This is a genomic window from Novosphingobium sp. YAF33, assembly GCF_052113265.1.
In the GTDB taxonomy this organism is placed as follows: Bacteria; Pseudomonadota; Alphaproteobacteria; order Sphingomonadales; family Sphingomonadaceae; genus Novosphingobium.
Map to the genome: position 1 here is coordinate 1 of NZ_JBFRCW010000002.1, position 230,686 is coordinate 230,686.

The window sequence follows — 230,686 nt, forward strand, 5'->3', positions numbered from 1 at the left end:
ACGACACGCTCGGCGCTCGGGGATGCGCTCATGGTCGAAGTGGAAGATCTTCTCGCGGAAATGGAAGTCTTCCAGAAGCGTCGGCCCGCGCGCGCCCTGCTTCAGGCTGTTCTGGTCGTCCGAAACCGGCACGCCCTGCTGGGTCGTCAGCGCCGCMACGCCCTCCCCCGCGCTCTGRCGGGTTTCTCCGCCGGAWCCTTGCGTCTCGGCATAGCTATGGGAGATCGCGGCRTCKGCCGGAACCGGGTCGGCCTTGGCGCGCGTTTCGCCGCCGATGTCGGCGGCGGTGATGTCAGATGGAGCCTTTTTCGACGGCGTCTTTTTCGACGGCGTCTTTTGGGCGGGTGCACGCTTCGCGGAAGCTTTCGTGGGGGTCTTGGCCATGGGCTATCCTCGCTGGGATGAGATGGCACCGATGCTCTCGCAGGCCGCCGCTTCGGCACACCTGCATGCTCGGTGTCTGTGCCCGATAACCCCGCCCGCGAAGGGGAGTTGCCGCCGATCCGCCGAAATTAATCTAGGTCATCGCGATTATGCCCGGGCCGGGCGCAAGGCGGTCTTGCCGCGCGACGGAAGCCTTTCCTCGGGCCGCAGGGTGAGGACGCGCACGCCATTCCGGGTGACCGCCACCGTGTGCTCGAACTGGGCGGACAGCTTGCCGTCCACCGTCACCACCGTCCAACCGTCATCCTCTGTGCGGACCATGCGCCGCCCCTGGTTCAGCATCGGCTCGATCGTGAAGACCATGCCTTCTTCCAGCCTCACGCCGGTACCTGGCCGGCCGAAATGGAGCACTTCGGGCTTCTCGTGCATTTCCCGGCCGATGCCGTGTCCGCAATATTCCCGCACGATCGAATAGCCGGCTTTCTTGGCGTGATGTTCGATGGCGTGGCCGACATCGCCCAGCCGCGCGCCGGGCCGAACCGCCTGGATGCCTTTCCACATGGCCTCATATGTCGTCTTCACCAGACGCGCGGCCGCAGGCGCGATCTCGCCGACGGCATAAGTCTTGCTGGAATCGGCAATGAAGCCGTTCTTTTCGAGGGTGATGTCGAAATTGACGATATCTCCCGCCCGCAACGGGTTGGTCTCGGAAGGGACCCCGTGGCACACGACATCGTTGCGGGAGCAGTTCAGCACATAGCCATAGCCGTACTGCCCCTTGCTGGCGGGCCGCGCCGCCAGTTGGTGGACGATCATGTCCTCCACCAGGTCGTTGATCTCCATCGTCGTCCGCCCGGCGAGCGGCTGTCCATCTAGGAACGTGAACACCGATGCCAGAAGACGGCCGGATTCGGCCATGAGTTCGATTTCGTCGGGCGTCTTGATCATGGCACGCGCGCCCCGCAGGCCAGATCGTCAGGGTCGACCCCCGCCTCCCTGAGTTCGCGAATGACGATCTGCTGGAACGTGAGCTGTGGGTTCAACTCACAGAGCATGCCGATCCTGATCCAGAAAGCCGCCTGCGCGTTGATCGAACGATAGGACGCCTTGCTGGCCTTGCGGAGCTGGTCGTGCAGCTCATCCTCGATATTGACGATACCCATGCAACCGGCCTTTACCTTATGGACCATATACGAATCATATATGGTCCATATGCATGCCGACGAGATCGGGCAAGGGGTAGCTTCTTCCGGGCTAGGCGCCTGAACCGGACTTTCGCAGCAAGTAGACATCCATGATCCAGCCATGCTCCGCACGAAGCGCGGCACGGCGACGCACGATCTGCGGGCCGATTTGCGCCAGGTCGCCCGCGATCAGGCATTGTTGCGGCATGCCGAGGTACGCACCCCACCAGATCGACAGGCCCTCCGGCGGCAGCGCGGCGAAGGCGCAAGTGCCGTCAAGCATGACCACCAGCGTTTCCGCGTCGCCCGGCCATCCGCCGTCGCGCAGGCGCCGTCCCGTCGTGATCGTCACGGGCGCTCCCAGACCGTTCAGCGCAATGCCGTGAGCCGCCGTGAGGACCTGGATGCTGGTGATGCCCGGCACGACATGGACCCTCAGCGCCCGCCCCCCGCGCTGCAGCCGCTCCGCGATTCGCAGGGTGCTGTCGTATAGCGAGGGATCGCCCCAGACCAGCAGTGCCAGCGTGCCGCCTTCCGGCAGGTGCCGGTCGATCTGGCTCGCCCAGACCCCGGCAATCGCGGCGTGCCAGGCATCCACGGCTTCGAGATAAGGCGGGGTTTCCGAACGGACGGGGAGATCGAACTCCACGACCCGCGTTTCTTCCGTCAACACGCTGTCGCAGATCGACCGGCGCAGATCGAGCAGATCGGACTTCGCCTCGCCCTTGCGGGGCAGCAGGATCAGGTCCGCCCCGTTCATCGCGCGGATGGCCGCAAGCGTCAGGTGGTCCGGGTTGCCGGTGCCGATGCCGATCAGGTGGAGATCCACCGAGCCGGTCATGGCTCCAGCTCCCCGGCAAGGCCCGAGGAAGCGAATGGCGATTGCGCCGATTGCGGCCGGAAGCGGCGATCGTAGTCGGGGGCATAGAGGCTGCTTTCCGCCGCCACGCCCTCTTCCACCTCCAGAGCCCGTCCCACCAGGATGAGGGCCGTGCGCTCCATCGTGCCCGCCACGGCCTGCTCCACACCGTCCAGCCGCGCCCGCACGACCTTCTCGTCCGGCCAGCTCGCCCGCCAGACCACCGCCACCGGGCAGTCCGCGCCGTAGTGTGGCACGAGATCCGCGACCAACGCGGCAAGGTTGTGGATCGAAAGGTGGATCGCCAGGGTGCTGCCGGTCGCGGCGAAGGCGGAAAGGCTTTCGCGCTCCGGCATCGCGCTGGCCCGGCCCGGTGTCCGCGTCAGCACCAGCGACTGCGCCAGACGCGGGACCGTCAACTCGGTCTCCAGCGCCGCCGCAGCGGCGGCGAAGGCCGGTACGCCCGGCGTCACGCTGATGGGGATACCCAACGCGCGAAGGCGGCGGATCTGCTCGCCCATCGCGGACCAGATCGAGAGGTCTCCGGAATGGAGGCGGGCCACGTCATGGCCCTCGGTATGGGCCTGCGCGATCTCCGCAAGGATCGCGTCGAGATCCAGGGACGCGGTGTTCACGATCCGCGCCCCGGGCGGGCAATGCTCCAGCACGGCGGCGGGCACCAGCGAGCCCGCATAGAGGCACACCGGGCTCGACGCGATCAGGTCGCGGCCGCGCAAGGTCAGCAGGTCGGGCGCGCCCGGACCGGCGCCGATGAAGTGTACGGTCATGAACTGGCTCCCTGGGCCATGGCGCAAGTGGCCATGCGATCGGACGAGATATGGCGGGCCGTCAGCAGCCGGGCGCCGGGACCGGCCGCCGCCAGGGCCGAGGCTTCGGCGACGCTGCCGGTACGGCGAGCGGCAAGGCTGGCGGCGGACAGAGTCGCCGTCGCCGCCGCTTCCAGCGCTTCGCCAGCGACGGGGACTGCCGGAACCTGTCGCTCCTGAGCAAGCAAGCGCAGCAGCGCGATCTTGTCGGCAGGCGCGGCCAGAACGTCCGGTTCGGCGCGGTCCGCGCAGGCCCGCGCCAGTGCGTCACGCAAGGAGGAGAGGGATGCGCCCGCGCGAAATCCGAAGCCGGCCACGATCACAAGGTCACGCTCCATTGCACGACGGGATAGTGGGCCTTCCAGCCGCGCCGCGTGCCCAGCGGCGCGGCCTGCGCCAGTTCGATGCGCAGCAGCGTGCCGCCCACCTCGCCATGGACCCTGGCCAGCAGAGCCTCGCTTTCCAGCGTGACGGCATGGGCCACCAGCCGGGTGCCAGCGGGGAGACCGCAGAGCCGCTCCAGCAGCGGCGCCCCCAGCCCGCCGCCCACGAAGACGGCATCCGGCAGGGGCTGGTTTTCCAGCACCTCGGGGGCGCGTCCTTCCACCACGCGCAGATGATCGACGCCCAGCGCCAGGGCATTGCCCCGCGCCCGCGCCGCGCGCTCGCGATCGACCTCGAAGCCCACGGCCCGCATGTCGCGGTGAGCGAGCAGCCATTCTATCGCGATCGAGCCCGATCCCGTGCCGATGTCCCAAAGCATCTCGCCGGGCCGGGGCGCGAGCGCCGAAAGCGCCAGGGCGCGCAGCGGGCGCTTGCTGATCTGGCCGTCGTTCGCGAACCAGTCATCGCCGCGTCCGGACGTCCGGGGCAGGACGCGCCCTTCCCCCGCACAGAGCACGCCCACGGCGACGGGATGAGCCACGTCGGTCAGATCGAAGCCCTCGGCTGCCACCTGCCGGATCCGTTCGCGCGGGCCGCCCAGCGCTTCGAGCACCGTGAGCTGCGATGCCCCGAACCCTTCCGCCGCGAGATAATCGGCCAGTTCCGCGGCAGCCGCCCCCTCGCGCAGCAGCACCAGGGCCCGCTGCCCCGGCGCAAGGTGCGGACGCAACCGCGACAGCGGCGCCGCGTGGAGCCCCAGACACGGTGTCGCCTCGACCGGCCAGCCCAGCCGCGAGGCCGCGAGGGCGAAAGTCGAGGGCACCGGGTGCGCGGTCCATTCCCAGCGGTCGAGCGCCCGTGTCACCACCGAACCCGCGCCGAACCAGAACGGATCGCCGGAAGCCAGCATGACCACCCGCCGCCCCCGCAGCGCCAGCAGCGGCGCCAGCCCGCTCTCGAACGGCACTGGCCATGTCCGACATTCCGCACTAAGCCCCGCCAGCAGGCCGAGGTGGCGGGCGGCGCCGGTCACCACTTCGGCCGCCGCAAGGGCGGCGCGGGCCGCCTCGCCGAGGCCGGACAGACCGTCCTCGCCGACACCGACGATCGTCAGCCATGGCTTTTGGGGAGCTTCAGACATGACCCGCGTCCTCATTCTGGGCGGCACCACCGAGGCGAGCGCCCTCGCCGCGGCATTGGCCGAGCGCGAGATCGACACCGTGCTGAGCTATGCCGGACGGGTGGCCAGCCCGCGAAGCCAGCCGGTTCCGGTCCGCGTGGGCGGCTTCGGCGGCATTGCCGGGCTGGAGCGCTATCTGCGCGAAACCGCCGTCACCCATCTGGTCGATGCAACGCATCCCTTCGCGGCCACGATGAGCGCTCATGCCATTGCCGCTGCCAAGGCCGCCGGCATTGCGCTGGCGGCGCTGACGCGGGCGCCCTGGGCACCGCGCGGCGGGGATCGCTGGCATCAGGTCCCAGACCTTGCCGCCGCCGTCGCCAGCCTGGAGGGTCCGCCGCGCCGGGTGATGCTGGCGCTCGGCCGGATGCACGTCGAGGCTTTCGCGGCCCAGCCCCAGCACCGCTATCTGCTGCGCTTCGTGGATGCCCCCACCGAAGCGCCGTCCCTGCCGCATCACGACCTCGTGATCGACCGCGGACCCTTCACGCCGGCGCGCGACACGGACTTGCTCCGTACGCACCGGATCGACCTGCTGGTCTGCAAGAACGCAGGCGGCTCCGGCGCGTCGGCCAAGCTCGAAGCCGCGCGCGAACTGGGGCTTGCCGTGACGATGATAGACCGCCCCGCGATCCCGCCCCGCCGCGCGCTGGAACGGGTGGAGCAAGTGCTGGACTGGCTCGCTCATTCCGCCCACCGCGGCGTGTAGAGCACCGGACCGCGGTCTCGCGCCACCAGCCGGGTGCGGCTCGATCCGACGATGACCATGGTGCGCATGTCCGCCATCTCCGCCCGCGCCTCGGCCAGCGGCACGATGGTCAGGACTTCCTCGGGCGTGGAGACGGCGCGGGCGAAAAGGATCGGGCGCTCCGGCCCGCAAGCCTCGCGCAGGATCTCAAGGACGCGCGCGAAACCTTCCGGCCGCGCCTTCGAACGCGGGTTGTAGAAGGCCATGGCGAAGTCCGCTTCCGCCGTCAGCCGCAATCGGCGCTCAATGAGTTCCCAGGGCTTGAGATTATCGGAAAGGTTGATGGCGCAGAAGTCATGGCCCAGCGGCGCGCCCGCCCGCGCGCTCGCCGCCAGCATGGCGGTGATGCCCGGCAGGACCCGGATATCGAGTTCGCGCCAGTCGGCGGGGCCCTGCTCCCAGGCCTCGAACACGGCCGCCGCCATGGCGAAGACGCCCGGATCGCCGGAGGAGACCACCACCACGCGCCGCCCCTCGGCCGCGAGCGAAAGCGCATGGGCCGCGCGCTCCAATTCGACGCGGTTGTCACTGGCATGGAAGCGCAGGCCCGCGCGCGGCGCCACCCGGGCGACATAAGGGCCGTAGCCGATCACGTCGGTGGCGGCATCCAGGGCCGCAGAGGCCTCGGGCGTGACGAGCGTCTCGTCGCCCGGCCCCAGCCCGGCGATGGCGAGCCAGCCGCTCATGGCCGGCGCCCCTGTCCGTGGATCAGCAGGATCGAGAAGTAGGGCGTCACGGCTTCCGCCTCGGCGAGCGGCGTCACCCGCTGCTCGGCCATCGCGGCATGCTCCACCAGCCAGGCCTCCCCCTCGCGCCCGGCAGCGATGACGGCGCGGCGCAGCTTGGCCAGGTTGCGGCCGATCTTCATGACCACGAGCGCGTCGGTATCGCGAATGCGCCGCGCCAGATCTGCCTCCGGTAGCGTGGCGGTGAGGACAGTGAGGACATCGTCGCCCCAGGTCATCGGCGCGCCGCATGCCGTCCAGGCGCCCGACATTCCGGTGATCCCCGGCACGACGGCGACCGGCACCGGTGCCGGCCCCGCATTGCCCCCTGCTTCGACCAGGCGGGTATAGAGGTGCATGAACGAGCCGTAGAAGAAGGGGTCGCCCTCGCAGAGCACCACGACATCCTCGCCCTCGCGGACAAGCTTCGCCAGTTGCTCGGTCCAGCTTGCGTAGAAGCGGGAAAGGCAGGCGTTGTAGCGCGGGTCTCCCAGCGGAATCTCCGTGGTCACCGGATATTCCATCGCATGCTCGACGACATCGGCGCGGAGCATGCCCTCGACGATCCGCCGCGCCTGACCGGGCCGGCCGGCCTTGCGGAAGTAAGCGACATGCCTGGCTCCGCGCACCAATCGGTCGGCGCGAACGCTCAGCAGGTCCTGCGCGCCGGGGCCCAGTCCGACGCCGTGTACGGTTCCCACGCTCATTCCGCGCTGCTCGCGATGGCGTTGACCGCGGCCACGGTGATCGCGCTGCCGCCCAGCCTTCCTTCGACGATGCAGCAGGGCACCGGGCAGGTATCCCATAGGGCGGCCTTGGACTCGGCCGCCCCCACGAAGCCGACCGGACAGCCAATGATCGCTGCCGGGCGCGGGCAATCGGGGTCCTCCAGCATGTCGAGCAAGTGGAACAGCGCGGTGGGCGCATTGCCGATGGCCACCACCGCCCCGCCAAGGTGCGGCCGCCAGAGTTCGAGCGCCGCCGCCGAGCGGGTATTCGCCATCGCCTGCGCCATTTGCGGGACTTGCGGATCCTGGAGCGTGCAGATCACCGCATTGTCCGCGGGAAGCCGGGCGCGGGTGATCCCTTCGCCCACCATGCGCGCATCGCACAGGATCGGCGCACCCGCCTCCAGCGCCGCCATCGCCGCGCGGGCGAATCCGGGCGAGAAGCGGATGTGCCGCGCCAGCTCCACCAGCCCCGAGGCGTGGATCATGCGGACCGCGATGCGCTCCTCGTCAGCGGGAAAAGCCGCGAGGTCCGCCTCGGCGCGGATCGTCGCAAACGACTGGCGATAGATGGCCGCGCCATCCTTTTCGTAGATATGCGCCATTCATGAGGCTCCGAAATGGGCAAGGACATGGTCGGGAGAAAGGCCGCCCCGCGTCGGCGGGTCGCCCGCGCGGCCACGGAGGGCGAGGTCGAAGGCGCCGTCGCGCCCGGTCAGGACCACGTCGCTCGGCCGTGCGCGCGCGCAGCCTTTGGCGCAGCCGGAAACGTGCAGGCGCCCGGACACATGCGGCGCCAACCGGCGCGCCAGTTCGCGCGTTTCGACCGTCGCCTGCGGGCATGTCGGCGCGCCCGGACAGGCATCGGCGCGCAGCAGCGGGTCGCCGGGATCGAGAATGAAGCCCTCCACCGGCTCTCGCACGTCGGATTCCGCCAGAAGCTGCCGCCAAGGTGTAACGCGAAGCGCCGCAGCGCCGGTCGCTGCCATCAGCCGCACCAGTGCCTCCCCCTCGATCCGCCCGAACGGCACCCCGTAGCCATGCGGCGCAGCGGCTCCGACGGCGGGACGGCTATCCCCCCGCGCCCATTGCGGAAGAGCGGCCGTGTGGCGCGAGGCCCGGCGGGCAGCGGCGCCGCCGGTCTCCACGAACCAGTGGGCCAGCGCGATCAGGCGGTCTGCGGCTTCTTCCAGCGGAATGGAAACCCCGCTCTCGCGCCCGTCGAGGCGGAGCAGCAGGCCGCCGGCTTCCGCGCGCTCGATGCGGAAATCCGCAGGGCTGTCCAGCAGCGTGGCGACGGGGCCGGCATCGACCGCGATGCCCATCTTTCCGGGCAATTCGGGCAACTCGGCCAGACGGCCCAGGAGTTCTTCCGCGATCCGCGCGGTATCGTCCCCGCGATCCCAGCCGGGTGCGACAAGCAGGTTGCGCCGCCCCTCCAGACCGGCGTCGGCATCGACCAGGCCCCGGTCGACCAGGGCGCGCAGCAAATCCTGCCAGCCCTGCTCGCGGACACCGCGGATCTGGAGATTGGCGCGATTGGTGATGTCTATCGCACCGCTGCCGAAACGGCGCGCCAGATCGGCAAGCACCGCGATCTCGGCCGCGGTCAGGCGCGCCAGCCGGGGCTTCACGCGCACGATCAGCCCGTCTCCGGCCATCATCGGACGCCAGGCATCCGGGCACCATCCGCGCAAGGCGAAGCCTGTCATCGGGACGCGCGTTTCATCCTGCCGCACGGCATCATCCTCTCGCGCGCAGCGACGATGACCGGGGCTTGCCGACGGGCGTCGGTCCGCACGCAACGACGGGCGGGCGCGATGAACGCCCGTCCTGCGCGCCGATGCAGCCCCAGCCGCACGGCTTCGTCGCTCACGCGGAGTACCGAGCCTTGGCCTATCCCTGGGCCAGGGCAAGAGCGACCGATGCGCCGGCAGGTCTCCTGGCTTGCGGGTCAAAGCGCGATGCTCGGCCTTCCCGGACCGTGGCGCCGGGCGCCCGCGATCCAGTGGCCGGCTTCCCGGGGGAAGCCACGGCATCTTGCTCACCGCTCACAGTTGCAGGGACAGCCGCGGATTCGAGGGACGAACCCTCTCACCGCGTTCCCTATTAAGCCTCGTTCGAGGCACCGGCGCGATCTTGCCCGCCGATCCTGACGGATCGAGCGGGCACCGGGGCGCTAACGCAGGAAATGCCGATCCGCAAGTCTCATGGAGCCACGTCCAAACAGGGACGCGCGCTGGGAGCGCGGTTAGAGCCCCCCGGTCAGCGGTAGCTCAGCTTCGGGAAGAAATCCCCGCGTCCCTCGGGCAGCAGGTCCAGCAAGCCCCAGACCGGGTCCAAAGCATCCAGCGAGCGATGGTGCTGGTCCGGCTCCTCCGGGGCGTAGAGCAGTTCGCCGCCCCAGAAATGCCGAACCTCGCCGCCATCCTTGCGGAAGACGTTGATCATCGGCTCGTCCCAGTCCTTGCCGTCCTCGTACCCGCGTTCCTGGCGCATGGCGGGGGTTACGCCGGCCGTGTTGCCGAAATAGTCCCGTGTGTAGCTGCTGCCTTCGGCCGATAGGAACCGGAGATGCGGCCAGCGGCGTTCACGCGCCCAGGCCACCAGACGGGCCAAAGGCGAACGGGCGACGACGTAGAACGCCGCAGCCTGCGGGACATGCCGTGCGGCCCCGTCCAGCCCGTCGAGCAGATGCGTGCAGCCGGTGCAGGGCTCGTCGCGCTCGGGACCGAACATGTAGCTGTAGAGGATCAGGCTGGGCTTCCCCGCGAACAGTTCCGACAGCCGCACCTGCTCCGGGCGCTGATGATCCCCGATGCGCTCGAAGACGTAGTCCTCCTTGATCGTCCCGCCGGGGGGCAGCGCCCGGCGCATCGCCGCAACCGTTTCCGTCTGGCGGCGCAGGGCCATTTCGGCATCGAGCAGTTCATTGCGCGCGCGGCGGTATTCGGCGCTTTCGTTAGGAAAACTGAGATGTTCCATGATCGGGCTCCTCCCTCCGGTTGCTCCCCTGACGCTCGCAGCCTGAACGCCCGAACGAGGGCAAGAGTTCACGCAAAGCTGCGGCAAATCGCCGCCCCCTTCCGGCAACGCGGCAAGCCCCTGACGCAAGGCGATATTCCGACCCCGTGCTGTCATGATCCGGGGCTAGTCGCGCAAATGACCCACCCTGCCGCCCCGCCAGGAGGCGGGATCATGGCCGCAGCGCCGCGCTTCTGCACGGGGTACGCTGCCCGCGATCCCTGCCTTGAGCCCGGAGATTACCGCGATGAACCACCACCCGACCGAAACCACCCTGTCCCGCCGCGGCATGCTCCTTGCCGGCGCTGGGGCAGGCGCCGCCACGCTTCTCGGCCAAGGCCCCGCACTGGCGGCGCCGCAGAATTCGGTCGCGCAAACTGGAGGCGCGCGCAAGAAGCCGCTGGTGATCGGCCACCGCGGCTGTTCGGCGCTGCGGCCCGAGCACACCTTGGCGTCCTATGCCAAGGCCATCGACCAGGGCGCGGACTTCGTGGAGCCGGATCTCGTCTCGACCAAGGACGGTGCCCTGATCGCCCGGCATGAGAACAACATTGCCGAAACCACCAATGTCGCGGACCATCCCGAATTCGCCCAGCGCCGCACGACCAAGGCGATCGACGGGGAAAAGGTCACCGGCTGGTTCACCGAGGATTTCACCCTCGCAGAGATCAAGACCCTGCGCGCAGTCGAACGGCTCGGCGCCATGCGCCCCGAAAGCAAGAGCTACGACGGCCAGTTCCAACTGCTCACGCTTGAGGAAATCGCGGACTTCGTGGCCGCGGAATCCGCCGCGCGCGGCCGCAAGATCGGCCTCATTCCCGAGATCAAACACTCCACCTATTTCGCCGGGATCGGCCTGCCGCAGGAACAGCGCTTCCTCGACCGCGTGGCCGCGAGCCATTATCTCTCGACGGCCCCGGTGATCGTCCAGAGCTTCGAGGTGGCCAATCTCAAGTGGCTGCGCCCGCGCATCGCCGCCTATCGCAGCCTGCAGCTCCTGCAACTGACCGTGCCTCTGGACATGCACCCCGCCGATGTCGCCGCCTCCGGGGGCAGCCTCACGTTCAAGCAGATGCTCACGCCCGCCGGTCTGGCCGAAGTCAGGACTTATGCCGAGTGGATCGCCCCCGTGCTCCAGGGGATCATTCCCTTCGGCGATGCCACGGGCAAGTCCGGCCCGCTGGGCAAGCCGAGCACGCTGGTGCGCGATGCCCATGCGGCCGGCCTGCTCGTCTCGACCTGGACGGTACGACCGGAAAACAGCTTCCTGCCCACGGACTTCCGCGGCCCGGGCGGCGATTCGGCGCGTCAGGACAAGGCCTGCATAGAATTCATGCGCCGCTTCATCGCGGCGGGTGTCGATTCCTTCTTCACCGACGATCCCGGCCTCGGACGTGCGGCCGTGGACGGCACGGCCTGACACAGCACTCTTCGGCAACCCGCCCGCCCACACGAACCCGGATCGCCTGTCGCTTCGCTGCATGGTAGGATCCCGCGTTGCCTGGAGCCTCGCCATGACGATCACCATCACCGCCTTCGAAAACTCGCCCGACCGGGGCCGGGGCCTGGCGCGGGACATGCGGGTACGCTGGGCGCTGGAGGAACTGGGCCTGCGCTACCAAGTGCGGTTGCTTTCGTTCGAAGCGCTCAAGAGGCCCGAACATCTCGCGCACCAGCCCTTCGGGCAGATCCCCAGCCTGGAAGACGGCGATCTCGTGCTGTTCGAATCCGGCGCCATCGTCCTCCACCTCGCCGGCACACACCCCGGTCTCCTGCCTGAGGATGCCGATGCCCGTGCGCGGGCCGTCGCCTGGCTCTTCGCGGCGCTCAACACGGTGGAGCCGCCCATCGTCGAATGCACCATGGCGATGATATTCGAGCGGGAGCAGCCCTGGTTCGCAGCGCGGCAGCCGATGCTGGAAAAGCGCGTGCAGGCCCGCCTCCAGCAACTGACCGCCTCGCTTGGGAGCGCCGAATGGCTGGACGGTGCCTTCAGCGCGGGAGACCTGATGATGGTGACCGTGCTGCGCCGACTGGTCAGTTCCAACCTCCTCGACGCCTGGCCCCCACTGCTGGCCTATGTCGCCCGCGCCGAAGCGCGCCCCGCCTATCAACGCGCCTTCGCGGACCAGCGCGCGGTATTCGAAGCCGCATCCGGTGCCCGGCCCGAAGCACCGGCCTGAACGCCTGCCCCTGACCGCGCCTTTCCGGCACCCCCGAAAGAATACATATCGCCGGGTTCGGCTTGCGGAAGGTTTCGCGCGCTAGACCCGCGTGCGGTGCAGTCACGATCGAAACCGAAGGCGCTTGCCATGGACGCCACCCTGTTTTCTCCCCCCAGTGTCCCGGCATCGCCCGCCGAGCCCTCGTCGTGGTACATTTCGGCCATGGAGCGCCTCGTCGCCGCGGTGCAGGACTTGTCCCACGCGCGCGATCTGGACGCCGTCACCGCCATCGTCCGGGACGCCGCGCGCAACCTGACCGGAGCCGACGGCGCCACGTTCGTCCTGCGGGACGGCGACATGTGCTACTACGCGGAGGAGAACGCCATAGCGCCCTTGTGGAAGGGCCGCCGCTTCCCGATGAGCACATGTGTCAGCGGCTGGGTGATGATCAATGCACAGAGCGCGGTAATCGAGGATATCTACGCCGATCCGCGCGTCCCGGTCGAAGCCTATCGCCCCACGTTCGTGAAGAGCATGGCGATGGTGCCGATCCGCCGCACCTCGCCCATCGGCGCCATCGGCAACTACTGGTCGTCCCGCCGCGCGCCGACGGCAGAGGAACTGGCCATTCTCCAGGCCCTGGCCGACACCACCTCGGTCGCGCTGGAAAACGCCGAACTCTACACCCGCCTCCAGGGCATGGTGCATCGCCTCCAGGAACAGCAGAGGCGCATCAGCGAGCAACATGCCAGTCTGGGCGTCTTCACCCGCGCGCTGGCACACGATCTGCGGGAACCCGTGCGCACGCTGATGTCGTTTTCCGACCTCCTGCGCGAAACGCCCGAAGACGAACCCGCAAGCGGCGACCGGCAGGCAACCTACTTGCGCTTCATCGGCGAATCCGCCGCGCGCATGGGCATGCTGATCGACTCGGTTTCCCAATATACGCGCCTCGACGTTCAGGACGAACCCGAGCGGCTGACCTGCAACCTGGCGGACATCGTCGAGGACGTGCGCCAGAACCTGGCCCGCATCATCGCCGAACGCGGTACCGTGCTGACCCATGCCGCCCTGCCCGATCTCGTTGCCGACCCGGTGCAGCTACGGCAATTGCTCCAGAACCTGATCGCCAATGCCATTCTTCACAACGAAGGTCCGGTAACGGTGACGATCGCGCACGATATCGTCGATGGACGCGACCGTTTCAGCGTCTCCGACAATGGCGTCGGCATTCGGCCGAGCGAGATCGACCAGGTGTTCCAGCCGTTCCGCCGGCTGGTTCACAGCAACGAAGCCTCCGGGCTCGGGCTCGCGATCTGCCGGCGCATCGTCGCTCTCTATGGCGGCGAAATCGGCTGCTCGGCCACGCGCGGGAATGGCGCGACCTTCCACTTCACCCTGCCCGATGCCCAGCTTGATACCCCCTGCGATCTGGAGGGCAGGCCGGAATCCATCGCCAATGTGCTGATCGTGGACGACCGGGAGGCAGACCTTGAACTGACCGAACTCGCGCTGTTCAAGCGGCCCCGGCTGCGCTGCAACTTGCGCAGCGCCCGCGACGGCCGAGAGGCCCATCGCCTGCTCGCGGCGCCGGGCACGGACATCGACCTGATCCTGCTGGACATCAACATGCCCGATGTCGACGGCTTCAGGTTGCTGGAGCAGATCCGGGAAGACGAGCGATTGAGGGACATGCTGGTCATCATGTGCAGCGGCTCCGACTATGGGCCGGACCAGCGGCGCTCGGTCGAACTCGGCGCGGCAGGATATTTGCTCAAGCCGCCCCGTTTCTCAAGCTTCCGGGACATCGTCGCCGGCCAGCCGGGGCTTCGCCTGATCGAAGATGAGAGCGGCCTGACCCTGCTCCGCGCCTGCGCCTGAACTTTTCGCCTATAATAGGAAAAAGGGCGCGCGGGGCGAGACAGCCGCTGTCCCAGGGTTGCGAAGATATTTCCGGCACCCGACTGTCTGGTTGCGATTTGTTGACGAAAGCAGGTTAATGCAATCGCTTCGAAGGACCCAGAAAGTCGGGGACCAAGTAGGGATCGCGAATGCTTAACGGCCAGAAATTAGCGGGTCACCGGGGGGTGGCAGCGATCGTTGGTCTTCTTGGGCTGACGCTTGGCGGTTCGGCGGCACTTTTCGTGACCTCGCAGTCCATGGACCGAATCGCGGCGAACCGACAGCAGCAGCAAGTCGAAAAGACCATCGCGCGCACGCTTTCCGGTGCTGCAGCCCAGGCCGCAGCCACCAGCGCCCGCATGGAGCCTGCGCAGCGAATCGCAGCGCTCGGCCCGGACGAAGCCGCCAACTGGCTGGACAATGAGCTGGGACGGCCGACCGTCAGCGCTGAAACCACCCGGACCGTGGCCATCCTCACCCGTTCCGGCGCGATTTACGGCTATACCCGCGGCGGCCGGGCCGACGAGGCCGATCTGGAGGAAATCCAGGACACGGCCAAGGATCTCGCCAGCTCGCTCCACCCATCGCCTGCCTCGGAAGGAAYAGCCGCCAAGGCAGCGCCGGATGCCAAGGCCGATCTCGCCTCGATTCGCGGCGTCCCCGTCGTCGTCGCTGCGTCCCGCATTCCCGCGGCGGGAGAGCCCTTGTCGCTGGTGACCATCACCTACCTCGACGATCCCCTGCTCAATCGCTGGTCCAGCACGCTGATGCTGGATGGGTTCACGGCCCTTGGCCCCCGCACCGCTGCGCCGTCCAACATGCGAAGCGTCCAGTTGTCAGCCTCGGACGGCACCTCGCTGGGCCGCCTTGCATGGCGGCCGGCCATGCCGGGGGAAGCGATCCGCGAATACGTCATCCCGGCCACCCTGGCGATCGGCGCAGCCGTGCTCGGCCTGTTCCTCATGGTGGCCTATCGTGCCAGCAACCTGAAGGACGAAGCCGAAACGAACTCGCAGCGCGCGCGCTATCTCGAACTTTTCGACCCCATCACCGGGCTGGTGAACCGCACGACGTTCATCAAGCAGCTTGAGCAGATCGCCGGTTCTCAGGCCTGTCAGCTCATCCTGCTGGACATCGACGATTTCAGCGCCATCAACGAAGAACTGGGCCATCGTGCCGGGGATCAAGTCATCCTCGACTTCGGCAAGCAGTTGCTCAAGGAATTCCAGGGTTCCCAGTGCCTCGTCTCGCGGCTCGACGGGGATGAATTCGCCGTGCTGATCGTCGGCAATTCGGACATCTTCACCCTCGGCCCCCGTGCCACCGGCATCGCCGTCACGCGCGAAACGCGGGACGGAACAACCGTCGCCGTCACGATCTCTGCCGGCATCGCCGCTGCTCCGGAACATGGCCATACCGCCAGCGACCTGATGCGCCATGCCGACATCGCCCTAGGCGCTGCCAAGACGGCGGGACCGGAACGCCACGTCGTCTACGATCCCGCACTCGGCGAGGCCTTCAAGAGCCGCAAGGGCCTTGAAGCGCGGATGAAGAAGGCCATCGAGGACGAAGGCTTCGAGCTGTTCTATCAGCCGATCATCAGCCTGCGCACCATGAAGCCAGCCGGGGTGGAGGCACTGTTGCGGCTGAAGCGCGGCGCCAAGGACACGCCCGCCGTGTTCGTCCCGGTGATCGAAAAGCTCGGCCTCATGCCGCAACTCGGCGCGTGGATCATCCAGCAAGCCTTCCGCGACAGCCGCCGCTGGCCGGACCTGCGCACCTCGATCAATCTCTCCCCGCTCCAGCTCGAGAATCCTGCGCTGCTCGACCAGATCGACTTCAACCGCGCCCGGTTCGACGTTTCCCCGAAATCGATCGGCTTCGAGATCACCGAAGGCGTCCTCCTGAACAAGTCGCCCACCGTTCACGACAACCTCCAGGGTCTGCGCGACCGCGGTTACGTGATCGCGCTCGACGACTTCGGCACAGGATACTCATCGCTTAGCTACCTCTCCGAATTCGAAATTCACCGACTGAAACTGGACCAGAGCTTCGTTCGCGGCGGCCGCCTGATCGAGATGCGCAGCGCCACGCTGATCCAGGGCGTGATCGACATCTGCCACAAGCTGAATATCGACGTTGTCGCAGAAGGCATCGAGGAAATCGCGGAAGCCGCTACCCTGCGCCAATGGGGATGCGATTTCGCCCAGGGCTACCAGTTCGGCAAGCCCGCCCCCGCCAGGATCGCCGCGCAAAACCTCATCACTCTCCAGAACAACGCCGCTGCCATCGTCGATTACCGCACGGGCGAGCCTATCCTGGGCGTGCTTTAACTGAGACCGGGCGCCAGATTGTTGGCCTCCTCGCTTCGCCTTCTCCTCGTTTGATCCTCCTTACGACAGAGCCACAGAGGCTGCTCGTAGCTGGCTCTCAATGCCAAAACGGCTGAGCAATCGCAGTACGCAAAAGTCACTATCACCGCTGGCCTCGCAGCTTTGGCAATACCCGCAATCGCGGATATCGCGCCCGAAGTGGATCAGAAGCGCAGATGCCATTTTTATCAGACCACAACCCGCGCCGGACTTAGCGTCAAGGAACTTGGGCGTAGCGGCAGCTAAGATTGACATGTACCGTCACTTCCGCACCCACAGCGCAGACACACAATGCTCACATAAGTCATAAGGCTCCAGTACCGAAAAGAAACTGATAACGAACCAGTCTTCCTCGGCCCGATCACGCACGAACACTGCCAAAATTGCCGCGAGCATGTTCGCTCGCTGTCACCTACGATGCGGTTGCAAATTCACGGCCAGCGCAAGCGTGTTTATTCTTTCAATAAGACCCCTTCGCCGCCAGAACCGCTGGCAAAGTCTTGGCCATCAACCACAAGTCGAACGCCACACTTTTCCTGCCCACGTAAGCCACATCCATGGTGACGCGTTGCTGATAGGACGTGTCACTTCTGCCGCTGGTTTGCCAAATGCCCGTAAGACCGGGCCTGACACGGCAATAATGCTCGAAATAGGACCCGTATTTCTGGACTTCCTGCTCGACGATCGGCCTGGGTCCCACCAGGCTCATTTCACCCGACAGAACATTGAGCAACTGCGGAAATTCATCGAGACTCAACTTCCGCATTACCGCCCCTAATGGCGTGACTCGCGGATCGGACCGCAGTTTGCGGGTAGCGTCCCATTCCGTCCTGGCCGCAGGCGAGACCTTGAGATGAGCGGCCAGAATGGCATCGCCATCGAGCTTCATCGTGCGGAACTTCAGACACTGAAAATAGCGCCCCCTGTGACCGATCCGGTTATGCCGATAGAATACCGGCCCCGGATCGCTGACAAAAACCATCACCGAGAGCACGGCTAGAAAAGGTAGCATAAAAGCAAGAATAAGAAGCGAAATCGTCAAATCAAAGACGCGCCAGGCCGCAGACTCTGCGACTGATATCGCTCTAGGCTGCTCATTCCGAATAGCGCTGGAAAAATTCGACCTTGCCTGCAAAGGAAGTCTTGCAAGCATGGCAATATCTGTCGCGTGGTAATTCCCCATGATGCTTCCCCGCCGGAGCACGTCAGTGCCCCTAGTTCTTCGTTAACGCGGAGCTATCATCTCCGCCTTCGCGGTTGCAACATAAGATGCCTCCATTTTGGAAATCCATCACAGTATTCTATCCATTATTATCAGTATAATACTTACGTATTTTTACCGAAAATAATTGAGTCTGCCTCGATCGATGACAGACACATCGACAATGGACGCAAATCGCCCCGACCCGATGGATATTGGAAATGGCAGCCCCATTAGCGGGTGTGGATCGGGTCTGGTGCGGTGTTTCACCAAGATCCGACCAATATTTTCATCCGCAGCGGCGGCATCTTTGAAACAAAAATCCGACGAACCCTGATAATCCTGCGCAAGCTTACATATGCGCGCGCCTGTCCGAGGCATCAACGCGACCAGCAACTGGAGTTCGCACAGCTTGTCTTCCATTCCGAAAGTCGATCTCCAGGCCATTACATTAGACTACCCAACCGCCACGGCGCGGGCGCCTTCTATCGCCCGCTCCAAAGGCAAGGGCGAGGCGGCCGGGCACACGATCGATTCTGCGGAACACCGCCTCTCAAACCACTCCAGTGCAGGCTGCGCGAGCCTATGACCACCGCTGTGCTAACCACGCAAACCTTGCGCGATGTTCGCAAGCGCGGCGGGATGGCGCTGTTCGCCTTCGTGGCCCGTGCGCTCGAACAGGTTTCGACGCTGGTGATGACACTCCTGGCAGCTCGTTTCCTGCTCCCGGCAGAGTTCGGCATTTTCAGTCTCGCGAACGTCTTCGTGATACTTGTGCAAACGCTGATATATACCGGGATATTCCAGTTTATCCTAACGGCCAAAGGTGATGAAGACCTTATAGTATCAACGAGTTTCTGGCTGATACTCATGCTGGTCGGCGGGGCATCCGCCCTTCTGGCGGCAGCCGCGTACCCGTTGCAATGGGTGTTCGCCACGCCCGAACTCGGGTTCGTGCTGCTTCTGCTGGCCCTGGCTCAGCCGGTCGCAGCGCTTGTCGCCTGGTCGTCCGCAACGATGCTCAGGCGCAAGCACCTGGCGCGCAACTTCCGCTTCGTGTTCCTGGAGAACCTTGTAGCGCTGGTCAGCGGTGCGGTCTTGTTGTGGTCCTGGCATTCCCTTTATGCACTGGTCGCTGCCCGCTATGCGCGTATCGCGTTCGGAGCGTCGCTCTTCATTCTGGGGGGGAAGACCTGGCCCCGGCTGACTTTCAGCAGGCCCTTGGCACGAAGGGCCGCGATTTTCTCCAGCAATCTCTATGGCTCACGCCTTCTGGCATTCCTGTCCCGCTATGCGGCCGACGTGCTTCTGGGGCTGTTTCATTCCCCCACGAATGTCGGCCTCTACCGCTTCGGCAACCGGATCGCGACCGGGGCAACGGATGTCCTGAGTCAACCAATGAGCAACTTCGCCTCGACCCAGTTCGGCAGTGCCGCCCGGCAGGACCTGGACCTCGCGCCGCCGCTCGCACGGCTGTCCGGTACGGTCGCATTGCTGACCGGCATGGTCGGGGCGGTCATCATCGTCTTCGCAAGCGACGCCGTTTCGGCGCTGTTTCAACCGTCCTACCTCGCGGCCATGGTCGTCACTTATGCCATGGGTCTGCGCGGGGTGGCGGGCGTCGGGCAGATCCTGGTCGAGCCCGCCTTCGCGGCCCTCGACCGGACATCCTGGGTCATTGCCTACAACCTCGTCACAGCCGTTGCCTCCATCGCTGCCGTCGTTGCCGCTGCGCCATTCGGGATCGAGGTGCTGGCCTGGACACAAGCTGCCATTGTCTTTCTGAGCACGCTCTGGGCGTTCCACCTGATCCGTTGGAAGGGCGGCATTCGCGTCAGCGAAGCCGTTTGGAATTTCGCAATGGCCTGTCTCCTGGCCCTCGCATTCGGGATCGTCCTTCATGCGATGAGGCAAAGCGGGTTCGTCACCGACACGCACGGCGCAGGCATCAGGCTCGCCCTTCATCTCGCGGTTTCGGGGCTGCTGGCCCTCGTCGTGCTCCTGATCGCAACTCGCCTCCGCGTCTTCAGCCTTGAGGCCTTTTCCGGTTGAGGGATACAATAGTGATGAAAGGGACTTTCGTTGCCCACGCCGTGCACGCGGCCGCTCTGCCTCGGCGCCAAGGCGGTTGATCTCGTGGCGGCGATCGACATCAACGGGAAGTTTCTCGGCGGCGGGCTCAACGGCGTACATCGCACGGCAGCGCACTATTCCTCTCAATTGATGAAGAGGATGGCGGACGAGCACGCGGTTCGTCTCCTGTCTCCCCATCATCCAGCTGACATGGCGCCGGAGTTTGCGGAACTAAGGCCAACCCAGGTTCGCGGCGCCTGGGGGCAGGGCCAGGGTTGGGAGATGGTGACCCTGCCCCGCCATGCGCGAGGCAATCTACTCGTCAACTTCTGCAACCTGGCGCCGCTGCTTCATGAGAACAGCCTTGTCATGATCCATGATGCGCAGACATTTCTTCATCCGGAGGACTATTCGGGGCGTCAAGCCGTGGCCTATCGGCGTCTCTTGCCGTGGATCGGCCGCCGGGCGCGGCGGATTCTCACCGTCTCGGAATTTGGCCGCGACACTTTGACCGCGTTTGGAATCGGGCCGCGGGAAAAGATCGATGTCGTGCATAACGGCACGGATCACTTGCTCTCCGTCACACCGGATCGCCGTGTTCTGGAACGTCACGCGCTGCGGCAAGGCGGCTATGTGCTCGTGATGGGCACGGCGAAGCGGTACAAAAATCTCTCCCGCATTTTCGAGGCGCTGCAACAGGGATTGCCCGGTGACACCAGGCTGGTCGTCGCCGGGGGGCCGGCAGCCGACGCATATCTTGCAAAGGGTTGGCGCCCGCCGCCAGGCACGACATTCACCGGCTTCGTGTCCGATCCGGAGCTGCGCGCGCTCTACGAAGGGGCGGCCGTTTTCGTTTTTCCATCCTTGACCGAGGGCTTCGGTCTTCCCCCGATCGAAGCCATGCATTGCGGCACGCCGGTTGTCTCGGCGCGGGCAGGCGCCATGCCGGAAGTTTGCGGCGATGCCGCCCTTCTCGTCGATGCCGAATCGGCCGGTTCATTCAGGGAGGCGATCCTGGCGGTTCTGGAAGGTCCCGCCTTAGGCCAGGCACTCTCCTCGCGCGGGCATATCCGCGCCGGCCAACTGACCTGGGACCATGCCGGCGAGCGGCTTCACGCGATCATTTCGAGGATACTTCGGGAAGACGCGCCATCCGAACGTCGCGGCCGGCCCGTTTCACGGTGACTCGCAAGTCGCCTGCCTGCCAGGCCAGCCAGTCAGCGCCCGGCGCCTCCCAATCCTGGAGGGACATCTCGGCGTCCTGTGCGTTCAGCCACCGCAGGTTCGGGGAGAGACGAGCGAACTGCCCCGGATGGGCGGCTCGAATGGCGGAAAGTCCGGCGACGTGATCTTCCAGCTCCCGGTCGCGGCTTTCCCAGTCAACCCAGCCGATGGCATTATCCTGGCAATAGGCATTGTTGTTGCCTTGCTGGGTTCGGCCGAATTCATCGCCGGCGGTCAACATGATGGTGCCCGTGGAGGCGAAAAGCGTGCCGAGCATCGCCTTCATGTCTGCGCGGCGGGCCGCCACTATGCCGRGCACGGATGTCGCACCCTCCGCACCGTTGTTCCAGCTGAAATTCTCACCGTGCCCGTCGCGGTTTTGCTCGCCATTGGCCCAGTTGTGGCGTTCCTGGTAAGATACCGTATCGGCCAATGTAAAGCCGTCATGAGCGGCCAGGAAATTGATCGAGCGGCAGGCACCTTCCATCGGTCCGAACAGATCGGACGAGCCTGCAAGCCGCGTCGCCAGTTTTCCAATACCCTCCTCTTGCTTCCAGAAACGGCGCACGTCGTCACGGAACCGATCGTTCCATTCCAGCCAGTTTGGCGGAAACCGACCGAGTTGGTAACCGGAAGGCCCGATGTCCCAAGGCTCTGCGATCATGACGCGGGTGGACAGGATCGGATCGGCCGCAATTTCCGCAAAGATCGGCGCTGCGGGATCGAATCCGGGGCCACGCGCGAGGATGGGGGCAAGGTCGAAGCGGAACCCGTCGACGCCGCAGGTTCCCGCGAAGTGCCGCATGGCATCGAGGGTCAGGCGGCGCACCGCCGGATTGGCGAAATCGAGAGTATTGCCGCAGCCGGTATCATTGATCAGCGATCCGTCCGGCGCATGGGCATAAGCTGCATTGTCGAGGCCGCGCAGGGAAAGGACGCCGCCCTCCACGTCGCTTTCGCCGCTATGGTTGAACACCAGGTCCAGCAGGACGCCGATGCCTTCGGCGTGGAGGGCCGCTACCGTCGATTGCAGCTCGGCAGTTCCGCCGGGGCAGAGGCCGGGATCGAGCGCCATCATCGCCACCGGATTATAGCCCCAGGCGTTGACGAGCCCGAGCGGCGGCAGGTGGCGCTCGTCGATCCAGGCGACGATCGGCATGAGTTCGACGGCCGTGACGTGCAGCTTCTTCAAGTGCGCGATCACGGCGGGATGAGCGAGCGCTGCTACGGTTCCACGCAAGGGTGCGGGCACTTCGGGATGGAGACGCGTGAAGGCCCGGACGTTGAGTTCGTAAACCAGGCCGCCGACGACGAAGCGCGGGGCCTCAACCAACGCGGGTTCGACGAGGGGAGGCACGAGCGCGCGCGGGACGATATCGGCGGTATCGTCGCCGAATGTAGCGAGCCTGGGGCTTTGGACGAAGCGGCGGTCTAGTTCCACGGCGTAGGGATCGACGAGCAGTTTTGCGGGATCGAACCAGAGCCCGCGCTCGGGTGCCCATTCGCCCTCCGCCCGATAGCCATAGCGCGCGCCGGTGAGGTCGCCCGGCAATTCAAGCACCCAGTTCGGGCCGTTTCGCACCATGGCGTAACGTCGTTCCCCCTCGCCGTCGAAGAGGCAGAGCCAGACTGTCGACGCAAGGGGACTGCGCAAGGCGAAGCGGGTCATGCCTTCGCAGACCGACACGCCGAGCGGGATCATGCTGTCAGGGCGCGGTAGAGGTCAGCATAGGCCTGGCCGCTGGCTTTCCATGAGAAGTCGCACTTCATCGCGTTCTTCTGGATCGTGCGCCACTGCTCAGCGCGGTTATAGAGGTCCACCGTACGGGTCAGTGCGGCTGCAAAAGCATCGTAATGGATGCCGTCGAATTGGACGCCGGTGGCTACGCCCGCGGCCAAAGCCGCCGGATTGGCATCGATCACGGTATCGGCCAGGCCGCCCGTGCGTGCCACCACCGGCACACAGCCATAAGCGAGACCATAGAGCTGCGTCAGGCCGCAAGGCTCGAACCGCGATGGCACCAGGATGGCGTCGCCGCCGCCCTGCATCCGGTGCGAGAGCGCTTCGTCGTAGCCGATCCGCACAGCGATGCGCCCTGGATGACGCGCAGCGGCCTGATGCAGGGCCTGTTCGATGGCGCTGTCGCCCGAACCCAGCAGGGCGAGGCGTCCGCCAAGGCCGACGAGGTGGTCGAGGACTTCCAGCAGGACATCCATGCCCTTCTGCCAGGTCAGCCGGGTAACGACGATGAACAGCGGCCCCTCGTCGATCTCCAGGCCGAATTCGGCTTCCAGCGCGCGTTTGTTGGCCGTGCGCCGCTCCAGCTTCTTCGCCTCGTAAGGGGCGGCCAAAGCCGGATCTCGCGACGGATCCCAGAGCGCGGTGTCGATGCCGTTGAGAATGCCGGACACTGCCCGCCCCCGCGCTACGATAAGGCCTTCCAGCCCCATGCCGAAGGCGGCGGAGCGGATTTCGCGGGCGTAAGTGGGGCTGACCGTCGTCACCGCATCGGCGCAGGCGAGACCGGCTTTCAGAATGCCGAGGCCGCCGTGATACTCGACCCCGTCGATCGACCAGGCCTCGCTCGGGAGGCCAAGGCGCGGGAAGACGTCAGCGCCGAACCAGCCCTGGAACGCCATGTTGTGGATGGTCACGATCGAGGGCACGCGGCCCGCCTCGCCGCCGAAAGGTGCGAAGTGGAGATAGGCCGGCGCCATGGCGGCCTGCCAGTCATGCGCATGGACGAGATCGAAGCGCCGGGGCTTGCCGCGGGCCACCATGGCCCCGCCGGCAATATCGGCAGCGGCGCGGCCGAGCGCCGAAAAACGCTGCCAGTTATCGCCCCAGTCCTGCCCCGCGACATCGGCATAGGGCGCACCGTCACGGGCATAGAGCGCGGGAGCATCGAGGACGAGCAAAGGATATCCGTCGATCTTGCCCGACAGCAGCCGCGCGGGAACGCCAAGCAGCGAATCCCAGGCATGTACGGAACGGGCGCGGCCGATCGCCTTCAGCACCGAGGGGTAGCCCGGCAAAAGCGTCGTCATTTCCACGCCATGGCCTGCCAGCGCGGCGGGAAGTGCGCCGACGACATCCGCGAGACCGCCGGTCTTGACCAGCGGCACCGCCTCGGAAGCTACGGACAGGACTTTCAAGCGCATTCCCCGCAGGCCGCGATCGCAGACATCACTCTCACAGGCATCACTTTCACAGATTCAGGCGATCGATCATGGGCTTGGTAATGAGGCAGACGCCATTATCCGTCCGGCGGAAGCGGCGGCCGTCGAGTTCAGGATCCTCGCCCACCACCAGCCCTTCCGGGATGCGCACTCCGGAATCGATCACCACGCGCGACAGGCGGGCATGGCGGCCGATGTTGCAATAGGGCAGGATCACCGCCTCGTTCACCGAGGAGAAGCTCCCCATCTTCACGCCCGTGAACAGCAGCGAGCGCCGCGCGAGCGAGCCGGAGACGATGCAGTCCTGGCTGATCAGTGAGGAAATCGCCTGGCCGCGCCGTCCTTCCTCGTCATGGACGAACTTGGCGGGGGCGGCCACGACGGTATCGGTCCAGATCGGCCAATCGCGGTCGTACATGTCGAGCTTGGGCACGGTGTCGGTCAGGTCGAGATTGGCCTCGAAATAGGCGTCGACGGTGCCGACGTCGCGCCAGTATTCCTCGATTTCCTCGGCAGCGCGGATGCAGGAATTGGTGAAGCGGTGCGCCTGCGCCTTTCCGTGCTTGACGATGTAGGGGATGATGTCCCCCCCGAAATCGCGCTTGGAATCCGGGTCGGCAGCGTCGCGTCGCAATTGCTCGAACAGGAACTCGGTGTCGAACACGTAGATGCCCATGGATGCCAAGGCATGGGCGGGATCGCCCGGAATCGAGGGGGGATCCTTGGGCTTTTCCAGGAACGAGGTGATCACGTCGTTCTCGTCGACATGCATCACGCCGAAAGCCCTCGCATCCTTGCGCGGCACCACCAGGCAGCCCACCGTCACGTCCGCGCCCGAATTGACGTGCTGCTGCAGCATCAATTCGTAATCCATCTTGTAGATGTGATCGCCGGCCAGGATGACCATGTACTTCGGGGTGTAGGAGGCGATGATGTCGATGTTCTGGAACACCGCGTCGGCCGTGCCTTCGTACCAGAGCAGCTCGGAAATGCGCTGGCTGGCGGGCAGGATGTCGAAGCTTTCGTTGCGTTCGGGCCGCATGAAGTTCCAGGCGCGGTTCATGTGCCGGATCAGGCTATGCGCCTTGTACTGCGTGGCCACGCCGATGCGGCGGATGCCGGAATTGATCGCGTTCGACAGGGCGAAGTCGATGATGCGGCTCATGCCCCCGAAATAGACCGCGGGCTTGGCGCGGTTGTCGGTCAGTTCCGCAAGTCGGCTGCCGCGCCCCCCTGCCAGCACATAAGCCATGGCATCGCGCGCGAGTGGCGATCCGGTCGGCGTCCTCATTGCACTCACTCTCCTTCGTGTCGCCGTTTTCAGCCGGCGTATTCGAGCATGATGGTTGCCAACGGCGGCAGTGTGACCATGGCATGACCGTCTGCGGCTTCGACCTGGCCCAGGTTGCCCTTGCCGGTTCCCCCGTAATGGGGAGAATCGCTGTTCAGGATCTCGTTCCATGTGCCGCCGCAAGGCAGCGGCAGTCTATAACCCGTGTGCATGGCCGGGGTCATATTCGAGATGATCGCGATCGGCGGCGCACCGGGCGCCTTGCGCAGCCAGGCGAAGACCGAATTCGCCGCATCGTCGACCACCAGCCATTCGAAACCGTCGCCATCGCAATCGCCGCAGTGAAGCGCGGGCTTGTCGCGGTAGAGGTGGTTGAGGTCCTTCACCAGGTTGCGGATGCCTTCATGTGCAGGGGCGTCGCGCAAGTCCCAGTCGAGCGCGCGTTCCTCGCTCCATTCGCGGCGCTGGGCGAATTCCTGGCCCATGAACAGCAGCTTCTTGCCCGGATAGCCCCACATCATGCCGTAATAGGCACGCAAGTTGGCGAATTTCTGCCAATCGTCGCCGCTCATCTTGTTCAGCAGCGAGCCCTTGCCATGGACCACCTCGTCATGGCTGAGCGGCAAGACGTAATTTTCGGAAAACGCGTAGACCAGGCCGAAAGTGATGTCGTTGTGGTGATAGCGCCGGTGCACCGGATCGCGTGCCATGTAGCGCAGCGTGTCGTGCATGAAGCCCATGTTCCACTTGAAGCCGAAGCCCAGCGCGGAGGCATGCTCGCCTTCCGGCACGTCATAGGCCGGCTGGGTGACGCCGGGCCATGCGGTCGATTCCTCGGCGATGGTGAAGACGCCGGGATACTGGCCGTAGAGCGCGCGGTTGGTGGCGCGCAGGAAATCCACCGCTTCCCAGTTCTCGCGCCCGCCCTGCTCGTTCGGGATCCACTCGCCGGCCTTGCGCGAATAATCGCGGTAGAGCATCGAGGCGACGGCATCCACGCGCAGGCCGTCGACGTGATAGCGATCGGCCCAGAACAGCGCGTTGTTGACGAGGAAGCTCTGCACCTCGCGCCGCCCGAAGTTGTAGATCAGGGTGTTCCAGTCCGGCTGGAAGCCCAGCCGCGGGTCCTGGTGCTCATAGAGCGCGGTGCCGTCGAAGCGGACCAACCCGTGATCGTCCTTGGGAAAATGCGCCGGCACCCAGTCCAGGATGACACCGATCCCCGCCCGATGCGCGCCGTCCACGAAACGCGCAAAGCCCGCGGGTTCGCCGAAGCGGGCGCTGGGGGCGTAGAGCCCGGTCGTCTGGTAGCCCCAGGACGGATCGTAGGGATGCTCGCTGATGGGCAGGAATTCGATATGGGTGAAGCCCATCTCAACGACATAGGGGATGAGCTTGTCCGCCATGTCGTCCCAATTGAGGAACCAGTTGAAGCGGTCGCGCTGCCAGGACCCGGCGTGGACCTCGTAGATCGAGACCGGCACCTTGCGCGGATCGACCGAGGCCCAGTGATCGCGATGGGCCTCGTCGCCCCATTCGAGCTTGGCGGGGTGAGCGGTCATCGACGCGGTGGCCGGGCGGATTTCCGACATGAAGGCGAATGGATCGGCCTTGAGCGGCTGCACGCTGCCGTCCGCGCCGACGATATGATACTTGTAGGCACGGTAATCGGCGATGTCGGGGATGAATATCTCCCAGACGCCGATGTCCTTGCGGCTGCGCATGATGTGGCGGCGGTGATCCCAGTCGTTGAAATCGCCCACCACGCTCACCAGGCGGGCGTTGGGTGCCCAGACGGCGAAATGGACCCCGTTGGCGCCCTCGTGCCGCATGATATGCGCGCCGAGCTTGTCGAACAGGCGAAAATGTGTGCCCTGCGCGATCAGCAGGTCGTCGACGGGGCCCAGCACCGGCCCGAACGTGTAGGGATCGGTAACCAGCCAGTCGCTGTCGCCGGCGGTGCAGCGATAGCGGACAGGCTGCGGATTGCCGAGCAGCTTGCCCTCGAACAGGAAGCGGTCGTCCACTTTGCCGAGCATGCCCAGCCGGCGGCCGTCCAGGCTGAAAGCCTCGACCGTCTCCGCGCCAGGCAGGATGGCGCGTGCGTAACACCCGTCAGGCCCGGGATGGAGGCCGAGAAGCGAGAAAGGATCGGCGTGAACGCCTTGCAGCAGGGACTCGATAGCGCTTTCGGGTGGCTTCACAGGACCTTCCAGATGTCTTTGGCATACTCGGAGATAGTCCGATCCGAGGAGAACCAACCGACATTGGCGATGTTCCTGATAGTTGCCGAACGCCAGCCCGCCATGTCTTCCCACCGCGCGTCGATCGAGCGCTGGGCGGCGGCATAGCTGTCGAAATCGGCAGCGCACATGAACCAGTCGTGGTCGTAGATGCCGCCGATGAGGTCCTTGTAGCGATCCGGGTCGTCGGGAGAGAAGACGCCCGAGGAAATCGCCGAGAGCGCCTGGCGCAGTTCGCGCGATCCGTCGATCACTTCGCGCGGGTTGTAGCCGCTCGCCCGCTTGGCTGCCACTTCTTCCGCCGTGAGGCCGAAGATAACGATATTGTCGTCTCCCACATGGTCCTTGATCTCGACATTGGCCCCGTCGAGCGTGCCGATGGTGAGAGCGCCGTTGAGCGCGAACTTCATGTTGCCGGTGCCGGAAGCTTCCATGCCCGCGGTCGAGATCTGTTCGGACAAGTCGGCCGCCGGGAAGATGCGCTCCCCCAGGCTGACGTTGTAATTGGGCACGAAGACCACTTTCAGCAGCCCGCCGACCGAGGGATCGGCATTGACGCGCCGGGCGATGTCATTGGCCAGTTTGATGACCAGCTTGGCGTTGTGGTAGCTCGGCGCGGCCTTGCCCGCGAAGATCTTCACGCGTGGCACCCAGTCCCGTTCGGGATGGCTGCGGATCTGGTCGTAGAGCGCCACCGTCTCGATCAGGTTGAGCAGCTGGCGCTTGTATTCGTGGATGCGCTTGATCTGCACGTCGAACAGGGCGTCGGGATCGAGCCGGATGCCCATCGTCTTCTTGATGTAGTCCGACAGCGCCACCTTGTTGGCACGCTTCACGTCGGCCACCCGCGCGCCGAACTGCGCATCGGCCGCGAAAGCGTTGAGCTCGGAGAGCTTTTCCGCATCGTCGAGGAAGCCGTCCCCGATCGCCTCGCGGATCACCGAGGTCAGCCCCGGATTGCACTGCTGCAGCCAGCGGCGCGGCGTGACGCCGTTGGTCTTGTTGTTGATCCGGTCGGGATAGAGCTTGTGAAGGTCCGCGAAGACCGTCTTCTTCATCAGGTCGGTATGAAGCGCGGCCACGCCGTTGACCGAATGGGCCCCCACGAAGGCCAGGTTGGCCATGCGTACGCGGCGCTCTCCGTTCTCGTCGATCAGCGAGATCGCCGAAATTTCGGCATCGCTGCAACCGGCCTTGCGTGCTTCGCGCAGGACGCGGCTGTTGATCGCGTAGATGATCTGCATGTGGCGCGGCAGCAGGCGCTCGAACAGCGGCAGCGGCCAGGATTCCAGCGCCTCCGGCAGGAGCGTGTGATTGGTATAGGACACCGTGCGGCGGCAGATGTCCCAGGCTTCGTTGAATTCAAGGCCGTTTTCATCGACCAGCAGGCGCATCAGCTCGGCGACGGCCACCGAGGGATGGGTATCGTTGAGCTGTATCGCCGCCTGCTCCGGCAGGGTGCGGATATCGCCCAGGTACTGGACGTGACGGCGCACGATGTCCTGGATCGAGGCGGCGGTGAAGAAATACTCCTGCCGCAGCCGCAGTTCCTGTCCGGCCGGGCTGGAATCCGCGGGATAGAGCACCCGCACGAGGCTGTCGGCGCGGACCTGCTCAGCTAGGGCGCCGAAGTGGTCGCCGGCGTTGAAGGCGTCGAGCTTGATCGGATCGAGCGGGCTGGCGGTCCAGAGGCGCAGGGTGTTCACGCGCTTGCCGCGCCAGCCGACCACCGGCGTGTCGATCGCGGTGGCCTCGACCTGTTCGGCCGGGTGCCAGAACACGCCGTCCCCTTCGGCCACGACCTCGCCGCCGAAACCGATGCGGTAAGTGCTCTCAAGCCGCTCGAATTCCCAGGGATTGCCGTGGGCCAGCCAGGTTTCCGGCAGCTCGACCTGCCAGCCGTCGTCCACGCGCTGGCGGAACATGCCGTTCACGTAGCGGATGCCATAGCCGTAAGCCGGGATATCCAGCGTGGCGAGGCTCTCCATGAAGCAGGCCGCCAGACGGCCGAGACCGCCGTTGCCGAGCGCCGCATCGGGTTCCAGTTCCTCCAGGGCCGCAAGGTCGAGCCCGTGGGCCTTCAACGCGGCTTCGAACTCGCGGGTCATGCCCATGTTCGAGAGCGCGTCGCGCAGCAGGCGACCGATCAGGAACTCCATCGAGAGATAATAGACCCGCTTGCCCTGGGAATCGTAAGTGCGGCGGGTGGAATCGATCCACTTCTCGATGATTTCGTCACGCAGGGCGAGGATCGAGGCGGTGTACCAGTCATGCTGCTTGGCCGCCCGTTCGTCCTTGCCGACGCGCTGGCGAAGCACCCTGACGATGTGCTTGTCCATTTCCGAGGGCGCTTCGGCCTTGCTGTTGGAAACAGGTTCGGTCGCCACGGGCACACTCCTGGTATTGGACGTGCAGGATGCTTTGAAAAACCCTGCAATCCGTATGGTTTAGCGTCAGGCAAGCAAAAGCGGACCGCTGCACTTTCCCGCGCTTCCCGATCATGGCTAGCACAGCGCCCGCTTGCGGCAAGGGGCATTGTGCAGTGCCGCAAAAAATTCGCGCCGGGCTGCCCCGCTGGTGATATGATCGCCCGCAAATACCCGCGAAAGGTGCTCATGAGCCTGATCGAATCCGACGTCGCCCCAACCCCTTCCATTCCTGGCGCCGCTTCCGGCCTTCCCTCCGCTTCTCCAGCCCTCGATTCGTCCCGTTCCCCCTGGTGGCAAGGCGCGGCGATCTACCAGATCTATCCGCGCAGCTTCCAGGATTCCAACGGCGACGGCGTGGGCGATCTTCCCGGCATCACCCGCCGCCTGCACCATGTCGCCCGGCTGGGCGTGGACGCGATCTGGATTTCGCCCTTCTTCACTTCTCCGATGCGCGACTTCGGCTACGACGTGGCGGACTATTGCGGGATCGACCCGGTCTTCGGCACCATGGCCGATTTCGACGCCCTGGTTGCCCACGCTCACGACCTGGGCCTCAGGGTCATCATCGACCAGGTCTATGCCCATACCTCGGACCTCCATCCCTGGTTCGCGGAAAGCCGCTCGGACCGCGGGAATCCCAGGGCGGACTGGTACGTCTGGCACGATCCCCGCGAAGACGGCACCCCGCCCTGCAACTGGCAATCGGTGTTCGGCGGCCCGGCCTGGACCTGGGATGGCCGCCGCCGCCAATATTACATGCATACTTTCCTGAAGGAGCAGCCGCAGCTCAACATGCACAATCCCGCGGTGCAGGACGCGGTGCTGCAGGCGGCCCGGTTCTGGCTGGAGCGCGGCGTGGACGGCTTCCGGCTGGACGCGCTCAACCACGCGATGCACGATCCGCTGCTGCGCGACAATCCTCCCGCCCCGGCCGACGGCCGCCTCCGCACCCGCCCCTTCGACTTCCAGCTCAAGACCTACAGCCAGTCCCACCCCGACATGATCGGCTTCGTCGAGCGGTTGCGGGCGGCCTGCGACGAATATGGCGCCATCCACACCGTGGCCGAGATCGGAGGAGACCATCCGCAGGCGGACCGGCGCGCCTATACCGCCGGGGAACACCGGCTGAACAGCGCCTATGGTTTCGATTTCCTCTACGCCCCCGCCCTCACCGCCCGCTTCGTGGCCGAGACCTTGCAGCGCTGGGAGCTTGCCCCGGACGAGAACGGCGGCTGGCCGAGCTGGGCCTTCGAAAATCACGACGCCCCCCGCGCCCTCTCCCGCTGGTGCGTGCCCGAACACCGGGGTATCTTCGCCCGGACGAAGATGGCCCTGCTCATGGCCCTGCGCGGCAATGTGATCCTCTACCAGGGCGAGGAGCTGGGGCTGCTTCAGGACGAGATCGCCTTCGAGCAGTTGCAGGACCCCGAGGCCATCGCCAACTGGCCGCTGACCCTCTCGCGCGACGGTGCCCGCACGCCGCTGCCCTGGGAGGACCTCCCCCTCGGCGGCTTCACGCCGGTGTCGCCCTGGCTGCCGCTTTCCGCCGAGAATCTCACCCGCGCAGTCGCCATCCAGGAGAGCGATCCCGCCTCGCTGCTCCATTTCACGCGCAAGCTGCTGGCCCTGCGCCAGGCGAGCCCGGTGCTGCGGCAAGGCGCGCTGGAGGATCTCGCCTGCGACGGCGAACTGCTGTCCTTCCTGCGCGTGGACGGGGAGGAGCGCCTGCTCTGCCTGTTCAATCTCTCGCCCGAGCCGCTGACTCCCAGCCCCGCACTCCAGGCCCTTGCGGTGCAGGGCGATATCGTTCTTGCCATCAACGGGGCGACGCCGGCAGCCCTCCCGCCTTACGGCGTGCTCTGGGTGAAGGCCCGATAAGGAAGGGGCGCGAAGAACTGCCACTGCCGCCCTTCCGGCACGCGCCGACCAACGATTTCGCTGGCTGGCACGGCTGCGCATTGTCTAGAGGGCCGGCATGATCAAAGCGCCTTCCCTTGCCCTGCTGCTCTCCGCGCTCGTGCTTTCCGTGGCTCCCGCTGCGGCCCTGGCGGAAACCGCCGTGGTGACTTCGCCCGAGCCGCTTCCGCCCCGGCACGATCGCCCGCGGGTGTTCCTGGGAGGCAGCATCGACATGGGCGCCGCGCCCGACTGGCAGAAGCAGGTGATCGAGGCGCTTCGCGGCGAGGACGTGGTCCTGCTCAATCCGCGCCGCCCGGACTGGAACCCAGCCTGGAAGCCCGAGGCCGGCGAGCCGGAGTTCCGCCGCCAGGTCGAATGGGAACTGGCCGCGCTCGACAGTGCCGACGTGATCGTGCTCTACCTCGCGCCCGGATCGCAAAGCCCGGTGAGCCTGCTGGAACTGGGGCTGCACGCCCGCTCCGGCAAAGTCGTGCTGCTCTGCCCGCCGGGTTTCTGGCGCAAGGGCAATGTCGACATCACCGGCGCGCGATACGGCGTGAAGCAGGTGGCCAGCCTCGACGAACTGATCGCCGAGACGCGCCTGCGCGTGGCGGCAGCAGCGCGGGGCCTCAAGCCCCGGAAATGACCCGCGCCGCCCGATACCGCGCTTCCGCTTCCTACTGCTGCGTCCATTCCACCCGGTAGAGGTCGAAGCGCCGGTCCTTCAGGTTCTGCACCGCGCCTGACTGACGGGCCGTGAGCAGCGCATCCAGGCTGAGGTCGGCGATGGCGATCGTCTCGGTATTGGCCGCGGTGTCCGCCGCCACGCCGTCGCGCGCGAAGGGGAAATCGGACGGCGTAAGGATCGCGCTTTCCGCGTAGTGGACGTCCATGTTCTCCACGTTGGGCAAGTTGCCGACCACGCCCGAGGTCACGACGTAGCACTGGTTCTCCACCGCCCGGGCCTGGCAGCAATACCGCACGCGCAGGAAACCGCGGCGCTCGTCGGTGCAGAACGGCACGAACAGCATCAGCGCACCCTGGTTCACGAGGTGGCGGGAAAGCTCGGGGAACTCGCTGTCATAGCAGATCATCACGCCGATCGGGCCGCAGTCGGTGGGGATCACGTTGGCGCCGTAGCCGCCCTTGATGTTCCACCAGCGTCGCTCGGACGGGGTGGGATGCAGCTTCTGCGTCTCGTGCACCGCACCGTCGCGCAGGAAGGTATAGGCGATATTGCGGATCTCGCTCTTGCCCTGGCCCAGCTTGACGCGGGTGGGATGCGAGCCGCCGATGATGTTGATGTTGTAGCTCACCGCCATGCGCTGCATGAATTCCACGAAGCGCTCGGTGTAGTCCGCGATCTTCTCGATCGCAGCGGCGGGTTCCAGCTTGGTCTCCTCGATCGACAACAGCTCCAGCGTGAACAGCTCGGGGAAGACCACGAAATCGCTCTCGTAATCGGCGGCCACGTCGATCCAGTATTCCACCTGCTCCTCGAACTGGTCGATCTGCTCGATCTTGCGCATCATGAACTGGACGGTGGCCACCCGCACGGTCGAAGGCACGCGCTCCTTGAAGCCGGGCACCGCCTTGCCCGTATCGCGCGGGGCGAGCGGGTTGGTCCAGTACATCAGGACGGCGTTGCCGCCACTTTCCTTGTCGTTCGGGATGTAGTCCGGCAGAATTTCGCGCGGCTCGTAACCCTCGTTCATCTGGAACTGGATCACCTGGTCGCGCACTTTCTTGTCGCGCACGGCCTGGAGATAGTCGGCCGGGTCGGGATATTGGCGCATGCGCCGCGAATAGCCCGGCATGCGCCCGGCGAAGGCGATGCCCTTCAGTTCGAAATACTGGCAGACTTCCTTGCGCTTGCGATAGAGCCGCTGGCCGATGCGCAGGCGGCGGTAATCGGGGTCCACGCAGACCTCGAAGCCGTAGAGCACGTCGCCATCGTCCGAAGGCGGGCGGCCGTAACCACCATTGCTGATCTCCTCCCAGGTATGCGGGCGGAAGGCCTGGGCGGCGGTGACGATCATCGTCGCGCAGTGGCCGACGACCTTGCCGTCATATTCGGCGACGAACTGTCCTTCCGGAAAATTGATGACCTGGCCCCGGATCTCGGCGCGGGTGAAGGCATCGGCCTTGCCGTAGACTTTCACCGAGAGCCGCGCGATCGCGGGTGCATCCGCTACAGTGGCGGGGCGGATGATGAGCTTGGCTTTTGTCTGGTCCATGAAGGCGTTTCCTACGCATGAGACCGGCAGAGGTTCCAGCCTCGAAAATGACTCTTTTCCCGTCGCTTGCGGGATATTTTCGGCCGGGCGCCCGTTATCCCCTTCGAAAGGAGAGACGAATGAGCGCTACACTCATTGCCCTCGCCCTGTTTGGCTGCAGCGATGACGGATCAGCTTGCGAGAGGCTATCGACGCCTGTGCAAACTTACGAATCGCGCGCCGAATGTACCGCACGCCTCGATGACGCCCTGGCTACGGAAGCCGCGTTGAAGGCGGAAGCGCCCACGGTTTACGCCCAGTGCCTGAGCAACCGCCAGATGGCCTCGCTTGGCAAGGGAACTGTCGATCTCAGGCGCGTGAATGGCGTACAGTTCGCCGCCAGATAGCGTTACGTAACCCGGCACGGACCTTGGGAAGCGAGAGGGCAACTTCTCGCGAAACCCTGAGGGAAAGCCCGGGGCATAGGGGCGTCGGCACAAGCCGGCGCCCCTGCTCATCATACCGGAACCGAAAAACGGGGCCCGGCATGGGCTGACCGGGCCGGTCAGCCGCGGCCGCGGTAACCCTGCACGCCCTGGTCGGGAACCCAGAGCCCTTCCGGCGCCGCGCCGGATTGCCAGAACACGTCGATGGGAATGCCGCCGCGCGGATACCAGTAGCCGCCGATGCGCAGCCAATGGGGCTTCATCTCGTCGAACAGGCGCTGGCCGATACCGACGGTGACGTCCTCGTGGAAGCCGTTGTGGTTGCGGAACGCGCCGAGGAACAGCTTGAGGCTCTTGGATTCGACGATGGTTTCGCCCGGTGCATAGTCGATCACCAGGTGCGCGAAATCGGGCTGGCCGGTAACCGGGCAGAGCGAGGTGAATTCCGGCGCGGCGAAGCGCACCAGATAGAGGCTGCCCTGGCGCGGGTTCGGCACGTAGTCCAGCACGGCGTCTTCGGGAGACGTCGGCAGCGCACTGTTCTGGCCCAGATGCAGCGGAGTCATGGTGGTGTCAGTCATGATGCCATTGATAGGTGCCCCGGCGCCGCGCTTCAAGCCATGCGACCGAGACGGCGACGGGGAGCGGGACCGGAACCGTGACGGGCATCCGGCCCTGCAATGCGAGCCGCCGCAAGTGCGGCGGGGAAATGCGCCAAGGGCGCGATTGCCCGCGCGCCCAGCATTGGGCTATGATCGCTCACGTCTCGCCGCGCTGGAGCGGAGCATTAACCGCGGGTTCAGCGCATGGTCTAATGTGGGGCTGGGAGTTTGATGCGGGGCCGATGTGACTAAATTCGCGACACCACTTTCACGCGCGGCACTTGCGCTCGGCCTCATGGCGGGACCGACGACGGCTTTCGCGCAATCGACCTGGAGCCTGCCGCCCGGCCAGCAGGAAGGCCAGGGCGCGCCGCGCCCGCAAGGTCCGGTGGACCCGCAGAACCCCACCGTCACCCCGCGCGACACCGCTCCCGATGCACCGGCCGCAGCCCCCGCCGCAGCGCCCACTTCGCGGCCCACACCGGTGCCGACCATCGCCGCCCCGCCGCCGCCCGCCGCGCGCGCCAGCGACCGCCCGCAGCCACGTGCGACCCAGCCAGCCGCCACGGCCACGCCCGCTCGCCCGGTGGAGCCATCGCGCACGGAACCCGCCGCCGCCGCGCCCTCACCCGCGGTCACCCCCTCGGCCCAGTTGCCGGCCCAGCCGCTGGCACCCGCTCCCACGCCGACAGCGAGCGAAAGCGCCGCTCTGCCGGCCCAACCTTCCGCCGCGCCGGAAGCGGACCTCGCAAGCCCGCCCGCAGCCACGCCGCATTGGCCGGAATGGTGGCTGGCCATCCCCGCTGCCCTGGTCGCGGCCGGGGTCGGCGTCTTCCTGCTCCTTCGCCGCCGCCGCGCACCTGCCACGGCCTGGGAAGAAGCCGGTCTCGAACCTGAAGCCGAGCCTGAGGACGAAGTCGTCCAGGAGACGGCCGATGCCCCTGTCGCAGCCGCCGCCATCGCCGCGCTCGATCCCGTAGCCCCCGTTTCGCCGGCCCCCCGCGTGCAGCCGCTGCGCAATCCCGAGCCGCAATCGCCGTCGCAGCCGGCACCAGCTGCGATACCGGCCCCTAACCCGGCGCCGGCAAGGGCCCCGGCGCCGTCCGGTCCGGGCGTGATCGCAGTCGATTTCGAACCCGTGACGCTGCGCCTGTCGCTCGTTTACGCCACGCTGCAATACCGCCTGACCTTGGCCGCGCCGGAAAGCGGCCTTGCCGAGCCCTGGCGCGTGCTGGGCGACATGATCTCCGCTCACGCCTCGCTATCGCAAGTGGAGCAGCTCGCGCCCGAACCTGCCGCCTTGCCGCTGCGCCACACCCTCGAAGCGCTCGCCCCCGGCGAAACGCGCACGTTCAAGGGCGAACTGCAATTGCCGCTCAACGCGATTCGCGTGATGCGCCAGGGACAGGCCAGCCTCTTCGTGCCGCTCGTGCGCCTGTGCCTCGTGGACGAGCATGGCCATGCCGAGCGCCGCGTGTTCTCGCTGGGCGTTCCGGGCGAAGGTCCGGATCCCGCGACTGTCCGGCTCGCCCCCATCCGCCTCGACACCGGCCCTCGCGACCATGCCGCGATCGCCGCCCGGGAAGTCGAAGCCGCGCGCGACATGGGCCAGGATCCCAATTCCCCGATGCGCCGCCTCGCCTGATTCTCAGGCATGCCAAAGCCTGAGCGGGCCAATTTCCGCTTCGGCCACCTTGCCCCGTCAGACAGCCGGCGCCATCGCGGCGTCCGCCGGCCGTCTTGCCTCTCGACCCCTGCCCCGCGGGGCGGTAGTGCTGGAAGCGCAAGAGCGGAGAGCACTTTGAGCGATTTGGACAATTTCGACGACCTCGCCCCATTCACCAAGCTGGTCGGCGGAGGCCGCCGCAAGGAGTGGACCGGCGCCGTCGTCAACCCGCCGGTCTGGCGCGCGAGCACGCATCTCTACGAAAACACCGCCGCACTCGCCGAAGGCCCGCGCCGCAACGAAGACGGCCGGTTCTTCTACGGCCGCCGCGGCGCTCCCACGCAATGGGCGCTTTGCGAGGCCCTGACCAAGATCGAGCCCGGCGCTCACGGTACGGTCATCTATCCCTCGGGCGTCGCCGCGATCGCCGGAGTCATGCTCGCGCTGCTTCGTCCGGGCGACGTCGTGCTCATCACCGACAATGCCTACGACCCCACCCGCTCGATGGGCACCGGCATGCTTGCCGACTTCGGGATCGAGACCCGCTTCTACGATCCGCTCGACATTCCCGCCTACGAAGACTTGTTCTGCGAACGGACCCGCGCCGTCCTGATCGAGGCGCCGGGCAGCCTGTCGATGGAAGTCTGCGACGTTCCCGAACTGGCCCGCATCGCGCGCGAGAAGGGCGCCGTCTCCGTTCTGGACAACACCTGGGCCAGCCCGCTCGGTTTTGCCGGACTGGAAAAGGGCGTGGACGTGACCGTCATGGCGCTCACCAAGCATGTCGGCGGCCATTCGGACCTGATGATGGGCAGCGCCAGCGCGGGCGAGGAACTCTATGAAAAGCTGCGCAAACGCGCGCAGGATCTCGGCATCGTCGTCTCGCCTGACGACGCGGCGCTGGCCCTTCGCGGGCTGCGCACCCTGGGCGTGCGTTTGCGCCAGGAAGCCGAATCCGCGCTGAAGATAGCGCGCTGGCTGGAAGCTCGCCCGGAAGTGGCGCAAGTGCTCTGTCCGATGCTGCCCGGCTCGCCCGGCCACGACATCTGGACGCGCGACTTCACTGGCGGCTGCGGCCTCTTCAGCTTCGTGTTCAACGGCGGCACCATGGCCGACCGCAACCGTTTCATCGACGCCCTGAACCTCTTCGCCATCGGCTATTCCTGGGGCGGATTCGAAAGCCTGGTCGTGCCGATCGAGCCGACCCGGCACCGCGAGATCATGCCCTGGCCTCCGGGCCAGCACGAGCCGTCCGACCACTACGGCGTGCGCCTCGCCGTCGGGCTGGAGGACACGGACGATCTCATTGCCGATCTCGAACAGGCGCTCGCGGCCATGAAGCGGACCGGCGCGGCGACATGACCAACCCGGTCGTCCGCATGGTGATGCCCAGCCCGACGCCGTCGCCCAGCGGCACGGCTGAGGCTGCGACCCATGCGGCAGGCCGTACGGGGGCAGACCAGCCGCTGGCGGGAGCGGACGGCCTCAAGAACGCAGTCACCTCGCACGGCGGCTTTCTCAGCGACCTGGTGGACACGCTGGACCGGCTGGCGGTGCAGGTCGGCTCCAGCAGGATTTCGGTCTGGGATCTCGTCGTCCTGCTTTTCGTGCTGGGGCTGGTCATCTCCATCGCCTGGGGCGCAAGCCGCCTTTCCAGCCGTGTGCTCCGCTCGGCAACGGGGCTCGACCAGACCCAGCGCCTGCTGGCGGAAAAGCTGGTCAGCCTGCTGATCTGGACGATCGCGATCCTCGTCGGCATCGACGTTCTGGGCATAGACCTCACCGCACTGACAGTATTCTCCGGCGCCTTCGGCCTTGCCATCGGCTTCGGCCTGCAGAAGACGTTCGGCAACCTGATCGCCGGAATCATCCTCCTGATGGACAAGTCGATCAAGCCCGGCGACGTCATCACCATCACGGACGCCGCCGGAATGTCCACTTTCGGCCAGATCCGCCGTATCGGCATCCGCGCCGTATCGCTGACCACGCGCGATCAGAAGGAGTACCTGATCCCGAACGAAAACCTGATGATCAATCAGGTCGAGAACTGGTCCTATTCGAGTAAGAACGTGCGTATCCAGGTTCCTGTGGTCATGCCCTACGCCTGCGATATCGAACGCGTGGAACATCTCATGCTGGACGCTGCCAAGTCGGTAAAACGCGTCCTGGCCGCCCCGCCGCCCACCGTCTGGCTCGACAGTTTCGCCGAGCGCGGCGTCAGCTTCGTGATCCACGTCTGGATCACCGACCCCGAGGAAGGCGTTGGAAATGTGCGGTCCGACGTCTTGAAGGCGCTCTGGCGCCTCATGCGCGAGCAAGGCATCGAAGTCCCCTACCCCCAGCGCGACCTCAACGTGCGCGACACCGAAACGATGCGCCATGTGATCGACGCGCTGCGTGGAACACACCAGACGCCCTCACCCACTGACCCCTCGGTTTCAACCTGATCTCCTCCCTCCTGCAGGGCACCTTCTGTATCCTAATTCGCCCCTAACTGTCGGCGTGAACCAATTAGGATACACTTTTTGAGATACAGCGCGCTGGAACGAGCAGGAGCCGCGCACGGCGAAGCCGAAAGCACCGTTGACCATCGGGCAGATCCGAGCCGCCGATTCCGCTCGAGCAGTTGCTCGGCTTGCGGACACCACTCGGGGGTTGACGTTCCTGGTCGGTCCCAAGGGCGGAGTATGGCAATGGCAGGGGCGGGTGAATGGAACGCGACGCAAAATCCATGGGGGCCGCTTCGAAAGAGGCATGGGCGTAACTTGGACAGAGCATCAACTACCCGGTCATGTCAGCCGAATATACGACTAATTATTAGGGATATGTTTCTCTTAAAGGTTCTCACGCCTCGGCATTGCTCAGACGGTGCAACGCCCGGAAAAAGGTAATAAACTCTGGAATCTCGCGGTCGGTGCGCAATTTATATGCGACGCGGTCAAGCCGAACTGACGGACCAAATTTTTCCTGCCAAGTACATACATCATAGCCGCCATTAATACTCGGCAATGCGATTCACATACAATAAATTTCAATTGCCTATGATTGAAGAACCTCGGGTTTACGTCTTAACGCCTTGATATCCACGCCTAGCTTCACCGACAGCCTGCCACATAGCTTGCATCATTATTTCAAAAATCGGCTGAAATTGCGACGCACTAGATTGACAACTAAATTGGTTGAGAATACCCGCAGCTGATGGGGCGGAACCCTTAAGGCGGAATGCCGGGGTTCCGATCCGAGGCGACAACGCCAGGCCCTCCATTTTCCCAGCTTCGCAGCTAATTCAGGGGGTCGTTTTGCAACGCGCTTTTCTGCGCTCTGCCGTTCTGGCGGCAGCCGCCTTTACTACGTACTCAGCCGCGGGATCGCCCAGCAATGATCCTGTTGCCATAATGGGCGCTACGGTTTTTGACGGAACGGGCGCGCCGCCCCTTAAGGCCGACGTGCTGATCGAGAACGGCCGCATTTCGCAAGTCGGCCCAAACCTACGCTTGCCGGCCGGAACCCGCAAGATCGCCGCGCGCGGTGCAGCCCTGCTGCCGGGACTCTTCGACCTCCATTCGCACTGGACGCCTTCGGGGGTTCCGGCGACGACACCCCAGATCGCAACCGCTTATCTTAAGAGCGGTGTGACCTCGGTGAGTGATTTTCACGAACAACCGGAATCCTATCTTCCACGCCGCGAGTGGCTGGCGCAAATCGCCTCGCCCCACGTCGCTTTCGCCGCCCGTATCAGCACGCCGGGCGGCCACGGTGCCGACTGGGGCGATCAGGCGACGACCATCTGGATCAATACGCCGGAGGCCGCTCGGGCCGCGGTGAAGAGCCTGCTTCCCTACAAGCCCGACTTCATCAAGGCTTTCGCCGACGGCTGGCGCTACGGCACCGCCGCCGACAACACCAGCATGGACGAGGCGACGCTTACGGCGCTCTCCTCGGCGGCCCATGCGGAGGGTCTCGAAGTGCTGACGCATACCGTCACCGTCGATCGCGGCCTCGCCGCCGCGCGAGGGGGCGTAGATTCACTCGCGCACTCGATGCAGGATCGCCGGCTCGATGCGGAGGACATCGCCTCGATCCGCAAGTCCGGCATGGCGGTGATCCCTACTTTGGCCGTCTACGAGCCACAAAAGCCCGGCAGCGCGCCGCGCGACCGTAGCGATCCCAAAGTCGCGCGGTCCTTCACCAAGTTCGACAATGCGCTCTACAATGCCAAGGCCCTGTTCGACGCAGGCGTGCCGATCGGCGTCGGCACCGATGCCGGGATGCCTGACACGCCCCACGGCGCCTCGACCATCCGCGAACTGGAACTGCTGGTGCGGGCAGGCCTCTCGCCCTCACAAGTGCTGACCGCCGCCACTTCGGTCAGCGCGCACATCCTGCATCTGGACCAGGATCGCGGCACAATCGCGCCAGGCAAGCGCGCCGACCTCATCCTGGTCAAAGGCAAGCCCTGGCAAGACATCGCCGACATTCACAAGATCGATCGGGTCTTCATCGACGGCAAGCTCGTGCTCGGTTCCGGTGCCCCCGCCCTGCCCCTCGCAAATCGCAGCGATCGCCTGCCTTCGGCACAAGTCGCTCCTCTCGTGGACGATTTCGAACGCGCGGACGGCCGCTCCAGCCTCGATACCCTGCGCCTTGAAACGGGCGACGGCGGGCTCGACCGTACAGTGGAGATTTCGCAAGTCGTTCCCCGCGACGGCGGCGGCCACGCCCTGCTGGTCTCGGCCCGCATGGCTCAAAAAGCGGAGGCCTACGCCGGCGTAGCCATTCCCCTGACGCGCGGTTCCGTCCGCCCGGTCGACCTCCATCGATACAAGGGAATCCGGATGGAAGTGAAGGGCGCCGGTTCCTACAGCCTCCAGTTCAACGGCCTTGACGGCCGATGGACCAAGGACATCCAGGCCGGTGACGACTGGACTTCCATCGACGTGCCCTTCAGCGAACTCAAGGCCGTTGCCACCCGCAAAGGCGCCGGCGCCGCCTGGACCAGCGACGGCATCGTCCAGGTCGAAATCGGCACCCAGCGCGGACCGGGCGAGCGCATCGCGTTCCAGGTCGACGAGCTCCGTTTCTACTGACCGCAGCCGCACCAAACTCGCGGACACCATAAACCGCGCGCCGGTCATGCGCGCGCAGATCAACAGGGACAGTTTCACATGCGTAATCGTCGCGCCTGTTTCAGGCAGGTTCTTCTTGCGTCTTCCGTACTCGGCCTGAGCCTGGCTCAGACCGCCCACGCCCAGGATGAGACCGAGGCATCGGACAGCGCCAAGGCCAGCGAGATCGTCGTCGTCGGCAGCCAGATCAAGGGGGCCAAGGTCAACGAAGCGCTCCCCGTGACGGTGGTGGACCGCGCGCAGATCGACGCGGTCGGCGCCGTCTCGGGGGATGAGCTGTTCCGCTCGATCCCGCAGATGGGCGACGTCTCCTTCAACAGCACCAATGGGGGCACCAGCAGCAACTTCGCGCGTGGCGATGTCGGCTCGGTCAACTTGCGCAATCTCGGCGTCGGCAATACGCTGGTCCTGCTGAACGGTCGCCGCGTCGTCCAGCATCCGGGCAGCCAGGCCGACGGCAATCTCGTGCCGGTCATCACGTACAACAGCAACGCCATTCCCGTCGCCGGGCTGGAGCGCCTCGAAGTGCTGCGCGACGGCGCGGCGGCGATCTACGGCACCGATGCCGTGGCGGGCGTTGTCAACACGGTGCTGAGGAGCGATATCGAGGGTGGCCACGTCGAAGTCCAGTACGGCGGCGCCGAGGGGACCGGGCTGCGCGAACTTCAGGTCAGCGGACTTGCCGGCCACAACTTCGCGGAAAATCGCGGAAACTTCACGCTCTCGTTCAGCTACACCGACCGCAGCGCGCTCGATTCCACCGATCAGGACTTCACCGCATCGGCAGACAAGCGTCCGCTGTTCGAGGGAACCCGGTTCGAAGGCGCCACCTCGCTGGACCGCCGCAGCACGCTGTCTCCCTGGGGTGATTTCCAGACTCCTGCCAGCTTCGGCACGGTCCGGGCGAACGGCACGGCACTGACGAACGCCTCGGGCCAGTTCCATATCCAGCCTACCACTAACGCCGGCTGCCAGATCGGCCTGGGCAACGGCATCTGCGTGGATGACGGCAACCGCGCGACAGGCGCGGCGGACCGCAATCTCCGCTCCGATGGCCAGGCGAACTATCCGCTCTCGGTCATTCCCTCGCTAAAGCGGATCAACCTGTTCACCACCGCGCACTACGATCTGACCGACGATCTGACGCTGTTCGGGGAAGCCGGCTACTACCTGGCGCAGACCGAAAGCGTACAGGACAGCGTGTTCTCGATCGGGTCGATCAAGATGACGATCCCGGCGTCGAACTACTGGAACCCGATCGGCGCCGCCACCCTGCCCGACGGTACGGCCAACCCCAACCGGATCGCCGGCCTGAACATCCCGGCGGCAGGCCTTCCGGTCACGATCAGCAACTATCGCTTCGGCGACCTCGGCCCGACGCGCGTGAAAGTCGAAAACCAGCAGACCCGCTTCCTGCTGGGCCTGCGCGGCACGTTCGGCAAGTTCAACTGGGAAACCGCCGGCCTCTACTCCGAAGCGACCGTCGTCGACCGCCAGACCGGTGTCAGCGCGACAGCGCTCCAGGCCAATCTCGCGCTTTCGACGCCCGATGCCTACAATCCCTTCAATGGCGGCAACCTCGCCAATCCCTCGGGCGTGGATACGACGCCGAGCAACCAGGCCGCTCTGGATGCCATCTCGGTCGTCGCCAAGCGGCGTGGCAAGACGACCCTCGCTCTCGGTGACTTCAAGATATCGACCCCGGACCTGGTGACGCTTCCGGGCGGCGACGTTGGCTTTGCCGCCGGCGTCGAACTGCGCCGCGACACCCAGCTCGATGATCGCGATTCCCGCGTGGACGGCACGATCACCTGGACCGACACGGTGACCGGCACCGTGCAGCCGAGCGACCTGTTCGGCGTAAGCCCCACGCCCGACACCTTCGGCGCGCGCACGGTCGGCTCGGCCTATGCGGAACTTGCCATCCCGCTGGTCTCGCCTGAAATGAACGTGCCGCTGGTGCGCAAGCTGGAAGTGCAGGTCGCCGGCCGCTACGAACATTACAGCGACTTCGGCAGCATCGCCAAGCCCAAGGTGGCCGCAGCCTGGGACGTGGTCGACGGCATCCGCCTTCGCGGCTCCTGGGCGCAGGGTTTCCGCGCCCCGAACCTGGAGCAGATGAACGCCTCCCTGGTGACCCGCGGCAATACCCGCACCGACTACGTGCGCTGCGAGGCCGACCTTCAGGCCGGACGCATCGCCTCGTTCTCCAATTGCTCGCAATCCTACGTCGCCACCGCGCAGCGCTCGGGTAATCCCGACCTGAAGCCGGAAACCTCGACAAACTGGTCTCTGGGCGCGGTACTGGAGCCCCGCTTCATTCCCTCGCGCTTCGGCGACTTCACGTTCACCGTCGATTACTGGCAGATCAAACAGAAGGGCATCGTCGGCCTGTTCGGTGAGGGCAATGCCCTGATCCTCGACTATCTGCTGCGTCAGCAGGGCTCGTCGAACCCCAACGTCGTCCGCCTCGCGCCGACGGCAGACGACGTGGCCCTGGTTGCGGGGACGGGCCTCGCCCCGGTCGGCGTCGTGCAGTACGTCAAGGACCAGTACGTCAATCTGCAACCACAGACAGTGCGCGGGCTGGACATGACCTTCGCCTGGCAGCTGCGCGACACGAGCGTTGGCAGCTTCGCCCTCAACGTCAATGCCGCGCGGCTGCTCAAGTACTACCGCGCGCCCTCGCCGGAAATCGCCGCACTGCTGGAAGCGCGGGACGCCGGCCAGATCAATGCCGGAACCGCGATCACCGGCGGAGGCGACCTGATACGCCAGGACGGACTGCCCAAATGGCGCGTCTCCGGCTCGCTGACCTGGAGCCTGGGCGGCCTGACGGTCGGCGCCTTCAGCCAATACATCAGCAGCGTGGAAGACACCGGGCTTACCGACGCCGATGGCAACAACTGGATCGTGAAGGGCCAGGTAACAGCCAACCTCTATCTCCAGTACGCTTTCCGCGACGGCACTCTGGAGGGCACGAGCTTCCGTATCGGCGCGCGCAACGTGACCAACGAGAAGCCGCCGCTGGATTCGGGCTCCTATGGCTACAACGGGGCCCTCTACCAGCCCTACGGTCGCTATTGGTACGCCAGCGTGCGCAAGTCGTTCTGATCGCCCTCGCCCGGTCTCTCAACCGCGACGCGAAAGAGACCGGTCACAATCACTCTTGTCGTCATAAGGAGAAGCGCACGTGCGCATCCGCAGCCACCTGACACCGACACAGCATCGTTCGAGGATCGCCCTTGCCAGCTCGGCGCTGGTCCTGACGTTGTCGCTTTCTGCCTGTGCCACCAACGGTAAGCAGACCCACCCCTCCACCGAAAGCGCGCCGATCGCCGGCACGGCGCCTGCCGCCGGTGCCACCGATCCCTATCCCAGCACCTACCGACCGCGCCCCTCGGTTACGACCGCGATCGTCAATGCCACGATCCTCACGGCGACCGGCCTCCAGATCGAGCACGGTACGGTGGTCATGGAGGGCGGCAGGATTCTCGCGGTCGGCGCCGACGTGGTGCCGCCTGCAGGCGCAGCGGTCATCGACGGCACCGGCAAGTGGGTGACGCCGGGCGTCATCGATGCCCACTCGCACCTCGGCGTGTTCCCCGCGCCCGGCGTCCAGGGCCATGCCGACGGCAACGAGAACATCGACCCCAACACCGCACAAGTCTGGGCCGAGCATTCGATCTGGCCGCAGGATCCCGTGTTCAACAAGGCCCGCGCCGGCGGCGTCACATCCCTGCTCATCCTGCCGGGCTCGGCCAATCTGTTCGGCGGGCGCGGCGTCACCGTCAAGAACGTGCCCGCCATAACCGAGCAGGCGATGAAGTTCCCCGGCGCGCCCTATGTGCTCAAGATAGCCTGCGGCGAGAACCCCAAGGGCCGCTACGGCAGCCGTGGCCGCGCGCCGGCGACCCGCATGGGCGAAGTCGCCGGATTCCGGAAGGCCTGGATCGATGCCGCCGAATATGCGCGCAAATGGGACGGCTATGAGCGCAAGCGCGAACGCGGCGAAGCCGCCGAAGCGCCCAAGCGCGATCTCGCGCTGGAGACCATGGCCGGCGTGCTCAAGGGCGAGATTCTCGTCCAGAACCACTGCTACCGTGCCGACGAGATGGCGGTGATGATCGATGTCTCGAAGGAATTCGGCTACAAGACCCGCGCCTTCCACCACGCGGTCGAGGCCTACAAGATTGCCGATCTTCTCAAGGAAAACGACATCTGCGTGGCCATCTGGGCGACACGCTGGGGCTTCAAGATGGAAGCCTATGACGGGATCGAGGAGAACGCGGCGATCCTGACCAAAAAAGGTGTCTGCGTAGCAATCCATTCGGACGAACAGCGTCTAACCCAGCGCCTCAACGTGGAGAGCGCCGTCGCGCTGGCGGCCGGTCGCCGCGCCGGGATCGACATTCCCGAAGCCGAGGCGGTGAAATGGTTCACAGCCAATCCGGCCCGGATCATGGGGATTGCGGACAGGACCGGCACTCTCGAACCCGGCAAGAACGCCGATGTCGTGCTGTGGACCCGTGACCCGTTCAGCGTCTACGCCATCGCCCAGAAAGTCTTCATCGACGGCGCGCTTGTCCACGATGCCGACGCGCCGCAGAACAACCATCGGTCCGACTTCGAACTTGGCCAACCGAACGGAGGGCTTTGACATGCTTCGCAGCTTCATCGGCAGCCTTGCCGTCACCGCCTCGCTTGCCGCGTTCCCGGTCCAGGCCGAAACCCTGGCCATCGTCAATGCCCATATCCTTACGCCCGGCCCGGTGGGAGAAGTGGACAGCGGCACGATCGTCGTCCGCGACGGCGTGATCGCCGCGGCCGGCAAGAGCGTCATCGCGCCATCGGGCGCGCGCATCATCGACGCCCAGGGCCATATCGTCACCCCCGGCCTGGTCGCGGTGAACACCGCGCTCGGCCTCGCCGAAGTAAGCTCGGTCAGCGGCACGCGGGACGATCGTAACCGCAACAAGCAGATCAGCGCTGCCTTCGATGTGCAATACGGACTCAACGGCAATTCCACCCTGATCCCGGTCGCCCGGCTTGGCGGCGTCACCAGCGCCATCGTCGTTCCGGGCTACGACGACCGCGATGAAGACCGCCAGCTTCCCTTTGGCGGACAGGCGGCAGCGATATCCCTCGGCCAAGGCGCGCGCCTGCTGCTCAAGGCGCGGGTCGGCATGGTGCTGGAGTTCGGCGAGGACGGCGCCACGCGCGCCGGCGGATCGCGCGCGGCGGAATTCGTGGAACTGCGCAGCCTGCTCGACAACGCAAAGTTCTACCGTGCACACAAGGCCGCCTACGACAGCGGCAACTTGCGCGACCTTGGCCTATCACGCCCGGACCTCGAAGCCCTGCTCCCGGTCCTCGACGGCACCGTACCGCTGATTGTCGACGTCCACCGGGCTTCCGACATTGCCGAGGTCTTGCGCCTGGCGAAGGAATATCGCCTCCGCGTGATCCTGAGCGGTGCCGAAGAAACTTGGATGGTAGCGTCGGAGATCGCGGCTGCGCGCGTCCCGGTCCTGCTCAACCCTACCGCCAACATCCCTCAGACTTTCGAACTGCTGGGCGCCACGCTGGAGAACGCCAGGCGATTGTCGGAAGCCGGCGTGGAGATCGCGGTTGAAGGCAATGACGGCGGCCCCCGCGTCCGGGACTTGCGCTACAACGCCGGTATCGCGGTCTCGCGCGGGCTTGCTTATGCGAAGGCGATCGAAGCAGTGACGCTCGCTCCGGCCCGGATCTTCGGACTGGACTCCCAGGTCGGCTCCATCGCCTCTGGAAAGCGTGCCGATCTCGTCATCTGGAGCGGCGATCCGCTGGAACCTCTCAGCGAAGCCCTGCGCATCTTCGTTGACGGTCAGGAACAGCCGCTGACCTCGCGAGCCGAGGAACTGCGCGATCGGTATCTGGACTGAAACTACCTGCCACGGGGGGAGAATCCTTCCCCTTGGCAGGTTCACCATGCGGAACAGAGAGATCAACTGGCGGGAGCGGCGTCTAATAACTCAGATGCCCGCTCTAATCCCCTTAGCGCGAATCCGTGATGGTCGATCTTGAACGGAGCAACCTCGAACACATCCCCTGACTATTGATCAGGCATCGGCCCTTCAGCCGGACTCGCTCAGAAATAATATCCAGCCATCACAAGTGCCGAAGCCTTCCAGCGATTGTCACCGCCTTGCGCACCGCCGGAAATGAACTGGCCCGCACCGACATAAGGATCGTTGCGGCCGACCAGAGCCTCGGTCCATACGCGGATGCGTCCCGTCGCCTTGTCGGTCCAGAAAGCACCAAGATTGAACCGCTGCGTATCGGCGAAGCCGGCCGCGTCCTTGAACACCCGCGCGTAACTGCCATAGAGGTTGACCTTCAGAGGAAAGCGGCCCGTCTCGATCGGATGGCTCAATTCCCCGAATACCATCGTGCTCTTGGCGGCGATATTGTACGACGAGTCATAATCGCCCACAGCAATCAGGTCGCTGCGCCCGGCATTGGCAGGATTGATGACCTGCCGTGCCACCAGCAGCTTCTTGCGCAGCGGCGTTGTTTCATCGGTCAGGCCAAGCGCATAGGCACGGCGCGAGCCTTCCCTGTTGGTATCGAAATTATGGACGTCCGAAAGCCAGGCAGAGCCTGTCAGGGTGAGCTTGCCGCGATCTGAGGAGGCGACTGCGTACTGAATTCGGCCAGCGACGATGTTGCGCTCCGCATTGCTCGAGGTGTCCGGCAGATAGGAATCACCGCGAACGATGTTGACGCTGTAGCGGGCACTGTCCCTGCTCTGCCCCATCACCGCCGGTCCGGTCGTCGGGAACAGACCTGCGGCGACGGAAACCTTGTCGCCTGTATGTGCGTAGCTGATCCCGACGTCGTATACCTCTTCAAGGCCGTAGACGAAGCCCATGCTGTTGTACCAGGACGATCCCCAGTAGCGGTCGTCGAACGGCACCGGCTGGAGCCCGACAGTCACTTTGTCCGAGGCGGAAAGTTTGGCACCGATATAAGCGTAGGCCGGGAAGTTGATCTCGCCGGGTATACCCTCGTAGCCGTTTTTGCGGCTGTAGATGAAGTTACCGCCATAGAAACGGTATTCAGCGGCGCCAAAGAAAGTCGACGAATCATAGTCCAGCTTCAGAATGACCGTATCGAAGGACAAGTGCGTCGAGGTCCGTCGCTGGCCGGAACTGCCCGCATCGTTAAAACGAACATCGACACGCCCGCGAATGCCTACACCCAGCTTCAGGTGACCATCCTTCTGCAGCGCTGGGTTGTCCGGCAACGATGGCGGAAGTGGAACCGCTGCTTCCCCCTTGCTGGAGGCATCCTGCGTAACAGGGCCTGCACCGGCCTGCGACTGCGAGGCAACCGGGTCGACCGGCGTGGCCGGTATGGCCGGCTCGACCGGCATAGCCGGCGGTGCTGCTGCTGGCTGGGCCTGCAAGGCTGAAGCAAATACCAGCGCGGGAACAACCATCAACATCCTGCGCACCCAGAGACGAGCGGCAGAAATGCGGCATTGGCTATCGGCCCGTTGCCGGGCAGGAGATCACAGGTCATCGAGGCTTCCTTCTCCCAGGTCGGCGATCTTGCGTCGCTCGTCCCGTATTTCCCGCGCGCCTCGGATCGACGCGCGGGCTGTTCCAATCTTCCTGTCGAAGCGTCAGAGCGTTTCCCGCTTGCCGTCGACGAGGCGTTCGACACCCAGCGGATTGTTCCACTTCAACGCGTCGGGCAGCAGCGTCTCGGGTAGATCCTGATAGCTGACGGGGCGGAGGAACCGGCGGATGGCCAAGCTTCCAACCGATGTCGTGCGACCGTCCGACGTCGCCGGGAACGGTCCGCCATGCACCATCGCATGACCGACTTCCACGCCGGTACCGAAGCCGTTGACCAGGATGCGCCCGACCCGTCGCTCCAGGATTGGCAGCAAGCGCCGCGCGAAATCGGTGTCGTCTTTGTCCAGGTGGATCGCGGCGGTCAATTGTCCTTCGAGGTGTTCGAGCACGCGGCGCAGCTCGGCTTCATCCGCGCACCGGACCACGAGCGCGGAGGCACCGAATATCTCGGCTTGCAGCGCGTCATGGACAAGGAAATCGGCGGCTTTCGCAACAAACAGCCCGGCCTGCCCCTGGTTGATTCCGCCTACAAGGCCGCGGGCAACCGTATCGACTGCCGGGTGGTCGGCGAGCAAGGCCGCACCGGCGCCATAGGCTTCGTGAATGCCGGAGGTCAGCATCGTTGCAGCGGGAGCGCCGCGCAGTTCGGACGCCGCCGCCTCGACGAATTGGTCCAGTCCCTGTCCCTCTACGGCCAGAACGAGTCCGGGGTTTGTGCAGAACTGCCCCGCACCCAGCGTGAGCGATGCCACGAAGGAGGTCGCGATTTCGGAACCGCGCGCCGCCAGAGCTTCAGGAAGCAGGATGACCGGATTGATACTGCTCATCTCGGCATAGACCGGGATGGGACGCGGGCGTTCGGCCGCAACTTTCATCAGCGCCGTCCCGCCCATCTGCGAACCGGTAAAGCCGACTGCGGCAATATGGGGATTGGCGACAAGCGCCTGAGCTTCCGCGATGCCGCTGGTGCCGATTAGCGAGAAAACGCCTTCCGGCAGGCCTGCGGATCGGACCGCCGCCTGGATCGCGCGGCCGATGAGTTCGGACGTTCCCGGATGGGCCGGATGCGCCTTGGCCACGACCGGGCAACCCGCCGCGAAAGCCGAAGCGGTGTCACCACCCGCTACCGAGAAGGCGAGCGGAAAATTGCTGGCGCCGAAGACTGCGACCGGGCCGATCGGGATGTTGCGCAGGCGCAGATCGACGCGAGGAAGCGGCGACCGTTCGGGCTGGGCAGGGTCGATGCGGACATCGAGGAAACCGCCATCGCGTACTACCGCCGCAAACATCCTGAGCTGGCCGACGGTACGACCGCGCTCGCCTTCCAGCCGGGGGCGGGGCAGGCCGCTTTCGGCCATGCAGCGCAGGATCAGATCGTCGCCGATCGCCAGGATATTCTCGGCAATCGCTTCCAGAAACGCCGCCCGGTGATCCAGCGACACTTCACGGAATTCATCGAAAGCTTCTGCGGCAAGCGTGCAGGCTGCGTCCACCTGGTCGATCGACGCGCCGCCGAAGGAGGGCGCCATGCTGTTTCCGGTAGTGGGATCGCTTGCTTCGAAGCTTCCACTCGTTCCGCGAATGGAACGCGCTCCCAGCAGCAGTTCGCCAGTAATACTCATGATTTTCCTTCCATCCTCTTGCCCTTGGGCGGACAGCATGAACCCGACTTTGCAGCGCGGGATCCTGCTTGTCGGACTCGTCATCCCACGGCTTGGCGCAGGACGGCGATGTACGCGTACGTACAACTTGAACCGGTCAATACGACGTTCATTTTTCGAACATGGCGTTCGTTATTAGAAAGCAATAGTCTGCGCCAAATTTGCCGTCAAGAGCGACGTGACGCAGGCGAGAAGCGCTTGACAGCCGACGCATTTGCTGATTGTTTTTCGAACGTAGCGTTTACTATGTGAACGGTCACCGCATTATCGGCAGCCTTGCGTGTCCCTCTGCAACGCTGCTCGGACAGCCATAACCGCAGCTGAAAGCGCGGAATTGATAACAATAAATGGGATAGGAGAAGTGGACTTGGCCAATGTACAATCGGTCGCTGCCATGCCAGCGACTCACCGCCCGGCACCCATGCCCCAGAAGCAACGCGCCTTCATCGCAAAGCTGACGCTCCTGATCTCGGGAGGCATGTTCATCGACGGCTTCATCCTCGGTGGGATCGGCATTGTGATGCCGGCCATGACGCGGGACATGAACCTCTCGCTGGTCTGGCAGGGCCTGATCGGCGCCTCGACCCTTATCGGCATTTTCATCGGCGGACCGCTCGGGGGATATCTCGCCGACAAAATCGGCCGCAAGCCGATGTTCACTATCGATATGGCTATTTTCCTTGTTGGGTCGGCCGCGCAATTCTTCGTCACTGACGCCTACCAGCTCTTCCTGGTGCGCACGCTCATGGGCGTTGCGATCGGTGCCGACTACGCGATCGGCTGGCCGATGCTCGCCGAATTCGCCCCGGCGCGCCTGCGCGGTCGCCTGCTTTCGATCCAGGAAGTCGGCTGGTATTTCGGTTTTCTCGTCGCCTATGCGCTGGGCTGGGCCCTGACCGTTTACGACCTCGCCGGGTGGAACGTCATTCTGGGGCTCAGCACGGTACCCACCCTGATCGTTCTCCTGTTGCGCCTCGGCACTCCGGAATCTCCTCGCTGGCTGATGAGCAAGGGCCGCCGCGAGGAAGCCATCGAGATCGCCCGTGAATACATGTGCGAGGAAGGCCAGCGCGACATTCACGGCCAGGAACCCACCGAGGCCCTTGGCTTCAAACATCTCTTCTCGCCCGACTATATCCGCGCGACGATCTTCATCTCGGTTTTCTGGGTCTGCAACGTAACCCCCTATTTCGCCATCGGCACGTTCGCGCCGATCGTGCTTGAACATATCGGCCTGAAGGACGGCTTGACCGGCGGCCTGGCTCTCAACGGCCTTGCCCTTATCGGCACCTTCTTCGCCGCTTTCTTCATCGAGCGCCTCGGCCGCCGCAAGCTGGCGATCCCGCCGTTCTACATCTCCACCCTGGCCTTGCTCGCCATCGCACTGGTGGCAAACCCCTCGCCAGCCCTGATCGTCTTCTGCTTCCTGACCTTCTCGTTCGTGAACGCGGTGTCGACCACCCTCACCGGCGTCTATCCCGGTGAAGTGTTCCCCACTGAGATCCGCGGCGTCGGCGTCGGCTTCGCAACGGCGGTCTCGCGCGTCGGCGCTGCGGCCGGCACATTCCTCCTGCCCTTGTCGATGGAATCGCTCGGCACGTCCGGCACGATGATCATCGCCGCCGCCATCTGCCTTGTCGGCGGGGTCGTTTCGCACATCCTGGCGCCGGAAACGAAGGGCAAACTGCTCAGCGAGACCTCGGCGTCGACGCGCAAGCGACCGCAGAACGCAGCGGCCGAGCCCGCTTAGGCCTGGCTATCCCGCCACCCACTTCGGCCTTCCCCTTTCACGCCCTGGGGGAGGTCGTTTTTTTTGGCCTATATCCGACCTCTGCCAACCCATTGGCCCAAGGCCAGCGCTCACTCCCCGACTTGATCGCCGTGGCGCTTTGCCCCATCTGGAAGAGGCAACCAACTGGAGGACAGGACCAACTGTGTCGGAACCGAGCGAAATCGATGTCGAAACCGCCGACATGACAAATGGCGGCGAGACGGCGTCCGACGCGGTCGAAACCACCGAGCTTACCAACAAGTCGGTCATCAAGGCCGCAACGATCCTCAACGAACTGGGTCGCTTTCCGGCCGGAATAACCGTGACCGAACTTGCGCAGCATGTGCGAATGTCGCGTCCCACCGCATTTCGCCTTCTCCTCAGCCTGGAACAGACCGGCTTCGTCGAACGGCTCGACAACAAGTACAAGCTGGGTTGGAAGATCGCTCGGCTAGGCCGCCTTGCAGATCCCCATCAGGGCATCATCGCCCGCGTTCAGCCTATCCTCAAGGCCTTGGCAGACGGCCTCAACGAGATGGTGGGCTATGCCGTCGTCAACGGAGAAGCGGATTTCGACCTGATCGCAGAGGCGCATTCCAACCGGCTCATAACGCTCTCGCAGGGTTATGTGGGGCGTGATTTTCCGATCCATGCCAGCGCCACCGGGAAGCAGGTTCTTGCCGACCTGAACGACGAGCGTATCGAGGCGATTATGCCCAGGACACTCGAGCGCTTCGCCAGCAAGACCATTACCGATCGCAAGAAACTGATCCGAGATCTCCACGAGGTGCGCGAGCGCGGCTATGCCATCGTCGATGACGAGTTGGAGGAAAGCCTCTTCGCCATGTCGGTCCCGGTCCATGATGAACTCGGGCATTTCATCGGCGTTCTGTCGGTTACAGGCCCTTCCGAACGCATGAGGAGCCGCCCACTGGACGATCTTGCCGCGCAGCTGCGACAAACGGCGAGCGAGATCGCGCGGGCTCTCGCTCCCGGCAAATAATAAGTTACAGCGAACCGGATGGCAGGCTAAGCTTCGCCATCCGGCCGCCGTCTACGGGATAGACCTGCCCGGTAACGAACCGCGCTTCATCCGAAGCCAGGAATGCCACGAGATTGGCGACATCCTGGGGAGAGCCGGTATGCCCGGCAGGGTGTATGCGTGCGATCTCACGGCGAAACGCCACCGGATCGGGCATGGCTTCGATGAAGGCCTCGTTCAGTTCCGTATCGATCCAGCCCGGCGCCACGGCATTGCAGCGAATGCCTTCGTGCCCGTGATCGATGGCGACGGCCCGGGTCAGCCCGTGCAGGCCGGCCTTCGACGCGCAATAGGCGGCATGGCCGGGATTGGCACCGAGACCCTCTATCGAACCAACGTTGACGATGCTGCCCTGGGTCTCGCGAAGATGCGGCAGGACCGCCTGGATCATCAGGAACGGCGCCGTGAGGTTGATGGCCAAAGTCTGGTTCCAGGCCTCCAGCGTCATTTCCTCGATCGCGCTTTCGACCATGACCCCGGCATTGTTGACCAGAACGTCCAGCCTTCCTGCGCGGGTCAGAACATGATCGATCACCCTGCGCGGACCTGTCGGATCCGAAAAATCGACTGATACGCCGGAAAACTCCGCATCCTCACCGCGCTGGGCGGTCACTACCAGCGCGCCTTCGCTCCGCAGTTTCTGCGCGATGCTGCGTCCAATTCCGGATCGCCCGCCGGTGACGAGCGCCACCTTTCCTTCAAATCGCTTCATCCGTTTTGCTCTCTCTCAAATGGCTGGGTTTCTGATGCAAGGCAGGGACCAGCTTAAGTCTGCGGCTTGACGGCTCGATTCGTCTCTCTCGTCGGATCTTTCTCGAGAACGAGTTCCGTTAATCCGAAAAATTACCCGATTTTCAGTCTGTTCGGCCTGACTGCGCGCCTGAGCCTAATTCTTGACGCGACTCTCTCCTAGGGATATTACGTTCATATCTCAAACATCACGTTCAATTATAGAACGCACTGGAGAGGCTGACATGACCAAGCAGATGAAGCTGTTCGCGTTCGACTTCAACGGCCCGAGCCACCTTTCGGCCGGGCTTTGGCGTCACCCCGAAGATCGCGGCCGCGAGTACAAGTCGGTCCACTACTGGGTCGAATTTGCACAGATGCTGGAGAAAGCCTGCTTTGACGGCGTCTTCTTCGCGGACAATGTCGGCTATCACGACATCTATCGCGGCAACGTGGACGCAGCGCTCAAGGACTGCGCGCAGATCCCCGCCAACGATCCGTCCTATGTCGTCACCGCCATGGCGGCCGCAACCAGGAACCTCGGCTTCGGCGTTACTTCGACGACGGCCTACGACCATCCCTACAGCCTTGCCCGCAAGTTCGCGACGCTCGACCACCTGACCGACGGCCGCATCGGCTGGAATGTGGTGACCTCCTACGCCCAGAGCGCGGCGCGCAACCTCGGAACCGGCACCCAGCGTTCGCACGACGACCGCTATGCGATGGCTGCCGAGTTCATCGACGTCGCGCTGAAGCTCTGGGAAGGTTCGTGGGAAGACAGCGCCGCCGTTGCCGATGCCGCGACCTCCACTTACGTCGATCCCTCCCGCGTCCATGAGATCGGCCATCAGGGCGAATATTTCTCGGTCCCCGGCATCTTCCTGTGTGAACCTTCGCCGCAGCGTACCCCGGTGATCTTCCAGGCCGGCGGTTCGAGCCAGGGCGTCGCCCTCGCCGCCGCGACCGCTGAAGCCGTGTTCACCAATGCCACGTCGAAGACCGGTCTCAAGAAGCAGGTCGACGCCGTGCGCGCGAAGGCCGCCGAAGCGGGCCGCGATCCAAGCCACGTCGCCGTCGTCCAGATGATGACCGTCGTCACCGGCGCCACCGATGCCGAAGCCCAGGAACGCTACGAACAGTACAAGAGCCTGGTCGACTACGAAGGCGCGATGGCGCGCTACAGCGGCTGGTCCGGCCTCGACATGTCCACCTTCGATCCCGACGTGCCGCTGCGCCATGTGAAGACCAATGCCGGTCAGACCATGGTCGACCTCTTCTCGAAGATGGACCCGACCAAGGAGTGGACCCCGCGCGACATCGCCGAATACATCGGCATCGGCGGTACCTCGCCGACGCTTGTGGGCGGCCCGGAAAGCATTGCCGACCAGCTCGCCTCCTGGGTCGAGGACACCGGCATCGACGGCTTCAACCTCGGCTACGGCGTGAAGTACCAGGACCTCAAGAACTTCGCCGACTATGTCGTACCCGTTCTCCAGAAGCGCGGCCAGATGCGCACGCAGTACGATGGCTCGACCCTGCGCGAGAACATTTTCGGTGCTGGACAGGCTCGCCTGGCCGCCGATCATCCGGGTGCGGCGATCGCTCGCGATCTGTCGCGCACTCCTGAAAACGCCTGAGCCGGAGTCCGCCATGGCGAGCATTCCTCCATCACCTGCGGCATTCTCGGCGGCGGAACAGCGCAAGCTCTTTGCACTGCTCCCCACCGGGGTCGTCGCGATCACCGGCCGCACCGAGGACGACAAGCCCACCGGCTTCGTCGTCGGCACCTTCCAGTCGCTTTCGCTCGATCCGGCCCTCGTCACCTTCTGCGTCGACAAGTCCTCCAGCACCTGGCCGGTGCTGCGGGCAAGCGCGAAGTTCACGGCAAACATCCTGTCCGTGGGCCAGGAAGGCATCTGCAAGGCGCTCGGCCGCAAGGGCGAGGACAAGTTCCAGGGCCTCACCTATGACGACAGCGCGATCGGCACGCCGCGACTGCCCGATGCGGCCGCCTGGCTCGACTGCCGGGTGCTATCCGAAGTCGTCGCCGGCGATCATTTCGTGATTATCGCCACGATCGCCGCCATGGACGTCGGCCGCGGCAATTCGTTGGTCTTCTGCGAGGGCAAGCTGGGCAGCTATCAGGCTCCGCAAGCTGCCGAGCCCGCCGCAGCGCCGTCGCAGCCGGAAATGGTCGCGCGCATCGAGAAGGCCTGGATCAGTGCCTGGGGCGACGGCAACACTGCCGCCTTCGAGGCGATCGTGGCCCCCGGCTACGTCCGCCACTCCAAGGACGGTCATAAGGTCAACCTGCCCGAACTGATCGGCCAGATCGAAACCTCTCATGCCGCCTTCGGCGAATTCAACGTCGAAGTGCTCCATGCCGTGGCGCAGGACGACATGATCGCGCTGCACTGGCGCACTACCGCCCGTCACACCGGCGCTTTCATGGACGTCCCGGCCACCGGCCGCGAAGTCGTGGTCCACGGCGCCTCGTTCCTGCGCCACCAGGGCGGCCGGATCGTCGAGGAATGGGTGGCCTGGGATCCGCGCGAAATGCTTTCCGCGATGAAGATCTGGCACCTCGGAGCCTGAACCCGGGCGCCGAACCGAACAACTGCACGAGCCCAGCCCCCATCGTCCCTGCGACAAGCCCGGGCTCAGAACCGAAGGATCATACCATGTCGATCAACGTCGAAGCCATTGCCGAGACTCTCATCGCCGCGCGTGACGCCGGCCAGCCGGTCAAGGAACTCGTCGCGCCGGGCACGCAGGGCAGCATTGCCGATGCCGTCCGCGTCCAGCAGGAAGTCGTCCGCCGCACCGTCGCGCGCGGCGACAAGATCGTCGGCTTCAAGCTCGGCAACATCGCCAAGGCCATGCAGACCAAATTCGGCGTCGATCAGCCCGATTTCGGTCCCCTGCAGCACAGCCTGTTCCTGCCCGAGAACCTGCGCGTACCGGCGTCGAGCTTCATCGCGCCCTTCGTGGAGCTGGAACCCGCCTTCGTGCTCAAGCGCGACCTCGGCGGCGCTCATGTCACCGTAGCCGACGTCATCTCGGCCACCGACTACGTCCTGCCTTCTCTCGAAATCATCGACTCCCGCGTCAAGGACTGGAAGATCACCATCTTCGAAACCCTGTGCGACGGCGGCTCGACCGGTGCGGTGATCCTCGGCGCCCAGCCGCGCAAGCTCAGCGAACTCAATCTCTCCGACATGAACGGCGAGATCCTCTACGACGGCGAGCAGGTCGCCCAAGGCAACACCGCCGCGATCTACGGCAACCCGGTCGCTGCAATCGCCTGGCTCTGCCGCCGCGTCGCGGAGTTCGGCGTCGATTTCAAGGCCGGCGACGTGATCCTGCCGGGCAGCTGCCTCGCCGCCGTCGCGCTTGAGCCGGGCCGCCGCGTCACCGGCCGCTTCGCCGGCTGGGGCGACGTTTCCTTCGATTACACTGCGGAGTAGGATCGCCATGACCGTCGCGACTTTGACGCATACCCGTCCCGCGGCCCTCGTCGGGATCGAAGAGATCATCGAAGAGGCCCGCCAGGGGCGCATGTTCATCCTAGTCGACGACGAGGACCGGGAGAACGAGGGAGACCTCGTGATCCCGGCCCAGATGGCGACCCCGGAAAAGATCAACTTCATGGCCACCCATGGCCGGGGCCTCATCTGTCTTGCCCTCTCGAAGGCGCGAGCCGAAATCCTCGGGCTGGAACTCCAGACCAAGAACAACGGCACCCGTCACGAGACGGCCTTCACTACCTCGATCGAGGCGCGCGTCGGCGTTACCACGGGCATTTCCGCCGCGGACCGCGCGCGGACGATCTCGGTGGCGATCAATGCTTTCAATGGACGTGACGATATCGTCACGCCGGGCCATGTCTTTCCGCTGGTCGCCCGCGTCGGCGGCGTGCTGGTGCGGCCCGGCCATACCGAGGCGGCGGTCGACGTCTCGCGGCTGGCCGGCCTCAACGCCTCGGGCGTGATCTGCGAGATCATGAACGACGACGGGACAATGGCCCGGTTCGACGATCTCATGATTTTTGCAGCCCGGCACGATCTCAAGGTCGGCACGATCCGGGACCTGATTGCCTATCGCCGCCGCCATGACAGTCTCGTGGAAAAACGGTCGCAAACCGCCTTCGACTCCCGCTGGGGCGGCACTTGGCGCGCTATCACGTTCGCGAACCGCGCCACTGGTACGGAGCAGGTTGCGCTGGTCAAGGGCGAGATCGATCCTACCAGGCCCACCCCCGTGCGCCTTCACGCCGTTTCCGTCCTTGCCGATCTGTACGGCGCCGGCACCGGCGTGGGAGGACTTGAACAGTCCATGCGCATGATCGCCGAGGAAGGCCGGGGCATCCTTATGCCTCTGCGCGGGGAACTCCATCCCGGGTCCCTTCACGAACGCGGCGAACAGGATGCGGCCGACTATGCCATGGCAGCCATGATCCTGACCGAACTGGGGGCCGGGCAGGTTTCCCTGTTGGCGGATTCCCCGCATGAACGGGCCGCGCTGGGAAGATACGGCATTGGCATTGCGGAGGAGCAGGCGCTCCCCATTGCCAGGCCCGTGCAATGACCGTACTGGCGCCGGCCCTACTGGCAGTTCACCATATGCTGACGTTGTTCGAAATCGACCCATCAAGCTGCAATGCGAGCCGTGACAGGTGTGGGTTGGCGCGGGGCGAAACACGCAGATCGGCTACCGCTGGAATCGGGTCGCCGGCTCTATCGGCAGCGATCCTCTACTCTTCACACAAATAGCGCGGCGATCGCTCGAAACATCGCAAAAACAGCCCCGGGAGAGGCGAACGCGTGATGCTTACCGATACTGGCCTTTCGCCGGAGACTTTTGAGGTGCCGCACAGGCACCGATCGCCGACCGACTGGAAAGCGTGGCTGCTGCTGACGGTTCTGCTCGTGTGCTGGAGTTCCGGCTTCATCGGCATGCGTTTCGCGGTCGGCCATGCCCCGGTCTCGCTGATCCTGCTTTGGCGCAACCTGATCGCGGGACTGGTCCTGCTGCCTTTCGCACTGCTGACCGGTCCCCGCCTGACTTTACAGGTCCTGGTGGTGCAATCCATCATCGGGTTGTTCGCGATGGCGGGTTACATGCTTGGCTTTGCCTATGCCATCGATGAAGGCGTGCCGACCGGCCTCGTCGCACTCATCGCCGACATGCTGCCCCTGGCGATCGTGCTGATTTCGATACCCTTGCTGGGCCAGGTCATCGCGCGGGGGGAATGGCTCGGGATGGCTATTGCCGTGCTGGGCGTACTCATGGTTTCGGCCGGGGCCCTTCACGCAGGGGATGCGCCAATCTGGGCCTATGTGCTGCCGATATTGGGAATGCTGTCTCTCGCCTTCGTGACGGTTTCACAAAAGCGCTGGCCCGCATCGGTACTGCCGATCCACCAGACCCTGTGCATCCAGTCCCTCGTCAGTGCCGCGCTGTTCCTGCTCATCTGCTGGCGCGGCGGCAGGATCGCGCCGCCGCTGGAATCGGGATTCTGGATCGGCGTTCTCTGGCTCATCGTGCTTGCCACCTTTGCGGGATATGGACTCTATTACTTCTCCCTCGCCAGGCTTTCGCCTGCTCGGGTCAGCAGTGTTCTCTACCTCAGCCCTCCCGTGACAATGATCTGGGCCCGCGCGATGTTCGGAGAGCCGCTGTCGCTGGCCATGGGCCTGGGAATGGCGGTGACGCTCGCCGGAATCGTCATCGTGTCGCGGTATCAGGGCGAGGCTCATTCCGGTGTTTGATCGATCGGTCATCCAGCCCCAGGCAGCGAGCCGCGATGCAACCTGAAGCTTTCTCCATTTCCGGGCGGAAAAGTGGAACGACTATTGCCGCGGGCATTGCCTGCGGCGTTGGTGCCGGGGCATTATGGGGGCTGGTCTTTCTCGTTCCGGCGATCCTTCACGCCTTCGGCCCTTTCCAGATCGCGATCGGACGATATGCTACCTATGGCTTGCTCGCCGCCGCGATCATCGGTCGGCGCTGGCCGGCTCTGCTGCGAAAGCTGGATAGGCGGGACTGGCTTACCCTTGCAGGCCTCAGCCTTTGTGGAAATACCGCGCATTACGTGTTTCTGACGGTTGCGGTGAAGCTTGGCGGCGTCCCCATGACATCGCTGGTCATCGGCTTCCTCCCCGTCGTCGTGACGGTCATCGGCAGCCGCGAACAAGGTGCCGTTCCGCTTGCAAAACTCATTCCATCGGTACTTTTCAGCGTGGCGGGAATGGTCGCAATCTCCTGGCAAACGCTGGTATATGGCGAAGGGGAACGGTCCTGGGACCAACTAATGGCCCTGCTCTGCGCCATCGTCGCGCTCGCGACCTGGGCTGTCTTCGCCGTTTGGAACGGCCGAACCCTCCATCGCCTCGACCATGTCTCGTCGCAGGAATGGAGCCTTCTGACCGGAGTAACGTCCGGGTTGGAAGCGCTGCTGCTCATACCGGCAGCGCTTCTGTTCGAGCGAACGTCCCACAGCACCGGAGACTGGCTGAACTTCCTGTTCGTGTGCAGCAGCGTTGCACTGTTCTCGTCGATTATCGGCTTCGCGCTCTGGAACAGAATGTCCCGGCTTCTGCCGATGACAATGGTGGGACAAATGATCCTTTTCGAGACTTTCTTCGCCCTACTTTACGGCTTTCTCTGGGACCACCGTCTACCTGCCATTCTCGAGACCGCCGCCATCCTTTTCTTGTTCTCATCTGTGGCGTCGAGTGTGGCTGCCCACCAAGCTGAGAGAAGTTGAGACCCGCGATTTACCGGTCGTGCCGCAATCTGCCGATGCAGGTAGCTGCTTCCCGCAACTCGCAATGCTCCCATCCGCGGGAATAGCGCCACGCCCAACCAAAGGCTTCCGCCGATAGAGCAGGCCTGGAGCAATCCTCTCGACTACCTTTTGCAGCAAACCAACAGCCATGAACGGGCGGTGCTTGCGCACGATCTTGACGTCGATCATGAAGCATCATGGACCGCCAACAAGCTTCCTCGTCATGAGCCGTCGGCCCAGTGACCACAGCCGCGTGACGCTGCATGCCGTAGCCACGCGCGCGGGCGTTTCCGCCATGACCGTATCGAACGTCATCAATGGCACGGGACGCGTCAGTGCGGATACCCGCGAGCGGGTTCTCTCCGCCATTGGCGAGTTGGGCTATGTTCCCAACCAGTCGGCACGAAGACTGACCGGCGCGGGCGTCACCTGCGTCGGGCTGATCTGCGCCGATGTGGACAGCGTGTTCGTGGAAATGACGCTGGCGGCCGTGGCAGTGGTCGCGGCCGAATGCGGTGTCCAATTGCAGATCCGGTCAGCCGCGGACCCCTCACTCGAAGCCACCATCGACGTTGCCCGCGACCTTGTCGGCAAAGGCGCGCAGGCATTGATGCTGCTTCCCCCTTATGCCGAGGCATTGGGAAAAGACCCCAGGGTTGCCGCTCTCGACGTTCCGATAGCGGCCATCGCAACGGGCCACGCCTTGCCCTATATCGCCACTATCCGTATCGACAACCGCTCGGCCGCGAAGTCGATGACCGAGCTTGTCATCGCCCATGGCCGGCGCCGGATCGCCGTGCTGAGCGGCCCGCTCCACCACTCCGACAGCGTCGCGAGAGTGGAAGGGTATCGCGACGCACTGCGCGAACACGCCCTGCCCATCGACCCTGCGCTTTGCGTCGAATGCGATTTCACGTTTCAGTCGGGCCTCGTCGCCGCGCAGCAGCTCCTGAGCCTTGGGAACCGGCCGGATGCGATCATCGCCGGTAACGACGACATGGCAGCCGCCGTGCTGTGGATCGCGCATCACAGCGGCCTTTCCATTCCGGGCGATCTTTCCGTCACCGGTTTCGACGATACTGTTCTGGCTACGCGGGTCTGGCCGCCGCTCACAACTGTGCGCCAACCGGTCCGCGCGATGGCAGCGGCCGCGATGGAATATCTGTCAGGCTCGGTGCGGCATCCCCAGCCGGGCCCCGTTCCGCTGGATGCGGTAATCCCGTTCGAGATGATTGAACGCGGATCGGTGTAACAAATAATTCTTGTGGTTTAACGATAAATCACCCAGCCCTGCCGCGACAAGAATGGGAGCGGATAAGTGGAGCAAGCTGCAAGCCTGAACGCGGCGGGTGATTTGACGATGCAAACCACCGCGGATCCGGATCTGGCCGTCGATAGGACGGCAAACGGGAAACAGCATTTCGAGGTTCTTGACGGCCTTCGTGGAACGGCCGCCATGCTCGTGGTGCTGTTCCACATACAGGGCATAACCGTTTCGTGGGAAGGTGCGCGGATCATCCTTCATCATGCGATCCTGGCAGTAGATTTCTTCTTCATGCTGTCCGGCTTCGTCATCGGTTACGCCTATGACGACCGTTGGGACCGGATGACCGTAATGCAGTTCATGAGACTGCGGCTGATCCGCCTCCATCCGCTGGTCATTCTCGGAACGCTGCTGGGGTTCGTCAGCTATCTCGTGGATCCGTTCGCAGGCAACGCGCAGACCGTGCCGATCCGCGAATTGCTCGTGGCCCTGTCTCTCGGCCTCCTGCTGCTCCCATCGCCGATGCTGCCCAACCGTTGGGGCGACACGCATCCGTTCAACGGGCCGTGCTGGAGCCTTTTGCAGGAATACATCGGCAACATCGTCTATGCCCTTGCCTTGCGCCACATGCGCGCCCGCACGCTGGGCGCTTTGGCAGTGCTGAGCGGCGTACTGCTGATCGCCTGCACGGCCACACTGGACAGCATCGACCAGGGTTCCGCATGGCCATCCTTCTGGATGGCACCGGTTCGCCTGTGTTTTCCTTTCGTTACTGGCCTCTGGCTCTACCGGGTTCGGGATCGCCTGCCCTCGATCCGGCTCGGCTGGGTGCCCCTGTCCCTATTGCTGACCGGCATTGCTGCCTTCCCGACGCTCAAGCCCGTCGCCGGCATCCCCCTGAACGGCCTGTACGAAGCGCTCTGCGTCATCCTGCTTTTCCCGCTGATCGTTCATGCGGGCAGCCATTCCAAGGCCGGGCCAGGAATGATGGGCTTGTGCAAGGCGAGCGGGCGCATCTCCTACCCCATCTACATCACGCACTTTCCGTTTCTCTACATCTGGATGAACTACGTCGCCAATGAGAAGCCTTCGCCCGCGCGGATGGCGACGATCGGCGTGGCGCTGGTGCCGTTTCTCATCATCGCCGCCTGGGCAGCTTACAGGTTCTGGGACGAGCCCATCCGCACCCGTCTGCGCACCGCCTTCCTGAAACGCGCCTGAGCCGTCGTGATCTTTCGAACCCCTCCTCCCATCAGCAAACAGGGACGCCCGATGACATCGAAAAACAAGTTGCGCCGCAAAGCGCTCACCGGAGCCGCGCTGGCCGCGGCGCTCACCGCGTCCGGCACGGCCAGCGCGCAAAGCAAGGCAACATCGGGCATGCCGCTGAGCGACGAAGTCGTCCGGGCCCGCGCCGATGCGCTGATCGCGCAGATGACGCCGGAGGAAAAGGCCGGCCAGATCACCCAGTATTTCGATTTCACCGATTCTCCGGAGGAGGCAAAGCGCGTCACCGACGAGATGGCGGCCAGCCGCGCCGGTTCGCTGTTGTTCGTGCACGATCCTGCCGAACTCGACCGCCTTCAGCACATCGCCGTCGAGAAGACCCGGCTCAAGATCCCGCTTCTCTTCGGGTATGACGTGATCCATGGCCTGCGCACCATCATGCCGGTGCCGATCGCCGTTGCTGCAAGCTGGGACCCAGGTGTTGCACAGCAGGCGCAGACTGTTGCAGCGCGCGAAGCCCGCGCCGTGGGTATTCACTGGGCCTTCGCGCCCAATCTCGATATCGCGCGCGATCCGCGCTGGGGCCGCCTTATCGAGGGCGCGGGCGAAGACCCCTACCTCGGCAGCGCCATGGCGGCAGCCCAGGTGCGCGGTTTTCAGGGTTCCTACATAGGCAGTCCCGGCCATGTCATCTCCGGTCCCAAGCACTTCGCCGGCTACGGCGCCTCTATCGGCGGCCGCGACTACGACGAGGTCAACCTTTCCGACAGCGAGCTCTGGAACGTCTACCTGAAGCCCTTCAAGGCCGCCGTCGACGCCGGTGCGGGCAATATCATGAGCGCCTACATGGGCGTGAACGGCGTGCCCGCCACGGGCAATCGCTGGCTGCTCACAGACGTCCTGCGCAAGACCTGGGGCTTCAGGGGCTTCGTCGTAACCGATGCCGGCGCCGCCCATGACCTGCTGACTCATGGATTCGCCGCCAGCAACGAAGATGCTGGCGTTCGCGCCCTGCAGGCAGGCGTTGATATGGAGATGGCGCCGCCCTTCGGCATTTCCGCGTTCAAGACGTTGCCGCAGTCGCTGGCGGCAGGCAAGATAACCACCGCGCAACTCGACGATGCAGTGCGCCGCGTTCTCGAAGCCAAGATCCGCATGGGTCTTTTCGAAAAGCCCTATGTCGACCTCCAGGCAGCCAAGCGGGTGCTGGCCGATCCCGCCCACCGCGAGGTCGCCCGCATGGCGGCCGAACGCAGCGCCGTGCTGCTACGCAACGAAGGCGGCGCGCTGCCGCTCAGCCGCAGGGCGCTCAAGTCGATCGTGGTGATCGGACCGCTAGCCGATTCCGCGCGAGATACTGTGGGACCATGGGTGTTCGACCAGGACGACAAGGAAACCGTAACGGTGTTGGCCGGCATCAAAGCCGAGGTCGGCAGCGGCGTAAAGGTTGCCTATTCGCCGGGCGTGACCCTGCCCGCGCGTGTCAACAAGTCGATCTTCCAGTCCGACGAGCAATTCGCAGCGGGTAAGGCCCGGAATGTCGACGACACGCCCGAAATCCAGCGCGCGGTCGCGCTTGCCAAGGATGCGGACGTCGCCGTGCTGGTGCTGGGCGAAGGCCAGATCATGGTCGGCGAGAATGCCTCGCGCTCCTCGCTCGATCTGCCGGGACGCCAGCAGGAACTGCTCGATGCCGTAATCGCCACTGGCAAGCCGGTTGTCGTCCTGCTGATGAGCGCGCGCCCGTTGGATATCAAGGGCAGCAAGCCGGCGGCGCTGATGGATATCTGGTATCCCGGCACGCAGGGCGGGACGGCCGTGGCCAACCTGCTATTCGGTAAAGTCTCGCCGGGCGGCAAACTGCCCTACAACTGGCCGCGCAACATCGGTCAGGTTCCGCTGCCCTACGCGCACCTCACCACGCATCAGCCCAAAACGGTCGAGGAGCGATACTGGAACGAGTCCAATACTCCTCTTTATCCGTTTGGGTATGGTCTCAGCTATTCCACTTTCGCATTCTCCAACCTCAAGGTGGACAAGGCAAAGGTTGCGCGGGGCGTAGCGGTGCCGGTCTCGGTCGATGTCCGCAACACCGGCAGCCGCAAGGCGGATGAAGTCGCGCAGCTTTACATCCACCAGCGATATGGCACTGCCGCGCGCCCAGTTCGGGAATTGAAAGGCTTCGAGCGCCTGACCCTGGAACCAGGTGAAACCCGGACCGTGCGCTTTACGCTGAGCCCTGATGACCTGAGCTATTGGGCGGCATCAACCCGCTCGTTCGTGCAGGACGCGACCACATTTGATGTCTACGCCGGCAACAGCTCAACCGCTGCGCTTGGCGGCTCATTCGAAGTGGCTGACTGACGCTTGCTTGGCAGATAGGTGAATGATGCACCAAGCGTCCTTCCACTATCTGCCAACTGCGGAAGCGGTAGGCGTCCACACGGCGGTCCCCTCGCCCAGCCCAGTCTTCGCCTACAAAGATGGTGTATCGCGGCTGCGTTTCAGCGCAGATGCGGTTGCCCTCTTTCACGTAGGATGCTTTGCCCGAGGCAAGCTGGCCTATGGTACGTGCTGAGACGCGGCAAATAAGCGCGCGGCTCAAGACCAGATCAACAAGTTCCAGTCCAATGATGGTCCAGGCATCGCACAGATGAAGCGCGTGGGCTTGTTCAAGCCGGTGCACGGCAAGACGATGCAGTTGGCATCAGTGGCAACGTCCGGTTTGTTGGCGCCTGCCGACCGGTAGAAAACCTCATCGCCCTTGACCCGCCAAACCTGAAGGCAACAGGCAGCTATCTGCCCTGTCTAGCCGGTAAGCCGTCATTCCGAAATTGGGACTTTTTGCTCGGTCCGGTTCTGAGCGCACGACTCGAGAAAGCTGACGCTCTCAGCGTGGAACTTGCCAGCATTCCCTTGGCAGCAATGAGCCCATTGTCGCCGTCCGGCGGCTCGGCTCCTTTACTCGGAAACGGCTGCAACGCGCCCATCATCGCCATCCGGCGGCTTGGTTCCATTGCTCGAAAGCGGTCGGTCGTTCAGGTTGGTCCGTTCGATCGTGCGCTAGAAAGGCTACCGGTCGGCATCACCGCATAGCGTCGGGCCGTGCAAGATAGTCGGCATGCTGAAGCCAACGCCTGCTGTCCAGACCTGCCAATCGATGAAAATCTTCGATAAACGGTTGCCATTGCTGGCAATTTTCAACCCTTTGCGTGCGTCAAAAAGCCAGCGTTCGGTCCTTCCAGGCTCGACGTTCAATATAGGACCTCAGGTTATCTACGATGAAAACTGACTATGGCCTCCCTGACCCCTCGGGCCTACTACCCAACCGCCCCATAGCCATACGTCGGCATGGCTTCGCTGACCGTTTCCGCATGCTGTTCCTAGGAGTGGTATTGGGCCTAGTTTCGATCGGCACTATGGTTGTGGTCTGGCCCGGCCTGTACGCCGACCACCGCATCATAAGCGATCCCGTTGCGGTACCCGAGGCTTCGCTTGTAAGCAGCGAATGCAAAACCAAAAGAATGAGCGTGAATTGCGAGGCGGGCATCGCCTATCCCCGCGACGGGCAGACCCAAATCCGCTCGGTCGAATTTTCGTTCCTCAGTCTCACTTCCGGCGACTACGATACGGCTATAGTCGCCGAACGGAACAATCCCGACAACATTACGCTTTCGCTGGCGATCGACGAGTTCTGGAACCGCTTTGTTGGGTCGGCTCTGATCGTGTTCGGGCTTGGGACTATCGCCGTGCTGATGGTACGCCGCTTCATCCACCTGTCCGCCACGGTCAAGGCGTTGAAGGAACCTGCGCCTCTAAAGCCGGTTTGGGCGCGGATTACCTTGAAAAACAAGAAATGGGGCCGTACCCGAATCACTTATTATCCAATCTCTGGTCTTAGGAAGGGCATGGRCATCGTCAGCCTGTTTGCCAAAAACGAGACCCCGTGGATGCATTTTGTCCCGTCGCAGAATGAAACCTTTGTGCTCGCGGCCCAGCATCCCGGTGCGATCCTCCCAGTCATGCTCGATGAAAACTTTGAGCGCTTAGATCTCACGCAGCAGGAAGTGTTCGATGCCCGGGCCGTGCGCGACAGGCTCGTGCAGCGGACTATTGGCCAGCATTGACCTAATCGCCGAAGCCTCCGACGCCCAGTTCGGTTGCTTAAGGAAATGTAATGCCGCGATTCATTGCTCTGCTGATCATAGGGTTTGGAGCATTCTTTAATGGATTTTGCCGTTTTGGAACTGCCGCGACTTCGGCTGAGCGCTCTGGATGGATTTATCAGCATTTTGGTGCGAACGGGATCGCGATCGGCTTAATGTTGCTTGGATCAGTCCTTTCGGGTTTCGGAATATCTATGGGGCGCAAGTAGGTCGCTGGAGCAAGGGCGGGACGGATACATAGGAAATAATAATATATCCCATATTTATCCGATAGGCTTATTCAATCATCATGTATGTGGAGTAACTGTAATGCGTTTCATTGGAATTGTTGTGGGAATTGCTTTGGTTTATATTGTATATAGGTTTGCAAAAAATAAGAGCGGTCGCTGAAACAGCTTTTTCGTCCCGACTGCGCGCGGCGACAGAACTTGAGCACCATCCTGATGGGCGGCAAGCGGACAGTCCGTTTCGCCGTTGCTCGCCCTGGAAACCTGACATAACCTCTGGTCCATAGACAATTTCTGGCGCAAGCGCTGTGCTGCCGCGATCATCCCCGTGGCTATGATTTCGGTCGGACGCCTTGCTTATGGGCGGACGATTGATCGGCAAATCTGCTCAGAGAATTTTAGCAACGTGGAGGCTTGCGAGATCTTCACGGACGTGAAGTCCCTGCTTCCCAAGTCGATCATTCCGAAAGAGGCAATCGATCGAATTTGGACGGAAAAGAACTTTTCAGAAGCGATGAGAGGCCGTTCACCAATCGGTGCCGCGAAGACATTGCTCGCGGAATTCGGAACCTCGCATACAGGGATATTTTCCAACGATGAGACACAGTATTTTGACCTTATACCAAGGTGCGCTGAAGCTGACTCACGTGGGGGATTCCCAAGCCGCTGAAAATCTGATTCGACGTTGCAGGCACGTGGAGGCTTGCGATGGCGGCAGCGATTGGTGTTCGATCTGACTACACACCGGCGGATTTACGTCGGTTTGTGCGGCGAAGCGGTGATGCCGATCAGGTTCGGCGGCTGTTGGCAGTGGCGCTGACACTGGACGGCGGGAGCCGGAGCGAAGCGGCAAAGGTTGCTGGCGTGACGCTGCAGATCGTGCGGGACTGGGTGTTGCGGTTCAACGCGGACGGCCCCGATGGGCTGGCGACGCGCAAGGCGCCGGGGCGGGCCGCGATCCTCAATGACGAGCAGCGTACCCGGCTTGCGGCGATAGTCGAGGCTGGGCCTATCCCGGCGGCGCATGGCGTGGTACGCTAGCGGCTTGCCGATCTGGCGCAATGGATATTGGACGAGTTCGAGCTCTCCATCACACGTCACACGCTCGGGCGCGAGTTGCGCGCGATGGGCTATCGCAAGCTCTCGGCGCGGCCCGCCATCGTGGCCAGAAGGGCGACGACATTGCCGATTTCAAAAAAGCTTCGCTGCCCACCTGGCGAAAATCAAGCGGAGGCTCCCGAGAGGAACGCCGATAGAGTTGTGGTGGCAGGACGAGGCCCGCGTCGGCCAGCAGACCAAGTTCACCCGGCGCTGGGCCAGGCGCGGCACCCGGCCATCGGCACCCAAGGAACAGCGGCGATCTTCGGCATGGTTATTCGGTGCGATCTGTCCCGCTGAAGGCAAGGCGGCCGGTATCGTCATGCCCCGCTGCAACAGCGAGGCGATGAGCATGCACCTCGAGGAGATCGCCTTCCACGTCGCCCCGGGCGCACATGCCGTCCTCCTGCTCGATCAGGCCGGGTGGCACGGATCGGCGGAGCTGGTCGTGCCGCCCAACATCACCCTCATGCCGCTGCCGCCGAGGTGCCCGGAGCTGAATCCAGTCGAGAATGTTTGGCAGTTCATGCGCGACAACTGGCTGTCGAACCGCATCTTCCAATCCTACGACGACATCGTCGACCACTGCTGCTCGCCTCGAACAAGCTCGTCGAGCAGCCCTGGCGCATCATGTCCCTCGGACTGCGCCAATGGGCCCATGGGTTCTGATCAATGCGCTTTGGTATAAGGGTCGGCCTTCTCTGAAGCGTTCTACCTATGGCCGTCAGGGCCGCAGGAGATGCGTCATGGGATTATCAGAGTTTGATCCCGCTGCTCGCGAGCGGGTGTCGTGGAACGCGGGGCGTAAAGTTGGAGCAAAGCGAGCGCTCAAACCCCGTCAGATATGGGCGATCCGGTTTTTTCTCGACCAGCATGGGCGGGTCCGCGACCGGGCCCTCTTTGACCTCGCCATCGACAGCAAGCTTCGCGGATGCGATCTGGTGAAAATCCGGATCAGTGACATCGTTTGCGATCGGAAAATTCGAACACGGGCTACCGTCGTACAACAGAAGACCGGCCGGCCAGTTCAGTTTGAACTGATGACCGATGCTCGCGCCAGCCTACTCAAATGGCTCGAGCTTCGAGGTGGATCCTTGGAGGACTTTGCATTTCCTAGCCGCACCGATCACGCAGCCCACATAAGCACCCGACAATATGCTCGCCTTGTCGATGAATGGGTTACCGGTATCGGCTTGCCCGGCGAAGATTACGGCACTCACTCTTTGCGCCGAACCAAGGCATCGATCATCTACAAGGCGACTGGAAATCTCCGGGCCGTCCAGATTTTGCTTGGGCACACGAAGATTGAAAGCACGGTCAGATACCTGGGCGTGGACGTGGAGGATGCTTTGACGCTCGCAGAGGGCACTGAAATCTGAGATTGCCTGGCTCCTTGCCGTTGCAAGGAGCCAGGCCCTACACGGCGGCGGCGCCTCTGCGCCCGTTGACGACCTTCAGCGGACGTTTTGCCGTTGCCGACCGCATTCAGCGACGGTCGAAAAGGGGCCAACTGTAAGCTCCATCTGGCCGCCGCGATGACCGAGTGGAGGAAGAAGGCGAAGCAAGTGCTGAGATGCCGCCGTCAAGCTCTTAGCAACGCCTGTCGTGCCAACGTGTTTATACGAGCGTTAGGATGCTCCTGGCTCGGAGCGCAGCTTTCGCAGGACTTTGTGTTGAACGGATGGCCAAGGTTGCCCCTGATGCGAACTTGATGATCAAAAGGACTTGTTAACTAAGCCGCTTTACGTCGATTTCAGTTCGGCACGCGATTGTCGATTTCAGCAGGAGGGTAATATGCTCACGTCTGGAATGAAACGTTGCGCGTTGGTGGGAGTTTTGCTGCTTTTTCCCGCAGCTTCCGCCACCGCCTACGACGGCGCTTCGATTGCCGTGACCGGCCGCGTACCTACGGTCTGTCAGGTCAGCATCTCCGCACCGCCCGCGCATGCCATCCAAACCGGTGCCAACGATCTCGGAACGATGCGTGAACTGTGCAATAGCCTCGCCGGCTACAAGATCACGCTCAACCATCCTGCCGGACTGGTGGATGCCTGGGTGGATGTCGGCGGCGTTCGTGTACCGCTCTCACCGACGCAGACGCACACGGTGATCGTCGATAATCGCACCCCCGCCTATCGGGAGCGCCAGCTCCGGCTTGTCCTGAACCAGGCGCCGGCCGTGGATATGGACTTCAGTCTCGAAGCCGAACCCAAGGGCGCAGTGTTTTAAGCTGCAAGGCCTATCAGGGGCGGACCGACGAGCATCCCTCGCCGCCCGAAAGCCCAAGGCGGGGTGAGAACGTGAGGGTGACCACGTCCGCATACTGACCTGCCGGAAGGCGATGCAGATCGTTTCCGGCAAGTTCCACCTGCACGCCATGGCTTCGGCCACCCGGAGCCGGCGTCTGGCTGCAAGCGATCATCGAGCGGTCGGTCACCGGGAAACCCGACACCTTCAGCGCGTAGGGAAGAGCGGCGTCATCTCCGGCAAAGCGCTTCATGGTGCCGCGCTCCTTGTCCACCCGGATTTCGTAAGGCACTGTTGACTGGGCGGTCACCGTGAGACCGCGGACGACGTTGCCGCTGGAGCCGTCCACATCTCCGAAATCAATACGGCCGCGCTGCGTACCCATCGATCCGACGAACGTTGCGATACGTTCCGGCACAGTCAAATCGACGGCGACCTGACTGCCAAGCTGCATGCCGCGATCAAGTTCGTCGCGGCCGGCAAGGCATACGAACCGAAGCTCGAGCGGCTGATAATAGTTTCCGGCGACGATTCCCTGACCGGCCGGTACCTGGATGCGGAAACTTTCGTTGACGTTGTCCCCGCTGGCGCCGGCACCGAATTGAACGACCGCCCCGTTGGTCGGATTGGGCTGTTCCGCGCCGGAAACCAAGACCATGCGGCCAGCATCCCGCACCCAGCGGATATCGTAGCGTATCGAATCCCTCCGGCCCAGAGCCGCCCCGCGGTTGATCGCGCCGGGATTGGCAAGCACGAGCCGCACGGCTGTGACGCGCGGATCCAGACGCCGGACGTGAATGGTGAAGTTCCGCTCGATTTCGGCCGGATTGAACGGATCGTAGTCGAGGGTGAGTTCGCTCGCGGAGGCGCGGAAATCAGCGCAGTTGGCCTTGGCCGCCCCAGGCAGGACCAAGGTGAGGACGGCGCAGGTCAGGAGCGTGGCGGCGATCTTCATGGGGTTCCCTCGGGCTTCAATGCACCGCCGCGCTGCAATGCGGCTTCGGTTGTCGTCACGTCGATCATGTAGACGAGCTTGCCATCGTTCATGGGCATCTCGATGCGCCATTTGCCTGGACGCAGACCTTGCACAGCGAATTGGCCGCGGCGGTTGGTAAACATCTGTACCGGCTTGCGATCAGGCGCCGCGAGTTCGAAAGCGTTCCCGCCCACCAGCTCGAGCGGCGCGCCGCTCGGCAGCAGCAATTGGCCGGTATAAGTGACGAAGTAGTCTGACCCAATCTCTACCAGATGGCCTGAGCGATAGGGCGGCCTGAACTGGACGATGCCCGATCCGATATCGTAGCCGGCTGGCGCATCGGGCACGTCATAGGTCAGAAGCCGGGGCGAATAGGACGTCAACTGCGACATGACCGCGCCGCCGAACGTGCCGGACCTGGCGACATATTCGTCCTTGCGGGGATCGATGTAGACGGACTTGCCTTCCAGTGAGGCATGGGGCTTCACGATTGCGAAACTGTCGTAGATCGGGCGGGACAGGGCGACACTGCCGCCAGCATAGGCCACCGAGAAGGCCGTGCGCAGCGATGTGCGCTGGTCGATGATCGCGCCGCTGTTCGAGAACGATGTGTTGTGGGCCGCGCCGAGTTCCGCTCGGTTGAGGAGCACGTTCGCAGCGGCATTGACGCCTACCGAATCCTCGACCCGGTCGATGTTTGCCGAGGCATTGTAGGATCCGACACCGGTGCCGCTGGAGCGCTGGTAACTGAGGCGGGCACGCTCACGCTGGCTATCGAGATCGGCGGTGACGCTCGAGCTCCGGTCGAAGCGGTAGATCAGCGAAACCCGGGCGCCCGGGCCGGACCTTCGTTCGCTGCTCTGGTAGGATGCTTCCGCCGTCAGCAGCAGACGCTGGTTGGGCCGCCACCCGTACGTGGCGCGGGCGGTGGACACATCCTTCCGATCGCCGCGAGCAACCGAATAGAACCCGTCGAGGCTGAAATAGTGGTCGGCGCCGAGGGATTGGGAGTACGTTGCGCCCAGATCCAGAGCGTAGGGGTTGCTGGCGGAAAGGCTGTCCGGCAGCGAGAAGTTCCTGCTGGTCGCCTGGATGGAAGCTGTCAGCGAGCGGGCGTTGCCGCCAGTGCCAACGCGCGAAAGCTCGTAGCCGACATTGACGGCATAACCGCTGCCGACGTCTTTGTTATGCGAGCCGGCGAGGTTGAAGGCCAGGGTGCCGACGGGCGAGGCCCAGACAACCTCGGCGCCGCCTACGCCGCCCCGGCGCTGAAGCTGGAAGTTTCCTCCGACCGTCAATTCCTCGGTCAGGCCATGGCGATAGAAGCCGGAAGCGATCGGATCGTCGCTGTAGCGGCGGCCGCCAGTACCGAACGGCGCTTTCACGCCGCCATAGAGCCCGAACTCGCTGAGGCCGGCAGCAAGCAGGGTCCGATCGAAATTGATGGAAAACGAGATCACGTTCTCGCGGCCGCTGTCGTCACGGACGATCAGCCTCACGTCGTTGGACCCTTGCGCGAAGGGAAAGTCGCCGATGTCGTAAGTGCCCGGATTGAGCCGGGTCACCTGCACCGATTGCCCGTTGACGATCGTTTCCACCGTGGAGGCACGGGTAAGGGTGAACGACCTTTGACCGCGCGGCTGGATGTTGCGCTGCGGATCGAGGTCGGCATAGACCCGCGAAAGCGAGAGGCCAGCCATCGGGCTGGATCCGGAAAACCCGCGCGATACCGGTTCCAGATCGCCTGCGGTATATCGGGCGGTGCCTCGCGCATCGTCATAGACGATGCGGGTGCCTTCACGCCGGAAGCTGTCCTGGATACTGCCTTCGTTCTCGAGCACGAAACCGCTGACTCGCACTGCGCTATCGAAGACGATGTTCGGGGTCTGGAACCCGGTCCGGCTCCCCTTGTGCACGTAGTCGCTGTTAACGAAGGCGGTGAGATAGGCAGAAACATCTTCAGCAGACTGGATCGGTCCTGCCACGGGGTCGTAGCCCATGACGCGAATCGATTGTCGCACGCGAAGGGCGGGGTCCAGCGTCATCAGCAGGCCGAGGCTGGCCTGGTCGTAAGCGAGACCAATGCCTAGCGCCTGCATGTCGCCGGTAGAGATTGCAGCCTTGCTCTCGATGCCGGCTGCAACCCTTGTCCACGCGTCGGTGGAGAGAACGCCGCGCAGCAGGGCAAGCAGTTCTTTGGTGTCGACTAGAATGCGGTCGTCAGCGGTCAGCGTGTAGGACACCTCGCCCAGGACGAAGCCATTGTCGGACAGCGGCCCTCCCATCGGGATGTCGCGCCCGGTTCGGTTGAGACGCTCTGGGGAAACGGCGGGGTGTTCGCCCGGCGTGGTCGGCTTTTCGGCCAGCGAGGGCACATTCGTCTGCGCATAGGCAGCGAGTGACCCGAACAGCGTCAATCCCGGCGCCAGGCCCGCAAGGCCCAGGAGATAGAGGGAACGGCGGTTCGCCACGGCGTCATTTGCTTCCGGCTGAATTCAGTTCGACCGAAAGGGTGCCGCCGGCATCCGGGAGTTCGACGTTGATGGGAAAAATTCGACTGGCTTTAGAAGGTACCAGTCCGAGGCCCATGCTCTCGCGGATCTCTTCGGGTTCGAAAGTCTTGCGATAAGCCTCGGAACCGTCCCCGCGCCGCTCGATCAGGGTCATGCGGTTGGTGGCGACGTAGCCGTAATTGGCACCATCGTTGGCGATCGTGATGACCGGCTGCGGCTTCCCGCCCGCATCGGTGCCGACCTTGGCCTCGACGATCTTGAGCGAAGGCACATCGCCGTTCGTCCCGACGCTGACGAGCACCTTGAAGCGGTGGAGGACCTGAATCGCGTTCTGGCTTTCCGGCATGGCAACCGGAAGCTGGGCGATGGTCACATAGAAGTGACGGCTTTCACCTTCCAGCGGCTGACCGATCCACTGGACGCGGAACGCCTGGGACTGGTTACCGCCAAGGGTCGCTTGGCTGGGAAACACGAGGACATCGTCGCTTTCGACGTCCTCAGCTTCGCGCAGTTCCCCATTCACGACATTGACTGGGTGGACCGTCACTTCAACGGGCACGGTGTCGGGGAAGGTATTTTGCAACGTGACGATGGCCGAAGTCCGGCGACCTGCCGTCTGGAGGTCGACCACGACGGGCTGCACGTTCAAAGCCAGGCTGGGGCCGGTGGTCGCCATCAGTGCGAGGAACGACAGCAGCGGGCGCAATGCGCGCCGGGCAAGAGGCGTGGTCATGAGCAGGTCTCGGGAAGCAGGGGCAAGGGTAGGGGCAGGAGAAGCCGGAGGCGGACGCAAGCGTCCGCCTCCGAGCAACATCAGGCAGCCGGGGTCAGCTCGATCGAGACGTAACCCGAGTAGTTACCAGCAGCCAGCCGACGATCGGTCAGCGACGACCAGTTGGTGGCGGTGCGGCTGGAGCCGCTCGAGGAGGCGACAGCGGCGCCCTGGCTGGCAGCCTTGACGAACTGGACGCGGGTAGCGGCCGAGCTGAGGCTGTCGTGGCCGCCGAAGCGCTGAGCTACGGTCGAGCCACCGTCGGTCGAGGTCGAGTCGAGGGCCAGGCCGTTGATCGAGGTGTCGAGGTTGTAACGGATGAACTGGGCGAAATCGCCCTGGGCGAGGCCGGTGCCGGAAGCGCCGTCAAGGGCGAGCACGGCGCGGGCGACGCGGACGTTGCTGCCGCCGTTGTTGCAGAAGGCAACGACGCGCGCGTCGGTCAGCTTCTGGGCGATTTCTTCGGTAACGGTCGAACGGACCTTGGCATTGGCATCGGTGAGATCGCCCAGGGTGATCGACGAAGCCTGCGAAGAGATGCCGCACTTGCTGTCGACCTGCGCATTGATGTCGATGCGCGTATCGGCGGCGTTAGCCGAACCGGCGGCGACTGCGAAAACGGCTGCCGCGCTGGCGGCGAGGATCGAACGCTTCATATTCAACTCCTTGAGTATCTTGACGCAGGAACGCGTCGGAGAATTGAAGACCGCTTTCGCGGGTCTTGCGACTTGCACCGGCTACCGGGACAGGCGGCCGATGGTTGAGCGAAGCGTCGACCCAACGCTCCGCCCTCCGTGTGGGTGGACTGCAATTATGCGCGTGGCCCAACCACCAGAATGAGGGTGTCTTTGTAGCGGCCCGCCGCAAGGCGGGGCTGGTTAAGAGCTTGCGCCGCCCAGTCGATCGAGATCACGGCATTGCGACCGACACTGATGCCGGCGCCGGACTTGAGGCCGCGTCCGGGAACGAGGCTTGCGAAAGCGCACCGTCCGCCATCCGCCATCTCGTCGGACGCACAGGGCGCGCTGCGAACGGCGCCCTTGTCGGTTTCGAGCATGACCGAAACCCGGTAGCGCTTGCTGAAGGAAAAGCCCGAGCCGTCGTCGTTCGCATCGACATTCGTCAGCGCGCCGCGCTGCGACGTTACGCCCAGGGCATAAGGTGTGTTGCAGTCGAGCCCGACTGCTAGAGCGAAGTTGGCGGCGCCTTCGAGATCGCGCGGTGCGGTGATGCTGGCTGGGCCGTTGTCGGCGAAGCCGCACCGTTCCTTGATGCGGGCAACGACATCGATCGCCACGGACTCCGTGGCAGCCATTGCTGGCTCGATGATGAGCAACGCGGCAAGCAGTACGCTGCCGGCCTTGATGGCGGCAAGCGACAGCCGCCATGAATAGTCAATCATCATCAAGCCCCCGCTTAATGTGTGAACTGCAAGATTAGCCCCTGTCGTCCACATCAGTACGCCCCGCACCGGGCGCCGTCGGGGGCTTAGAAAACCTAAGCAGCGTAAGCAATTGCTAAATGTTAGTTAACAACAGCTTTGCTCATTTTGGGACAGTTTGTGAGCAGACTATGAAGCGACATTCTTGAATTTGCGTCGAATTCCGGGGTTTTCGCCATTGCTGGGCCGATCGCTGGTGAAATCAATCCCGCCTCTGCCTGCTTTGCGTTAGCTAAAAAACACTTATGACGTTTACGCGTTTTCACGCTGGCCGAAGCTGTCCAGTCTCGTGAGCCACGGAGCTGAAGCCGAAGGCCTTGGTCCATTTGCCATGACCCAATCGATCACCCCATCCAGAGGTCAACATTCGCTGCCGGTTATGAGATGGGCTGGCTTTAGCCGACACGCGCCGCATACGTACCGTCCGCAGATTGGCTTCGGATTTTCGCGTCTGAACGGCAACAAAGGGTCTGGCACGGAACGGCGAGCCCGGCAGCAAGCCCTCGAGATTTGATCGGGCTGCCAGGCACCCTTCCAATCTGGCGAGTGCGTCTTGCTGGAAATGTGAGGGGGGCATAGATGCGCGACCATGAAACCGATCGCTCCCGCTCAAATCGACGACCAAGTCATCCGCTTCGCTCGCATTGCGCTCAAGGGCGTGCCCGAGTGGATCGAGGTGGAGCCCCTGGAGGGAAGCGTGAAGACCGAGTGCTTCGATAACGTCGATCGGGCGATACGCGCCCATGGCGGCAAGGCGATCATGGGGTGGGTCATTTGGGAAAAGCCTGGCGTGTGGTTGGAGGCAGAGCACCACGCGATCTGGGAGGAACAGGACGGCGCCTGGCGCGACGTTACCCCCACGGTTGATGGGGAACTGCGCTTAGTGTTCGTGCCTGATGAAGAGGCGATTGGTACCCATCCTCGGTTTGGGCTACCGACCCGCTACGCCTCGATTTCCAAAGACCCGGTTGCGATCAATGCGATTAAGAAGGCTCAAAAGCTGATGGAGGTTCGCGCCGAGATTCTCGCCGCTGGGGGTATCAGCCCCAAGCTGATGCCGAAGGCGCAATTGGCGCACGAGCGCTTCATCAAAGCGCTGGAAGCGATCGACGCTAAACTCGCGGGGCAGGCCAAGGTCGAAAATGATGACACGCCTAAGTGATGGTGTGCCTACCGTCGCAGAGGGCGCGACCGACAACAATCGAAAAGCGGAACGTCCGGACCTGAGCTTCGAAAATTGATGACTGAACGGCGATAATTGGTCGGGATCGGATAGAGTGGAGAGTTGAGAAAAATGAACGGTGACGAGTGGCGAAATCAGTGGCTTGCGGGGGATGGGAGCTTGCCGATCATGCAACCGTGTCCAGAATGCCGCCTCGACATGCCTGTCCTCGCCACCAAGTGTACGAAGTGCTCTTACACGCGCCGGACGAGGGTGCGGTTCAAGGATTTGAGCACCACCACCTTGAGTCTGGTCATTGCTCTGCTGTCAATCATTACCGCTGCATTGCCCGTAATAACGAATGCTCTACTTCCTCGCGAGGCACAGACTAGCGCCGGGTTCGTCGGAGCGAATGAAGATGGAACGCTCGATTTCAGCCTAATCAACAAGGGTGCAGAGACCGCAGTCCTGAGAGATGCGACGTTTTTTGTCCGTAATTCCCGCCTCTTCAGGCAAACCGGTGAGATTTCTTACCCCATCGTCTTTGCCAAAGCCGAAAACAGTAACGACTTCAGAAACGTTAAGCTCAACGAAATCCACACTGTGTCCGGACGAATAAACTTCGAACGTCCCTACAATGTGGAGCGAATCCGCAGCAACCTTCTCGACCTTAACTCGAGGTGCTTCCTGGTTGTCCGCTTCATTGCTTTGAGCGGAGATCATGAAATTGAAATGGAAACCGAGTGCAGCCGCGTGCTGCCCGTACTCGCCAAGGACATCAACAAGCTGTCGGATTGACACAGTCCGAACTGATACCGCGTTGCCCTTCTTGCAAGATAGTGGCCCCTTAATCGGGGATGAAACTCGGAACCTTGTCTGACAGCAGCTGTGGCTTGTGCTGCATTCGGGCTTGTGCGTATCCTGACGCTTTCAACACTATGTCGAGCGCATCAGTGACGTCGCTGGCGCGGCATGATGCGTGAGGCATGTCGTGGCCAGCAGCAGACGCGCGACTTCCCCGCGGCTCAGCACAACCGGCAATTTGCTCAAGACCTTCTCACAATCGAGCCGGCGGGAGAGATCTGGTCGGTCCAGTGTGTGCAGGAAGAAGAATCGCAGCGCTGCAACGACGCTATTCATGGTGGCGGCGGCATGCCCCGTTCGGGCGCTGATCTGGAAACGGCGCAGTCTTCGCAGTCGCCTTGTCGGGAGGACGTCTAGGACGGGTAAGCGGACCGACAGCAGCTGGGAGCGGAAATTCGACCGCTGAACGACTGACAAGGGTCGGTTTTGCTGGGCGCCAAACGCCGCGTTGTGGGACTTAGCGGACATGAAAATGAGATACCTCAAAGGTCAGCTTCTAGCCTAAAAGGCGACATTAGTCGGCTCGGCCTGCCATGTGCCTTGATTGCGGGTACGTCGCGCACAACCAAAAATGCCGGTCACCAAGCGGTATTGGTTGCTTTGATCGCGCAGTCTTCACCCGCCACGCTAAGGCCGTTTCCGGCGATTGGAATTCGCACGCTTCACGTCGACGGCGTGGACGAACTGGCAGGACCGGCCGGAAGACCCGGTCCTGCCCCCTCGTCAATCGTAGAGCCGGCCCGCGCCTTCGGCGCTGTCATGCTCGGGATCGGCGAAAATGTAGCCACCAGGCGATTTTACGATCTTGCGGGGGTCGTAGGTCCCCTCTAGCTTGTCGATCACGTGGCGGGCGATCTTGCGCACTCCGCGATGGTCCTCCTTTGCCGATCGACGAATGGCCGGCAGAATTGGACGCGCTTTCTCGCCGCAGTATTCGATCGCCGCGAGTGCCTGAAGGCGCAGCGGGCCATCGTCTTCGACATCGATGATTGTTCCCAGCGTCACGAGCGCATCGTGATCGTTCGATTGGCGGACAAGAGCCTCGCAAAGAACAATGCGGGTGGCCACGGATGGATCGCCCAGCATCGCCGCCTTGATGGCTGCCATGTGTGGCTGCGCATGCTCGCCGGCGATCAGCAAACCCATTGCTGCCCAATATCGGATGATCTCGTTTTCGTGGCGAAGCCCATTGAGGAATGGCGTCAAATCGGAACTGCGCGATGCGGCCAAGGCTGCCATCCGCATCGCTTCCCTAATCGGATAAGCCCCCGGAGCCCGGCTGTTTACGTAACCCTCCGCGCTGCAAGCTTCAGGTATCAAGCCATTGTCGTTGATCGCCAGCATCTGCGCATCGAGTGCACTTCGAAGCTCCGCAAGCTTGGCGCGGTGCACAGGACCATCGGCAAGGTTCTCGACCATGTGCGGATCGGTCTGTACATCGTACAGTTCCTCATAGGGCTTTTCACCCCAAAAGCGGTCCTGAACGGCATTCAGCTTGCCTTCGAGGTGCATGGCTTCCCAGTCGCGATAGCCGGCGGCCTGCATCATGAATTCGACGTGCTGTCCCCACGGACGATGCGGATTGTAATTACGAATGTAACGGAAGCGCGTGTCGGTGACAGTGCGGGTTAGATCGTATCGCTCGTCCATGCGATCGCGTCCGCCGAAAGCATACTTCTGACGCTCGCCCCGGTGCGGACCAAAAAGAGCCAATCCATGCACATGGGCGGGTGGCGGGGTACCGACCATCGAGAGGACCGTCGGCATGAGATCGTTGAACGTCACCGGATCCGTGACCTTCGTACCGGGCTTCCAGGGCGAGAGGTGCTGCCACTTGGGAGGGACATAAACCACAAGCGCGCAGCGCAGGCCGAGATCATAACAGAAGCGCTTGCCTCGAGGGGTAATGCCGCCGTTATCTGAGTAGTAGAAGACGATGGTATCGTCTGCCAATCCAGCGTCCTCGATCTCTTTGAGGCGCGCTGCAAACTCGCCGTCCATCTTCTCCATAGCGTTATAGAAAGTCGTGAAATCACGGCGTACGCCCGGACTGTCGGGTAGATAGGGAGGGATTTTCTGGCCAACCATGTCCGACGTCACCTTGCCGTCGAGGGGCCGGAAAAGGCAGCTTTCGTGCGTCGTGAACGTATTGAATACCGAAAAGAATGGCTGGCCGGGGCGTCGCTTGTTCCAATGAGCCTGCTCGCTAGACTCGTCCCACATGTCCATCACGTAATCGAACTGCGAGTTGTAGTTCTTTTTCTGGTTGTTGGCTGTGTAGTATCCGAGATCCTTGAAATACTCCGGATAGCCGCGAACGGAGCGCGGCAGCACCTCGTCGGTCGAACCGAAGTCCTCCGCTGAACCGCATGCCGCCGGATTCATGCCGGTAAGGATGGAAAACCGCGACGGCCCGCAAACCGGCGAAACGCAATATGCCCTGTCGAACAAAACCCCCTTTCGTGCCAGCATGTCGATCGTCGGCGTTCTTGCCAAAGTATCGCCGTAAGCACCGATGATCGGAAAGTTATCCTCGCTGGTGAACCAGAGGAAATTGGGCATTTCTCCAGGCCCGGGCTTTGCCGCCTTTGCAGAAAGAGGACCTGCTGCAGCGGCGGCGGCGCCAAATGCGCCATTGCGAAGGATTGAGCGTCTGTCGAAAGTCATGTCGCGGCCTCTCTTACGGGCGTCTTGTAGTTGATCGGACGGTTGAGGATCTTCATTCGGTCAGGCGTTCGAGATGCTCGCATCCTTCCGGCACCGGATAGCGACCTAACGGCGGCTTTGGTGTCTGGGGGTCCGAAAGCGTCTTCTTGCCACGCTTCTCGACCACTCCCTGCGGCAGCCGGGCGCGGAGCTGCGCGACGATGCCTGCATATTTCGGATCCTGCGCAAGGTTGTGCTGTTCACGCAGGTCGCGCGCATGATCATAGAGTTCCCGGCCGCTGCGCCCGCCTTCCCACTCCGTGTAACGCCAACGATCAGTGCGGATCGAACGTCCTCCAAGGATTTGCGAGAACGCGGCGCCGTGCCAGTCTTCCCGCGCCGGATTTTGGAGCAGCGACACCAAACTACGACCCTCGTTGCTCGGGTTGGCCGGAAGTCCTGCGAGGCTGGCAATCGTGGGATAAAGGTCGAGCATCTCGACGGTCTGGGACGCGACGCCCCCCACATTGCCGCCAGGCGCGCGCACGATCATGGGCACTCGTGTCGCTTCTTCCCAGAGCAACGATTTCTGCCACTGGCCATGCTCTCCCAGCATGTATCCATGATCGCCAATCAGGACGACGACCGTGTTCCGGTCAAGACCCAGGCGCTTCAATTCTTGAAGTACGCGGCCGACTTGAGCATCCACGAAGCTCGTGCTCGCGTGGTAGGCCGCAACCATCTGACGTTGTTGATCCTCGGTCATTCCGAGGTTCATCATGTCGCTATTCGTTGCAATGGGCAGAACTCGGGAAAGCGTGTCAGGCGTTTCCTTCGCCAGCGTCATGGCTTTCGGCGGGTATTGTGCGAAGTACTTTGCAGGAGCGATTTCCGGGACGTGGGGACGGTAGAAGCCCACAGCCAGGAAAAACGGTCGGCTCTTGTTCGCCTGAAGCATCGCGATGGCTCCATCGGCAACCTTGCCATCTGTGAAATCGGTGTCCGGCGCGTTGTGGGCCAGCCATGAGTTGGCGCGCCCGAGCCCTGGTATGCCCGGTGTCAGATTGTGGACTTGCCCTTCAAGATCCTTGTCGACGCCGCGCGGATTTACCACCTGATCCCACGACTGCGCATCGTCATCACCAGAGGTGCCGATATCCTTCGGTACTCCCTGATGGAACACCTTACCGACTCGAGCGGTGAAGAAGCCATTCTGGCGGAAGTACTGCGGAAGGGTCACGACGTCTGGGAGCGTGCAGCGAAAACGCTCGAACGCTGCGCCCGGCCCGATTGTGTTGGGACGCAGGCCGGTCAGAAACGAAGCGCGCGTGGGACCGCAGATCGGAAACTGCGTGTAGGCATGTTGGAACCTCACGCCCTCGCGGGCGAGGTGGTCAACATTGGGTGTGCTTACCGGGGCACCGTAAATGCCGAGATCGGTATTTTGGTCGTCCATGATGAGCAACAGTACGTTGCGGTGGGCTACCTGTTGCGACGCAGATGCCCTGGGAGGAGCCTGTGTGGTGAGAGGGGCTTGGGCGTCGGCAGGCCCAGCAAGCAGCGACACTGCAGCACCAAGCAATGTCGACTTCATCAGAGGCTTAGAGCGCAACCACGTCATAGACTTTCACCTTCAAAAACGGTCAAGATCACGAGCTGTGGTGACGCTCCCCGAAAAATGCGCTCGTACTCCAGCCTCGTATGCGTCGTTCGAAGGCTCACCATCAAAGCCGGGTACGAGATGGGTCAGGACAACGCTGCCCGCACCTGCACGGGCAGCCAGTTGGCCGACCTCGTCGGGGGTCAGGTGATCTTCCTCCATGTGCCGCATAAAGGCATCCGGATCGGCGATTAGGCCCTTGCCGCCCTCACGCCGCGCCGCAATCTTGCGCATGGCTATCGGGTCCATGACCTCGGATATGAGTACGTCAACGCCCATCGCCAGACGTTCGATAGCCGGACACGGCCCGGTATCGCCTGTGTAAGCATAGGAACGTTCGGCAGTTTCGATCCGGTATGCATAGGAGCGAGATTTCAATGACGCTTCTGAACCGGCAGGAAAATTGTAATGGCAATTGACGGCCGCGAGCACCTTCAGATTTGCATCGCGATAGACTTCCACAGGTTGCGGTGTATCGAGCGGCAAGTCGGTCGCCTGCACTATGGTAGAAAGCGGTGGTTGGCGACGGCCGTCCTGAACGACCGGGCTGAGTTCCGCAGGCCGGTTGGCTGACGCGATGCTGGCAACCATGGCGGATGTGCCTGGCGGTCCGATCAGGTCCATTCTGTCTCCCCGCCCGCTTATCCATCGGTGCATAAGCATCGGCGCCAGCCCAGCATCATGATCGACATGATGGTGCGAGATGAATGTCGCACGCACCTGTTCCAGCCCTATTCCAGCATTGGCGAGGCGGTGAACCACGCCCTCTCCCGCATCGAAGAGATAGGCGGTGCCGTTCACGATAAGGACATTGGCCGGTTCAGACCGCTGCATGCGAACGACAGGGCCGCCTCCTGTCCCAAGGGTAATCCAGACCGGCCGCTCGGACGCTTCTCCTGGAGACGATGCAGCTGCCGTCCCCATGGTGACCATAGGCAACGCAAGCGCCAATGCTGCGGCTGCAAGCTTTCCTCTCATTTTCAATCTCCGGCTTTGGCGTGATCGGAGGGAACACCCTCCGATCACGCTCATTTCAGAAGTCCATCGAAGCCTGGAGGCCGACCTGGCGAAGCCCGGCCAAGGTATTGAAAACGCCGTACACGTTGGCCGGCGCACGCGAGCCATCCTGATTGACCAGCGCGGAGAACTGCTGCGGCGCGGTGTGATTGAAAAGGTTCTGTACGTAGAGCGCCACGCGCCAGCGGTCGTCGACCTTCGCGCCAATTCGGGCGCCAACGGTCGCATATCCGCCGTAAACAAAATAACTGGACGCGCTGAGATCCGAGAGGCGCTCCTTGGTCTTGTACGACACATCGAAGCCGACGAAGCCATCGGCGCTATCCGTCAGAGCAAAGCTGTAGTCCGAATAGACCGACGCCGAAAATCTGGGGGCGTTGGCAAGCTGCATACCGCCCAGGTTCGATCCGTCCTGCGCCAAGAAACCGTCAGGATATTTGACGACATTGTAGATGAAGTTCGCGTTTATCCGCAGGTTATCCCCGATGCGGCCGAACAGGTCGCCTTCGATGCCCTTGGATATGACCTTGGGAATGTTGAAGGGCGTGCAGGTCGTGGCTTGGCTGACGTCGATTGCGCACTTCGAGCCCTGATAATCCTTCACGCGCGTATAGAATCCGCTGAGGTTCGCCAAAAGCCGACCACCCAACCAGGTCGACTTGACGCCGGCCTCGTAAGAGGTCGGAATTTCAGGCAAAACAATGGCGGGATTGTCATTGTTCTGAATGGGCGCAATCTGAGCGTTCTTGTATCCGCGCGAGACGGTCCCGTAGAGGAGCAGATCCCGATTTGACTTGTACTCCACTCCGCTGCGCCAGGAGAAATCGGTGTCGGTGGACTTCAGAGAGGCGCTTCTCTCGGTTCCGCCAGCCGACAGATTGACCACCAGGCCACGATGGCTCACATCCGAATAGTTGAGGCGGCCACCGGCAAAAACGCTGAAGGCGCCCGCGTTGTACCGCGCCTCGCCAAATCCGGAAAAGTTCTCGGTGCGCCATTCCTGGAAATTGTTGAATGCGCCGGGGGTGATGTAGACATTGCACAACGCGCTGGTCGAGTCCGGAAAGCAGCTCGCGATCGGAAGCGATCCCTTCCGGGTGTAAATCTTGGTAGAGGCCCCAGCAGCTGGTCCGGCAATGCTGGAGACGTTGTTCCGATACCAGAACCCGCCTACCGTGAAGGAAAATGGCCGCTTCGCATCCGAAGACAAGCGCACTTCCTGCGTCAGCTGGTTATAGTCTGCAGAGACACCTGATTGCACGCTGGTGAGCGCGAGTGCCTCAGGAATGTTGTCGATGTCGTTGTTGGTTGTGCTGGTAAGTTTGCGCCACGCTGTAATAGACGTGAAAGTCAGTAGATCGTTGAGCGCGACATCGAACTGCCCCGAATACCCCTGGGTTTTGTACCGTTGCAGATCGACGGCATCGCTGCAAGTTTCGTAGTTGTTGATGCTCGGCTTGAGCCCGCAAGCTGTAACCCGGTCGTAGGAGCCTTGTCCGGCTCTCTGTTTCACGAACGCGCCCGGCACGTAATAGCCGGTAGACGCGTCATAGGTCAGCGGAACGTAACCCGTATCGCGCACCGTCAGGAAATAACCGTTACCCCGCGTCTCGTCATTGTACTCCGCCGAAAGGTTGAGCGTGAAATCCCCCGTTTCCAGCTTGTATCGCCCCCGGAAACCCCATTCCTTGCGGTAGTCGTCGTTGCCCTTGTAGATGTTTTCGGTGACCCCTTGTGTCCAAGCACCGTAACCGGTCACACGCAGCGCCGAATTGTCCGTCACCGGCAGATTCACGGCGCCACGCAGGACCTGCTTGCCGAAATTCGAACCGGCGAAATCATCCGCGGTGAGATCGACCGAGACGCGTCCTGAAAAGCGTGAGGGATCCGGCGCGACCGTCGTCATGTTGATGACGCCCGCCGAGACCGATTGACCGAACAACGTGCCCTGAGGACCACGCAGCACTTCCACCCGCGCGATGTCGGAGAGGTTGCGCACGTTTGTGAGACCCTGAACGACTCCGTCGACAACGATGCCCACGGAAGGTTCGGCCGCGCGCGAGCGCGAGAAGGTCCCAATGCCGCGAATATAGCCGCCGCCCCCGGACCCGCCAGGCTGCTCCGCCAGCTTAAGCGAAGATGCAGTTCGACCGAGGTCGCTGATTTCCTGAATGCCTTGAGCTTGAAGCTGGCTCGCTCCCACCACCGTAACCGGGATGGGCACATCCTGAACGCTCTCCGCCCGGCGCTGCGCGGTGACAAGGATGTCGGCGGACACCGGTTCCGAACCCGCCCGATCTCCCGCCGTCCCGTCATCCTGCGCGAAAGCGGCGGAGGAAAATGAGACAGCGCTGACCGAAAGCAACAATGCGCAATGAAATTTCATTCAAAATCCTCCCCAAGGTCGTTTATGTACGCCTCGTGGCGCATCAACGTGCCAACGGTTATCAGAATGCTAATTCTAGTTCTAGCATTTTCTTGCCTTGAGCCGGTTGATCCCTCATCTAAAGACCAACGTTGTCATTCGGACATGACCTAATTCAAGAGAATCGCGAGCGGCAAATTGCGGAGGAAATGCGGTGATAAGTGCCTAACAAGGCGCCCAAATCTAGCGAAATTCCGATGGTCGCAGGCGCGGAACTGAGGATTCGTGCAACGCGTCAGGAACGCAGCTTGCATACACGGCACCAAGCGTTGGCTGCGGTGGAGCAACTGCTGGGCTCCATCCCCCTACAGCAGCTCACGTTCGCCCAAGTCAGCGCTGCAAGTGGCATCTCGGTAGGCGCGATCACCTTCCGATTCGGAAACCGCGCGAACCTGATCGGATTTGCTCTGACGTCCCTAGAGGAAAAGACAACCCGCCAAATCGCGCGGATTTTCGATGCCATCAAGGAATGCGGACCGTTGGAAAAAGCCTTGGAGGGCGCGCTTGCAGATGTGAGCGCCGTATTTGCGAATTATCGCGTGCTTTTCAACGATGAGGCTTCTGCACACCTACGCGCTTCAGTTCTGGATGCCGCTGCGAAAGGGCTCGAGACACTTTTAGTCCAGCGCTGTCTCAGTCCGCCGAATTATCTCGGTCGGAGGTACATGAACCTCCTCTCCCATATCCTGATCGAAGCGCTTGCGGCTCGCCCTGATCGCAAAGATCTCTCCGACTTAGTCGCCATATGCTCACTCTGCCTGAGGAATAGTTCAGATGCTTGATAAAGAAGCTAGCCGCGCACCTGCGCGCCGTCGCCGCATAGCGTTCGCAGCCGTTTTCACATTGTTTGCAGGATTACCCTGTGCGGGCCAAGCAGCTCCGGCTTCCGGCGCGCAATGGGTGACGCTGGGCACCAGCGGCGGCCCGGCAATCCAGGCGGAACGCTCGCAAATTGCCAATGCATTGGTCGTCAACGGAGCAGTCTACCTGTTCGACGTGGGCGACGGGACCCAGAGGCAGATGGCGAAGGCTGGTATCCCCGAGCGCCAAATCCGTGCGATATTTATCAGCCACCACCATCCAGATCACAATGCCAGTCTCGGGTCGCTGATGATGACCCACTGGACATTTCACCCCGGAGACCTCCCCGTGATCGGCCCTGCGGGCACAATTCATCTTGTGGAAGGGCTGGCCGACGCAAACGCGCCGAGCGTGCTGGCAAGCTATCCTACGGCAGGGCCGGCCAAACCACCCCTGGCAGGCATGCTCAAGGCCCGTGATCTGCCTGAGCATCTTTCCCAACCGACCCTTGTGTTCGAAGACGCGAACATCAAAGTCTGGGCGATCGGCGTGGATCATTTTCAATCCCCACCTTCGATCATACTCGACCACATGCCGGACTGCGTCGCCTACCGGGTCGAGGCTGGCGGAAGAACGTTCGCGTTTACAGGCGACAGCGGCCCGTCGTCGCGGTTAGGTGTCTTGGCGAAAGGTGCTGACGTGCTTGTCAGCGAAATTGTAGAGCCGTTGGCCATCGCAGCTCGCATTCGAGCGAGCGCACCGGACACGCCTGCCCCCGTGCGCGAAGCCATTATTGCGGGCATGACCCGCAACCACCTGACACCGGAGGAAGTCGGCAAGTTGGCGGAAAGCGCGGGCGTCGGCGAAGTTGTTCTGACGCACTTCGTCCCCTCACCCGAGGAAGCTGCGGATCGCGGCGCCTACACCCGGCCAATCTCCGCGCGCTTCAAGGGTAAGGTGATAATGGCTGGCGATCTGGACCGGTTCTAAAAGACTTCAGTCGACGTCGGCGCAGAACTCTCGGATGCCCGTCGTCGATCCCCTCAGGCGCAGTTCCTGACGAAACACAATATCACGATCCTCGCGCGCGATTGCCGCTTCCACGGCAGCGCGCGCTATCTCCTTAATCGGTTGCCGAACAGTGCTGAGCGGAGGGAAGGTCATCCGACTTTCCGGTGAATCGTCAAATCCGGCAATCGCCACATCGCTGGGGACGGAGAAGCCCAGCTTTGACGCGACGGCCATTGCCGCCAACGCCATTCGGTCGTTGGCGGCAAAGATCGCAGATGGCCGCTCCGGCAGCGCAAAGATTTGCGTCGCTGCTTTGACGCCGGAGGCAAAATCGAAACCACCACGCATGAGCAAATTGCTGTCGTGTGGAATCCCGGCTTGAGCGAGTGCGTCGCGCCACCCTTCCACGCGCGCCTCAGCAGGCTTACTCGGGTTCGGTGGCCCGATCATCCCAATTCGACGATGTCCCCTGTCTATGAGGTGCTCGACCATGGAACGGGCTGCGTCGCGGTCCAGCATCCGAATCCGGCTGCCATAGCCGTCTGTCCCCGCACCAATGCGGACGGCGGGAATGCCTTCTTCCTCCAGAAACGCCAGAATCCGCGAGTCGTCCGGAAATGGCGGCACTAGGATCACGCTATCGGGCTTGGCCAGGAATTCGAGCCGCACCCCCTCGGGCGCCTGCCAGTCTTGCGGCTCAAGAACTTCCATCACGAGGTGGTAACCCGCCTCGCGACAGTGGGCAGCGATCTCGATCATCAAGCTCGTCACGAAACCCAGCGCCTGCCGCGGTACGACCAGCGCGATCAAGTAATTACGATGGCTTGCAAGCTGGCGTGCCGCGAGACTGGGCCTATAACCGAGCTGGTTGATCGCTGACTGCACCCTGTCGCGAAGTTCCGGCGCGACGCTGGCAACGCCGTTGATTACCCGAGAGACAGTTTTCGTGGAAACACCTGCCAGCCGTGCAACATCATCTGCAGTGCCCAATGGCTGCACTCCTTGCTTCTGACCAACGCGCATCATTCATCGTAGAGATTGGGTCCGAGGTCGCGGTCATCCGAAGTCGAACCGCGTATTATGAGATTGTGCCGGAACGCCATATCGGGCTCCTCCCCTAATATGGCCACCTGAACGATTGCGCGGGCAAAATCCTCAACGGCATAGTTGACTGACGTCAGCGGCGGATAAACGGCGCGGGCCACTGGCGTGTCCTCGAAACCTGCGACCGCGAGGTGGTCGGGCACGCGATAGCCCAACTTTTGTGCCATCGCCTGGACGCCTACTGCCAAAGTGTCACTTCCTGCGAAGACGGCGGTTGGCCGCGAACGCTCGGCCAGCATCGCCGCGAGGGCCTCCGCGCCGTCGCGCGAACTATAGCTTCGGGTGGCTACCCACGTCGCGTCAGGCTCGAAACCAGCTTCCAACATTGCTTGCCGATAACCGTTCAGGCGCTGGCGGGCCATTGGGTTTTCCAGCGGCATCCCTATGTAGCCGATCCGTCGGTGGCCCTGAGCCAGGAGGTGCTCGACCATCTGGCGCGCAATGACCTGATCGGAGGCATTTATTGCCCGGCCATAACCGTTCTCTTCCCCGGCGATCCGTACGACCGGTATTCCTAGTGCTTCAAATCTGCCAAGAACCTCGAGGTCGTTGCTGAAACGCGGCGCGGTGACGATAATGTCTGGGGCAAGTGGCATTTGCGCGAATGCCTGCAGCCTCGTTCCCTGATCGACAGCTTCGGTAACGAGTTGGTATCCGTGTTCCCGGAACGCCCAGGACAGCGCCACAATCAAGCGAGGCATGAAACCAACACCGGCGCGCGGAACCATCAATCCTATCAAAAAGGAACGTCCAGCTCTCAATTGCCTCGCCGCGACATTCGGACGATAGTCGAGCTGCGCTATCGCATCCTCAACCGTCATCCGGGATTTTGGCCGGACCCGGGCGTCGCGATTGATTACGCGCGACACGGTCTTGATTGAAACCCCTGCGAGGGCAGCCACATCCTTAATCGTCGTCACGCACTTAGCCTCCGGCGCCTAGCTACTAGAGGGGACACCGTAATAAAGCACTCATTTTGATTTTTTTCCCCGCAACGTCGAGCAGCCTTCATCCTTGCCCGCAGCGAAAAGTAGCAGCTCTCTCGCCCGTGATCATACGGTTGCTTTTCCAACAACCGGACTTTCAGGCCGTGACGTCGGAATGTCCGAGAGTGGTCGCGACCTGCCGGTTAGCGGACAGTCAGGACCTGGGGATGCGAAATTGATGCCTGAATGGCGACAAAGGGTCGATGGCGGCAAGAACCAGTCTGTCATGAGCCTGAATCGTCGGTGTTGCTCAAACTTTCGTTAGAACAGCTTTGTTTATTAAGAGCCCGCGGTTATTTCGAGGGTGAAGCGGGGCTGGGATCTGATGAAGGACGACAGGATAGGTAAGGCCAAGGCGGCTGCTGGCCGGACACTCAAAGCGAGTGGTGATGCGCTTGATGGTGCCGCCAAGTTCATGGAAGAGCGGCGCGATGACATCGCCGGTTCCACGCGTGAAGCGCTGGATTGGGCGGGCCGGGCTTCCGAGGCTGCTGGACAGGCGCTGGCGGAGAAGGCTGCTGCGTTTGCGGAGAATCGCAAGGGTGTGCGGCCGGCCAAAAACGTCGGCGAGAAGCTAATCGATGCCGCGGCGGATTCGGCCATTGGTTTCACCCGTCTGCTGGGGAAATCCATTAATGGGCTTGGCGGCGTCACGCGGCGGGTGTCGCCTACGGTGGGGGCTGCAACCGGCAGCATGATCGTGGGTACCGTCGCCACTATGTCGGGCGCGATGGATTCGATTGCGCTGACCCAGGCAGATTTCGATGCGATAGAGCAGCGGCTTGCACTCGCCGGTGCCAAGGCGCGCGAGCAGGCGCAGGTCGAGCTGGAGCGGATCAACTTCGCACGTCTATTCCGCCGGCGCGATACCTTGCTGGATCTGCTGGTGATAGGCGGTGTTTCACTCGCCGATTTGCTGCGCCATCCAGACGACGTGCCGTTTGAAGTCCAGCAAGCCTTTACGCTGGCTTACCCTGGGCTGACGGCGGCGGGTGAGACGTTCACTGATGCCGTAGCCCGCATTCCTACCGACAATCTCGTGCACTTGGTCAACGGTGTGAAGGGCAAGTTGTTCGAGATAGAGCTGGTGGATCAGCTCAACAGCGCGCTAAGCGATGGCCTTCATGCCGAACTTGCTACGTCGGCCACGCAGCCGGGCTATGACATCCTTGTACGTGATACCCATGGCCACATCGTTCACGAAATTCAGGCCAAGGCGACTGAGTCCGCCAGCTATGTGAGGGAAGCGCTGGAGCGCTATCCGAACATCGATATCACCACGACTTCCGAGGTTCACGGTCACCTTATGGCGCTGGGCCTCTCGCCCGAGCATGTGACCGACAGTGGCATCGCCGAAGGCGCTCTCCAGCACAAGGTCGAGGCAGCGGCGGGTATCGGGCACCACGTCGGCGCCAGCGACTTCGTGCCGTCTGCCCTGGGACTTGCGGTGATAGCGTTCTCGGCCTTCAGCCAAACCCGGGTCAACTGGGAGGAGCGCGGCGTCGTCTTCGGCGAACGCGCGGCAAAGGCGACGATTGCCGGCGCAGCCGCCAAGAGTGTGCTGGTCGCAACGAACACCTGGTGGATCGCTCTTCCAGCGGGCGTGGGCCTGCGCGTGATGGTCGGTCGCGGCGATGCCAAGCGTCAGCGCTACGACGCGCTTAAGGGAATTGTAGACAGTCTAGAGGCGGCGAACACAGCACGGCTCCCTGTTCCGAAACTGATGCCGAGTCCGGCCTGAACTCGGCCTCTGACAATTGTCTCAGACTGGCTTCTCACGACGCAATGTGCGCTCGGCGCAGGTGACGAAGAACTGCTAACTAGGCCATTAATTAGTCATGGAATATCCATCCTGCTGGCGCAAGCTGCCGGAACCGGACGGTCCGCACCTAGAGAGGTGAAATCGGCGGCCGAGCGTCTCATAAGGGTCGAAACGGACATTTCGCCAGTCGGTGCCGGTTTGCCTCTAAACAATCAGCGCTGGCCGTTACGAGGCCGACCAGATTTCGTACTGAGGTTGAAATAGCTACCCATCATGAGCTCCTCAATATGCGGGCCGGGGCTGCCGTTTGCGGCGAGTCAGCCACAGCGAACACTGAGCTACTTCATCGGGATGCAGGAGCAACGCTGGCCCTCCGCCTTAGGGTTGCATAATATGAATCATAATTCTAATATCTGCCTATAACGATATACTGTGGGGGAACGTTGTGAGAGATACCCTGTGCCGCCTGGCACTGTCTGCGACTGCCATTTTGGCAGTGATCCCCGCAGCGAGTGCCCAACAGCTGCCTGTGATTAGGGATAACCAGCTTCTGGTGGATGGTAAGCCCTACCTCGCGCTGGGCGGTGAGCTGCACAATTCCAGCGCCTCCAGTCCCGAATATATGCAGCCGATCTGGGACAAGCTGCAGGCTATGCATGTTCGCACGGTGGTCGGAACGGTTAGTTGGGAGGACTTCGAGCCGAAGGAAGGCCAGTTCGATTTCCGAGCGGTCGACGCGCAGATCGCAGAAGCCCGAAAGCGTGACATGCGCCTTGTCCTGATCTGGTTCGGGGCATTCAAGAATGCGGCCTCGACCTACGCGCCCAGTTGGTTGCGCAGCAATGAGCGGCGATTCCCGCGTGCCATCGCGCAGGGCACGATGTCAGAGGCATTCACCTACAAGGGCGCCATGCCAAAGCCGGTGCTGTCGGTGTTTTCGCCTGAATTGCTGAAAGCGGATCGCACCGCCTTCGTAGCACTGATGAGACATCTCGCCGAAGTCGACACGGATCACCGGGTGATCATGGTGCAGGTCAACAACGAGACGGGGATGCTGCGCGACAGCCGCGACCGTTCGGCGTTGGCAGAGCGCGCCTGGAAGGCCCCGGTACCGCCGCAACTTCTCCAATACCTCGCTGCCCATCGCTCAGGCCTGAAGCCGGAACTGGACGCGGTCTGGAGCCGTCAGGGTCGTCGCGCTTCGGGCACCTGGTCAGACGTGTTCGGCACCGATTGGCAGGCTGAGGAAGTCTTCATGGCCTGGCATTTCGCCAGCTACATGGAGGCGCTCGCTGCTGCGGGCAAGCGGGAACTGGCCTTGCCGATGTATGCCAATGGCTGGCTCGGCCCGCAGGACGGTCAGCCCTTGGCCGGCCAATATCCCAGCGGCGGTCCGGCAAAGCGGGTGCTCGACGTCTGGCGCGCAGCGGCTCCATCGCTCGACATGCTGTCGCCCGACATATACGCCCCCAACACCAAGGAAGTGCTGGCGGACTATGACCATGCCAGCAATCCGCTGTTCGTCCCGGAAGCACAGTTTCGGACAGGCGACATTTTCTGGGCGCTCGGCCAGCATCGCACGATCGGTTATTCTGTCTTCGGTATCGAGGATGGACGGACCGATGGACAACTGGCTCAAGCCTACGCCGAGTTGTTCGGCATGGATCAGGCGATCACAAAGGCGCAGGCCGAAGGACGCATCGCCGGCGTTCTGTTGGATGATGGCAAGCCCGTGGTCATCAAGCTCGGCGGCTACAGCATCACCGTTCAGGAAACGATGGCGCTCCTCAAGCAGATGCTGCTCGACGTTGGATTGCAGGCACCGCCACCGCCGCCGCCTTTGCCCAGTGAAACCGAAGGCCCCGGCACGCGCCCTGCCCCTGGAGACGGCCGGGCGTTCGGCCTGATCATCGACGAAGGCCACGATACCTTTCTTGTCGTCGGGAAAGGTTTCACGGCGGACTTCGCCATCGGCTCGAAGCTGGCCGAAGTTGATCGAGTGGAAGAAGGGCGTTTCGATACGCAAGGCTGGAAGGTTGGCCGCGTGTTGAATGGAGACGAGCGGCTCAGCATCGTTCCGACCGATCGCATCGGGGCCATCCGTATCAAGCTGATGCGCCCGCGATCAAATTAGCGGAATTCAGGGTACCCGGTCGTCACCTGACCGGTGTTCCATCATCCGTCTAAAAGGGTTCTTCGCACAAGCCAATCGTGGAAGGCAGCCACTTCGTAGCGGCGGAGCGCCTTAGGCGATGCCACCATGTAGTATGCCCATTTGACCGGCCAACAGCACTTCAGGAGCAGATGGACAAGGCGCCCGGCTTTCAGCTCCTGTACAACCAGAGCCTTACGCATCAAAGCGACGCCTCGACCTGAAATGGCCGCCTGAATCAACGCTGCTGTGGAATTGATCTTGAGGCCGCGACCCGGGGTGCCGTTATGGATCAGCGTCTGCTCGGTGAGCCATCCCGCTGTCGGCTGTTCGTCAACCGGCAACAGGCGATGGTGGCACACCGCGATGATCTCTTCGGGCATCAGGTGGATAGTTTTGAGACTTGGTTCCGATCCCTGCGGTGCAAGGCATCGTGCGCTGGCGGATCATCGACTTGGTGCAGTGATGTGGGAGGAGTTCGCGATCTCGATCAGTAAGCAGGCGCTGGGCCACGAGTTGCGCACCATGGGGATATCGCAAGCTCTCGACCCGGCCGCACCGTCACGGGCAGAAGCGCGAGGACATCGTCAAAATGAGTTCGCCGCGCGCCTGGCGCAAATCCGGCGCGGCCTGATCAAAGGCAATCACATAGTGTTATGGTGGCAAGACGAGACCCGGGTCAGTTGGGGACATTGCTTACCGGACGCTGGGAAGCGAGGAGCGCCCCTCCTGTGCACCACGCGACCAGTACCGCGTGTCGGCGGCAGGCGAACGACGGCTCTTAAAACAAACGGCCGTTAGCATCACTGCTAGCTAACGGCGCCTATCTGGTCGACACCTGCCGGGAAAGCAGACCGTCAGCACCTGAGGATCAACAATTGGACGGGGAGCGACCGATAAGGGTCGGTTTTGCCGGGCGCAAAACGCCGCGTTGTGGGACAAAACCGGCGTTCGTGAGCCGGGCCGGGAATGGCAGGTCCCCATCTAACACCTGCCATTCCTGAAGCCCAATCGTCGTTCCAAGGATGCGCGCGACCTGCCGTTTGCGGAACGTGGGGTTTGCGGTTGCTATTCTGCGATAGCTGCCGTTTGCCTGCCGTTGCTTCGCGGCTAAATACGGCATTGCGCAGCTCCGGGCAAAACGGCAGCTTTGCCCCCACGTCCTCACTTGACGATTCCCTGACAGTGGATCTTGTGCTAATTTGATCGTTGCGAACATTTTGTTCCTAAGGCCGATGTGAGCTCGCCGTCACAGGTGAGAACGTCGGTTGATCCGAGAAGCTTAGGTACTCCACCATTCCAAACTCCAATAACGCCGGCCCTTTAGACAGCATTGCAGATGGTGATGACCATTCCGGCTGCCACGCCCTGTTGAAGGTGCTCGATCGCATTGGCGACAAGTGGACGGTGATGGTGGTGGGCGTGCTGGCCAAAGGCCCGACCCGGTTCAACGCCATTCAAAGGGCCATCAACGGCATTTCCCATCGGATGCTTACGCTGACCCTGCGCGCGCTGGAACGCGACGGTATGCTTGAGCGCCGCGCCTTCGCGACGATCCCGCCGAAGGTGGAGTATGAGCTGACGCCGTTGGGGCGTTCACTGATCGATCCACTCGATACGCTCATGGCTTGGGCACAAACGAACAGGCCCACGATTGAAACAGCCCAATCGGGATATGACGATCGCTCCAAAGACGCCGGTTGAGTGGCCGCAGAACCACCTGAAGCACGAACATTCGTGTGCGTGGCGCACGTTTTTGTGCATTCTTGCGGGTAAATCAGCCCGCTCTATCTCGCATCTGAAAAGCGACGCCGCCCCTCGGCCCGCTGAACAGAGAAGAGTGCGATATGGCAGACCAGCTTATCATCGAAACGTTCGAAACCGTTGAATGGAAGGAGTTCCCGGGCGCACCAGGCGTTCAGTACGTCGATGTCGAAGGCACGATCTTTTCGCCGGGTCCGTTTCTGGCACGGGTCCGGTTTCCGGGCGGCATCGATACGCCGCCGCACAAACACCAGGCACCGTTCATCGATCGCAACACCGTGATCTCGGGTACGCTCTACGTGGGCATCGGCGAAACGTTCGACCGATCCAAGGGGATAGCCGTGCCGCCGGGCGGCGTGGTGGCGATCCCGCCGGGCACCCCGCACTTTGCCTGGTCCGAGGAAGATACGGTGGTGCATGTACACGGCGAAGGTCCGTGGATCCCCCACGCCTGATCGCCGGGCGTCCTAGGCGATCGAAGGATGGACATTGCGCACGATGTGCAGGGCATCCTTCGACGGCGGCAGGCCGAAGTAGCGGGAATATTCGCGGCTGAACTGGGTGGCGCTCTCATATCCGACACCGAACGCCACCGAGGTCGCATTGCCTTCGCCAGCGATCAGCAGCGAACGTGCATGGAGCAGGCGGATTCGCTTCTGGTACTGGAGCGGGCTTAGCGCCGTCACCGCCTTGAAGTGGCGATGGAACGCCGAAACGCTTAGCGCCGCCATCGCGGCCAAGGTCTCGATCCTGAGCGGGCTGGTGAAATTCTGCCGTATCCACTGGATGGCGACGCCAATGCGTGACAGTGCGGTTCCTGGCGCGGCGATATCGCGCAGCATCCACCCCTGCGGTCCCTGCAGGACACGGTAAAGGATCTCGCGCTCATAGGCGGGCGCCAGCGCCGGGATGTCGCCAGGCCGTTCCATCAGGCGAAGCATTCGCACCCAGGCATCGAGCAGTTCGTCGGTCACGGGCGCGATGGAGAAGCCCGGACTGTAAAGTTCACCTCCGGCAGGTTTGGGCAGGTCGGCGAGCAGGTTCGCGACGATGGCCGGCTCCAGCGTCAGGCTGACCGCAAGATAGGGCTCGCCGCTTACGGCAGGATGGACCGAACCGACCGCCGGAAGATCGACGGACATCACGAAATACGTGGCCGGATCGTACTGCAGCGTCCGCTCGCCTACGGTCATCGTCTTCGATCCGGTGAGGATCAGGTTGATCATCGGATCGTAGACGGCGGCAAGCTGGTGCTCGGGGATCGCACCCTGGACCATCGCAACGCGCGGAATGCCGGTGTCAGTACGGCGGTTTTCGGCATGGCCAGCCAAGCGTCGCAGTTCGTTCAGGGTCTCTATCATGGCCGGGATCATCCCACGCGCTGATGCCTCCGCCAAGTCAAAAGCAGGAATAGGCATGGATCAAAGAGGATCGAGTGAGCGCAGCCCTCGGCCCTGGCGTAATTGAAAGGACGACAGCAACACGAGGAGATTTGCCATGAAGATTGTCATCATCACCGGGGGAAGCCGTGGCATTGGCGCCAGCGCTGCGCGCCTGTGCGCCAGGAATGGCATGGGTGTAATTCTCACCTACAACAGCAATCCCGCGTCGGCCGATGCGGTCGTCGCCGGGATCGAGACCGATGGCGGCAAGGCCGTCGCCCTTAAGCTGGACGTTGCCGATACCTCCACGTTTCCAGCGTTCCGCGATGCGGTGAGCGCGGCGCTCAAGGCGACCTGGGACCGCCGCGATTTCGACGGTCTCGTTAACAACGCCGGATACGGGGTGTTCAATCCGATCGCGACCGTGACGGAAGCCGAGTTCGACGGCCTGTTCGCAGTGCATCTCAAGGGTCCGTTCTTCCTGACCCAGACGCTGCTCCCCATCATGGCCGATGGCGGCCACATCGTGAACGTGGCCAGCGCCACGACGCGCGTGGCCACCGCCGGGGTCGCACCCTATGCCAGCTTCAAGGGCGGCCTGCAGGTGCTGACGCGCTACATGGCTGCAGAGTTCGGCGACCGTGGCATCCGCGCCAACTCAGTGGCGCCGGGTGCGATCCGTACCGATCTTGGCGGCGGACTGAACGACGAGTTCGAGGCCATCCTTGCCGGACAGACCGCGCTGGGCCGCGTGGGCGAACCGGACGATGTCGGCGGCGCGATCGCCGGGCTGTTTTCCGATGAAAGCCGCTGGATCAATGCGCAGTCGATAGAAGTCGCCGGCGGTTATATCATCTGAATTCGGAGAAAATCATGCTCGATCACGTCTTCCTGTCGGTCAGCGACCTCGATCGCTCGATCGCCTTCTACACCGCAGCGCTGACGCCTCTGGGGATCACCCAGCGCGTTGATTACGATGGCAAGGATGGCCCTCCTGGGCATCCCGACCTCAAAGGCTTCGGCAGGAACAACCGCATTTTTTTCTGGCTGAGGCCAGGTGTCGTGGAAGGCGCAGCGGCCCATGTCGGGTTCGTCGCGGACTCGCAGGCGGAAGTGGACGCGGCCTATGCCGCCGCCATCGCCGCCGGCGGAACCGACAATGGAACGCCTGGAGCCCGGTTGCACTACGACCCGCGTTACTACGCCGCGAACGTGCTGGACCCTGACGGATACAGCCTCGAATTCACTTACAAGAACTGGCAGCACTGACATGAAAAAACTGATGATCTACGGCGCCGCCGGTTATACCGGACGTATGGCCGCAAACAACGCCAAGGCCCACGGTCTGGACTTCGTCATCGCCGGACGGGCGCAGGATGAAACCAAGCTGCAACCCATCGCCAAGGAACTCGGGGTAGAATGCCGCCTGTTCCCGGTCGAAGACGCCACAGCTTCACTGGCCGATATCAGCGTTCTGCTGAACTGTGCCGGGCCATTCATGCGCACCGCCGAGCCGCTCATGCGCGCATGCATCGCCACCGGAACCCATTATCTCGACATCGCGGCCGAACTGGACAGCTACCGGCTTGCGGAGGTCCTTGATGGCGAGGCGCAGGCCGCAGGCGTCATGTTGCTGCCGGGGAGTGGGGGCAGCGTCGCCATGCTGGGTTCGCTTGCCGGACATGCGGCGATGCGCGTCGAGAAACCCGTCCGCCTCAGCATCGCGTTGCATGTCGCGGGCGGTTTCTCGCGCGGCTCTGCGGTTAGCGCCAGCGAGAACGTGACGACCGAGACGCTGCGCCGCATCGATGGGCAGCTTGTCGGCCGCGGCGCCGACGAGGTCCGCAGCTTCGACTTCGGCAACGGACCCGCCACGGCTTTCCCGGTGACGCTACCCGATCTCATCACGATCTGGCGGGCAACGGACATCCCGGACATCGAGACCTTCGTTTATGTAACGGACGGCGCCTTTCCCGCAGGCGATCTGGCCGCCATGCCGGACGGACCCACGGCCGAGCAGCGGGAAGCCAATCGCTACCACGCTTCCGTTGAGGTAACTGGCGCGGATGGTACGATCGTTCGTTCGATCCTCGATACCGTCAATGGCTATACCTTCACCACCATCGCTGCGGCGGAGGCCGCTCGGCGGGTGATCGGCGGCGAGGCGCGGCCAGGATTCCAGACGCCCGCAGGGCTGTTTGGCGATGATTTCGCGCTGACGATCGCCGATACCCGGATCATCGATCTGTGACTGATCAGGAGAGCCCGACCGTGGAAGCAAAGCAGCGTTGTGGATGGGCGGGTTCCAACCCGCTCATGCAGACCTATCACGACACCGAATGGGGCGTCCCTGAGCGCGACCCGCGCATGTTGTGGGAGACGCTAATGCTCGAAGGCTTCCAGGCCGGGCTCTCCTGGGAAATCATCCTGCGCAAACGAGATACCTTCCGCGAAGCGTTTGCTGGCTTCGACCCGCAGCAGGTTGCCCGGTTCGACGAGCAGGACATCGAACGATTGATGGCCAACCCCGGCATTGTCCGCGCTCGGGCCAAGATCGCAGCGACAATCAAAGGGGCGCAGATATACAACGCGATGCAGGATCGCGGCGAGGATTTCGCCGACTATTGCTGGTCCTTCACGGCCGGTGGGCCGATCGAAGGCAGCGTCTACGACACGCAGACGCCGCTTTCAGCGACCATCTCCAAGGATCTGAAGGCGCGGGGGTTCAAATTTGTGGGGCCCACGATCGTCTACGCATGGCTTCAGGCTGTCGGCATCACTAACGATCATGTGCCTGCCTGCTTCCGCAGGCATGAAATCCTAGGGCAGAAAGAGTGATGCCTCGGGCTGTCGAAAACACCACTTTCCTCCTTGAGGAGGGCATTTTGATCGCCGACTTCATCGCGACGAATGCCGATATCGATCCATAGCTTGAGGATCAGTCCGGCTTCGTTTCGCGCCACGTCAGTGAACGTGATGATGGCTTTATCGTCGATATGCTTGTGTGGGAGTCAGCAGATCCCGGGCATCTTGCCGCGCATGGCATGATGAATGATATGGCCTCGTCGCCGACCCATACGGTGATTGATCGAGCCAAAGTGGAGTGGACGCTCTTCACCGTTCATCATGTCGGACCCGCGGTCTCCGGAGAGTGACCGCGTGTTAAAGCCAGGTCTCCTCGACCCTGATCCGGGTGAGCACACTTTCACGGATTCTCCAGCGACCGTCACGTTTCAAGTAGTGGTCGTGATAATGGCCCCAGCCCCGGAAGATGCAGTGCGGCGCGATCAGGTAATCCTGGATGGCCCAGATGCCGGTCGCGGTTCCGTCTCCGGTTATCGCGATCTCGGGGAGAGTCAGGTGGTGAATCGGCTGTACCTCAGCGACCATCCTGACGGCGTTGGCCAGGAAATCGTCAGCGCTGTGAACCTCGTATCGATCCGGCGCCGCAACTAACGCACGCGGTGCGCCGTCGACGAGACAGTGGAAGTCGTCCGTCAGGCATTGGCGCAGCTCCGTCCAGTTCTTCGTATCGCCGAAGCGGGCGTAACGGACCTTCAACTGCTGGATTTCCAGAATGTCGATGAGGTCGCTCTGCCTCGGCACGGAGCGTCGTTCTTTCGTCATGTTAGATGCCCCGTGCGCCGCCAGCGGCCCCGATCGCCTCTCCGCTTACCCGCAACGATGCCGCTTGATGCGCCCGTGACCAGTGCGATTTTTCCAGCGAGTTTCATGGTATGTTTCCTCTTATACGAGCGTCGACGCCCAGCAGTCACCTGCAGCGTCGACCTCGTTCAGGGGGAGATTTACGGCGCCGGGTCTCAGACGACCGAGAGAACGGTGGGGTCGCCGTCGCGCCAGACATTATCAATCAGCAGACGGCGCATGACCCACGTCTCGCCGTCGCGCACCAGTTCGACATCGTAGCGGTTCTTCATCATATAATGGCGGCCGTGATCGTCGGAAGGCAGGTGTTGCGCTTCGACCAGGGCTTCCAGATGCGCCTTCTCGCCATCGAGGACCACGCGGGGATTGCTCACGGTATGCGTGGTGTCCAGCGACTTGAGCGAACCCGACAGCGCGGCGACGATAGTGTCCCGGCCTTCGAGCACCGGATATTCGAAGCCTGCCTTGGCGGCGGCGGCGCGAAAGTCGATCGTCGCATCGCTTGCGAGCGAGGAGCCCAGTACGTCTGGTCGGCGCAAATCGATGCCGGCCGCATACCGATAGAGGGCGTCCGCCACAGCGAGCTTGTCCGCAGCGAGGGTTGAGATGGCGCTTTGGCTTGATGCCGACATTTTGCTTTCCTTGTTATCTGTCGATCGCTTGCGCGAGACGGATGCTATCTATGGAAAGCAGCGGGGCCGCTGTAGGCGGCGTTAGCGACTACCAAACATTCCTTCACGGAATGCAGGGCGACGTTCATGGCGACAAGGCTGGCTCGGCCGCAAAGGTCGCAGCAAGGAAGTCCACGAATACGCGAACGCGGGGTGGCATCTTTCGTCCGCTCATGCTCACCGCATGGATCGGCACGGCATCGGGCGCGAAGGCTTCGAGTATCCGGACGACCCTACCTTCCTGGATATCGCCATAAAGCAAAGCCATTGGTCCATGCAGCAAGCCGATTCCCGCCAGCACGGACGCGCGCAGGTCTTCGCCATCGTCCGAGCGCAGCGAGCCGGAAGGGGTGATCGAGAATGCCCCATCGTCCCCCTTGAACTGCCAATCCAGGGCTGCGCCGTCGGTCTGCCCCACGATCAGTCTGTGGTTCGCCAGCTCCCGCGGAGTCAGGGGCGTGCCGTGATCTGCAAGATAGCTGGGTGCGGCAACTGTGACCATTTGCATGGTGCCGATCTTGCGGGCGACGAGGCTCGAGGATTTGAGGTGGCCTACCCGCAGAGCGACGTCGATGCCATCTTTCACGAGGTCCACTCGCCGCTGCGCGACCGTGAATTCTATCTCCACTTCAGGAAACTGGGAAAGGAAGGAAGACAGCTTCGGGATGATGAACATGCGGCCCAATACCGGCGGGGTCGCAACACGAACCAGCCCTGCCGGACCGAGATTGCCGCTCCGCACTCGCCCTTCGATTTCATCGAGATCGTCGAGCAGACGCACTGCGGAATTGTACAGGTCCAGCCCTGCGGGAGTAGGCCGCAGTCCGCGCGACGTTCGCTCGACCAACCGGGCTCCGATGCTGGCTTCCAGCGCGGCGATCTGCTTGCTGACCGCTGGCTGCCCCAAGCCCAGCTCCTGTGCCGCTCGAGTAAAGCTACCCAATTCGACAACCCGGACCAGCAGCTGATATGTAGCGAAGCGGTCCATGCACACCTATTCCTACGAGGAATGGCGGATGAACCATCCCAGTTGAATGCGCAAGCAAGTTTCAGCAGTCGATGGCCAGGTTGCGTCTGGCTACTTCCGGCCGGAGATCCGCCATCTAGCAGAACGGACAAAAGGCCAGAAATGTCCTAAGCGTTGTCCTTTCCCACCGGTCGATGAAGGTTATGGTGGGTTTCCGCTTCTGGGTGCGGGGATCGAGCAGTTGAGCGGCCGCAAGGGGCGTATGACCGACCGGCAGCTGTCAAACTTGCGAGGGACCGGTTTCGGCGCAAACCGTCATTTCGGCGCCCGCACAGGAATGGCTTGGGTTGGTCGCGAGCAGCCGGAACCGGACGGTCTGCACCTGGGGAGCGAAAATCGCTCTCTGAACGGCGACAAAGGGTCGGCTTCCGCCGGCAGCACGGCACCGCCGCCATCGTTGCAATACAACGCCGCGTTTTGGGAGTTACCCGCCATTCCCGAGCATAAGCCGCAATGACCCGTTTCGGTGAAACACCGGACATTCGCACCTTTACCTCACTCACCTCATGAACAGGCAACATTAACGGGCCGATACCGGAATTTCCGCATAAGGGCGCCTAGATTGAAATAGCGACCTTTCGCAAATTTGCGGACGCAGCAGACGCCGACGACTTTCGCCGTTTAGATGGCCTCCTGCCGGTATAGAAGCGTCTCTTAGTAGCTGATACAGATCCGGAATGATCAGCAGCGCACCTCATGAAGGCAAGAGCAGGCCTAGACCGCTCAGGATCGCTTATCTTCTTGAAGAAGGCCCCTACGCGCACCTTCAGTTAGATGCCATATTTGCTGAATGCTATAGCCGCTGGGGCGGACGCTTCAGCCTGATCGCCCCCTGCAGCCAAGGCCGCATTGCCGCGAGATATTGGGATTGGCTCGAGGCCTATGATCCGGACATTGTCTATGCGTATGCACCTCTCGCCTCGGACGAAGAGGAGCGCATTCACGGACGCCTTCAACCGTCCCTCTTGGAGAAGCATCAGGTCCGAGAACAGGGAGAGCCGGATCTCGGCTGGTTCCGACCGAGTTACGGCGTCTCGCCCTTATCCTCACTTTCGACAATCTTTCGCGTAGCGCGCCATTGGGGCTACGGCCCAGGTCGCGAGCCGGCTGGCTTTATCGACGCTTGGTACACGGAAGAGCCCTCCCGTTTTCTGGCCGACAATTTCGGGACTTACCATTCGTCCTTTCATACGAGCGGTTTCCCTGCCGATGCCCGCCAAGCCGCCCAGCTTTTGACGATCGTTGCCAAGGACAAGTGGGAGAACCCGCAGTATGGTTTGCCGCGAGACCTGAACGTCATTCATGACGAGATGGAAGCGCTGGCAAAATTCTGCGCCAAGGAGACGTCAAGCTTAGCGCAAGCGGCCACGCGTTTTGCTTCGAAGCTCGATGTGCACCATAACCGGTTCAGCTATTCCTTCAACTTGGTCGTCGGCGAGAGCTTCCCCGACCGGCTGCTCTTTTGGAATGCGCGGCTTCTTAACCCGCATTGGCAAGGGGCTTCCCTCTGCGGGCTCCGCGTGGATCTGGAGCAGACCCGAGACCCCAACTTCTTCTTGCTCCTCACCCGCCTCATCAATAATTTTAATCACGTGAATGACGGCACTGGCGGCCAGTATCGACTGACGGTTAGATCGACCTCGGTGGCGCTTGTCGAACTGGAGGATCTGCGCGAACGCCTGCAAAACGCGCGTTGCTTCAGCATGAGCCGGGCCGAATTCATCGACAGTGCCGATGAAGTCGTTCCGCCGAAACAAGAGCTGGAGAATGCATCGATACTCAGGACCGACGGTCCTGGTCTCACCGTACGGCCTGATTGGCTAGAGTTCCAGTGGGACGGCAAGGTAGCGCAGCCGCCGGCAAGTATCCCTGATCATCTGAGTGACTGTCCGCCCCGGCAGAGCTTTGCGATGGGCTGTTGGGCGACCGACTATCTCCTCGAACTCGACGGGCCTTCGCCCAGGACGGGCGTCAAGAACTGGTGGCTCCTTCCAAAAGGATGGCGCATGGCGGGCTCCTTCAAGGCATCTTTTCCGCCCGATGGCATGAACCTCAATTATCTCCCGAGGAGTACGCTCGGCGGTGAGCTGACGCTTTTCGAGCGACTGGAGCGGCCTGTCCGGTCGATCACCGTACCGGCGCCGGCGGAGGCGCTGCAACATGCTCTAGTGCGAGACGGATTTTACAGCCGGCGTGGTCAGCCGGAAAACAGGGCGACGCCGCCAGCCAAGGTTGCCGATATGCAGCCTTCCAATGAGGCACGATATTTGATGGGCATCCTCGGCATGATCGGCGGCCTCGATCGTGCAAAGAGCCTGATCCTTCACCCTTATTGGATTGAGGAATTCAAACGCCTCGGAGCGACGCCAATCCTTCCGCGCGAGAAGGTGCAGCCCGTCATCAACAAGCTGAAAGAGCTTGCACCGACAGTGCCGACTTATGTTTTGGGCGACGAGGACGACCGGATTGCCCTCGGACATCTGATCGTGAAGGCAGGGCGCTCACTCAAAACTCCCCAGCATTTTGTGAAGCACAAGGCTTTGGTGGAACGATGGGACATCCATCGTAAGGCCTTTTGGGAGAGGCATGGTCAGGAGCGAAGCTCTAATTCCGAATTCGACTGGGACGCGCACGAGCGCGCCGCAGTCGACGAATGTCTCGTAGAGATGCGAGCGCGCCAGATGCTTTTTCAGGGCACGCAATGGCTATGTCCCCAGTGCCATCATCGCAACTGGGTCGGACTTTCTGAAATGCGCCCAACATTAATCTGCGAAATCTGCCGGCTGCAAGACAGCGCACCAATCTCGAACGACTGGCAATTCCGGGCCAATGAATTTCTCGTAGAAGCGCTGCGCGACCATAGCGTCCTCTCACTGCTTTGGGTCCTCGACAAGCAGAAATCAAATGCCCGAGCATCCTTCTTTTATGACGGCCCCACATGGTTCTATGACGACGATGGTCTGAGGCCGCGTCCCGTCTCAGAGACGGATCTGATGATGGTCATCGATGGTAAGACGATCATTTGCGAGGTGAAATCCTCCTGGGCCGGCCTGAAGCCGTCCGACATAGACGATGTTGTCAAGCTTAGCCTGCAGCTTCGCCCCGATCGTGCCATCATCGCTGTGATGGACACGGGTAAGAAGCAGGAGAAACGGCTGGCCAGCGCGGAGGAGGCGCTCAAGGAGGAGGGAATCGCCTTTGAGCTTATGACATTGGATAACTATCCCCTCCAAGACGATCCATATTTCGTCTGAAGCCCAATCGCACGCAGGAGAGATACCGATCATGCTCGACATAGCATTCGATGACATCGACGAGGCGGCGCTTGTTCAGCTTGTTGCAAACGAAACGTCGGAAAGCCGTGACCTTGAGTTCAAACGCGACCTGCCCGGCCAGGAGTCGGACAATATTCGCGAACTCCTTGCCGACGTGACGTCGCTTGCCAACACCAACGGCGGGGATCTCATCTTCGGGATCGAGGATGTCGAAGGAGTTGCAGCCGCGCTCCCTGGCGTCGCGATCGCCAATATCGACAACGAAATCCTCCGGCTGGAGCAGATCATCCGAACCAATGTCGATCCGAGGCTGATCGGCGTCCGGATCCGCCATATCCCCTTCGCCGCGGGCAATGGCGCCCTGCTCATTCGTATACCGCCAGGCCTTCAGTCACCCTATCGCGTCACCTTCCGCAACAGCGGCAAATTCTATGCCCGTACGAGCCGCGGCAAATATGAGCTAGATGTCCACGAACTGCGCCACGCCTTCGTGGACGCAAGCCGGCTCCCGGCACGCTTCCGCCAATATCACGCGGAAGGAATCGAGCGCGCACGCGGTATCGAGATGCCGTTTGCGATCATGAGCGATCCGACCGCCGTCGTTTCGATCATGCCGCTCTCGCTGTTTCGTGAAGAGCGCGAAATCGCGATCACGGACGATCATGCGCTCGTACCGATCCGCCCCAATGCCTACAGTTCCATCGATATGATCGAAGGGGTGATGCTGCACACCCCCGTCGATGAGGCGACCGGGCGGGTGCGCAGCTTCGCGATCACGTATCGTAACGGGCGCACCGACGTTGCCTGGACGATCGGCGGCACGCGGCAGAACCAGCAAGGCGAGGATATGAAACTGGTCTTCGCGCCGTCCTTCGAGGAGGGGTTGATCACCGCCGCGCGGGCGACCCAGACACGGCTCCAGCAATTCGGGATCGAAGGCCCCTGGATCGTCATGGCGAGTATCTACGGCGTGCGGGATCATTTCATGATCCTCGGCGATCATCATCCGACACGGCCCGCGTTCAAGGACGAAACACTGATCGGTGAATTGCGCCTCGACCGGATCAAAGTGGCCGGCCTGCTACCGCTCGCGAAGAAGTTCTGGCTGCATTTTGGAGTGCATCGACCCGAAGCCCAGGTGTTCGGTCCGCAGAACGGCTAAACTGATTAGTCTAGGGCCGCGCGGACCGGGTGGGATCGCTGGAACTGCTTGATGAGCCGGGAAGGATTCCCGCTCGGCATGATGCGCATCGAAGGGGCCCGAATGGCGGGTTTCTGCAAGAGTCGCCGGTCACATTAACGACGCCGAATGTCTTGAGCTGGTCGCGTGCTGCCAGGAGAGCAGACCGTCCGCACCTGGGGCTCCAAAACTTGGCGGCGAACGACCGACTAGGGTCGGTTTTCCCGAGCGCCGAACGCCGCATCGTGGAACTTAGCAGTCGTTTCCAAAGGTGGCTAAGAATGACAGGTTTCGCAGAAACCGGCACATTGCGTGCGTGGACAGTGAGGTAGTATCATACCGCATCGTTGCCGCGCAGATTTGCGAATGGTTGATCGACACCATTAGGCCGCGAGATTGCATCCACCAGATCAACTCCTCAAACCAGTGATCGCTAGTCCCGCCCTGGGGCTTTAGATCGAACCCGTGGCCCCCGCGCTCGTAGACGTGCAATTCCGCGGGGACGCCCACCTTTCGCCACGCTGTGTAGAGTTGCACCGCGTCATCGGGCAGGTAGTTTTCGTCAGCGGCAGCCGCGATGAAGGCGGGAGAGGCATCGGCAGGCACGGGCATCCGCGACCCTCCGTAGATCAGACCTACGAAGTCTGGCCGGTTCGCCTTCGCGCCGATTGCCAGATCGGCTGCGAGGAACGCGCCGGACGAGAATCCGATAAAGCCGACCCGTCTTGGGCCGATGCCCCACTCGCTTGCGCGGTCACGCACAATTGTCATGGCGCGCGCGCCATCTTCCAGTGCGTGGCTCTCGCCGGCGAAGCGCGGAACATCTGCTCGTATTTTGTCGCAGCCTGCCCGCAGCCCCTGCCTCACCAAGGAATTCCGCCGACATAGTTACCCAATAGCAGCGCGCCATTTCAAGCTTGTGATAGAAGCTCTCGGTTCGACAGATCGTGAATGAGCCGGAACGAGGGGCAGGGAAACTCGAGAAGATTTACTTCACGGAGACGACAACCAATTGGCCGACTTCCAATCTTCGACCAAGTAGTTTCCGCCGACGAAAATAATAGGTCCGCTAGGACGTATAAATTGAAGCGGTCGACAGGTAATCTGCATCGGGTCGGGGCGCCGCTTACCTGATGTAGCCACTTGAGGACCGTCCTGAAGCGGAACGCGCCGCTCCCTGGCGCTGACTCAAGCAGAATCGACGTCCCGATCCTCAAATAATCAAGATTGATATTGAGTAAAACTTAACCCGATCTTTTGAGTACCGGTGGCAGGCTTCGAGCGATCCATGGCGACGCCTTCTCGTAAGCGTGGCCCACTTGCAGGGCCGCCAGATCGGCGTGACGCCTGCCGATGATCTGGAGGCCGATGGGCAGCTTCAGCGCGCCGCCGAAGCCGGCCGGCACCGCCAGCGCGGGAAGCCCGGCCATCGTCGCGGGAAGAGTCACCTCCATCCAGCGGTGATAGCTGTCCATGGCCTTGCCCGCGATTTCGGTTGGCCAGTGCTCGCTGACGTTGAAGGGGAAGACCTGCGCCGTGGGCAGCACCAGGAAATCGAAATGCTCAAACGCGGCCTCGAACGCCTTGTAGATGCGCGTGCGCCCTTCGGAGGCCGCGGCCAGTTGGGGACCGGTTAGCTTCATGCCGCCTTCCACTTCCCAGATCGCCTCCGGTTTCATCAGGGCGCGCTTGGCCGGATCGTTGTAGAATGCCTGGAGATCGGCGCCAACGGACCAGTGGCGCAGTGTCTTCGCGGTCTGCCACATGTCCGCGGCGGGCTCGTCCAGCCGGGCAGCCTCCACCCGCATGCCGATGGCCTCGAACGCCCTGAGCGCCTTCGTGCAGGTGTCCATGATGCCCGCCTCCATCGGCAGCGCGCCGCCGAGATCGCCTAGCCATCCGATCCTGCCGCCCTTCCAGTCGCGGTCGAGCGAACCGGCGAACATCGCGGGATCATCGCCAAGCGAAAACGGCGAGCGGGCATCGCCGCCTGCCTGGACGGACAGCAGCATGGCAAGGTCGGCCACGGTGCGGCCCAGCGGTCCGGACGTCGCGAAGTTCTGCCAGAACAGGTCGCTGTTCGGCACCGAGGGAACGCGGCCGAACGAGGGACGCAGGCCGAAGACGTTGTTCCAGCCCGGCGGGTTGCGCAGCGATCCCCCGAAGTCGCTGCCGTCCGCCACCGGCACCATGCGCAGCGCCAGCGCCACCGCGCCTCCCCCGGTGCTGCCGCCCGCAGTCTTGCCGTAGGCATAGGCATTGTGCGTGGTGCCGAAGACCGGGTTGTAGCTGTGCGAGCCGAGCGCGAATTCGGGCACGTTGGTCTTGCCGATGAAGACGGCGCCCGCCTTGCGCATCCGCGAAACCACAAGGCTGTCCGCAGCGGGAATGTTCCCCTTCAGGATCGGCGATCCCTGCGTACTGGCGATGCCCTTGACCGGCGCGGTATCCTTTACCGCATGGGGAAAGCCGTGCAGCGGCCCGTGGAAGCGACCGGCGGCCGCATCCTCGTCCATGGCCGCTGCCTGGCGCAACAGGGCATCGCCGTCCACGCGCGAAACGATGGCGTTGAAGCGCGGGTTCAGCCTGTCGATCTGCGCCAGATGCGCGGACATCACCTCGCGACTGGACAGCTCCTTGCGGTGGATCGCGGCGGACAGGTCCGTCGCGTTCATCATGACGATCTCGTTCGCCTCGCCCTTGGAAGCGGTCTTTGCAAAGGCGGGCGCGACTGCGGTCAGCGCAATGGGCGCGGCAGCCAGAACCGTGCGGCGGTTCGCGGTCACTCGGTCAAGGATCGTTTCGCCCATCGTAGTCTTCTCCAGTGTCGGCCGGACCGCTTCTTCACTGCGGCAGGCAGCGGGTAAAGGTCCAAGTTATCCCTGCGGCGCGGGACCATGCCCGCGCCGTCGGTCGTTTGCAGGCCAAGCCCCGTGATCCGGCTCAGGCCGCGCGCTGCAACATGCCGAACAGGTCGCGCGGGTCATCGGGATCGGCGATGATGTCCAGCTGCTGGAAGAAGTCCGTGCCGTCCAGCTTGCCCAGCAAGTAACGCAAGGCAGAGAAGTCCTCGATCGCGAAGCCGACGCTGTCGAACAGGGTGATCTGGCGCTCATCGGTCCGGCCCTGCGCCTCGCCTGACAGCACCTGCCAGAACTCGGTGACCGGATAATCGGCTTCCATCTGCTGGATCTCGCCCTCGATGCGGGTCTGCGGCTCGAACTCCACGAAAGTGGATGCACGGCCGAGGATGTCCTTGTGCAACTCGGTCTTGCCCGGACAGTCGCCGCCGATCGCGTTGATGTGGATGCCCGCGCCGACCATGTTGTCCGACAGGATCGTGGCATAGGCCTTGTCGGCGGTGCAGGTCGTGATGATCTGCGCGCCTTCGATCGCCTCCTGCGAGGTTTCGCAGGCAACCACCTTCAGTCCCGAACCGGCCAGGTTGCGGGCGGCCTTGCGAGTGGCCTCGGGATCGATATCGTAAAGGCGCACTTCCTCGATGCCGACGATGGCCTTCATGGCGATGGCCTGGAATTCGGCCTGCGCGCCGTTGCCGATCATGGCCATCACACGCGATCCTGCCGGAGCGAGACGGCGCGCCACCATGGCCGAAGTGGCAGCCGTCCGCAGCGCCGTCAGCAGCGTCATTTCGGTCAGCAGCAACGGATAGCCGGTGTCCACCCGCGCCAGCAGACCGAACGCGGCGACCGTCTGAAGACCCTTGGCGGTATTGCTGGGATGGCCGTTGACGTACTTGAAGGCATAGGCCTCGCCGTCGGAAGTCGGCATCAGTTCGATGACGCCCTCCTGCGAATGAGAGGCCAGCCGTGGCGCCTTCTCGAACAGCGACCAGCGGAGATAATCCGCCTCGATCRCATCGGTAAGTTCGCGCAGCACGTCCTCGATCCCGAACCGATGGACGAGGCGCATCATGTTCTCGACGCTGACGAAAGGTATGTAGGCAAGGGGAGAAGGCGGCGGAGCCATGGTCTGTCCTTTTCTGGCTTTTACTCAGGCAGGCCCATGCTAGCTTGACGCATTGCTGTAAAAAATCGCAGAACCGGCTTGCAAACCGTCTGCTATTGAACAAATATTCCATGGTTATTGCGCAAATTGCACAGCCGAAAGCGCACCGCCTTGTACTCCCCAGCCAAATTCATCCCTGACGACCTCGATCGCCGGATCATCGCGCACTTGCGGGCGGACGGCCGCGCCTCGCTGTCGAAGCTGGCCGATGCCTTGGGCGTGGCGCGCGGCACCGTGCAGAACCGCCTCGACCGCCTGGTAGACACGGGGACGCTGCTGGGCTTCACCATCCGCGTGCGCGATGACTACGAAGACTTGTCCGTGCGCGCGGTGATGATGATCGAGATCACCGGCAAGTCGACCACCCAGGTGATCCAGAAGCTGCGGGGGATGGTGGAGATCCAGACCCTGCACACCACCAACGGCAACTGGGATCTGGTCGCGGATATCCGCACGTCCAGCCTGTCCGAATTCGACCGGGTGTTGCGGCAGGTGCGGATGATCGAGGGGGTACTGAACAGCGAAACCAGCCTTTTGCTGAGCACGGTCTGACTGGACCCCTCACCCTCCCCCGAACTGGATGTTTCGCAAGCGAGCCGGGCCGGCGAAGGAAGGGCCTGATGATGCACGAGAGGGTGATGCAGTGAAGACATGGCTGGCAGGTACGGCGCTTCTGGCGAGCATGGCACTATCTGCTGGCGAGGCGGCGCATGCGGACACGCTGCCGCCGCTGACCGGGCGCGTGATCGAATATGACACCCGGCAGGTGACATGGCCCGCACTGGACGTTTCACCCGACGGTCGCACCATCCTTTTCGACCTGCTGGGAGACGTCTACGCCCTTGCCGCGGAAGGCGGAAAGGCCCGTCCGGTGATGACCGGGGATGCGTTCGATACGCAGCCGGTATTCTCTCCCGATGGCCGCAAAATCGCGTTCGTCAGCGACCGGGACGGGCGCGATAACCTCTGGATCGCCGATGCGGACGGCAGCCATGCCCGCCGCGTCTCTCGGGAAGACAAGGGCGCCCCGCACTTCGGCTCGCCCGCGTGGTCGCCGGATGGCAGGACTCTCTATGTATCGCGCATGATCTGGGGCGTGCTGGCGTTCGAACTGTGGTCGTTCGATGTCGAGAGCGGCAGGCAAGAAGTGCTCGTGAAGGCGCAGCCGAACGGCGACGATCCCCATCCCCAGCGCCAAAATGCCATGGGGGTGGTCGCTTCCCCCGATGGCCAGAACCTCTATTATGCCACGAAGGCCGGGACGACCTGGAGCAGCGGCGCCCTGCCCCACTGGACGATCGCGCGCTTCGACCTGGCCAAGCGCACCCAGCACACGGTGCTGACGACGCCCGGCGGCGGGATGCGCCCGGTGCTGTCGCACGATGGCCGCCTGCTCGCCTACGTCACGCGGGAGAAAGAGCAGACCGTGCTGCGCCTGCACGATCTCGAAACCGGAACCGACCGGCAGCTGCATGGCCCGCTCGATCCGGATGGACAGTCTGGCGGCTATTACGTCGACCTGATGCCGCGCATGGTGTTCTCCCCCGACGACACTGGCATCTACCTTGGCCTCGGCGGCGGATTGAAGCGGCTCGACGTCGCGTCCGGCACGCTCGCCGACATTCCGTTCGAGGCGCATGTGCGCCACGAGATGCCCTTGCCGCTGCGCCGCCAGCATCGGGTCGAGACCGGCCCCGTTCATGTCCGCGTGATCCAGACCCCGCGACTTTCGCCCGATGGCAAGCAGGTCGTCTTCGGCGCCGTGGGGCGCATCTATATCGCCGCCAACCGCAGTGGCGCAAAGCCCCGCCGCCTCGACGTGTCGGGAGCGACCTGGCAGCCCAGCTGGTCCGACGACGGGCGCTTCGTCACTTATGTCACCTGGACCGCTAAGGAAGGCGGCCACGTCTGGGTCGCCGCCGCGAACGGCAGGACCGCGCCGCGCCGGATCACGACGCAGGCGGCGTTCTATTCCGAGCCGCTGTTCCTGGCGGGCGGCAAGGACGTGGTCGCTTTCTTCGCTAGCCAGCATGACCGGCTCTACCGCACCGCCGAGAGCCTCGGCCCCATGCCCTCGACGCTGATGCGCCTGCCTGTGGACGGCGGCGAAGCAACCAGGCTGGGCGAAGTCGGCGCGGCGATGGACCTGCGCCGCGATCCCGATCCGGCGCGGGTGCGCTATTATTCGGACGGCTGGATCTCCTCCCATGCAATCGCCGGAGATGGCGGGGCAAGGCGTCTCGCGAAGCTGGTCGCCCGGCCCGACAGCCAGTATTTCGATGCGCCCGCACCGCTCAGGAACGCACAGCTGAGCGCCGATGGCCGCACCGCGCTGGTGCGCCTCGCCTCGCAGCTCTATCTCGTTCCAGTGCCACCGGCGAAGGACGGCACGGCGCCCACCGTCAACGTCAGCGATCCCGCCTCGAACGCGCGGCGGATCACCGCGATCGGCGCGGACTACATGGACTGGGCCCCGGACATGCGCTCGCTCGTCTGGTCGGTCGGTTCCACGGTGCGGCAGTTGCCGCTGGATGCCGCGCAAGACGGCGCGCCAGCCGCCATCGAGAAGCGCGCCGGCGGCAAGCGCATGGACGTGGTACTGCCGCGCGATGTGCCCAGCGGCAAGCTGCTGCTGCGAGGGGCGCGCGTGATCACGATGAAGGCCGACGAAGTCATCGACGATGCCGATGTCCTGATCGTCGACAACCGCATCGCCGGCGTCGGCCCGCGCGGAAAGATGAAGGTGCCGCCGGGCACCGAGGTGCGCGACATGTCCGGCAAGTTCATCGTGCCCGGCTTCATCGATGCCCATGCCCACTGGTTCGAAACCCGCCGCCGCATCCTCGACATCGGCCACTGGGATTTCGCCGCGAACCTGGCCTACGGCGTGACCGCGGGACTGGACGTCCAGACCTTCGACCCCGACGTTTTCGGATATGCCGACATGATCGACGCCGGGCTGATGCCGGGCCTGCGCGCCTTCTCCACCGGCGAGGGCGTGTTCCGCAACAGTCCGATGGGCAGCCGCGAGGAAGCGATCGCCACGCTGCGCCGCTATTCCGACCATTACCGCACCCCCAACATCAAGCAGTACATGGTCGGTGACCGGGCCGAGCGTCGCCACCTGATCGAAGGCGCGCAGGCCCTGGGCCTGATGCCCACCACGGAAGGTGCCAGCGACTACCGGCTCGACCTCACCCAAATGCTCGACGGCTATGCCGGCAACGAACACAGCCTGCCGATCGCGCCGCTCCATGACGACATCGTGCAGATGCTGGTGCGCTCACGCATATCCACGGTGCCGACGATGCTGGTGCTCTATGGCGCGCCGAGCGCGATGGGCGCGATGGCGGCAGGTCACCAGCAGGATTTCGACGCCAAGCTGGGCCGCTTCGTCCCCGAATTCGCCTTCGCCGCCAAGCGGGACTCCGTGACATGGAACCGCGCCGATGGGCAAGGTTTCAGCCTGTTCGCGAAGCAGGCAAGCGATATCGGGAGCGCCGGCGGACTGCTCGGCGTCGGCTCGCACAGCGTCGTTCAGGGGCTGTCCTATCACTGGGAACTGGAAGCCATGGCGTCTGGAGGCGCAAGCCCCTCGCAGATCCTGCATGCGGCGACGATCGGCTCTGCCGAAGTGATCGGGCGGGCACTGGATCTCGGCTCCATCGAGCCGGGCAAGCTGGCCGACCTGCTGGTGCTGGACCGCGATCCCACGGTCGATATCCGCAACACCCGTTCGCTTTACCTGGTGATGCAGAACGGCCGCCTTTACGAAGCCGCCACTCTGGACGAGCAGTGGCCGCGCATCCGCAAGCGCGAAGCCCAGTGGTTCCAGGACATGTCGCAAGAGGACGTCGCGCTGGCAATCCGCACCGCCGCAGCCTTCGAGGAAAAGCAGGGCAACGCGGCTTCCTTCGAATACTGATAGGGCGCAAAAAAGGCGGCGGGTTCTGCACCCGCCGCCTTCCGTTTGCCTTGCAGGGCCGGTGTCAAAACTCCAGGCGCACGCCCAGGGTCATGTAGCGACCGATCACATCGTAGTAGGGCGAGAAATTCGAGTAGAGCGGCGGATCCTTGTCGAACAGGTTCGACACGTTGCCATAGATCTCGAAATACTTGCCGTCCTGGCCGAACGGAACCTTCTGGCTCAGCTGGACGTCGATGTAGGTATAGGCGGGAATGCGGTTGTTGGTGATCGGCGTGGCGCTCGTGCGGTTCCAGTAACCGGACGAGGTGTAGCGCGCCCGCACCAGTCCGCTGAAGCCATCGCTGGAATAGCCGACCGAGGCATTGGCACGGATGCGCGGCACGCCGTTGACGAAGGCATAGCCTTGCGACTTCACGTATTCGATCTTGGCGGTGCCGTCGTCGGTCGTGAAGTGGTTTACCCAGGTGCCGACGAGGCGGAAGATCACGCGGCCGTTGGCCTCGTTCTCAACCGGCAGGCTATAGGCCAGTTCCGCGTCCACGCCGTCCGTCTTGAATTCGGACAGGTTGACCTGCGAGGAGGCGATGCTGGCGATCCGGCCGGTGGAATCGCGGGTGATGTAATTGCACAGGCTGGCGTTGCCGCCATTGCAGCGGTCGACAAGAACCTGCGCGCCGATGCTGGTGATGACGTCCTTGATCGCGATGTTGAAGTAATCGATCGAGGCGGTCAGGCCGCGCAGCGGAGCGGTGGTGATGCCGGCAGTCCAGGTGTCGGACTTCTCGGGCTTGAGCGCGGCATTGCCGCCACCGTAGATCAACACGCTGCGGCTGCCTTCGCCGCTGAACTGCGGATCGACGACGCCCACGTAGCTGACGGTCTGGTTCGAATAGAGTTCGCTGATATTGGGCGCCCGGATATCGCGCGAACGCGTGATGCGGCCGATCACGCCGGGCAGGAACTCGTTGGTGGCGCCCAGCTTCCACGACCATACAGTGCCGCTGGTGCTGTAGTCCGAGACGCGGACCGCGCCGTTCAGCTCCAGCTTGCGCAGAACCGGCAGGTCCTTGACGACAGGCACGACGATCTCGCCGAAGGCTTCCTTCACATCGTACTTGCCGCGCAGCGAAGTGAAGTAGAACGTGGAAAAGGCCTTGGCGGCATCCAGTTCGCCCACTTTGGCATTGGTCGAAAGATTGCGCCCTTCCGCGCCGATCGCGATCGAAACCGGCCCTGCGGGCAGTTCGAAGGGCTCGCCGCGCAGCGAAACGCCGTAAGTATCGAGCTTGTTGAGGCTGTTCGAACGCGGGGTACCGGTGACGTAGTCGATCGCCGCCTGGGACGGCGCCCCCTCTCCGAACAGGTTCAGCGGCACGCAGCCCGCCGCGCCCGAACGGCACACGGCCTGGCCGGTCGCCGGGTCGATCACCGCATCGACCGCGTTGGCAAAGTTCCGGGAGATCAGGAAGCCCGGCGTGTCGATCTTGTTGCGATACTCTCCGTGGCTGTAATAGGCCGAATAGCGCCAGCGTCCGTCGCCGAAGCTGCCGTCAAGCGCCAGGGTACCCTGGATGCTGCGGCGGTCGAGGTTGATCGTGCTGTACGAAAGATCCGCGTTGTAACGGGCCATCGTGAAGCTGCTCTGCCCGGAATTGGCCAGGATCTGGCGCACGTCGTCGTTCAGGAAGGCGTTGTCCGACCGGATGGTGACGCTGTTGGTGTGATCGCCGAACCAGGTATAGCTGTTCCAGTATCGCGAATAGCGAAAATCGGCGCTGAGCTTCAGCGTGTCAGTCAGTTCGTAGGAAGCCTTGGCGAGCGCGGCATAGCGCTTCTGCGGCGTGATGAGCGGGCTGCGTTCGTCGTCGGACGGGCCCTCGCCGCCGATCATGTTGGTGCCCACGACCGTGCCGATGTCCGGCACGCGAAGGGTTCCATCGGGATTGAAGCCCATGCCGCGCAGCCCGGCCGGCCCCGAAGTGATGTAACCGCCGATCAGGCGGGTGGCGTGGCCGACGTTCGGGGTCAGGGCATTATTGACCGTCGCGAAGCGCCCCGTGTTCTCGCGGTCGGTCTTCTTCAGGATGCCCTTGTTGTCGACGAACTCTCCGCCGATCACGAAGTGGCCGCGACCTTCGGCGAAACTGGTGCCGTACTTGCCTTCGATCCGGACCTGCCCGGCGTCGCCGCGCGACGAGATCCCGCCTTCCGCGCCCAGGCGCACGCCTTCGTAATCGCCGTCGACGATCATGTTGACCACGCCCGCGACCGCGTCCGAGCCCCAGGCCGCCGAGGCACCGCCGGTGACGATGTCCACGCTCTTGACCATGATCGAGGGCACGGTGTTGAGGTCGTTGTCGCTGACCAGGCGGCGACCGTCGACGAGGACCAGCGAGCGGGTTTCGCCAAGGCCGCGGATGTTCACGGGGAAGCGGCCCGCCTGCGCGTTGGTGCCCGAGGTCTGCGGCGACTGCGAGGCCTTGAACTGCGGCAGGTCGGCCAGTGCCGCGCCGATGTTGGGGCGGCTGACGATCTGGAGATCGTCCTGCGTCATGTGCAGCAGCGGCGTCGGTGATTCATAGCCCGGACGGTCGATGCGCGATCCGGTGACGACGATGTCGCCTGGCGTGGAAGCGGCGGCATCGTCGGAACGGGATGGCGTTTCGGCCTGCGCCAGTGCCGGCGTTGCCGGCGCGCTCAGTGCGATGAGAGCCGTGCTCGCCAGAATCGACCGGCGGCGTGCGCGGAGAAGCTGTTCCATCATTTGAATCCCTGATCTTGCGGTCGCCCTCGGGAGCGATCTGACTTTGCCTCGCGGCTAGATCGATCATGAAGCGCAACCGCGGCCCATGCGGAACATCCACTTTCCGGAAGTCGATGGGTCCAATGCATTACGCGCCCCCGCGGCATTGGACCCTTGAACCCACTCGATATTGGATGTTGGCTGGGCCGAACGGGTAGGCGAAGGGAATTGTCGCTCATGAACGGCAAGGGGATAGCCATGTTCGATCGTCGTCGGTTTCTGGGATCCGGCACTGCGCTCGCAGCGATGAGTATGCCGTTTGCGCGAAGTGCTTTCGCGGCCGATGCGCCGCTGGATTGCGCGCTGGTCGGCGGCAAGGTCTGGACCGGAACCGGCGCGCGCTCGGACGCGATCGGCATCGTCGGCGACCGCATCGTCGCCGTGGGATCCGATGCGGTGAAAGCGCGCACCAGGGCATCCACCCGAGTGGTCGACCTGGGGGGCGCCTTTGCAATGCCGGCCTTTACCGACAACCACACGCATTTCCTGATGGGCTCCGACACGCTCTCCCAACCGGACCTGCTCAATGTAGGGAACCGCGCCGAGTTCGTGGCCCGCATCGCCGCTGCGGTGCAGGCCCACCCCGGCGACTGGCTGCTCGGCGGATCGTGGGATGAACAGCGGATCGGCGGCGAACTGCCCACGCGCCACTGGATCGATGCGGTCAGCCCGAACACCCCGATCGCGATACCGCGCACCGACCTGCACAGCTTCCTGTGCAACTCGGTTGCCCTCAAGCTGGCCGGCATCACCCGAAACACGCCCGATCCGGCAGGCGGCGTGATCGTGCGCGACGCGAAAGGCGAACCGACCGGCGTGCTCAAGGACAACGCCAAGGCTCTGGTCAAGCGCGTGATCCCGCCGCTGACACACCGACAGCTCGAAGCCTCACTGCGGGGCGGCATCGCGCATGGCCTGAAGTGTGGCATCGCGCAGGTGCATATCCCCGATCCCTTCGATTGGGACTGCTTCGACGCCCTGCGACGCCTGCGCGCCAAGGGCGAGACGGACATGCGCTTCTACAACTTCGTGCCGCTGCGCGATTGGCAGAAAATGGCCGCCCTCGTGAAGGCCGAAGGTCGGGGGGACGACTGGCTGCGCTGGGGCGGCCTCAAGGCTCTGGTCGACGGTTCGCTCGGCGCACGCACCGCGCTGTTCCACGATCCCTACACCGACGATCCACAAACGCGGGGCGTGCGGGTCATGCCGCTCGACGAATTGCGCGAAGCGGTGATCGCCGCCGATCGCGCGGGCCTGCATATCACCGTCCACGCCATCGGCGACGAGGCGAACGACGACATCCTCGATCTCTACGCCGAGGCGGAAGCCCTCAACGGCAAGCGTGACCGCCGCTTTCGCGTCGAACATGCCCAGCACATCGCCCCCGCCACTATCCCGCGCTTCGCACCGCAGAAAGTGATCGCCTCGGTCCAGCCCTATCACGCCGTCGACGACGGTCGATGGGCGGTCAAGCGCATCGGCGAAAAGCGCCTCAACGGCACTTACGCTTTCTCCTCGCTGATGAAGAGCGGCGCAACGGTGACCTTCGGTTCGGACTGGCCGGTCGCGCCGCTCAGCCCGATGGCGGGCATCCATGCCGCCGTCACGCGCCGGACCATCGACGGCGCCAACCCGGAAGGCTGGCTGCCCGACCAGAAGGTCTCGGTGGAGCAATCGCTCACGGCCTATACCGTGGCCAATGCCTATGCCGGCTTTCAGGAAGATCGGCTCGGACGGATCGCGCCGGGCTTCCTTGCCGACATCACCGTGCTGGACAGCGATCCCACGACCATCGATTCGGAAAGGTTACTCAAAGTGGAGGTATTGCGCACCATTGTCGGTGGACGGGAACGCTACACGGGAGCCGGCGCATGAGCCGGTGGTCCCCGCGCAATGCCGCCGGAATCGCGGCGCTGGTCGCCCGCCACCCCCTCGCCTGGGTGGTATCGGGTACGCCCTCGTTCCATGCGACGCCGCTGCCGCTGGTAGCGGATCTGGCGGCGGACGGGAGCATCGCCGCGCTTGTCGGCCACTTCGCGCTGGCCAATCCGCAGGTCGAGGCGCTGCGGCAGCAAGCGCGCGCGCTGGTGCTGTTCCAGGGCGCGCAGGGGTACATCTCGCCTGAACTGGTGACGCAGCCGCAATGGGCGCCGACGTGGAATTACGCGGTGGCGCGCTTCGAAGTGGAAATTGCCTTTTCACCCCAGGACAACGGCGAGGCACTCGACCGCCTGATTGCCCATATGGAGGGCTATCGCCCGGACCGCTGGACGGTAGCGAAGATGGGCGAGCGTTACGAGCCGATGAGCCGCCACATCATTGCCTTCCGGGCCACGGTGCTGTCCTGCGAGGCGACCTTCAAGCTGGGCCAGGACGAACGTCCGGAAAGCCTTGCCCAGATACTGGCCGGGCACCCGGATACGGGGCTGGCCGCGGCAATGCGGGAGGCGAACCAGCCGCTGTCCCGGACCTGATCCGGAACGGCTCCGTCAGCCCGCCACCGACCGGAGTACTTCCAGTGCCCCGCGCGCTTCGTGCTGGTCCAAGCTGGCGAAGCCGATACGCAGGCCGCGCGGAGCACTGTCGCGCGTCATGAAAGAGCAGGACGGCGCGAAGCGCAGCCCGGCCGCCGCCGCGCCCGCCTCTATCCGGTCCAGCATGTCCTCCGATGCGAAGCGAAGCCAGAAGGCCAGGCCGCCGGGAGGCATTTCATAGCTCACCCGGTCGCCCAGAGTGGCGTCCAGCGCGGCGGCGAAAGTGGTGCGCCGCTGGGCGTAGATTTGCCGGACCTTGCGGGCGTGGCGGCTCAATTCGCCGCTTTCGATCAGTTCGGCAGCGGCCGTCTCGGTAAGGGTGTTGCCCATGCCGTCCACGAGCGAGACGACATGGGCCAGCGCCTCGATCACCTCCACCGGCGCGGCGATATAGCCGATGCGCAGCGCGGGCAGCAGCAGCTTGGATAGTGAGCCCGCGTAGATAACCCGCCCCGGTGCATAGGCCGCCATCGGCAACAGCGGCTGCGAGGCGAAGTGAAATTCGTGGTCGTAGTCGTCCTCTATCACGGCGAAACCGAACTGACGGGCCAGGTCCAGCAAGCGCAGGCGCCGTTCGGGTCGCAAGGCCACCGTTGTCGGGAACTGGTGGTGCGGTGTCACGAAAACGGCCGCCACGCGGTTGCGGCGGCAGGCCAGTTCCACGTCTTCGAGACATATGCCGTCACGGTCGAGGCCTACCGGCACGATCTTCGCACCGCGCGCTGCGAAGGCAGCGACGGCGGGCTCGTAAGTCAGTTCCTCGACGATCACTGCGTCGCCGGGACGGATCAGCAGGCTGGCGGCGAGGAAGATGCTGTTCTGGCTTCCGCGGGTGATGCAGATGTTCTCCGCCGTCACCGGCAGGCCGCGCTGGCTCTTCAGCATTTCGGCCACGCTTTCGCGCAGGACCGGCGCGCCGCGCGGATCGCGGTATTGCAGGCCGTTTGAGCGCACAAGGCGCTGGGCGGCGGCGCGATAGGCACGGGACAGGAGTTCCACCGGAAACAGTCGCCCATCTGGAGCGCCTTCGTCCAGCTTGAGACCGGGCCCTTCGGGAACTGCCAGCGGGTGCTCCGGGCCGGAGATAAAACGATACTCGGCGCGCGCGGCCTCGCCCGGGCTTTCGGGAGCGGGGGAAGGACCGGGATTGGGCAACGCGGTCGATACCATGGTGCCGCGCGTGCCGGCCGAAGAGAGCCAACCCTGCGCGATCAAATCCTCATAGGCCAGGACCACCGTCTTGCGGTTGATACCCAGGCTGACAGCCAGTTCGCGGCTGCTGGGCAGGTAACTGCCCGAAGTGAGACGGCCGCTTTCGATATCACGGATCACCGCCTGGATGATCTGCATGTAGATGGGTTCGATACGTCCGGCGTCAATGCGTTGACTGAGGCTTATCTGCCAGGGACGCAGCATGGTCAACGGGCAGCAAGCGGACGGTTTTTCATCCGAGACGTGTAGCCAAGCTAGGTGGCTCTTGGCAACTGTTTGCCCAGCGCTGTCTTGTTACCCTTCGGATCGAATATATCGGCTGAAGCGCCGCTGCACTGGCGACGCATCCTGTATCCTAATTCCAAGCTTCGACAAAATTAGGATACAATTAGGATACAGCTTATCGAGATACCGCGAGAAGTCATGCTCCGACACGAACCATTAAATATCTGAATAGAAAACATTATAGATATCTCTCAGATTTCCTGAGATCCGGTGAAACCTCGAATCTTCTGATAATAAATCAGATCGAGAACTGTTCCTATTCTAGCAAGAACGTGCGTATCCAGGTTTCCGTGGTCATGCCCTACGCCTGCGATATCGAACGCGTGGAACATCTCATGCTGGACGGCGCCAAGTCGGTAAAGCGCGTCCTGGCCGCCCCGCCGCCCACCGTCTGGCTCGACAGTTTCGCCGAGCGCGGCGTCAGCTTCGTGATCCACGTCTGGATCACGGACCCCGAGGAAGGCGTTGGAAATGTGCGGTCCGACGTCTTGAAGGCGCTCTGGCGCCTGATGCGCGAGCAAGGCATCGAAGTCCCCTACCCCCAGCGCGACCTCAACGTGCGCGACACCGAAACGATGCGCCATGTGATCGAAGCGCTGCGTGGAACACGCCAGACGCGCTCACCCGCTGACCCTTCGATTTCAACCTGATCGCGCCTCTTTCGCAGATGTCCATCGGGCAGATCCGAGTCGCCGTTTCCGCGCGAACAACTGCTGGCCTTGCGGAGACCCTCGGAGGTTGACGTTCTTGGTCGGGCCTCCGGATTGCGCGCTTCCGGGCCACGCAATGACCAGGGCATCGAATGAGGATAACCCCATTCAATGCCCTTGCCGATAGGCCTCAGCGACGGATGAATTCGAGTATGTCGGGATTGAGTCTGCCGGCGTCGGTCGTCAACATCCCATGCGGCAGCCCCTTGTAGACCTTGAGTTCCCCGCCCTTGAGCAGCCCTATCGAAAGTTCCGCCGAGTCGGCGATCGGGACGATCTGATCGTCGTCGCCATGCATGACGAGTGTGGGGACGGTGATCGCCTTGAGGTCTTCGGTGAAATCAGTTTCGGAAAACGCCTTGATGCAGTCGTATTGCGCCTTTGCCGCGCCCATCATGGCCTGGCGCCACCAGTTCTGGACGATAGATTGCACCGCACCGCCCTTGCGGCGATTGAAGCCGTAGAACGGGCCGCTGGGGAAATCGACGAAGAACTGCGCACGGTTCGTGGCAAGCTCGCGGCGTAGCTCGTCGAATGCGGAGCGCGGTGCGCCTCCGGGATTGGCAGGCGTCTGGAGCATCAGCGGCGGCACGGCGCCGACGAGGACGGCTTTCGCAACCCTCCCGGGGCGAGCCCGCGCGACATAGCGCGCCGCTTCGCCGCCGCCGGTGGAGTGGCCGATGTGTACGGCATTTTTCAGGTTCAGCGCTTCGACCAGCTCAGCCACATCCGTGGCATAGGTATCCATGTCGTGGCCCTGGTCGGTCTGTTCGGAGCGACCGTGACCGCGGCGGTCATGCGCAATCACGCGGTAGCCCTGGTCGAGGAAGAACAGCATCTGGGCGTCCCAGTCATCGGCGCTCAGCGGCCAGCCGTGGTGAAAGAAGATCGGCTGCGCATTCTTCGGGCCCCAGTCCTTGTAGAAGATGCGGGTGCCGTCACGCGTCGTAAAGTTGGTCATTGTGGTCTCTCCATGGTCGATGGGCTGAGCGAGGCTGGTCCCAGCGAGCAATGGCCCGCCGGTCAGGACGAACCCGGTGGCGGCCATTCCGCCGAGTACGCCGCGGCGGCTGGAGCAAAACGGCGCGGAAACACCGTCGCCATTGGGCGAAATCATCGAGAATCTCCCTGTGGTGGTGGGGTAGATCGACAGGGCGTGTGTCAGGCCATTGCGATCCAGCGGCGCAGCCAGTCTTCGAAGCTGGTCGGCGCAAACCGGGGATGGTCGCCCCCCGTGAGCGGTTCGCTTTCGAAATGAGCGCCGAAATAGGGCGCATCGGGATCGACGACGATCCGCCGGCTGTCCTCGTTGGCGGTCAGGATCATCGCGGCGAGGTCAGGCAAAGTGCGACGATCAGGGCCGGCGATCTCCACCACATGGCCGGTCGCAGGCGCGAAGACCATGCGGGACAAGGCATTGGCGACATCGTCGGCAGCGACGGGCTGCATGTGGACGGGCGGCAGGCGCACGGCGTCGCCTTGCCCTCCCGCATCCACGATGTTGTAGATGAACTCGAAAAACGGCGCTGCGCGCAGGATCGTGAAAGGCACGCCGYCGTCCCGCACCAGGCGTTCCTGCGTTCGCTTCGCTCGGAAATAGCCGCCCTCGAGCGCGTCCGCGCCGACCGCCGAGAGCAGGATATGGTGAGCGACCCCGATCTCGCGCTCCAGCGGCATCAGCCTCGATCCGGCCGCCGCGAAAAAGGCCTCCATGGCCGCGGCGTCTTCGTAACCCGGATTGGACACGTCGAAGACGACGGTTGCGCCGGCCAGGGCATCTTCCAGACCGATGCCTGTCGATACATCCACGCCGCGAGACCGGGCGACCACGGCAACGTCGTGCCCGGCGGCTGTCAGGCGCTCGGTGAGCTTTTCGCCGATGAGCCCGGTTCCGCCAACGACTGCGATTTTCATCGAACCATTCCTTTCAGAGGTTTTCGTCTCCGAAAGTAATGATCCCCGTCAGATCAGTGGAACAGACCCAAGATAGACCGCTGTTCTTGTACCGTTACCGCATCGGTACCGACTTCGCGCTCATACCAAGACTCTTGGATTGAAACCCGTCTCCTGCTTTTCGTCATCGCGAGCCCGCGAAGCGGGAGAAGCGATCCAGAGCCACATAAGCCGCCCCTGGATTGCCGCGCGACCTGCGGTCGCTCGCAATGACGAGGGGAGACATGAGTCATTGTCAGAGAACTTTGGTATCAGTCCTGTTCTGGAGACAACTCCACTTCCGGGAGGTTGAACTGCGATCCGGCCTCCAGAGTACGGTGCACGGGGCAGCGCTCCGCCACTTGCTGCAATTCTTCGAGCTGCGCGGCGTCTACCTCGCCGGTAACTTCGATCCTGCGTGAGAAAGTATCGGGCCGATCGCCCTGCCCTGTCTTGTGGTGCTTCACGAAAGTGTGGATGTGGCGGACCGGCCAGTTCTTGCGCGCCGCATAGAGCCGCAAGGTCATCGTCGTGCAGGCTGCGAGCGCGGCGGACAGCAGGTTGTAGGGCGTGGCGCCGCTTCCCATGCCCCCGACTTCGGCAGGTTCGTCGGCAAGAAAATGGGCCTTGCCCGCGCGCATCGCCAGTTGGAACTTGCCCACGCCCGTCTCGCTCGCTTCGGCGTCGTAAGGGGACGCGGCATCGGCGGGCGCCATCCTCAGGTAGCGCCCGGCCCAGGTGGCGATCATGTCGGCGGCGAATTCGGCGTCCTTCTCCCGAGTCAGCAGATGGTCGGCGCCGTCGAGAGCGATGAAGCTCTTGGGATTCTGCGCCGAGAGATATATCCGCGTCGCGCTCGCCACCGGCACCACGCGGTCGGTTGGGGAATGGAGCAGTAGCAGCGGCCTTCCCAGTTCCGCGATCCTCCTGCCCTGGTCCTGCAGCCGCAGTTCCTCGGCAAGGTGGCGCCCGACGGTGAAGGCCTTGTCCTCGATGGACACGGCGTCACCATCAGCCGACATCCGGGATATGTCGAAAGGCGCCCCAATCGTCGCGACGGCCGCTACCATCGGCAACGAACCCGCGGCTGCGAGAGCGGCGGAGCCGCCAAGGCTATGCCCGACCAACAGGGACGGCGCCATGCCCTGCACTGCCATCGCGGCCGCCGCATCGAGCAAATCCGCGACGTCCCGCCCCTTTTCAGCAGGTTCGAAATCGCCCTCGCTGCCGCCAAGACCGGTAAAGTCGAAACGCAGCACGCCGATGCCGGCGTCGGCCAGGCGACGGCCGATCCTCACCGCGGCATGGCTATCCTTGCCGCATGCAAAACAGTGCGCGAAGATCGCCCAGCCGCGCACGTTGACGGCGGGCACTTCCAACCGGCCCGCCAATCGCAGGCCGGAGCGGGCGGTGAACTCGAACGGGCGCGTCGGCATCGGCATTCCATTTCCACAAGAGGCAAGCGGGCCGGCAGCGGCGACTCGCCGCCCCGATCACCCTTCCTCGCGCATGTTCTTCGGCATGACCATGCCTTCCGAGCGCAGCGTCGTCTTCACGCCTTCGCGCTCCCCGATGCGCCGACGCAAGGCGATCAGCCGTTCGGGAATTTCGACACCGAAGCGCGCGGCCCAGAGGGTCATGACGAAGACGTAGAGATCCGCGACCGTCGGGCGCGCGCCGAACAGGTAGTCGCTCACCATGCCGCTCACGACCTGCTGAAACAGGGCCGTGAGCCTGGCGCTGGCAGCAGCCTTCTCTTCCTCGGTGCCGCCGTGCCAGAACGGCTTGAATCCTTTGTGGATCTCGGTCGCGACCAGGGAGAGCACTTCCAGCAGCCGCGTCCGCCCCAGCGCATCCTCCAGGCCGTAAGCCGGGTAGAGCGTGGAGAGGTAGTAGAGCACGGCGACGTTCTCGGTAATGACCTCGCCGTCACCCAGCACCAGCGCCGGGACGTAGCCTTTCGTGGTCACCCGATTGAAGTCGCCGCCGCTGGCCGTGACTTTCGTCTTGAGATCGACGCTCTCGCTGTCGAACGGCTCGCCCACCTCGGTGAGCACGATGTGCGCGGCAAGACTGCAGGCCCAGGGGCAATAATAGAGCTTCATGGTCATATCTCCCAAAAGGGACGGCCGGAGCACCGCCTGCGGCAGCACTCCGGCCATCGACGCGGCAGGCGGTCAGGCGGTGACCGGCGTCTCCACCGGATGCACGGCGCGCAGGCCGATCTGGACCTTGTTCCAGAAGTTGATCGCCGCGACGGCGACGGTCAGGTAGGCGATTTCCTTGTCGTCGAATTGCGCCTTGAGCATCGCATAGGCATCGTCCGGCGCGTGAGTCTTGGCGATTTTGGTCAGCGATTCCGCCCAGTTGAGCGCGGCACGCTCGCGCTCGGAGAACAGCGGGGAATCGCGCCAGGCGTCCAGCAGATGGATGCGCATGTCGCTCTCTCCGTTCTTCACCGCGTCCTTGGCGTGCATGTGGATGCAGAAGGCGCAGCCGTTGATCTGCGAGGCCCGCAGCTTCACCAGTTCGAGCAGGCCATGCTCGATGCCGGCATCGTCGATCGCCTTTTCCACGGCCATCATGCCTTTCATGGCATCGGGCGCGGCCTGGAAGATGTTCATACGTGGTGTCATCGATAATCTCCTTCAGTTGCGGTCTTGGTGGGGTCGAGGATGGCGCAGGTGGTGATCACCAAGCCGAGCAGGGCGGGCAGGCTCACGGYGGGAAAATCGCGCAGGATGGCGGAGGGCCCGCAAATGCCCACGGCTACTTCCCAGTAGTGGAACAGCGCGTGGCCCAGCAGCCAGACCGTCGCGCCGCCCCAGCAGACGGTGCGATATTGCGGCCGTGCGGCCCCGATCAGGAACGCCGCTCCCAGGAACAGGAAGACCAGCCCGATGTCGCGGATGAAATGCTGGTTGAAGGGGCCGGTGGTGGTGACGCCGGGAACGGCGAAATACCAGGCCGACGGCGCATAGAGCATGAAGGCTCCGTTCGCGAGCGCCAGGAGCCCGAGCAGCAGGGCAATGATCGCGCAGCTTCTCATGAGCATGGCGGGGCCTTTCGTTGCGGGGATTGATCCAGGGGTGGGGACGGCGATGGGACGGACACGCACGGGCACGTCCCAGGGCACGATCACCGCTTGGGCGGCGGCGGTACGTTGGCCAGCCACCAGTCGAATGCCGTCTCACCCAGCCGCGCGCCCGCAGCCGGCAGCAGCGCATCGTCTTTCAGGCGAATGCCGTAATACCGGGCCTCGGGATCGCGGACGACGGGGTGCGGGTCCTTGTCGAAGGCGAGCACGCGCGCCACGATCTCGTCGAGGCGGAACTTCTCCGGCCCGGCGATCTCCACCATGCCGCCCGCCGGCTTGTCGAGCGCGACGGCAGCCACGGCGGCAGCGACATCGTCGGCGGCCATGGGCTGGATCCAGGCATGGGGCAGGCGAACCTCATCGCCGACAATCGCCGACTGCGCGATGCCGCGCAGGAATTCCATGAACTGCGTGGCATGGACGATGGTGAAAGGAATGCCGCTTTCGCGGATCGCCGTCTCCTGAACCTGCTTCGCGCGGAAATAGCCGCTTTCCTGAAGCCGATCCGTTCCCACCACCGAAAGCGCGATGTGGTGCCTGACCCCCGCCGCAATCTCCGCAGGCATGAGGTTGGCCGCCGCCTTCTGGAAGAAGTCCATGGCCACCTGATCGTCGAAGGACGGCGAGTTGGCGAGATCGACCAGGACCTCGCAGCCGACCAGCGCTTCGGCCAGGCCTTCTCCGGTCAAAGTATTGACGCCCGTGTTTGGGGCGGCGGCCAGGACATCGTGCCCCGCCTGCGCAAGCCTTGCCACGACCTTGGAGCCGATCAATCCCGTTCCACCGATGACGACGATCTTCATCGTGCTGTCCTTTCCTTGCATGTGCAGATGCCGGTCGATCCGACGAGCAAAGGGATAAGGGAGCGGGAATGCCGCCGGCAGGACCGAGACAGGCAAATGACGATGTACCAACCGGGCTTGGTACAGGCGCTTGCCGCTATCTCGGGACTTAGCCGGAGCGGCTCCATGCGATCATTGTGGCGTCGTGGCCGAAGCGGCAGCCGGCGATGGACTATCGCCATCCCCACAACGGGCGCTGCAAATCCGCCAACCCCCGAAGCCACGCACCTGGGGGAGCCGTGTCAATCGGACGCGACAGGGATGATGAACGCAGGGGTTTTTCCGATTTCACCCTGCGGCCAACGAATTGGCAGGCGAGCATCCCACCTGTCCGGCTCCTCACTTTTCTCTCTCATCCACACCCGGAGTTAGCGATGTCCATGCCCCGATCTGCGATTTCCGATCACAAAGCCGTTGCGTCCACGCAGCAATTGCGCAGCGAGCAGGCCGCGCTGCGATCCCATGCTCTGCCCATCATGATCGGCGGCATGACACATGAGCTGCGCAACCGCGTCCAACTGCTGACCAGCACGATCGATATCCTGAAATCGGCCACCAGACTGGAACCGGACGAAATTGCCAGCGTGATCGACGACGCGGCCGAGGGAGTCAGCCAGATCGGCCGCATGGTCAGGGCATTCCTTCAGTTCGCTGCGCCCGAGGCGCGCACCGACGAAACGGTGGACCTCTGCACCCTGCTCGAAAGCTGCCAAAGGCGTCTGCAATGGTTGGTGAAGGACAATGTGACTCTGGCGGTACATGCGGCGCCGGACCTTCCGAACCTGCGCTGCAACCCGTGCCGGCTGGAGAACGTGATCGTCGATCTCGTCCTCAACGCCGACAGCGCCATTGCCGAGCGCGGCCTGATCGTGATCGCGGCCAAGCGCGCGGCCGCAGACGGCATCATGCTGGAGGTGGCAGACAGCGGCACGGGAATGACCCGCGAAGTCCAGGCTCAGGCCTGCGAGGCCTATTTCACCACCAAGCTTGACGGAACCGGGCTCGGCCTCGTGAACGTCCATCGCTTCGCCCGGGACCTTGGCGGCGCCTTGACGATCGACAGCCACCATGGCGAAGGAACGACCATCCGCCTGATCCTGCCGGCGGAGCGCATCGAACCTGATGTCCGGCGAAATGACGAATGGCTGGACCAGGCCCTTGCCGACAGCTTCCCCGCCAGCGATCCGCTGCCCTATTAGCTGTCACCCGGCCGATCCTGCACGCCAGGAATCGTCACTTCCACCTTGGCGCCGCCATCGGCCCGGTTCGAGATCTCGATGCGCCCCTGATGGGCCGAAATGATGGATTCGCAGATCGACAGGCCGATGCCCATGCCTCCGTCCTTGGTGGAGAAGAAGCCGTCGAAGATCCGTTCGAAGTGTTCCGGCGCGATGCCCGGTCCATTGTCGCAGATCACCACCACCGCCGTCCCGTCCTGGTTCGTGCGGGTGACCACGATGATATGGCGTCCACCAAGGTGTTCGCCGGTCTCCAGCGCCTGCGCGGCATTCAGGAGGAGGTTGACCAGGACCTGCTGGAGTTCGACCCGGTCACCCAGCACGCGCGGAGAAACCTTTGCCAGCGTCATGCTGAGCGCAATCGACCGGTTCTCGATATCGTGGCGGACGAAGAGCAAGGCCTCCTCGACAATGGCATTGAGATCGAGGACCATCCGCTCCGGCCGCCGTTTGGCCGCCATTCCCCGGATCCGCTGGATGATGTCGCCCGCGCGACGGGCGTTGGCTGCAATCCGCGAGGTCAGGTGCTGTATCTTGCTCAGATCGGGGGCGCCGCGCCCCAGCCAGCGCAAGCTGGCATCGGCATTCGTAACGATCGCGGCGAGGGGCTGGTTCACCTCATGGGCTATCGATGTCGTCAGCTCGCCAAGCGTGTAGATCCGCGCGGCATGGGTGAAATCGGCCTGGATCTGGCGGAGCTGTGCCTCGGTCTGTAGCCGGGCGGTCACGTCCTCCAGGCTGATCATGGTGATATCGAGGAGTTCGGGCGCAGTGGGATAAGTGACCGAGATGCGCACGTCGCGCAGTTCTCCATCGTGACGCGCGATACGGGTAATTTCGGTATAGGAGCGTTTGCCTTTGAAATGGGCGTTCATCACGCGCCGCGCGGTGTCCTGTGCCTGGGAGAACAGATACTCCACCGAGGTCAGCAGCGGCGCCGGATCGTCCAGGCCGAACAGGCTCATGGCATAGTGGTTTGCATCGGTTACGCGCACCGCCTCGCACGAGAACGCGACCAGTTCGGGATGGGCGTCTAGGTACGCGAACAGGTCCATCACCCCTTCCGTCCTCAGCCGGCTCCATATCGGCTCCATGGCCGTGGCATCGACCTGCAGGAGCGCAAACGGCAAGTGATGGATCAGCCTGCGAAAGCGCGCCTCGCTCGTCCACAACTGGTAATAAGTGCGGTTCTGCTTCAACTGGCCGGAGACCGAGAAGAACACCTCGTCCCGGTCCCCTTCGTCCCGCCAGACCGAAAGCGAGGGACGGTCGAGGACCAGCGAGCGGACTTCGCGCACCTCCCTGCCCGCCGCAGGCTTCCGCCGGGCCAGGGCCGCTATGGCATCTGCCAGTTCCGGTTGGCTTTCGGGCGGCCAGACTTCGGCAAGCGATTGGCCCGCAATTCCGCCGCGCGCCGAGTAAGGCACGATCAGATGGACCGCCGCTTCGTTGAGATCGACGACCCGCGTTCCGGAAAGGAGCGAAGCCATGCCGTCCAGGCCAGTAGATTGCTCAAGCTGCGCCGCCTCAAACAAAGGGCGAAGCGCGGAGATATCGATGCGGAAGCACGGCAGCTCCATGCCATGAATATCGCTCGCTGCGGGGAATGCAGGCCGCTCTGGGTGTTGAGGGCCCTGCTTCATGTCATCCGGCATCCGTACGGGGATCGGAACCCGATCCGCTCAACGCGCGCTCAAGGCTCGCGAGCATCATCGCATCGTCGACCGGCTTCATGAGATAGGCGCAGGCCCCACCTGCCACGGCTCTCTGGCGGCTGTGTTCATCCATGGCCGATGTGAGAACGATCACCGGTGTCCCTGCGCCAAGCTCCTTCAGGCGATCGATCACGTCCAGCCCATTGATCTCCGGCATGCGAATGTCGGTGATGACGCAGTCGAACCGGCCAGACGGAAATGCCGCAAGAAACGCGCTTCCCCCTTCGAAGGGGCGGCAGACGAAGCCCATCACTTCAAGCAGTTCGCACAAGGCTTCACGGACGTCCTCATCGTCATCGATAATTGCAACTGTCGGGGCGGATGCCAAAGAAATACCCTTGTGGTTCGGGCCTGCGGCCGCCCTTCCAATTTGCCGCCAAACCGCCCGGGATTATAACTATACCAAGGTCTAGGTCCCTACCGCTTCCCGCAACTCCGTGGGCAGGCTTTCCCAGGCGCGGATCAGTTCTCCGAGCGAAGCGGCCTCCATTTTCTTCATCACATTGCCGCGATGGAGTTTCACCGTGATCTCACTGATGCCGAGATCGTAGGCGATCTGCTTGTTGAGACGGCCGCGAGCGACTTCGCGCAGCACTTGTTCCTCGCGCGGGGTCAGGCTCTGGAAGCGCTCCACATGCCGCCGTACGCGGGCGCGCTCGGCGCTCTGGGCAATATCGCGCTCGATACCGGCGGTTACCGCATCGATCAGCGTCTGGTCGCGCACCGGCTTCGTCAGGAAGTCCACGGCGCCGGCTTTCATGGCCTGAACCGACATCGGGATATCGCCATGCCCGGTCAGGAAGACGATCGGCTTGGCATTGCCCGCCGCGACCAGATGATGCTGAAGATCGAGGCCGCTCGCCCCCGGCATTCGCACATCGAGTATCAGGCAGCAGGGCCGATCCGGAAGCGGCACCGCCAGAAGTTCCCGGGTGGAGGCATAGCAGGCCGCCTCTATCCCGACCGAGAGCATGAGTTCGGCGATGGCCATGCGGATTTCCTCGTCATCGTCGACCACGATGACCAGCGGCTGTCCCGCGGCAATTGCGATGTCCATCATGTGCCCTCTCCCGTCCGCTGGGCCGGCTGCGCCTTGCGGTTCTCGAACCAGTCGCTGACGGAAGCCGAAAACGTATCGGGCGCCTTGGTCGCAACGGAGGCGGATATCTGGGCGAGCGTCTGCGCCGCCAGCGAACTGCGCATCGCCTTTTCGGCTTGCAGCATCGCGGCATGGATCGAACAGACGCCGTGGTCGGCCCAGGCCGGTCGCTCCGGCTGGAAGAGGGCGCAGCGCCCCCGCACTTCCTGGCAATCGAACAGCGGCTTGCGCCCCTCGATCGCGTCGACAACATCAAGCAAGGTTATCTCTTCGGGCGGACGTCCCAATCGGAAGCCGCCGCGGGCGCCCTCGAAAGCACGGACGATTCCCGCTTTCTCCAGCTTGGCCAATATCTTGAGGAGATAGCTGGGAGGAATGCCCTGGAACGCCGCCAAATCCCGGCCGCTGCGCGGTCGATCGCTCTCGCCCACCAGCCAGAGGAGCGAGTGCATGCCGTATTCCACGCTGACGGTAATGTGCGCCATAACGTGGATCATACGAGTCCACGTTATGGCGCACAAGTCCTAGAGCAGCGCCATCCCTCCATCGACGCGAAGATTTATGCCCGTTACGAAGCTGCTCTCGTCCGAAGCCAGGAACAGCGCCGCGCGGGCCAGTTCGTCCGGTGCGCCGAGCCGCCCAAGCGGAATCGCCGCCGACATCCCGGCTATGAAACCCTCCAATTCCGCCTCCGGGACACCCAGCTTTTCGATGATGGCGGTATCGGTGGGTCCGGGGCTTAGCATGTTGACCCTGATGCCCCGGCCGCTCAGTTCCACGGCCCAGCTGCGGGCAAAGGCGCCCAGCGCCGCCTTGGTCCCGGCATAGACCGCATGGCCCGCCAGCACCCGCTCGCTGGCGAGGGAGCCTACCACCACGACGGATGCGCCGTAGCGCAGCAAAGGCGTGATCTTCTGGACGCCGAAAAACGTGCCGCGCGTGTTGATACCGAATTGCTGATCGAATTCGGCTACCGTCACCTCGTGAGCAGGCGTGATCGTGTTGACGCCGGCATTGGCGACGTAAATGTCGGCCCCGCCGAACGCCTGGCGCACGATACGGGCCACATCGTCGTGATGCGCCAGATCGGCGACGTCGCCCTGGATGGCCATCGCGCCATCGCCTATCTCTGCCAGGGCCGCATCGAGCGTGTCCTGACGGCGGCCCGTAATCACCACGCGGGCGCCATGCTTCACGAAAAGACGCGCCGTGGCGAGACCGATGCCGCTGCTGCCTCCCGTGACGACGGCAACTTTGCCTTGCAGACTGCTCATGTCCGAATGCTCCTTTATTCGCTGTGAAAGCCGATCCTGCGGTGCGTGCCGTCGCAGAACGGCTTGGTGCTGCTGCCGCCGCACCGGCACAGCCGCGTCTCTGTGACCCGCGACACGATCCGCCCCGTGCCGCTAACGATTTCCAGATTGCCGGCGATGTGCAGCGGACCATCCGTTTCAGGCGCTATCGCCAGCGGCCCATCGCGAACCGCCAGCGCCTGGCTTTCGCGCGTGTCGGGTTCGCCCGACGCCTGGAAACCGGAAGCGACATGCGACTTGTCGCACCAGGGCTTGCGGCGCGATGCTCCGCACCGGCAGAGGGCAGCGCGGTAGCCGTCGGACACGCCATCGATCGCCAGCTGCGCGCGCACGGCATAAGGTCCGTTTTCGCGCACGGCGATGAGGTTGACCTGAGGTGCCGGTTCATTGTGGCCGTCCTTGCGGCTGTATTGCAGCGCGCCCGAGGGACATTCGCGAATGACGGCGCTGACCAGTTCCGGGTCGGTCGCATCGGGGAAAATCCAGTCCCCGGCACGATCGGCCAGAAAACTGTCTGGCGCTCGGGTCACGCACATGCGGGAATGAATGCAGCGTCGCCCCTCGAAGCTGACGGTCATGGCCTTTCCCTCGGTCACCGTGACACCCTCGTGGGCGATGGCGGCGGCGTCCCTTTGAGGCGCTGCACCATCTTGTCGAGCAAGGCCGACGCGCTGCGGCAATGCGGATCGCTCTGGTCGAGGCTTGCCGCCACGCCAGCAAGCTCTTCCACCCGCTCGACGTAAAACCGCCGAGCGGAGGGCCCATGCGGAAGCGCCGCAGCGTTGCGCAGCGCCGTGAAGGTGATTCCGGCGTTCACACCCGGATGGGAAGCCCCGGCCGGAAGCCGCGCGGCGCGCGCTGCGACATGAGCGATGCCGTGCATCAGGCCGATAGCGCACCCCGCGTAAAGGGCTTTTTCCGAATCCTGCGCCGGGATCAGGTAAGTTCCGCCCAGCAGCCGCAGCGCCAGGGCATAGATGGCATTGGCGAGATCCACCGTCGCCACCGCCTCTGGATCTTCCAACCACACGCGCCCCTCGGGACGCGGCGGTTTGCGCAAGACCGGATTCTCGGCGCAGGGCCATGCCGGAGCGAAGGCCGGATTGCGTGCCGTCAGTTCGCGCAGTTCATCGCGCACCGCAACGAAGCGCTGGAAATGCGAACCATCGACATGCTCCGGCGCGCCCTCCCCTTCCTCGACAATGCGCTTCAGTGCCGCCAGCGCGCTTTCAAGCCCCGTAACCGGATCGCCGGCCATCCCGACTTGCGCCGCGGTCAGTTGAAGCGCGGGTTCGCCGCAAAACACCTGCGCTTCCCCAAGCTGGCCGACAAGCCGGCGAAGCTCGTCCTCCAGCGTCTCGTAGAAGATGCCGATCATCGCATAGTCATAGCCTGCGGGCGTGAGCCTGGGCGGCACCGGCGTCCGGCTGGGCCCCGCCGTCTCGAAGCCTGCTCCATCCGGTTCGTCGGAACTTTGCGGCCGTTCGAGATGGATGAAATGCTGGATGACCTCGTCACCGAAAGGCGCCAGTTTTACGGAAATGCCAGCCGGCAGATAGCCCGGTGACAAGGGGAAGTTCGTGCGGCCGAACTGCGGTGCCCCGCCGAGCGCTGCGGTAATATTCCAGACCGCGACCAGATGGTTCATCTCGTCGATCGCGACGTCGAGAATGGTGCGCCGCCAGCGCGCGACGGCCTCGGCTTCCTGCGCGGAAAGGCCTTCCCCTTCGCCGTCCTTCAGGCTGAACGCCGCGTAGAGGTAAGTGCACATAAGGTTCTGCTCCAGCTCGGCCGCCTCATAGAGGGCGTGCATGAGCTTTTCGCGGCTCGCCGGTGGGGCGCTCTGGATGTCCTGCATGTCTGTTCGATGCCGATGCTGCCGAATGGGAGCATGAAGGGTAACGGCCGCGACGGAGGCGAATGCAGGCGCGAGATCCGACAATCCACCTGTACCAAGCCATACCGAGGCCAGCACAGCCTAGACCTTGGGATAGGGCATGCTCGGCTCGACAGTGCACAATTGTACACATAGCCTGCAAAGCCTGTTCCAAGATAAACCAGCACCATGAGGTGATGACGTGGATGCACTAACCCATCCGGCGACGCTTGCGTTCGCCATCGACCGGGCGCGGCCCGTACCCCTGACGACACAGATCACCGCCACTTTGCGCACGGCCATTCTCGATGGCCAGCTTGAGCCCGGCGCCCGGCTTCCCTCCTGGCTCGACCTTGCGGCGCAACTGGGCGTTTCGCGAGGGACCGTAAAAGCGGCGTACGAAAGCCTGGAAGACGAATTTCTCGTGGTACCCTCCGGCGCGGCCGGCACCCGCGTTGCGCAGCTCCGCGCTTCCAACGCATCGGCCGCGCCGGCCGCCGAACCCATCCGGATCGCGCCGCCGCTCAGCGAGATCGAGCATGGCTTCTTCCAGCGCCCGCTGCCGTTCCAGATGGGTGTGCCGGCACAGGATGCCTTTCCCGCCAAGCTCTGGGCCCGGCTCAGAACCCGAGCGGTCAGAGAGGATGCCGGCGCTCCGGTCGGCGTTCCCGATCCGCGCGGCCGCCCGGAACTGCGCGCCCAGATCGCGGCCAATCTCGCGATCACGCGCGGCATCCATTGCCATCCCGATCAGGTGATCCTGACCAGCGGCTACAAGAACGGCCTCTGCCTGACCTTGCTCGTCCTGCAATTGCAGGGCCGCCGGGCATGGGTAGAAGACCCCGGCTATCCGATTGCGCGCATGGCACTGGAATTCGCGGGTCTGGATATCGTCCCCGTTCCGGTGGACGGCGAGGGGCTCGATATTGCCAGCGGCATGGCGCTGGCTTCCGATGCCGCCGTTGCCATCGTCACGCCCGGCCAGCAGGCGCCAACGGGCGTGACCATGTCGAACCGCCGCCGCAAGGAACTGATCGCCTGGGCCGAGCGGCATGGCGGGTGGATCGTCGAGGACGACTATCTCAGCGAACTGCAACTCGGCGGACGCGCCGCACCGGCCCTGATGGCGGGCGACAGGTCCGAGCGGGTGATCCACGTCGGAACCTTCGGCAAGACACTCAGCCCTGCCCTGGGACTTGGCTTCGTCGTCGCGCCATTATCCCTGGCCGAGCGCTTTGGAGAAGTGGCGGCATGCCTCAATCCAGCCCCCAACCTGACGACCCAGCTCGCCGTTGCCGACTTTATCGCGGACGGTCATTTCCTGCGCCACTTGCGGCAGATGAAGGCGCTCTACAAAGCGCGGCGCGATGGTCTGCGGGACCGGTTGGCCGGGCACGACGCGCCGGAATCGTTCGCCGGCCTGGCAATGGTGCTACGGCTGCCAAAAGGAGTGGACGATGTCGCGCTCAGCCGTGAGGCTGTCCGCCACGGCATTGCGCCCGCGCCGCTTTCCGTCTGGCGCCACGATCGCAGCAAGGCCGATCCCGGCCTGCTCCTCTGCGTGACCAACCTGCGCGGGAATGTCCTGGATCGCGCCTGCGACACGCTGGAACGGCTGATCGCCGGGCTCGCACCTCCAGACACGAGCCTGTCCACTCTCGTCGAGGCATGAACCATGAAACTGCTGCACGTCGACGCCAGCCCCAAGGCTGACCGCTCCGATTCCCGCGAGCTGAGCCGATATTTTGTGGACCAGCTTTGCTCGCACCTCCCAACGCTGTCGGCCGACCATCTGGATCTTTCGGCGGAGACGCCGCCGCACCCGACCGCACTCTTTGCGGCAGCGACTTACACGCCCCAGCATGAGCGCACGCGTGAGATGACCGCCGAACTGGCCAGTTCCGATCGTTTGTGCGCCCGGCTGCTGGGCGCCGATGCCCTGCTTTTCGCCATGCCCATGCACAACTGGTCCATGCCTTCCACCTTCAAGGCTTTCATCGACAATATCGTCAGGGCCGGCCTCACGTATCGGACCCGGGACGATGGCGGCTTCGAGGGCCTGCTGTCCGGCAAGCCCACGTTGTTCCTGACGACCCGAGGCGTCGATCTGCGACCCGGCTCGCCATTTCACGGCATGGACGCCCTCACCCCCGCACTGCGAGCGGCTTTCGGGTTCATCGGCATCGCCGCGCCTCATTTCGTGGATGCGCAGCCTTTGCAGTTTGCCGCCGCCGCCGAACGGGCCGCAGCGCTTGCCTCCGCCCGAAAGGCGCTATCCGATTTGGCGACGCGCTGGGCCGTTTCGATCCACGGTACAGAGGTTTCGCCGAGCCTTGGTCCTGTCGGCTAGTCGGCCCGCTTTTATGCTGGGGCACGGAAAAAGCGGAGAAGAGCCATGCCCGGTAAAGTACATGAAAACATTCGCGAGCTTCGGTTCGAGCTTTCGCTTCCCGATCAAGCCATGGCGATCATCAATTACCGCATCGACGAGGCCGGCCGCCTCGTCCTTCTCCATACCGAGGTTCCCGCGGAATTTTCAGGCCGCGGCTTAGGGTCTCACCTTGCCCAGGGGACTTTCGAAATCATTGGCGAGACCTGCCGACAGGCCATTCTCCGCTGCCCTTTCCTCCAGATTTTCTTCCGCAACCATCCCGAATACGCCGGCATCGTCGCCGGCTGAGCAGGAGCGGCCCCTTGAGTTCGTCATTGGCGAGCGGCGTGATAACGATGCCGGGGCTGATCGCATTGATGCGGGCACCGCGACGCCCCCAGCGGAYGGCTTGCGCCTGCAGGCGCAAGCCGTTGCCCCGCTTGGAAAGCTGGCGGTGCGGGCATCGTCGCCCGCATCGCTCAGCACTTTGGCGGCAGTCTCGGCATTTTCGGACCGCAGATCGGCCAGCAGCACGGTCTTGCCCACGCCGAGGCGCCGGGCAATGGCCTGGCCGATAGATCCAGATCTGACAACGACGACGACTTCGCGCTTGCCCTTACTCCTTCTCGGGGGCGTCGATACCCGCCATGGCGTTGGCGGCGGGCGTGTAGCGCTCGCCTTCCACTTCAAGACCGGCAAGCGCCGTCTTGATCCGGTCGCGATCCGCTTCGGTCAGTTCCACCGTTGCAGCGCCGAGGTTTTCTTCGAGCCGGTGCAGCTTGGTCGTGCCGGGAATGGGCACGATATAGTCGCGCTGCGCGAGCAGCCATGCGAGCGCGATCTGCGCAGGCGTCGCGCCCTTGTCCGCCGCGATCTGCTTGAGCAGGTCGACGAAGGCCTCATTCTTGGCCAGAGCTTCCGGCTGAAAACGCGGAATAGTGGCACGGAAGTCGCCTTTCTCCAGCTTGGTTCCTGCACTCATCGCGCCGGTGAGGAAGCCTTTGCCGAGCGGGCTGTAAGGTACGAAGCCGATCCCAAGCTCATCACAGGCATCGAGGATGCCATTGGTCTCAGGGGCACGCCACCATAGCGAATATTCGTTCTGGACGGCGCTGACCGGCTGCACGGCATGGGCGCGACGCAGCGTCCGCACGCCCGGCTCCGAGAGACCGAAGGCCTTCGCCTTGCCCTCGACGATCAGGTCGCGGACGACACCCGCGACATCCTCGATCGGCACGGCCGGATCGACACGGTGCTGGTAGATGAGATCGACCGTCTCGACCCCAAGCCGCTTGAGCGAGCGCTCGACATGGCCACGGATGTTCTCCGGGCGGCTCGATACGCCACGGTTTTCGGATGTCTCCGGATCGATGTCGAAGCCGAACTTGCTGGCGATCACCACCTGGTCGCGGATCGGGCGCAGGGCTTCGCCCACCATGTCCTCATTGGTGAAGGGGCCATAGATCTCGGCGGTGTCGAAGAAGGTGACGCCGCGATCGGCCGCCTGACGGATCAGGGTGATGCCCTCCTCACGGGTGAGGCGATGGCCATAGCTGAAGTCCAGGCCCATGCAGCCGAAGCCAAGGGCGGATACGGTGAGGCCATCCCGGCCGAGTTTGCGCATCTTCATGGCGTGTTCCTTCCGATTAGCGGTAAGAGAGTTCGAGGACGGCGGCGGGAAGGCGCTCGCCGTGGATTTCGATCGCCGCTACCGCGCGCTCGATCTCTTCAAGATCGTCGCTGGTCAGGACGACATCGGCGGCGCCTATATTTTCCTGCACGCGGTCAAGGCGCCGCGTTCCGGGGATCGGCACGATGAACGGCGCACGGGCGAGCAGCCAGGCCAGCGCAACCTGTGCCGGCGTCGCCTGCTTCCCGGCCGCGATTCCGGAAAGGAGATCGACCAGCGCCTGGTTGGCCGTGCGCGCCTCTTTCGTGAAACGCGGCGATCCAGCCCGGAAGTCGCTGCTGCCGATCGGGGTCGAGGGATCGATCTTGCCGGTGAGATAGCCGGCACCCAAGGGGCTCCAGGGTACGAAGCCGATGCCCAGTTCTGCGCAGAGCGGCAGCACGTCCGGCTCGGGATCGCGCGTCCACAGCGAATATTCGCTCTGGATGGCGGTGACGGGCTGCACCGCATGAGCCCGGCGAATGGTGCCGGCGGCGGCTTCGGAAAGACCGAAGTGCCTGACCTTGCCGGCAGCGATCAGATCCTTGACCGTGCCCGCCACATCCTCGATCGGCACCGCCGGATCGACCCGGTGCTGGTAGAGCAGGTCGATGGTCTCGATACCGAGACGCCTGAGGCTCGCATCGACGACCTGTCGCACATGATCCGGACGGCTGTTGACCCCCGCGCCACGTTCCCCGGTGCGCGGGTCGATATCGAAGCCGAATTTGGTGGCGATCACAACCTCGTCGCGGATCGGGCGCAGCGCTTCGCCGACCAGTTCCTCATTGGTCCAGGGGCCATAGGCTTCCGCCGTGTCGAAGAAGGTCACGCCGATATCATGCGCACCGCGAATGACGCGGATCGCTTCGGCATGGTCGGGGGATGCGCCATAAGTAGAGGCGAAGCTCATCGTGCCGAAGCCGATTTCGCTGACGGCCAGACTTCCCAGATTGCGTTGCTTCATGGAAAATGGTCCTTCGAGAGAGTGTACAGGGTTTACCGCAAGCGGCGATCAGCCGGGGGGCGGCAGCTTGCCGGCGCGCATCGCCGCGATGACACCGCCGTCGATCAGCAAGTCACTGCCGGTGATGAAGCCGGCGTCAGGACCCAGAAGAAAGCTCGCGGCAATCGCGATTTCTTCGGGAGGCGCCATCCGTTTCGCGGCCGAGGCATCCACCATCGCCCGAAAGATGTGGCCTATATCGGAGTTCAGCTCGTGGCGGCCGAGCGGCGTCATGACGATGCCGGGACTGATGGCGTTGACGCGGGCGCCGCGCTCGCCCCAGCGAACCGCTTCGGCCTGCACCCGCAGGATATTGGCACGCTTGGCGACCATATAGGCGACCAGCGTGTCGGGGATCGCGTCGGCCTGCAGGCACGGAAGTGCCAGCAGTTCGTCGGCCGGAGCATGGGCCAGCTGCTTTTCATCGTCCTCGGGAAGCTGGCGCATCATGTGGCCCGCCATGCTGGAGACGACCAGACCCGCCCCGCCGCTGGCAATCACCTTGCCGAACTCCTCGAACACGACCGCCGACCCATAGAGGTCCACTTCGAGAATCTTTTCCACGGGCGCCATGTTGGGCGAAAGGCCGGCGGTGTTGACGACCTGCCTGACCGGACCCATCGCCGCGGCGATTGCTGCGAGCGCCTTGACCGAAGCGCGCGAGGACACATCGACCTGTTGCGTGGTCACATCGTAGCTGGCGGCGGCCAGCTCGGACGCGGCGTGCGCGAGCGTATCCTCATTCCAGTCGGCCAGCAGGATCGCCCTGCCGCACCCCTGCCGCCGTGCGATGGCCTGGCCAATGCCGCCGGCTCCGATCACTACAATCACGTCTCTGGTCACGGTCCGTCTCCGAAATGGGCGGGCGCCGCGCGCCTCCGCCGTCAACGGAGATCCATATAGGCCGTAGCTCTTTCAGCTATTAGACGCTAAGTTCTGCATGTTCTTATATCTGGAGCTTATCAATGAAACGGGAGGAGCTGAGCGATCTTGCCGTCTTTCTCGCCGTTGCCGAAGCACGCAGCTTCACCCGGGCTGCCGCAACGCTCGGCACGTCACAGTCGGCGATCAGCCAGATCGTGCGCCGCCTCGAAGCCGGAATGGGCGTGAAGCTCCTCACCCGTAACACGCGAAACGTCGCACCGACCGATGCAGGCGAGCAATTGATCGCCACCCTTCGTCCGGCGTTCGACGAGATCGACGCCCGGCTTTCGGCGCTCAGTGCCCTGCGCGAACGTCCGGCCGGAAAGGTCCGGATCACGTCGAGCCGTCATGCCGCCGAGACGATTCTCTGGCCGGCAGTCGGAAAGCTGCTGAAGGACTATCCCGAGGTAACGGTCGAGATCTCCATCGACAGTCACCTGACCGACATCATCGCCGAGCGCTTCGATGCCGGCATACGGCTTGGCGAACAGGTCGCCAAAGACATGATCGCGGTGCGCATCGGCCCTGAGCTGCGCATGGCCGTGGTCGGTGCGCCGTCCTACTTCCAATCGCACGGCAGCCCGCGGACGCCCCATGACCTGACCGACCACGCCTGCATCAATATCCGCATGCAGACCAAAGGCGGGCTCTACACATGGGAATTCGGCCGCGATGGCCGTGATCTCAATGTCCGCGTCGAAGGCCCGCTGATCCTCAACGACGTACCCATGATCCTGGCAGCAGCGGCCGAGGGTATCGGACTCGCTTGCGTCATGGAGGATCAGGCAGAGGCGTTGCTGAAGGCAGGCAAGCTCGTGCGGGTTCTGGAGGACTGGTGCCCGCCCTTCTCCGGCTATCACCTCTATTATCCGGACCGTCGCCAATTGCCTCCCGCATTCTCGATCCTCATCGAGACGCTTCGCTTTCGAAGTTGAGGCGAACGGCATTTCGGCTCGCAAAGTGTCGCTCCGGCCTCGACCAGCATGCGCCGGGCACTAGCGGCCGGGTGAACGGCCGCTAGTGCAGGAAACAGCGGAGGACCGGCGCCTATAACGTGAATCCACCATCGATGGTGAGGCTCGCCCCTGTGATATATCCCGCTTCCTCGCGGGCCAGATAGGACACCAAACCGGCGATTTCCTCAGGCTTTGCCACGCGCTTCAACGGGCTCATCTGGGAGAGCATGTCGATGGAACCCGCGTTGATGTCGGTGTCGGTCGGCCCCGGCTGGATGTTGTTGACGGTGATCCTGCGCGGCGCCAGGTCCAGGGCGACGCCCTTGACCATGGCCGCGACCGCCCCTTTCGTCATCTGGTAGACGCTCGATCCGGCAAATCCGGTGCGGATCGCGACATTGCTGCCGATCGTGACGATGCGTCCGCCATCGACGATGTGCGGCGCGGCCGCCTGTATCGACAGATAGACGCCGCGGACGTTCACTGCCAGCATGCCGTCCAGTTCATCGAGCGCGACCGCCTCGATCCTGTTCATGCGGAACAGGCCGGCATTGACGAGGACGAGGTCGATCTTTTCGAAGCGATCGACGAAGCGGGCAACGGCTGCGGTGATCGCGGCAGGGTCTTGGCTATCGGCCCGAATTGCCAGGGCCTCTCCGCCTTGCTCGGCGATGGTTTCGGCCAGTGCGCCGGCCTGTTCTTCGCTGTTGACGTAAGTAAAGCCAACGGAATAGCCGTCCTGCGCCAGTCGTTTGACGGCGGCAGCGCCAATGCCGCGTGATCCGCCGAAGACGAGCGCAGTCCTGGTCGCGGGTTCGATATTCATGGCAAGTCCTTTCTTGAGAATGATGGTGGGGAGAATCAGGGGATCAGCAGCAGCTTGCCGGTGGTCGCGCGGCTTTCCATGTCGCGGTGCGCCTGCGCCGCATCGCCCAACGGGTAGACGCCGCCGAACCGCACCTTGAGATCGCCCTTCAGAACCCAATCGAACAGGCGCGCGGCGTGCTGCCGAAACCGTTCGGGGCTATGGATATGATCGGAGAAGACTGCGTAGCCGAGCTTGATGCTGCGCGGCAGGGCGAGGAGATCGATCGGGCCAGGGCCGCCCAGAACGGGGCCGTACCAGCAGAAGGTCGCGCTCCGCCGGAGAGAATCGATCGATCCCTGAAATGTCGTCGGCCCGGAGCCGTCATAAACCACATGCACGCCTTCGCCGCCGGTCAGCGCCAGCACTTGCGAGGCAAAATCCCCCTTGGCATCGACGATGACATGGTCAGCGCCCGCTTCCCTGGCGGCGGCCACTTTGTCCGCGCTCGACACGCGGCCGATAACGGTCCCTCCCCGCAGTTTCACGATCTGGGTCAGCAGCAGCCCCAGTCCGCCCGCCGCCGCATGAACGAGGGCGATCTCGCCTGCCTGGACAGGGTGGAAATCCGTGGCGAAATGGCTGGCCGTAAGGCCCTGCATCATGATCGCGGCTGCGGTTCGGTCATCCAGCCCATCGGGGATGGCCACGAGCGATTCTGCCGGCAGCATGATCTTCCCGGCATAGCTGCCCGGTGCGTAGACCCAGGCGACGCGCTGGCCGACAGCCATGGCAACACCCGCGCCCGCCGCGACGATGCGGCCTGYACCTTCCACACCCAGGATCTTGGGATTGGGCATTTCCGCCCAGGCCATGCCCTGGCGAACGCCGATGTCCATGAAATTGACGCCGGCAGCGGCAATCTCGACGAGAACCTCGCCAGCTCCGGGTGTGGCAGGCGGCTCGGGAACGTCAGCCAGGTCGAGCACGTCCGCCCCGCCTACTCCGGTCATCACGATGGCCTTCATTTTCCGTATCCTTTTATTGAATGATCGTTCCATAATTAGGCAAATAAAAAGACGTCCGGCGCCTATCGCAAAGCGCGTAGGGCCAGATCGCCAAGAGCACGCAAGTCCTCGTCTCCCGCACCGGCCCGCGCGGCAATCCGCAAACCGGAAAAGCTCATCACGATGAACGAAGCGATCGTATCGGCAGACACATCCCGGGCAACATCCCCCTCGGCCTGCGCGCGCGCTATCGTATCGGTCAGGATGGCCCGCATGGCAGCGTCGGCAGCGTCGCGGATGGCGACCAGTTCCGGCCGGCTACGGCCGAATTCGCAGATCGAGCCGACGCCGAGGCAGGCATCCCGGGCATTGTCGACCACCCGGTCGACCATCGTCTGGATACCGTCGATGGCGCGCGGCTTGCTTTGCAGCATGGCGATATGCTCGCCGGTTTCATCGGCAGCATAGCGGCGCAGCGCCATCTGGTAGAGCTGCCATTTATCGCCAAAGGTGTTGTAAAGACTCTGCCGCCCAATGCCCATGGCATCGACCAGCATCCCGGCCGACGTGCCCTCGAAGCCATGTTCGCGGAATACCGCCATGGCTGCGTGCAGCGCTTTGTCCTGATCGAATTCCCTTGGTCTTGCCATGATGTGCCAGATAGGCGTTATGGAACGATCAGTCAAGTATTGATGAATGGATGCCAGCTTGGGGCAGTCCTGCCCATTCAGGAAGGCAAGCCGGCCGGTCCGCGCTTGGAGCAAAAAATCGGACCCTGAATAAGCTGCCGACTTGAGGACCTTGGGAAAGATACCGCGTACCGACCTTGCTTCTATCCATCACCCCCCTGCAAAATGCCGCTCGAGGCGCGCGGCTTCGCCGGGCGTGATCGGCATTACCGCGCCGTGCTTCGGACCGGCGAAGTTGGTGGCCTTCATCGGCGAGCCGGGGTCGTTGAACCGGCCGAGGTTGCGGAAGTGCTTGAAGTCGCTCGTTTCGGAGAAGCCCATGTTGTTCGGCCTGGCGCCGAACACGTCGTACATCAGCACATAGGTGTTCGTTCCGGCCCGGCGCCAGAGATTGGGTGCTTCGGTTCCCACGGTCTCGGGATCGACGGGTTTGGGATCGAAACGATAGCCGCCGTCGATCCTGTCGGAGACGGCCTGGCGAAGATGGCCGGGCTTCTCGTGCGCGACGTAGAACAGGCGATACTCTTTTCCGACGCGGGTGATGTCTCCATCGATCGAGCCGACATTGGCCTTGGGGTACGTGAACAGCGGACGCGGTGGCAGGGTAAGCGTCGTGAACGCGTCGTCGGCATAGGAATAGACCATGTGTTCCGTCCCGGCTCCGTCGCGCGTGGTGTAATAGACCATCATCTTGCGGGCCTTGGGATCGAAGAGCGTCTCTGGCGCCCAGGCCGCGCCGAGGCGAGAAGTTTCGGGAAAAAGCTTGTCAACGGGGACGATGGCATGAGTCCAGTGGATCAGATCGCGGGACTTCATGAATATCAGCGAGCGGTTGTTGCCCCAGCCATGTGTTTCCTTCGGCTGTTCCCATTCCGTTTCCCGCAGTCCCTCCCGCTGCGCGTAAATGTGAAGATCGGTCATGCTGAGGTAGAAGGCGCCATCGGGTCCGCGCATGATATGGGGATCGCGAATGCCCTTCTGTTCGGCGATGTCGCGGCCCTCCAGCACCGGCTTGCCGCCGTTGACGTCCGTGAAGGAATAGCCGTCGCGCGAGACCGCGATGTGCAGGGAATGGGTCTCGTCCTTGAAGTAGACCAACAGATAAGCGGTAAGCGCAGAAGCCGAAGGAACCAGCGAGGCTTTTTGATCGGCAAGGCTCTGCACGATCTCAAGCTGCTTTTCCGGCACGCCGCCGCCGGGCTGCGCCATGCCAAACGTGGCGGAAGCGCCGAAGGCAGCAAGCCCGATTGCTGCCAGACAGGCAAACTTCACCTTCATTTTCCTGACTCCTCTCGATGGCCCGTCGGCGCATCTCATTCCACTTCCAGCACCGTTACCGACCTAGCCGGCAGTTCGAGGTCCACGCCGCCGCCGGCGAGGCGGGCCGGCAGCGGCCGCGGGACGAACGGGTCCGCCTTGTCGAACGTGATGCGGGTATCGATCCGGTCGGCGGTGAGCACCCTGGCGTTCGCGCGGTGCCAGCGGCCGCCATCCAGGCGGATGTTCAGCTTGTTGGCGCGCCCCGGATCGAGATTGGCGATCGTCACATGCAGCTTGCCGCTCGCATCGCGCGATGCCGAAACGTCGATGGAGGGCAAGCGAACGTCTCCCTGCACGTAATCCGGCGTCCGCACCGTGGCGGGCAAGGCCTGCGCCCCCTGATGGACCTGGTACATCTCGAAGACGTGGTACGTCGGGGTGACCACCATCTTTGCACCTTGCGTCAGCACCAGCGACTGGATGACGTTCACCATCTGCGCCAGGTTCGCCATTCTCACCCGGTCGGCATGGCGGTTGAAGATATTGAGGCTCTTCGCTGCGATCAGCGCATCACGCAGGGTGCTTTCCAGATAGAGCTGCGAAGGGGCGTTCTTCTCGCTCTGGAACCAGGCACCCCATTCGTCCACCGCGAGCGCGACGCGCTTTTCGGGATCGTAGCGATCCATGACCTCCGAATGGCGGCGGATCAGTTCGTCGGTAAGGTCCGCACGCGCCAGTGCCGCCGCCCAGCCGGCCTCGTCGAAGCCCACGTTCCGTCCCTTGGCATGCCAATCGTTGCCGGCGAACGTGTAGAAGTGCAGCGACAGGCCCCAGAGCAGCGGCCGGTCCGTCGTCAGCGACAAGGGGGTCGGCTGCGGGCGCCACTTCATCGCCTGCGCCATCACGCGGTCCGTCCACGCATAATCGTCGGTATCTGCGCCCACGGCGATGAGCTTCGCCCGCTCGCCGGAGTATGTGCGCAAGAAAGCGGCATAATGCCGGAAGGCCGCGGCATAAGTGTCCGCGGTCATATTGCCGCCGCAACCCCAGCTCTCATTGCCGACGCCGATGAAAGGCACTTCCCAGGGTGCCGCATGACCGTTCGCCGCCCGCTCCTGCCCCGGCGCACTGTCCTGCGGGGCGGTCATGTAGCGAAGCCAGTCGTCGGCCTCCCGAACGCTGCCGCTGCCGAGGTTCACCGAAACGAACGGCCTGGCGCCGATCTGGTCCAGGAAATCCATGAACTCATGCGTGCCGAAGGCATTGGTTTCCGGAGATTTGTCCCAGGCGGCATTGATCCCGCGCGGCCGCTTGTCGGCGGGACCGATGCCATCCCGCCAATGATAGCCATCCGCAAAACAGCCGCCCGGCCAGCGGATGTTCGGAACCTTGATGCGGCGCAAGGCGGTGACCACGTCCGAGCGAATGCCACGCACATTCGGGATGGCGGAACCTGTGCCTACCCAGATCCCCTCGTACACGCCTCGCCCGAGATGCTCGACAAATTGGCCGTAGATGTTGGGATCGATCGTCGGACCGCCGCTGTCTACCGAAATAGACACCTCCGAGCGCAACGTCTTCGCCGCCTTCTCCGAGTCTTGAGCCGTTCCGCTCGCAGAAACGAAAAGACTGCCTGCAGCGAGAACCATCGTGACCCGTCCCGGCCACCGCCTGAATGTTCGAAGCATCCTCTCCTCCCAATTGTCGGAGTATTAATGCCATAAACTGGCTGAGGTCAATTGCTAAGCGGAACACCAGTCCACATAGAGGGCCGAGGAAGATCGAGATGCCAGACCTTGCCTCTGCAATCGCCTTCATCCGTTCAGCCTGACCCTTCGGGAAGCGTCCGGCTTGGCGACTACTATCAGCCAGTTGTGCCGGACTCTCATGCTCAAGGCGGGGTCTTCGACTGCCCGGTAATTGATGCGCTCTGACATAAGTAAGGCGAGAGGTTCCCGGAAATACGCTTTAGAATATTCCACGCATTCAGCTCCCTTGCATCGGGAGCCTTGCATCATCGTGCGCATTCGCAGCGCTGGCATCCCAGGTGCGGCTCAGGCCGCGAGTGCGAGTTTCACGGGTCTCGAAGTCCATCTTGAAGGCGATTTCGCCTTCCGCAGCCTCGTCTTCGAAAGCCATTTGAAGAAACGGCTTCGGTCGAAAAGCTGAAAAGTCCTCCACACGCCAGTTGCAAATGCTTCGCATTTACGCAACACGCTCGCAAAATTCATTGAGGGTGCGACATGCGGGGACATGGGAAATTGCGGTGCGCGGCGCTTTGCGGTGTTGCGGTGGTGGGGATGCTGCCGGGAATCGCTCTCGCTCAGACAGCGGAACAACCAGAGGCGACGCGTGCCGAGGACATCGTCGTCACTGCGGACCGGCGTGACAGCTTCAGCGCCGACTTCGTGCAGGCCGGTACGTTCCGGGACGCTCGCCTGCGCGATACGCCGCTTACCATTGCCGTCCTGACGAAAGACCTGCTGGAGGCGCAGCAGGCCCGCTCGGTGATCGACGCGGTTCGCAACACCCCCGGCGTCACCCAGGCCCAGATCAACAGCGCGATCTACAGCAACCTCGCCATCCGCGGGATCACGCTCAGCAACTTCACGAATGTGCGCTGGAACGGCGTCCTGCCGATCGTCAACCTCGTCGAGCAGCCGATCGAGAGCAAGGATCGCATCGAAGTGCTCAAGGGCGCGGCCGGGCTCTATTACGGCTTTGCCACGCCGTCCGGCATCATCAACCTGGTGACCGAGCGCCCCCAGGCCGTGCCCGTCAACCGCATCGACTTCCAGGGAGACAGCAACGGATCGCTGGGCGCCAATTTCGATGTCGCCCGGAATTTCGGCACCGCCGGTCTGCGCGTCAATGGCGGCGCCTCGACGGTGGAGACCGGGATCAAGCGTAGCTCCGGTTCGCGGCGCTTTGTTTCAGGCGCGTTCGACTGGCGCCCGCTCGATGGACTGGAGGTGCTTCTCGACGCGGAATACAACTTCAAGACCGTGACCGAGCCCACCGAGTTCAGCCTGCCTGCCGCCGTGAACGGCACGATCGCCCTTCCTCCCCTGCAGCCCGCGTCCAAGAATCTGGGCGCGTCCTGGATGCAGGGCCGCGGATGGGAAACCAACCTGCTGGCCCGCCTGAACTACGATTTCACGCCGAACTGGCGCGTTTCCCTGGCTGCGGGCCAATCCTACCTGACGCGCAGCCGCGCCTATTCCTCGTTCGGCGGCTACAATCTCGATACCGGCGACGGCCGCATCACGGTGGCGATGACGCGCGGCAACGACTACAAGAACGTCATCTATCGCGGCGACATCTCGGGTTCGTTCGAGACCGGGCCGATCAGGCACAATATCCTGATCGGCATTTCCTACTATACCCGCGACAGCAACGTGCCCACCGCGGTGCGCTACAGCTTCGCGCAGAACCTCTACGACCCGGTGGAGATCCCCCAGCAGCCCGCCCCGCCGCGCATCATTGCCAACCCTTCGCGCGCGGAAGACCTGGGCATCTACATCCTGGACCGCGCATCGCTGGGCGAGTGGCTCCAGGCGACCGTCGGCTACCGCAAGACCGACTACAGCGACGTCAGCCGCACTTCGAACTACAAGATCAAGCCGGGCACCTGGTCCTATGGCCTGATGGTGAAGCCGGTGTCCTGGGCGAACCTCTACGCGAACTATATCGAGGGCCTGGAGCCGGGCCCGATCGCGCAGCAGATCGCCAGCAACGCGGGTGAAATCCTGCCCGCCGCCGTCAGCAAGCAGAAGGAGGCCGGTATCAAGATCGAGCCGATCCGCGGCGTGTTGATGACGGCGGCCTACTTCCACATCAAGCGCCCATCGGCCTATCTGAACAGTGCCAACCTGTTCGTGCAGGATGCCGAAGCCGTCTACGAAGGCGCGGAATTCAGCATCGTGGGTGAAGTGCTGCCACGGCTGTCACTCTCGGCCAGCGCGCTCACGCTCGATGCCGCGCAGAAATCCGGGAACGCTGCCGTCGTCGGCAAGATGATCGAGAACGTCTCGAAATTCTCCGGCTCGATCTTCGCCGAATATCGCGTGGCGGCAGTTGAAGGCCTGCGCGTTTCGGCGGGCATGTTCCATGTCGGCCGCCGCGCGGTGAACGCGCTCAATCAAGCCTTCGTGCCGGGTTATGAGACCTTCGACCTCGGCGCCAGCTACAGCTTCGACCTGGCCGGCAGCGCCGCGACCGTGCGTCTTTACGGCGAAAACGTCACCGGCAAGCGCTATTGGGCCTCGACCGGGTCGAGTCTGCTGGCGCAGGGCTTGCCTGCCAGCGTCAAGATGAGCATCTCCACACGGTTCTGATCCGCAGACTTACGGCGAACGTCGCCCCCGAAAGGGCGCTGCAAAGGGAATTGAAGCGAACAGACGATGCGTATTCTTGTCGTGGAAGACGATCACGCCCTCGCGGCTGAAGTGGCGCGCACGCTGCGGAGCGAAAACTTTGCCGTCGACCTTGCGGACAACGGCGAGGAAGGCCTGCACCTGGCCACAACGGAAGGGTACGATGYGCTCGTCCTCGATCTGGGCCTGGCCCGGATGGACGGCATCTCCCTGCTGCAGGACTGCCGCGACAAGGGCCTGACGCTGCCCGTCCTGATCCTGACCGCGCGGGATTCCTGGGCCGACAAAGTGGCGGGTTTCCGCGCCGGGGCCGACGACTACATGACCAAGCCGTTCCTGCCCCAGGAACTGACGATGCGCCTGCGCGCGCTGATCCGCCGCGCCAACGGCCATGCGGCAACGCGGCTGGTCTGCGGACGGCTCGCCTACGACGCGCAGCTGGGCCACTTCGAACTCGACGGCATAGCGCTACGCGTCACGGCCTTCGAATGGCGCGTCCTCTCTGCGCTCGTGCTGCGCAAGGGCGTGGTGGTGGACCGGCGCGAGCTGCTGGAGCGGGCCTACGAGTACCACGTGGACTCCGATTCCAATTCGCTGGACGTCATCATCGGCCGGCTGCGGCGCAAGATCGGCGCGGACATGATCGAGACCGTACGCGGCCGCGGCTATCGCCTGAGGCCGGGCTGACCATGGCGCCGCTCAGCGCGGCAGCGTGAGCACCGCGCAGAGCCCGCCCATCGTCGATCGCGTCAATCCCAGCGCCCCCCCGTGGAGTTCCGCGAGTTCGCGGGTGATGGACAGGCCGAAGCCATGGCCGTCGCCCCGCTCGTCCAGCCTTTGACCGGGAAGCAGCGCCTGCTTCAGTGCCGCGCCGCTCAGTCCCGGACCATCGTCTTCCACGGCGATGGCGATCGCCCTTTCCTGCTCGGTCGCGGCGATACGCACGGTGGTCCGGCCCCACTTCGCGGCGTTGTCCAGCAGGTTGCCCAGCATTTCGCTCAGATCCTGGGGATCGCATTTCACCAGCATGTCCGGGGCAATGACCGGCGCGAATGCGATCCCGCGATCCACGTATATCCGCTGGAGGGCATCCACGATGTCGGCCACGGCAGGGGCAAGCAGCAGGGATGGCCGCCCCGGCGCGCCGGGGGAGGCCGCACGGGCGCGGCCGAGATGGTGCCTTATGGCGCGGTCGATCTGGCCGGCCAGTTCCAGAAGCTCCCCGTCCGGATCGCGCGCGGGATCCCTCAGCTTGATGCTGAGCGTGGCCAGCGGCGTCTTCAGACTATGCGCCAGGTTCGCGACGTGTGAACGCGCCCGGGCCAGCGAGGCTTCGTTCTCGTCCAGCAGATTGTTCGCCTCCTGCACGAGCGGGCGCAGTTCGGCGGGTTGATCTACCGGCAGGCGCGCGATCCGGCCGCTGCGCACGTGCTCGAAGGAGCGCTTCAGGCGGCCGAGCGGCAGCAGGCCGACCTGCAACTGGAAGATCGACGTTGCCAGCAGGATGACGCTCAGACCGCCGAGGACGAGCAGGACCGGGCGCACGGCCGCGAGGCGCAGCCGCTCGTAGACGGCATGAGGCGCCGTCGCGACGATCCGGACGGGGCCGCCGGGGGTCTGCTTCTCCAACAGGCGAACGTAGAGATCGCCGGAGCGCCCGGTGCGCAGCAGTTCCGGCGGTGCGCGGAAATGTCCCTCCCGCCCGCGCGGCCCCTCTTCCCGGAAGTCCAGCGCGCCGATCTGTTCCGTGGAGCTTACCGCCTCGCGCGGGGTCTCGATCCGCCAGGCCCATCCGCGCCGATACTGCGTGAACGGCCCGATCTCCACCAGCATGTCCCGGTCCACCGAACCGTTCGGCCGCACGCTGCGGGACAGCAGCCCGATCTGGCCGTCCAGGCTCTGGTTGAGGCTGCGACGGACATATGTGTCGAGCACCGTCTCGACCGAGAGGCTGGCCGCGATCAGGGCGGCGATGGTCAGGACCGTCCCGATCAGAAGCAGCCTGGACCGGATGGACAACCTGGCCAGCGAAGATGGCATCGAGAGCCATCGGTAAGGGATCGACATGAGGAACTTTTCCGTAAGAGACCCGGGTCGATTGCGACGCGCGGCGGCTCTTGTCAAAGGGATCCGGGCCGAAGCCCTGCAGGGGGACGCGCACCTTAAACCGAACATGAACGGTTCAGTTCACGTTCGGTCTGGACGCCCTGCGATAGACCCGCGCGATGCGAATGCTTCGTTACAATGTACGGCCGCGGCTCCTGTCCAGGAGTTCCGACGATGCCCCGGCGTTGGAAGATGTTCCGGCCGAAGTGGGCGACCAGGCCGCCGCCAGTGCGTTGGTGTCGCTGGGATCGCTGGCATTTCGCGAGCGCCGCCTGGTGACGATATTGCGCCGCCTGTTCCATCCGCAGAAAGCGGCCCCGGTGGACAGCCGGATTCTGGCGAACCTTCCCGGCCCCATACTCGACAGCTTCGAATGGCTGGCGCGCGAAGCGAAAGCCAACGACATCGTGGTATTTCCATCCGGCGCGCCTTTCATCAGCCGCGACGAGAACACGATCATTCACCGCATCGCGGCGCTGCAACGGCCGTCGCTGTCGGGCAACTGGCATCTCGCCAATGCCTTGCAGCGGGCGATGAACGCCTGTGCGGTCGCGCTGGCAAGCGATGTCCGCCGCCTTCCTGCGCGCGCCATGCTGCTGGAGCGCGATAGCTCGCAAAATCCCGCGCTGCGGATCGAATATATCGGCAAGCCGCGCTCGGGCCCTGCCGCTCACGACAAACCCTTCCGCCGGCGCGGCAAGCTATGGGACGGCAAGTCCGAACCGCCGCCCGGCTCGCTTCGCGCAAGGGCCCTGGAGATCGTGCGCCGCCATCCCACCGCCTCCACCGCCCAGTTCCTGGCGGCGGGCATCACGCATCAATATCTCAGCACGCTGCACAAGGACGGTTGGGTCGAGCGAACCGGCCACGGCATCTACCGCTTCCCGAAAAGGCTGGACAGGAGCAATGATCAAAGCTGAGAAATAATATAGATTAGGTACATCAAGCCCTAATCAACAATATCATCCCTTCATAAACGCCGATGACATTCGTCATTCGGCGATTTTCTCGTTGTGATTTTGGAACGTAGAAATAATTACTTCACGATAATTACAATTCGTGAAAATTCATCCTTGCCAGAATCGCAAATCATTCTCATTAGCGCCTCCAGTTGACATGCAATAGCAACATCAGGGGGTTTTCGTGTCTCTTTCACGCCTACGATCCAAGTCCGCCGCCGTCGCGCCCGCCTATCTGGCGATGAGCTGCCTGGGCCTGGCAGCAACGCCCGCAATCGCACAGGAAGAAGGCCAGACCGCTTCGCCGCGACTGGGCGGCGTCACCGTCAGCGACACCGCTATCGACGAGGAAAGCTACAAGACCGACAAGGTCGATTCGCCGAAGTACACGGCGCCGCTCGTCGATACGCCGCGCTCCATCACTGTCATTCCGGCGCAAGTGATCAAGGACACCGGTTCGGCCTCCCTGACCGAAGCGCTGCGGACCGTTCCCGGCATCACGCTGGGCGCCGGCGAAGGCGGCAACCCGCTGGGCGACCGTCCCTTCATCCGCGGCTTCGACAGCCAGACCAGCACGTATCTGGATGGCGTGCGCGACGTGGGCGCCCAAAGCCGTGAAGTCTTCGCGGTGGAACAGATCGAAGTCGTCAAGGGCTCGGACAGCTCGATGGGCGGCCGGGGCAGTGCGGGCGGCAGCCTCAACCTGGTCTCGAAGCTCCCCACCGCCGACCGCTTCATCGCGGCGAGCGGCAGCCTGGGCACCGACGACTACAAGCGCGCCACGCTCGACGTGAACCAGCCGCTCAACGACTTCGTCGGCCTGCGCGTCGCGGCGATGTGGCACGATCAGGACGTGGCCGGACGCGATGCGATCTGGTCCAAGCGCTGGGGCGTCGCACCGTCGATCAAGCTCGGCCTGAACGGTCCGACCAGCCTGACGGTCAGCTACTATCACCTCGAAACCGACGAACTGCCGGATTCGGGCATTCCCTACCTCTATACTTCGGCCAACGTCCCGGCGGGCATCACCGAAACCGGCCCGGCAGACCGCTACACCACGATCAGCGGCGTCGACGTCGACCGTCCGCGCGGTGCTTTCTACGGACTGGAGGACCGCGACTTCCGCAAGACCAATGTCGACAACTTCACGGTCCGCGCGCAGCACGAATTCGACAACGGCATCACCCTGCGCAACACCTCGCGCTATGGCCGCAGCGACCAGCGCTATGTCTGGACCCAGCCTGACGACCAGCAGGGCAATGCCTACGGTGTTCGCAATGCCGCAACTGGCAGGATCACCGCGCCCGGCGGCCAGGTATGGCGCCGCGCCAATACCCGCTACAGCTACTCGGAAGGCCTGATCAACCAGACCGACCTGTTCGGCGAAGTCACCCCCTTCGGCCTCAAGAACACGTTCGCCGCCAGCTTCGAATGGGCGCGCGAGAAGGCCGCGAACGGCACATACGTCTCCAATGCCGCGACCGGCGCCGCGATCGCCACCGGATCGACGCAGAGCCCGCGCTGCAACACCGACATGCTGGCGCGCTACAACTGCACCTCGGTCGACAATCCGAACCCGAGCGATCCCTGGGTCAGCTACGCCAGCGACACGTCCTCGGCGCTGGCGACGATCGAGCGGAGCCTGCCCAAGACCTGGACGCTCTCGCGCGTCGACAGCTGGGGCGCCTCGCTGTTCGACACGATCACGATCGCCGACAACCTCCTGCTGAACCTGGGCGGCCGCTACGACCACTACAAGACCGAAGTCAGCCCCGGCCTGACCGCGACGTCCACGGCGAACCGCACCTGGGTGAGCCGCACTGACGACTTGTGGAACTACCAGGCGGGCCTCGTCTTCAAGCCGACGGCCGACAGCAGCATCTACATCTCCACGTCCAGCTCGGCGACGCCTCCCGGCTCGTTCCTGGCGCAAGGCAGCGAAGGCAATGCGCTGAACACGACCGCGCAGGATCTGACGAATGCCCTCAAGGTGGAAAAGACCAAGTCCTACGAAGTCGGCACCAAGTGGAATCTCTTCGATGACACCCTGGCGCTGACCCTGGCCGCCTTCCAGACCCGCACCAAGAACGCCCGCACCACCGGTGAAAACGGCACCGTGGCGTTCATCGGCGATCGCCGCATCCGCGGCATCGAATTCGGCTTCAACGGCAACATCACGCCGCAGTGGAACGTCTTCGGCGGCTATACCTACATGGACGCGAAAATCGTCGACGGCGGCATCACCACCACGACGGCCATCGACACCGTCACCGGCCAGAGCGTCACGACCTTCGGGCCCTCGGTCAACACCGGCACGCCGTTCCCGAACACGCCGAAGCACAGCTTAACCGCCTTCACCAACTACAACGTGACCTCGCAGTTCACCGTAGGCGGCGGCGCCATCTACATGAGCAAGGTCTATGGCGGCATCCAGGAAGTCGGCGCGCGCACCATCACCAATGGCCAGCTCGTCCTGCCGCGCACGCTGGCCCGCATGGTCCCCAGCTACTGGCGCTTCGATGCCAATGCCTCGTTCAAGATCAACGAGATGGCGCAGGTCCAGGTCAACGTGCAGAATGTCTTCAACAAGCTCTATTACGACAAGGCCTATACCGCGCATTACGCCAGCCAGGCAGCCGGTCGCACGGCCATCCTGACGCTCAACGTGAAGTACTGACCTCACCGTCATCGTCACGCCATCGGCCTGCTTTCCACCGAAAGCAGGCCGATGTGCTGTCAGGCGAGGCGGCCAGGCGGGTCTGGCCTAGCTTTCCGTGGGTGTTTTCCGGAATGCGATCCGCACGGTGAGGCCGATGTCCGTGTCGGGAATGGCGTGGTCCGCCCCGTGCAATCCCGCAATCGCGGAAACCAGCGCGAGGCCCAGTCCCGACCCCGGTGTGTGCCGGCTGGCATCGAGCCTGTAGAAGCGGCGAAAGACGTTTTCCCGCTCCTCCGCTGGAATCCCGGCGCCATTGTCGCTGATCGTGGCCACGGCGCGTCCATCGACGATCGCCACGCGCGATCGGATGATCGATCCGGCACCGGCATGGACGATCGCGTTCTCGATCAGGTTGGTGAAAAGCTGCGCGAGCAGTTCGCTGTCGCCCTCCACGATCACGCCGGGCGCATGGTCCGCGTGAAAGGTCTGGCCGGCATCTTCCGCGACCGGCGCATAGGCCTGGTGGATGCGGTCCATCAACTCGCTGAGGTCGACTTGGGCAAAGCGCCTGCGCCCCACCCCTCCTTCCAACGAGCCGATCCGCAGCAGCGCCTGAAACGTCGCGAGAATGCCGCTCGTCTGGGCGAGCGCATCGTCGATCATCGCCGGTTCGACCGCGGGACCGTCCTGCATCTGTTCGAGGCGCTGGTGCAGGCGGCTGAGGGGCGTGCGCAAGTCGTGCGCGATGTCGGTGGAGACCTGCCGCAGCGCTTCCATCGCGGCGGCGTTGCGCTCCAGCATGCGATTGAGGTTGTGCGTCAGTTCGTCGAATTCGGGAGCCAGGCCGATCATCGGCAGGCGCTCGGCACGATCGCCTTCGATGATCCGATCCACCGCGCGGTTCACCCGGGCGAGACGCCGCAGAAACAACCGCCCGGTCAGGTACCCGCCCAGCAGGGCGAACAGCGTGATACCCAGCCCGCTGAGGAAGGTGAAGCGGCCCAGCCGCCGGCGCAGCATCTGCACGTCGTAATTGTCGCTCGCCACGATCAGCGTCAGTCCATCGGACAGCGGCGCGCCCAGCGTCGTCATGCTCTCCTTTCGGATCCCCCGGCCGCCGGGCGCCGGCTCGGTCACTTCCACCATGCCCCAGCCCTTGCGCGCGACAGACATGGGAAGGTCGCCGAACAGCCGGCGACCATCGGCGCCCAGCAGCAGATAGCGATAGGGCGCCTCGGGCCGGACACCGGCGTGGCGCGCCATCGCATCGGTCAGTCCCGATCGGCCGAGCTGGACATATTCGCCTTTCAGCACGGTCATCTCCGCGCCGATCCCGCCGTTCGTCGCCTCGACCGCGTATCGGCCGATCTGCTGCTGCACGACCACCAGCAAAGCCGCCGAGCCGATGGCGAAGACGGCTGCCAGCAGCAGGGCGAAGCGGAACGCGGCGCTGCGTGTGGCCCCCGATCGCGCGGTGTCACCCGCCATCGATACGGTATCCCGCCCCGCGCACCGTCTGGATCAACTCCTTGCCGAACCCGCGATCGACTTTGCCCCGCAGCCGACTCATGTGGCTTTCGATGACATTGGTCCTGGGGTCGAAATGGAACGACCAGACGTTTTCGAGAAGCATCGTGCGGGTCACGACTTCTCCGGCGTGAAGCATCAGATATTCCAGCAGCTTCAGTTCCTGCGCCTGCATGTCGATGCGCATGCCCCCGCGCGTCACGGTGCGCTTGATGCGGTCCAGCTGCAGATCCTCGATGGTCAGTACGGTCTGCGTCTCGACGATAGGCGGCCGCCGGGCCAGAGCATTGACCCGCGCCAGCAGCTCGCTGGCGGCGAAGGGCTTGGCCAGATAGTCGTCCGCGCCGCCTTCAAGGCCCTCCACCCGGTCCTCCACGCCGTTCATCGCCGTCAGGAACAGCGCCGGCGTCCGCACACCCATGGCGCGAAGGGCCTTCAGCGCTCCCAGACCGTCCAGCCCCGGCACCATCCGGTCCAGGATGAGCACGCCGTGGTCGCCGGTGGAAGCCAGGAAGATCGCGTCCTGGCCGCTGGTGCACGTATCCACCACATGCCCGGCCGCACCCAGCACGCGCTCCAGATGCGTTCTGGTGGCCTCGTCATCCTCAAGCAGCAGGATCTTCATCAGGCCCTTTTGCCTCGACATCCGCTGCGTCCGCAAGTTGGCAAAAATCAATGTTCGGATCATCTTCGGCGAAGGTTGCCGCGCCTATCGTCCTCGGATCGGGCCCCGGCGGAACAGATCTGCCGGCCCTCCCCGCGATCTTGGAAAGACAGCCTCGAGGCATGGCAAGAAACCGTTCCCGTCATTTTACGGCTATCTCGCTCGCCGTCGCTCTCTCGGGCTGCGCGCACTATACGCCCTTGCCGCTCTCGACGGCCGCCCCCCTCGCCGCGACTCTCGACATCGCAGACCAGCAGGCACCGCTCACCGTGGAGCAGGTGGTGACGCTGGCGCTCGCCCATAATCCCGATCTCAAGGCGCTGCGGCTCCAGCGCGGCATCGCTGCCGGACAGACCACGCAGGCAGGCCTTCTCGCCAACCCCTCGCTGAGCGGCGCCCTCTTGCCGCTGCTCTCGGGCGCGGGCAGCGTCCCGGCCTGGAACCTGGGCATTGCGCAGGACATCAAAAGCATCCTCACTTACAAGTCGCGCAAACGCGCTGCGCTCGCCAGCGAGCGGCAAATCGATGCCGACGTGGTCTGGCAGGAGTGGCAGGTCGCCGGGCAGGCGCGGCAGATCGCCACCGACCTCATCGTCGGCGCGCGCAGCCGGCAGAGCTACCTGGCCGCGTACCAGCTCCTTGCCGACCGCGGCGCGAAGCTGGAAGGTGCGCTGGCCGCGCACCGCGTCACCTTGCTCACGGTCGCGCCGGACCGTGTCGCGCTGCAGGCGGCGCGGTCTGCCCTCGATGCGCTCGACCAGCAGCAACTTGCCCTCATGCACCAGCTCGACGCGCTGCTCGGCCTCGCGCCCGACGTGATCGTGCCGCTCGCCCGGCAGCCCGACCTGCCGCCTTTCGATCCGGAGGAAGTGCGCGGCCAGATCGCCACTCTGCCCGACCGGCGGCCGGATCTCGTGGCGCTGCGCATGGGCTATGCCGCTGCGGACGAACAAGTGCGCCAGGCCATCCAGTCCCAGTTCCCAGACCTCATCCTTGGTGGCAGCTTGTCCAGCGACAACGCCAAAGTCATCAATGGCGGTCCCGACATCCAGATCGGCCTGCCGATCTTCGACCGCGGCCAAGGCGCCATCGCCGTCGCCCGGGCGACGCGGGAGCAATTGCATGCAGGCTACGACGCCCGGCTGGCCGCAGCCGTCGGCACCCTGGGCGCCCTGCTTCGCCAGTACGAGCAGCTCTCCGCCCAACTGGCGAGGGCACGGCGCGATCTGCCCGCCGTCCGCCTTTCCGCAGACCGCGCGCAGGCCGCCTTCGGCGCCTCCAACCTCGACGAGCGCAGCTATCTCGATCTCGTCACGAACCGCTTTGCCAAGGAACAGGAAATCATGACGCTGGAGCTGGCCCTGCTCGATCGCCAGATCGCGATCCAGACGCTTGTCGGATCCGGATTGCCGGGGCTTGCCCCCTTGCAGGACGCCCCGGCAGGTGCCCGATGAGGGCCCTGCTCGCATGGCCTTTTGCGGCGCTCCTGGCCGGTTGCGGCTCGACCGCGACCGATCCCGACACCAGTTCCCAGCCCGCGGCAAGCGCGCTCGTGAGCGTCGTCGCTGCCCGACAGGGCGCTCTGCCCGCAACCGTCGTGGCTTACGGTACCGTCAGCCCCGCGCTTGATGGCACCGTGACTTTGAGCGAAGCGCAGCCGGGGCAGGTCACCGCGCTGGCCGTGGCTCCGGGCATGGCGGTGCGCGCGGGGCAGAACCTCGCGACTTTCGTCACCGCGCCGGCATCGCGCAGCAGCTATCTCCAGGCGGCCAGCGCGCTCGCCGCCACGCGCAAGCAGGAGGCTTCCACCGCGCAGCTCCTGTCGCAGCAGCTCGCGACGCAGGACCAGCTGACCCAGGCGACCAAGGCCGTCACCGACGCGCAGACCGCGCTGGCAGCATTGCAGGCGGACGGTGCGGGCAAGCCCATCCATGCGGTGGTCTCGCCGTTCGACGGCATCGTCACCGCCGTCGCCGTTACCCAGGGCGATCGCACCCAGGCGGGCGCGGCGATCCTCACCCTCGCGAAAGCGGGCGACATCGTCGTCACCGTCGGCGTGGACCCGGCCCAGCGCGCAGGCATCGCGGCAGGTCAGGCCGCCAGTCTCAGGCGCCTCTCGGGCGGAGGTCCGGTGCGCGGCAAGGTCGTCCGCGTAGACAGCGCGCTGAATCCGGTAAGCCGGCTCGTCGATGTCGACCTTGGCTTTCCCGCTGGCAGCCTGCTGCCCGGCGAGTCCATGCAGGTCGCGATCGAGACCGGCGCAGTCCGTGGCTGGGTCGTGCCGCACAAGGCAGTCGTCACGGCGGGCGGGCCCGCGCGTGTTTTCCAGATCGCGGGCGGCAAGGCCAAGGCGGTGCCGGTGCAGATCACGCTCGCGTCCGACGAAGGCGACGTGGTCCAGGGCGCGCTCGATAGCGGCAAGCCCGTGATCGTCGAGGGCGCCTACCAGATCAGCGATGGCGACGCCGTGCGCCGGAACAACCGATGATCGAGAAACTGCTGCGCACCCAGTCGCGCGCCATCATCCTCGTCGCGCTGGCGATGGCGCTTGCCGGGATCGTTGCGGCCCTGTCGCTGCCGATCGGGCTGTTTCCGCAAGTCTCGTTCCCCCGCGTGGTCGTCGACCTCGATTCCGGAAGCCGCCCAGCAGACCAGACCGCCCTGACCGTCACGCGTCCGGTCGAAGAAGCCATCCGCGCCATCCCCGGCGTGCAGAACGTGCGCTCGGAAACGAGCCGCGGCTCGGCTCAGATCTCGGTCGATTTCGGCTGGGGCCGCGACATGATCGCCAGCACCCTGCTGGTCGACACGGCGGTGGGCCGCACCCTTCCCTCGCTTCCCTCCGGCACGCAGTACGACGTGCGGCGGATGGATCCCACGGTATTCCCCATCATCTCTTACGCGCTGGTATCCGACAGCGCGGACCCGGCAGCCCTGCAGGACTTTGCCCGGTATCAGATCACGCCGCTGCTCTCTTCCATCACCGGTCTCGCGCGCATCGGCGTGCAGGGCGGCGACACCTCGGAAGTGCAGGTCCTCGCCGATCCGCACCGCCTGGCCGGCTACGGCCTGTCGATGACGGATCTTGCCGCAGCGATCCGCAACGGCAACGTGCTGAGCGCGGTGGGTCAGGTGCAGGATCGGGGGCGACTGTCGCTCGTCATCGCCGATCGCAGCGTCGCCAGCGCAGCGCAAGTGGGCGACATCGTCGTCAAGGCGGAGAGTGCGGGCGTGGTGCGCGTCCGCGACGTGGCGACCGTGCAGGACGGCGCCGTTCCGGTGTGGCAGCGCATCGTCGAGGACGGCCGGCCCGCCGTGCTCTTCAACATCTACGAGCAGCCCGACGGCAACGCGGTCCGGATCGCGCAGCAGGTCGAACAGAAGCTTGCGGGCCTCAAGCTGCCGCCGGGCGTCAAGCTGGTGAACTGGTACGACCAGAGCCAGCTCGTCACGCAGTCGGTGTCCAGCGTCCGCGATGCGGTGCTGATCGGTCTGGTACTGGCAGGGCTGGTACTGCTGTGGTTCCTGCGCAGCTGGCGCGTGACGCTGGTTGCCGTCATCGTCGTTCCGGCGACGCTCGCCGCCACCGTGCTGGTGCTGAGCATGCTCGGCATGAGCTTCAACATCATGACCCTGGGCGGCATCGCGGCGGCCGTGGGCCTGCTGATCGACGACGTCATCGTCATGGTCGAGCACATCGCCCGTCGTGCCGGGGCCATCGGCCCGGACGGAAGACCCGCGGGAAACCTGGCTGTGACGCCCGCCGCGCGCGAATTCCTGGCGCCGCTCACCGGATCGAGCATGGCCACCCTGATCGTCTTCCTGCCACTGTCCTTCCTGACCGGCGTAACCGGCGCCTTCTCCAAGGCGCTCTCGGTGACGATGGCCGCGGCGCTGGCGATCTCCTGGGCCATGACCGCTTTCGTGGTGCCGATCCTGGTGCGCCGACTGGTCGACTTCGACACCTGGCGCGACCCCGGTGAAAGTCATCCGGACGGGCCGGGCGAAGGCACCGTCGCCCGCGTCCACGACCGCACGCTGGACCGCCTGACCGCCCGCCCCTGGCTGCTCGCGGCAATCGCCGTGCCCTTGCTCGCCATCGGCTACATCGGATATTCCAACGTTCCCACCGGCTTCATGCCCAAGGTCGACGAAGGCGGCTTCGTCATGGACTATTACACCGCCGCCGGGACGTCGCTCGACGAAAGCGGCCGCCAGATCGGCCAGATCGACGCGATGCTGCATGCCAATCCCGAAGTCCTCACGTTCTCCCGGCGTCTCGGCACCGGTCTGGGCGGCGACCTGGGCCAGAGCTACCACGGCGATTACTTCGTGCGCCTCAAACCCGATCACAGCCGGCCGACGGAAGAGATCGCCGCCGCCGTTGCCGACGATATCGCGCGCAAGGTGCCCGGCGTGCAGATCGAGGTCGCGCAATTGATCGAGGACCTGATCGGCGATCTGACCGCCGTGCCGCAGCCGATCGAAGTGAAGCTCTATGCTTCCGACCCGACGATCCTGGAAGCCGAAGCCCAGAAAGTCGCGGCTCTGGTGGGCAAGGTTTCCGGCGTCGTGGAAGTGAACGACGGTGTGCAGCTTGCCGGCGATGCGCTCGACGTCCACGTCGATCCGGTTCGTGCCGGTATCGAGGGCGTGGCCCCCGCCGATGTGGAAACGCAGCTCTCCACCGCGCTGACCGGCACCGTGGCGACGACACTGGCACAGCCGAACAAGGCCGTGGACGTGCGGGTGCGCCTGCCGGATGCGACGACGATCAGCGAGACCGGCCTCGCCCAGCTGCCGATCCGCGCTACCGACGGCCACATCTTCCCGCTCGCGCGGGTGGCGACTATCCAGCCGGTCACCGGACAGCCGCAGATCGGGCGCGAGAACCTCGAACCGATGATCGCCGTCACCGGCCGCATCCAGGGCCGGGGCATCGGCGCGGCCGTGGGCGATGTCCAGGCCGCGCTCGAAAGGCCCGGCACCCTGAGCCCCGGCGTGCGCTATGAGCTTGGCGGCCTCTACCAGCAGCAGCAGATCGCCTTCTCCGGCCTCATCAAGGTCTTCGCCGCCGCGCTGGTGGCGGAACTGGTGCTGCTGCTGGTCCTCTACCGCCGGTTCTGGCTTCCCGTCATCATCATCGGCTGCTCGCTGCTCTCCACCACGGCCGTGTTCACCGCCTTGTGGCTGGCAGGCGTGGACCTCAACATCACGGCGCTGATGGGCATGACGATGATCATCGGCATCGGCACGGAGATGGCGATCTTCTACGTCTCGGAGTTCGAGGAACTGTCGCGCAGCATGCCGCCCGCACAGGCGGCGCGGGAGGCCAGCCGCAACCGCCTGCGCCCGATCACCATGACCACGCTGGCCGCGATCCTCACCCTGCTGCCGCTCGCTTTCGCGATCGGGCAAGGGTCCGGCATCCAGCAGCCGCTGGCGATCGCGATCATCGCGGGCCTGCTGCTCCAGTATCCGCTGGTCCTGCTGGCGATGCCCGTACTGGTCCGGCTCACGCTTCCCCGGCGGGACTGATCCCGAAACGGATCGGGAGCGCCGAGTGAGCGGCGTTCAGGCTACCTGCGAACGGCGAACCATGTGGCCGTAGTCGGCGAAAAGACGCTCGAAATGCTCCACGTTGCTCACGACATCGCCCGCGTTCCGGCGATGGACGGCCCCCGCGCCGACAGTCCGGATCGCGTTGGTGAGCGAGAACATGTTGCCCGCCTTGTAGGTCAGTCCGGCGCCGCCGCGCGCGTGGTCGGCGGCGCCCCCGGCATCGGGAACGATCACGAAGGTGCCGCTGGCCCTGGCTTCCGCCGCCACCATGCAGAAGGTTTCGGCTTCGCAGCCATGAACCACGGCATCGGCGCTCGCCAGGATAGCCGCGAAAGCGGTACGGTCGCGCTCGGGCTCGAACAGGCGGATATGCGGATTGCCGCCGATGGCCGCCCGGATCGCGCGCTTCTCACGCCCTTCTCCCAGCAGGACCAGGCCCACGGGCCGGTGCAGGCTGGCGGCGGCGACGGCGTTTATCACCATCGGCCAGCGCTTTTCGGGGGCCAGCCGCCCCGCCGCCACCAGCAGGAGGGCATCCGCGCCCAGCCCGCAGAGGTTCAGCAATCTCGCCCGCAGGCCGGAATCGCGGTGCGCGGCGGAGAATACGCCGGTTTCGACGCCCAGCGGATGAACGCGCACCCCGGCCACCCCGCCTTCCACGAGCCGCCGGGCCAGATCCCGGTTTGCGCAGACCGTCATGTCGAAGGCCCCGCCCAGATAGCGCAGGTGTTCCCAGTAGCGTTCGAAGCTGCGATCGATCGAGGGCCGCGACAGCACCGGCGCGAACCACCGATAGGCATAAGCGGAAAGCGGATCGGCATGCATCACCAGGCTGCGACGCGCGCTACCCCGCCAGCGGGCCACCATCGCCGGGCTGCGCCAGGGCGAAGAGACTTCGACGACATCGGGATGCTCGGCGCTCAAGGCATCGTGCAGCGCCGGTTCGTCGGCGAAATAGCCGTACTTCCGGTCGAGCGGAAAGCGGGGTGACGGCAGGGTGACGATCCGTGCGCCGGGGCCGCGCTCGGTGATCGAACGGGTCTCGCCCGGAACGATCACGACGATCTCATGGCCAAGCTGAGAGCCGATCCGCAGTTTCTGTTCGATATAGGTGCGGACACCGCCGCCCCGGGGACTGTAGAAAGCGCAAACGTCGACGATCTTCAAGGAAATCGGTCCTTTACCTGAGAGGCGCGACACCCAGGCCGCTGCGGTAGTTCATCACGATCGACAGCCGCGTCAGCCCGGGCCCTGCCGCGAAGGCGACCTTGGCGGCCTTGGGCTTGCTCCAGCCGAGCTTCGGGTTGGACGAGAAGCCGATGCCGTCCACCCTCCAGCCGAACTTGCGGTTGCCGTCGCGGTCGTGAAGCAGGGAAGCGGCATAGGTTCCCGGCCCCGGCAGGCGGATGCACAGTTCCACGGGACCGGCGCCGGGCACGGGAACTTCGACCCGGCGAAACACTTTGCCCGCTGCCAGCAGGAGGTTGTCATCCGCCAGGAAGTCCGTGTCGGTTGCGGGATAGACCTCCAGCTTCAGGTTCCCCTCGCGGTCTTTCAGCCCCGCGACGCTGACCAGCAGCGCCGGGCCGTGCTCGCCCGTTCGGCACTGCCCTTCCTTCTTCCCGAGATCCGGCGAGGACGGCATCGGCGCCGCGGCCGCGGTCAGTGCTGCCAGGATCACGGCGCCGCCCAACCTCACGGGCGGACCACCCGGCGCGCCAGGTCGTACAACACCAGTCCCAGCCCCAGCAGCAGATGGACCAGCAGGATCGCCGAGGCCATCATCGTCATGAGCGCCGCGATGTCCGTCTCGTGGCCAAGGGTGAAGACCGCGACCCCGGCGAAGACCACGTCCTTGTTCGGGATGAACGGCAGGCGGGAGATCAGCAGTCGCAGCGTGGCGAGCAGCAGCCACCAGGTCACCGGAACGCCCGGCAGGACCATGTGCCAGAGCACCGCCGAGAGGATCGTGGTCACGATGATGCGCAGCAGGTGCATCACGGTGATGAAGCCCAGCACCTCGGCCCCCAGTGAAAAAATCCGGCGCCGGAACGCCATCGCCAGGATCGAAGTGGCGAGCACCACGGAAAGCGAAAGCAGCCCGGTGCGGTTCTCCAGCCCGATGCTCGTGGACCCGACGAAGGGCCACAGCGCGACCAGCAGCACCAGCGTGACCCCGTTGCCGATCATCGCCGAGAGGATCGACACGTCCTTGATCGCCCCGAACGGCGCCGCCGTCATGGCGCTGCGCCGCCGTGCCCAAGTGTAGAAATAGGCCTCGCCAAGGTAGCCCAGCAGCAGTTCGTTGCAGACCAGCTTGCGCAGCAACGCGGCGAAACCCTCGACGGGAAGCTGCCAGAGCCGGCGATAGATCACCCATTCGCTCGCGGGGCCGGCCAGGTAGCTCACCGCGAAAACGAACCAGAACCCACCGTCGCGCGGCACCATGGCCAGGATCTTCGCCATGTCCATGCCGCGCAGTTCCAGGATCACGCCCAGCGCGATCAGGATCGAGAACAGCACCGGCACCAACGAGGTGCCGCGTTTCCAGGAAAAGGTGTCCTGGGCGCGCAGCGTGACGATCGGGCGCGGGGAACCGGGGTCGCCGGTCGGCGCCGCGGACAGGAGGGAGGCCGGCTGTGGCACTGGGTATTTCCTCAGGGATGAAGAGGGATGTGCGGGAGGCGCAAAGTGCGACTATCGGTGAGTGGGAACGCCCGTCAGCATGCGGATCTGCCGCGCCGAGACGATCGCCCGGCGCATCGCCGCGACATAGGCACCGGCGGCGGACTCCACGGTAAAGCGGGCTGCATACTGGCGCTGGGCGGGGTCGGGCCGGGGCAGGCGATCGGCCTGGGCAATCGCCCTTGCCAGCGCGTCGATGTCCCGCACCGGCACGAGAGTCGCCCGCGTGCCCTGCCCGGCAAGCAGGTCCATGCTGGAAGAGCAATCGGTCGCCACGATCTGCAGGCCAGCCGCGATCGCCTCCAGCACGGCCGCCGGAACACCTTCGTAATCGGAGGACAGGAGCAGGCAATCGGCGTCGCGGAGATAGGGGTCCGGGTCTGTGACATGGCCCGGAAAGTGAACCCGATCCTCGACGGCAAGACGGCGCGCGAGCGTTTGCAGGCGGGTCAGTTCCGGCCCGTCGCCCACGATCGTCAGCGCGTCTCCCGGCCGAAAACCGGCAGCAAAGGCGCGCAGCATGACTTCGAGGTTCTTTTGGGGAACGAGCCGCGACAGGGCCAGGAAACGGTAGCGATGGCGGCTCCTGCCAGGGCGCGGGATCGCGGCGAGGCCATCGAAGCGGTGCCGGGTCATGGCCGGATCGTGGATCGTCACCACCCGGTGCGCGCCCACGCCCAGCCGGTCGACGATCTCGTCATGCATCGGCTCGGCCAGGGCCACGAAGCGGTCGAAGACCATGCCCTGGGCGCGCAGCCAGCCGCGATAGAGCACGCGGTGCAGCGGCGACGTGTCGCGCCGCACCAGATCGTTGCTGATCTTGCAGACGATCGGCGGGCAGCGCTCACCCAGCAGCAGCGACATCGCGAAGCAGACCACCGCGTAAGTGTTTCCGGGGCAGAAGATCACGTCCACCCGTTCGCGGGAAAGGGCCAGAAGGAAGCACCAGATCATCCAGAGCGTCTCGAACCGCGCGGTGGGCACGCGGCTGGAACGGATCCGGTAGGCAAGGCTGGGCGAGGCCCGGCCGCGATCGAGTCCTTCGTCCCGTCCCAGCACGATCATCACCTGATGGCCGGTCTGCTGCCAGTGCTCAGCCAGGCCCAGTGCCACGCGCTCGACACCGCCGGGTTCGAAGCTGTGGATGGGTATTGCGATCCGAAGGGGCACTGTCATGCCCATGGGACTCCGCGCCCCGGCAAGACCCGCACCATCCCGGTGCGGTAAAACAGGATTTATTCGATGAGGTCGGCGTAGCGGCCGGGAACGTGGCGGCGGGAAAAGGCGCGGAGCGTGGCATCCACGCTTCCGACGATGGAGGGCTTGGTCACGTCCCCGGGATGGACCGCCAGCCGAAGGGTCTTCAGCGGCTGGAGCGCGGGCCGGGCCAGAGCGGCGAAGGCCAGCGAGGATGCCGTGCGCATCGTGCTGCGCGATGCCCAGGTCACCACCGGGCCTTTCGCCAGCGGCTTGTCCTCATGACCCGGCCGCCAGACGCGGAAGTGGTCCTCCGCCAGCGGGAACCCGCATTCCGCAAGCGCCTGCATGGCGCCGGGTCCATAAAGCCACGCCGGCGCGATGAAGCCCGCCGCGGGCCTGCCGATCACATCCTCGATCAGCGCCTTGCCGTCCGCCATCCGCTGCAGCGCATCGGCATGGGAGAGTCCCAGAAACTCCCCTTCGCCGGCCGTCATGTGGCGCGCCTTGAAGCCAGCAGCGCCCTGATGCCGCGAACTGTCGCGGTGGAACCAGCCATGGACGAACATCTCCACGCCTCGCTCCGCCCAGCCGCGCAGCCGCGCCTGGAACGCCGGTGCCTGCGCCAGCGGCGCGCGGCCCCAGTGGTCCGGCACGACCAGCATGGCATAGCGCGCCGGTCCCAGCCGCGCATCGATCAGGTCCGCCAGCCGGTCGACCTCGCTTTCGAAACAGGGCGCGACATCGTGGATGGAGACGAGCAGGCGTCTTTCAGAAACTGGCATCGATTCCGATCCTGATGGAGCGCGGACGCATCGGGGTCTGCTGCAGGCCGTCCGCAACGGTAAAGGGATTGCCGAAAGCAAACGTGTTGGCGCGGGTGTTCAGCACATTGTCGAGATCGAGCGACATGCCCCACTTGCCGAAGCCCAGGCGGGCGCCGGTGGAGACATCGTAGTAGCGCCCCTGCCCCAGCGCGAACGGCGCGCGGATGGCCAGCTTCGAATGGCCGACATAGCGCACGGCGGCGTCGACCGTCAGGCGAGCCCAGCCCATCTGCCGGTCGTACTTGCCGGCCAGCCGCCACCCCTCGTCGGCGATGTTGGGCAAGTCGCGGTCGGTGGCATCGGCGAAGTCGGGGGCCGGCTTCGAGAGGTCGCTGGAATTGAGGAAGCCGGCCGCTTCGAAAGAAAGGAAGTCGCGGGGGTGCCAGGCCAGCGAGAATGCCAGGTTGCGGACCCGGCCGGAGCCGATGTTGGCGATATAGGGCAGCCCGTCCAGACCCACGAGGTCTGCCTGAACGTCGCGCCACTGCGCGAGCGACGCCGCGATGCTGCCCGACAGGCGCGATCCCTCGTCCATGCCGAACCGCAGCCCCCCTTCGAGCGTGCTGATGCGGTCCGCACCGAAACGCTCGGCCGACTGCGAGTTCGAGGAGCCGGATACCTGAAGCCCGCCGGGCCGATAGCCCTGCTGGAAACGCCCGTAAACGAGCAGGCCCGGCCGCGCCGTCCACGAAAGCGCCGCGGACGGCAGGAAACGTCTCTGGGTCCGCGCCGGCTCATAGTCCTCCGAGGCCATCTGCCCGGTGAACTGGCTGGTCTGGCGCACATAACTCAGCCGCCCGCCCACCGTCAGCACCAGATCGCGCATCACCGGCACGCCTGCCTCTCCGAACGCGGCAAGGTCGAGCGTGGTATTCGAAAGGCTGGTCAGCAGATCGGGCGCGCCGGGGGTGCCCAGCCTGCGCGCCACGCGGTCGTCGTTGTGCACCAGGCTCACGCCGCCAAGCCAGGTGCCGGAACCGCCCCATTCCCCGGAGAGCCGGGTCTCGTGGGAGAGCAGGCGCACCTTGATCTCCTCAGTGAATTCGGCCGGACTGCCGGCGCCGGAGCGTGTGGCATCGAACGTGGAATCGATCGAGTGATCGGCATATCCGGTCGAGGACAGGAACTGGAGACCGCCCCAGTCGCGCCGCAGCGTCACGTCGGTCAGGCGGTAGTCGTTGTCGAACGGCTGGGCGATGGCGGAGCGGCGGATCAGGTCGGGTTCTCCGCGCAGGGTATATTGCCCATCGCGCGAGCCTATGTCCTGGCTCAGCGCCGAGAGATCGACCGTCCAGGCCTGGTCCGGCTGCCAGCGCAAGGCTGCCCGGAAGCCCGAGGTCTTGTTGCGGTTGATGTCCTTCAGGCCCCGCTCGGCGTCGTCGATGTAGCCGCCCTCGATACTCTGGTAGACCACGGCCCTGAGCGCGAGCTGGCCTTCCACGAGCGGCAGGTTGACGGTGGCCACGGCATCCCCGCCCGGGGCGCCGTCCTGCGTCGCGCGCAGCCCGCCCGATAGATTGACCCGCCAAGCTTTCGGATCGGGGGCATTGGGCACGATGCGGATGATCCCGCCCAGCGTGCCCGCGCCGTAGAGCGTGCCCTGCGGCCCTTCCAGCACTTCCACCTGCGCGACGTCGTACAGCGCAAGATCGGGGTCGGGCGCGCTGTAGATCAGGCGCGTCTCGCCGAGGTACTGGCTGATCGTGGCCTGGCTGGAGCCATTGAAACTGCTGTCGGCAATGCCGCGGATGAACACCTTGTTGCGCCCCGGCCCGAGGTTGGTCGAGGACAGCTGCGGCAACTTGCCGAGGATGAAACCGGTGCCCTCCCCGCCCGCGCGCGCCAGTTCGCTACGCTCCGGCTGAACCACCGAGATGCTCGCCGGGTAGGACAGCAGGCCAAGACGCTGCTTGGTCGCGGTGACGACGATGTCGGGACCGGAACCTTCCAGCGGAGGCGTTGGGCGCGAAGGCGAACGCAGAGGCGGCGAAGATGCCGCGCCAGACCGGCGCGGCCGAACCGGCGCCTGTTTCACCAACCGCACGGTCCGCGCATTCACGAAGACGAATCCGTAGCCGCTGCCTTCCAGCACCCGGCGCAGCGCCTCGGACACCTCGTAGCGTCCCCTGACCCCGCGCGTGGGCAAGGCATCGAGCCGCGGATCGCCAATCGCGATCGAGATCCCGGCCTGCTCCGACAGCGCGATCAGCGCGTCGGACAACCGTCCCGATGGAACCGCAAAGGCCTGTACGGCGCGCGTCTGGGCATAGACCGGCACAGGCACCGGGGCAGCAAGGGCCGCCGCAGCTGCAAGACAGGTTCCCCCAAAGCCATCAACGCGAAATCGACCAACCATCGGCAGTTGCCGTCACCTTCACGTCCAGCAGGGTTTCCATGCGCTTTTGCAGGGCCGCATCGCCCCCATCAAGCTGAATGACACCGGAAAAACGACGATCCGCAAGCTCGGGACCGATCTCTATCGACATGCCCCTGGCCCGCGTGATGTCCGCCGCCACGTCCACCAGCGAGACATCGCGGTAGACCAGCCGTCCCCGCGTCCAGCCGCCGATCTCCCCGACCGGCTTCGCGCCTTCGACGATACGCCCGCCCGCCGCCTCCAGCGTGTCCCCGGCATTGAGGCGGAGCCGGGTCATGCCGTCCTCGAACCGCACCGCGCCTTCCGCCACTTCGACGCGCAGCGCGCCCTTGCCGCTGCGCACGTTGAACAAGGTTCCCACGTCGACGATGCGCTGCTCGCCCACCGTCAGCGTGAAGGGACGCGCGGCGTCATGATGCACCGTGAACTGCGCCTCCCCGGTCTTGAGCTGGGCCACGCGCGGGTCGGACTTGTCGAGCACGATCTCGGTGGCGCCGTTGAGCACGATCCTTGTGCCGTCAGACAGCGCGAATGTCCGCGTCTCGCCCGGTGCGGTCTGCACGGTATAGGCGCTTCCAAGGCTGCCGATCACCGCCCAGCTGCCGAGCGCCGCGAAAGCCACGGAGGCGGCCACGGCCGGCCACATCCAGCGGCGCGGACGATGCACTTCGAAGACTTCCGCCAGAGATTCTGTTTCCGCTTCCGCGGGCTCCACGCGCGCAATTGCCACCGCGGGTTCGAGCGCCAGATCGGCATCGCAGACAGCTTCGTAGATGTCGTTGTGGCGGGGATCGCGTTCGAGCCAGCTGGTGAACCCGTCCCAGTCCGCGTCCGAACCGTCGTTCAGCTTCAGATGCCAGGCGATCGCTTCCTCGCGCATGGTGTTCTCAGCGAGCCCTTGCATCGGTGCCTCCTGTCTGGCCTGCCACGTCCGCATCCAGCCGGCTGCGTATTTCGAGCACTGCACTGTATGCCCTCTGGAGATGTTTTTCGACCGCGCTGAGGCTTATGCCCAGATCCCGGGCGATCAGCTTCTGGGAAACGCCTTCGATCCGGTACTGCCGGAAGACATGGGCGGTCCGCTCGGGCAGTTGGCCGAGCCGCGCCTCTACCCGCGCCAGATGGTCGCGCGCCAGCAGCGTCGTTTCGGGGTCGGGCGCCAGATCGGGCATTTCCGTCTCAGCGCCGGCCGATCCCGACCCCGTTCCCGCCCCCGTTCTTGCCCCCATTCTCGCTGGCGCATCCAGCCAGTCCGCATCGCGCGCCTGCTGCCGCGCTTCGGTGCGGCGGCGGGTGTGCGCCATGTTGTTCAGCATCTGGTAGAGATAGGCCCTGGGCGAGCGAACCGGGCCGGTCGCGCTGGTCTCCACGCGCAGGAACAGGTCCTGCAGAAGGTCTTCGGCATCCGCCTCGCTCAAGCGCCGCGCCAGCAGGAAGCGGCGCAGTTCGGGGCGGAGTGCCAGGCATAGCTGGCGCAAACCCGCATCGGCGGGCACTTCCTGGCCCTGGGACGTCATCGCTCGTCCTCCCTCCGCAAATGCAGTCTCCCTTCCCAGTTGGATCGGATCATTACGAGATCGCGCCGATGGAGTCATGGTTTTCTCCTCAGAACGACGAATTGAAAGTGAGGCCGGCTTCGCTGGCGTGGCGCATCGTTCCGCCGCTGCAAGTGCCGAGGCACGCCGCGCGGCTGCCTTCGCGGACTTCCAGCATCATCCAGGATCGCGCCGACCGGGCGGAAACGCCAACCGCAAGCTGCACGGCCGCGCGCAAGCCGCTGGCGGCGGCAGCCTCGCCATTACCCAGGCGCGTCACGTCCAGGTGCATGCGGCGCCGGCCCCAGCCGCCCTGCCGGTACCATCCGGTAGAGATGGCCAGCCGCTCGCCGTGATCCCAGGTCACGTGCGCGTCGGCATAAGCAGCCCTGGACCTGGCCGCAAAGGCGACGGCCGAAAGCGCGCGCCGACTGGCCTTGCCCATATCGGCCCGCAGCCGGATCGCATCGCCGCCGCCCAGCGCATGCCAGGCCTCCATGCCGGCCTGCGCTCCATGGAAATGGCGCGCAGCGGCGCAGCACGCGTCTTCGCCGAGCCGGGGCGAGCGCAGCGACAGAAAGTCGAAACTCCAGCCCGCATTGCCCTTGTCCATGGAGAAGTCGATCACTTTTGCCCGGTCGACGGCCGCGCGGTCCTGCGCGGTCCAGTGGACCTGGCCGGGCAGCAGCGACACGGCATTGGCGCCCTGCACCTTGATCGCCCGCGTCTCGGCCCCCAGCGGCGCCGCCGCTGCCAGCACGCAGATAAAACTCAGGGTTCTGGTTCCGCGCATCCGCGCCGCTTCCCTCTGTTGCCGTCCGGGCAAAGGCCGGGACAGCCATGGGACTCCGCCGATCGAAAGGAACCGCACATGCATTTTCCCTGCACTTTCGCCATGCGGGTGACGCGGGCCCGCGGCGTCTATTGCAGGAACCTGTGGGAGTATCTCGCGTGAAGCGCCTGCGCTTGTTGACCCTTGCTGCCCTGGCCGGGATGGCGGCCCTGAACCTGCCGCTCGCATCGCCTGCCGCCGTGTCCGAAGTGCCCGGCGACGCCCGGCCGCTTCCCGAAAACGAACTTTCGGTCATGACCTACAACGTCAAGGGCTTGCCCTTCCCCGCCGCCTATGGCCGCGCCGACAAGCTGGAGGAGATCGGCAAGCGCCTTGGCGAACTGCGCAGCGCCGGGCGCCAACCCCATGTCGTGCTGCTGCAGGAGGCGTTCATCCCCGAAGCCAAGGCCATAGCCCGGGGCGCGGGCTATACCCATGTCGCCATCGGGCCGCAGATCGCCGATGTAAGTTCGCAAGTCTCCGACACCGACTTTGCCGGGCACGCCTCGTGGTTCAGGGGAGAAGGGATCGGCAAGTGGGTGGACAGCGGACTGGTGATCCTGTCCGACTACCCCATCGTCCAGACCCGCAAGATGGCCTTCCCCGCCGATCTCTGCGCCGGGTTCGACTGCCTTGCCGCCAAGGGCGTGCTGCTCGCCTGGGTGAAAGTGCCCGGGCGCGACGACCCGATCGCCATTGCCGACACTCACCTCAACTCGCGCAAGGCCTCGGGCGTGGGCGTCGCGCGGGCGAATGCGGCCTATCTCGGGCAGGTTGCCGCCCTGCGCGGCTTCATCCGCGACAATGTCCCTTCCAGCACCGACCTGATCTTCGGCGGAGACTTCAACACCGGGCATGACAAGGCACGGATCGCAGCCCAGACCGCCGCCGGCGGTATCGTCGGGGGCGGCAGCGAGGCGACCCTGGCAGCCGCTACGCACCGCCTGCCGGGCATGACCCTGCCGGACCGCGCCGCGATCCTCGGCCGCGCCAAGGACAAGCAATACTTCCGCGCCGGTGCCAACGGCCGCCTGACGCTGCGCGCCTTCGACGTCCCCTTCGGCCTCGGCAATGGCGGGAGCGGGCTTTCAGACCATCTCGGCTACGTGGCCGACTACGCGCTCTGAGGCGGGCTCAGGATTTCCGCGGAAGCCGCAGTTCCACGGCGAAGCCCGGTACGTCGAGGATCGACACGGAGCCGCCATGCGCCTCCGCGATCGCCTTGACCATGCTGAGGCCAAGGCCATGCCCGGCCGTGGAACGCGCCTGCTCGCCGCGCGCAAAGCGGTTGAACAGTCGCTCCCGATCCGCCTGCGAGGCTCCCGGCCCATCGTCCCCGACGACCACCGAGACGCCGCCTGCCGTGGGGCGCGCGTAAAGCTCCACCGTCGTACCCGGCGGGGTGTGACTGAGGCCATTGTCCAGCAGATTGGCCACGACCTGGCTCAGAAGCCGGTGATCGCCCTGCACCGACAAGTCCGGCGCGATCCAACATTGCAGGATGTGCCCGCTGTCCTCGAAATCGGGCCTGTAGCTCTCCGCCATCTTTTCCAGCAGCGCCGTGAGGTCCAGCCGCTGGCGGGGCAGTCGCTCGTTCATGCCCTCGATCTCGGCGATGCGCAGCAAGGCGGCGAATATCTCCAGAAGTTCCGCCGCCTGGGCACGCGCGCTGTCGAGGCGCTCCGCACGCAGGGCCTCGTCCTGCTCCCCGGCGGCCTGGTCCAGGCTGCCGCAGAGCCGCGTCAGCGGGGTGCGCAAGTCATGCGCGACGTCGCTGGAGACCTGCCGCAGGCTCTCCATCAGTCCCTCGATACGGTCGAGCATGGCATTGAGCGTGCCGGCCAGCCGGTCGAACTCGCTTCCCGATCCATCGCGCGGGACGCGGCGCGTGAAGTCTCCGCCGATGATCGCCTGCGCCGTCGCGTCGATACGGCTGAGGCGGCGCTGCGTCAGCCAGCCGATGATGCTGGCCGCCAGCGCGCCGACCACGAGCATTGCCGCCAGCGCCCCGGCAAAGAGGATCGCCAGCGTCCGGTCGATCTCGTCCAGCCCCGAACGGTCGGCTGCGACCACCAGCGTGCCGCCCGCGACTTTCGTGGTGAGCGCCTGCGCGGTGGCGACCTCGTCCTGCCCCGGCTTGCGATAGTGGAAGAACTCCTCGAAGCCCGGCTTGGCAGGAACGTCAGCCTGGAGGCTCCCGGCCAGGCGGCTGCCCGTCTGGTCGACCAGCAGGTATTCCAGGCTCGCCGTGGACCGCGAAGCCTCGCGGCGGGTGATGGCGCCGGCGATTGCGGGCAGTCCATGGCGATGGGCCTCGGCCAGCAATCCCGCCGTTTCCGCCGCGATGCGGTGATCGAGCTGCTGCTCCAGCGCCTCGTGCGTCACTTCATAGGATATTGCGCCGATCGCCAGGATGGCCGCCGCGAAGACGATGCCGACGATGGCCACCAGCCCGGTCGTGGTTCGCCAGAGCCGGCGCAGCAATAGTCTGGGCTTGCGCAGCATCAGCCGCCCCGCATCATGTAGCCCGCGCCGCGCACGGTCTCGATCGCATCGCCGTCGAACCCGGCGTTGAGCTTGGAGCGCAGACGGCTCATGTGCGTCTCGACGATATTGGTCTTCGGATCGAAGTCGAAGTCCCACACCCGTTCGAGCAGCATCGTTCGCGTCATCACCCGGCGCGGGTTGCGCATCAGTTCGGCCAGCAGCGTGAACTCGCGCGGCTGCAGGGTCACGCGCCGCCCCCCGCGCTCCACCGTCCGGCGGTCGAGGTCGAGCACGATCTCGCCCACGATCAGCCGGTTCGCATCGACGCGCACTTGCGGGCGGCGGCCCAGGGCATTGATGCGCGCGCTCAACTCGGAAAAGGCGAAGGGCTTCACGAGGTAGTCGTCGGCCCCGGCTTCCAGACCGTCCACCCGGTCCGCGATCCCGCCGAGCGCGGTCAGCATCAGCACCGGCGTGCCGTTTCCGGCGGCCCGCAGCGCCTTGAGCAGGGACAGCCCGTCCAGCCCCGGCAGCATGCGATCGACGACGATGACATCGAACGCGCCGTCAGTCGCGTGGAACAGGCCGTCAGCGCCATCGCGCGCACAAGCCACGATATGTCCCGCCTCTTCCAGGCCCTTGGCGATGAAGCGCCGTGTCTCTTCGTCATCTTCGACGATCAGGATTCGCATGGCCCAGCCTAGCGCGCCTGCGGGCCGGTGCGCCAGCCGCCTCCGAGCGCGCGGAACAGGGCGACTTCCGCCTGCCCCACGGCCAGATCGCTCTGGACCTTGGCCAGGCGCGCGGCGGCAACGGTGCGCTCCGCGTCGACCTGGAGCAGGCCCGCCGCATCGCCGTAGCGCACGCGCGCCGTGGCACGGCGGGCATAGGCCCGCGCTTGAAGGGCCGCCTCGCCCAGATCCCGATTGCGGCGCGCTTCGGCGTCATAAGCCGCCAGTGCGGTTTCGACCTCGCGCAGCGCTTTCAGCATCGCCACATCCCATCCGGCGAGCGCCGCCTGCTCGGAAGCGCGCGCCTGCGCCATCTTCGCGCGGGCCGGAGCGATGTTGGGAAAGGCCCAGCTGATCAGCGGCGAGGCGGCGGCGTCGAACCCGCCCGCGAGCAGGCCAAGCGCTCCGCCGAGATTGACCCTCGGGTAGAACTCGGCCCGCGCCACCCCGATGCGGGCGGCGGCGGCGGCCAGCTTGCGCTCCGCCTCGCGCACGTCAGGGCGGCGCAGGAGCAGCGCGGTGCCGTCGCCCACGGGCGCGGCAGCCTTGAGGCGCGGCGCGGCCTTGCAGGTCAGCGGCAGCGTGCGCGCCTCGGCAGGCGGGCGGCCCTGCAGCGCGGCGATGCGGTAGAGCGCGTTCGAGCGCCCCGCCTCGAACGGCGCAATCCCGGCGCGGGTGGAGGCAGCAAGCGCGGCAACTTGCGACACTTCCAGCGGCGAGACTTCGCCGGCGGAGAACTGCTCGCGCACCAGAGCCACCGATCGTTCCTGCGCGGCGGAGACGGCCCGAGCCTCAGCCATGGCACGCGTGGCGGCGCAGAACTCGACATAGGCCTGAACGGTGTCCGCCACCACTGCGACGCGCACGCCGTCCAGCGCGGCCTGCTGCGCCTCGGCATCGGCGCGGGCGGCCAATGCCCCGGCGCGCAGGCGGCCGAACAAGTCGATGTCCCAGCTGGCGGTCGCCGCGATGTCCCAGTCGCTGGCCGAGACCGAGGCGGCGCTGGGCTGATTGCTGGGGTCGTCGACCGTCAGTGCGCTCTCGATCGTGGTCGTCGGCAATCGCGCGGCCTGCGCCTGCTTCAGGGCGGCGCGGGCCCCATCGAGGTTGGCGTAGGCGACGCGCAAGTCCGCATTGGCGGCAAGGCTTGCCTCCACCAGCGCGTCGAGTTGGGGGTCGTCGTAGAGCCGCCACCAGTCGTCCGGCACCGCCTCGATCGAGGCGACCGGCAGCGCAGCGAACGGCCCCGCAGCGGCGGGCGGCACCACCGTCTCAGGCGGTGTAGGTACGCTCATGCAGGCGGAGACGGCGAGCGCGATCAAGGGCGCGCTCCAGCGCGAAAGGCGCAGGGTCATGCCAAGACCTCCGTGGGTTCGGCGGGCGGCGGTGTGCGCTTCTCCTCCCCGTAGCGCGCGTAGAGTGCGGGCATCAGGAACAGGTTCAGCACGGTCGAGGAAATCAGCCCGCCCAGGATGACGATCGCCATGGGATGCTCGATCTCGTGTCCCGGAGCATTGCCGGCCAGGATCAGCGGCACCAGCGCCAGCCCGGCGCAGGCCGCCGTCATCAGGATCGGCACCAGCCGCTCCTCCGCCCCGCGCAGCACGAGGTCGCGGCCGAAGGCCATGCCTTCCTCCCGCTCCAGATGGCGGTAGTGCGACAGAAGCATGATCCCGTTGCGCGCGGCGATGCCGATTACCGTCACGAACCCGACCAGCGAGCCGAGCGACAGCACCCCGCCCGTCAGCGCCACCGCAACGACGCCGCCGACGAGCGCGAAGGGCAGGCTCACCCCGACCAGCGTGGTAATCCGGCGCGAGCGGAACTCGATCCACACCAGCAGCAGCACACCCACGAGGCACAGCGCCCCGGTGGTCCACAAGCGCTGGCGCGATTCCCTGAGCGCGGCATATTCACCCAGCACTTCCGGGTGATAGCCGGTGGCGAACGGCACCTTGCCGACCGCCGCCTCGACGCCGCGCGCCACGGTGCCCAGATCGGCGCCGGACACATTGAGCGTCACGTCGAGCCGGCGCTGGCCGTTCTCGCGCTTCACCTCGTTGGGAGCGGGCACGATCTCGACATCGGCGATATCGGCAAGGCGCACGGGCGCACCGGTGGGAGACTGGATCATCAGGTCGCGCAAGGCGTGGATGTTGCCGCGCACCGCCGGTTCACCCCAGAGCGCCACGTCGAACGCCTTCTGCTCGCGGTAGATTTCGCCCACTTTCTGCTGGGCCACGAGCGTCTGGGCCTGACGGCGCACCTCACCCGCCGTGAGGCCGAGCCGCGCGAGGTCTTCGGGACGCGGGCGGATGCGCAGCTGGGCGACGAGAACCTGGCTTTCCAGCTTGAGGTCGCTCACGCCCGCGATCCCGGAAACCGCATCGCGGACGCGCTGGCCGGCGGCGCGCAACTCGTCCTGTTCGGGGCCGTAGATGCGCACGACCACGGTGGCGCCCGCGCCGGTCAGCACTTCCTTGATGCGTTCGCGCAAATAGGTCAGCACGTCGCGGAACAGGCCGGGATAGCCGTCCACCACGGACTTGATGCGGGCGACGGAAGCATCGTAGTCGGCCTTTTCGTCAAGGCTGATCCACAGCTCTGTGAAATTGGGGCCGACGACTTCGTCCGCCTGCTMGGCGCGGCCGATGTGGGCGCCGAAGTTGCGCACACCGGGGATCGCGCGCAATTCCTTCGAGGCGCGGATGGTGATGCGGTCCATCGCCTCGATCGAGGTCCCCGGCTTCTCGACGAAGTGCATCAGGAAGTCGGTCTCGCGGAAATCGGGCAGGAACTGGTCCTTGAACGTCGCATAGCCCAGGCCGGAGAGCAGCAGCCCGCCCGCCACCACGCCGATCACCACCTGGGGCCGCACGACGAACCGGGGCAGCGCGCCCGCGTAGCGCCGCTTGAGCCAGCGCACCACGCGGGTGTCGCGTTCCTCGGTCAGCGGTGCGCCGGGAAGGAGCAGCAGGCAGAGCGCCGGGGTGACGGTGAGCGCCACCAGCAGCGAGGTGGCAATGGCTAGCACATAGGCGATGGCGAGCGGCTGGAAGAACGTGCCCGCCACGCCGCCGAGGAAGAAGATCGGCAGGAACACCAGCATGACGATCAGCGAGGCAAAGACCACCGCCGAGCGGACCTCCAGCGAGGCGGCCAGCACGACCGAAAAGGCGGAGCGCGGGTTTGCGGCCTCACGCTCCAGCCGCAGGCGCCGGGCGATGTTCTCGACGTCGATGATGGCATCGTCCACCACTTCGCCCAGCGCGATGACGAGACCGGCGATCACCATGACATTGATCGTCGCCCCGCTCCACAGCAGGACCAGGCCCGCGCCCAGCAGCGAGAGCGGGATCGCGGTGAGGCTGATGATGGCCTGCCGCCAGTCGCGGGTGAAAAGGAACAGCACCGCCGCCACCAGGGCGCAGCCGATCAGCAGGGCGCGCGTCAGGTTGTCGATCGAGCGTTCGATGAACGTGGCCGGGCGGAAGATCGTGGTGTCGACCTTCACGTCCTTGAGTCCGGGCTTGAGTTCGACCAGTGCCGCTTCGACGGCCCGGGTCAGTTCCAGGGTGTTGGCGGTCGGCTGCTTCTCGACGATCAGCATGATGCCGGGCACGTCATCGATGATGGCATTGCCGATCGGCGCGGCGTGGCCGTCGATCACGCGGGCGACGTCCGAAAGGCGAATCGGCGCGCTGCCCGATTGGCGCACGATCGCCTGGCCGAGCCCGGCAGCGTCCTGCACCATGCCTGCCTGCTGTACCGCAATGCGCTGGTTCGGCGTGTCGACGAAGCCGCCGCCGCCCACCAGCACCGCGTCTCCGGCAGCGGCGCGCACTTCGGCAAGGGTGACGCCGGCGGCGCGCAGGCGGTCGGGATCGACCAGCACCTGAAGCTGCCGGTCCCGCTGGCCCCATACCGCGACGTTGGCCACGCCGGGCACCGCCATGAGCCGGGGCCGGATCGTCCAGCGCACCAGTTCGGACAGTTTCATCTGATCCAGCTTCCCGGAGGTCAGCCCGATCTTCATGGCACGGCTGGTGGAGGAAAGCGGCGGCATCAGCACCGGCTGGCGCGCGGCGAGCGGCAGGCGCGGCTGGACTTGCGCAATGCGCTCGCCCACCATCTGCCGGGCGCGCATCACATCGGTGCCCCGTTCGAACAGGATCTGCACCGACGACAGGCCGAGTACCGACTTGGAACGCAGCGTCGCCAGGTCGGGCACGCCGTTGACGGCGGTCTCGATGGGAACGGTGACGAGGCTTTCCACTTCCTCGGTGGAAAGGCCGGGCGCCTCGGTCTGGATCTCGACCATCGGCGGCGCGAATTCGGGGAAGACATCGAGCGGGACATCGCGCCCCGCGCGGATGCCGAGCACCACCAGCAGCGCCGCCACCGCGAGCACGAGGACGCGCTGGGCGAGCGCGAAACGGACCAGTCCTGCCAGCATCAGTGCGCCGCCCCGAACTCGGTGCCGAAGAGTTCGGCCGCACCCACCGTCACCACTTGCGCACCCGGCTCCAGCCCGCGCGCGAGCAGCGCCTGTCCGCCGGTTTCAGAAGCGACCTCGATGCGCTGGCGCACGAAAGTGTCCTTGCCGGTCATCCGGTAGACCCATTCGCCGCCGTAGATATCGCGAACGATGGCGGAGGAGGGAACCGAAAGGCCCGCAGTCCGGCCCGCCAGCGGCAGCTCCACGGCAACGCGCTGGCCGACCCGGAACTGACGGTCGCGATTGCCCAGGGCGTAATAGAGATCCACGGTTCCCGCCGCGCTATCGGCCGAGGGCGGCGCCTGCACCGGCCGGACACCGCGTGCCTGCTCGCGCCCCTGCACGCCAAGCGGGCGCACCATGGCCTCCGCCCCGCGCACGACGGCGCCCACGTCGCTGGCGAAGACCGAAGCCCGCACCCAGAGCACCGACTGGTCGCCCAGTGCCGCGACCGAAGGGCCAAGCAGCCGCCGCTGCTGCCGCGCCGCGCCGAGCGCCGCCTGCGCGGCCGCAAGAGCCGCCGCCGCTTCGTCCCGCGCGCGGATGCTGCCGGCTTCCTCACGCACGAGGGCTTCTGCGCGGGTCAGGGCGATGCGTGCAAGTCGCGCTTGCGCTTCCGTCCGCGCGACCTCGCCATCGGCTACGGCCTGCTGCGATCCCACTTGAGCCAGATTGGTCAGGGAATTGGTCGGCACGCCCCCGGCGGCGGTGGGCGGAACCACGATTTCGCCGGTCACCTGCCGCACCTGCCGCGCCGAGCCTCCGCCCGCCGGCTGGACAACAAGCCCAAGCCGCTGCTGCGCCCGCGGCGTCAGGGTCAGCTTCAGCAGCTCGCTTTCATGAGCGATCAGCTCCGCATGGGCGGGTGGCGACGAGGATTTCCGAGGCGAATCCTGGCACGCAGCGAGGACCAGCACGAGCAGGATGGGGGCGGACCGATACATGAGGCCGGCCTAGCCGGTGGAGATTGGGAGAGGCTGGATGCAACCTTACCAAATCCCAATGTCGCGCGTGACCAGCCATTATTGCGGCAATTCCGCGCGTTAAATCCGCAGGTTGCCCGCTCCAATGTAACGAGTTGTAACAATTTGTTGCAACGCATCACTGCTATTGATACGCGGTCGCAGAAATTTTCATGAGGGATTCTCAGATTGTCGGTGCGCTCACTCTTCGCTTCGAAGGGCGCTTTCGTGCGCTTTCTCGCTACCTCCGCCATGGCCCTGCCGGCCATCACCCCTGCGCCCGCCGCCGCCGCTGACGGCGAGCCGGAAGGCTCGATCATCGTGACCGGCGTTCGCGAGAACGAGGGCTATGTCGCGCAGGAATCCGGGGCTGCGAAGATCGCGATCCCGCTCAAGGATCTTCCCCAGTCGGTTGCGGTCGTGCCGTCCGAAGTCCTGCGCGACCAGCGCGCGCTCTCCTTGCAGGATGCCCTGAAGAACGTCCCCGGCGTTTCGTTCTCGCATGGCGATGGCCAGCGCGACCAGGTGACGATCCGCGGCTTCACCGCCATCGCCGACCAATACGTCGATGGCTTCCGCGACGACGGCCTTTATTTCCGCGATTTGTCCAATGTCGAGCGCGTCGAGGTCGTGAAGGGCCCGGCAGCAGTGCTCTATGGGCGCGGCTCGTCGGGCGGCCTGATCAACCGCGTCACCAAGAAGCCGAATGTCGACGTGCTGGCCGGCACGCTGACTTACGGCTCCAAGGATACGGCCCGCGGCGAGATCGACCTCGGCCGGTTCGATCCGACCTCCGGCGTCGGCTTCCGCGTCACCGGCGCGCTGGAGGACAGCGACAGCTTCCGCGACCAGCAGTTCGTGAAGCGCGTGGCCCTGGCGCCCTCGCTGCTGCTCGGCGAAGGCAAGGACACCACCATCCTGATCCAGGCCGACTATCTCAAGGACCGCCGCCTGACCGATTTCGGCATTCCCGCCATCAACGGCAAAGTCGTCGACGTTCCGCGCTCCACCTACTACGGCGCCGCAAATGCCCGCGATACGGACGTGAGCCGTTCGGAAGTCCTGTCGCAGACGGTCACGCTGGCGCATCGGTTCTCGGACGCGGTATCGTTCCGCAACGGCTTCCGTCACTATCGCTATACGCTGGACCGCCACAACACGAATACCACGGCGGTCAATGCGGCGGCCGGCACGGTCACGCTGTCCCACGGCGGCATCCTGCGCGACGAGGATGGCTGGTCGAACCAGTCGGAACTGACGCACAAGTTCGAACTCGGCGGCACGAAGCACACCATGCTCTACGGCGTGGAAATTGCGCGGCAGGTGAAGGACGCAGACACGATTGCTTCGCGCATCGTCGCGGTCACGCCGATCCTGGCGCCGGTTCTGCCGACGCTGTCCAACGCCAATTTCACGGCCCTGAGCGCCAAGTCCGTCTCCACGTTCGACACCCGCGGCCTTTATGCGCAGGACTTCGTCGAACTGGGCGCGGGCTTCAAGGCGCTCGTGGGTGTCCGCTATGACTGGTTCAGACAGAAGTCGGACCTGATCATTCCGGCGCGTGCGCAGCCGCTGCAGCGCACCGACAAGAAATGGAGCCCGCGTGCGGGCCTGGTGTTCCAGCCGGACGATATCCAGTCCTATTACGCGTCCTGGAGCACCAGTTTCCAGCCTTCGGCAGAGACTTTCGCGCTGGCGGCCAACAACACCGACATCGCGCCAGAGAAGACCACCAACAAGGAAATCGGCGCCAAGTATACCCTGCTGGACAGCCGGCTGAATATCCAGGTCTCGGCGTTCATTCTCCGCCGTACCGGGATCAAGGGCAGCGATCCGGCAAATCCGCAAGTCGTCGTGCCCATCGGCACCCAGCGCACCCGCGGCATCGAGGTATCCGGTGCGCTCGACCTGCCTTCGGGCTTCCGCGCCATCGTGGGCTACGCCTACCTCGACGCGCAAGTGACGGACTCGGCCAACCCCCTCTTCGTGGACAAGGGCGCCACGCTGACCCCGAAGAACGCCGCCAATGCCTTCATCACCAAGAGCTTCGGCGAGAAGTTCGGCATCGGCGCGGGCGCCAACTACGTCGGCAATCGCTGGGCCGACCCTGCCAACACCACCGTGCTGGAGCACTACTTCACCGCAGACGCCATGGCCTGGACGCAAGTGGGTCCGGCCCGGTTGCAGATCAACGTCTACAACCTGTTCGACAAGAACTACATCGTCTCCGGGCATGGCACGTCTCCGCTGCTCAACCTTCCGGGCGCACCGCGCACGGTCCTCGGCACGGTCCGTTTCGCACTTTGATCGCCGCCAGAGCCCGGCCCATGCGGCCGGGCTCTGGCAGAACCCGCCTCCGAAGTTTTTCCGGACGGACCGCAACGCCGCGCCTCGGCGCGCTCATCGGCCCGGGATGAATGCCAACTTGCACTCCGCCGCGCATTGCGCTTTCGTTGTCTCCTGGCCGCGGTGCGACGGCCGACGGGGGGCGAGAATGAAAAGCGTGGCAATGGTGGCGGCATTTCTTGCCGCATGGTGCGTGACCGGGCCTGCTCTGGCAGAGGATTTCGCCGTAGTGGGCGCCCGGATCTATGCCGATCCCCAAGCAAAAGCTCTCGAAAATGGCGTCGTGATCGTCCGCGACGGCCGGATCGCCGCCGTCGGCTCCCGCGCGCAAGTATCGGTGCCCCAGGGGATGAAGACCATCCCGGGTGCAGGACGCACGCTCGTCGCGGGTTTCTGGAACAGCCACGTCCATCTGATGACGCATGACTTGCTTCACCCGGACGCGGCCGACCCTGCGAAACTTGCAGGGCAACTGCGTGACATGTTCACGCGCTGGGGCTTCACGACGGTGTTCGATCTCACTTCCAGCACCGCCAGTGCGACCGCGCTACGGCGCATGATCCGGGAAGGACGGTTTGCCGGGCCGCAGATACTCACGGTAGGTGATCCCTTCTTCCCGAAGAACGGCACGCCGGTCTACGCGCGTCCGGTCTATGAGGCGGAGCATATTGCGGTGCCCGAGATACGCTCGACGCCAGAGGCCGTAGCGCGGCTCGATCGGCAGGCGCAGGCGGGTGTGGACGGCGTGAAACTGTTCGCCGGCGCCATTCTGGGCGCCGAGGACGTCATGGTCATGCCGGCAGACCAGATCCGCGCGCTGACGGCCGCAGCGCATCGCCATCGCCTGCCGGTCTTCGCGCATCCCACCAATCGCGAGGGCATGAACGCGGCGGTGGAGAACGGCGTAGACGTGCTCGCCCACGCCACGCCGATCGCGGGTCCCTGGGATGCGGCGCAAGTGCGCAAGTTGGTCTCGGCCCATGTCGCGCTGGTGCCGACGATGATGCTGTTCGAAGTCTATCCGGCAGACAGCACGCCGGTCGCCACGGTCGTCCAGCAGGTCCACGCACTCAGCGAGGGCGGCGGCGAGGTCCTGTTCGGCACCGACGCCGGCTTCATGGACGTGTTCGACCCAAGCGCGGAGTATCGCCTCATGGCGCAGGCGATGGACTGGCGCCATGTGCTGGCGGCACTCACCACCACCCCGGCGCGGCGCTTCGGTCAATCCCATGAGCGGGGCCGGATCGCGCGGGGATTGGCAGCCGACATGGTCTTGCTCGATGGCGACCCTGCACTGGACACGGCGGCCTTCGCAAAAGTCGCCGTGACGATCCGCGCGGGGGAAATCCTGTCCTCGATGGAGTGAGGGTGTACAAGCCATCCACCTGCCGGCACGAGCCGCTGGTTGCGGCGAGCGCTATCGCGGGAAACCTGCCCCGCCGGAGACTACGAAAGGGACGGCAGGCAACTATCCTTCGACTGCAAAGTCCCTTGAACCGCTTACACAGTCATCGCGGTAGCTTTCCCGTTTCCGCGTGAGGATGGGACCTGGTGATGGGTCGTGACCGTCGCCGATATGCCTTGTTCCTCCAGGGCACTTATGGCCTGTTGCACTACGGACGTGGCTTGGACGCCTACCAGACACTCCCTTATGCGTCTCGCCTCATCCACGTAACTCGCGCCCATTTTGTCGACGCCATCCAGAATTTCCTCGGCAGTGGTGCTTCTTATGTCGAAGACATAGTCCTGCTGCTGGAAGAGTGCCGCAAGGTCAGTATACTTGCTGGCCCACCCGAGCACGACTGCAGGGACACCGCTTCTGTAAGCGAACACCACCGAGTGATAGCGCGACGCGACGACATATTTGAACCGCGCGAGGATGTCGATCAGCTCCGGGCTTGAGAATTCTCCGGAAATTACCTGAACCTTCTGGCTATTTCTCACTTTGCCAAGGACTTGCTTGACCAGATCCGTGTCAGCGGTGGACGTGTTCAGAATGTAGACGTTTTCGCCATTTTCGAGCAATCTCTGGAGCATTTTCGCATAGAGATCGATTACCGCGGAAGCGTCACCGATCCTGAATACGTTCTTGTTTATAATGAAGCCAACAGAATTTGGCGCTGGATAATATTCTTTTACGTCTCTGTGCCTCGTGGAGATTTGGCTGGCGCTGGGGAAAATCTTTTCCCTTATCACCATGTCTGCCGACAATTCGACATTCTGCAGGCCAAGAGAAGTCAGGCATTCATACCCCTCGCACTCGCGCGCATATATCTTCAGGGGGTACGTCAGCTCTTTCTTCACCTCGTCGATGAAGTCGGAATCGTCTTTCTCACCCCAGTCGAATGGACCGAAGCTCTGCGGCATGAGGATGATCTTCTTGTTGAAGCGGCGAGCGATCCTGATTGTATCCAACAACATCCGCCCGCTCTGCTTGGGCCACCCGGAGCCCAGCGTGTATCCACTCGCATCGAAGATAGCATCCGCTCTTTGCAGGGCCTTCTTCATGTCCGTGATCTTGTTGCGCCACTTGTCGCTTTTCCTGAGGTACCCGACGATGCCGGTCGCTATCGGCACCAGGAACGGCACCTTGTACAAACCGTATCTCAAAGCAGGGCGCGTGAAATCGTCGTATGGCAGTAGCGGGAAGGTATACTGTTCCGGATCGTCGTATTTGTTCGCGAAACCGATTACCTCGCATTCGCCGTAGATCGATTTCAAGGAATAGCTCAGAGAGAGAAACATGGCCTGCGCGCCTTTGTTTCTCATCTGGATGCCGGTAATGATGAACGTCTTCATATTGCCGACCCTGCCCCTTGATAATTGATCCGTCTCAACGTGTCGGCACCAGTCATGTTCTGCTCCGAACGTCCCACCGGTCCGTACCAGTGACTGAGCGATTGGCCACTCATCTGCTCTAATACCTCGATCGAGGGACCATAATAATCGTTAAGACGCTTTCGCAACTCATCGGTTAGCGGCGGGTACTGGGTTTCTCGCGCGATAAGATTGCGAACGGCCCGGAATGCGGTGGTGCCTCGCAAGGGACGGGCGATCGGTTTCATCCAGGCAAGACGCTTGCGCAATCCTGCGGGCACGACCGGCACCGTCTTGTCCTTCACTTTATCCTGTCCGCCCGGTGCCAGAGGCCGCGGCGGCAAGCCCAGATGCGCCCGGACCCGCGACATCTGCGTTTCCGGGTCGCCCGTCACACCCTCGAAGAAGAGGGTAAGAAGGGCCTCCCGCCCATAAAGCTCGATATAGGACTGCAAATGCGAGGCAAAGTTGCCGGCAACCAGGAACCGCAAATTCTCGCCCAGCGAGGGATCGAGGTAGTTTCCTATATCTCCCCCAACCTCGCCGCGCCGGAACAGCATGCAGTAGTCGGAATAGGCCCGCTCGACCGGGTTGCGTAGCTGCACGATCAGTTTCACATGCGGCAGGTGGCGGTGAAGGCGGGCCGCTGCTTCGGGCACATAGAGGTAGGAGTTGGATTTCTCGCCGACGATCCTGCCGGCCCCCTCCTCGCTGAACTGCGACAGATACCAATCTTCTCCCCGGCCGTATTCCCTGGAAAAATAGTGCAACTCCGGATCGGGCATGTAAACGGCCGGATCCGACTGCAGCTGTGTCTGAAGCCAGGTGGTTGCCGATTTTGCGGCGCCGATAATGATGAAGTCAATGTTATCGAACTGCATGGGATACTGGCGCCTCCGGTTGATGCGCTGGTACGGGGAGCGGTGAACCTCGACGATACCGCGCAAATGCGGTCCGGCTTGCGTAAGCTGGCTCCGGCAAGCCCTGTCCTCGGGGTTTCAATCGGCCATGTCGCGCTCGGCGTTGGAACGGCCCGTGCCGACGCGCACGGCATAATGGCAGCGGCCACGATTGTCCTGCCGGGCACACCGAACGTATTTACCGAAGATCGCTGAATCGCGGCGCACACCAACTCCCAAATTGCGTTTGGAAAACATAGGTGAAGCGCAGTCGAAACAAGAAATGTTCTTTTGGCTTAGACCCAATGCGTCCGTTAAGGTTGTTCCGCATGCAGGGCCACGCGCATGGAAGATGATTCTGCCTTGCGACCTGTTCGCCAGACAGTGTCAGGAGGGCCAGCCGGAGACCATTTCGCGGGAATCCGCAGGTCAAACACCCGCGCCGGAGCTTCGGATATTCTCCCTTACTCCGGATAGGCATTCAGCAGGCCCTGCTTGCAACGCCGTGCGCGACGATGGCGCGCCTGCCGCCCTGAGGAGTCGCTTGCGCAGGATCGCCTCGCCCGCCTTTCGTGAAACCCGCAAACGCCTCGCCGGGTGTGTTCCGGCCTTTGCGGGACGGCGTTGGTAGAATCTTCCAGACCGATGGCGGGTTAACCCCGATACCAAATACGCTGCACCCAACTACCACTTTCCCCCGCGAGCGCAACGCTGCCAAAGGAGGAATGCGATGCCCAACGGTAAGCCTAACATCCTGGTCATCTGGGGTGACGACATCGGTATGTGGAACGTGGGTGCCTATACCCATGGCATGATGGGAGATACGCCGAACATCGATCGTATCGCCAAGGAAGGCATGATCTTCACCGATCATTATGGCCAGCCGAGCTGCACCGCCGGTCGCGCGGCTTTCATCACCGGCCAGATGCCGGTCCGCACCGGCATGACCACGATCGGCATCCCGGGTTCGCCGCGCGGCCTTCAGAAGGAGGATCCGACCCTGGCGGAAGTGCTGAAGGTTGCCGGGTACAAGACCGGCCAGTTCGGCAAGAACCACCTGGGCGATCGCAACGAATTCCTGCCCACGGTCCATGGCTTCGACGAATGGTTCGGGAACCTCTACCACCTCAATGCCGAGGAAGAGCCGGAGGAACTCGACTATCCGGGCCAGAAGGATCCCGAATACAAGGCGAAGTATGGCCCGCGCGGCGTGTTCCACGCCTGGGCGACCGAAGAGGACGATGACACCGACGACGGCATCTTCGGCAAGCGCGGCAAGCAGAAGATCGAGAATACCGGCCCGCTGACCCGCAAGCGGATGGAGACGTTCGACGGCGAAGTGCTTGGGCACACGATCGACTGGCTCGACCGCAACAAGGAAGGCCCGTTCTTCTGCTGGTTCAACACCACCGCGATCCACATCTGGTCGCACCCGCAGAACAAGTACATCCAGCAGGCCGTCGACGAAGGGCGCGCCGAGGAAGATGTCGTCCGCGCGAAGATGCTGGAGCATGACGAGCAGATCGGCGTCCTGCTCAAGTGGCTCGACGACAACGGCCTCGCCGACGACACCATCGTCATCTACTCGACGGACAACGGCAACGAGCTGATGATGTGGCCGGACGGCGGCTATGCTCCGTTCCGCGGCGAGAAGGGCACCACCTGGGAAGGCGGCGTACGCGTGCCCATGATCGCGCGCTGGCCGGCCCAGATCCCCGCCGGCAGCAAGTCCAACGCCCTGCAAAGTCACGAAGACGTCTTCGTCACGCTGGCAGCGGCCGCCGGGCTGACCGACATCAAGGAAAAGCTCCTCACCGGCACCAAGCTCGGCGACAGCGAGATCACTTACAAGGTGCATCTCGACGGGTTCAACCAGCTTGACGTGTGGAAGGCCAAGACCGTCAAATCGGCGCGCGGCGCATACTTCTACTATGACGAGACCGACCTGACGGCAGTGCGCGTCGGCAACTGGAAGATGCATATCGGCATCAAGAAGGAAGGCAGCTGGTGGAATGCCAAGTACTGGCCTTCGGTGCCCTACATCTTCAACTTGCGCATGGATCCCCTGGAGAAGATGGATCCGGAAAGCCACGAATGGGGCTACATCGGCCGCAAGTTCGTCGCCAAGAAGCTCTGGGCGCCGACCGCGGCAACGCCCTACATCGCCGAGCATATGAAGAGCATCAAGGCCTATCCCCCGCGCCAGGGTGCCGACTCGCTCAGCGTGCACGTCGCGCTCGAAAAGGCGATGGCCATGCTCGACAATCCGGGCGCCAGCAGCAACTGATCGCGCCGGGCTGAGACCAGCGTAACCGAAGGGGCCGGATCCACGGGAACCGGCCCCTTCTCGCGCCGGGCGACCTCCGCGCAGCCGCCGCCAGGCCCCGCGCTAGCCCGCTTGCCCGCGCTTGCCCGCGCTTGCCCGCGCTTGATTGCCGACGGCCCTCGGCCTAGCCTGTCTATTCTTCAGCAGGATGCGACGATTTGAACCGCGAAGCAGACGATCCGATCCGCGCTTTCTACAACGCTCATCCCTATCCTCCGCCGGTGGCAAATCTCGATCGCGCCCGCGCCCTGTGGAGCGAGCCGAACCGGCTGCGGGGCGATTTCCACTTGTTCTGGCCCGACCGGCCCTATCGCGCCGATATCGACATACTCGTCGCAGGCTGCGGCACCTTCCAGGCGGCCAAGCACGCGGTCTGCCGCCCGCAGGCCCGCGTTACCGGGATCGATGTCAGCGCAACGAGCCTCAAGGAAACCGCGCGGCTCCAGCGCCAATACGACCTCACCAACCTCACCACCGAACTGCGCGGCATCGAGGATGTGGGCGGCATGAAGGATCGGTTCGACCTGATCGTCTGCACCGGTGTCCTGCACCATCTCTTCGATCCCGAGGCCGGGCTGCGTGCGCTGCGCGCGGTGCTGAAGCCCGGCGGCGTGATCTACCTGATGGTCTACGCACCTTACGGCCGCACCGGGATCTACATGCTGCAGGACTATTGCCGCCGGCTGGGGATCGGCACCTCCAGGCGCGAGATCGCGGAGTTGGTCACGGCGGTGCAGGCCCTTCCCCCGCAGCATCCGCTGATGTCGGTCCTCGGCCAGTCGCGGGATTTCGAAAACCTCGATGCCCTGGCCGATGCCCTGCTCAACCCGCGCGACCGGGCCTACGACGTACCGCAGCTGTTCGAGGCCCTTGCGGCGAGCGGCCTGTCGTTCAACCGCTGGTACCGGCAGGCGCCCTACCTGCCCCAGTGCGGCGCGATGGCGCAAACACCGCATGCGGCGAAGATCGCCGCACTGGATCCGGCCGCGCAATATGCGGCGATGGAACTGTGGCGCGGGGCGATGGCGACCCATAGCCTCATCATCCGCGCGGATGACGAGACCGAGCACGTCCCTGTCCAGTTCGACGATGGGCGCTGGATGAACTACGTCCCGATCCGCCTGCCATCCACCGCCTGCGTCGCCGAGCGCCTGCCGCCGGGGGCCGTCGGTATGCTGTTCAACCGCAATCACTGGTTCCACGACCTGATCCTGCCGATCGGCCCGGCTGAAAAGGCAATGCTGGACGCCATCGATGGCGAACGCACGATCGGCCGGATCGTCGAGATCGCAGGCGGCGAGGCAAAGGATCGTGCCCGGACCTTCTTCGAGGCCCTGTGGTCCTACGACCAGATCACGGTCGACGCCTCCGCCGCGCGGAGCTAGCGACGGCGCCAAAGCCCGCTTGCCGGGCGCGGGGATCGACGCCATTACGATAGCCGATGTTCGGAGGGGCTTCACCAGGCGGTCCCCGGCCATAGCCCCTATCCACGCGAAGATTGCTGAACTCGACGGAGACAGATCATGACATCGTGCCCCCATAGCAGCACCATCAATCAGGTCACGCCCAGCGCGCGCGGCTGCGAGGAATGCCTCAAGATCGGGAGCCCCTGGCTGCACTTGCGCATCTGCCGCAGCTGCGGCCACGTCGGCTGCTGCGACCAGTCGCCGCACCGCCACGCCACCGCGCACTTCCACGCGGCGCACCATCCGATCATCGAGGGATACGACCCGCCCGAGGGCTGGGGCTGGTGCTACGTCGACGAGGAAATGATCGACCTGCCCGACCAGACGCCGCAGCTGGGGCCGATTCCGCGCTACTACTAGGGCGTGAACGCAGGCACCAAGGCGGCCGCGGGGCGTTGAGCAGTCTCCCGGTCGTTGCATGATGGAGCCCTTCCTTGGAAGAAGCCGCTGGTTGGATCGCCCCCGCCGCAACGATGATTGCGGCCATGATGACCGCTTCCAACCTCGGCGCCCGCGTGACGGGATGGGGCTTTGTCGTGTTTACCCTCGGCTCCATCGCCTGGTCGGTGATCGGGCTCTCGTCAGGCCAGACCAACCTGCTTGCCACCAATGGCTTCCTGACGCTGGTGAACCTGATCGGCGTCTGGCGCTGGCTCGGCAAGCAGCGCGCCTATGAGGACGGCGGCAAGTCCGCCACCGAGGCGAGCCGGCGCTCTGCCTCTCCCACGCTGTTCACCGCCAGCGGGATCGCCGGAATGCCCGTGACCGCCCGAGACGGAACATCCATCGGCAAGGCCGTCGAGGCGCTGATCGCTTGCGAGGACGCGGCGCTGAGCTATGTCGTGATCGCGTCGAGCGGCGTCGGCGGGATTGGCGAGGAACTGCGCGCCGTCGCCCGGGCCGACCTCTCCTTTGCAAGCGACAGTCTGAAACTGCGGCGCGAAGCGGCCTGGTTCCAGGCCTTGCCGCCGCTGGCCGATGGCGACTGGCCGCCCGCGCCGGAGTGAAGGCCGCTGCCAGAGCGCCCTGCGAAAACTACCGGGGAACGATGGCAGGCCCAGCGCCGGGCGAGGAGTTCCGCTTGATCCACACCGGGTTCGAATAGAACCAACGATCGGCATCGGGGTCTTCGCCCTCTGTGTCGAGGGCCGGTTCGCCCTCTCCGGTATTGGTCCCGCGAAGCCGGATGTAATAAGGCGTCGAGGCTGGCGGCAGCGGGAAATCGACGACGACCTCGCCCCGGTTCACCTGCTTTTCCGACAGCACAAAGCGCTTCGCCACATGGCTGTCCGGGGCGCCGGCCCGCACGGAGCCCAGGATCACATCGACATGATGCAGCGAGCCGCGACGCGCGGCACTCCCCGCACGGCCGGGCAGGCGCAGGCGGAGGGTCATTGTGGCTCGCTCGCCCGGCGCCAGCGAGACCGTGTCTCCCAGCTCGACCGCCTCACGCGTACCATCGCGGTGAGACAATGCGAGCGAAAGGCCCGTCACGAGATTGCCCGTCGTCACGAACATCCGGCCGTTCCGAAGTCCATCGAGGAGGTCTGCCGCATTGCGGCGGGCATGGACCCAGGTTCGGGCATATTCGCCCGGCCAGAAATCGGCGCCGCCCTCGCTATAGTGCCCATGCGAGTCCGAACCGATGGTGATCCACCAGTGACGGCCCTCGGCCAGCATGGCGTCCCAGGCGCCGCCGAGCGTGGCGGTCATCTGGTCGAAGCCGCCCATGGTGGGATATCCGCCGTAGAGCCCGCGCGAGCCGTGCGCCTTGTCTGCGCCGGACGCGGGATGCGCGGCCTGATGGCCCGGCGCCCCTTCCATGCCCACCGCCACCTTCGGCGCCGCGTCCATCCAGGCGCGGAACTCTTGCGGGTCGTGAAGGCCCCAGATGCCTTTCCCCGTGGCTGTTCGCGAGGGATGGTTGGCCAGCAGCACCGGCGGGCGGTTCAAACCGGCCATGAAGCGCAGGGCTTCCAGCATCTTCGGCTTGGTATCGCGTGCGGCATCGGTGGGCCAGGCGTCGCGCTCCGCAAATCCCGCCTCGATGCGGCGCAAGTCTTCCCGCTCGTCCGGCCCCATCGGCATGACCAGGCTGGCGTGCTCGCCGCCCGGCGTATCGAACTCCAGACCGTAGAACAGCATCAGTTCGGGAAAGTCCTTGCGCACATCCTCCAGGGCCGGCCAGCCAAGGCGGTATTGCAGCGCCGAATGGCCGGGGCCGCCGTGATCGGTGGAGACCATCCAGTCCAGGTCGAAGCGGCGCGCCATCTCGGCATTGCGGCGGATCGTGTGGCGGCTGTCTCCGCCCAGGACCGGCTTGGGCAGAGAGCGGGGATGGCCCGGGTCCGTCTGCCAGCCGGCGCTGAATTCGCTGTGGACGTGGTGATCGCCGGCAAGCCATTCGCGCGCGCCCAAGTCGGGTGACGCCTGCGGGGACGGGGATGGCGGCGATGCGGCCGTGAGCAGGAACGCGGCGCAAAGCAGCGCGGAGATGCGGAGCATGAAAGGCACTCGTTTTCGGAAAAAGGCCGTGCGGGTGGCAGCCTGGCGCCGCCACCCGCACCGCGTCGTTACAGGCTCATGCGCGCCGTCAGGCGGATCGTGCGGCCATAATCGGTGTAGCCGCCGAACCAGTTGTTGGCCACGAACTGGCGCTGCTTGGCATTGGTGATGTTGATGCCCTGCAGCGAGACCTTGATATGGTCGTTCGCCTTGATGCTGACGCTGGCATCGAGGCTGCCGAAGGCGCTGTCGTTGATCGAGAGATTGTCGTTGGTCCCCACCGACTGCAGCACCTTGCCGCGCCAGCTATAGCTGACCCAGGCCTCGAAGGGGCCGTTCTCATAGAACCCGGTGAGGTTGTAGCTGTGCCGCGCGATATTGGCGAGGTCGTCCTTCAGGGTGTCGCTGTAGCTCGCCCTGGAATCGGTGAGCGTGTAGTTCGCCTGAAGGCCCAGGCCGTCCAGCGGCGCCGGCAGGAAGGTCAGCTTGTGCTGGAACGCCAGCTCCAGGCCCTTCACCGAAGCATTGCCGCCATTGGTGGGCGCGGTGAGCATGTAGGTCTGGCCGTCCACCACGAAGTCGGAGACCTGGTTGTACACGAACGTGCCGATGTCCTTGTAGAACAGGCTGGCGCTGATCACGCTGCCCGGCGCGAAGTAGTATTCGAGGCCGGCGTCGTACTGCCAGGCCTGGAAGCGCTGGAGTTCGGGGTTGCCGCCGCTCGCTTCCAGGATCGTGCCCGAGGAGTTCAGCGTCAGACGCGGGGCCAGGTCCGAAAGCGAGGGCCGGGTGATGACCTTGGCCACGGCGAAGCGCGCGATCAGGCCGTTCGCCGGCTCGATGACGAGGTTGGCCGAGGGCAGGAAGTCGTCGTAAGTGGACGTGAAGCTGACCGGGTTTGCGGCCGTGCCGTTATCGGCGTAGCCTTCCGAGGTCTGCCGGGTATGGGCATAGCGCAAGCCGAAGTTGCCGCGCACCGGCATCGTGCCCAGCATGGAATCGAAGTCCGCCATGGCGAAGGCCGACGTGATTTCCTCACCGATGCGGTAGGAGTTGCGCAAGTCCGAGCGGCTGGGCGTCGAGGATTCCAGGGCGCTCTTGTTGCTGTCGTTCCAGAACGGATCGGGGTCGGGCTGGACCCAGGTGGTCGGCAGCGAGCCGCTGGTTCCCGACAGGAAGTCGCCATAAGGGAAACGGTTGAAATACGTGCCGTCGAAATACTGGCCCGCCAGCGAGGTGAGGTTCACGTCGCGCCGGTCGTAATCGCGGCTGCGGTCGCGATACTTGGCGCCGAACGAGATCCGCGTCACCGGCCCGAATTCGACCGGGCGCTCGGTGGAAAGGCCGAAGGCATGTTCGGTGTCCACCGAACGCACGTCGCGCCATTCGACGCGGCGGAAGGGAAGCTGGCCCGGATCGTCGAGATCGGCTTCGAGGAAGTCCACGCTGGGCACGTTGGTGCCGGTGGCCTTGGGCATCGTCACGGCAACGAGGCCGACCGGCCCGAGCAGGCGGGTGCGGGTGATCGGGGCGCTCGTCTCGCTGACCGCGCGGGTGAGGTATGCGGTCGGATGGAAGGTCCATGCACCGGCCCGCACATCGCCGCTGAGGCCGAGGAACCAGTTCTGGTGCCGCATGTCGGAAACTTCGCGCCCGATCTGCGTGGTGCCCTCGCTCGTCGCGCTCACCAGCGCGCCGTCCTCGATCACCGCCGTGCCGGGGACGATCGAATCCACGTCGATGTCGGCCGAATAGGTCAGTTCGTCGTAGTGGTCGTCGAGGCGGGTGTAGAAGCCTTCGAGCGTCAGGTTGACGGCATCGCTGGGCGCGAACTGGACGGCGGCGTTCACCGCGTAGCGCTGGCGGTCTTCCTCCTCCAGCGTCGGGCGCACGGCGGAAGGCGCGATGATCGGGCCGCTGTCCGCCACGCCGTCGCCGTCAGTGTCGATGCCGTCCGGCAGCGACTGCCAGCCCACGCCGGTGATGCGGTCCTGCCGCAAGGTGCGCTGCGCGTAGGAACCGGCCAGCAGCAGGCCCAGCGTCTCGCTGTCGTTCTTCCAGCTGACGAGGCCCGAGACGTTCGGATCCACCTTGTCCGCCTTCTCGACGTAGCTGGCCGTCGCGGTGCCGATCACCGTCCCGGCCTTGAGGTCGAGCGGCTTGAACGTGCGGATGTTGACGATGCCGCCGATCGCGCCCTCTTCCAGGTCGGCCGACGGGCTCTTCACCACGTCCACGCCCGAGATCAGTTCCGAAGGGATGGTGTCGAAGCGGAACTGACGGCCGCTCTGGCCGCTGTCGCGCACGTTCTCGTTCACGGCGATCGACTGGCCGTTGAGCAGGGTGACCTGGAAGTTCGGGCCGAGGCCGCGCACCTTGACGAACAGGCCCTCGCCGCGATCCCGCTCGATGGTGACGCCGGGCAGGCGCTGAAGCGATTCCGCTATGTTCTGGTTGGGGAACTGCGCGATGTCGACGGCCTCGATGGAGTCGACGACATTGTTCGCCTTGCGCTTGCGGTCCAGCGCGCCGGCGATCGAGGCCGAGTACGTGCCCTGGACCAGGATTTCATGGCCCTCGCCGCCGGCCTCGGCGGTGGCCACGGGCGCAGGTGCCGCCGCCACCGCCGTCAGCGCCACCTGTGTGCGCGCGGCAACGGATGGGCGGTAGAGGATCGCGGTATCGCCCGAATAGCGGACCGAAAGGCCGGTGCCGTCCAGAAGCTTGCGCAAGGCGGCTTCGGCGCTGCTGCGGCCGGCCAGCGCCGGCGCGCTGCGGCCGCGCACCAGGTCCGGGCGGAACACGATCTCGATCCCGGTCTGGCGCGAGAGGTTGCGCAGCGCAGAGGACAACGGCTGTGCCGCCAGGTTCACCTCGTGAAGCTGATTGGCCGGTGACTGGGCATAGGCCTCTACGGCATTGGCCGGCACCGCGAACAAAGCACACGACACGAGAAAAGCGGAACGGAAATTCTTGAACACAGGCCCTCCAGAAACCGGGAAATGGTGTCTTCCAACGGACGACAAGACATTTCCCGAAGAAGAACCCGGACAATGTTTTTTATTAAAGTTTCAAGTAGTTATTATTACATTTCAATTACAGTGACAGTTTTATTTCAATATGACCCCGTCATTTCGCGATGCGATATCCCTCAGCGGTACGGCTGGCATGGAAGCCGTAGACCGGCCCCAGCTTGGCCAGCAACTGTTCGGGCTGGGTGATGCGGAAGCGGCCGGAGACCTGCACTTGCGCCAGTTCCGGATCGACGGTGATTTGGGTTCCGGTGCGCTGCTCGATCAGCTGCGCCAGGGCGCCCAGCGAAACGCTCGCCTCGTCCACCCAGCCGCCGCGCCAGTCCTGCTCCGTGCCGGGATCGAAACGGCCGATCGTCACGTCGCGCCCCACGGTGACGCGGGTACCGCGCCGCACGCGCATGGTGGAGGCATCGGCGGCAGGCGCGCGGATTTCCACGATGCCGTCGAAAACGTCCACCCGCGTATCGGCAGGCATCTCGCGGATCAGGAACCGGGTCCCGACGACGCGAACACCGGCGCGGTCGGTGGCGATCAGGAAGGGGCGCGCCGTGTCGTGAGCGACTTCGAAAAGCGCCTCGCCTTTCGTCAGGGCGAAATGCCGGGCGTCCCTGGCGAAGCGGACGTTCGCCTCGCTGCCACCCGCCATTTCGACGCGGGTGCCATCCGGAAGCTGGACCAGCAGGCGTTCGCCGTTCTGGGTCTTCAGCGTCATTCCATCGGCAAGGCGCGCATCTTCCCCCGTGGAGGGCGTGCGGCCGAAGGGGTCGATCAGGCTGGCAAGACCGATCACCAGCAGGATCGCCGCAGAGGCCGCCACCAGTTTCGGGGCCGCACCGCGGATCAGCGCTTCGTGCAGCCAGCGCCCGCCCTGCGCCAGCGCTTCCTTCCACCGTGCGCCGCGCGGTTCGGGGACGTAGCGCGGCACCAGACGCATGGCGGCAACGAGGTCGTCGTCGGCATAGAGGCTGTCGGCCAGCATATATTCCAGTTCGTGCGCCGGGCTGCGCGCCAACCAGTCCCGCAAGTCCATGCGCTCCGCTTCGCGCATGCGGCCGGTGTGTTCGCGTGCCACCCACCACGCCGCCTGCGCCCGGATTTCGTCCAGCCGCTCTTCGTAGCTGCGAAAGGCTCCGATCCGGATCACCATGGCCGTTCGCCCTCGATCATGTGCTTGTCCTGATAGGCCCGCAGCGAGGCAAGGGCCCGAACGACGTGTTTCTCGACCGCGGCGGCAGAGAGGCTGAGCGCCTGGCCGATCTCCTGGTAGGACTGGTTTTCCAGCCGCCTGCGGATCAGCACCTCGCGCCGCAGGGGCGGCAGCGTTTCCAGCGCCCGGCGGAATTGCTGCAGACGGTCGCTGTCGAGCGCGGCGCGCTCCTGCGAGGGCTGCTCATCCACGAAATCGTCGGCGAAATCGTCGACCAGGCCCGCGACCATGCGGCTTTCGCGCCGCTGGTGGTTGATCAGGAGGTTGACGGCGATCTTGAACAGCAACCCGCGCGCATTGCGCACTTTCTCTCGCTGCTGGAACTCCACCAGCCGCACGATCGCATCCTGCGCGATGTCGTCCGCCAAGATCAGGTTGCCGGATTTGCGCGCCAGGAAAGCCACCAGGGCGGCGCGCTCGGAGGAATCTATCTCGAACGAGGCAGGCTGGACCGTCATTGCGGCGGCAGGATTCCGACCCGCCCGACGGTCGGAATGCACGGACAGGTCATGCTCAAATCAACTCCTGCGAAACCGGCGGCGCCGATGGCCCTGACGATAGACAATTCGAAACCCCCAACCCGGACAGCCGCCACACCGTTTGTTGCCCGGTGTTTGTGGTCCATCGTTCGTGGCCCATCGCTTGTGGCCCATCGTTTATGGACGGGTGCTCGTCGCGGTTCGAAAATCCGCCTCTCAGGACGCGGAATATGTCGTGTGCATGGCAATTGGGCCGGAAAGGCAGGAAAGATCGGGTGCGGCCGCCCCGCTCAACGGTCCCGGGCGATTACTGCGGCCCCGCGCACCGGAAGCTGGCGGCGCGCTTCGGGTCTCCGCTGCCAAGGTAGCGTGCAGCCTCGGGATAAGGGCAGAGCGGGCGCTCTGCCGCGACTTTGCCGTTTTCGCGCTTGATCGAGAGGATCGCGCCGGGGGCCGTGCCCGTGTCGAGCCAGCGTTCCAGCGCGGAGAGCATGTCGTGCTCGGGCGCCCGGTCCAGCCCCTCGCCGCCGGTGGCGCCGAACAGGTCGGGGCCGGTGCCGCCCACGCAGTGGTCCATGCCCGGCACCATGTAGAGCCGCAGGAAGTCCGACACCGCGCCCATCCGCGCCGTCACCGCGTCGAAATAGCCGGTGGTCGACTGCGCCAGCACCAGCGGATCGGCCCAGCCCTGGTACATCAGCAGCTTGCCGCCCCGCGCGCGAAAGGCGGTGAGATCGGGATTGTCGGCATGGAGGTTCATCACCCGGTCGATGGCGGGCAGATCGTCGGCAATGCGGAAGGTGGCGGCATCCCAGGTCCGGTCGCGATGAACCCCGTCTCCGAACAGCGACACTGCCAGATAGGGAGGCCCCGGCGTGAACGGCTCGGGCAGCGGCGTGGCGCTGACGGGAACGCAGGGCAGGATGCCGGAATCGATGCGCTGGCCGTTCTCGTCGTGAAGCGGACCATAGATCCGCCGGGCGAATGCGATCTGCGCGGCGCTGAGGCACGCGCCGGAGCCGGGGCGGCAGAGCAGTTCGCCCAGGTCGAAACGGCAGGCGGCCGGGTTCGAGACGAGACCGTCCCTGACGCCGTCGTCGCCATCGCACCGGGCGGCGCCCCTGCGGGCCACGAGCGTCCAGTCGGCCGCGGACATCAGCCCGGCATGGCGGCGGTGCTCGATCATCTCCCACATGCGCCGCGCGCTCATGGCCGGGGTGTTGACGCCGGGTGCGCCGGCCAGGATGCCGTCGTAGTCGCCGGGATAGCGCTGCGCCTCGGTCATGGCCTGGCGGCCCCCGCCCGAACAGCCGGAGAAGATCGCGCGGCGCACCGGCTTTTCGTAGAAGGCGGCGATCGCCGCCTTGGCCTTCACGGCCAGCAGGTGATTGGCGCGCTCCGCATAGTTCGCCGCGCGCTGCGGATCGCCCAGCAGCCAGTGCGGGTCGCTTGCCTTGTGGCCGGTGTCAGTGCTGGCGGCGGCATAGCCGCGCGACACGCCGCGTGCCAGTTCCCGGTAGTTGAAGCTGCCCGCCTGCCCGCCGACGCCGCCGGTCAGGAGATGGCCGTTCCACGCCCGCTTCACCGGCAGCCACAGCTCGAAGCCGATCTCCTTCTCGATCACGCCTTCGATCCGGCAGAACCCGGCCTCAACTTTCGGCGCGCGGGCATCGGGAGAGGCAAAGCCGCTCCCCGCCGCGACCGGGGTGGCCCGCGTGATCCGCAAGTCCGGCACCGCGATCCGGGCCGCACCGTCGCAGGCTCCACCCGCCTCTACCGGCCCCGCGCCCAGCGACAAGGCCGCGAGCAGCGCCAGCAAGGTCATCTCAGCCTCCCTTTGCGGGGATCACGGGAAGGGCGACCGAGGAGGCATGGGCCCGGTCGAAATAGACGGTGATGCGCGGCGGGGTGGCAATGTCGCGCGCGCGCTCGCGGTGGTCCGAACCGGTGACGGTGATCTGCATGCGGTGGCCCTTCCGGAACACCCAGGAAGTGGGCATCATGTCGAAGTGCAGGCGAACGGCCTCGCCCGGCTTCAGCGGCTGGGCGTCTTCCTTGTAGGCGCGGTGCCAGGGCACGCCGGCCGGCATCTTCCAGGGCGACGGCGCCTCCTTGCGCAGCGAGGCCTTCAGCCGCCCTTCGGTAACGACATGCACCGCACCGTCCGATCCTACGTCTTCCAGATAGGCGAAGACATTGGCGTCGGGCTGGTCGGCCGAGATCCAGAGGTCGGCGATGGCATTGCCGGTCACCTCGGTATCCGCCGGAAGCACGGCGCCCGCCATGCTCACCCCGTTGCCCGCGACATGGCAGGGCTGCACTTGCGATCCGGAACCGGCATCGGGGCACTTCACGTCGTAGTTGGCGGTGAAAGTCACCGGCTTGCCCCGCCCCGCTGCGGCCGAGAGTTTCGCGCCGTCGAGGAAGAAGGCGCGCATCTGCGTCTGCCTGAGCGGCCAGTCCGTCGTCGCCCGCCACTCGGTGCCGGGGGCGGCGTTGACGGTGAAGTAGTGGATCGGCGCGTCCTTCTCCACGCCGGTGTCGATGCCCTTCAGATAGCGATCGTAGAAGCGGTGCATCTCTTCGAGCAGCGCGAAATCGTCGCTGTTACAATGCTTCCACGGGCCGATGACGACGCGCGATCCGGGAATATTGGCATGGGCGATGAAGGCCTGGTCGCGCAGTTCGTCATTCCACCCGCCCTGGATGTAGAGCGGCACCCCGCCGAGACGGATCTGGTCGGCATAGCTGGACGCGCTGCCTTCCGCCCAGAACCGGCTGGCGACCAGAGACGACCAGCTGTCGCGATAGGGAAGCTGCTTCCACATGTCGTAGAGCGGCGTGGAAAGCTGGTGCTCCTCGGCGGCCTGGCGCAGGATCACCTTGTTCTCGTCCCCATCGACGGGCGAGACCTTCATGTCGTCCTCGATCGTGCGCGTCGGGCCGGTGCCCCACTGCGCGAAGATGCCGCCGCGGCGGAAGGCATCGTACTTGTTCCAGGAGAAGCAGCCCGCGAAAACCGCCTTGAGGGCGGGCGGACGCATGGTCATGACATGCATCGCCGCATCGCCGGTGTTCGAGCAGCCGTAGACCCCCACCTTGCCGTCCGACCAGGGCTGCGACGCCAGCCACTGCGTCATGTCGAAGGCGTCCTGCGCCTCGTTGCGATCGTGATAGCCGCGACGCACGCCGGTGGACTGGCCGTTCCCCCGCCGCGCCACCTGCACCACGACATAGCCGTAGCGGGTGAGTTCCTGGATGCGGCGATAGTCGCTCACCCGCTCGCCCGCCCCGTCGGCGGTCTGCTGCGAGATCGACAGCGTGTGGTGCCAGATCACCGGGAAACGGCCGTCGACCGGCTGGCCGTTCCTGGTCGGGCGGTCCACCCGGATCGCCAGCTTCACCCCGTCGCGCATCTCCACATAGCGCGAGGAGGACGCCATGCCGTCATACGTGGCGGCGGGCTGGTAATGGCCGAAGCTGCTCTGCGGGGCCTGGGCATGCGCCGTCCCGGTCGAGAGGGCTGCCATGACGAGAGAGGGGGCGAAAAGAGATGCGGACAGCGGCTTCATCATTTCAGACGTACTCTCGAATGGAAACACACAGGATCAGGCACGGGGAGCAGGCGTATCACTGCACCGGGAACTGGGCCTCGGCATCGCGGCGGGCCTTGGCCTTGAGCGCGGCGGCATCCTCGGGCAGCAGCCAGCGCTGCTTCACCATGGCGTCGACTTGCGTATCGTAGCGGCGGACGAAAGCCTGCGCCGAGCCGTATCGGGCCTTGAGCGTCGCGGCGTCGAGGTTGGTCCGCACGAAGATCGGGCGACCCTTGGCAGGCGTGCAGGCAGGCAGGTCAGTGCCCTTGTAGGGGCCGTAGGAGGCCAGCGGCACCTTGAACTCCGCCACCGGAAGCCCCCCCACCGGATTGCCCGTGGCATCGCGGCGGATCTTGTCGCCGTCCCACGCCAGCAGCGGCGCGTGCGGCGGCGCAACGCCCTTGTCCGCCCATTGCCGCAAGTTCTCCACCGCCGCGCGCGCCAGTGCGCCATGAGGGACGTCGCTGATCGGCAGGCGGCAGGTGTTGAGCGCGTCCTCCCCCTTCACGCCCGCCAGCGGATAGCCCTTGGCCGCCAGCTGCAGGAAATTCGGGCGCTTCTCGCGCGGTGGATTGCCGTCGATCATGCTGGCGCTGTGGACCACCGCGCCGAGTTGGTAGATCCGGTGCGCCCCCACTCTGGCGTCGCTGTCGGGCGTCTGCGGTCCGGGGCCGGTGCCCACCTCGAACTCGGACATGAATTCGATCACCGGCACGTCGATCGGCTTCAGGCTGCGGCGCGGATCGTCGTTGCGGGTCTGCGCTTCCTCGCTGTTGAGCGGGATATAGCCGCCGCCATTCCAGCGCGAGGATATGCCGATCAGGTAGCCGTCGAACACCGGCCTGCCGTTCGGCAGGCGCGCGCGGTCATGGAAGCCTTCGTTGATGAAGGTCCGCTGGACGCTGCCGGTGAAAGACCAGCCGCCCACCAGCATGCGCCGAACCTTCAACCCGCGCAAAGGGTTCTCCGCGCGGTCGCTCCGCAGCAGGGCGCCGATATCCGCCATGACCTGATAGCGGATGCCGTCCTCCTTCGGCCACTGGATCGCGCCGTAGCGCTGGGGCTCGAACCACTGGAGCACCTGGCTCTGCGCGGTCGGCACCGGTCCCTTGGCCGAAATCACGCGCGAGGGTGCATCGTCGCCCAGCCCCGCCGCCACGTAGATGTCGCCATGCGCCATCATGTAGCCGGACATCGCCACCCAGTGCGACGTGCCGCCCTGGGAGGGGTGGATCGGCTCGAAATGCACAACGCCGCTGAACTTCGCGGGATCCTTCGGGCGCCGCACGATGATGCGGGTGCCATAGGGAATGTCCTTGGCCAGCACCGCCAGCGCGCCCGAGGGATCGCGCCGGTAGGCATCGGCCGTGCCGTGGAGGAAGTATTCCTCCTCGACATAGCCCGCCGCGGCCAGGTCTACGGCCGGTACCGCGCCCGGCACCCAAGCCGTGTTGTAGACCTGGCTGTCCGCCGTGACGGGGATCGGGCCGTCGACCTTGTCGATCCCCGCCCAGGCCGGGACCGAGGCCGTGAGCGCCCCGGCCAGGATCATCATCGGGCCGCACACCGCCCGGCGCATCGGACCCGGCATCAGAACGTCTTGCTCAGCGAGAGGGAGACCATGCGGCCGATAGCACTGGTGGTCTGCGGATCGAAGCCGCCGCCGCCGCCGTTGGAGGTCGGCGCAAGGTCCACGAACGGCGGGTCGCGGTCGAACAGGTTCTGCACGTCCAGCCCGATCTTCACGCCCTCGGTGCCGGGAATGCCGGTGCCCTCCAGATCGTAGGACAAGCGCAGATCCACGGTGGTGTAGGACTTGATGCGCTCGACCGGGGTGACATACGTGTTGTTGTAGCCGTTCTGCCAGGCCACCACCACGCTGCCGTCGAACCCGCCCTTGGACCAGCCGGCGATGCCGCGTGCCCGCCACTTGAGCGGATAGTCGATATTGTTGGCCTGATCGATCACCGGGCTGTCGGGCGTGATGCCGACCTTGTAGGTGAAGAAGTGCGTGCCCCGCAGCGAGAAGCGGAAATCGCCCGCGCTCTCGGTCGGGATCGGCACCGAAAGCCCGAAGTCGAGACCGCGCGTGATCGTGGTGCCCAGGTTGCTGGGGCGCCCGTCGATGAAGACCCCGGCCGCCTGCGCATTGGCCGCCGTGCCGCCGTTGACGTTGAGACCCGAGGCCACCAGATCCGCGATGCGGGACTGTGCCGCCGCGCCCCGCGTGATGATCGAGCCGAACAGGTTCTCCTGACGCAGCACGTTCAGGTTCGACAGATAGCCGTTGATCTGCCCTTCGTAGACGATGTCGAAATAGTTCAGGCTGAACACGGCGCGCGGCAGGAAGGCCGGCGAATATTCGCCGCCGAACGACCAGGTCCGCGCCGTCTCGGGCTTCAGATCGGTATTGCCGCCCGAAAGCGCCACGCCCTGCACCGTGGTGCCAACGGTGGGGTCGTAGTAGTTCTGGATATAGAGCTGGGTGCCGCCGGCACTCACCAGCTGCGTGAGCAAGGGCGCGCGGAAGGATTCGCCGTAGCTGCCGTGCAGCTTCAGGTCCGCCACCGGTTCCCAGTTGATGCCGATCTTGGGGTTCTTGGTGGTGCCCACGTCGCTGTACTTGTCGATACGGCCGGCCACGTCGAGCTGCAGGCTGTGGAAGCCCGGGATGGCATTGCCCGGTCCGAAGATCGGTACCAGCACTTCGGCATAGGCCGACTTCACGTTGCGCGAGAGGCGGAGGTCAGTGCCGGTCTGCGCTTCCAGCCGTCCGCGAAGCTGCCCCGTGCGCAATTTGAGCTGGTAATATTCCGCGCCGATGGCCAGCTTCACGTCACCGCCGGGCAGCGTGAACAGGGTGCCGTCCAGCTTCGCCTCCGCCGCCTTCATGCGGCTGATGCCCTGCGTGGTGCTGACGTTGTTCATGATCGCGGCGATCACGTCGGGATCGTTGACCGAAGTGCCGAAGGGATTGAAGGCGGTGGCCGGGTTGCTGCTGGCCAGAGCGGCGGCCAGGGCGGCGGAATCCGTCTGGCTGCCCTGAGTGAACACCCTGTCCTTGTTCCAGCCGTAGCTGCCGTAGGCGTCCAGCTGCCAGTCTCCGAACAGGTCCGCGGTGATCCCCGCCGTGCCCTGGATCGTCTTGGAGGTGATGTCCGAGGTCGAATAGGGGCCGTAGTCGTTGACGAAGGAATACTGCACGATCTCGCTGGCGGGGCTGGTTCCGGCAGGGGCCACGAAGAAGGCGTTGCTGCGCGGCACGTTCAGGTTCTGCGCGGCCACTTGTCCCCGCCGCACGGCATCGCGCCGAGAGGCATAGACATCGGCGTAGAAGCGGATCCCGTCCGTGATGTCCTGGTCGAAGTTGATGGTGCCCGCGTTGATCTCCTGCTGCGGCACCAGATCGATGGCCTTCAGGTTGTCGCACTTGTTGCTGGTGCCCGCGACGAGGCCGCCCGGCGTCGCGCCGCCCGCGGGGATCGCGTAGCTGCGGCCGCCGGTCACGATATTGCCCGGCGCGCACTGGGTCACGCGGTAGTCCGCACCCCCGCGCGCGGTCAGGTCGGCGCCGTAGAAGTCGCGGTCCTGGCCGCTCAGGTTGCTGCGATACGTGTGCTGGAAGGTTGCGGTGACCTGGCCGGTCGACCACTTGTGGCCGGCGATCATGCCGATCTGGCTTTCCAGGTAGTGATCCGCGACGCCGTGCTGGACCTCGATCTGCGCGCCTTCGTAGTTCCGGCGCAGGATCAGGTTGGCAACGCCCGCCACCGCGTCAGAACCGTAGACCGCCGAGGCACCGTCCGCGATCACTTCCACGCGCTCGAGCGCCAGGGTGGGGATGGTGGAGGGGTCGATCGTGGCCCCGGTCGTGCCTTGCGGCACCGCGCGGCGGCCGTTGATGAGCGTCAGCGTGGCATAAGGGCCGATGCCGCGCAGATTGATGGAGTTGCCATAGACCACGTTGCCCGCGCCGCCCGCACCGCTGCGGCTGGTATCGGAAACGCCGTAATTGGTGATCTGCGGGGTTTCCTGAAGCACCTTGATCGTGGTGGTCGCCGCCGACTGCTCGATCTCCGCGCGGCCCACGGCAACCAGCGGGGAACCGACCGGCGCGGCCCCCCGAATGCTGGTGCCGGTGACGATGATTTCCTGGATCGTCGGCGCTTCGGCTTCCTCTGCCTGCGGCTGCGGAGCCGCATCCTGGGCCCAGGCCGGCGTCGCCACGAGCGCGAAAACGGCCATGGCCCGACGCGAAACCAGGCGGGAAACGGGGTGACGCAAGGTAATGCGCGACATGTATTGACCTCCCAACCCGGCAGCACCGGGCATTTATCGTTTCGGCGATCTCACCGGCGCGAAGGGAGCAACAGCAGGGTGCCCGACCGGGCACGACACGACCTCTCCACCCGTCGCAGCGGCGTTATCGCCGTCCGCAGGCACTCCTTGGCGCCATCGACAACACAATGATGGGGCTAGATCGTGGAGATTGTCAACTATCTTTTGAGAGGACGGTATTGTTTTTATTTATAGCGATATCCCCGGCTCGTCATAAGCCAGATACATACGGTCCAGCAGCTCGCGCAGAAGCGCCAGTTCGGCCTTTGTCAGCTGATGCAGAACGGCATCTTCCGTTTCCGCCAGGATCCCGAACAGTTCGTCCAGATAAGTCTTGCCGGCCTCGGTCACGAACAGCGCATGGCGGCGGCGGTCGGTGGGCGAACGTTCGCGCACGGCCAGTTCGCGCTTCTCCAGCTCGTCCACGATCTGCACCGTGATCGACTTGTCCAGGCCCACCGCCTTGGAGAGTTCGTTCTGCGAAATCCCCGGATTCGCCGCCACGATCGAAAGCGAGGAGAACAGGCCCGAACGCATGTTTCGATCCGCCGTCGCCGCGGCGAAATCCCGCGAGAGCTGGTTCTGGATTCGCCGCAGGCGAAAGCCGATGAATTCGTCGAGCCGGCCGAGCTTGATGCCCGAATCCGCTGCTTGCGCCTCTGCCCGCTTGCTGCCGCCGCGCGTCACTGTTCCGTCCCTGCCTTAATCTGGTTTAGTGTAGTTGACAGATAGTTGAATTTCTCTACCATCATGCCGATCGCGTTATTAGACGGTTGAACCGCAGGGCTGTCAATAAGGCGGCCTTCAGGAGAGGAAGATGCAGAACGACCTGGACACAGGCGAGGAATCGCCTCCGGCGCTCGAAAAGCCCGAAGCGGAAAGCGCCGCGACACGCGCGGCCTATCTCGTCGGCGGCACCGGCCTGTTCGTGGCCATGGCCACCGACGCCATTGCCGTACTGGGCCGCCACACCGGATTCACCCTGCTGGGCTCGATCGAAGTGGTCCAGACCTGCATCGTTCTCATCGCCTCATCGGCCATGATCTTCGCGACGCTCAAAGGCTCCCATGCCGCCGTCCACATCCTTACCGAGCGCCTGAGCGCCCCCACCGTCCAGCGCCTGGCCCGCGTCGCCTCGGCGCTGTCCGCGGCCCTGTTCCTGGTCCTGGCGGCAGGCTGCCTCTGGCTCGTCGCCGACCTCTGGAACGGTCATGAGAGGACCGAGTTGCTGCACATCCCGATCACCCCGCTGCGCCTCCTTCAGATCGCCGCGCTGGCCTTCGTCGCCCTGCTGTTCCTGCGCAACGCCCTTCGCAGGAGCGCACGATGAGCCCCGAAATGATCGGACTTCTCGGCATTGCCGCGCTTCTGGCCCTGCTGGCGGCCGGCGTGCCCATCGGCGTGGGCCTTGCAGGCGTGGGCCTGCTCGGCCTGGCCGTGCTGATCTCGCCCGAGGCGGCCGTGATCAAGGGCGGCGTCGTCGCTTTCGAAACCGTGATGAAGTATGAACTGGGCGTCCTGCCGCTGTTCCTGCTCATGGCGCACTTGTGCTTCGCGGCGGGCGCCAGCCGGGACTTCTTCGACGTCGCCGCGCGCTTCGTCGGGCACCGCAAGGGCGGATTGGCGCTCGCCTCCATCGCCGGATGCGCAGGCTTCGGCGCGATCAGCGGCTCCAGCCTCGCCACCGTCGCCACCGTGGGCGCGGCCGCCCTGCCGGAAATGCGCCGCGCCAAGTACCAGCCCGGCTTCGCCGCCGGTGCGCTGGCCGCGGGCGGCACCCTGGGATCGCTGGTTCCCCCTTCGGGCGCGTTGATCGTCTTCGGCATCATCGCCGAGCAGTCGATCGGCAAGCTCTTCGCCGCCTCGATCATTCCCGGCCTGACCCAGGCGCTGTTCTACATGATAACGATCAGCGTCCTGTGCCACCTCAACCCCTTGCTCGGCCCCAAGTCCGAGCGCGTGGGCTGGCGCGACCGCCTGATCGGCATCGGCCGCATCGTCGACGTCATCGCGCTGGTGGTGTTCGTGATCGGCGGGCTGATGATCGGCTGGTTCACCCCCACCGAGGCGGCCTCCGTGGGCGTGGTCGCGGCGCTTGGCCTCTGCGCCCTGCGCGGCGCCTTCAACCGCCAGGCCATCGGCAGCGCCGTGGCATCCACCCTGCGCACCTCGGGCATGATCTACGTCGTCATCATCGGCGCCATTCTGTTCGCGACCTTCATCAGCACCACCGGCATCGCCGACGTCATGTCCGCCTGGGTGCGCGACATGCACGCCAGCCCGGTTCTCGCGATCATCGCCATGGCCCTGCTGCTGCTGCTGCTCGGCTCGTTCCTGGACGGTCTGGCGCTGATGCTGCTGACTACCCCGATCTTCCTGCCGATCGCGCAGGAACTGGGCTACAGCGCGATCTGGTTCGGCATCTTCCTGACGCGCACGATGGAGATCGGCTTCGTCCATCCTCCGCTCGGCCTCAACGTCTACGTCATCCAGGGCATCGCCAAGGACATCCCGCTTTCCGCGATCTTCAGAGGCATCCTGCCGTTCCTGCTCGCGGACTTCCTCCATCTCGCCCTCATCATCGCGGTGCCCGCGCTGACCCTGTGGCTGCCCAGCGTGACGGGAGGCTGATCCGATGCGTCCAAAGTTCCTTTTCGCCGCCGCGGCCCTGGCGCTTTCCGGCTCCCTTACCGGCTGCGGAGCGGCGCCGGCTCCGCAAGGCCAGGCGCAGGCCGAATATACGCTGACATATGCCAGCCCCTATCCGCCCAGCCATCCTTTCAGCCGGGCCGACCAGGAATGGATGGCCCAGGTCGAGAAGGCCAGCCAGGGCCGGCTCGCCTTCCGGCCCTACTGGTCCGGCGCGCTGCTCTCCAGCGACATGAGCATGGAGGAGATCCGCCACGGCGTTGCCGACATCGGCCTGATAACGCCGATCTACGCCAAGGGCGGCGCGCATCTGCTGCGGGTCCAGTCGGGCTTCTACGGCGGCGTGCGCGACATCGGCGAGCAGATCGCGGTCTACGATTGCCTGGCCGCCCGCTTCCCCGGCTTCGGCAGGGAATTGCACGGCCTCCACGTCCTGGCGGTGCAAGGCGGCAACTTCCCCGGCGTGCTCACCCGGACGCGGCCGATCCGCCACCTCGAAGACTTCCGGGGCCTGCGCCTGCGCGCCCAGAGCGACGCGGTGGACGTGCTCAAGCAACTGGGCGCCGATCCCGTCAACATGCCCATGAGCGAGGTCTATTCGGCGCTGGCCAAGGGGGTGATCGACGGTGTCGTCGCCCCGGCCGACACGATCAAGAGCCTGCACTTCTCGGAAGTGGCCAAGCACTTCACCTCGATCCGCTTCAGCCGCGGCGCCTATCCGGCCCGCGCCGTGTCCGACCAGGCCTGGCGCCGCCTGCCGCCCGACTTGCAGCGTTTGCTGATCGCTTCGCGCAAGGACTGGGAAGCCGCGCTCAACCGCGAACTGATCGCGGCCGAAGCGGCCGGCATCGCCTTCGGCAAGACTGACGGCGTCGATTTCTCTCCCCTCCCCGCCGGCGAGCAAGCGCGCTTCGACCGGCTCTACAACGCCGACGCCTTCGGCCAGGCCCAACGCCTGTCGCAAGTCGGCATCGACGGCGTGCCCGTGTTCCGGGCCGCCCAGCAACTCATCACCACCGGCACCGCCCATCAATGCGCGCCGACGGAGGACCGCCCATGACCACTACCGAACGTCCGCTTGAGGGCCTGCGCGTCATCGACCTTACCCGCGCCCTGGCCGGCCCCTATGCCACGCTCCTGCTGGCCGGCCTCGGCGCCGAAGTCATCAAGATCGAGGACCCGCGCGGCGGCGACCTGGCCCGCGAGAACAGCCCTTACGTGGGCCGCGACGGCATCGTCGTGGAACGCCGGCACGAGGACGACGTCTCCGTGTCCCACCTCACCCGCGCCCGCGGCAAATACGGTGTCGCGCTGGATTTCAAGAAGCCCGGCTCGCAGGAGGTCTTCCGCGACCTCGTGCGCTCGGCCGACATCGTCGTCGAGAACTTCACCGCCGGCACCGCCGACCGCCTGGGCATCGGCTATGAAGTGGCGCGCGCCGAGAACCCCGGCGTGATCTACTGCTCGCTCAGCGGCTTCGGCGCCACGGCGGCGGACGGCAAGGCGATGGACATCATCATCCAGGCCCTGTCCGGCGCGATGTTCGCCAGCGGCGGGCATGACGAGCCGCCCGTGCGCATCGGCATTCCCATTGCCGACATGCTCGCCCCCGTCTTCGCGGTGATCGGCATTCTTTCCGCGCTGGAGCAGCGCCACCGCACCGGCACCGGCCAGCACATCGACGTATCCATGCTGGGCGCCCTCACCAGCTTCGTCGCGATCGAGAACTGGTCGGCCATGGCCGCGGCGGGCATGCAGGCCCGCACCGGGCTCACCGTGCAGCGGCTCTCGCCCTTCGGCGTCTTCGAATGCGCGGACGGCTATGTCGCCGTGGTCGCCGTGCATGAAAAGCTGGCGCAAGGCCTGTTCCGCGCCATGGGCGAGCCGGCGCTCTCGGCCGACCCGCGCTTTGCCAACCGGGATTCGCGCGTTGCCAATGCCGCGGTGCTGGAAGCCCGCATCAACGCCTGGTCGCGCAGCCTGCCGACGGCCGAAGTCGTCGCCCTGCTCGAAGCCGAAGGCGTGCCCGTGGCGCCGGTGCGCCACCCGGAAGACGCCCTGGTCGATCCGCGCGTGGTCGCCCGCGCCGAGACGATGGAAGTCCATCACCCCAGCTACGACACGCATATCGACTTGCGCACCGCGGGTATTCCCATCGTCTTTTCAGGCGCGCGCACCGGTTTCGACGATGTGCTTCCCGTGCGCGTCGGCGAACATGCCGAGACGATCCTGACCGGCCATCTCGGCTACTCGGCGGAAAAGATCGCCGATCTGCGCGCCGCCGGAGTTATCTGAGGTGCCGGCCAGCAGCGCTCTCGACACGATCGCCGCCGCCTATCGCGACGCGGAAGGCGTGGCAGCCCGCCTGCGCGCGGAAGGGCGCGCCGTGCTTCGCGTGATCGGCAGCGATGCGCCCCTGCCGCTCCTGCGCGCGGCGGGTTTCGCGCCGGTCCGCATGGCGCCGCGTCCGGAGATGGCAACGCCGCGCGCCGATGCCCTGCTTGGCCCATCGACCGGCCGCCGCCGCGCGCATCACCTGGTGGAACTGCTGCTGGACCCTGCCATGGTCGACCCGGTGCTGTTCACCCGCGCCGATGCCGAGCAGGCGCAAGTCTTCTCCGCCATCCGCGAGAACGCGCGCCTGCAAGGGCTGGGACTGGGCGTGCCGGGGCCGCGCAAGGCGACGCTGCTGGATCTGCTGCACATCGATCGCCCCTCCAGCCGCCGCTATAACGAGACGCGCCTCGCACAATTGCGCGAATGGCTGACGGCCGAAGGCGGCCGCGCCTTCACCGATGAGGACCTTGCGCGCGAGGCCGACACGGCCGACGCCGTGAACGCCCTCCTGCGCGATCTCGACGCGCTGCGGCCGCGCTTCTCCGGTACGCAGATGCTGCAATGCCTGGGCGCCGCCGCCATTCTCCCGCCGGAGGAACTGCTGCCCCTGCTGCGCCTCCTGCGCGACGAAAGCGCCTCCCTTCCGGAAGCGACCGGCCGGCCCGTGCTCCTCGCCGGCTCGCCCCAGGAGACGGACCTGCATTACGCGGCGATCGAAGCCGAGGGCCTGCGCATCGTCGGAGAGGTGCAGGACTGGGGCATGACGCGCGCCGCCCTCCCCGCCCCGCGCACGATGGCCGAGTGGACCGACCCCGCTTACGCCGTGCCGGTCGCCGCCGCCCAGAGCGCCGCTCTGGCGCAGCAGGCGCTCGAAATGGCCGGCCGCCGCGGTATCGAACGCATCCTGCACCTGACCGTGGACGGCGACGAAGCCGCCCCCTGGACCCTGGCCGCGCTCCGCAGCGCGCTGCCTTCCCATGAGATCCTCGCGCTCCAGAGCGCTCTGGGCGACACCGGCGAGCTGGCCCTGTCCCTGCGCGGGGAAGAGCCGCCGCGCCCTGCCGCTCCCAAGCCGCAAACGGCGCCATCGGCACCGCGCCTGCGCAGCCGCAAGGTCCTGCAGGCATCGGCGTCCTCGGGCGACTATCAGCGCGCGTGGTTCGCCTCCGTGCGCAAGCAGGTCGCGCAAGGCTCACCCTTCGCGGTGGTCAACGCCAATGCCCCGCAGGAAATCCTGCGCGCGCTGGGCGTGCCGTTCGTGGTCAACCAATGGTGGGCCTCGATCGTCGCCGCCAAGCAGCAGAGCGGGCGCTATCGCGGCCTCCTGCGCGGCCGCAACTACCCTACCGACGCCGAAGCCTACAGCGCCCAGGGCCTGGCCGCCGCGCTGGACCATGACGCCGAACAGGCGCCATGGGGCGGGCTACCGCGGCCGGACTTCGTGCAGGCCATCGCTTCGAGCGACGCCACGCCCGGCATCTTCGAGGCATGGGCCGGGGAAAGCGGCGCCGCGCCCTACCTCTACGAGCGCACGGTGGACCCGCGGTGGGAGATCGAAACCCGCTGGTGGGACGCCCTTCCGCACCGCTGGGACGAAGTGCTGGAGCCGGCGCGGCTCGACCTTCTGGTGAGCGAACTGCGCGACGTGATCGCTGCCGTGGAGAAGCGCACCGGCCATCCTTTCGACGAGGCCCGCTTCGTCGAGGTGATGAACCTCGTCAACGAGCAGGAAGAATATTACCGCAAGACGCGCGACCTGATCGCCCGCACCGTGCCCGCTCCCATCGGCCTCGTCGATTCCATGCCGGCGACGATGGTGCCGCAGTGGCATCGCGGCACCGAATGGGCGCGCGATGCCGCCAGGGCGCTCTACGAGGAAGTCGCCGCGCGCGCCGCCGAGGGCCTTGGCGCGGTAACCGACGAGAAGGTTCGCCTCATGTGGGTCGGCCGGGGCCTCTGGAGCAATACCGCGTTCTATCAGAAGTGGGAGGACAGCCACGGGGCGGTCTTCGTCTGGTCCATGTACCTTTCGCTGGCGGCGGACGGCTATATCCGCAGCTTCGATGCGGACGGAACGGGCGGGCGCGATCCCCTGCGCGCGCTGGCCGCCCGTTTCCTCACGATGGGAGACGAACTGCGCATGCCGAGCTGGGCCGCGCCCTGGCATGTCCACGAGGCCGAGACCCACGGCGTCCACGGGGCCGTGGCCCTGAGCGACGCCGATCCCTTCGTGCTGCGCGCCCTTGCCGCCGCCGGGATCCCGGTGCTGGAACTGGGCGTGGACAACTTTGCGCTGGACCGCGCGGACGGCGCGGACCTCGAAGCCCGCATCGCCGCTTTCATCGAAGGCCCCTGCATGCAGATGGCCGAAGCCCGCCGGAAGGCAGTGGCATGACGGCGCTTGGCGGGCTGACGGTCCTGGACTTCTCGCGCTTCCTGCCCGGCGCCTATTTCGGCTGGCTGGCGGGCGACATGGGGGCGGACGTCATCCGCATCGAGCACCCCCGCGAGCTGGCCAAGGCGAAGACGATGTTCGGCGCCGGTGCGGACGAGGACGCGGAGACCCTGCGCCGCGCCCGGCCGACTTATACCCGCAACAAGCGCTCGCTGCTGCTCAACCCCGGCCATCCCGAGGCCGCGCCGGTCATCCATGCCCTGGTCGAGCGGGCGGATGTGCTGCTGGAGGACTATCGCCCCGGCGTGATGGCCGCGATGGGCCTCGGCTACGAGGCGCTGGCGGCGATCAATCCGCGCCTGGTCTACTGCTCGGTGTCCTTCGCCGGGCAGACGGGACCGATGGCAGGCCGGGCCGGGCACGATCCCGCCGCCCTGGCACTCGCCGGCGCGCTGTCCCGCCTCAACGGCACGCCCGTGCCCACTTTGCCGGGCGCACAAGTCGCCGATGTGCTGGCAGGTGCCCATGCCGCCATTGCCGTGCTCACCGCGCTCCAGGCCCGCCATGCCAGCGGCAAGGGCCAGCATGTCGACGTGGCCATGACCGAAGCCGCCATGCCGCTGCTGATGGTCGCGCTCGGCCGCGCCGAGGACCCTGCCGCCATCGGCTTTCCCACCGGCGCCTGGCATCCCAAGGGCGGCGTCTGGCTCTGCGGCGACGGTGAGTGGCTCTGCACCACCGACATGGAGCCGCGCTACTGGGCGCGCTTCTGCGAGGCCGTGGGCCGCCCGCACTATGCGGCGCGCCAGTTCGACACCGCCGCCCATCCGGCCATGCAGGAAGACCTTGCCGCCCTGTTCGCCGCGCAGCCCCGCGCGCACTGGCTCAGCCTGCTGGAAGCGGCCGACACCCAGGCCATGCCCGTGCTCACCCCGGGGGAAGCACTGCGCCACCCCCACGCCGAAGCGCGCGGCATGCATGTGACTCTGCCCACGCCGGCCGGCACTGTCGAGCAGATCGGCACGCCCTTCCACCTTTCCGATCATCCACCGGTCGCACACCGCCCCGCGCCCCTGCCGGGCGCGGACAATGCCGCGATCCTCGCCGAACTCGGCTTCGATGCCGCGGCATTGGAGGCGACCGGCCTGTTTTCCAGCGGCGCGGGAGCCAGCCGATGAACGCGCTCGACGGCATCAGGGTGGTCGACCTCACGCACGCCATTTCCGGTCCGACCTGCACCAATGCGCTGGTCCAGATGGGCGCCGAGGTCGTGAAAGTGGAGCCGCCGCATGTGGGCGACGGCTTCCGCCACTATACGGAGCATGCGGGCGAGCCGCTGCTCAGCGTTCCCTTCGCCTCGATCAACGCCGGCAAGCGCTCGATCGCGCTGGACCTCAAGACCGATGGCGCCCGGGCCGCCTTGTGGAAGCTGGTGGAGCAGGCCGACTTCCTGGTCGAGAACTACCGCCCCGGCGTGCTGGCGCGGCTCGGCTTCCCGGTCGAGGAACTGCGCCGCCGCAATCCGCGCCTCATCGTGATCTCGATCACCGGCTTCGGCCAGAGCGGCCCGCTGGCCCAGTGGGGCGCTTACGACCATATCGCGCAGGCCATTTCCGGCATTGCCGCGCTGGGTGCCGTGGACGGTGAACCGCGCAAGATCGGCCTGCCGATCATCGACAGTTTCACCGGCTATATCGCCGTGATCGCCGCCCTGGCCGCCATGCGCCGCCGCGACGCCACCGGCGAGGGCGAACATGTCGACGTGGCCATGCTCGACGCGGCGCTCAAGCTGGCGAACCAGACCGTCTCGGTGCACAGCTATACCGGGCAGACGCCCGGCGGCACCGGCAACCGGGGCTTTCGCATGGTGCCCACGTCCGAGTTCTATCCCACCGCCGATGGCTGGATCGCGCTCGGCGCCAACAACCAGGCCCAGGTCGAGGCGCTGCTGCGGGTGCTGGGCGAAGAAGCCATGCTTGCCGACTCGCGCATGGCCGACCACGCCGCGCGCGTGGCGAATTACGATTTCGTGCGGAACTGGCTGGAGCAGGCACTTTCCCGCTGGGGCGCAGAAGACCTCGAAGCGCGCCTCACCGCCGCGAAAGTGCCCGCGGCGATGATCCGCGAGGTCGGCCAGATCGTGCAGCATCCGCACATCGCCCAGCGCGGCTCGCTGCAGGCGGTGGACCTGCCCGGCCACGACCGGCCGCTGGCAACGATGGGGCCGGGCTTCGCCACCGATCCGCTCGCCGCGCGGCGCGTGCCGGTGCTCGGTGCCGACGGGGAGGCCGTGCTGGCCGAACTGGGGTACGACGCGGCCGCCATCGCCGCCTTGCGCCACGAAGGAGCACTGGCATGAGCCGCCCGATCGATCTCCTGTTCCTCGGCGACATCATCCTCGACGTTCCCGATCCCGACCACTGGCTTTCGGGCATCGCCGAAGTGACCCGCGCGGCCGACCTGGTCATCGGCCATCTCGAAGTCCCGCACACCCTGCGCGGCGAGGAGCTGGAAGGCGACGTTCCCGCCCCTGGCGCCGAACCCGCGCATCTGGCGGCGCTGGCGCGCGCCAACATCGGCATGCTGTCGATGGCGGGCAATCATATCGCGGATTGCGGCGCGATCGGCATTGCCGACACCATCGCCGAACTCGATCGCCTCGGCATCGCCCATGCCGGTGCCGACGCGAACCTCGCCCTTGCCCGCAGGCCTGCCGTCATCGCGCGCGAGGGGCGGCGGATCGCGCTGCTCAGCTACAACTGCGTCGGCCCGGAAATCAGCTGGGCCACTGAGAGCCGGGCGGGCAGCGCCTATGTTAACGTCCTCGCCGCCGACGGCGGCCCCTCGCGCCCGCAGGCCGAACTCGTCGCCGCCGATCCCGCGTCAGTGGCGCAGATGCAGGCGGACATCGCGGCGGCAAGGCTTGAAGCAGACATCCTCGTGGTGGCTCTTCACAAGGGCATCACTCACCGCCCCGCCGCGCTCGCACCTTACGAGCGCCCGCTGGCCCATGCCGCCATCGAGGCGGGCGCCGACATCGTGGTCGGCCATCACGCCCACATCGCGCGCGGCATCGAGTTCCATCGCGGCCGGCCGATCTTCCACGGCCTTGGCAACGGCTGCGTCGTCACGCATGCGCTCACCCCGGCGCAGGACCATCCGGCCCGCGCGGAATGGGCGGAGCGGCGCAAGAAGATGTTCGGGTTCGAGCCCGATCCGGCCTATCCGCTGGCCCCGTTCCATCCCGAGGCGGTCAACGGGTTGATCGGGCGCTGCCGCATCCATGCCGGCGGCAGGGTGGAGACCGGCTTCCTCCCCATTTGGTTCGCGCCGCCGGGCCGCCCGATCGTTCCGGAGGGTGCCCGAAAGGACGCCGTTGCCGCCTATATCGATCGGATCGGCCTTGCGGCGGGGCTGCCGCCGCTTAAAATCCTGGAAGAGAACGGCTGGATCCACCTCGGCTCATTCGCGTCTGACGCGCCACCAGCGCGGTAGATCGCGGCGGGGCTGGCACGGCAGCACCGTATACCGTCATCGATTTGACACCGGCGAGAAATAGGAGGGCGGCCACCTCATCACCTCAAGCTGGTTTCCCGTGCCCGTCATCCGCCCGATCGATATCTGGTTTGCAGACGAAGTCTTTCCCCACGAAGACCGTTTCCTCGCCGCTGCCCTGCGCATTTCGGGCTCGCGCGAGGAAGCCGAGGACCTCGTGCAGGAAGCCTTCGCCCGTCTGTTCACGCTGGAAGGCTGGGCCGCGATCGACAACCCGCGCGCCTATGTCGTGCGCATGCTGCGCCATATCGCCATCGAACGCCTGCGGCGCCAGCGCATCGTCGATTTCCGCCAGCTTGCCGATGCCGACCATCTCACCCTGGCCGACGAGACGCCCGACCAGCACCGGATCGCGGCCGGACGGGAAGGCCTGCGCCGCGTCTCCGACCTGATCGCCAGCCTGCCCGAGCGCTGCCGCACGGTCTTCGTCCGCCGCAGGATCGAGGGCGAATCCTCGAAAGCCATCGCACAGGACCTGGGCATCAGCCTCTCGACTTACGAGAAGCGACTGGCCCGCGCCATCGAACTGCTCTCCCGCGCCCATCTCGGCGGCGAGACCGAGACGGCCGGCGACGGTGCCGAGACCTGCGACGCGCAAGGCAAGCGCTGAAGCGAAACCCGAAAAAAAGATCGGAGCGGCTTGGCGGGTTTGACTTCGCCGTTCGTCTGCTATTCCGGCCTTCGAAATTACCGCATCCGGAAAAATGAGCATCTTCAACGATCAACGGCATAGGCGCCGCAAGGCAACCCGCGAAGCGGCGGGCTGGCTCGCGCGCCACGAAGCCGGCACGATCGACGAAGCGCGCTTCGAGGCGTGGCGCGCCGCACATCCCGGAAACGCCATAGCCTTTGCCCGCGCCCTGTCGGTATGGCGCGCTGCCGAGACGCCCTCTTCCGCCCTGCCGCAGGCGCAGCCTCTCGCGGCCGCGGGCCTCTCCCGTCGCCGTGCCCTGGGCGCATTCGGCGGCATGGGGCTGGTCGGCCTGCTCGCGGCGGGCGGGGTCGCCACGCGCGCTTATGCCTGGGACAGCGCCCGCTCCGGTATCGGGGAATGCCGGCGCCTGATCCTGCCTGACGGCAGCCGCGCCATGCTCAACACCGACAGCCTCCTGCAATGGCGTTTTTCCGACACCGAGCGCAGCCTCTGGATCGCCCGCGGCGAAGTGGCGCTGGAACTGGTTCCCGGCATTCCCGCCCGCGTCCATGGCCAGGGCCTGACCGCCGCGCTCTCCACCGGCCGCTTCAACGTGCGGCTCCAGACCGGCGCGATGGACGTGACGGTGCTGACCGGTCGCGCCGCCGCCTCCACCTCCGCTCCCTCCAGCGCCATCGGGAGCCCGCGCCCCGCAGAGGTCGCCGCGCCGAACGAAGGGCTGCTGCTCTCCGCAGCGGATCCCTCGGTCCGCCCGGCCAGCCCTCAGCACATGGCCGCGACGGTCGCCTGGCAGCAGGGCGAGATCGTGTTCGACAACGAGCCGCTGCAAACCGCGGTGCAGGAATACAACCGCTACCTGCCCGGCAAGATCGTGATCGCCGATCCGGACCTCACCGGCATTCCCGTGGGCGGCCGCTTCACCTCCACCGATCCGGCGGCTTTCCTTTCGGCACTTGAGCTGGGGCTGGATATCCGCGCGACACCGCATGAAGGCGGCTTCATTCTGACCCGCTGAAAATTTTTTAACCGGCCCTTGGCGGTTCCGAGAGGCCGGATCGTCTGGAAGGGCAGAGGCGCAGATCGGCGCCTTTCAAAAGGGTCGTTCATCCATGTCCGCACGGTTTCGCCGCGCGCCGCTTTTCGCGGCGTTGCTTGCCACGTCTGCTGTCTGCGCCACGTCTGCCGTCTTCGCCGCGCCTGCCATGGCCGCCGAGGCCCATGCCTTCGCCATTCCCGCGCAGCCGCTCTCCAGCGCGCTGACGCAGTTCGCCCGCCAGGCGCAAGTCCAGATCTTCTTCCCCAGCGCCACCATCGGCACGCTGCGCGCTCCGGCGCTGAGCGGCCACATGACGCGCCAGGTCGCCCTGGGCCGCCTGATCGCCGGAACCGGTCTCGCCGTGAAGAAGGATGACGGCAAGACCGTGGTCCTCGGCCTGCAGGAAGACCGCTCGGAGTCCGCCCCGCGCGGCGGCCGGGCCGCCACGCCCACCGATGACGCGGGCAGCGACATCATCGTCACCGGCACCCGTGCGCAGGCGCAGACCGTGTTCACCGCGCTGTCGCCGGTGGACACGCTGTCCGAAAAGCAGGTCAAATCCACGGTCACCGCGCGCCTGGACGAGAAGCTGACGCAGCTTGTACCGGCCTTCATCGTCCAGAAGCTGCCCGCTTCGGACGGCCCGGAATTCATCCGCCCGGCCTCGCTCAACAACCTCTCGCCCGACATGACCCTGGTGATGGTCAACGGCAAGCGCTTCCACCGCTCGTCATTCCTCAACAGCGGCGCCCAGGCGACCGACCTGGCGCAGATCCCCTCGTTCGCGATCGGCCATGTCGAAGTGCTGCGCGACGGCGCCTCGGCGCAATATGGCTCCGACGCGATCGCCGGCGTCATCAACGTGATGTTCGACACCAAGCCCGGCTTCTCGGCCTATGCGCAAGGGTCGCAATACTACAAGGGCGACGGCGAGCAGGTGCAGCTAGGCGGGCGCGCGGGCTTTGCCCTTCCCGGCGGCGGCCACTTCGTGGTGACGGGCGAATTCGCGGACACCAACCCCACCTCGCGCAGCCAGCAGCGCCAGGACGCGATCGACTTCTCGAACGCCACCGGCATCGCCGTGAAGGACCCGGTCCAGCGCTGGGGCAACCCGCAGCTCCAGACCATCAAGTTCGCGGTCGATGCCGCCGAACCCATCGGCGACGACGTGGAAGTCTACGGCTTCGGCACGTTCGGCAAGGGCAAGGGCTGGTCCGACATCAACTGGCGCAACCCGGCGACCACCACCTCGGTCTACAACCAGACGGCCGCCTTCCCCGGCTTCGACGTCAACGATATCTACCCCGCCGGTTTCGCACCCAGCGAAGGCGTGCGCTATACCGACTTCCAGACGGTGGGCGGCATTCGCGGCGGCCAGTCGGGCGACTTCCGCTGGGACCTCTCGGGCTCGTTCGGCCAGAACGCCACCGCGTTCTACCTGCACAACTCGATCAATGCCTCGCTCGGCCCGGACAGCCCGCTGAACTTCTACCTCGGCCGCAACATCCAGCGCGAGTTCAACCTCAACGCCGACGGCGTCTATAACCTGTCGCTGCCCATCTTCGCCAAGCCGGTGACCGTGGCCTTCGGCGCCGAACGCCGCGTGGAAACCTACCGGATCCGCGCCGGGGACGAGGCCTCCTATGCCGTGGGCGAAGGCGCGGCCTACGGCCTGGCCGCCGGGTCGAACGGCTTCCCGGGCTTCTCCGATCTTCAGGCCGGCTCGTGGAGCCAGACCAGCTATGCCGGTTATCTCGACGTGACGGTCCCCGTCACCGAGGCCTGGAGCGTGGAAGCCGCGCTGCGCGACGAGGACTATTCCAGCTTCGGCAACAGCTTCAACTACAAGTTCTCGACTCGCTACGAACTCTCGCCCGCCCTGGCGGTTCGCGGGTCCTATTCCACCGGCTTCAAGGCCCCAACCCCGGCGCAGATCAACTCGACCAGCACTTCGCAGGGCCTCGATACCACCACGCTGCTGCTCTACACGACCGGCCGCCTCTCGCCGCTCAACCCCGTCGCGCAGTATTTCGGCGCCACCGCGCTGGAGCCGGAAACCTCGAAGACGGCCACGGCAGGCTTCGTCTGGCGCACGGGCTTCGGCCTGTCCGGATCGGTGGACGCCTATCAGATCAAGGTCGACAACCGCTTCAGCGTCTCGCCCAGCTATGTCCTGACCGACGCGATCAAGGCCAGCCTCATCGCCCAGGGCATCAGCCAGGCGGCCGACTACCGCACGATCACCTTCTTCACCAACCACTACGATACCCGCACGCGCGGCGTGGACTTCGTGGTTTCGTACAAGCACCCGGTCGGCCCGGGCGTGCTCGATGCCACGGCGTCCTACAGCTACACCCAGACCAAGGTGGTCTCCAGCCAGATCGCCCAGAGCGACACCACCCGCGTGAAGTACGAAAAGGGCCTGCCCGAGCATAATGCCGTGGCCACGCTCAACTACACGCTGGGCAAGGTCTCGCTGATGGGACGCCTTCGCTATTACGGTGGCTGGACGGATTCGAGCGGCAATGCCAGCGGCGACATCTTCCAGGACTTTGGCGGCATCGCCTTCGTCGATGCAGGGGTGACCTACGAATTCCGCCCCGGCCTGTCCATGCGCGTCGGCGCGGAGAACCTGTTCAACAAGTACCCGGAGAAGGCGACGTTCCAGGCCAGCCGCGGCCTCGTCTACTCACGCAACGCCCCCTACGACACCAACGGCGGCAATTACTACGCCCGCGTCGACGTGTCGTTCTGAGCAGGAGGTCCAAGGCCATGGCTACCGAGATTCATCGCCGCACCCTGATCTCCGGGGCCATGGCTACCGGCCTTCTCTCTCCCCTGTTCGCCGCCCCGGCCGCTTCGGCCGGCGCGAGTGCGGGAACGGCGCCCCTCGGGTCGCAGCTTCGGCGCGCCGTTCCCGCCGATCCTCAAGCCATTGACCCCCAGGACAGTGCCTACTGGGCACAAGTCGCCGCGCAGTTCGATGTCACGAAAGCGATCGTGCAGCTCGAAAACGGCAACTGGGGTTCGATGGCCCGCCCCGTCGAGCAGGCCTATGCCCGCAAGCTGGCCAAAGTGAATGCCGAGAATTCCTACTACGCCCGGCGCGGGTTCTGGCAGGACATCCTGCCCGTCCGCGCCCGCGCCGCGGCCATCCTCGGCGTGGAGCCGGAAGAAATCGCCTTCACCCGCGGCGCCACCGAAGCACTGCAAACCCTGATCGCCGGCTACAACCGCCTGCGTCCCGGCGACCAGGTGCTCTATTCCGACCTCGACTACGACAGCACCCAGGCCGCGTTTCGCTGGCTCAAGCAGCGCCGCGGCGCCGACCTTGTGACTTTCGCGCTGCCGGAACCCGCCACTCACCAGGGCCTGATCGACGCCTATGCCCGTGCGCTCGAAGCGAACCCCAAGGTGCGCCTGATGCTGCTGACTCATGTCGGCCATCGCAGCGGCCTGGTCATGCCGGTGAAGGAAATCGTTGCTCTTGCCCGCGCGCGCGGGGTCGACGTGATTCTCGATTCCGCCCATGCCTGGGGCCAGCTCGATTTCACGCTCCCCGAACTGGGGGCCGATTTCGTGGGGCTCACCTGCCAGAAGTGGATCGGTGCGCCGATGGGCGTGGGGCTGGTCTACATCCGCAAGGACCGGCTGGACGCGATCGATCCCAACATGAGCGAGGTGGGCAATCCCGACCATGGCACGCAGAGCCGCGTCCATACCGGCACGGCCAGTTTCGCGGGCTATCTCGCGCTTGCCGACGCGCTCGACTTCCACGAGGCCATCGGCATCCGCGCCAAGGAGGCACGCCTGCGCTTCCTGCGCGACCGCTGGGCCGAGGCGCTGCGCGGCCATCCCGGCCTGGAGATCCTGACGCCCGCCGATCCGCGCCTGACCAGCGCCCTCACCTCGTTCCGCCTGCGCGGACAGACCAGCGTGGCACAGAACAAGGCGCTCGCGGCCACGCTGCTCGATCGCTTCGGCATCTTCACCGTCCACCGCGAAGGCCTTGCCAGCGGCGCCTGCGTGCGCGTGACTCCCGCGATCTTCACGGCGGAGGCCGATATCGAGCGCCTCGTCGCCGCGCTGAAGACACTGGCGGGCTGACGGCCCGGCCGCGCTCCCATTGCTACCCGGCCGTCCTGCGGGATGACGCCGACGGTGCTGGCGCCCACGACCGGGCAGCGACGCGTGCCGCGATGACCCGCGCGCCTGCGAGCAGGCGCCGCCGATAAAGCCGCGCGCCGGGCATAACCACCGCACGCCATCTTCCCGGCCCCCGTCTTTCGCGGCGCTTCGTGCCCCGCTGCCCCGAAAAGCCATGCCCCAACCGGACCGGGTCTCCCCCCGTTCGAGGGCTATACCAACGGTTAATTTCGCTCGGGCCGCGTTTGGGGTCAAATGCTGCTCGCAAGTCGCAACAGCAACACCCGACCTTTCGTACATTTCAATTTAATCGAACTATCGGATCGATTTTATACGTCTTTCTGGAACGGCCAATTCGCTCCAGAACACTCTCACCGGGCCGCGACGGCCAGCAGACAGGAAGACCCGCAATGACCATCACCGCTACGCCGACCGCCACCGCCACCCCCGGCAAGTCGCTGATCTCGCCTGACAATCACGCGCTTGTCCTGATCGATTTCCAGTCACAGATGGCCTTCGCCACCAAGTCGATCTCGGCCGAACTGCTGCGCAACAACGCCGCCCTGATCTCGCGCGGCGCCAAGTCCTTCAACGTCCCGACCATCCTCACCACGGTTGCCGAAAAGAGCTTTTCCGGCCCGATGTTCGAAGAGATCACCGAAGCCTTCGACGGCCAGGAGATGCTCGACCGCACTTCGATGAACACCTGGGAAGACGAAGCCGTGATCTGCGAGATCAACCGCATCGCCAAGCCCCGCATCGTCTTTGCCGGCCTCTGGACCTCGGTCTGCATCGTCGGGCCGGTCGCTTCCGCCATCGACCAGGGCTTCGAGGCCTATGTCATCACCGATGCCTGCGGCGACATTTCCACCGAAGCGCATGAACGCGCGGTGGAGCGCATGATCCAGCTCGGCGCCGTGCCGATGACCTCGCTCCAGTACCTGCTCGAACTGCAGCGCGACTGGGCCCGCACCGAAACCTACGACAGCACCACCGGAATCGCCAAGAAGTGGGGCGGTGCCTACGGTATCGGTATCAACTACGCCAAGACCATGTTCGGCGCATCCGAAGGCGGTCACTGATTTGAAGCTCGGGACCGGCGGCCAGATACCCCCCATCCGGCCCTCACGGACAAGGCTTCCGGTCCCTACCTCCTTTTTCCCGCGAAGACTTCACTCTCAACATCGAAGGATCAGCATCATGGGTTACGTAACCACCAAGGACGGCGTCGAAATCTTCTTCAAGGACTGGGGCCCGAAGGACGCCCAGCCCATCGTCTTCCACCACGGCTGGCCGCTCTCGTCTGACGACTGGGACACGCAGATGCTGTTCTTCCTCTCCAAGGGCTTCCGCGTCGTCGCCCATGACCGCCGCGGCCACGGCCGCTCCGAGCAGGTGAGCGAGGGCCACGACATGGCGCACTACGCCGCCGACGCTTCCGCCGTCGCCGAACACCTCGACCTCAGGAACGCCGTGCACATCGGCCACTCCACCGGCGGCGGCGAAGTTGCGGCCTATGTCGCCCGCTACGGCATTCCGCAGGGCCGCGTCGCCAAGGCCGTGCTGGTCAGCGCCGTGCCGCCGATCATGCTCAAGACGGAAGCCTACCCCGGCGGCCTGCCCATGGACGTGTTCGACGGCCTGCGCGCCGGCCTTGCCCCCAACCGCGCCGAGTTCTTCCGCGATGTCGCCGCAGGGCCGTTCTACGGCTTCAACCGCGAAGGCGCGGACGTGAAGCCCGCCGTGATCGACAACTGGTGGCGCCAGGGCATGATGGGCAGCGCCAAGGCCCATTACGAGGGGATCAAGGCCTTCTCGGAAACCGACCAGACCGACGACCTGAAGGCGATCACCGTCCCCACGCTGGTCCTCCACGGCGATGACGACCAGGTCGTCCCCTACAAGAACGCCGGCGTGCTCCAGGCGGAAATCCTGCCGAATGCCACGCTCAAGATCTACGAGGGCTATCCGCACGGCATGCTGACCACCCATGCCGACGTCCTCAACCCCGACCTGCTCGCCTTCGTGCAGGCCTGATAGGAACGTCGCTCTCCATCGTTCGTCATTGCGAGCGTAGCGAAGCAATCCAGGGCGGTTTCCGCCGCTCTGGATTGCCGCGGGCCACAGGCCCTCGCAATGACGACACGGGGAACGGATTGAACGTTCGAGGAACCCAAAGCCATGAAAGCCTACCTTCTCTCGATCGCTGCCGGGCTGCTGGTGGGTGTGGTCTACAGTCTCCTCGGCGTGCGTTCGCCCGCCCCGCCGATGATCGCCCTGCTGGGACTGCTCGGCATTCTCCTCGGCGAACAGATCGTCCCGCTGGCGAAGAAGATCTGGGCGCACGAGGAAGTCGCCCACTACGTGCAGACAGATTGCCGCAAGCACGTCCTGGGACGCCTGCCGGGGGACAAGTTCCCCTGCCGCACGGCCGACCACAAGGCCGAAGCATGATCACCCGCCGACAGACCATAGCCGGAGCGGCTGCCAGCTCGCTCCTGCCCTCGCTATTCTCCCAATCCGCACGTTCCAAGGAAGCCGTCATGTCCGACACGATCATCGTCAACGCCAAGGTCACCACCCTCGACCGCGAAAATCCGCAGGCCGAAGCCGTGGTCATCCGCGACGGCAGGTTCCTGACCGTAGGCAGCGAGCAGGAAGCGCGCGAGGCCGCCGCGCCCGGCGCCGCGGTGATCGACGCCAAGGGCCGCCGACTGATCCCCGGCCTGATCGACAGCCACATGCACATCATTCGCGGGGGCCTGAACTTCAACATGGAACTGCGCTGGGACGGCGTGCCCACCCTGGCCGATGCCATGGCCATGCTGAAGAAGCAGGTCGACAACACCCCCGCCCCGCAGTGGGTGCGCGTGGTCGGCGGCTTCACCGAGCACCAGTTTGCCGAAAAGCGCCTGCCGACCATCGCCGAACTGAACGCGGTCGCGCCCGATACGCCGGTGTTCATCCTCCACCTCTACGACCGCGCCCTGCTCAATGCCGCAGCCCTTCGCGTCGTCGGCTATACTAAGGACACCCCGAACCCGCCGGGCGGCGAGATCGTGCGCGACGCCGCCGGCAACCCCACCGGCCTGCTGCTGGCCCAGCCCAACGCGACGATCCTCTATTCCACGCTCGCCAAGGGCCCCAAGCTGCCGCAGGAATACCAGGTCAACTCCACCCGCCACTTCATGCGCGAAGTCAACGCGCTGGGCGTAACCGGCGTGATCGACGCGGGCGGCGGCTTCCAGAACTATCCCGACGATTACGAGATCATCGAGAAGCTCCACGCCGAAGACCAGCTGACCGTGCGCATCAGCTACAACCTCTTCACGCAGAAGCCGAAAGAGGAACTGGCGGACTTCGCCGGCTGGGTGAAGCAGGTCACGCCGGGCCAGGGCGACGACACCTATCGCCACAACGGCGCGGGCGAGATGCTGGTCTATTCCGCCGCCGACTTCGAGGATTTCCGCCAGCCGCGCCCGGACATGGCGCCCAGCATGGAAGGCGATCTGGAACCCGTCATCCGCCTCTTGGCCGAGCACCGCTGGCCCTGGCGCCTCCACGCGACTTATGACGAGACCATCGGCCGCGCGCTCGACGTCTACGAGAAGGTCAACCGCGACATTCCGCTCGAAGGCATCAACTGGTTCTTCGACCATGCCGAGACCATCTCCGACCGCAATATCGACCGCATTGCCGCGCTCGGTGGCGGCATCGCCGTGCAGCACCGCATGGCCTATCAGGGCGAGGATTTCGTCGAACGCTACGGCGCCAAGGCGGCCGAGCGCACGCCGCCGATCGCCAAGATGATTTCCGCCGGAATCCCCGTGGGCGCGGGCACCGACGCCACCCGCGTCGCCAGCTACAACCCCTGGGTCTCGCTGTCCTGGCTGGTTTCCGGCCGCACCGTGGGCGGCCTGCGCCTCTACCCCAACGCCAACCGCGTCAGCCGCGAAAAGGCGCTGGCGATGTGGACGCATGAGAACACCTGGTTCTCCAACGAGATCGGCAAGAAGGGCCAGATCAAGGCCGGCCAGCTTGCCGACCTCGCCCTGCTCTCCGACGACTTCTTCTCTGTGCCCGAGCATGACATCGTTCATATTCGCGCAGTCCTGACCGTACTCGGCGGCAAGGTGGTGCATGGTGAGGGCGACTATCGCCCGCTCGCCCCGGAACTGCCGCGCCCGATGCCCGACTGGTCGCCGGTCGCGACGTTCGGCGGCTATTACCAGACGCCCGAAGCCAGGCAGAAGCTCGCCTCGGCCTGCGGCTGCGCCAGTTCCTGCGGCGTGCATGGCCATGACCATGCCTCTGCACTGGGCGCCAATGTCCCGGCCGCCGATGTCCAGACCTTCTGGGGCGCGCTCGGCTGCGGTTGCTGGGCCGTCTAGCTTCGATGAGCCCTGCCGCATGCGGCGGGGCTCATGACATTCTATTCCATAATCTCGAACATATCGGACGATATTATTCGGATCGATAGCCGTTCGTCCTCACCTTAAACCGATCTCGCAAGCCCCGCTCACACGGTGAGGGCCGAACGAGACGACGACGAAACGTGCCCCCCGGAAATTTCTCAAGGAGACCTTCGATGAAGCGCTTTGCCCTCCTTTTCGCCACTGCCGTAATGGCGGCCAGCCCCATCGCCGCCCCCGCCTTCGCGGCGCCGACGGCGGACTATTCGGTCGGCGCCCAGTACGACACCACGCACGTCTACGTGCCGCAGGACCAGTTCGACACTTTCGTCGCCAGCTTCGTCGCCACCTTCGGCGGCACCACCAGCAAGCAGGGCGAATTCCAGGTGACGCCGACCACGAGCCTCACCAAGTCGCAACTGGTGCTGACGCCCGCGGGCACGATCTCGGTCTTCGGCTTCAAGACGCCGATCCCCTATCCCTTCGGCGACGAGCGCACCGGCTATCTGGTCACCGACATCGACGCCGCCGTGAAGTCGGCCCGGAGCCACGGCGCGGTGCGCCGTCTGGAGACTTTCCCCGATCCGATCGGCCGGGATTCGGTGGTGCAATGGCCGGGCGGCGTGAACATGCAGCTCTATTGGCACACCGCCAGGCCGAACTACGCCAAGCTCGAAAGCGTGCCGGAAAACCGTATCTACCTGACCGTCGATGCCGCCGATGCCTTCATCAGGAGCTGGACCGGCTTCGCCCATGCCAAAGTCACCGCCGACGACAAGGCCGCCAGCGGCGCCGAGATCGGCGAACCCGGCAAGACCGTCCGCCGCGTCTCGATCGACAGCGGCTACGGCAAGATGGTGGTCTACGTTTCCGACGGCCAGTTGCCCTGGCCTTACGGCCGCGACATGACCGGCTATGCCGTGAGCGATCTCGCTGCCACTCTCGCCAAGGCCAAGGCGGCAGGCGCCGAGACCCTGGTCGCACCCGTCACCGCGAACCACCGCCAGACCGCCATCGT

The 230,686-nt window shown here is 64.7% G+C and carries 186 protein-coding genes, 1 pseudogene and 1 riboswitch (1 of these 188 cut by a window edge); of the genes and pseudogenes, 90 read left to right on the forward strand and 97 right to left on the reverse strand.

Annotated elements, in window-relative coordinates; genetic code table 11:
• From AB4Z00_RS04400 to cbiE, 7 genes are all read right to left on the reverse strand, one after another.
• On the reverse strand, positions 1-384 hold a 384-nt coding region (locus tag AB4Z00_RS04400), incomplete at its 3' end, for a catalase (RefSeq protein WP_442045073.1).
• A gap of 147 nt (positions 385-531) precedes the next feature.
• The gene (map, locus tag AB4Z00_RS04405; RefSeq protein WP_442045074.1) at positions 532-1,332 is read right to left on the reverse strand and encodes a type I methionyl aminopeptidase; all 801 of its coding nucleotides are present in this window, start codon (positions 1,330-1,332) and stop codon (positions 532-534) included.
• Positions 1,329-1,547 (reverse strand): ParD-like family protein, encoded by a 219-nt coding sequence (locus tag AB4Z00_RS04410; RefSeq protein ID WP_314468591.1) that lies wholly within the window; start codon positions 1,545-1,547, stop codon positions 1,329-1,331. Before AB4Z00_RS04410 ends, map begins: the two co-directional genes overlap by 4 nt.
• 91 nt (positions 1,548-1,638) lie before the next feature.
• Complete coding sequence (cobF, locus tag AB4Z00_RS04415) at positions 1,639-2,409, reverse strand: precorrin-6A synthase (deacetylating) (RefSeq protein ID WP_442045075.1); 771 nt, start codon at positions 2,407-2,409, stop codon at positions 1,639-1,641.
• A complete protein-coding gene (gene cobM, locus AB4Z00_RS04420) occupies positions 2,406-3,215 on the reverse strand; it encodes a precorrin-4 C(11)-methyltransferase (RefSeq protein WP_442045076.1) in 810 nt (269 codons plus the stop codon). Before cobM ends, cobF begins: the two co-directional genes overlap by 4 nt.
• Positions 3,212-3,577 (reverse strand): cobalamin biosynthesis protein, encoded by a 366-nt coding sequence (locus tag AB4Z00_RS04425; protein ID WP_442045077.1) that lies wholly within the window; start codon positions 3,575-3,577, stop codon positions 3,212-3,214. Before AB4Z00_RS04425 ends, cobM begins: the two co-directional genes overlap by 4 nt.
• Positions 3,574-4,779, reverse strand: coding sequence for a precorrin-6y C5,15-methyltransferase (decarboxylating) subunit CbiE (gene cbiE / locus AB4Z00_RS04430; RefSeq protein ID WP_442045078.1), 1,206 nt, complete (start codon positions 4,777-4,779; stop codon positions 3,574-3,576). The genes AB4Z00_RS04425 and cbiE overlap by 4 nt, the downstream gene beginning before the upstream one ends.
• Here cbiE and AB4Z00_RS04435 point away from each other — a divergent pair.
• The gene (locus tag AB4Z00_RS04435; RefSeq protein ID WP_442045079.1) at positions 4,778-5,527 is read left to right on the forward strand and encodes a cobalt-precorrin-6A reductase; all 750 of its coding nucleotides are present in this window, start codon (positions 4,778-4,780) and stop codon (positions 5,525-5,527) included. The two genes, cbiE and AB4Z00_RS04435, sit on opposite strands and share 2 nt — an antisense overlap.
• On the opposite strand, the gene cobJ is transcribed toward AB4Z00_RS04435, so the two are convergent.
• From cobJ to AB4Z00_RS04460, 5 genes are all read right to left on the reverse strand, one after another.
• A complete protein-coding gene (gene cobJ / locus AB4Z00_RS04440) occupies positions 5,503-6,252 on the reverse strand; it encodes a precorrin-3B C(17)-methyltransferase (RefSeq protein ID WP_442045080.1) in 750 nt (249 codons plus the stop codon). The genes AB4Z00_RS04435 and cobJ overlap by 25 nt on opposite strands.
• Positions 6,249-6,998, reverse strand: coding sequence for a precorrin-2 C(20)-methyltransferase (cobI, locus tag AB4Z00_RS04445; RefSeq protein WP_442045081.1), 750 nt, complete (start codon positions 6,996-6,998; stop codon positions 6,249-6,251). Before cobI ends, cobJ begins: the two co-directional genes overlap by 4 nt.
• Complete coding sequence (locus AB4Z00_RS04450; protein WP_442045082.1) at positions 6,995-7,624, reverse strand: precorrin-8X methylmutase; 630 nt, start codon at positions 7,622-7,624, stop codon at positions 6,995-6,997. The genes cobI and AB4Z00_RS04450 overlap by 4 nt, the downstream gene beginning before the upstream one ends.
• Positions 7,625-8,758 (reverse strand): cobalamin biosynthesis protein CobG, encoded by a 1,134-nt coding sequence (locus AB4Z00_RS04455; RefSeq protein WP_442045083.1) that lies wholly within the window; start codon positions 8,756-8,758, stop codon positions 7,625-7,627. It lies immediately after the preceding gene.
• A gap of 176 nt (positions 8,759-8,934) precedes the next feature.
• Positions 8,935-9,162, reverse strand: a riboswitch (cobalamin riboswitch).
• Between the two features lie 122 nt (positions 9,163-9,284).
• Positions 9,285-10,004: a DUF899 family protein gene (locus tag AB4Z00_RS04460; protein WP_442045084.1), complete on the reverse strand. Its 720-nt coding sequence runs from the start codon at positions 10,002-10,004 to the stop codon at positions 9,285-9,287.
• A 286-nt stretch (positions 10,005-10,290) separates the two neighbouring features.
• Between AB4Z00_RS04460 and AB4Z00_RS04465 the strand changes: the two genes are divergently transcribed.
• From AB4Z00_RS04465 to AB4Z00_RS04480, 4 genes are all read left to right on the forward strand, one after another.
• Positions 10,291-11,463: a glycerophosphodiester phosphodiesterase family protein gene (locus tag AB4Z00_RS04465; protein ID WP_442045085.1), complete on the forward strand. Its 1,173-nt coding sequence runs from the start codon at positions 10,291-10,293 to the stop codon at positions 11,461-11,463.
• Positions 11,464-11,557: 94 nt separating this feature from the next.
• Entirely contained in the window at positions 11,558-12,226 is a 669-nt protein-coding gene (locus AB4Z00_RS04470) for a glutathione S-transferase family protein (RefSeq protein ID WP_442045086.1), read from the forward strand.
• A gap of 129 nt (positions 12,227-12,355) precedes the next feature.
• A complete protein-coding gene (locus AB4Z00_RS04475; protein WP_442045087.1) occupies positions 12,356-14,089 on the forward strand; it encodes an ATP-binding protein in 1,734 nt (577 codons plus the stop codon).
• A 206-nt stretch (positions 14,090-14,295) separates the two neighbouring features.
• Positions 14,296-16,443: a putative bifunctional diguanylate cyclase/phosphodiesterase gene (locus tag AB4Z00_RS04480; protein WP_442045088.1), complete on the forward strand. Its 2,148-nt coding sequence runs from the start codon at positions 14,296-14,298 to the stop codon at positions 16,441-16,443.
• 499 nt (positions 16,444-16,942) lie between these two features.
• Here the strand turns inward: AB4Z00_RS04480 and AB4Z00_RS04485 are convergent, their stop codons facing one another.
• On the reverse strand, positions 16,943-17,665 hold the full coding sequence (locus AB4Z00_RS04485; RefSeq protein WP_442045089.1) for a sugar transferase: 723 nt from the start codon (positions 17,663-17,665) through the stop codon (positions 16,943-16,945).
• A 153-nt stretch (positions 17,666-17,818) separates the two neighbouring features.
• Positions 17,819-18,106, reverse strand: coding sequence for a hypothetical protein (locus tag AB4Z00_RS04490; protein WP_442045090.1), 288 nt, complete (start codon positions 18,104-18,106; stop codon positions 17,819-17,821).
• A 162-nt stretch (positions 18,107-18,268) separates the two neighbouring features.
• On the opposite strand from AB4Z00_RS04490, the gene AB4Z00_RS04495 reads away from it, so the two are divergent.
• Positions 18,269-19,735: an oligosaccharide flippase family protein gene (locus AB4Z00_RS04495; protein WP_442045091.1), complete on the forward strand. Its 1,467-nt coding sequence runs from the start codon at positions 18,269-18,271 to the stop codon at positions 19,733-19,735.
• Between the two features lie 84 nt (positions 19,736-19,819).
• On the forward strand, positions 19,820-20,941 hold the full coding sequence (locus AB4Z00_RS04500; protein ID WP_442045092.1) for a glycosyltransferase family 4 protein: 1,122 nt from the start codon (positions 19,820-19,822) through the stop codon (positions 20,939-20,941).
• Here the strand turns inward: AB4Z00_RS04500 and glgX are convergent.
• Genes glgX through AB4Z00_RS04525 form a run of 5 tightly spaced genes read right to left on the reverse strand, consistent with a single transcriptional unit; the run spans position 20,877 to position 30,033 of the window.
• Positions 20,877-22,682, reverse strand: a complete 1,806-nt coding sequence (gene glgX, locus AB4Z00_RS04505) for a glycogen debranching protein GlgX (protein WP_442045093.1) — start codon at positions 22,680-22,682, stop codon at positions 20,877-20,879. The two genes, AB4Z00_RS04500 and glgX, sit on opposite strands and share 65 nt — an antisense overlap.
• Complete coding sequence (glgA, locus tag AB4Z00_RS04510) at positions 22,679-24,142, reverse strand: glycogen synthase GlgA (RefSeq protein WP_442045094.1); 1,464 nt, start codon at positions 24,140-24,142, stop codon at positions 22,679-22,681. Before glgA ends, glgX begins: the two co-directional genes overlap by 4 nt.
• Positions 24,143-24,188: 46 nt before the next feature.
• Positions 24,189-25,451 carry a glucose-1-phosphate adenylyltransferase gene (glgC, locus tag AB4Z00_RS04515; protein ID WP_134093646.1) on the reverse strand — a complete coding sequence of 421 codons (1,263 nt, stop codon included), beginning with the start codon at positions 25,449-25,451 and terminating at the stop codon, positions 24,189-24,191.
• Positions 25,452-25,480: 29 nt separating this feature from the next.
• A complete protein-coding gene (gene glgB, locus AB4Z00_RS04520; protein WP_442045095.1) occupies positions 25,481-27,655 on the reverse strand; it encodes a 1,4-alpha-glucan branching protein GlgB in 2,175 nt (724 codons plus the stop codon).
• The gene (locus tag AB4Z00_RS04525) at positions 27,652-30,033 is read right to left on the reverse strand and encodes a glycogen/starch/alpha-glucan phosphorylase (protein ID WP_442045459.1); all 2,382 of its coding nucleotides are present in this window, start codon (positions 30,031-30,033) and stop codon (positions 27,652-27,654) included. Before AB4Z00_RS04525 ends, glgB begins: the two co-directional genes overlap by 4 nt.
• A 276-nt stretch (positions 30,034-30,309) precedes the next feature.
• Between AB4Z00_RS04525 and AB4Z00_RS04530 the strand changes: the two genes are divergently transcribed.
• Both AB4Z00_RS04530 and AB4Z00_RS04535 read left to right on the forward strand, forming a co-directional pair.
• Entirely contained in the window at positions 30,310-32,001 is a 1,692-nt protein-coding gene (locus AB4Z00_RS04530) for an alpha-glucosidase (RefSeq protein ID WP_442045096.1), read from the forward strand.
• Positions 32,002-32,098: 97 nt separating this feature from the next.
• On the forward strand, positions 32,099-32,668 hold the full coding sequence (locus tag AB4Z00_RS04535) for a nucleoside 2-deoxyribosyltransferase domain-containing protein (RefSeq protein WP_134093642.1): 570 nt from the start codon (positions 32,099-32,101) through the stop codon (positions 32,666-32,668).
• Positions 32,669-32,699: 31 nt separating this feature from the next.
• On the opposite strand, the gene AB4Z00_RS04540 is transcribed toward AB4Z00_RS04535, so the two are convergent.
• Positions 32,700-34,259, reverse strand: a complete 1,560-nt coding sequence (locus tag AB4Z00_RS04540; RefSeq protein WP_134093641.1) for a bifunctional GNAT family N-acetyltransferase/carbon-nitrogen hydrolase family protein — start codon at positions 34,257-34,259, stop codon at positions 32,700-32,702.
• Between the two features lie 119 nt (positions 34,260-34,378).
• Between AB4Z00_RS04540 and AB4Z00_RS04545 the strand changes: the two genes are divergently transcribed.
• Entirely contained in the window at positions 34,379-34,645 is a 267-nt protein-coding gene (locus tag AB4Z00_RS04545) for a hypothetical protein (RefSeq protein ID WP_132270035.1), read from the forward strand.
• 158 nt (positions 34,646-34,803) lie between these two features.
• Here AB4Z00_RS04545 and queF read toward each other — a convergent pair whose 3' ends face one another.
• Positions 34,804-35,265 carry a preQ(1) synthase gene (queF, locus tag AB4Z00_RS04550; RefSeq protein ID WP_132270033.1) on the reverse strand — a complete coding sequence of 154 codons (462 nt, stop codon included), beginning with the start codon at positions 35,263-35,265 and terminating at the stop codon, positions 34,804-34,806.
• 316 nt (positions 35,266-35,581) lie between these two features.
• Between queF and AB4Z00_RS04555 the strand changes: the two genes are divergently transcribed.
• From AB4Z00_RS04555 to AB4Z00_RS04585, 7 genes are all read left to right on the forward strand, one after another.
• Positions 35,582-36,931, forward strand: coding sequence for a hypothetical protein (locus AB4Z00_RS04555; protein WP_442045097.1), 1,350 nt, complete (start codon positions 35,582-35,584; stop codon positions 36,929-36,931).
• Positions 36,932-37,087: 156 nt separating this feature from the next.
• A complete protein-coding gene (gene metC, locus AB4Z00_RS04560) occupies positions 37,088-38,314 on the forward strand; it encodes a cystathionine beta-lyase (RefSeq protein ID WP_442045098.1) in 1,227 nt (408 codons plus the stop codon).
• Positions 38,311-39,399, forward strand: coding sequence for a mechanosensitive ion channel family protein (locus AB4Z00_RS04565; protein WP_442045099.1), 1,089 nt, complete (start codon positions 38,311-38,313; stop codon positions 39,397-39,399). Before metC ends, AB4Z00_RS04565 begins: the two co-directional genes overlap by 4 nt.
• A 948-nt stretch (positions 39,400-40,347) precedes the next feature.
• A complete protein-coding gene (locus AB4Z00_RS04570; RefSeq protein ID WP_442045100.1) occupies positions 40,348-42,039 on the forward strand; it encodes an amidohydrolase family protein in 1,692 nt (563 codons plus the stop codon).
• 78 nt (positions 42,040-42,117) lie between these two features.
• Positions 42,118-45,192, forward strand: a complete 3,075-nt coding sequence (locus AB4Z00_RS04575; protein WP_442045101.1) for a TonB-dependent receptor domain-containing protein — start codon at positions 42,118-42,120, stop codon at positions 45,190-45,192.
• 85 nt (positions 45,193-45,277) lie between these two features.
• Positions 45,278-46,738, forward strand: coding sequence for an amidohydrolase (locus AB4Z00_RS04580; protein WP_442045460.1), 1,461 nt, complete (start codon positions 45,278-45,280; stop codon positions 46,736-46,738).
• 1 nt (position 46,739) lies between these two features.
• Complete coding sequence (locus tag AB4Z00_RS04585) at positions 46,740-48,005, forward strand: amidohydrolase family protein (protein ID WP_442045102.1); 1,266 nt, start codon at positions 46,740-46,742, stop codon at positions 48,003-48,005.
• A gap of 206 nt (positions 48,006-48,211) precedes the next feature.
• On the opposite strand, the gene AB4Z00_RS04590 is transcribed toward AB4Z00_RS04585, so the two are convergent.
• Positions 48,212-49,570 carry a hypothetical protein gene (locus tag AB4Z00_RS04590; RefSeq protein ID WP_442045103.1) on the reverse strand — a complete coding sequence of 453 codons (1,359 nt, stop codon included), beginning with the start codon at positions 49,568-49,570 and terminating at the stop codon, positions 48,212-48,214.
• 180 nt (positions 49,571-49,750) lie between these two features.
• Positions 49,751-51,328: an aldehyde dehydrogenase (NADP(+)) gene (locus AB4Z00_RS04595; protein ID WP_442045104.1), complete on the reverse strand. Its 1,578-nt coding sequence runs from the start codon at positions 51,326-51,328 to the stop codon at positions 49,751-49,753.
• A 406-nt stretch (positions 51,329-51,734) separates the two neighbouring features.
• On the opposite strand from AB4Z00_RS04595, the gene AB4Z00_RS04600 reads away from it, so the two are divergent.
• Together AB4Z00_RS04600 and AB4Z00_RS04605 are read left to right on the forward strand one after the other, a co-directional pair.
• Complete coding sequence (locus tag AB4Z00_RS04600; protein ID WP_208324811.1) at positions 51,735-53,117, forward strand: MFS transporter; 1,383 nt, start codon at positions 51,735-51,737, stop codon at positions 53,115-53,117.
• A 184-nt stretch (positions 53,118-53,301) separates the two neighbouring features.
• Entirely contained in the window at positions 53,302-54,141 is an 840-nt protein-coding gene (locus AB4Z00_RS04605; RefSeq protein WP_442045105.1) for an IclR family transcriptional regulator, read from the forward strand.
• Positions 54,142-54,145: 4 nt separating this feature from the next.
• On the opposite strand, the gene AB4Z00_RS04610 is transcribed toward AB4Z00_RS04605, so the two are convergent.
• Positions 54,146-54,892, reverse strand: a complete 747-nt coding sequence (locus AB4Z00_RS04610) for an SDR family NAD(P)-dependent oxidoreductase (RefSeq protein ID WP_442045106.1) — start codon at positions 54,890-54,892, stop codon at positions 54,146-54,148.
• Between the two features lie 262 nt (positions 54,893-55,154).
• Here AB4Z00_RS04610 and AB4Z00_RS04615 point away from each other — a divergent pair, with 262 nt between their 5' ends.
• The 15 genes and pseudogenes from AB4Z00_RS04615 to AB4Z00_RS04685 all read left to right on the forward strand — a co-directional run bounded on the left by AB4Z00_RS04615 (position 55,155) and on the right by AB4Z00_RS04685 (position 71,910).
• The gene (locus tag AB4Z00_RS04615) at positions 55,155-56,546 is read left to right on the forward strand and encodes an LLM class flavin-dependent oxidoreductase (RefSeq protein ID WP_442045107.1); all 1,392 of its coding nucleotides are present in this window, start codon (positions 55,155-55,157) and stop codon (positions 56,544-56,546) included.
• Positions 56,547-56,559: 13 nt separating this feature from the next.
• The gene (locus AB4Z00_RS04620; RefSeq protein ID WP_134093630.1) at positions 56,560-57,504 is read left to right on the forward strand and encodes a flavin reductase; all 945 of its coding nucleotides are present in this window, start codon (positions 56,560-56,562) and stop codon (positions 57,502-57,504) included.
• Between the two features lie 86 nt (positions 57,505-57,590).
• Positions 57,591-58,376 (forward strand): 2-keto-4-pentenoate hydratase, encoded by a 786-nt coding sequence (locus tag AB4Z00_RS04625; protein ID WP_442045108.1) that lies wholly within the window; start codon positions 57,591-57,593, stop codon positions 58,374-58,376.
• A 7-nt stretch (positions 58,377-58,383) separates the two neighbouring features.
• Positions 58,384-59,496 carry a 3,4-dihydroxy-2-butanone-4-phosphate synthase gene (ribB, locus tag AB4Z00_RS04630; RefSeq protein WP_442045109.1) on the forward strand — a complete coding sequence of 371 codons (1,113 nt, stop codon included), beginning with the start codon at positions 58,384-58,386 and terminating at the stop codon, positions 59,494-59,496.
• A 239-nt stretch (positions 59,497-59,735) separates the two neighbouring features.
• The gene (locus tag AB4Z00_RS04635; protein WP_442045110.1) at positions 59,736-60,680 is read left to right on the forward strand and encodes a DMT family transporter; all 945 of its coding nucleotides are present in this window, start codon (positions 59,736-59,738) and stop codon (positions 60,678-60,680) included.
• A gap of 35 nt (positions 60,681-60,715) precedes the next feature.
• A complete protein-coding gene (locus tag AB4Z00_RS04640; protein WP_134093626.1) occupies positions 60,716-61,678 on the forward strand; it encodes a DMT family transporter in 963 nt (320 codons plus the stop codon).
• Positions 61,679-61,922: 244 nt separating this feature from the next.
• Positions 61,923-62,951: a LacI family DNA-binding transcriptional regulator gene (locus tag AB4Z00_RS04645; protein WP_442045111.1), complete on the forward strand. Its 1,029-nt coding sequence runs from the start codon at positions 61,923-61,925 to the stop codon at positions 62,949-62,951.
• Positions 62,952-63,059: 108 nt separating this feature from the next.
• Positions 63,060-64,184 carry an acyltransferase family protein gene (locus AB4Z00_RS04650; RefSeq protein ID WP_442045112.1) on the forward strand — a complete coding sequence of 375 codons (1,125 nt, stop codon included), beginning with the start codon at positions 63,060-63,062 and terminating at the stop codon, positions 64,182-64,184.
• Between the two features lie 51 nt (positions 64,185-64,235).
• Complete coding sequence (gene bglX, locus AB4Z00_RS04655) at positions 64,236-66,554, forward strand: beta-glucosidase BglX (protein ID WP_442045113.1); 2,319 nt, start codon at positions 64,236-64,238, stop codon at positions 66,552-66,554.
• Between the two features lie 757 nt (positions 66,555-67,311).
• Positions 67,312-67,482 (forward strand): hypothetical protein, encoded by a 171-nt coding sequence (locus tag AB4Z00_RS04660; protein WP_442045114.1) that lies wholly within the window; start codon positions 67,312-67,314, stop codon positions 67,480-67,482.
• Positions 67,472-68,317 carry a hypothetical protein gene (locus tag AB4Z00_RS04665; protein WP_442045115.1) on the forward strand — a complete coding sequence of 282 codons (846 nt, stop codon included), beginning with the start codon at positions 67,472-67,474 and terminating at the stop codon, positions 68,315-68,317. Before AB4Z00_RS04660 ends, AB4Z00_RS04665 begins: the two co-directional genes overlap by 11 nt.
• A 50-nt stretch (positions 68,318-68,367) precedes the next feature.
• Positions 68,368-68,565 (forward strand): hypothetical protein, encoded by a 198-nt coding sequence (locus AB4Z00_RS04670; RefSeq protein WP_442045116.1) that lies wholly within the window; start codon positions 68,368-68,370, stop codon positions 68,563-68,565.
• 726 nt (positions 68,566-69,291) lie between these two features.
• Positions 69,292-70,350, forward strand: a pseudogene (locus AB4Z00_RS04675) (IS630 family transposase).
• Between the two features lie 77 nt (positions 70,351-70,427).
• Complete coding sequence (locus tag AB4Z00_RS04680; RefSeq protein ID WP_134096069.1) at positions 70,428-71,060, forward strand: tyrosine-type recombinase/integrase; 633 nt, start codon at positions 70,428-70,430, stop codon at positions 71,058-71,060.
• A 415-nt stretch (positions 71,061-71,475) separates the two neighbouring features.
• Positions 71,476-71,910 carry a hypothetical protein gene (locus AB4Z00_RS04685; protein WP_442045117.1) on the forward strand — a complete coding sequence of 145 codons (435 nt, stop codon included), beginning with the start codon at positions 71,476-71,478 and terminating at the stop codon, positions 71,908-71,910.
• 13 nt (positions 71,911-71,923) lie between these two features.
• On the opposite strand, the gene AB4Z00_RS04690 is transcribed toward AB4Z00_RS04685, so the two are convergent.
• The 5 genes from AB4Z00_RS04690 to AB4Z00_RS04710 form a co-directional block, all read right to left on the reverse strand.
• On the reverse strand, positions 71,924-72,883 hold the full coding sequence (locus tag AB4Z00_RS04690; protein ID WP_442045118.1) for a hypothetical protein: 960 nt from the start codon (positions 72,881-72,883) through the stop codon (positions 71,924-71,926).
• Positions 72,880-75,375 (reverse strand): fimbria/pilus outer membrane usher protein, encoded by a 2,496-nt coding sequence (locus AB4Z00_RS04695; RefSeq protein ID WP_442045119.1) that lies wholly within the window; start codon positions 75,373-75,375, stop codon positions 72,880-72,882. The genes AB4Z00_RS04690 and AB4Z00_RS04695 overlap by 4 nt, the downstream gene beginning before the upstream one ends.
• Before the next feature lie 4 nt (positions 75,376-75,379).
• Positions 75,380-76,150: a hypothetical protein gene (locus AB4Z00_RS04700; protein WP_442045120.1), complete on the reverse strand. Its 771-nt coding sequence runs from the start codon at positions 76,148-76,150 to the stop codon at positions 75,380-75,382.
• 80 nt (positions 76,151-76,230) lie between these two features.
• Positions 76,231-76,845 (reverse strand): hypothetical protein, encoded by a 615-nt coding sequence (locus AB4Z00_RS04705; RefSeq protein ID WP_134096074.1) that lies wholly within the window; start codon positions 76,843-76,845, stop codon positions 76,231-76,233.
• Between the two features lie 155 nt (positions 76,846-77,000).
• The gene (locus AB4Z00_RS04710) at positions 77,001-77,591 is read right to left on the reverse strand and encodes a hypothetical protein (protein WP_442045121.1); all 591 of its coding nucleotides are present in this window, start codon (positions 77,589-77,591) and stop codon (positions 77,001-77,003) included.
• Positions 77,592-78,219: 628 nt separating this feature from the next.
• On the opposite strand from AB4Z00_RS04710, the gene AB4Z00_RS04715 reads away from it, so the two are divergent.
• Both AB4Z00_RS04715 and AB4Z00_RS04720 read left to right on the forward strand, forming a co-directional pair.
• Positions 78,220-78,792 carry a hypothetical protein gene (locus AB4Z00_RS04715; protein ID WP_442045122.1) on the forward strand — a complete coding sequence of 191 codons (573 nt, stop codon included), beginning with the start codon at positions 78,220-78,222 and terminating at the stop codon, positions 78,790-78,792.
• Between the two features lie 288 nt (positions 78,793-79,080).
• The gene (locus AB4Z00_RS04720) at positions 79,081-79,590 is read left to right on the forward strand and encodes a hypothetical protein (RefSeq protein ID WP_442045123.1); all 510 of its coding nucleotides are present in this window, start codon (positions 79,081-79,083) and stop codon (positions 79,588-79,590) included.
• 789 nt (positions 79,591-80,379) lie between these two features.
• On the opposite strand, the gene AB4Z00_RS04725 is transcribed toward AB4Z00_RS04720, so the two are convergent.
• The 4 genes from AB4Z00_RS04725 to AB4Z00_RS04740 form a co-directional block, all read right to left on the reverse strand.
• On the reverse strand, positions 80,380-82,323 hold the full coding sequence (locus AB4Z00_RS04725) for a sulfatase-like hydrolase/transferase (protein WP_134095425.1): 1,944 nt from the start codon (positions 82,321-82,323) through the stop codon (positions 80,380-80,382).
• A 52-nt stretch (positions 82,324-82,375) separates the two neighbouring features.
• Positions 82,376-83,767 carry a sulfatase gene (locus AB4Z00_RS04730; protein ID WP_442045124.1) on the reverse strand — a complete coding sequence of 464 codons (1,392 nt, stop codon included), beginning with the start codon at positions 83,765-83,767 and terminating at the stop codon, positions 82,376-82,378.
• A 168-nt stretch (positions 83,768-83,935) separates the two neighbouring features.
• Complete coding sequence (locus AB4Z00_RS04735; protein WP_442045125.1) at positions 83,936-84,940, reverse strand: MBL fold metallo-hydrolase; 1,005 nt, start codon at positions 84,938-84,940, stop codon at positions 83,936-83,938.
• Positions 84,941-84,995: 55 nt separating this feature from the next.
• Complete coding sequence (locus tag AB4Z00_RS04740) at positions 84,996-87,365, reverse strand: TonB-dependent receptor (RefSeq protein WP_442045126.1); 2,370 nt, start codon at positions 87,363-87,365, stop codon at positions 84,996-84,998.
• Positions 87,366-87,601: 236 nt separating this feature from the next.
• Between AB4Z00_RS04740 and AB4Z00_RS04745 the strand changes: the two genes are divergently transcribed.
• The gene (locus AB4Z00_RS04745; RefSeq protein ID WP_442045127.1) at positions 87,602-88,186 is read left to right on the forward strand and encodes a TetR/AcrR family transcriptional regulator; all 585 of its coding nucleotides are present in this window, start codon (positions 87,602-87,604) and stop codon (positions 88,184-88,186) included.
• On the forward strand, positions 88,179-89,195 hold the full coding sequence (locus AB4Z00_RS04750) for an MBL fold metallo-hydrolase (protein WP_442045128.1): 1,017 nt from the start codon (positions 88,179-88,181) through the stop codon (positions 89,193-89,195). Before AB4Z00_RS04745 ends, AB4Z00_RS04750 begins: the two co-directional genes overlap by 8 nt.
• Before the next feature lie 6 nt (positions 89,196-89,201).
• Here the strand turns inward: AB4Z00_RS04750 and AB4Z00_RS04755 are convergent, their stop codons facing one another.
• Complete coding sequence (locus AB4Z00_RS04755) at positions 89,202-90,206, reverse strand: LacI family DNA-binding transcriptional regulator (protein ID WP_166675320.1); 1,005 nt, start codon at positions 90,204-90,206, stop codon at positions 89,202-89,204.
• A 32-nt stretch (positions 90,207-90,238) separates the two neighbouring features.
• Positions 90,239-91,240 carry a LacI family DNA-binding transcriptional regulator gene (locus tag AB4Z00_RS04760; RefSeq protein ID WP_134095418.1) on the reverse strand — a complete coding sequence of 334 codons (1,002 nt, stop codon included), beginning with the start codon at positions 91,238-91,240 and terminating at the stop codon, positions 90,239-90,241.
• A 391-nt stretch (positions 91,241-91,631) separates the two neighbouring features.
• Here AB4Z00_RS04760 and AB4Z00_RS04765 point away from each other — a divergent pair, with 391 nt between their 5' ends.
• Positions 91,632-93,047: a hypothetical protein gene (locus AB4Z00_RS04765; RefSeq protein WP_134093620.1), complete on the forward strand. Its 1,416-nt coding sequence runs from the start codon at positions 91,632-91,634 to the stop codon at positions 93,045-93,047.
• 466 nt (positions 93,048-93,513) lie between these two features.
• Positions 93,514-95,202 (forward strand): GH35 family beta-galactosidase, encoded by a 1,689-nt coding sequence (locus tag AB4Z00_RS04770; RefSeq protein ID WP_442045129.1) that lies wholly within the window; start codon positions 93,514-93,516, stop codon positions 95,200-95,202.
• Positions 95,203-95,243: 41 nt separating this feature from the next.
• Here AB4Z00_RS04770 and AB4Z00_RS04775 read toward each other — a convergent pair whose 3' ends face one another.
• A complete protein-coding gene (locus AB4Z00_RS04775; RefSeq protein WP_442045130.1) occupies positions 95,244-95,603 on the reverse strand; it encodes a LysR substrate-binding domain-containing protein in 360 nt (119 codons plus the stop codon).
• Between the two features lie 994 nt (positions 95,604-96,597).
• Here AB4Z00_RS04775 and AB4Z00_RS04780 point away from each other — a divergent pair.
• Together AB4Z00_RS04780 and AB4Z00_RS04785 are read left to right on the forward strand one after the other, a co-directional pair.
• Positions 96,598-96,924 carry a winged helix-turn-helix transcriptional regulator gene (locus AB4Z00_RS04780; RefSeq protein WP_442045461.1) on the forward strand — a complete coding sequence of 109 codons (327 nt, stop codon included), beginning with the start codon at positions 96,598-96,600 and terminating at the stop codon, positions 96,922-96,924.
• 143 nt (positions 96,925-97,067) lie between these two features.
• Positions 97,068-97,439 (forward strand): cupin domain-containing protein, encoded by a 372-nt coding sequence (locus AB4Z00_RS04785; protein ID WP_134093616.1) that lies wholly within the window; start codon positions 97,068-97,070, stop codon positions 97,437-97,439.
• 12 nt (positions 97,440-97,451) lie between these two features.
• On the opposite strand, the gene AB4Z00_RS04790 is transcribed toward AB4Z00_RS04785, so the two are convergent.
• The gene (locus AB4Z00_RS04790) at positions 97,452-98,345 is read right to left on the reverse strand and encodes an AraC family transcriptional regulator (protein WP_134093615.1); all 894 of its coding nucleotides are present in this window, start codon (positions 98,343-98,345) and stop codon (positions 97,452-97,454) included.
• Between the two features lie 136 nt (positions 98,346-98,481).
• On the opposite strand from AB4Z00_RS04790, the gene AB4Z00_RS04795 reads away from it, so the two are divergent.
• The 4 genes from AB4Z00_RS04795 to AB4Z00_RS04810 are packed head-to-tail and all read left to right on the forward strand — an operon-like array spanning position 98,482 to position 101,204.
• Positions 98,482-99,225, forward strand: coding sequence for an SDR family NAD(P)-dependent oxidoreductase (locus AB4Z00_RS04795; RefSeq protein ID WP_134093614.1), 744 nt, complete (start codon positions 98,482-98,484; stop codon positions 99,223-99,225).
• Between the two features lie 14 nt (positions 99,226-99,239).
• On the forward strand, positions 99,240-99,635 hold the full coding sequence (locus AB4Z00_RS04800) for a VOC family protein (RefSeq protein ID WP_134093613.1): 396 nt from the start codon (positions 99,240-99,242) through the stop codon (positions 99,633-99,635).
• Positions 99,526-100,617 carry a saccharopine dehydrogenase family protein gene (locus AB4Z00_RS04805; RefSeq protein ID WP_442045131.1) on the forward strand — a complete coding sequence of 364 codons (1,092 nt, stop codon included), beginning with the start codon at positions 99,526-99,528 and terminating at the stop codon, positions 100,615-100,617. Before AB4Z00_RS04800 ends, AB4Z00_RS04805 begins: the two co-directional genes overlap by 110 nt.
• A gap of 20 nt (positions 100,618-100,637) precedes the next feature.
• Positions 100,638-101,204, forward strand: coding sequence for a DNA-3-methyladenine glycosylase I (locus AB4Z00_RS04810; RefSeq protein ID WP_134093611.1), 567 nt, complete (start codon positions 100,638-100,640; stop codon positions 101,202-101,204).
• A gap of 324 nt (positions 101,205-101,528) precedes the next feature.
• Here the strand turns inward: AB4Z00_RS04810 and AB4Z00_RS04815 are convergent, their stop codons facing one another.
• The 3 genes from AB4Z00_RS04815 to AB4Z00_RS04825 form a co-directional block, all read right to left on the reverse strand.
• Positions 101,529-101,993 carry a nuclear transport factor 2 family protein gene (locus tag AB4Z00_RS04815; protein WP_442045132.1) on the reverse strand — a complete coding sequence of 155 codons (465 nt, stop codon included), beginning with the start codon at positions 101,991-101,993 and terminating at the stop codon, positions 101,529-101,531.
• 194 nt (positions 101,994-102,187) lie between these two features.
• The gene (locus AB4Z00_RS04820; protein ID WP_134093609.1) at positions 102,188-102,664 is read right to left on the reverse strand and encodes a nuclear transport factor 2 family protein; all 477 of its coding nucleotides are present in this window, start codon (positions 102,662-102,664) and stop codon (positions 102,188-102,190) included.
• A gap of 124 nt (positions 102,665-102,788) precedes the next feature.
• A complete protein-coding gene (locus AB4Z00_RS04825; protein WP_134093608.1) occupies positions 102,789-103,691 on the reverse strand; it encodes a LysR family transcriptional regulator in 903 nt (300 codons plus the stop codon).
• Positions 103,692-103,737: 46 nt separating this feature from the next.
• Between AB4Z00_RS04825 and AB4Z00_RS04830 the strand changes: the two genes are divergently transcribed.
• The 3 genes from AB4Z00_RS04830 (at position 103,738) to AB4Z00_RS04840 (ending at position 108,167) form a co-directional block, all read left to right on the forward strand.
• The gene (locus tag AB4Z00_RS04830) at positions 103,738-104,187 is read left to right on the forward strand and encodes a hypothetical protein (protein ID WP_442045133.1); all 450 of its coding nucleotides are present in this window, start codon (positions 103,738-103,740) and stop codon (positions 104,185-104,187) included.
• A gap of 220 nt (positions 104,188-104,407) precedes the next feature.
• A complete protein-coding gene (locus tag AB4Z00_RS04835) occupies positions 104,408-106,984 on the forward strand; it encodes a hypothetical protein (protein ID WP_442045134.1) in 2,577 nt (858 codons plus the stop codon).
• 31 nt (positions 106,985-107,015) lie between these two features.
• The gene (locus AB4Z00_RS04840; RefSeq protein ID WP_134093605.1) at positions 107,016-108,167 is read left to right on the forward strand and encodes an AlbA family DNA-binding domain-containing protein; all 1,152 of its coding nucleotides are present in this window, start codon (positions 107,016-107,018) and stop codon (positions 108,165-108,167) included.
• A 270-nt stretch (positions 108,168-108,437) separates the two neighbouring features.
• On the opposite strand, the gene AB4Z00_RS04845 is transcribed toward AB4Z00_RS04840, so the two are convergent.
• From AB4Z00_RS04845 to AB4Z00_RS04855, 3 genes are all read right to left on the reverse strand, one after another.
• Positions 108,438-109,052, reverse strand: coding sequence for an alpha/beta hydrolase (locus AB4Z00_RS04845; protein ID WP_208324807.1), 615 nt, complete (start codon positions 109,050-109,052; stop codon positions 108,438-108,440).
• Positions 109,053-109,429: 377 nt separating this feature from the next.
• Complete coding sequence (locus AB4Z00_RS04850) at positions 109,430-110,995, reverse strand: amidase (protein WP_442045135.1); 1,566 nt, start codon at positions 110,993-110,995, stop codon at positions 109,430-109,432.
• 133 nt (positions 110,996-111,128) lie between these two features.
• Complete coding sequence (locus AB4Z00_RS04855) at positions 111,129-112,175, reverse strand: ornithine cyclodeaminase (protein ID WP_442045136.1); 1,047 nt, start codon at positions 112,173-112,175, stop codon at positions 111,129-111,131.
• Between the two features lie 150 nt (positions 112,176-112,325).
• Here AB4Z00_RS04855 and AB4Z00_RS04860 point away from each other — a divergent pair, with 150 nt between their 5' ends.
• Both AB4Z00_RS04860 and AB4Z00_RS04865 read left to right on the forward strand, forming a co-directional pair.
• On the forward strand, positions 112,326-112,766 hold the full coding sequence (locus AB4Z00_RS04860; RefSeq protein ID WP_442045137.1) for an Lrp/AsnC family transcriptional regulator: 441 nt from the start codon (positions 112,326-112,328) through the stop codon (positions 112,764-112,766).
• 130 nt (positions 112,767-112,896) lie between these two features.
• On the forward strand, positions 112,897-116,139 hold the full coding sequence (locus AB4Z00_RS04865) for an amidohydrolase family protein (protein ID WP_442045138.1): 3,243 nt from the start codon (positions 112,897-112,899) through the stop codon (positions 116,137-116,139).
• Positions 116,140-116,203: 64 nt separating this feature from the next.
• On the opposite strand, the gene AB4Z00_RS04870 is transcribed toward AB4Z00_RS04865, so the two are convergent.
• A complete protein-coding gene (locus tag AB4Z00_RS04870) occupies positions 116,204-118,903 on the reverse strand; it encodes a TonB-dependent receptor domain-containing protein (RefSeq protein WP_442045139.1) in 2,700 nt (899 codons plus the stop codon).
• Positions 118,904-119,191: 288 nt separating this feature from the next.
• Between AB4Z00_RS04870 and AB4Z00_RS04875 the strand changes: the two genes are divergently transcribed.
• Together AB4Z00_RS04875 and AB4Z00_RS04880 are read left to right on the forward strand one after the other, a co-directional pair.
• A complete protein-coding gene (locus AB4Z00_RS04875) occupies positions 119,192-120,820 on the forward strand; it encodes an amidohydrolase (protein ID WP_442045140.1) in 1,629 nt (542 codons plus the stop codon).
• Positions 120,817-121,419: an FMN-binding negative transcriptional regulator gene (locus AB4Z00_RS04880; RefSeq protein WP_442045141.1), complete on the forward strand. Its 603-nt coding sequence runs from the start codon at positions 120,817-120,819 to the stop codon at positions 121,417-121,419. Before AB4Z00_RS04875 ends, AB4Z00_RS04880 begins: the two co-directional genes overlap by 4 nt.
• Before the next feature lie 15 nt (positions 121,420-121,434).
• Here the strand turns inward: AB4Z00_RS04880 and pdxR (AB4Z00_RS04885) are convergent, their stop codons facing one another.
• Positions 121,435-122,829 carry a MocR-like pyridoxine biosynthesis transcription factor PdxR gene (pdxR, locus tag AB4Z00_RS04885; protein ID WP_442045142.1) on the reverse strand — a complete coding sequence of 465 codons (1,395 nt, stop codon included), beginning with the start codon at positions 122,827-122,829 and terminating at the stop codon, positions 121,435-121,437.
• Positions 122,830-123,248: 419 nt separating this feature from the next.
• On the opposite strand from pdxR (AB4Z00_RS04885), the gene AB4Z00_RS04890 reads away from it, so the two are divergent.
• A complete protein-coding gene (locus AB4Z00_RS04890) occupies positions 123,249-123,626 on the forward strand; it encodes a hypothetical protein (RefSeq protein WP_442045143.1) in 378 nt (125 codons plus the stop codon).
• 190 nt (positions 123,627-123,816) lie between these two features.
• Here AB4Z00_RS04890 and AB4Z00_RS04895 read toward each other — a convergent pair whose 3' ends face one another.
• The 7 genes from AB4Z00_RS04895 to AB4Z00_RS04925 form a co-directional block, all read right to left on the reverse strand.
• Positions 123,817-124,647, reverse strand: coding sequence for an alpha/beta fold hydrolase (locus AB4Z00_RS04895; RefSeq protein ID WP_442045462.1), 831 nt, complete (start codon positions 124,645-124,647; stop codon positions 123,817-123,819).
• 200 nt (positions 124,648-124,847) lie between these two features.
• On the reverse strand, positions 124,848-125,600 hold the full coding sequence (locus tag AB4Z00_RS04900; RefSeq protein ID WP_442045144.1) for an SDR family oxidoreductase: 753 nt from the start codon (positions 125,598-125,600) through the stop codon (positions 124,848-124,850).
• Positions 125,601-125,890: 290 nt separating this feature from the next.
• Positions 125,891-127,054: a bifunctional alpha/beta hydrolase/OsmC family protein gene (locus AB4Z00_RS04905; protein WP_442045145.1), complete on the reverse strand. Its 1,164-nt coding sequence runs from the start codon at positions 127,052-127,054 to the stop codon at positions 125,891-125,893.
• A gap of 57 nt (positions 127,055-127,111) precedes the next feature.
• The gene (locus AB4Z00_RS04910) at positions 127,112-127,723 is read right to left on the reverse strand and encodes a glutathione binding-like protein (protein WP_442045146.1); all 612 of its coding nucleotides are present in this window, start codon (positions 127,721-127,723) and stop codon (positions 127,112-127,114) included.
• A gap of 72 nt (positions 127,724-127,795) precedes the next feature.
• The gene (locus AB4Z00_RS04915; RefSeq protein WP_442045147.1) at positions 127,796-128,254 is read right to left on the reverse strand and encodes a carboxymuconolactone decarboxylase family protein; all 459 of its coding nucleotides are present in this window, start codon (positions 128,252-128,254) and stop codon (positions 127,796-127,798) included.
• On the reverse strand, positions 128,251-128,793 hold the full coding sequence (locus tag AB4Z00_RS04920; RefSeq protein ID WP_442045479.1) for a hypothetical protein: 543 nt from the start codon (positions 128,791-128,793) through the stop codon (positions 128,251-128,253). Before AB4Z00_RS04920 ends, AB4Z00_RS04915 begins: the two co-directional genes overlap by 4 nt.
• The gene (locus AB4Z00_RS04925) at positions 128,757-129,518 is read right to left on the reverse strand and encodes an SDR family oxidoreductase (protein ID WP_442045148.1); all 762 of its coding nucleotides are present in this window, start codon (positions 129,516-129,518) and stop codon (positions 128,757-128,759) included. The genes AB4Z00_RS04920 and AB4Z00_RS04925 overlap by 37 nt, the downstream gene beginning before the upstream one ends.
• A gap of 413 nt (positions 129,519-129,931) precedes the next feature.
• Here AB4Z00_RS04925 and AB4Z00_RS04930 point away from each other — a divergent pair, with 413 nt between their 5' ends.
• The gene (locus AB4Z00_RS04930; protein WP_442045149.1) at positions 129,932-130,756 is read left to right on the forward strand and encodes a sensor histidine kinase; all 825 of its coding nucleotides are present in this window, start codon (positions 129,932-129,934) and stop codon (positions 130,754-130,756) included.
• On the opposite strand, the gene AB4Z00_RS04935 is transcribed toward AB4Z00_RS04930, so the two are convergent.
• The 7 genes from AB4Z00_RS04935 to AB4Z00_RS04965 all read right to left on the reverse strand — a co-directional run bounded on the left by AB4Z00_RS04935 (position 130,753) and on the right by AB4Z00_RS04965 (position 136,780).
• Positions 130,753-132,285 carry an ATP-binding protein gene (locus tag AB4Z00_RS04935; RefSeq protein ID WP_442045150.1) on the reverse strand — a complete coding sequence of 511 codons (1,533 nt, stop codon included), beginning with the start codon at positions 132,283-132,285 and terminating at the stop codon, positions 130,753-130,755. The genes AB4Z00_RS04930 and AB4Z00_RS04935 overlap by 4 nt on opposite strands.
• Positions 132,286-132,439: 154 nt before the next feature.
• Positions 132,440-132,838, reverse strand: coding sequence for a response regulator transcription factor (locus AB4Z00_RS04940; RefSeq protein WP_442045151.1), 399 nt, complete (start codon positions 132,836-132,838; stop codon positions 132,440-132,442).
• Positions 132,839-132,919: 81 nt separating this feature from the next.
• Positions 132,920-133,570, reverse strand: coding sequence for a response regulator transcription factor (locus AB4Z00_RS04945; RefSeq protein ID WP_442045152.1), 651 nt, complete (start codon positions 133,568-133,570; stop codon positions 132,920-132,922).
• A complete protein-coding gene (locus AB4Z00_RS04950) occupies positions 133,567-134,094 on the reverse strand; it encodes an RrF2 family transcriptional regulator (protein ID WP_442045153.1) in 528 nt (175 codons plus the stop codon). Before AB4Z00_RS04950 ends, AB4Z00_RS04945 begins: the two co-directional genes overlap by 4 nt.
• A gap of 39 nt (positions 134,095-134,133) precedes the next feature.
• Positions 134,134-134,883, reverse strand: coding sequence for a glucose 1-dehydrogenase (locus AB4Z00_RS04955; protein WP_442045154.1), 750 nt, complete (start codon positions 134,881-134,883; stop codon positions 134,134-134,136).
• Positions 134,884-134,897: 14 nt separating this feature from the next.
• A complete protein-coding gene (locus AB4Z00_RS04960; RefSeq protein ID WP_442045155.1) occupies positions 134,898-135,518 on the reverse strand; it encodes a CDGSH iron-sulfur domain-containing protein in 621 nt (206 codons plus the stop codon).
• Positions 135,515-136,780 carry a ferritin-like domain-containing protein gene (locus tag AB4Z00_RS04965; RefSeq protein ID WP_442045156.1) on the reverse strand — a complete coding sequence of 422 codons (1,266 nt, stop codon included), beginning with the start codon at positions 136,778-136,780 and terminating at the stop codon, positions 135,515-135,517. The genes AB4Z00_RS04960 and AB4Z00_RS04965 overlap by 4 nt, the downstream gene beginning before the upstream one ends.
• A 220-nt stretch (positions 136,781-137,000) precedes the next feature.
• On the opposite strand from AB4Z00_RS04965, the gene pdxR (AB4Z00_RS04970) reads away from it, so the two are divergent.
• From pdxR (AB4Z00_RS04970) to AB4Z00_RS04980, 3 genes are read left to right on the forward strand one after another with little or no spacing between them, the layout of a single operon-like run.
• Positions 137,001-138,470, forward strand: coding sequence for a MocR-like pyridoxine biosynthesis transcription factor PdxR (gene pdxR / locus AB4Z00_RS04970; RefSeq protein WP_442045157.1), 1,470 nt, complete (start codon positions 137,001-137,003; stop codon positions 138,468-138,470).
• Between the two features lie 3 nt (positions 138,471-138,473).
• Positions 138,474-139,148, forward strand: a complete 675-nt coding sequence (locus AB4Z00_RS04975) for an FMN-dependent NADH-azoreductase (RefSeq protein ID WP_442045158.1) — start codon at positions 138,474-138,476, stop codon at positions 139,146-139,148.
• Between the two features lie 45 nt (positions 139,149-139,193).
• A complete protein-coding gene (locus tag AB4Z00_RS04980; RefSeq protein ID WP_442045159.1) occupies positions 139,194-139,478 on the forward strand; it encodes a GNAT family N-acetyltransferase in 285 nt (94 codons plus the stop codon).
• A gap of 307 nt (positions 139,479-139,785) precedes the next feature.
• On the opposite strand, the gene AB4Z00_RS04985 is transcribed toward AB4Z00_RS04980, so the two are convergent.
• Genes AB4Z00_RS04985 through AB4Z00_RS04995 form a run of 3 tightly spaced genes read right to left on the reverse strand, consistent with a single transcriptional unit; the run spans position 139,786 to position 142,732 of the window.
• Positions 139,786-140,799, reverse strand: coding sequence for an aldo/keto reductase (locus AB4Z00_RS04985; RefSeq protein WP_134093580.1), 1,014 nt, complete (start codon positions 140,797-140,799; stop codon positions 139,786-139,788).
• Between the two features lie 16 nt (positions 140,800-140,815).
• Entirely contained in the window at positions 140,816-141,805 is a 990-nt protein-coding gene (locus AB4Z00_RS04990) for an aldo/keto reductase (RefSeq protein WP_442045160.1), read from the reverse strand.
• Between the two features lie 48 nt (positions 141,806-141,853).
• Positions 141,854-142,732, reverse strand: a complete 879-nt coding sequence (locus tag AB4Z00_RS04995; protein ID WP_442045161.1) for an SDR family oxidoreductase — start codon at positions 142,730-142,732, stop codon at positions 141,854-141,856.
• A 77-nt stretch (positions 142,733-142,809) separates the two neighbouring features.
• Between AB4Z00_RS04995 and AB4Z00_RS05000 the strand changes: the two genes are divergently transcribed.
• The gene (locus AB4Z00_RS05000) at positions 142,810-143,703 is read left to right on the forward strand and encodes a LysR family transcriptional regulator (RefSeq protein WP_442045162.1); all 894 of its coding nucleotides are present in this window, start codon (positions 142,810-142,812) and stop codon (positions 143,701-143,703) included.
• Positions 143,704-143,815: 112 nt separating this feature from the next.
• Here AB4Z00_RS05000 and AB4Z00_RS05005 read toward each other — a convergent pair whose 3' ends face one another.
• The 6 genes from AB4Z00_RS05005 to AB4Z00_RS05030 all read right to left on the reverse strand — a co-directional run bounded on the left by AB4Z00_RS05005 (position 143,816) and on the right by AB4Z00_RS05030 (position 149,624).
• The gene (locus tag AB4Z00_RS05005; protein ID WP_442045163.1) at positions 143,816-144,550 is read right to left on the reverse strand and encodes an SDR family NAD(P)-dependent oxidoreductase; all 735 of its coding nucleotides are present in this window, start codon (positions 144,548-144,550) and stop codon (positions 143,816-143,818) included.
• A gap of 35 nt (positions 144,551-144,585) precedes the next feature.
• Positions 144,586-145,557 (reverse strand): quinone oxidoreductase family protein, encoded by a 972-nt coding sequence (locus AB4Z00_RS05010; RefSeq protein ID WP_442045164.1) that lies wholly within the window; start codon positions 145,555-145,557, stop codon positions 144,586-144,588.
• 62 nt (positions 145,558-145,619) lie between these two features.
• Positions 145,620-146,300, reverse strand: a complete 681-nt coding sequence (locus AB4Z00_RS05015) for a TetR/AcrR family transcriptional regulator (protein ID WP_442045165.1) — start codon at positions 146,298-146,300, stop codon at positions 145,620-145,622.
• Between the two features lie 75 nt (positions 146,301-146,375).
• Positions 146,376-147,503, reverse strand: coding sequence for a glycoside hydrolase family 43 protein (locus AB4Z00_RS05020; RefSeq protein WP_442045166.1), 1,128 nt, complete (start codon positions 147,501-147,503; stop codon positions 146,376-146,378).
• Between the two features lie 35 nt (positions 147,504-147,538).
• Entirely contained in the window at positions 147,539-149,047 is a 1,509-nt protein-coding gene (locus AB4Z00_RS05025; RefSeq protein ID WP_442045167.1) for an alpha-N-arabinofuranosidase, read from the reverse strand.
• A 424-nt stretch (positions 149,048-149,471) separates the two neighbouring features.
• Positions 149,472-149,624: a hypothetical protein gene (locus AB4Z00_RS05030; RefSeq protein WP_442045168.1), complete on the reverse strand. Its 153-nt coding sequence runs from the start codon at positions 149,622-149,624 to the stop codon at positions 149,472-149,474.
• 161 nt (positions 149,625-149,785) lie between these two features.
• On the opposite strand from AB4Z00_RS05030, the gene AB4Z00_RS05035 reads away from it, so the two are divergent.
• Positions 149,786-151,822, forward strand: a complete 2,037-nt coding sequence (locus AB4Z00_RS05035) for a TonB-dependent siderophore receptor (protein ID WP_442045169.1) — start codon at positions 149,786-149,788, stop codon at positions 151,820-151,822.
• 66 nt (positions 151,823-151,888) lie between these two features.
• Positions 151,889-152,548, forward strand: coding sequence for a response regulator transcription factor (locus AB4Z00_RS05040; RefSeq protein WP_442045170.1), 660 nt, complete (start codon positions 151,889-151,891; stop codon positions 152,546-152,548).
• 12 nt (positions 152,549-152,560) lie between these two features.
• Here the strand turns inward: AB4Z00_RS05040 and AB4Z00_RS05045 are convergent, their stop codons facing one another.
• Positions 152,561-153,928 (reverse strand): sensor histidine kinase, encoded by a 1,368-nt coding sequence (locus tag AB4Z00_RS05045; RefSeq protein WP_442045171.1) that lies wholly within the window; start codon positions 153,926-153,928, stop codon positions 152,561-152,563.
• A gap of 158 nt (positions 153,929-154,086) precedes the next feature.
• Between AB4Z00_RS05045 and AB4Z00_RS05050 the strand changes: the two genes are divergently transcribed.
• Together AB4Z00_RS05050 and AB4Z00_RS05055 are read left to right on the forward strand one after the other, a co-directional pair.
• On the forward strand, positions 154,087-154,887 hold the full coding sequence (locus AB4Z00_RS05050) for a type IV toxin-antitoxin system AbiEi family antitoxin domain-containing protein (RefSeq protein ID WP_442045172.1): 801 nt from the start codon (positions 154,087-154,089) through the stop codon (positions 154,885-154,887).
• A 223-nt stretch (positions 154,888-155,110) separates the two neighbouring features.
• Positions 155,111-157,603: a TonB-dependent receptor gene (locus tag AB4Z00_RS05055; protein WP_442045173.1), complete on the forward strand. Its 2,493-nt coding sequence runs from the start codon at positions 155,111-155,113 to the stop codon at positions 157,601-157,603.
• A gap of 87 nt (positions 157,604-157,690) precedes the next feature.
• Here AB4Z00_RS05055 and AB4Z00_RS05060 read toward each other — a convergent pair whose 3' ends face one another.
• Together AB4Z00_RS05060 and AB4Z00_RS05065 are read right to left on the reverse strand one after the other, a co-directional pair.
• On the reverse strand, positions 157,691-159,073 hold the full coding sequence (locus AB4Z00_RS05060; RefSeq protein WP_442045174.1) for a sensor histidine kinase: 1,383 nt from the start codon (positions 159,071-159,073) through the stop codon (positions 157,691-157,693).
• The gene (locus AB4Z00_RS05065) at positions 159,063-159,737 is read right to left on the reverse strand and encodes a winged helix-turn-helix domain-containing protein (RefSeq protein ID WP_442045463.1); all 675 of its coding nucleotides are present in this window, start codon (positions 159,735-159,737) and stop codon (positions 159,063-159,065) included. The genes AB4Z00_RS05060 and AB4Z00_RS05065 overlap by 11 nt, the downstream gene beginning before the upstream one ends.
• 161 nt (positions 159,738-159,898) lie before the next feature.
• Here AB4Z00_RS05065 and AB4Z00_RS05070 point away from each other — a divergent pair, with 161 nt between their 5' ends.
• From AB4Z00_RS05070 to AB4Z00_RS05080, 3 genes are read left to right on the forward strand one after another with little or no spacing between them, the layout of a single operon-like run.
• A complete protein-coding gene (locus AB4Z00_RS05070; protein ID WP_442045175.1) occupies positions 159,899-161,230 on the forward strand; it encodes a TolC family protein in 1,332 nt (443 codons plus the stop codon).
• Positions 161,227-162,264, forward strand: coding sequence for an efflux RND transporter periplasmic adaptor subunit (locus AB4Z00_RS05075; protein ID WP_442045176.1), 1,038 nt, complete (start codon positions 161,227-161,229; stop codon positions 162,262-162,264). The genes AB4Z00_RS05070 and AB4Z00_RS05075 overlap by 4 nt, the downstream gene beginning before the upstream one ends.
• Positions 162,261-165,314, forward strand: a complete 3,054-nt coding sequence (locus AB4Z00_RS05080) for an efflux RND transporter permease subunit (protein ID WP_442045177.1) — start codon at positions 162,261-162,263, stop codon at positions 165,312-165,314. The genes AB4Z00_RS05075 and AB4Z00_RS05080 overlap by 4 nt, the downstream gene beginning before the upstream one ends.
• A gap of 36 nt (positions 165,315-165,350) precedes the next feature.
• On the opposite strand, the gene AB4Z00_RS05085 is transcribed toward AB4Z00_RS05080, so the two are convergent.
• From AB4Z00_RS05085 to AB4Z00_RS05125, 9 genes are all read right to left on the reverse strand, one after another.
• Positions 165,351-166,505, reverse strand: coding sequence for a glycosyltransferase (locus AB4Z00_RS05085; protein WP_442045178.1), 1,155 nt, complete (start codon positions 166,503-166,505; stop codon positions 165,351-165,353).
• A gap of 13 nt (positions 166,506-166,518) precedes the next feature.
• Positions 166,519-166,983, reverse strand: a complete 465-nt coding sequence (locus tag AB4Z00_RS05090; protein ID WP_442045464.1) for a DUF2141 domain-containing protein — start codon at positions 166,981-166,983, stop codon at positions 166,519-166,521.
• 50 nt (positions 166,984-167,033) lie between these two features.
• The gene (locus AB4Z00_RS05095) at positions 167,034-167,984 is read right to left on the reverse strand and encodes a hypothetical protein (RefSeq protein WP_442045179.1); all 951 of its coding nucleotides are present in this window, start codon (positions 167,982-167,984) and stop codon (positions 167,034-167,036) included.
• Positions 167,985-168,035: 51 nt separating this feature from the next.
• The gene (locus tag AB4Z00_RS05100) at positions 168,036-169,199 is read right to left on the reverse strand and encodes a glycosyltransferase (protein ID WP_442045180.1); all 1,164 of its coding nucleotides are present in this window, start codon (positions 169,197-169,199) and stop codon (positions 168,036-168,038) included.
• A gap of 59 nt (positions 169,200-169,258) precedes the next feature.
• Positions 169,259-170,005, reverse strand: a complete 747-nt coding sequence (locus AB4Z00_RS05105) for a DUF2334 domain-containing protein (protein WP_442045181.1) — start codon at positions 170,003-170,005, stop codon at positions 169,259-169,261.
• On the reverse strand, positions 169,992-172,331 hold the full coding sequence (locus tag AB4Z00_RS05110) for a TonB-dependent receptor domain-containing protein (RefSeq protein WP_442045182.1): 2,340 nt from the start codon (positions 172,329-172,331) through the stop codon (positions 169,992-169,994). Before AB4Z00_RS05110 ends, AB4Z00_RS05105 begins: the two co-directional genes overlap by 14 nt.
• A gap of 49 nt (positions 172,332-172,380) precedes the next feature.
• Positions 172,381-173,328, reverse strand: a complete 948-nt coding sequence (locus tag AB4Z00_RS05115) for a FecR family protein (RefSeq protein ID WP_442045183.1) — start codon at positions 173,326-173,328, stop codon at positions 172,381-172,383.
• Complete coding sequence (locus AB4Z00_RS05120; protein ID WP_442045184.1) at positions 173,312-173,941, reverse strand: RNA polymerase sigma factor; 630 nt, start codon at positions 173,939-173,941, stop codon at positions 173,312-173,314. The genes AB4Z00_RS05115 and AB4Z00_RS05120 overlap by 17 nt, the downstream gene beginning before the upstream one ends.
• A gap of 88 nt (positions 173,942-174,029) precedes the next feature.
• Positions 174,030-174,752: a hypothetical protein gene (locus AB4Z00_RS05125; protein WP_442045185.1), complete on the reverse strand. Its 723-nt coding sequence runs from the start codon at positions 174,750-174,752 to the stop codon at positions 174,030-174,032.
• A 158-nt stretch (positions 174,753-174,910) separates the two neighbouring features.
• Between AB4Z00_RS05125 and AB4Z00_RS05130 the strand changes: the two genes are divergently transcribed.
• The gene (locus tag AB4Z00_RS05130; RefSeq protein ID WP_442045186.1) at positions 174,911-175,918 is read left to right on the forward strand and encodes an endonuclease/exonuclease/phosphatase family protein; all 1,008 of its coding nucleotides are present in this window, start codon (positions 174,911-174,913) and stop codon (positions 175,916-175,918) included.
• A 7-nt stretch (positions 175,919-175,925) separates the two neighbouring features.
• Here AB4Z00_RS05130 and AB4Z00_RS05135 read toward each other — a convergent pair whose 3' ends face one another.
• From AB4Z00_RS05135 to AB4Z00_RS05155, 5 genes are read right to left on the reverse strand one after another with little or no spacing between them, the layout of a single operon-like run.
• Complete coding sequence (locus AB4Z00_RS05135; RefSeq protein ID WP_442045187.1) at positions 175,926-177,296, reverse strand: ATP-binding protein; 1,371 nt, start codon at positions 177,294-177,296, stop codon at positions 175,926-175,928.
• Entirely contained in the window at positions 177,296-177,970 is a 675-nt protein-coding gene (locus tag AB4Z00_RS05140; protein ID WP_442045188.1) for a response regulator transcription factor, read from the reverse strand. The genes AB4Z00_RS05135 and AB4Z00_RS05140 overlap by 1 nt, the downstream gene beginning before the upstream one ends.
• 8 nt (positions 177,971-177,978) lie before the next feature.
• Complete coding sequence (locus AB4Z00_RS05145) at positions 177,979-179,364, reverse strand: efflux transporter outer membrane subunit (protein ID WP_442045189.1); 1,386 nt, start codon at positions 179,362-179,364, stop codon at positions 177,979-177,981.
• Positions 179,361-182,465: an efflux RND transporter permease subunit gene (locus AB4Z00_RS05150; protein WP_442045190.1), complete on the reverse strand. Its 3,105-nt coding sequence runs from the start codon at positions 182,463-182,465 to the stop codon at positions 179,361-179,363. The genes AB4Z00_RS05145 and AB4Z00_RS05150 overlap by 4 nt, the downstream gene beginning before the upstream one ends.
• The gene (locus AB4Z00_RS05155) at positions 182,465-183,451 is read right to left on the reverse strand and encodes an efflux RND transporter periplasmic adaptor subunit (protein WP_442045191.1); all 987 of its coding nucleotides are present in this window, start codon (positions 183,449-183,451) and stop codon (positions 182,465-182,467) included. Before AB4Z00_RS05155 ends, AB4Z00_RS05150 begins: the two co-directional genes overlap by 1 nt.
• Before the next feature lie 213 nt (positions 183,452-183,664).
• On the opposite strand from AB4Z00_RS05155, the gene AB4Z00_RS05160 reads away from it, so the two are divergent.
• Positions 183,665-185,776: a TonB-dependent receptor gene (locus AB4Z00_RS05160; RefSeq protein ID WP_442045465.1), complete on the forward strand. Its 2,112-nt coding sequence runs from the start codon at positions 183,665-183,667 to the stop codon at positions 185,774-185,776.
• Between the two features lie 187 nt (positions 185,777-185,963).
• On the forward strand, positions 185,964-187,181 hold the full coding sequence (locus tag AB4Z00_RS05165; protein ID WP_442045192.1) for an amidohydrolase family protein: 1,218 nt from the start codon (positions 185,964-185,966) through the stop codon (positions 187,179-187,181).
• Between the two features lie 134 nt (positions 187,182-187,315).
• Here the strand turns inward: AB4Z00_RS05165 and AB4Z00_RS05170 are convergent, their stop codons facing one another.
• The 3 genes from AB4Z00_RS05170 to AB4Z00_RS05180 all read right to left on the reverse strand — a co-directional run bounded on the left by AB4Z00_RS05170 (position 187,316) and on the right by AB4Z00_RS05180 (position 189,759).
• On the reverse strand, positions 187,316-188,614 hold the full coding sequence (locus AB4Z00_RS05170) for a polysaccharide pyruvyl transferase family protein (RefSeq protein ID WP_442045193.1): 1,299 nt from the start codon (positions 188,612-188,614) through the stop codon (positions 187,316-187,318).
• Positions 188,611-189,513, reverse strand: a complete 903-nt coding sequence (locus AB4Z00_RS05175; protein ID WP_442045194.1) for a sulfotransferase family protein — start codon at positions 189,511-189,513, stop codon at positions 188,611-188,613. Before AB4Z00_RS05175 ends, AB4Z00_RS05170 begins: the two co-directional genes overlap by 4 nt.
• Before the next feature lie 117 nt (positions 189,514-189,630).
• Positions 189,631-189,759, reverse strand: a complete 129-nt coding sequence (locus tag AB4Z00_RS05180) for a hypothetical protein (RefSeq protein ID WP_442045195.1) — start codon at positions 189,757-189,759, stop codon at positions 189,631-189,633.
• Positions 189,760-190,261: 502 nt separating this feature from the next.
• On the opposite strand from AB4Z00_RS05180, the gene AB4Z00_RS05185 reads away from it, so the two are divergent.
• The 4 genes from AB4Z00_RS05185 to AB4Z00_RS05200 all read left to right on the forward strand — a co-directional run bounded on the left by AB4Z00_RS05185 (position 190,262) and on the right by AB4Z00_RS05200 (position 194,330).
• On the forward strand, positions 190,262-191,818 hold the full coding sequence (locus AB4Z00_RS05185; protein ID WP_134093545.1) for an arylsulfatase: 1,557 nt from the start codon (positions 190,262-190,264) through the stop codon (positions 191,816-191,818).
• 197 nt (positions 191,819-192,015) lie between these two features.
• Positions 192,016-193,242, forward strand: a complete 1,227-nt coding sequence (locus AB4Z00_RS05190; RefSeq protein WP_442045196.1) for a class I SAM-dependent methyltransferase — start codon at positions 192,016-192,018, stop codon at positions 193,240-193,242.
• A 138-nt stretch (positions 193,243-193,380) separates the two neighbouring features.
• Positions 193,381-193,683 (forward strand): UBP-type zinc finger domain-containing protein, encoded by a 303-nt coding sequence (locus AB4Z00_RS05195; protein WP_134093543.1) that lies wholly within the window; start codon positions 193,381-193,383, stop codon positions 193,681-193,683.
• Between the two features lie 113 nt (positions 193,684-193,796).
• On the forward strand, positions 193,797-194,330 hold the full coding sequence (locus AB4Z00_RS05200) for a PRC-barrel domain containing protein (protein ID WP_442045466.1): 534 nt from the start codon (positions 193,797-193,799) through the stop codon (positions 194,328-194,330).
• Between the two features lie 28 nt (positions 194,331-194,358).
• Here the strand turns inward: AB4Z00_RS05200 and AB4Z00_RS05205 are convergent, their stop codons facing one another.
• The 9 genes from AB4Z00_RS05205 to AB4Z00_RS05245 form a co-directional block, all read right to left on the reverse strand.
• The gene (locus AB4Z00_RS05205) at positions 194,359-195,828 is read right to left on the reverse strand and encodes a phosphoesterase (RefSeq protein ID WP_442045197.1); all 1,470 of its coding nucleotides are present in this window, start codon (positions 195,826-195,828) and stop codon (positions 194,359-194,361) included.
• Positions 195,829-195,896: 68 nt separating this feature from the next.
• Entirely contained in the window at positions 195,897-198,809 is a 2,913-nt protein-coding gene (locus AB4Z00_RS05210; RefSeq protein ID WP_442045198.1) for a TonB-dependent receptor, read from the reverse strand.
• 148 nt (positions 198,810-198,957) lie between these two features.
• The gene (locus AB4Z00_RS05215) at positions 198,958-200,010 is read right to left on the reverse strand and encodes a FecR family protein (protein ID WP_442045199.1); all 1,053 of its coding nucleotides are present in this window, start codon (positions 200,008-200,010) and stop codon (positions 198,958-198,960) included.
• The gene (locus tag AB4Z00_RS05220) at positions 200,004-200,528 is read right to left on the reverse strand and encodes an RNA polymerase sigma factor (protein ID WP_314468999.1); all 525 of its coding nucleotides are present in this window, start codon (positions 200,526-200,528) and stop codon (positions 200,004-200,006) included. The genes AB4Z00_RS05215 and AB4Z00_RS05220 overlap by 7 nt, the downstream gene beginning before the upstream one ends.
• Positions 200,529-200,856: 328 nt before the next feature.
• On the reverse strand, positions 200,857-202,374 hold the full coding sequence (locus AB4Z00_RS05225; RefSeq protein ID WP_442045200.1) for a tannase/feruloyl esterase family alpha/beta hydrolase: 1,518 nt from the start codon (positions 202,372-202,374) through the stop codon (positions 200,857-200,859).
• Position 202,375: 1 nt separating this feature from the next.
• Positions 202,376-204,124 carry a CocE/NonD family hydrolase gene (locus tag AB4Z00_RS05230; protein WP_442045201.1) on the reverse strand — a complete coding sequence of 583 codons (1,749 nt, stop codon included), beginning with the start codon at positions 204,122-204,124 and terminating at the stop codon, positions 202,376-202,378.
• A 55-nt stretch (positions 204,125-204,179) separates the two neighbouring features.
• Positions 204,180-205,736 (reverse strand): alpha/beta hydrolase domain-containing protein, encoded by a 1,557-nt coding sequence (locus tag AB4Z00_RS05235; RefSeq protein ID WP_442045202.1) that lies wholly within the window; start codon positions 205,734-205,736, stop codon positions 204,180-204,182.
• Complete coding sequence (locus AB4Z00_RS05240; RefSeq protein WP_442045203.1) at positions 205,736-208,444, reverse strand: TonB-dependent receptor domain-containing protein; 2,709 nt, start codon at positions 208,442-208,444, stop codon at positions 205,736-205,738. Before AB4Z00_RS05240 ends, AB4Z00_RS05235 begins: the two co-directional genes overlap by 1 nt.
• A gap of 228 nt (positions 208,445-208,672) precedes the next feature.
• A complete protein-coding gene (locus tag AB4Z00_RS05245) occupies positions 208,673-209,170 on the reverse strand; it encodes a MarR family winged helix-turn-helix transcriptional regulator (protein ID WP_132267272.1) in 498 nt (165 codons plus the stop codon).
• A 130-nt stretch (positions 209,171-209,300) separates the two neighbouring features.
• Here AB4Z00_RS05245 and AB4Z00_RS05250 point away from each other — a divergent pair, with 130 nt between their 5' ends.
• The 17 genes from AB4Z00_RS05250 to AB4Z00_RS05330 form a co-directional block, all read left to right on the forward strand.
• On the forward strand, positions 209,301-209,813 hold the full coding sequence (locus AB4Z00_RS05250; RefSeq protein WP_134093535.1) for a TRAP transporter small permease: 513 nt from the start codon (positions 209,301-209,303) through the stop codon (positions 209,811-209,813).
• On the forward strand, positions 209,810-211,114 hold the full coding sequence (locus AB4Z00_RS05255; protein WP_243654293.1) for a TRAP transporter large permease: 1,305 nt from the start codon (positions 209,810-209,812) through the stop codon (positions 211,112-211,114). The genes AB4Z00_RS05250 and AB4Z00_RS05255 overlap by 4 nt, the downstream gene beginning before the upstream one ends.
• 4 nt (positions 211,115-211,118) lie before the next feature.
• Positions 211,119-212,192 (forward strand): TRAP transporter substrate-binding protein DctP, encoded by a 1,074-nt coding sequence (dctP, locus tag AB4Z00_RS05260; protein ID WP_442045204.1) that lies wholly within the window; start codon positions 211,119-211,121, stop codon positions 212,190-212,192.
• Positions 212,189-213,427 carry a CaiB/BaiF CoA transferase family protein gene (locus AB4Z00_RS05265; protein ID WP_134093533.1) on the forward strand — a complete coding sequence of 413 codons (1,239 nt, stop codon included), beginning with the start codon at positions 212,189-212,191 and terminating at the stop codon, positions 213,425-213,427. The genes dctP and AB4Z00_RS05265 overlap by 4 nt, the downstream gene beginning before the upstream one ends.
• Before the next feature lies 1 nt (position 213,428).
• Positions 213,429-215,864 carry a 2-hydroxyacyl-CoA dehydratase gene (locus tag AB4Z00_RS05270; protein WP_442045205.1) on the forward strand — a complete coding sequence of 812 codons (2,436 nt, stop codon included), beginning with the start codon at positions 213,429-213,431 and terminating at the stop codon, positions 215,862-215,864.
• Positions 215,861-217,042 (forward strand): CaiB/BaiF CoA transferase family protein, encoded by a 1,182-nt coding sequence (locus AB4Z00_RS05275; protein WP_442045206.1) that lies wholly within the window; start codon positions 215,861-215,863, stop codon positions 217,040-217,042. Before AB4Z00_RS05270 ends, AB4Z00_RS05275 begins: the two co-directional genes overlap by 4 nt.
• On the forward strand, positions 217,039-218,223 hold the full coding sequence (locus tag AB4Z00_RS05280; protein WP_442045207.1) for a CaiB/BaiF CoA transferase family protein: 1,185 nt from the start codon (positions 217,039-217,041) through the stop codon (positions 218,221-218,223). Before AB4Z00_RS05275 ends, AB4Z00_RS05280 begins: the two co-directional genes overlap by 4 nt.
• On the forward strand, positions 218,220-219,359 hold the full coding sequence (locus AB4Z00_RS05285; RefSeq protein WP_442045208.1) for a CapA family protein: 1,140 nt from the start codon (positions 218,220-218,222) through the stop codon (positions 219,357-219,359). Before AB4Z00_RS05280 ends, AB4Z00_RS05285 begins: the two co-directional genes overlap by 4 nt.
• A 100-nt stretch (positions 219,360-219,459) precedes the next feature.
• On the forward strand, positions 219,460-220,029 hold the full coding sequence (locus tag AB4Z00_RS05290) for an RNA polymerase sigma factor (protein WP_442045209.1): 570 nt from the start codon (positions 219,460-219,462) through the stop codon (positions 220,027-220,029).
• A 94-nt stretch (positions 220,030-220,123) separates the two neighbouring features.
• Positions 220,124-221,089: a FecR family protein gene (locus tag AB4Z00_RS05295; RefSeq protein ID WP_442045210.1), complete on the forward strand. Its 966-nt coding sequence runs from the start codon at positions 220,124-220,126 to the stop codon at positions 221,087-221,089.
• 94 nt (positions 221,090-221,183) lie between these two features.
• Positions 221,184-223,865, forward strand: a complete 2,682-nt coding sequence (locus AB4Z00_RS05300) for a TonB-dependent receptor domain-containing protein (RefSeq protein ID WP_442045211.1) — start codon at positions 221,184-221,186, stop codon at positions 223,863-223,865.
• 17 nt (positions 223,866-223,882) lie between these two features.
• Positions 223,883-225,217, forward strand: coding sequence for an aminotransferase class V-fold PLP-dependent enzyme (locus AB4Z00_RS05305; RefSeq protein WP_442045212.1), 1,335 nt, complete (start codon positions 223,883-223,885; stop codon positions 225,215-225,217).
• Positions 225,218-225,666: 449 nt separating this feature from the next.
• On the forward strand, positions 225,667-226,338 hold the full coding sequence (locus AB4Z00_RS05310; RefSeq protein ID WP_132267289.1) for a hydrolase: 672 nt from the start codon (positions 225,667-225,669) through the stop codon (positions 226,336-226,338).
• Positions 226,339-226,456: 118 nt separating this feature from the next.
• Positions 226,457-227,293, forward strand: coding sequence for an alpha/beta fold hydrolase (locus AB4Z00_RS05315; RefSeq protein WP_442045213.1), 837 nt, complete (start codon positions 226,457-226,459; stop codon positions 227,291-227,293).
• 144 nt (positions 227,294-227,437) lie between these two features.
• Entirely contained in the window at positions 227,438-227,710 is a 273-nt protein-coding gene (locus AB4Z00_RS05320) for a DUF1427 family protein (RefSeq protein ID WP_132267293.1), read from the forward strand.
• A gap of 89 nt (positions 227,711-227,799) precedes the next feature.
• Positions 227,800-229,647, forward strand: coding sequence for an amidohydrolase (locus AB4Z00_RS05325; protein ID WP_442045214.1), 1,848 nt, complete (start codon positions 227,800-227,802; stop codon positions 229,645-229,647).
• A 197-nt stretch (positions 229,648-229,844) separates the two neighbouring features.
• Positions 229,845-230,686 carry the 5' portion of a glyoxalase gene (locus AB4Z00_RS05330; protein ID WP_442045215.1) on the forward strand. It continues 46 nt past the right edge of the window, so the window shows 842 of its 888 coding nt (coding positions 1-842); the start codon lies at positions 229,845-229,847; the stop codon falls past the right edge of the window.

Coding starts and splice junctions, on each gene's coding strand:
- map (WP_442045074.1), bottom strand. CDS start 1,332: ATGATCAAGACGCCCGACGAAATCGAACTCATGGCCGAATCCGGCCGT.
- AB4Z00_RS04410 (WP_314468591.1), bottom strand. CDS start 1,547: ATGGGTATCGTCAATATCGAGGATGAGCTGCACGACCAGCTCCGCAAG.
- cobF (WP_442045075.1), bottom strand. CDS start 2,409: ATGACCGGCTCGGTGGATCTCCACCTGATCGGCATCGGCACCGGCAAC.
- cobM (WP_442045076.1), bottom strand. CDS start 3,215: ATGACCGTACACTTCATCGGCGCCGGTCCGGGCGCGCCCGACCTGCTG.
- AB4Z00_RS04435 (WP_442045079.1), top strand. CDS start 4,778: ATGACCCGCGTCCTCATTCTGGGCGGCACCACCGAGGCGAGCGCCCTC.
- cbiE (WP_442045078.1), bottom strand. CDS start 4,779: ATGTCTGAAGCTCCCCAAAAGCCATGGCTGACGATCGTCGGTGTCGGC.
- cobJ (WP_442045080.1), bottom strand. CDS start 6,252: ATGAGCGGCTGGCTCGCCATCGCCGGGCTGGGGCCGGGCGACGAGACG.
- cobI (WP_442045081.1), bottom strand. CDS start 6,998: ATGAGCGTGGGAACCGTACACGGCGTCGGACTGGGCCCCGGCGCGCAG.
- AB4Z00_RS04450 (WP_442045082.1), bottom strand. CDS start 7,624: ATGGCGCATATCTACGAAAAGGATGGCGCGGCCATCTATCGCCAGTCG.
- AB4Z00_RS04460 (WP_442045084.1), bottom strand. CDS start 10,004: ATGGAACATCTCAGTTTTCCTAACGAAAGCGCCGAATACCGCCGCGCG.
- AB4Z00_RS04465 (WP_442045085.1), top strand. CDS start 10,291: ATGAACCACCACCCGACCGAAACCACCCTGTCCCGCCGCGGCATGCTC.
- AB4Z00_RS04470 (WP_442045086.1), top strand. CDS start 11,558: ATGACGATCACCATCACCGCCTTCGAAAACTCGCCCGACCGGGGCCGG.
- AB4Z00_RS04475 (WP_442045087.1), top strand. CDS start 12,356: ATGGACGCCACCCTGTTTTCTCCCCCCAGTGTCCCGGCATCGCCCGCC.
- AB4Z00_RS04485 (WP_442045089.1), bottom strand. CDS start 17,665: ATGGGGAATTACCACGCGACAGATATTGCCATGCTTGCAAGACTTCCT.
- AB4Z00_RS04490 (WP_442045090.1), bottom strand. CDS start 18,106: ATGGAAGACAAGCTGTGCGAACTCCAGTTGCTGGTCGCGTTGATGCCT.
- AB4Z00_RS04495 (WP_442045091.1), top strand. CDS start 18,269: ATGACCACCGCTGTGCTAACCACGCAAACCTTGCGCGATGTTCGCAAG.
- glgA (WP_442045094.1), bottom strand. CDS start 24,142: ATGCGCTTGAAAGTCCTGTCCGTAGCTTCCGAGGCGGTGCCGCTGGTC.
- glgC (WP_134093646.1), bottom strand. CDS start 25,451: ATGAGGACGCCGACCGGATCGCCACTCGCGCGCGATGCCATGGCTTAT.
- AB4Z00_RS04525 (WP_442045459.1), bottom strand. CDS start 30,033: ATGGACAAGCACATCGTCAGGGTGCTTCGCCAGCGCGTCGGCAAGGAC.
- AB4Z00_RS04530 (WP_442045096.1), top strand. CDS start 30,310: ATGAGCCTGATCGAATCCGACGTCGCCCCAACCCCTTCCATTCCTGGC.
- AB4Z00_RS04535 (WP_134093642.1), top strand. CDS start 32,099: ATGATCAAAGCGCCTTCCCTTGCCCTGCTGCTCTCCGCGCTCGTGCTT.
- AB4Z00_RS04540 (WP_134093641.1), bottom strand. CDS start 34,259: ATGGACCAGACAAAAGCCAAGCTCATCATCCGCCCCGCCACTGTAGCG.
- AB4Z00_RS04545 (WP_132270035.1), top strand. CDS start 34,379: ATGAGCGCTACACTCATTGCCCTCGCCCTGTTTGGCTGCAGCGATGAC.
- queF (WP_132270033.1), bottom strand. CDS start 35,265: ATGACTGACACCACCATGACTCCGCTGCATCTGGGCCAGAACAGTGCG.
- AB4Z00_RS04555 (WP_442045097.1), top strand. CDS start 35,582: ATGGCGGGACCGACGACGGCTTTCGCGCAATCGACCTGGAGCCTGCCG.
- AB4Z00_RS04565 (WP_442045099.1), top strand. CDS start 38,311: ATGACCAACCCGGTCGTCCGCATGGTGATGCCCAGCCCGACGCCGTCG.
- AB4Z00_RS04570 (WP_442045100.1), top strand. CDS start 40,348: ATGGGCGCTACGGTTTTTGACGGAACGGGCGCGCCGCCCCTTAAGGCC.
- AB4Z00_RS04575 (WP_442045101.1), top strand. CDS start 42,118: ATGCGTAATCGTCGCGCCTGTTTCAGGCAGGTTCTTCTTGCGTCTTCC.
- AB4Z00_RS04585 (WP_442045102.1), top strand. CDS start 46,740: ATGCTTCGCAGCTTCATCGGCAGCCTTGCCGTCACCGCCTCGCTTGCC.
- AB4Z00_RS04590 (WP_442045103.1), bottom strand. CDS start 49,570: ATGTTGATGGTTGTTCCCGCGCTGGTATTTGCTTCAGCCTTGCAGGCC.
- AB4Z00_RS04595 (WP_442045104.1), bottom strand. CDS start 51,328: ATGAGTATTACTGGCGAACTGCTGCTGGGAGCGCGTTCCATTCGCGGA.
- AB4Z00_RS04610 (WP_442045106.1), bottom strand. CDS start 54,892: ATGAAGCGATTTGAAGGAAAGGTGGCGCTCGTCACCGGCGGGCGATCC.
- AB4Z00_RS04615 (WP_442045107.1), top strand. CDS start 55,155: ATGACCAAGCAGATGAAGCTGTTCGCGTTCGACTTCAACGGCCCGAGC.
- AB4Z00_RS04620 (WP_134093630.1), top strand. CDS start 56,560: ATGGCGAGCATTCCTCCATCACCTGCGGCATTCTCGGCGGCGGAACAG.
- AB4Z00_RS04625 (WP_442045108.1), top strand. CDS start 57,591: ATGTCGATCAACGTCGAAGCCATTGCCGAGACTCTCATCGCCGCGCGT.
- ribB (WP_442045109.1), top strand. CDS start 58,384: ATGACCGTCGCGACTTTGACGCATACCCGTCCCGCGGCCCTCGTCGGG.
- AB4Z00_RS04635 (WP_442045110.1), top strand. CDS start 59,736: ATGCTTACCGATACTGGCCTTTCGCCGGAGACTTTTGAGGTGCCGCAC.
- AB4Z00_RS04640 (WP_134093626.1), top strand. CDS start 60,716: ATGCAACCTGAAGCTTTCTCCATTTCCGGGCGGAAAAGTGGAACGACT.
- AB4Z00_RS04645 (WP_442045111.1), top strand. CDS start 61,923: ATGAGCCGTCGGCCCAGTGACCACAGCCGCGTGACGCTGCATGCCGTA.
- AB4Z00_RS04650 (WP_442045112.1), top strand. CDS start 63,060: ATGCAAACCACCGCGGATCCGGATCTGGCCGTCGATAGGACGGCAAAC.
- bglX (WP_442045113.1), top strand. CDS start 64,236: ATGACATCGAAAAACAAGTTGCGCCGCAAAGCGCTCACCGGAGCCGCG.
- AB4Z00_RS04660 (WP_442045114.1), top strand. CDS start 67,312: ATGCTGAAGCCAACGCCTGCTGTCCAGACCTGCCAATCGATGAAAATC.
- AB4Z00_RS04670 (WP_442045116.1), top strand. CDS start 68,368: ATGCCGCGATTCATTGCTCTGCTGATCATAGGGTTTGGAGCATTCTTT.
- AB4Z00_RS04680 (WP_134096069.1), top strand. CDS start 70,428: ATGGGATTATCAGAGTTTGATCCCGCTGCTCGCGAGCGGGTGTCGTGG.
- AB4Z00_RS04685 (WP_442045117.1), top strand. CDS start 71,476: ATGCTCACGTCTGGAATGAAACGTTGCGCGTTGGTGGGAGTTTTGCTG.
- AB4Z00_RS04690 (WP_442045118.1), bottom strand. CDS start 72,883: ATGAAGATCGCCGCCACGCTCCTGACCTGCGCCGTCCTCACCTTGGTC.
- AB4Z00_RS04700 (WP_442045120.1), bottom strand. CDS start 76,150: ATGACCACGCCTCTTGCCCGGCGCGCATTGCGCCCGCTGCTGTCGTTC.
- AB4Z00_RS04705 (WP_134096074.1), bottom strand. CDS start 76,845: ATGAAGCGTTCGATCCTCGCCGCCAGCGCGGCAGCCGTTTTCGCAGTC.
- AB4Z00_RS04710 (WP_442045121.1), bottom strand. CDS start 77,591: ATGATTGACTATTCATGGCGGCTGTCGCTTGCCGCCATCAAGGCCGGC.
- AB4Z00_RS04715 (WP_442045122.1), top strand. CDS start 78,220: ATGAAACCGATCGCTCCCGCTCAAATCGACGACCAAGTCATCCGCTTC.
- AB4Z00_RS04725 (WP_134095425.1), bottom strand. CDS start 82,323: ATGACTTTCGACAGACGCTCAATCCTTCGCAATGGCGCATTTGGCGCC.
- AB4Z00_RS04735 (WP_442045125.1), bottom strand. CDS start 84,940: ATGAGAGGAAAGCTTGCAGCCGCAGCATTGGCGCTTGCGTTGCCTATG.
- AB4Z00_RS04740 (WP_442045126.1), bottom strand. CDS start 87,365: ATGAAATTTCATTGCGCATTGTTGCTTTCGGTCAGCGCTGTCTCATTT.
- AB4Z00_RS04745 (WP_442045127.1), top strand. CDS start 87,602: ATGGTCGCAGGCGCGGAACTGAGGATTCGTGCAACGCGTCAGGAACGC.
- AB4Z00_RS04750 (WP_442045128.1), top strand. CDS start 88,179: ATGCTTGATAAAGAAGCTAGCCGCGCACCTGCGCGCCGTCGCCGCATA.
- AB4Z00_RS04765 (WP_134093620.1), top strand. CDS start 91,632: ATGAAGGACGACAGGATAGGTAAGGCCAAGGCGGCTGCTGGCCGGACA.
- AB4Z00_RS04775 (WP_442045130.1), bottom strand. CDS start 95,603: ATGCCCGAAGAGATCATCGCGGTGTGCCACCATCGCCTGTTGCCGGTT.
- AB4Z00_RS04785 (WP_134093616.1), top strand. CDS start 97,068: ATGGCAGACCAGCTTATCATCGAAACGTTCGAAACCGTTGAATGGAAG.
- AB4Z00_RS04790 (WP_134093615.1), bottom strand. CDS start 98,345: ATGATAGAGACCCTGAACGAACTGCGACGCTTGGCTGGCCATGCCGAA.
- AB4Z00_RS04795 (WP_134093614.1), top strand. CDS start 98,482: ATGAAGATTGTCATCATCACCGGGGGAAGCCGTGGCATTGGCGCCAGC.
- AB4Z00_RS04800 (WP_134093613.1), top strand. CDS start 99,240: ATGCTCGATCACGTCTTCCTGTCGGTCAGCGACCTCGATCGCTCGATC.
- AB4Z00_RS04805 (WP_442045131.1), top strand. CDS start 99,526: ATGGAACGCCTGGAGCCCGGTTGCACTACGACCCGCGTTACTACGCCG.
- AB4Z00_RS04815 (WP_442045132.1), bottom strand. CDS start 101,993: ATGACGAAAGAACGACGCTCCGTGCCGAGGCAGAGCGACCTCATCGAC.
- AB4Z00_RS04820 (WP_134093609.1), bottom strand. CDS start 102,664: ATGTCGGCATCAAGCCAAAGCGCCATCTCAACCCTCGCTGCGGACAAG.
- AB4Z00_RS04825 (WP_134093608.1), bottom strand. CDS start 103,691: ATGGACCGCTTCGCTACATATCAGCTGCTGGTCCGGGTTGTCGAATTG.
- AB4Z00_RS04830 (WP_442045133.1), top strand. CDS start 103,738: ATGCGCAAGCAAGTTTCAGCAGTCGATGGCCAGGTTGCGTCTGGCTAC.
- AB4Z00_RS04835 (WP_442045134.1), top strand. CDS start 104,408: ATGATCAGCAGCGCACCTCATGAAGGCAAGAGCAGGCCTAGACCGCTC.
- AB4Z00_RS04840 (WP_134093605.1), top strand. CDS start 107,016: ATGCTCGACATAGCATTCGATGACATCGACGAGGCGGCGCTTGTTCAG.
- AB4Z00_RS04850 (WP_442045135.1), bottom strand. CDS start 110,995: ATGGGCGAAACGATCCTTGACCGAGTGACCGCGAACCGCCGCACGGTT.
- AB4Z00_RS04865 (WP_442045138.1), top strand. CDS start 112,897: ATGGCACTATCTGCTGGCGAGGCGGCGCATGCGGACACGCTGCCGCCG.
- AB4Z00_RS04870 (WP_442045139.1), bottom strand. CDS start 118,903: ATGGAACAGCTTCTCCGCGCACGCCGCCGGTCGATTCTGGCGAGCACG.
- AB4Z00_RS04875 (WP_442045140.1), top strand. CDS start 119,192: ATGAGTATGCCGTTTGCGCGAAGTGCTTTCGCGGCCGATGCGCCGCTG.
- AB4Z00_RS04880 (WP_442045141.1), top strand. CDS start 120,817: ATGAGCCGGTGGTCCCCGCGCAATGCCGCCGGAATCGCGGCGCTGGTC.
- pdxR (WP_442045142.1), bottom strand. CDS start 122,829: ATGCAGATCATCCAGGCGGTGATCCGTGATATCGAAAGCGGCCGTCTC.
- AB4Z00_RS04895 (WP_442045462.1), bottom strand. CDS start 124,647: ATGACCAACTTTACGACGCGTGACGGCACCCGCATCTTCTACAAGGAC.
- AB4Z00_RS04905 (WP_442045145.1), bottom strand. CDS start 127,054: ATGCCGACGCGCCCGTTCGAGTTCACCGCCCGCTCCGGCCTGCGATTG.
- AB4Z00_RS04910 (WP_442045146.1), bottom strand. CDS start 127,723: ATGAAGCTCTATTATTGCCCCTGGGCCTGCAGTCTTGCCGCGCACATC.
- AB4Z00_RS04915 (WP_442045147.1), bottom strand. CDS start 128,254: ATGACACCACGTATGAACATCTTCCAGGCCGCGCCCGATGCCATGAAA.
- AB4Z00_RS04925 (WP_442045148.1), bottom strand. CDS start 129,518: ATGAAGATCGTCGTCATCGGTGGAACGGGATTGATCGGCTCCAAGGTC.
- AB4Z00_RS04930 (WP_442045149.1), top strand. CDS start 129,932: ATGTCCATGCCCCGATCTGCGATTTCCGATCACAAAGCCGTTGCGTCC.
- AB4Z00_RS04935 (WP_442045150.1), bottom strand. CDS start 132,285: ATGGCTTCGCTCCTTTCCGGAACGCGGGTCGTCGATCTCAACGAAGCG.
- AB4Z00_RS04945 (WP_442045152.1), bottom strand. CDS start 133,570: ATGATGGACATCGCAATTGCCGCGGGACAGCCGCTGGTCATCGTGGTC.
- AB4Z00_RS04950 (WP_442045153.1), bottom strand. CDS start 134,094: ATGGCGCACATTACCGTCAGCGTGGAATACGGCATGCACTCGCTCCTC.
- AB4Z00_RS04955 (WP_442045154.1), bottom strand. CDS start 134,883: ATGAGCAGTCTGCAAGGCAAAGTTGCCGTCGTCACGGGAGGCAGCAGC.
- AB4Z00_RS04965 (WP_442045156.1), bottom strand. CDS start 136,780: ATGCAGGACATCCAGAGCGCCCCACCGGCGAGCCGCGAAAAGCTCATG.
- AB4Z00_RS04975 (WP_442045158.1), top strand. CDS start 138,474: ATGAAACTGCTGCACGTCGACGCCAGCCCCAAGGCTGACCGCTCCGAT.
- AB4Z00_RS04980 (WP_442045159.1), top strand. CDS start 139,194: ATGCCCGGTAAAGTACATGAAAACATTCGCGAGCTTCGGTTCGAGCTT.
- AB4Z00_RS04985 (WP_134093580.1), bottom strand. CDS start 140,799: ATGAAGATGCGCAAACTCGGCCGGGATGGCCTCACCGTATCCGCCCTT.
- AB4Z00_RS04990 (WP_442045160.1), bottom strand. CDS start 141,805: ATGAAGCAACGCAATCTGGGAAGTCTGGCCGTCAGCGAAATCGGCTTC.
- AB4Z00_RS05000 (WP_442045162.1), top strand. CDS start 142,810: ATGAAACGGGAGGAGCTGAGCGATCTTGCCGTCTTTCTCGCCGTTGCC.
- AB4Z00_RS05005 (WP_442045163.1), bottom strand. CDS start 144,550: ATGAATATCGAACCCGCGACCAGGACTGCGCTCGTCTTCGGCGGATCA.
- AB4Z00_RS05020 (WP_442045166.1), bottom strand. CDS start 147,503: ATGAAGGTGAAGTTTGCCTGTCTGGCAGCAATCGGGCTTGCTGCCTTC.
- AB4Z00_RS05030 (WP_442045168.1), bottom strand. CDS start 149,624: ATGGCTTTCGAAGACGAGGCTGCGGAAGGCGAAATCGCCTTCAAGATG.
- AB4Z00_RS05035 (WP_442045169.1), top strand. CDS start 149,786: ATGCTGCCGGGAATCGCTCTCGCTCAGACAGCGGAACAACCAGAGGCG.
- AB4Z00_RS05045 (WP_442045171.1), bottom strand. CDS start 153,928: ATGTCGATCCCTTACCGATGGCTCTCGATGCCATCTTCGCTGGCCAGG.
- AB4Z00_RS05050 (WP_442045172.1), top strand. CDS start 154,087: ATGCGAATGCTTCGTTACAATGTACGGCCGCGGCTCCTGTCCAGGAGT.
- AB4Z00_RS05060 (WP_442045174.1), bottom strand. CDS start 159,073: ATGGCGGGTGACACCGCGCGATCGGGGGCCACACGCAGCGCCGCGTTC.
- AB4Z00_RS05065 (WP_442045463.1), bottom strand. CDS start 159,737: ATGAAGATCCTGCTGCTTGAGGATGACGAGGCCACCAGAACGCATCTG.
- AB4Z00_RS05070 (WP_442045175.1), top strand. CDS start 159,899: ATGGCAAGAAACCGTTCCCGTCATTTTACGGCTATCTCGCTCGCCGTC.
- AB4Z00_RS05075 (WP_442045176.1), top strand. CDS start 161,227: ATGAGGGCCCTGCTCGCATGGCCTTTTGCGGCGCTCCTGGCCGGTTGC.
- AB4Z00_RS05080 (WP_442045177.1), top strand. CDS start 162,261: ATGATCGAGAAACTGCTGCGCACCCAGTCGCGCGCCATCATCCTCGTC.
- AB4Z00_RS05090 (WP_442045464.1), bottom strand. CDS start 166,983: ATGCCGTCCTCGCCGGATCTCGGGAAGAAGGAAGGGCAGTGCCGAACG.
- AB4Z00_RS05100 (WP_442045180.1), bottom strand. CDS start 169,199: ATGACAGTGCCCCTTCGGATCGCAATACCCATCCACAGCTTCGAACCC.
- AB4Z00_RS05105 (WP_442045181.1), bottom strand. CDS start 170,005: ATGCCAGTTTCTGAAAGACGCCTGCTCGTCTCCATCCACGATGTCGCG.
- AB4Z00_RS05115 (WP_442045183.1), bottom strand. CDS start 173,328: ATGCAAGGGCTCGCTGAGAACACCATGCGCGAGGAAGCGATCGCCTGG.
- AB4Z00_RS05120 (WP_442045184.1), bottom strand. CDS start 173,941: ATGACGTCCCAGGGCCAGGAAGTGCCCGCCGATGCGGGTTTGCGCCAG.
- AB4Z00_RS05125 (WP_442045185.1), bottom strand. CDS start 174,752: ATGCGCGGAACCAGAACCCTGAGTTTTATCTGCGTGCTGGCAGCGGCG.
- AB4Z00_RS05135 (WP_442045187.1), bottom strand. CDS start 177,296: ATGCTGCGCAAGCCCAGACTATTGCTGCGCCGGCTCTGGCGAACCACG.
- AB4Z00_RS05140 (WP_442045188.1), bottom strand. CDS start 177,970: ATGCGAATCCTGATCGTCGAAGATGACGAAGAGACACGGCGCTTCATC.
- AB4Z00_RS05145 (WP_442045189.1), bottom strand. CDS start 179,364: ATGACCCTGCGCCTTTCGCGCTGGAGCGCGCCCTTGATCGCGCTCGCC.
- AB4Z00_RS05155 (WP_442045191.1), bottom strand. CDS start 183,451: ATGTATCGGTCCGCCCCCATCCTGCTCGTGCTGGTCCTCGCTGCGTGC.
- AB4Z00_RS05165 (WP_442045192.1), top strand. CDS start 185,964: ATGAAAAGCGTGGCAATGGTGGCGGCATTTCTTGCCGCATGGTGCGTG.
- AB4Z00_RS05170 (WP_442045193.1), bottom strand. CDS start 188,614: ATGAAGACGTTCATCATTACCGGCATCCAGATGAGAAACAAAGGCGCG.
- AB4Z00_RS05175 (WP_442045194.1), bottom strand. CDS start 189,513: ATGCAGTTCGATAACATTGACTTCATCATTATCGGCGCCGCAAAATCG.
- AB4Z00_RS05185 (WP_134093545.1), top strand. CDS start 190,262: ATGCCCAACGGTAAGCCTAACATCCTGGTCATCTGGGGTGACGACATC.
- AB4Z00_RS05195 (WP_134093543.1), top strand. CDS start 193,381: ATGACATCGTGCCCCCATAGCAGCACCATCAATCAGGTCACGCCCAGC.
- AB4Z00_RS05200 (WP_442045466.1), top strand. CDS start 193,797: ATGATTGCGGCCATGATGACCGCTTCCAACCTCGGCGCCCGCGTGACG.
- AB4Z00_RS05205 (WP_442045197.1), bottom strand. CDS start 195,828: ATGCTCCGCATCTCCGCGCTGCTTTGCGCCGCGTTCCTGCTCACGGCC.
- AB4Z00_RS05215 (WP_442045199.1), bottom strand. CDS start 200,010: ATGGTGATCCGGATCGGAGCCTTTCGCAGCTACGAAGAGCGGCTGGAC.
- AB4Z00_RS05220 (WP_314468999.1), bottom strand. CDS start 200,528: ATGACGGTCCAGCCTGCCTCGTTCGAGATAGATTCCTCCGAGCGCGCC.
- AB4Z00_RS05225 (WP_442045200.1), bottom strand. CDS start 202,374: ATGACCTTGCTGGCGCTGCTCGCGGCCTTGTCGCTGGGCGCGGGGCCG.
- AB4Z00_RS05230 (WP_442045201.1), bottom strand. CDS start 204,124: ATGATGAAGCCGCTGTCCGCATCTCTTTTCGCCCCCTCTCTCGTCATG.
- AB4Z00_RS05235 (WP_442045202.1), bottom strand. CDS start 205,736: ATGCCGGGTCCGATGCGCCGGGCGGTGTGCGGCCCGATGATGATCCTG.
- AB4Z00_RS05240 (WP_442045203.1), bottom strand. CDS start 208,444: ATGTCGCGCATTACCTTGCGTCACCCCGTTTCCCGCCTGGTTTCGCGT.
- AB4Z00_RS05250 (WP_134093535.1), top strand. CDS start 209,301: ATGCAGAACGACCTGGACACAGGCGAGGAATCGCCTCCGGCGCTCGAA.
- AB4Z00_RS05255 (WP_243654293.1), top strand. CDS start 209,810: ATGAGCCCCGAAATGATCGGACTTCTCGGCATTGCCGCGCTTCTGGCC.
- dctP (WP_442045204.1), top strand. CDS start 211,119: ATGCGTCCAAAGTTCCTTTTCGCCGCCGCGGCCCTGGCGCTTTCCGGC.
- AB4Z00_RS05265 (WP_134093533.1), top strand. CDS start 212,189: ATGACCACTACCGAACGTCCGCTTGAGGGCCTGCGCGTCATCGACCTT.
- AB4Z00_RS05275 (WP_442045206.1), top strand. CDS start 215,861: ATGACGGCGCTTGGCGGGCTGACGGTCCTGGACTTCTCGCGCTTCCTG.
- AB4Z00_RS05280 (WP_442045207.1), top strand. CDS start 217,039: ATGAACGCGCTCGACGGCATCAGGGTGGTCGACCTCACGCACGCCATT.
- AB4Z00_RS05285 (WP_442045208.1), top strand. CDS start 218,220: ATGAGCCGCCCGATCGATCTCCTGTTCCTCGGCGACATCATCCTCGAC.
- AB4Z00_RS05295 (WP_442045210.1), top strand. CDS start 220,124: ATGAGCATCTTCAACGATCAACGGCATAGGCGCCGCAAGGCAACCCGC.
- AB4Z00_RS05300 (WP_442045211.1), top strand. CDS start 221,184: ATGTCCGCACGGTTTCGCCGCGCGCCGCTTTTCGCGGCGTTGCTTGCC.
- AB4Z00_RS05305 (WP_442045212.1), top strand. CDS start 223,883: ATGGCTACCGAGATTCATCGCCGCACCCTGATCTCCGGGGCCATGGCT.
- AB4Z00_RS05310 (WP_132267289.1), top strand. CDS start 225,667: ATGACCATCACCGCTACGCCGACCGCCACCGCCACCCCCGGCAAGTCG.
- AB4Z00_RS05315 (WP_442045213.1), top strand. CDS start 226,457: ATGGGTTACGTAACCACCAAGGACGGCGTCGAAATCTTCTTCAAGGAC.
- AB4Z00_RS05320 (WP_132267293.1), top strand. CDS start 227,438: ATGAAAGCCTACCTTCTCTCGATCGCTGCCGGGCTGCTGGTGGGTGTG.
- AB4Z00_RS05325 (WP_442045214.1), top strand. CDS start 227,800: ATGTCCGACACGATCATCGTCAACGCCAAGGTCACCACCCTCGACCGC.